This is a genomic window from Dictyobacter sp. Z7_2 (genome assembly GCF_057551105.1).
In genome coordinates this window covers 1,555,912-1,786,597 of sequence record NZ_BAAJPE010000001.1, presented here as the reverse complement: position 1 = coordinate 1,786,597, position 230,686 = coordinate 1,555,912, and the positions used below count along the sequence as shown (strand labels likewise).

The window sequence follows — 230,686 nt, the reverse complement described above, 5'->3', positions numbered from 1 at the left end:
TTCAAGAGTCTCACAATAGAGATACACAAAAGTTAACATTATGAATCTACTCAATTGGTTCATCACATAAACACGCAGAGCCAATTGAGTAAATTTTGCTATTTAGGATACAAGTGTAATTATTATATATTAAATACTATAGCTGCTAATCCACATCCTACAGCAAAGCCAGCAGAAAATGCAGCTGCCCCTGCTAGTATAGCTGCTCCATTGGCTGTGAGAGCAGCAGCAGATTCTGCTGCGAAGGCTGCAACTACACCAGCTGCAATATCTCCTGCAATTATAGTTTCTAAACTTTGACTGGCAGCCGCAGCAGCTTGCTGTGAGCCTAACCAATTTCTATATGCTCCAATCGCAGTAGCAATAGTAACACCTACACCTAAGACAGCAGAAAATCCCGATCCTATACAACCCTGAAAATCGGAAATTGCATCTTTTCCGTTAGGATCAATTTCGTTGATAGGATCATTATCAGCGTAGACATATGGATTGGCCTTGATAGCCTCCTGCAAACTGCCGCCGATTGGTGTCGCCTGCGTCCAGCGTCCAATGGTGGCGTCATAGTACCTGATTCCGAACTTGATAAGCCCCGTGGTCTTGTCGGTATAGCCACCAGCGTAGCCCCAAGGATTGACCAATCCATTCTGTACCGTTCCTCCTCCTAGACCGCCAAAGGGGTTATACCAATAGCTTGCTACTAATGCTCCGCTGCTATCAGTCATCCCGACAATGGAACCGAGCCCATCGAAGAGATAATAGTAAGAGTTACCAGCAGAAGTTCGTTCGCTGTCGCATCTGCAGTGCATATACGCGTTGGTGAGAGGTTTCACAGGTATCATAATAGAGTGTGTGAGTAATTATTTTATTTTCGTCTCAATGGATACTTCAATTGATAAAACAAAAAGACAAGTATAAAAATAATTCCCAAAAAATAAAAAATTGGACCCTGAGGAAACAATTTTCCTGCTGATATACAAATAAACAAGAAACCTATACTCCCTAGCACATTCGAAACTAATAGGAGTACTCGCTTCTTTTTATACCAAGGTACTCCAAAATCCTCGGAATTCCGAATGGCGTTTTTTAGAAGTTTTGGGAGAAAAATAAGTTGAATAATGACCATAATCGCCAAAATAATGGCAATTATTTGGTAAATAATAATAAGCATAATGGGAAACCTTCTTCTTTCATAGGAGCATTATAACAAAATCTCTTTTGAAGAGATAATATGTAACTATTCAGGTCTACTCAACGCATGATTCGGGGAAGGTACTTTTCATCTTAATTGGTGAAATCTCTTCTTTTAAAAGTAATATTTGTCAGTAGATTGTAAGAAAATCTTGACAACTATCTGATTTTTTGGCCTTTTGAGCTTGATGGGTACCTGAATAGTTACGATGATATCAGCCTCATCTATGTTGTTCAATAATTTTTTGTAATACCATTTCAAATGGTATGCTTGAATGCATAAATTTGATTAGATAAAACAGACAGAGAACATCTTGACAAGATTATACTACCTGTAGATCTTGTCAAGTAAAGGATTTATTAGGGACGCTGGCCTACGGCACTTGCAAAATTAATCTCACTATAGCCATAGGCGAAGCTGCTCGATGCGCCGGTGGCCGTGCCAGTGCCAGTGCCACTGGTATCCTGATTGGTTGTGTTGTAGGTGTGTGTCTGTGCCAGACTCAATGGTCTTGGACCCGAGGCGCCGTTGGTGACACTGGTCAAGTTGCCATTGCTGTCATAGACATAGGTTGCACTGCCTGCATTGGTCCCGGTGGCGCTCGCCGACGTCAGTTCGTTGGCGTTGTTATAGGTATACGATGCATGAAAGGTTGAGGCTCCAGCATACGTCTTGGAGGTGATATTGCCATTGGCATCGTAGCCCACCGTCCATGTCTGCGTGGAATTGACCACCTTGGTGAGACGATTCTGACTATCATAACTATAGGTCTGATTGCCTGCGACTCCATAGTTGCCTGCCACATGGATGAGAGCCGTCTGCACCACAGCTCTGTGAATAGTCGATGTCCCATAGGTATAACTGTTGCCGGTCATCGCGCCGGTGATGCTGGGGGAACCGCTACAGAAAGTGCTGGTGTACGTCATGGTTCCACCGGTGTTCCAACTTCTCGACCAGCAGCATCAAAGGTCAAGAGCATGCCGGTGCCGTTGGGATAGATGATACAGTTGCGCTTATTGGTACTGGTGTACCCATAATGCGAGACACCACCGCCGGTAGCCGTTAAGGTATCCATCAGCTTGGCGACATTGTAGGTATAGGCCGTAGTGCCGGTGCCGTCGTTGAGGCTGGTCAGATTGCCGACCCCATCATAGACATTGGTGATCACTGTTGTCGAGGGCAGCGTCTTGGTCAGCTCTCTATTGCAAAGAAGTAGATAATATATCAAAATATAATGTTACTTTTTCCGACGTCTGGCTTCGATAATATTAAAGTTCATTATCGACATTGGTATAGCAAGAAGAAACCCCACTACTTCTAAAATGCCATTCTTTAAAAAAATACCTGTAAATAAAAATAAAGCGAATAAAATTACAACCGTTATGTAAATACGTGGATGCTTAATGATTTTCATGATTTTTTCCCTTGCTTTCTTCTGATAGTTATGTTATGATGCATCATTTTCCTCAGCTACATGTTAGCCATAATCTAAATCTCATGTTTTTTGTTAATACTCTTAAAACCGAAAAATAATTTTAAAACCGCTTGCATCATAACTTATAATTCAATTTTGTAGAGATGTTACCCGATACAGAGTATGAGGAAAGGACATTTTTTTCTCCTATCTCCTGGCAAATGTCCCTTTCTCAATATATAAAAGATCACCAAGTAACTTGTCAAGTAATGAAGTTTACATCATAAATTCAATAAATCTAATGATGCAAACCTAAGAATTGAGCGGTTCCCCAACCAGTACATTGTTCAAATACTGCTATAGTAATCAAACCAGCAATGGTTGTTGCTGGTACTAACCATATAGGAGCTGTATCTTCGGCTATTGTTATCGCTATACCTCCAGTTGCTGCAGCTACACCTGAGACTGTACCAACGAATGATCCCCATGTTGAGCTTAAGCAGCCAGTGACATCTCCCCACCAATTACTAAAGCCAGAATTAAAACTATTCCACCACGAAGAGATAGAATCTTTGCCACTAGGATCAGTTCTATTGATGGGATTATTATTAGCATAGACGTAAGGATTCGCCTTCGTTGCTTCCTGTAGGCTACCCCCAACAGGCGTTGCCAGCGTCCAGCGTCTAATGGTGGCGTCATAGTACCTGATTCCGAACTTGATAAGCCCCGTGGTCTTGTCGGTATAGCCACCAGCATAGCCCCAGGGATTGACCAGCCCACTCTGTACCGTGCTACCTCCGACATTGCCGAAAGGATCATATCCATAGGTTGCCACCAACGCTCCGCTGCTATCGGTCATCCCGACAATGGAACCGAGCCCATCGAAGAGATAATAGTAAGAGTTACCAGCCGAGGTTCGTTCACTATTGAGCATGCCACAGCTACAGCGCACATACTCGTTGGTGTTAGTCGCCGATGTCTTCTCGGTGCTCAAACCCAGGCTGGTGCTCGCTCAAGAGACTTTTTCAGAAGAGTTACAAAAGTAATATCTATTTTTTCTATCCGCGCCTTTCTAATAGAGTGAAACAAATAATTACTGAGACAATGGCGATGGCTATACCGATAAAGATAATGAGCATTGCAGGAGAGTAAAGGATATTAAATAAAGCTCCCAAAAATACAATGCCGATAATCAGGATAAGCTCTTGGATTACACGATCTGATAATTGTAACCACTTTCCCAAAAAAAACACCCCTATTGGAAATAGAATGATAAGAATAAAGATAGTGCCGATTTCCCAAAGTATAGCGCCCATATATTGAAAACCTTTCACTCACAAACATCGATAATACACGTCGTTTGCGTTAATTATGGTTCGTTGCTCCGACGAATTACTTTTCTTCGAATCATTAAGCTAATTTACCCGATAATTCACAACATCCGAGCAGTAATTATATCTTAGGAGAGGTATGTACAAATTAAAAATCATCTTTGATACTGTAGTCTATTACACACCTCATCCCAAATCTATTATTGCGAAGTCAGATTATAAATTGTCGTGCCAACGCCAGTACCCGCTGTATAAAAGATAACGCCATTATCACCACCACTTGTTTCTACCTGTCCAATTTTCCAGTTCCAGAACTCTGTAACAATAGCTATAATAAAGACAATCCCTCCTATGATATTCAGTGGTGGAGGGGTAAAAAGAGCAGTAGCGCCTCCCGCCAGCCCTAATACCCACCCGAGAGCATTCAAATTATTCTGGATCGCCTCAGTATCACAGGAATTGTAGTAGTAGTTAGTACCACCAGAGGGCGATTGAACAGCTTTAGTAACCCCTAAACAAGATGCCCTACTGGGTTCATCATTGTTAATTGGGTCATCATCTGCATAGACATAGGGATTGGCCTTGGTGGCTTCCTGCAAACTGCCACCAATCGGTGTCGCCTGCGTCCAGCGTCCGATGCGTGCGTCATAGAAGCGGATGCCGAACTTGATGAGTCCCGTGGTTTTGTCGGTGTAGCCACCGGCGTAGCCCCAGGGATTGACCAATCCACTCTGTACTGTTCCTCCTCCCAGACCGCCAAAGGGATTATACCCATAGCTCGCGACTAACACATCGCTGCTATCAGTTATGCCCACAATGGAGCCCAAACCGTAGATGTTCTCGATTGAGGAGCACTAACAGTTAAGTACGTTGCAAATACAAAAGTACCTATCAATTACCTACGCCTTAAGAATAAAGAGATAAAGAAAAAGAAGAATGGCTGATAAAATCAGCAAAACAGTGATCACAATGATGAGGAAAAATGGAATATTTTTTGTGTTTAGCTGCTTTCTTAAGAAAGGGCGAGCAATTAAAGATACGATAAATGTGAATACAAAGGGAGAGAAAAGGAAGAAGAAATTATTATAACCTCGGTTCGCTAAAATATTTATGGCAATAGTAAATAAAACCAGCCCAATTGCTAAAAGTGTAAAAAGCCTTTGCTTTGTTGAAAGATAGAAGATTACAATAATGAGCACAACAACATTATCTATTATTACTAATGGAAGCCAATGATCCATAACGATTTCCCCTTATTATATAGATAAATAGAGTAGATAATAAAAATATTATTAATACCTACTCTTTTTACTAAAGTGATGTACTCTCTTTAATATGAAGTATAAAAGAGCCTAAACACATCGTGTAACCCTATTTGGATACTACTTATCAAATGCCCAATAAGTATCCAGGTAGAAATACTGCCATAATAGTAGCAAAAAATGCAAAATATATTTCTATAATGCTTGTGGATATATTTACCATATATATTTTCTCCTCAAAAACAGAAATCTTAAAGTAAAGATATTAATATCGTTGACTGAATTCAAAGGTGTTTTGTACAAAACACCTTTATTTACTTTAAGATTTTAAGAACGACGATTTTAACATGTGTATTTTTTAATGATTTGGAGTAAAATATCTAATATGGGATAATAAAGATGCTTCTATATCACCTTTAACCAAATGATCAAAATTTGTACCACTCCTACGGGACGCGCAACGAGAAGAGGCCATCTCGTTGCGCACCTGACGCTCCGACACGGTCAAAGGCCATCGCTCCTCTTTCATATGGGAGATGTGTCTCCAAAACAGATCCGCGAAGCCGTGTAGTGACAGGCCAGCCGCTACGTCGGTGAGCGTTGATGCCTCGTGCAAGGGGTCATCCCAGTCGCTTCGACGACGTTGCTATGACCTTTGGCAGAGCACTACGTTGGCCGGTCGGGACGGTCGAGGGAGAAGTGGGTCAGCTCGTTGCGCATCCCGTGGGATCATAGTGAAAACAGTAGAAAAGAGGTGAAAATGGATTGATAGTGTTCATCATGAACACCGGTCGAGATAAAGTATAGAATTGTTGACCGAGAGGCATTTTCTACTCTAGTTTAGAAAGTATACATAAGAGAAATCAAGAATGTCAATGTATGAAACAGAATTTTATAAATTCTAATGTTGTTATGCCAAAAGAAATATGAAGAATACATTTGATACATTATAGAAAAGATATTGGAAAGTAGCTGTATCGCGGAAGACTCGGGAATGGATGAGTTTCTCCCATATGAGCTACTTTAACGGCAGAGCTTATGAAGATTCGGTTCCCGCATAAGTTGGATTTGATGGTGCAATATCACAGTGCTACGTTGGCGAGGTTGTGTGCTTGGAGCGAAAGGATATACCTCTCTGAGAAGTATTGGATGCAAGAGCTGATGCTAATTTTGGTGCTCAAACGCTGGCGGGATCAGGGCATATTTGACTCCTTGCTTGTTGCACAGTTGATCCAGGATGGTGAGGAGCGATGCCAGGGGGGCACGTGCGGTGATTAATGCTTCGACGTCGATCTGTCGTTGCGTGATGAGCTCGAAGGCTTGCTTGAAGTAAGCGGGAGTGTGATGAAAGACTCCTTTGATAGTAAGTTCGCCATAGTGGAGTGGTTGCGTCTCAAGAGCTATCTTTGTGCCGGCGGGACAGCCTCCAAAGAAGTTGATCAGCCCGGCGGGACGAACCATCGTGGCGGCCAGTCCCCAGGTCTCGACGGTGCCAACGGCTTCAATGACGATATCGGCTCCGCGCTTCTCCTCTGTCTGTGCCCGAACTGCTTCCGTCTGCTCCTCAGGAGTGAGCCCACTGACATCGATGACGATATCCGCGCCGAAGTGCGTCCCCAATGCCAGGCGTGAAGCTCCGCGCCCGGTCAGGATCACACGTGCTCCCTGGAGTTTGGCGGCCGCCGCCAGCAACAGGCCAAGCGGACCAGTCCCCAGAATCACAACCGTGTCTCCCGGCTGGATATCGCAGGCGGCAACGCCGTGGATGGCACATGCTAACGGCTCGCTGAGCGCTGCGGCTGTGAACGAGATACCTGTCGGTATGCGATAGATATTCTGACGCACAATCCGCTCAGGTACCAGGATATATTCCGCATAGGCTCCATTGAGAAAGAGCAGGTCCTCGCACAGACTGTAGCGCTGGCGACGGCAGTAGAAGCAGCGCAGACAGGGAGCCGAGTTGGCGACAACGATCGCATCTCCTTCGTGACATTGCGTGACCCCTTTTCCTATCGCTGAGACGATCCCGGCCATCTCGTGTCCAAAGCGACCGGGAGGATGGCGGAAGAGCAGGGGATGGCCTCGGCGATAGGTTTTTACATCTGTTCCACACGTCGTAGCCGCCGCGACCTGGAGCAGCACCTCTCCCGGACCTACCTCTGGAATAGGGATCTGCTCCATACGTACATCCATCGGGGCATAAAAGAGTGCTGCTAGCATAGTTCGATCTCCATCAAGCGCTTTTTTATCCCCATTGTAGCACACCGTTGTGCTCAAATCGCTCGGGTACTCCGACGCTACTACTCTGTCAAAGGTCATAGCAACGTCTCTTGGGCAAGAAAGAGAATTTCCTTGCCCCAGGCGTTCAGGCCAGCCCACGTAGCGGCGCGGCTCCGCCGTGCTGTCACTGGACGCACGAACACGTCCCACCTGCATCTGAGAGCAACGCCGACGAGACGATCCACGGCGGGAAGATCTCGCAATGGAACCCCATGGGGAGCGTGGTCGGACGAGTCACAGACAGCACGGCGGAGCCGCGCCGCTACGTCGGTGAGCGTTGACGCCTCGTGCAAGGGGTTATCCCAGTCGCTTCGACGACGTTGCTATGGACCTTTGACTGAGCATTACACTGTCTGCGCTTCGCTTGACAGCTTTCTGCCGGACTCCCAGGGGAAAACGGAGTAGGATTGTCTTGCTGCAAAAAATGAAGCGCACCCCTCCGACGCCTGTTTCTTACAAGCAGCGAGCTGATCGCGTCTTCAACTGGTCAGTCGTGGGTTACATATAAAGTGACATCATCGACATCCACGACAAAGTTTGCACGCTCATTGCTTAATCCGATGGCTTCAAAATCGATTTGAATTGGCTTCCCCAGATATTGTAATAGATCCTGGGTGATATCAAAACTATACTGCGTCCAGCCATTAGCCTCCGTATTACAGAGTTTCTGTACGGTTCCAATCAAGGCACCTTGCGTTGTACGGAGTCGCAGGTAGGAATGAAATGTATCCAGACAATTACCAGTTGTATCAGCACGCCCGATATAGATCCAGTAACTAAGCGTGGCTCTATGCGTTGAAGCCGGTAGCGTTATCACCTGAGAGATGGAATCATTGCAGTGTGAATAGCCGCACAAATACGCACTGGCTTCGCCGGTATGAGGAATGGCGGTATTGATGAGCTCAAAGTGACCGCTTGAGGATTCCCGCCACGACTCGCTGCCATTCTCAAAGCTAGGATTTTTAATGACCTGCGTTGTGATGCCTGGTACAACTGTCAGGCACAGCAAGCTAATCTCATCAATATCGCCAAAAAAATTTGATCGTGGACCACTGATACCGTTCGCTTCGATAAAAACCTGAACCTTTTGTCCTCCATATTTTGTCAGCGCGTCAGTGACATCAAAACTATAAAATACCCAGCCATTGGCGTCTGTATTGCACAATTTCTGGACTACCTGAATGGTAGCGCCCTTCTCTGTACGTAAGGTAGTCTGCGTATAATCCTGGCAGGTAGTCGATGTATCACCGCGACCAATATAGATCCAGTAATTCAAGGTAACTTTTCGTGTAAACATTGGTATGGATGTGGTTTGCCAGATAGTGTCATGACAATTGCTATAGCCACATAAATACGCGCTATGTTTGCCTGTATGTGCGTTGGTGGTATTAATGAGTTCATAGTGACCACTTGAGGTCTCTTGCCAATTGGTTAGTCCATCCTCAAATCCTCCATTTTGTAATAACTGTGTTGCCACGCCTGGAGCGCTCTGTAAATCACGTGCGATATTCCAGGCGTCGGGCGTTCCCATACCAGTAGCCATATCATAGTTGAGGCTTGCTTGATAGTACAGATTCGAGCCGGTCGTGACATCATGATAGGCCGGATAGATTTGTGGCGTGTTATAAAGCTGATAGAGTGCCGCTATGGCATTCCCAAGGGTAGGGACCTGTGAAGCCATGAGCATTTGATTGATATCAGTGGCGATGCCTGCCCACAATGGTGCCGCAGCGCTGGTGCCTCCGATGACGTTCCAAGGGGAGTCGTTCGATCTCTGACTGGTAAAGTAGATGGAATATCCAGTGAGAGGGTCAGCATTGGCAGAGACATCGGGGACTAAACGCGAAAGATCGGTCAGGTTCGAGCCGCTCTGATAGGTAGGGCGTAAGAAATGGCCGCTTTTGCCTCCTCCTCCCCCTACGTTATTATTACTCGATAGTGGATTTCCCCAGGCGCTTTCACTGACATAAGTGCTTGTCGGCTTGGTCTGTAAGGTTGTTCCTCCGACTCCGACCACATAGGGATCACTGGCTGGTGAATCAACCGCTAATTTTTGAGGAGCATCAGAACAATCATACGCTCCTGAATCTCCGCTAGCCGCAAAAAAAGCCTGCCCCTGGGCTGCTCCTTGTTTAAAGATCGTATCCAGGAGATCTAATCGCGCCGGTGTGCTCGCGAATTCGCATTCACCCCAGCTAATACTAATTACCTTTGCCACATTATCCGTCACGATGCGATTATAGATGTCTGCAACGCCAGCGGCTGTGTTCGAGCCAATATAGACCTTTTGTGCGGCACCTGGAGCGATGGCAGAAAGTGTTTCTATATCCAATGTTACCTCAAGGGCGTCAATATCAGATGTGGGAATAGCGCTTGCTCCATCAATCAAGATGTTTGTGATGGGGGAGTCAGCCAGATGGTTGTGATGACGATAGGCGTCAATGTCAGATAGATTATATCCACTTAACTCAAAAAGCCCGACCGTCTGCCCTGTCCCATCATTCCCCGCTTTCAGTAGCGGATGTATATCGTATTGAGTACGCAGCTTGTCTGGTGTGAGGCCGTCATCCGGGCTGCCACGCTGATGGGTCTGTGCGCGCCGACTCTGTACGTTGATGGGATGGTAAAGCGTAACATTATTTAACCCGCTGATCGTCTCTATTTTATTGAGAATGTCGTTTGGGAGGAGTGGGTTTGTGTTGGGAGCATAGACGACCCGCGCTTTGAGTTGATAGTTGTTGAGTGTGATCGCAAAGGCTTTTTCGGCGGTGGCGACAGTTGTTGCCACATCAATGAGCGTATGGTTCGACGCAACTGATGTAACCTGCAATCCTTGTTGACGCAAGTAGGTAGTGACTGTATCAATTGTAGCTTGCGTGGGACTAAATTGATCATTAAATTCTTGCGATGTCAGATAGTGGCGATACAGGGGCGATGTGGGGTCCTCCTGTGCTGCAAGCAACTCATCTAAATCGATCTCATTCCGCAATTTCAATGCAACGGCGAGATGTAAAGGGATGATTTTTGAAGTGGGGCCAATGGGTTTGGCATCATCGAGTAATGGTACGACATGACCTGGAATTCTCTGGTACTCCTGATTAGATTGAAGCCCTCGCTGCGGGTGTGCTGCAACTGAAAGGGGCGCCAGACTCATCATTACGCTCAGGACTGCTACTGTGAAAGATATTGCTAGCACCTTGATTGTCTTATAGCTAAGATAATGATTATTATGATATTTTTTCATGCAAACAATACCTGACCTTTTTTTAATTTCCATTATTCAACAAAAATGAATCTTTTATGAGTCTATGCAAAGTCTACAATATCTTCTTTTTTTACTGAGCACAAAATAATATACACGTTTATGAATTACATCAATGGAGCAAAGAATATAAGGTAGTAAGCATGCCAAAACTATGTCTTCATACATGAAAATATAGTTTTTGGAGTAATCAGAAGGCCTGGCATATCTGCTTATATTCATCTAAACTTCAACTGGAGCATCTCGGCTATAATTTGCAGAGGAGAGAAATCCACTAATAAAAAGGGAGGCTTTGTTTATGCCACTATCATTTGATCTTGTGTCTGCTATTGAGAAGATGCTTGAAGAGACCTTTCATCTTTCAGATTGGAGTATTTCTCATCCTGCTGAGGGGCAGCAAAAAGAATGTTACATTGCTACAGCAGCGACCTTCACCGTCTTCCTCAAATTTGAGGGCAGTACGCCGCCAGAGGTGCTACAACGCCTGGGAGAACTTAGGATTGCTCCACGTGTGTTAGGTGCAGGGAGTCTTGAGGGGAGATCCTATATCATTCAAGAGTATCTGGTTGGGAAGCATCCGGGCTGGAGATGGTTTGCAGATCATCTCCCACTTCTGGCTCAGGTCACGCGCCGCTATCAGACAGATCTCCCATTGAAACAGCTCTTAGCAGCTTCAACCTCAAGCGAATATCACGAGCAGATGGCTAGCGAGCTAACGTTGCTCGAAGCTCAGCTGGTCTCTCTGCGAGGAGATCCGACGTGTATGATGACCTTGAGGAGTGTATTTGCAGACCTCAAGCAGCAAGCTGGTCAACTATATCCAGTCTCGCTTGCCCCGGTGCACAGCGATCCCAATGGGGCTAATATGTTTCTGATCGATGAGAAGCTGATGCTCGTCGATTGGGATAACATGCTGCTTGCTGATCCGATGCGTGATATCAGTCAATGGCTGGGCTGGTATGTTTCCAAAGCTCGCTGGCCTCTTTTCTTTAAAGAATATGCTCTGCCTCTCGATCAGCCTCTTCTCAACAGAGTCTATTGGTGGTCTGCACGAGCATCATTTGCTAACGTGCTCTGGCATATCGAACATCAATACGACTATGACGTATTCCTGCACGATAGTATTGCCGCTCTCCATCAGGAGATTACGCCTCATCAAGTGTTCCGCGAGGACTGCTGATGATTATTGCTCGACATAGACGTCAGCGGAGGGCTTAAGCTGCCGTATTATGTTATTATACGAACAAGAAAAAGTTGGCTAGAGAAGAAGGAGGGATGCATGGGTATTATCCATCGGGCGGCTGAGCCTGTGGATGGTGAGTTGCGCTGGCAGGATGTGCTGGTTCGCGCCTATGGTCCGGATAATAGTGATGCTGAGCGTGCGACGCGGCAGATCTTGATTGGCAACGATGAGAAGTCTCCTAACTTTCATTTGCGTTATTTCGCGGTGCAGCCGGGTGGACACACCTCTCTTGACCTGCACCTGCACGATCATGGAGTCTATGTCGTCCACGGGCACGCCAATCTGCTGCTGGATCAAGAGATGCACGTGTTGAATCCGGGGGATATTGTCTATATTCCGGGCAATGAGGTGCATCAATTTTCGACGTTGGGTGAGGAGCCATTTGGCTTTCTCTGTGTTGTGCCTGCAAAGAGATGAGAAGAATATATGCGTGTTGTTGAATACTATGCGAACGATGATGTGCGTCTGGTCGAGCAAGCGGTGCCTGAAATTGGTCGGGGCGAGTTGTTGGTGAAATTGCAGGCATGCGGTATCTGTGCCTCAGATGTGATGGAATGGTATATGAAACCGCGTGCACCACTCTATCCGGGACATGAGCCGGTGGGGATTGTGACGGAAGTTGGGGAGGGAGTAGAAAACTTCACGGTGGGACAGCGCGTCTTTTTTCATCATCATGTGCCGTGTATGGTCTGTCATTTCTGTCAGCGAGGAGCATTCTCCAACTGTGCAACGTTCAGAGCCACCAGGCTTTATCCAGGCGGCCTGTCAGAATATATTCGTGTGCCCGCCCCCAACGTTCAGCTTGATGTTCTACCGCTGCCCGACGATCTATCCTTTGAGGCTGGGACTCTGATTGAGCCGCTGGGCTGCTGTATTCGTGGCATCGATCGCGCAGGCGTGCGAGCTGGCGATTGCGTCTGCGTGCTGGGCGCTGGCAGCAATGGCTTTATGCTGGCTCAACTTGCACGCTTACGTGGTGCGGGACGTGTAATCATCGTTGATCCGATTGCGTATCGCCGTGATCTGGCGCTCAAGGCTGGAGTCGATTACGCCTTTGACCCGACCGCTGCGCCGCTCCTGGAGCAGATTGAGGCCGTGAACGATGGCCGCAAGCCAGATGTTGTTATTGTGACTCCCTCAAAGATTCCCGTGATGCAGGAGGGTATGAATCTGGTTGGCGCGGGAGGAACGGTCCTGTTGTTCGCACCATCTGCGCCTGGGGAGACTCTGCCGCTTGAACCCAATCAACTCTTTTTCCGTGAGATCTCTGTGCGCACAAGTTATTCGGCTGGTCCCTATGATACGCGTCAGGCGCTGGATCTGCTCCGCTCGGGACGGATTCGCGCTGAGCAATTGATCACCCATCGCTTTCCTTTAAAGGATGTTGCCTGGGCTTTCGCCATCGTCTCTCATCCAGGCAATGCCCTCAAGGTCGTGATCCTCTCCGACGGCGATAAAAATTGAGCTAAGCTCTATTGTCCACCCGCTTGCTTCTGAACTATGACAGAGCCGCTGTTGGTGCTGGCAGAAATCTGGGCTTGCGGTGCACTGCCTACAGAGTTAGCGCCAAATGCGTTAGTGAGTACTCCTGCCGGGGTACTCGCTTGCAGTTGAAACGCAGCATTTTGGGGAAGTGTCAGGATGATATTTCCGCTATCTGTTGTGAGTGAATAGATTCCTGTGGGCTTCAGGGTACCTGTGAAACGTACCGATCCATGGGTCGTCTTCAGCATCGACTGGTCATCTAATGTCGCCTGCTGTACTATAACATCTCCATATTGCGTCGATGCATTCAATCTTCCCTGGACCATACCCGCTTTAATTGTGCCATTTAATGCGCGCAATGTCATCATACCGATACTGTTTTGGAGCGTAATATTACTATTGATCGTTAGCGCCTGTACCGGTCCATGAACGTCCTCGATGTTGATACTGCCGCTGGCGGTATGGATCGTGGCGGCGCTGACTCCCTTGACAGAGATCGATCCTGAGTCGATGTTGATCGATACCTGTGTCGTTGCTGGTACCGTGATGTCATAATCGACATGTGCATCCGGGGTCTCGGGGACGATACTGACGCTATCATGTTTCTGAGTATCATGCTGCTGAGTCATCTTGATGCCTTGATTATAGGTGTTGAGTGTTATGGTCTTGCTGTCTCCTGGATGAATGGTTACGTTTCCGCTCTGTCCGCTGATTGTCAACGATGGATTGGTTCCGACCAGGATACTGGTAATGCCAGGTGCGGAGTCATACGTGCCATTGTTCTGCGGCGCGGTGTGGATGCTGATCGATGTTGCTGTGGTAAATGATGTCGCTGCGGCCGTGCTGGATGGCATCGCGGTAGCCTGAGCGTTGGATAGTCGCATAAAATAGTTAAAGACACCTACAATTATGGTACCTATCACCAGACATCCTATCAGGATGGCTAAAAAGAAGCTCCATGGCGCTTTTGTTGCAGTGACGGGGGCTGCTCTTCTCTCTTCAGGATAGGTAGGTAAAATAAGTTGAGGTTTTGCGGCTGGAGATGCTTGGGATGTTATCTGTGGCCTGACTTCCAGACGCAAATATATAGGAAGCTTTGCTACCGAGATGTTTTCCTTCGCCTGGGGTGGGTGTTCTGATGCTTGCGATGGTTGTTCTAGACCAGTCCATGATGGCAGTGGGAGTTGCGTTCTTCCGACTATATCATTCATGTGCTGCTGTGAAACGGATGGTTTGGCTGGCTTATCTGATGGCCTCGGCGTTGAGCTGTCTGTCAAAATAACGTTTCTCCTTTCATAATGTATCGTGTATTCTTTACTACGTTTGGTCAGCCCGCTTTTTTTTGTATTAGACCTAAAGTACGGCTGATAAGATTTCTGACTTTTATCAAAGAGGAAACTTGTTATTTCGTATGCGGTATGAGTGTCGTTCCTGTATATTTTCTACGCGTGTTGTTCTGGCTTATGCTGTAGGTTTGTATTTGCTGTGTTGCTGGAGATCTTGTAGTAAGGCTGCATACCGTTGACGATCCAGTGGAAGTTCGACTTCACCATGATGATAGCTTGAATAGGCCATAGCGTTGGCTAACTCTAATTCCATTCTGGCATTGGTGGCGATGGAAGAGAAATGGCTTCCATGTAAGATAGCTTCGTGGAAGCTGCGATAGACGGCCACGAAGTCACTTTTCTCCTTCCTTGGTTCCAGGATGATCTCATAGGGATGCCTGGTCGGCTGCTGATAGGGATTCTGGGTGTGGATGGCGTACGCGTGCATATCGGTATCAAGGGTTTGCACAGTCAGGGTTTCACGACCGATCTCCAGCAGCCCGCGTGTGCCTATAATCTTCAGGCGTTCGGGATCATCTGCTTCTGCGGTGCTGATGTGGACAGAGCCCAATGCGCCATTGGACCATTCCAACATTGCCTGGACGGTATCCTCGGTTTCAATCTGATGGAGTAGGCGTCGCGTCCAGGCGAAGACGCGTCTGGGTGAGCCAAGCAGGTGGCAGAGCAGATCCAGATTGTGTGATGACTGATTGGTCAGGATGCCGCCGCCTTCACCTGTCCAGGTTGCTCGCCAGGGAGCCAGTGTATAGTAGCTGGTTGGTCGTGTCCAGACGGCGGTCAACTCGGCCCGCTGAATCTCTCCCAGCCCCTTCTCCTGGAGGAGCTTTTTGGCGGCGATGATCTCGGGACGAAAGCGATGCTGAAAGACTACTCCAAGCAGACGCTGACAGCGCTGAGCGGTCTCGATCATCCGATCCGCTTCGGATACCTGGATGGCGATAGGCTTTTCGACCAGAACATGGCAGCCTGCCTGTAAGCAATCGATCACTATCGCTGCATGGAGAAAAGGAGGCGTCAGAACTATCGCCACGTCTGGCTTGACCTTGGCGAGCATCTGCTTATAGTCATCGTAAAAGGCACACTGCAACTCATCCGCTCGCGCTTGACCTTTTATGGTATCCACATCCGCGCCCGCCACGAGTTCGACTGTCGGCAGTGCCAGACCCGGACGATGTCCATTGAGTATGCCCGCTCCGATACCTATAATCACGTGGCGCAAACGTTGTGTTGTGACTGGTTCCATAGATACGCTCTCCTTTCCTCAATCAGTGTCGAGCGCAGCAAAGACCTTGTAGCGTCGCACGCTCGCGTGCGATGTCCCACTCGATGTACGATCAGGCAGGCCAGCGTTGGATGCCAAGATTGTGCTGTCTCGTACGAGCCACAGGGACATCGCACGCGAGCGTGCGACGCTACTGATTATGGGTTTAAGCGAACGGTACGTGCGCTTTATTGAGAATCGTGTGTAATGCTGCCAGCGACTCACGCGTCGCATATTCGCGCCCACCTTGCGGATGAATATAATGTGTCTCCAGTGAAATAATCCCATCATAGCCATCCTCGGCCAGTGCACGGAACTGGTTAACATAATCGATACTACCGGTGCCCATTTTGACAAATTGAGCATTTTTTAACTGTCGATTGACATCTTTTACATGCATATGCAGCACGCGCCCACGCACATAGGAGTATCCAGCTGGATAAGGATCAGAATCGAGGAAGGCCTCGTTGCCTGGGTCCCAGGTTACCCCAAACCCGGGATCTGGTATCTGCTGAAGGAGCCAGCCTGTCTCCTTGCCGGTCGCCATATTGCAGGCATGCTCGTTCTCGATTACAAGCTGGAGTCCTGCCTCCGTGGTGCGTCGGACAGCTTCCGCAATGGTTTCCAGTACCAGCGGACGCGCTGCAATTGGATCAGGAGCGCGTAAGAAGGAAAAGGTTCGTACGTGAGGGGCGGCCAACAGGTGAGCAATCTCAAATGAGCGCTCTAAGCTCTCCCATTCTGTCTTTTGTGCAGATGTTGAGGTTCTGTTACTGCTGAGTGGCGTATCTTCTCTCTCCCACAGGGGACATTTAAGGAATGGTGACGCGATGGAGCAGACGCGAAAGCCTCTCTCGTGCACAAGCTTTTTGATCTGTAATAGATGATCTCGATCATGCTCGACAATATTTTTGCCATCTACTTTGCGTAACTCGATCGTATCAACATGTAACTCGCGACAGACCTGTAAAGCGTGTTTAAGGTCCTCCGATATTTCATCGGTGATAATGCTGAGGTGCAAAATTTAATCCTCTTTTATCTGCCTGTTTTTGATCTGCTCGTACAGACCTTTGTCTGGAAGCACAAATAAATCGTCAATAACTACTTTTTGACCATTTTGCATCGATTCGTTCGCGGCGATCCCCACCAGGATCGATGCAGCCCCATCAATATGCGATGCGGCACGCTGAAATGGATCAAAGGGAGGCGTCGGCGCAAAGAGTTGCTCCAGTAAGATAGGATCGCCACCGCCATGGCCTCCCGTGCCGCTTGGAATCTCCACATCGTACGGCACCCCGAACATTGGATGCGCGCTGATATGGGCTGATTTGAATGGTCCTTTGCTGGCGTTGGAGATCGCAGTCCCATCATCCTTGAAATGAGTGATTGTTTCCGCGATATCCATCTCGATGCGACCCTTCGTACCCGTAATCGCCACGCGGAGTCCCTCCCAGGGCGAGTACGCGATCAGGTTGTAGGATAAAAGCGCTCCGCTGCGATAACGCACGGCAACACACATGGTGTCCTCGATCGTTATCGGCTCCCCGAAGACGTTGCGATCCCGTAGATAGCCGGTCTCGGCCTCGGCTGCCAGGTACAGATGCTGAAACGCCTCGTTGCTATCGAGTGTCAGCGCAAATGGATCGTTGAGCGCTGCGGCGTGGCCGGTATAACGTTCATAGTCATAATGCTCGCCGCGCGCCTCTGCATTGCTCCGTCCATAGAATTGCAGATCGCCGAGCGCTATGACATCTTTGGGATACGAATCGATCCACCAGTTGACCAGGTCAAAATGATGGGTGGCCTTGTGGATCAGTAGTCCACCGCTATTCTGCTTCTCACGATGCCAGCGCCTGAAATAATCTGCGCCGTGACTGGTGTCGAGCAGCCAGGAGAAGTTGATGGCAAGCGGCTTGCCTACGACTCCTTGCATGACCAGTTCGCGGAAGCGCGTGTACGCTGGCGTGTAACGATAATTAAAGCTGACGCGTAATGATCGACCAGTGCGCTCCTGCACTTCAATGATCGCTTTCATCTTCTGTATATCGGTGGTCATGGGCTTTTCAGTGAGAACATCACAACCTCGCTCCATGGCCTGAATGATATACAGATGGTGAGTACTGTCCATGGTTGTGACGATGACGATGTCAGGATGGGTGTCAGCAATCATGTTCCCGAACCGGTCGGCATGATAGGTAGCTATTGGTGCTAATCCTGCGACCGTTGTCAGGCGCTGATTGTACCAATCCATGCGCGTCTGGCTAAGGTCGCAGAACGCAACCAGCTCCGCGACATCGCGATAGCTTGTCGTTAGTGCATCAACAAACATCCGAGCACGCGAACCGGCGCCAACCAGCGCATAACGTTTTTTTGGCATCTTCTCTGCACTCCTCACATCTCTTTCAGATTTTGCGATCCTACTTGTGTGACCGATCACATTTACTATACACAAAGATTTTTGAGAAATCAAGTCATGGTGATCACAAAAGACTATTTTTCGCTCTGTTTGTCTGGCAATTTTTTGTGTGCCGATAGATTATAAATTGTACAGTAGAGCCAGATGATTTGCTAAGTCTGTTGCCCAAAATATAAATTTTGAGTGAAATTAATGAAATATATTTCCTCTTCTTATCTACGAGTATTGACAAATGGCAAGAAATTAGTTATAATGTGACCGTTCACATTGGCGGATTGATAGCAAAAAAGCTGGCCTACGGGCAGAGCTAGCGTTATTTTGAAGGAAAAGCCATAAAACTATCCGCGATGAGAGATTGGCCCCCTGTACCGCATCACCTCTCGTAATTTCATGATGGTCATGGACATGACAATGGATGTTATCAACTCGTCCCGCCGTTGGGTATTTGCAGCAACTGTGCAGAAAACGAGGAGTCATCATCATATGAGAAGGAACCTTTATACGCGCAGGCAAGCCTGTCAAATCGGTTTGAGTGGCTTAGCCAGCCTGGCATTATTAGATCTGGCCGCCTGTGGAAACGGAAGCACATCTGGAGCTAGCAACGAAACCTTGCAACTGTCATATTGGGGAGACGCCTCGCGTGGCAAATTGACCAAGAATGCCACCAATTTATACAAGAAGGCTCATTCCAACGTCACGATTACCTCCTGGTCCGCCGACTTCAATTCATATTTCAATAAATTGAATACCCAGATCGCTGGTGGCTCGGTTCCTGATCTTATTCAGATGGATATGAGCTACGTGAAGCAGTATGCCGATGAGAAGACGCTCTTGGATCTGACCTCTCTGATTGCTGACAAGACGATCGATCTCTCCGATTTTGACAAGGATATGCTGTCGAACAGTGAAGATAATAAGGTTCTCTACGGTATTCCTCTGGGCGGCAACTATGAGTGTATGGTGTGTGATAACGATATCGTTGCTGAAGCAGGGGTGGGCACGATTCCGCCCACAATGACCTGGACACAATTTGGAGACTTCACCAAAAGTATCTCAGCAGCGCTCAAAGCCCAAAGTATCTATGGATCTCAAGATATGAGTGGAGCTATGGATATGTTCGAGATCTGGGTGCGTCAGCGTGGACGAGAGGTCTATGCAACGGACGGCAAAGCCGCTTTTACCGTTGATGATGTGGCATCCTGGTTTGATTATTGGGCGAGCTTACGCCAATCTGGAGCCTGCGCCTCGGCTCAACTTCAGGCCACCGTCACCGGGAGTGGACCGGCTGCATCTTTGCTTGTGCAGGGGAAAGCTGCCTATGCTAATGCGCACTCAAACCAATTCAGTGGCTATCAAGTGCTTTCCAAGCATAAATATAGTCTGCAACAAGTACCTACTGGAGCCGCTCCCGGCATCTATCTCAAGCCCTCCATGCTGATGAGTATCGCCGCTAAATCAAAGTATGTCAAAGAGGCCGCCAATTTCATCAACTTCATCATCACACAACCTGATGGCGTCAAGGCCATCAAAATGGATCGTGGAGTTCCTGGTAGCGCACGTGCACGCGCTATCCTTGACCCGACCCTCGACTCATCCGGCAAAGCGCTGCTTGTATTTACCTCGTTGGTCGCGAACGGCCCCACGACCAGCCCGAAACATGTGCTTGATCCATCGGGAGCAGGAAAGATTCAGACCAATCTGATGACGGTCGCGCAATCGGTAAGCTTTGGCAAGCAGACCGTGATGCAGGGAGCTACAACATTTCATCAGCAGGCTGTGCAGACACTCGCCTGATCCTACAAACTGGAGGTAGCTAGATGGCCTTTACTCCAACGGAGGAACAGATACGTCAGAGGCGAGAGTTGATATCTGAGCAGCAGCGTCTCCGCAAGCGTGCCACGCTTGAGAAGAAAGAGAATGTTTCTGGCTACCTCTTTCTTCTTCCCTGGTTTCTGGGGCTGTTGATCTTTACGATTGGACCCGTACTCAGCTCGCTCTATCTCTCGTTCACGAGTTACGACCTGCTCAGCGCCCCTCAGTGGATCGGGGTGCAGAATTATATTACAATGTTTCATGATCCCAAGTGGCTGGATGCCGTAAAAGTGACGCTGGTCTATGTGCTGTTCTCAGTGCCACTCAAGATCATTTTTGCCCTGCTGGTCGCGCTTTTGCTCAAGCAGGGTCTGCGGGGAATCGGACTCTTTCGTGCTATCTACTACGTGCCATCGCTCCTGGGTGGAAGCGTCGCCATAGCGCTGCTGTGGCGGCAGATCTTTGATTCCGATGGTATTGTGAACCAGTTCCTGGGATTGCTTGGTATTCATGCCACTACCAGTTGGGTCTCGACTCCGGATACGGCTCTGTATACGCTGATCATTCTGGCCATCTGGCAGTTTGGGACGCCGATGCTCATTTTTCTGGCTGGCCTGAAGCAGATTCCAAAGGAATATTATGAGGCCGCAGCGGCAGATGGTGCAGGACCTCTGCGCAAGTTCTTCTCGATTACTGTTCCCATGATCACGCCTCTGCTCTTCTTTAATCTGGTCCTCCAGATGGTTGGAGCGTTCCAGGCATTCACTTCAGCCTTTGTTGTCAGCGGAGGTACCGGTGGACCGATAAACTCCACTTTATTCTATACGATCTATATCTATCAGGAAGGATTTGCCTACTTGCAGATGGGATATGCCTCTGCTATGTCATGGATATTGTTATTGGCCATCGCGGTGTTCTCGATAATTGCCTTTCTGACATCGCGTTACTGGGTATTTTATCAAGATGATAGGGGATAAAGCATGCTCACTCAAGTATCGGCAGCGAGAGCCAGATCTATCATAAGAGGCAGACCATCTTCTCAAAGAGTAGTGAGTCGTCTGCTCCTGTACGTAATCGTGATAGGTGGCGCTGTGATCATGATCTATCCCTTGCTCTGGCTATTCAGCGCCTCCTTCAAACCCGAAGATGTACTCTTTACGAACCTGGGCCTATCGTCTCCCTCCTGGACGCTAGGCAACTTTAGCGATGGATGGAATGCCCTTGACTATCCCTTTGCGCAGTTTTTCATCAACTCATTGATCATCTGTCTGGGAGCCGTAATCGGAAACATCATCTCGTGCTCGATGGCGGCCTATGCCTTTGCGCGCCTGCGCTTTAAATACAAAATCTTCTGGTTTATCGTCATGCAAGGTTCTATCATGCTGCCGCTGCATGCCCTGATTGTCCCCCAGTACATCATCTTCAAGCAACTCGGCTGGATCAATACTTTTCTGCCGATGGTCGTCCCGAAATTCCTTGGGACCGATACATTCTTTATCTTCTTGATGATCCAGTTCATTCGCGGCATTCCACTCGAACTGGATGATGCGGCCAAGATCGATGGCTGTAGCCGCTTCGCCTTCTACTGGAATGTTATTATCCCCTTGTCCCTTCCGGCTCTGGTGACTACCGCCATCTTCACCTTTATCTGGACCTGGAATGACTTCTTTACCCAACTGATCTATCTCAACGACGAGTCGCTCTATACCGTTCCGATCGCTCTGCGTACCTTCCTGGATAGTACTGGCAACTCTGCCTATGGAGAGCTTTTCGCCATGTCGGTCTTATCGCTGGTCCCGATCATCGGCTTCTTCCTGATCTTCCAGCGCCTCCTCCTCGAAGGAGCAAGTACCACCGGTCTCAAAGGCTAGTAACATCGAAATATTGACTTTGATGCTCCATTGAAGAAATCGGTTAATTTGCCGTCTATATAGGTATGAGATGCCTGTTGGTGTATATATGTTGTCACAATAGGTAAGGAGCAACGATGATGGAAAATCAACCTGGCAATGAGGCCGAGGATGCTCTGGAGCAACCACGAGATACTACTTTTACACAAAATTCATCTGGCACTCCAGAAAATACCAATCATCCATTTTCGCCGGCTGCACTGATTGTGGCATTAGTGGCACTATTACTCTTAGCACTTGCGCTCATTTTTTCAGTTATCAGCCCGACTGTCTATGTACTTATTAGCACGCTTGTGAGCACGTTTGGTGTTGTGCTCCAGTTGCCTTCTATGGGAGGTCGCGTCGAGGCAGCGGTGGGGAGCTTGCATAGCTATTTAGATAAACGTTCGCAGCATCTGGCCAATTTTATTGGAGAACTGTGGAGGAAACGTTGGATTATCTCGACGATCATCTCATCGTTGATCATTCTTGGCTTATTCCTCTATATCTCTCTTCCATTTCTCAAACCTCTTGTTGTTCATCCAGTCGTAGTGACCACACCTACGCCTTCAGCCACGCCGAATCCTATCGATGTGAATCCGACAAGAGATGGTTCCTACGTGGGACTGAGCTATGGATTGACGAATTTTGATACCAATCGTGCCGATGGTGATCTCAAGGAGAAAGCTACGCAGTCTCTCAAGCAGAACGAACGCGATGCTGCAAAGGGATATTGGGATCTCGCCGTGCGTGAGGATGGAACCGATGCAGAAGCCTGTATCTATCAGGAAAATCAGAATGTCCTGGATGTGTCCTCTAATGATTACGTGACGGTTGTTGTTGTCGTAACGCTGACGGGAAACAATCTCAATGCTATCAATGTGGGGCGTAGCATTCTTCAGGGAGCATGTGTCGCTCAAAAGGAGTACAACAGCCAGCATAAGTTGCCTGATGATCTGCTCGTGCGCCTGCTGATTGCTAACGTCGATGATCCATCTATCTATGCGGTAAGCGTTGCCCGGCAGATCAAAGAGGCAATTACAAACGATACAACGACGATTGTTGGCGTTGTCGGACAGCTTTCCAATGCCGATGAAGCTGTTCAGGAATTGGGGAAAGCCAATATTCCTATGATCTCATCCACCTCGCTCTATTCGAACGTAGAGACATCGTATCTCTTCAGCGTCGCTCCATCTATCCCGCGAGAAGTTGAGGTTGCGGCACAGACTGCTGCAATTCAGCACTCAAAGCAGGTGGCTCTGTTCTATGATACTAATGATACCTACAGTAATAGCTTGGCTCAAGCGTTTAAGCGTCGGGTAGGCGAGACTGGCGTTATTATCAGGGATATCACGTATACGACCGGACAGGCTACAAATACGCTTCCCGACCGTATCAATGACGCGGTGAATACCATATCCCGGCCGGATTTAATCTATCTGGCAGGCTATCCTGATGATGCCAACATTCTGGTGCCCTATGTGCATAGTAAATGGCCAGATATACAGATTATGGGAGGAGATGCTCTTTATCCATATGTTTATTCTTTTTCTACACCAGATAAGAGGGCTGCTTTCAATGGCGTGCTTATGACCTCATTTGCCTTTTCCTCTGAATGGCAGGGGCATCTGACGCAACGGCCTGCGTTCTTTGATGAGTATGCTCGCGATTTTGATTATTCAAAGCTGCAAGCAGGATATCTCGATGATACCCTCTCCCCAGATAGCGATACCATCCTTGCATACGATGCCACAAGCGTTTTCTTGGAGGCGAGTGATGATATTCTGACAAAAAAGCAAGTGTCGCTCACACCAAAAGCATTGTGGCAGGTTATACATAACAATCCCTCTTTTCCTGGTGTGAGCGGACACATCCTTTTTGGGAGCGATGGTGAGCCAATGGACAAGGCTGTTGTGGTCATGCAGGTCACATCTGCCGGAATCAGGCTGTTGGGGATACAAGGAAGCTATCCCTGAGATCCCCTTATTGTTCTCTGGATAGAAAGGAGAGGTCTTCATGCGTGTCAAACATCAATCAACGTTCAACGAACTGACGAATATGATGTATGCCGGACGTATCACGCGCCGTGACTTCCTGGAACGCGCCGTGGGTCTAGGTCTGGCCAGTAGTGCGTCCATGCTACTGTTCCTGGAAAGTTGTGAGAGTAATCCTCCTGCATCTCATGTTTTGCCTGGCAATAGCCAGACCAGCACTGCCAGTAGCACAGGACAGATTAATATTGCGTGGGAAAGCGAACATGATCTGCAAGGAACCTATGGTGCGCTGGTTAATGCCTTTAACAAGATCAATCCACACGGTATCCATGTCAGGATGCTGGATACATCGAGCGATAAGCAACATGATAAACTTGTGACAAGGCTCCAGACCCACCACGAGAGTCCAGATATCATCTCAGTAGACATGATATGGATCGACGAATTCGCTCATAATGGATGGCTTGCCCCACTTGATGGGCGTTGGGATATGAAGAAGCGGGAAGGATACCTTTCCACTCCCATCGATGGGGCGAAGTATCAGGGGCAGATCTGGGTTGCCCCCTTTCGTACAGATGTTGGGTTGCTTTACTATCGCTCCGATCTGATTACGGCTCCTCCCACGAGTTGGAGCCAGCTAGTTGATATGGCGCAGCAATATGGCGACAAACTCGCGGCTGGTTATGTCTGGCAGGGAAAGAAATACGAAGGTCTGGTCTGTAACTTTGTCGAGGTTCTCTCCAGCTATGGGGGGAACATTTTAAGCCCCCTGGACTTAAGTCTGGTCATCGTTAATAGCACACAGGCCCGTCAGGCCCTGACGGAGATGAAGGTATGGAAAGGGTCGATCTCGCCTTCCGATATCCTGGACTATGATGAGGATAGAAGTGATGCCATCTGGAATAATGGCAATGCATTGTTTATGCGTAACTGGCCGACGTACATCGCCTTGAGCGACAGTGTCAGCAATCCAAAGGTGGCACAAAAATTTAATGTTACCTCTCTACCTGATGGAGCACGCTCCTGTTTGGGTGGATGGAATCTGGGCATCAATGCCTTCTCCAAGAAACAGGATGCCGCATGGGAATTCATTCAGTGGATGATCCAGGAGGAAGCACAGACATTTGCCGCTATCGATGCCTCATTTACCGTGACATTGGAAAGCGTCTATGCAGATCCTTTTGTGCTTAAGCAGAACCCGTTTTATAAAGATCTTCTTCCGATCATCCAGGGAGGGCAATTGCGTCCAAAATCTCCGCGCTACCCCGAGATTACTCAAGCTATCCAGGAATCTGTCTATAGCGCGCTGACAGGGGGCTCCAGTATCGATAGTGCGCTGACAGGGTTACAAAGTAAGCTACAGAAACTGGTTTAAAACGCATCTACTTCTGGCTGGTTGTATCAAGATAATCCAGCAGAACCTCCCGGAAGGCGGCGATCCCTTTATAATCAAGGAGCTCGCCAGGTGTGGTCCGAATGGTGTGCGCGATCCTCTGGGCGTAGCCGGGCGTTTCGATGACGCTGGCAAGCGGCTCACGATAGGTGTGGACGGTAAAGAGGAGCGCATGCGTTTGTGGTAGCCGTACGAGCGTCTGCTTTTCGATGCGTACAAAGCATCGCCGGCCGATCGTTGCCAGGGTCATGGCTTCGTTCTGACGTTTTTCGTCCTGGACCACATCCGGGGTGCGTGAGAGCAGAGAGGTTGGGACAATTGACCAGTTGACTCGCCATATCGGTCGATCGGTTTTCAGGCGTTCGAGAAGAAGCTGCGCTGGACGGCCTACAGCTGTCAGGAAGATGGGGACTGGCTGATGGATTTCTAAGAATGGTTGCATCATTTTATCATCCAGGCACCAGGCGTTGGGGAAGCAGAGCTGTCCGGCGATGAGGGGCATACCGTCTTCTTGTGCGCCGCTCAGAATTAAGAGATCCTCTTGTACCTGCCGTCCCAACCAATCCAGAGGAGCCAGCGGCAGGCTGGTAGGATCGCCAAAGATGAATGTAGTGCTCTCTCCAAGCAGGCGATTCTGCCAGATCCAATGCTGATCGCTGACTATAAGCGCGAAGTTTTCTGGATAGTCATGAACCAGGCTGTGCAGTACGATCTCCAGAACCTCCCATTGCTGTAGTTGCGTCTCGGGCAGGGCCTGAAAAAAGCGTCGATGATGCTGAGCCAGGAGCGCGTTTTTCAGGGCGATTTCGGCTGGATAGTGTTCATCGATGTCGATGAGATTACCAGTGCCAATCGCTTGTGTGCCCATGGTCATACGAAAGTCGCTGGTTTTAAATGGGAAATATGGCAGCAAGTATTTGACTCCTTCACGTAATGCTCGCCCGCATTATACCTCATAATCCTTCACTTTCTCTTCAAATCTTGACATGGGAGCGATCCCATGGTAGCATTGGGAGTATAGTAAGCACTGTTGCTCTATTTGTTCTTTTAATGCAGACGGTCAGATACTAACGAGGACGTTGTTTTGATTGACGATGGTGCATTCTTATGATTAAATTATCGACATCATCTTTAAAATGGTCCTGTCCTCCTAAAATTCTCTCCCTACTCTCGTGCCTTCAGAATGCTGTAGGATATCTCTTCGCATGCTATAGGCAAAAGTATCTGTACCTATTTAGCGAGCAATGCAACTCGTCACGTAACATTCCTGTCAGACTTTTCGCCTTTGTCTCTGACATCCAGTTGTAAGGTAGTATCGATGTCCTTATGTCTGTCAGCTGAGAGAAGTCGCTGAAGCGCTTTTCTAAGGCTTATGGAGGTATATACGCATGTGCCGTAAGTAACATACGGAGCAACTCGTAACCAGGGAAATGGACTTTTTGAGCGTTTTTGTTGTTCTGTTTGCGCAAAGGAGATGCACAACCATGAATATATCAGAAATGAACCGCCGACGTTTCTTGAAGACTGCTGCCGCGACTGCGGGTGCTGCCAGTCTGGCTGATGCTTTGATTGCATGTGGAGGTTCGGGATCATCCTCATCAACGGTGACGCTTAATTATTGGGATTACTGGGTCAGTCAGGCTCCCTGGCTCGATAATGAGATCAAGCTTTTCCAGCAAGCGCATCCCAAAATCAAGATTAAAAAGACGACGCATGTAACGGATACCTATGCTAATCTGGTCCAGCTGGCTATCAAAAGCAATAAAGAGCCAGACATGTTTATGCTTCCGGGCACACCTACAGTCAATGATCAGGTACAGAAAGGGTGGCTGCTGCCGGTTGATAAGTGGGCGGGGACAAGCTGGCGGGAGACCTTCCCGAAGGGGACATTTTATGAAGGCAGTAATATTTTCAGTGGCAAGCTCTATTCGGCTCCTATCTCTGGATCAGCTCCCTGGTTACAGCTCTACATCAATAATGCGGTCTTTAAGGGAGCGGGTGTGACGAACGCCGATGGTTCGGTCAAGCTGCCTAAGACCTGGGACGATGTGACGCATGCCGCCGCCGCGATCACAAAGAAGGGAGCTGGTTCAACCTACGGCCTGGGTTTTGGCAATGGACAAAACTTTATCCTGGCCTGGTGGCTGGAAATCTTTGTGCGTGGTGCAGGAGCTACTGGTGGCGCTTATAATCAGGATCTGCGTACCGGTAAGTGGACCTATGCCACCGATCGAGCGTATTCAGATTTTATTGCCCTGCTGCTGGAATGGAAGAAAAATGGCTATCTTTATCCGAACTCGATGAGTATCTCAGATGAAGAGGCACGAGCCTTTTTTGAGCGTGGCAAATTTGGGATGACCGTAGGTGGAGTATGGAACCAGGCGGAATGGACACAGCACAAATTCACCGACTACAGCCTGGTCACGTTGCCGACGCCAGAGGCAACGCCCAGGGGCTACTTTTATACCTCAGGTGGTGGGACCCTGTGGGGGATCTCAGCCAAAACGAAGTATCCCGACGAATCCTGGGCCTGGTTTAGCTGGGTCTATGGCAAGGACGCCGGGCAGCGCTGGGTTCAGTACAACGAGGATATCTCTATCTTTCCACAGGTGAATAATCCCTCTTCTGTCAAATCGAAGCCATTCGCACAATATATTGCCACGCAAAACCTCGAATTATTTGGTCCGAGTGCCAGTATTCGGAATCCGCTCACATCTCATGTAGTGCAGGCCACCGTTTCTCCCGATGTCAATGATGTCCTGGCTGGTATCTATACGGGGCAGATTACGAATATTCAGAACGCCCTCTCTGATCTCGCCGGACGGTATCAGGCTGCTTTGAATAAAGGGATTACGCAGGCTCAACAACAAGGTTATAAGGTGAGCCTGAGCGATTACATTTTTCCTGATTGGGACCCCATAAAACCATATGCGGCGCAAGCCAGGTAGGATTTGCGAGCATCCTTCGGATCGTGTCTCTTCCCGGAGGATGTTGGCCCTGTTGTTACGCTGAAGTTACGCTGCACAGGATGATACACGTAAATCCCTCCCTGTGTATGTATAGGAGAAGCCTTTCCATGCAAATCTCTACAATCTCAAAGCCGCCGACAGATTCATCGCCTGTGAGCAAGAAAAGCCATCGTGTCAGCGTCTGGCAACAGATCCGGCGCAATGGATGGTCCTATCTTTATCTGGTCCCGATGTTGGTCTTGCTGGCGGCCTTCGTCATCTATCCGCTTTTCGCCTCATTGGGATATACGCTCTACCAGTGGAACGGCATTGGTGATCCATCGCAGTACGTGGGATTGGATAATTTTGCACAGGTCATTCACGACTCCATTTTCTGGCAAGCCTTTACGCATACCTTCATCTACATGATTGTCCTGGTGCCTGTTCAACTGACGCTGGCGCTGATTCTGGCCCTGGTCCTGAATAATCCCAGGTTACATTTCTCGACCTTCTATCGAGCCATTTATTTTATTCCAGTTGTTACCTCAGCTGCGGTGGTGGGCGTCGTGGTGCGCTTGATCATGACGAACTTTGGCGACGACGTGAATAATCTTTTAATCGGCCTGCATCTCACGCGTAGCCATATCGACTGGCTCGCCGATCCCCATTTCGCGTTGTGGGTGATTATCATCGTAGGTATCTGGAATACATTGGGATACAATCTCATCTACTTTCTGGCCGGACTGCAAACGATTCCCACCGAACTCTATGAAGCAGCTAAGATCGACGGGGCACGCTCTGTGGACACTTTCATTTATATCACGATCCCACTGCTGCGCGGCATTGGCTTAATTATCTTGATCCTGGCGATTCTGGGGAGTTTGCAAGTCTTCGATCTGGTGCAGGTATTAACCAGCGGCGGTCCCTACTTTGCGACTGAAGTTGTGAACACCTACATCTACCATCAAGCCTTTGGTGGCTATTCTTCGACCGTCACGCAGCCAAATATTGGCTTTGCCTCGGCGGCCTCCTTTTTCTATGGATGTTTGCTTCTGGGACTCTCGTTGATACAGCTACTGGTGTTCCGCTATGTGCTTGGACGGCGCACGTCTGCGCAGGGCTAAAAGAAAAGAAGAGGAGATGGAATTCGATGGCTTTGCAAACAACGAACAGCTCTTTTCTGCCGCTTCCTGAGCAGAAAAAAGCGCCGCCACGCCGTGCTGGCCGCTCATATCGGCGTCTCACGACGACCCTGACGCATATAGTGCTGCTGGCAGGTGGTATCCTCTGGATGTATCCATTTCTCTGGACGCTGGGTAGTTCATTTAAGAGCGTCGATGGATTCTTTGATGAAGGATTGAGCGTCTTTCCAAAGGAGTTTGAGTGGTCGAACTATGTCAGTGCCTGGAATGAGGCGTCATTTGGGCAATTCTTTTTCAACACTATTTTCACAACGGTCCTTACAGTGATCCTGACCGTCGTGATTACTGCTATGTCCGGCTATGTGCTGGCTCGCCGTCAGTTTTTCGGCAAAAAGGTCGTGATTGGATTGGTGGCTGTAACGCTATTTTTGCCGCATGGATACACCATCATCCCGGTCTTTGACATCATTCAGCGGCTGGGCCTGCTCGACTCGCTGTGGTCCATTATTATCGTGCAGACGGCCGGCGGCGTTGTCTTCAGCACCTTTCTGTTTATGGGATACTTCTCCTCGATCGATCGGGAACTGGAAGATGCTGCCCGTGTCGATGGCGCGAGTTTTCATCAACTCTTCTGGCGCGTCATGCTGCCTCTGGCCGCTCCGATGGCGGCCACGGTGGCACTGTTTACCTTTATCAGCGCCTGGAACAGCTTCTTTATCCCACTCGTTTTTACGCTCGGACAGCCTGAGCTGCAGACTCTGGCCGTGGGCATGTTCGCTTTTATTGGACAGAACTCGACTCAATGGACCTATCTCTGTGCAGGTTCAGTTATCACGCTGGCACCGATTATGTTCATTTTTATTGTCTTGCAGCGCTACTTTATTAACGGGGTTGCGGGAGCGATTAAATAGCCTGAGTGCGAGCAGTGTGCAAGGATGTTACTATATCTGAAGGTGAGAGAAGGATGGCAATGATGGATTATCCAAAGGTACGCGTCGGCGTGATTGGCTGTGGCGTGATAAGTGGTGCTTATCTTGAGGTTTTAAAGCTTTTTGATATCCTTGATGTCGTGGCGTGCGCCGACCTTGATCCAGTGAGAGCTAAAGAGAAGGCGGCGCAATATCATATTCCAAACGTGTGGAGTGTCGAGGAATTGATCAAGCATCCTGATATTGAGATAGTCGTCAACCTGACAACACCCGACGTGCATGCCGCTCTTGGGATGGCAATCTTACAGACGGGCAAATCGCTCTATAGCGAGAAGCCATTGGCGATTAGCCGGCACGAGGTGATGGAACTCCTGGCGTTGGCGCAAGAGAAGGGAGCGTTGCTGGGAGGCGCTCCCGATACGTTTATGGGAGCAGGCATCCAGACATGTCGCAAGCTGATCGATGAGGGCGGGATTGGACAGCCTATTGCCGCCACCGCTTTTCTCTATAATCACGGCCCAGAGATCTGGCATCCCAATCCTGCATTTTACTATCAGCCCGGCGGCGGACCATTATTCGATATGGGACCTTATTATCTGACCGCCTTGATTACCTTACTAGGACCTATTCGGAGCGTTGCCGGTCTCACCAAACGCACCTTTGCGCAACGCACCATTCAGAGTCAGCCATATGCAGGCCAGCAGATAGCAGTCGCCGTCCCGACCTACGTCACCGGCATCATGCAATTTGCCGACGGAGCCGTTGGGACTCTGATGATGAGCTTTGATATCTGGGCCAGCGAGTTGCCAACCATCGAAATCTATGGCACCGAAGGAACGCTCAGTCTGCCAGATCCCAGCTTCTACGACGGTCCGATCCGTCTCTGGCAGCGAGCGACGCATAGCTGGCACACCGTCGAACTGATCGATGGCTATCGTAAGCCGTCGCGTGGCATCGGCGTTGTCGACATGGCTTATGCGTTGCGAACCGGACGTCGTCATCGAGCTAATGGCGAGCTGGCTTTCCACGTGCTCGATACGCTTCACGCCTTCTATGAGGCCGCCGACGACGGCAATTATGCAACCTTAAGCAGTACATGTGAACGTCCCGCGCCCTTATTGACACGCATGTAATTATTGACCGATTTCTTATTTGGATTGATGGCGCGTAGTTATCGAATCTTCACTGGCACTTGACTAACTGGATGCATTACTTCCTGTAAATCATCTAATTTGACGCGATATGCTAAATTTTCCGTCAGTGGATCTCGAATAAAAGCATATTTTGTGCCTTCCAGCGATCTGATGTCGTTGATAACGACAGCATGTGAGGCTGGAAGATCTGATCCCTTCCTTCCCTGCAATGTTGCTATCGTTCCAAGCTTCTTGCCATTGTATTTTAATCCTTGCTCCGAAAGTGTAAAAACGCGATTTTCGTAGGTGACAGCATTTTGAAGACGATTTATAATATCTGCGTATCGCGAAGGATTTCCTACGAAAAAACGCGCCCTGTCGGCAAAATTATCCAATTGTGAAGGGTTTTCTAGCATCAATAAAAACACGAGATTGCCACTGCTAGTAATGAATGCTCAGTATCCTAAACCAATCATTTTGCTCCGTTTGAGTGAACTTATCTGTCCACTGGTAGATGAGTTTGTATGACCAGACGGAAATTTTGTGGGAGAGTAAACCTTTTGTTTATTAAAGGAATTTTAAGCGAGATTGACATACTTTTCTAGGAGTGAAAGGGTACTAATTTGATGTTTTTGAAATTGCTATGCCCTGGATGGTTTAGTTATGCTGTATAAACTGGTATATATGGCTAGTCCATTTGACAGAAAACCGGAGATCTTTTATAACATCAAAAGAGAGCTGATTACACTATTTAATACACTTTGAAACATGTGTAGCAGAGAGTGTCTGGTTACTGAAGAGAGGTGTTTGTTGAGCTCTGAATTTATAATCAGGGCAACGCCTTTCCACTTTTCACGCATAGCAAGAAACAAGTTTCTCTAAAGAATCTATCGAATTTGAGAAACTTGTTTCTTGTAAATATCTATAGCATTCTTCAAAAAATGCAGTGAGAAGTGATCTGCTCTAGAGAAAGCGTGGATATGCGAGCAGTCTGGCCTGTATATCTGCACCTACTATTGATATGGAGATCTTTTATGAAGCGATGGGTTATCATTGTACCTTCTCTGATACTCGCTCTGGCGTGTGTGGTTGCGCTTGTAATTACGATCGGAAACGCCCACAACTCCAAAGCGGATACCGCCACGACGCGCACATTTACCTTTGTGAATAATACGCAGAAGACCATCTGGGCTGGCGCATTGGCCAATTCAGGATTGACGACGCCAGAAAGTGGTGGCTGGGAGATGGCACCTGGCGCAACCCATACTTTTACTGTTGCGAATAACTGGGGTGGCAGGTTCTGGGGACGTGCGAATTGTTCATTCAACAGTGCCGGAGCGGGTACCTGTGAGACTGGCGATTGTGGAGGTGTCCTGGCGTGCAAGGGAGCTGGAGGCATTCCACCGGCTACGCTGGCCGAATTTACGCTGAACGGTGCCGATGGCAAGGATTTTTACGATGTTAGCTTCGTCGATGGTTATAATGTCCCGATGACCATTACTCCTGTGGGAGGCGCTCAGCCGATTGCTGGCAATCAATACTGGTGTGGCTCTGCTGGCTGCGGTAATGACCTCAATCCAGGCTGTCCCGGTGCTCTGCAACAGAAGAACGCCAGTGGACAGATTGTGGCCTGCAAAAGTGCGTGCGAGGAATTTAATACCGATCAATACTGCTGCCGAGGCAATTATGCGACCGCCGCAACCTGCAAACCCACCGAGTGGCCTGTGAATTATGCCGCCTATTTCAAATCAAACTGCCCTGCGGTCTACAGCTATGCCTACGATGATCCTACCAGTACTTTTACCGATGCCAATGCGGATTATAAAATAACCTTTGGTCCGGCAGGAGGGGCCTCTACCGCACCGCCCGCGACCGGCGCTACCAGTACACCGCAGCCAGTTGCAACGACTCCGGCCAGTGTTGCTACAACTCCGGCATCGACGCCCGTCTCTCATCCAACCACAGGCAACACCTTTTCTCTCCTGGCGGGTGGAAGCTTAAGCTCTACTGCTGCCAGTACGACCAGTATTGCTACCATAGCCAGTGCGGGCGGTATTAATCATGACGGTACACCGACTCACGCTACGACCTACGAAAAGACTGGCTTGACCGCCACCTATAACTCGTCTAAGAGCACCGCATTTAACTTATCTCTGGATGCTGGCACAAAGGTTGCTGATGGCACTCAAGTGGAAGTGCGCTACGATTTCACTGGCGATGGAAGCTGGGATCGTACCGAGATCTATAAATACTTTGCCACTGATGCCGCAACTGGCTGGGAGAGTTATACTCAGAATCAAGGCTTGAAATCTTCTAGTGGAACCTTTGCGAACCTGGCCAATGGCAATGTCGAAGTGGTGATCTGGAATGCCCTTGGCAAGAGTAGCACCTCCATGCAAATAGGCAATCAGTCGAAAGTATCTATCCCGTATTAAACCAGCAATCTTTGACAAAAAGATTGCGCCGTTATTACATGTTAAAAACAAAAATGTAGCACAGGGGTTTTACGCCCCTGTGAGGTACCCATGCCACTCATGTCCCATATTCGGCTTCCAGCGCCTCCCTGGTAATAGGATCAATGGAGGGACTTTGACGCGATAGGAGCTCACAGGGGCGTAAAACCGAGGTACCCATGCCACTCATGTCCCATATTCGGCTCCCAGCACCTCCCTGGTAATAGGATCCATGGAGGGTCTTTGACGCGATGGGAGCTCACAGGGGCGTAAAACCGAGGTACCCATGCCACTCATGTCCCATGTTCGGCTCCCAGCGCCTCCCTGGTAATAGGATCAATAGAGGGACTTTGACGCGATGGGGGCTCACAGGGGCGTAAAACCCCTGTGCTACATTTGGATCATAATCGGTCAAAAGGTGCAATTGTGGCTGTTTACTTGGCGAGTTCTGGATCGTTGATGATTTCGTTGATGGCATTCTCGATGCTGGCTATGCTTGAGAAGTTAGAGCGTTTCAAGAGCCGTGGTGGAAACTCGATATCGAATTCGTCTTCGAGGGCCAGCATGACGTTGACGGTGGCATGTGAGGACAACCCTGCTTCATGTAGATTGCTGTCATTGGTTAAGCTGTCTATATCAGTTGAGAGGCGGGCATTCTCTTTTAAAATTGTGCGAATCTGGTCATTCATAGTTGTCATATCCTTCCGTTTTTTCTTTCCTGTTTTTCTTTCCTGATGATTAGAAATCTGCAATCACAATGGCTGTGGCATAGGCCAATTCATGACTCATACTGACAGAAAGGGCGCGAATGCCTCGCTTTTGGGCGAGCTCAGCCGCATCTTGGTGGAGTTGGATGTCACAGTAACCTGCGGGCATACGACGCACTTCAATTGAACGCCAATCTAATCTGGTTCCTTCGGGTCGTAGTACTTTGAGCGTGGCCTCTTTGGCAGCGAAGCGAGCGGCAAAGCTTTGAGCCGTGGCTGAAATATGGCTATAACTGTTGCAATAGGTCTGTTCGTCGGTCGTGAATATTTTATCCAGATAGCGATGACCAAACCGTTCAATCGAGTCCTGAATCTGCTGAACCTCAACAATGTCTATGCCAACACGATATGGTGAAGTATTCATATCTCCTTTTGTTGTCTCCACTATTTATACCGGAGCTGCTTCAAATATATATAATGCAATAGTATAATTTTATAGAGGGAATAGCACAATTCTTTAACGATGAGTTTTCACTTTTTCGCGGGCTGACTTTTTTGCGGGACAAAGGAGCTTTGCCGCGAAAGTAATCATAGATATACAATTGTGTGAGTCTCTGTGGATAGTATATATGGCCTAAATTAACTATGTCAATATGGTTTTTCTTTCGCAGGTAGTAAAATAAACTATACTATACTTTGTCCTAACTATCTCTCCATTCCTCTTCAAATTTTTATCGATTCAAAACAAATGAAAAAACTTGTAGTTCAGCGTTCATTTGATGAATACATCTTTTCATCTTTCCAATGAACATTGCAAAATGAGATTGGGGAGCACGCGTCCATATTATGATCTAACGAATAGCCCGATTAAAGGAGCCTAAATTTATTTATGGAAATGGTAAGTTCTATGACTGGTCGTACTGTCTCTTTTCCTGAGCTGCTACAGAAAGTCCATACGATTGGTGTTGAGGTTCTTGCACCTGCTGCCGCCGCCGTCGATCACGAAGCTCGCTTTCCCCGTGAAGCTATTGATGCCTTACGTCGGGAGCGCCTGCTGGCTGCATACATCCCGGCGGAACTTGGCGGCCTGTCCTGTAGTATCTCTGAGCTAGCCGCCATTGCTCAGGTGCTTGGACAATATTGTGCTTCAAGTGCGATGGTCTGGGCGATGCATCAGATTCAGGTGGCCTGTCTGGTTCATCATGGCAACACGCCTTTCTTCCAACAGTATCTGCGGGAGATTGCTGAACAGCAATTGTTGCTGGCCTCTATTACCTCTGAAGTTGGCGTCGGTGGCGATGTGCGTACCAGTATCGCGGGCATTGAGTCTGAGGGAGAGCAGCTGCGTAAACTGTTCAAAAAGTCGACGGCTATCTCGTATGGTGAGTACGCCGATGGTTTTCTGGCGACGGCTCGCCGCTCCGTGGATGCGGCTTCCAGCGATCAGGCATTTGTGCTCTTGCGCCGTTCCGAATGCGATCTTGTGACAACCGGCAAATGGAATCCACTGGGCATGCGTGGTACATGCAGTCCGAGCTTCACCGTTGCCTCATCGTTTTCTGCGGATCATATCTTTCCTGTCCCATTCGCTGATATCTCGGCGCAGACAATGGTACCATTTTCTCATCTGCTCTGGTCCTCCTGCTGGCAGGGCATTGCCACTGATGCTCTCGCTCGTGCGCGGAAATTTATGCATGGCAAGGCTCGACAGCTACGTGTCACGGCTCTCCCCGGAGATGGTCATCTGGTTGAGGCGGCTGGCCTGCTCCAGACGATGCGCTCGACGATACAAGAGACGCTGCGTGAATATGAGACAATGTTACAGGATTGGGAACATATCGAGGATGCCTCTTCTGATCTTGGTTATGCGATTAAACTCAATAATGTGAAGCTGCTCTCATCGGAATTCGTGGTAAAAATTGTGCAGCAGGCACTTTATATTTGTGGCATGGCAGGATATAGTGAGGACTCGCCGTTCAGTGTGGCGCGCCATCTACGTGACTCCTATTCCGCCAGCTTGATGATTAGTAATGATCGTTTGGCTATTACCAATGCGGCTTTATTGCTCATTCATCGTGAACAATAGCGTTTATACTTTATGGCCAATAACATATAATATCCCTGTTTTATCTATGTGCTAGAAAGTTGATAAGCATACAATGGTACAAGAAACTCAAACCATCGAGACATCTTTTCTGACTCAATTATGTGCGCAGGGTCTTCTCATCCCCTCTCCAGTGCAAGGTGTGTACGGTCGTAGTGGTCTCTTTGAGGATGTTGTCTCGCGTCTGGAGGATCTGATCACCTCCGTGGGTCGCACCCCGGAGACCGAAGTGATGCGCTTCCCTCCTGTGATGAGTCGTCAAGCGACGGTTCAGAGTGGCTATCTACGCTCGTTCCCACAACTGCTGGGTGTCGTGCACGCCTTCAAGGGCAAGCATCGGCAGCACAATGAGTTGTTACAAGATGTAGAAAATAAGCAGGATTGGGGTCATCATCTCTCCTCCACCGAGCTTGTTTTAACGCCAGCCGCCTGCTATCCAATCTACGAGTACCTTGCTGACGCTACCTTGCCTGAAGGCGGACGCCGCTTTGATGTCTGCTCTTATATTTTCAGGAATGAGCCATCTCTGGAACCTGCTCGTATGCAAGCTTTCCGCCAACGTGAGTATGTACGGGTGGCTGATATTACGACCGTCCAGGCCTGGCATCAGCAGTGGAAGCAAGATGGAGAAGCATTGCTGCGCTCGATCGGTTTGAATCCTATCCTGGCCCCCGCCAATGATCCTTTCTTCGGCCCTGGTGGACGCTTTCTGGCCGCCAGCCAGCAGGAACAAGATCTCAAGTACGAGCTGCTTGCTCCGGTCAATACTGATCAGCCTACCACAGCCATCGTCTCGGTGAATTATCACCAGGAGCACTTCGGCGAAGAGTTCCATATCAAGACGGCAGATGGACAGTTAGCACATACAGCCTGCATCGGTTTTGGTCTTGAGCGCATCACCCTGGCCCTCTTTCGTGCGCATGGTTTTGATGTCGCGCAATGGCCTTCAGATGTACAACAAAAATTATGGTCAAAAACTCTATAAGCTCAACGTTTAGTTTGAGAATATAAAAAAAGATTATGAACATGAATAAGACACTTGAAACTATTTCTGTCGAGAACTATCGATCACATTGGCTTCACGCGGGAGAGACACTCTGGCCGCAATCTAACTGTTATGTTGATCTCTGGATTGAGATGCTGCATTCGTTGCACTTGAATCCCGTTGCCAGCTTTGCCTTTACGCTGACAACTGAGTTTGAGGGCGATCAATGGACATTTTTTAAAGTTCCCTTGCACGATCTTTTCTTGCTCTACGGCATTGATGTGCAGGAACTTCAGATCTGGGATAGCCTACCACAGCATATTCTGACGCAGACGTTGCGCCATCGCCTGGTGTTGGTCGAGCTTGACGCTTTTTATCTGCCCGATGTTGGCGATACCAGCTATCATCGCGAGCATGAAAAGACAACCGTAGGAATTCAGCGCATCGATATTGAGGCGCGTGAGCTGGATTATTTCCATAATAGCGGCTTATATACGCTGCATGGGAGCGATTTCGAGCAAATCTTTCATCTCGGCGAAGATCCAGCGACGCTGCCGCTGCCTCCATACGTCGAATATGCCAAGATCGATCGACTCAAGAGGCGTACGGATGACGAATTGGCTGTGATTGCGGTCGATTTGTTGCGGGAGCATTTTGAGCGCCGTCCGGAGGTGAATCCCTTTAGCTCATATCGGCGCTATTTCGAACAGTATTTGAATTCTCTGGCGGAGCATAGTCTGGCGGATTTCCATAAAGATGCGTTTGCTACCATGCGTCAGTATGGGGCCAGCTTTGAATATGCGAGCTATTTTTTGAAGTGGCTGGCAGATTATCAAGGGGAGCCTTTGCGTGAGGCTGCTAATGCTTGCGAAGAAATTTCCGGGATGGCTCAGGTGCTTTTATTGAAGACTGCTCGTGCTGTACGTTCAAAGAAGCCGTTTGACTATCAAGCTTTTCTTGATCCTATGGAGGCTTATTGGAATAAAGCCATGGAGCAGATTGCTTCTATCTGGTAGGCATTATTTCTATTGATAGATGAAGGTGTGAATTTTTCTTATGGCACGTATTCAAGCTGTGACGTCATATCAGCGGCATCCTTTAGGGGAGCACTGGGAACTGTTGGCAACTGCTCCAGGAGGTTATACCGCTCCGGAGCAGGTGGATGAGCTTGCTACATCCACCTGGCAACCGGCTCTCGTTCCTGGCACCGTCATGGGAGCGCTTCAGAAAAATCAGCAGAAGCGCAAGTGGGATTTCGCGCAGCCCACATCCGTGGAAGCTCAGGATTGGTGGTATCGTCGCTCCTTTGTGCAGCCTCCTGTTGAGTCAGATCGGCAGATGATTTTGCACTGTGAGGGTCTTGCTACTGTGGCTGATGTCTGGCTGAATGGAGAGCATATCTTACATGCGGACAATATGTTTCGCGCATATGAGCTTGATATTACTGCACTCCTGACTGAACAGAATACCATTGTACTCCGCTTCTCGTCGCTTCAGGCCAGCCTGGCGGTCAAGAAACCGCGTCCGCGCTGGCGTCCGCAACTGATGGATCATCAGCAACTGCGCTGGTGGCGTACAACCTTGCTGGGACACATCCCTGGTTGGTCGCCTCCCATCCAGGTTGTCGGACCCTGGCGTCCCATCTACATCGAGGAACGTACACGCTTTGCGTTGGAACAGGTGCACCTGAAGACAAGCTTGCAGGATGATCAATCGGGCGTGATTGCGGTCGCTGTCCAGGCTCGTACGATCGCAGCTCCGCAGCCGATCTCATCCGCGCTGCTCGTGGACGAGAGAGAGTTCTCACTGACACTCCAACCGGATAAACAGGGATTTGCTTTACAGGGGGAGATTGTGCTTGAGCGGGTAGAGCCCTGGTGGCCGCATACGCACGGAGCGCAGCCTTTGTATCCTGTGGCGATCAGGCTGAACTACGCCGATGGGAGTACCGTAACAGTTGCCTGTGGTCGTCTGGCGTTTCGACGCATCGAGTTGGTACGTGGTGCCGATGCGACCGATTTTGGTTTTCGCGTCAATGGGATTGATGTCTTTAGCCGTGGCGCTTGCTGGACTCCTCTGGATATCGTGACGCTGAGCGGCACCCCGGATGAATATGCTTCTGCTCTGCAACTGGCGCAGCAGGCGGGCATGAATATGTTGCGGGTGAGTGGTACGATGGTCTATGAGACGGATCTCTTCTATGATCTCTGCGATGAATTAGGATTGCTTGTCTGGCAGGATTTTATGTTTGCTAATATGGACTATCCTTTTTCAAATGCGGCCTTTCTTGAGAACGTGCAGCATGAATGCTCTCAGATCCTTGATCGCTTGCAGACGCATCCCTGTCTGGCCCTGCTCTGCGGCAATAGTGAGATTCAGCAACAGGTTCGTATGTTAGGCTTGGAGCCGGAGATGGCGCAGATTGATTATTTTGATCAGCAGTTGCCGTTGTTGTGTCAGGCATTTGTTGACCTGCCTTACTGGTCCTCCACACCGAGTGGCGGCGCCTTGCCATTTCAGGCCAATGTGGGCAATTCACATTATCAGGGGGTGGGTGCCTATCTGCGTCCTCTGGATGATGCGCGACGTAGTGGAGTACGCTTCGTCACAGAATGTCTCTCATTTTCTAATCTGCCGGAAGATCCAACCATTGATCTCATCTTGCGTGCAGGAGAATCAATCTATCACCATCCGAAGTGGAAAGCGCGTGTGCCACGCGATTCGGCGGCGGGCTGGGATTTTGAAGATATCCGTGATTTTTATCTGGCGGCTCTCTTCGATGCTGATGCTCTGAAGTTGCGCTATACGGATATGGAGCGTTATCTGGCCTTGAGTCGCGTGGTTCCTGGCGAGGTGATGTTTGCTGTCTATGCCGAATGGCGCCGTCAGCGCTCAAGCTGCCATGGTGGTCTGATCTGGTTTTATCGAGATCTCTGGCCAGCAGCGGGCTGGGGCGTGATGGATGCTACGGGCTCTCCCAAGGCGGCCTATTACTATCTTAAAAGGGTGCTGGCTCCGACCACGTGCTTCTTCTCTGATGAGGGCGTCAATGGTCTCTGGCTGCATGCTCTCAATGATGGTCCATCCGCGCTGGATCTTGAGCTCAAAATTTCGATCTATCGTCATTCATCTATCCTGGTTGAATCCGTGAGCGAAGTGCTGGAACTGGCTCCTCATGGCGGCCGTGAACTGCACGTCGATGCGCTCTTGTCACACTTTCAAGATCTTACCTATGCCTATCGTTTTGGTCCTCCGGGCCATGATCTTATCGTTGCGACACTCGTTGCGCGGCAGACGCAGGAGTCACTAGGGGAAGCCTATTACTTCCCACAGGGATTGCCTACGACGCGCAATCCCGATATTGGCCTTCAGGCGCATGCTGCAGCTCGTCCTGATGGTTCCTATGCGCTCACCTTGCAGACGCAGAAGTTTGCGCATGCCGTAGCCATTCATGCCGAAAAATTTTTGCCTGAAGATAACTATTTCTCGCTACCTCCGGCGTGTGAAAGAACTATTCTTTTACATCCATCGGGACAGGCACGTGTCTTTCAGTGTACTATATCGGCGCTTAATACTTATCATGAAATAACTATAACTATCTAATCGGCCTTTGTTCACAGCAGAGTTATATGCTTGACAATTGTTTGTCTGATGCTTTATTACTTATCCGGTCTTATCTATTTTGAGGGGATTGATGCTATGTTGAAAACAACACGTTTTGAGGTTGATGCTGCTTCACAGGATGTTGCTCTCTATAATTCTGTGCCGGCGGCGGCTGTACCAGATCCAGCCTCAGCGCTTGCCGCTGTTTTAAACAATCCACAGGCACCTGTGCACAAAATTCAAAAAGGGAAATCTAAGAATCCTTTCTTCTTTCTTCATGGTGACTGGAATGGAGGTCCTTTTTATTGCGTCACATTAGCTCGTACAATGGGACGTGAGCAACCTTTTTATGCACTTGATCCCTATAAATTCGCAGGACCGTATCTACCACTCACCTTTCCCGAGATGGCGGCCGTCTATGTGAAGGCTGTACGCACGATCCAGCCCGAAGGTCCCTATCAACTTGGAGGTTTCTGTAACGGTGCTCTGGTCGCTCACGAGATGGCGCGACAATTGCAGGAGCAGGGACAGCAAGTCTCTCTGCTGCTTTTGATCACGCCGACCCGCGTCAAAAAGACCACTCAGATCGCTCATCATATCATTCATCGAGCGGGAGCCCTGCTGCATATCAACGAGCGTAAACAACTGCACGCCTATCTCCGCCTGCGTCATGCCGTGCTGCACCTGTATCGCAGCGTGCGTCCGCCCACAGGTCCTTTCAAAAAGGATTTCTTGCGCATGATGACCAATGAGCCTCGTCTCAAAAAGATGTTTCCCCCAGTTGAGGCGCTCTATAATGATTATAGTGGCATGTATACCTGGCTGGCTGGAACCTACTACCAGATCTTTAACGACGAGAGTATCAAATTCATCTGGTCCAGCGAAGAGGCCATTCATCGTCCACTCTGGAGCGAGTTCGAGCATGATACGCAGGCGACACCTGTCATTCCAGGTCCGCATATGGCCTGTATCACCGATCAGCTCGATATGCTCGCCTCATTGATGAAGGAGTATGTCCAGGAGGCTCATGATAAATATCAACCCGCCAGGGTCGATGATTAGATTGCTGGTCTGTGGCGGCGCTGGCTTTATTGGGACGAATTTTGTGTATTATATGCTGGAAAAATATCCGGCTATAGTACTGGTTGTCTACGATAAACTCACCTATGCGGGCAATATCGACAATTTTGCTGCCCTGGTGCAAGATACACGCTATCATTTTGTGCAGGGCGACATTACTGATCTGAGCCATGTCGAGCAAGTCATCGCCGAGCACAACATCACGCATCTCATCAACTTCGCGGCAGAGACGCACGTAGATCGCTCCATTCATGGTAGCGTCCAAGAATTTGTCCTGACCAACACCCTGGGCGTGCAGATGCTGCTTGAGGCGGTCCGGCTACACGCTATCGAGAAGTTTATACACGTCTCGACCGATGAGGTCTATGGATCGCTTCAACTTGATGATACACATAAATTTACAGAGGACTCTCCCATCCAGCCCAATACTCCGTACGCGGCGGCCAAAGCTGGCGGAGATGTGATGTGTCGCGCCTATTGGAAGACGCATCATGTGCCAGTGATCGTCACACACTGCTCAAACAATTATGGACCCTATCAATTCCCCGAAAAACTGATCCCCTTCTTCATCTCCAAGCTTCTCCGAGGCGAAAAAGTGCCCATCTACGGCGACGGGCAGAATATACGCGACTGGGTGCATGTCCATGACCATATCACCGCGCTCGATCTTCTGCTACAAAGCGGCCAGCCTGGCACCGTCTATAACATCGGAGCCGATAACGAACGGAGCAATCTGGAGATTACCACAAAGCTTCTGGCTCTCTTCCATCTGGACGCAGAGCGGATTGAATATGTCACTGATCGCCCGGGCCACGATCGGCGCTACGCGATAGATGCCACCAAATTGCTGCAACTGGGCTGGCGGCCAGCCTATCCACGCGCACGCTTTGAGCAGGGATTGCAACAGACCATTACCTGGTACCAGGACCATCATGCGTGGCTGGAACACATCTGGCAACGCCAACCGTCTGACATGAACAGCTTCCAATCTCACCTATCTCACTCGGATGCCCCAAAGAGAGCAAGCCAGCCGACGTAGCGGCGCGGCTCCGCCGTGCTGTCACTGCACGCACGAAAACGTTCCCACCTGCATCTGAAAGCAACGCAAACGAGATGATTCGCTGTGGAAAGATCTCGCAATGGAACCTCATGAGGAGCGTGTTCGGACGAGTCACAGACAGCACGCCGGAGCCGCGCCGCTACGGTCACCCTCACAGCGTAGCATTGGCGCAGTGAGCGAAAAGATATTTTACGTTAGCACGTGCCGTTGGTACAATACCAGTTCCAGACATTGACAGTTTCTGAAGATCCCTCATCACTGATGATGTAGTTATGCCCGACGTTTTTGACGATGCCGGGATTTTTGGGAGCATACAGAGTTACAAAGGGAAAGTCGGTCAGGTAGATCTTGTGGATCTGGTTGAACACGGCCTGGCGCGCTGCCGGATCGGCTGTGCTTTCCTCGTGTGAGAAGAGTTTGTCCATCGCGGGATTGCAGTAGAAGGTCGTATTACCGCCGCTGTAATTATTGGCGGCATTTGGTCTCTGATCGCAAGCGGCTATTGAGTTGTCATCGGCGTCGTAGCCAAAGGATTGCTGATACTCGGCCAGATCATATTTTCCCACTACTCCCTGTGGCAAGATTGAGCTGAAAAAGGTGCTGGCGGGATAATTGGTGATATCAATTTTGATGCCAATGTTTTTCAGATCGTTTTGAATAATATCTTCATCCTCTGCCCGCCACTGATTATTTGCCGTGGTCGAATACTGAAATTCGAGTCTTTTCCCATTTTTGGAGAAGACGCCATCAGATCCAAGTGTATAGCCAGCGCTCTGAAGCAATTTTTTGGCTGCCGTGGGATTATATTTGGGGCAGACGACATCGGCTTGATAGCCAGGATGGTAAGAACTGGGGTGATCGGTACATAATGGCGTTGCCTGTCCCTGACGTGCGGTCTTGATCAGTTGTGGATAGTCAATCGCTTGTGAGATGGCCTGACGGACGGCTACGTCTTGCAGGACTGGGTTCTTCAAATTAAAGTAGATGGATTCAAAGCTGGATGCCGCGGGGGCGGTGGTGAGCTTGTAGTTCGCAAGTTTCTGGTAGGTCGATGTTTTCGTGACGTCGAGTGCCCAGGCAGATGTTACCGCACCGGCTTGCACGTCCTTCAGGATTGTGTTCTGGTCAGCAGTGATGCGAAAGACTATCTTATCCAGATAGGGGAGTCCTTGCGCAGCCTGATAGTAATAGGGATTACGCGATACCGTATAGGATACGCCTGGCTTGCTTTCCGTCATGGTAAACGGTCCACTGGTGGCGGTAGGATGAAGGTTCTGCGAAGATTTCAGGATGTCGGCGACGTTGATTTTGCTGAAAATATGTTCTGGCATGGGAGCCAGACCTCCCTCAGTCCAGGACGCGACAAATGGTTCATATCCCTGCGATAGGTGGAAGGTGATCGAGAGGCCGTCGCTGGACACATCCGCCGATTTAATCAGGTTCAAGCCGGAAGTTGTATTCGCGCCAAACTTGGGATTATCCCACGTCTTCCAGGTATAATCGATATCTTTGGCTGTCAGAGGTTGCCCATCGGACCACTTCAGGCCTGGTTTCAGCTTAAATGTCCATGTTTTGAGGTCTGCTGAGATATCTCCGTTGGTTGATGTCGGTACTTCGGCGGCCAGACCTGGCTTGATCGTTCCATCAGGACTCCCTAAGAAAAGTGGCGTCCAGATAGTTTCGTCGACGAGCACAGAAAATGTTTCACCTGATCCATTGGGAATCAGCGAATCGGGCTCCTCATATAGGTCATCGATCCAGGTGCCACCTTTGACGGGTTTTGTGTTGCTTTGAGTTGTTGCGGGTGTTCCCGCAGGGCCACAGGCGCTCAATAACAGGGATAGTATCCCGATGAACGATACTACGATCAATAGTGTGCTACCAGATTTCTTGTGCATGGATCCCTCCAAAACAGTCATGGATTGCAACATCACCAAAAATAAATACTGCCTGCCTCTTGATATGATCTTCCCGTTTCCCATGTTTTCCGTGAAGATTCCTTATCCAGTGCAGGAGAGATATACTTGTGCGATAATCACCATCGATATATCAGCGAGACATAGCTACTTATACTATTACGCTCCTTCCAGCATGCATCTCACACAATTCTTGTCAGTTTTCTAAAAAAGAGAGAGCCTTCTCATTTTGATGGCTGAGAAGGCTCTCTCTTTATCTGATTTGTGCTGAAGCGGGTCGATTATAGATAGTGTTGCTATGCACTCAGATTATAGATTTGCGTGAATTTGTTGGTCAGATAGTCAACCAGATGTTGGGAATCTGCTTCCGAACCGGTCACGCGTTTGATTGTCTCTTCTGGTTGATACATCGCGCCGAGAGAATATAGATTTTCCTGTAGCCAAGTGAGAAGGAAACGTGTATCTCCCTGGGCCAGACGCTCATCCAGATCGGGGAAGCGTTGCTGGAGTGTGTGGAAGATCTGGGCGGCATAGAGATTTCCCAATGTATAGCTCGGGAAGTAGCCGAAACCAGAGGACCAATGCATATCCTGCAAGATGCCTACACTATCATTGTCAGGCTCGATCCCGAGATATGAGCGATATTTGGCGTTCCACAGCCCCGGGAGCGACTCGACGGCAATATCCCCGTTGATCAGAGCCTGTTCTATCTCGAAGCGAATGATGATATGCAGATTATACGTGACCTCGTCGGCTTCTACGCGGATCAGACTGGGCTGTACTTTATTCAATGCGCGTACATAGGACTTGATGTCGACGTCTTTGAATTGCTGCGGGAACATTTTCTGAAGCGCTGCATATTTGCCCTGCCAGAATGGCAGAGAACGTCCGATGGCGTTTTCCCACAGGCGTGATTGCGATTCATGGACGCCCATGGAGACACCGCTCGCCAGAGGAGTGCGTATGAACGCCTGACTCTGTCCCTGTTCATAGAGCCCATGTCCACCTTCATGCAGAGCAGCCATCATTGCCATCTGGATAAATTGCTCATTGTAGCGAAGTGTTAGCCGCACATCGTCTGGAGAGCCAAAGCTGGCGGTAAATGGATGTACAGAGCGTGCGATAGCTCCATGCTTGAAGTCGTATCCAATATGTTGTAAGAGCTGTTCACAGATAGCTTGTTGCTTGTCCACAGGAAATGTTTGCAGAAGGAATGAGTTATCGATACTTTGTCCGCTGGCCTGGATACGTTGCAGCAGGCTGGTGCTGACTTCACGAATCGGTGCGAAAAGCCGCTCAATTTGTGAAACGGTAATGCCGGGATCGCTGACATCCAGCAGTGCATCATAGCGTGTCTCGCGGAAGCCAACGCGTTCAGCAACCTCGCGCTGAAATTGTACCGTACGCTGTAGCCAGGGAGCGAAACTGGCAAAGTCGTTCTCGGTGCGAGCCCTGGCCCAGGCTTCGACACTACTCACGCCGACACGCTCTATCTCTTCAACCAGATCGCGAGGAAGTTTTGTTGCTCGATCATAGGCATGTTGTGTCCAGCGGACCAATCCTCGATCGGCATCGGTGAAAGAAGCCCCATCAACGACATCACCCAGCTCTTTCAATAAATCGCCCAGCCGTGGTGCCGTCCAATATTCATGAATGATCCCCTGCAGCGTTGCCACCTGATAGCTACGGACTCCGTTAGCTCCAGCAGGTATAGCCGTTTGCTGATCCCAGCGGCTGAGACTGGCAGTCGCTTCGAGGTCCGAAATGGTATTAAGTTTCTGTACGAGCTCATCAATGCGGCTATCTTTCCGCGTAAAACCCGGAGCTTGCCTCTGCTCTTGACTGATCGTTTCCACGTTCTCCCCTTCTTTTTGCATGTTTGATACTATGTAGATCGCAGCGCGCTCATATGTGCTTCTCACAAATTGTATCATATCTCCTGGATAGCCCCTGCACGCCACGAGGCAAACGCTCACCAACGCAGTGCTCTGCTCACGGTCATCGCGCCTCGTTTGCAGAGAAGATCTGTCTCCAAAACAGATCCGGAAGGCGATGGGGTGACAAGCCAGCAGACGTAGCGGCGCGGCTCCGCCGTGCTGTCACTGGACGCACGACACCGTCCCATCTGTATCTGGAAGCAACGCCGACGAGACAATTCAGAGTGGGAAGATCTCGTAATGGAACCTCATGTGGAGCGTGGTCGTACGAGTCACAGACAGCACGGCGGAGCCGCGCCGCTACGTCTGCTGGCTTGATCTCTTTGGGGAAGACGATTATCCTCCGCTTCACAGTATTGGACGCTTAGCGCACCTTAGGGTCTACTGGACATCGTGCGCTAAGTGTCCGCATCTGCTAGCTTTTGGCGCGAGGATCGAATGCATCACGCAAGCCATCGCCAATAAAGGAGATTGCCAGCACGATCAGGGTGAGGATAATGGTTGGGAACAAGGTATCCCAGGGATAGAGATCGAGCAGGTCGATGCCGTCATTAATCATCAGGCCGAGGCTGGAGCCGGGATGGACTACTCCGAGTCCGAGTAGGCTCAGGGTTGCCTCGCCGATAATTGTGCCTGCGATATTCATGGTCGATGTCACGATGACGATGTTGATCAGGTTGGGCACGATATGCTTGCGCATGATGGTAGAATCTTTCGTTCCCATGGTCCTGGATGCCTCGATAAATTGCTCGTTTTTGAGCTGAAGCGTTTGACCGCGTACATACCGTGCCATGAGCGGCCATGTGACTGTTGCCAGGGCCAGCGAGACGATGACCAGGGATGCATTTCCGTTGCCCAGAAAGCCTCCAATCAGCGGCCATTTTGAGAAATAGTCATTGGCGTTCTGTCCAAAGATACCGGTGAGTAGGATCGCGAAGAGTAAGCCCGGAAAGGCAAAGACAAGATCGGTAAAGCGTGCCAGCAACATGTCGATCCAGCCACCATAATAGCCTGCCATCACACCAATTGTAACGCCAAGGCCAACATCAACGACCTCGACCAGGAGTGCTACCGTAATCGAGATCAGTAGACCTTGCATCAGGCGAGCCAACATATCCTCGCCGAGTGAATCGGTTCCCAGAAGATACTGAGCTGATGGCCCCTCGTTGACCTTACTGAGTTCCTGGTGGTCGTAGCGGTGGTAGACCTCCGGACCAATCTTTCCTTGCAGGTCGCTGTCATAGATGCCACCAATATGCTGATAGATTGGGGGTACGACAAATGTGAGTAGGACGAGAAATACCATAAAATAGACGCTGATCATCGCACGCTTATCACGTTTAAAATGCTGCATAGCCGCCCGCGTGGGGCCTGGATGCTTCTTTTTGTCTTTGAGCAGTTCCTCTGGTGACAGGCTCTTTGGCAATACTGTTGCATCGGCCGTTGGCTCCTCGTGAAATTCGGGTGCGTCGAGGATCTCCTGTCCCACAATCTGGGCTGCTGATGTCGGGCCGTCGGCCGGGATCAGGTATGGCGATGGATGCGCTCCATCTTGTGGAGCCGTTGTGTTACTTGCCAGGATGGAAGCGTCTGACGGAGCTTTTGGGAACTCCTTCTCATTCTTCTCCATCTTCAGTCCTCCTCTGTACTAGTGGGGATACATACATATTTCATCGTTATTCGGTCGTGATACGTGGATCAACGACGCTGTAGAGAACGTCGGAGATCAGGTTACCAATCACTACAGCCACGGCGACCATGATGGTGGTGGCTTGAATGACTGGATAGTTGCGTTGAAATACTGCCTGGATCGTAATGTTGGCGATGCCCGGGATGTTGAAAATACTCTCGATAATGAATGAACCGCTGACGAGCGATGCGAAAAGGAGTCCGATAACGGTAATCAGCGGAATGATCGCATTGCGTAGTGCATGGCGGTAGATGACAGCTCTCTCAGGCAATCCTTTGGCTCGTGCGGTGCGTACATAGTCTTGCCGGAGCACCTCAAGCATCGTTGTGCGTGTCAGGCGTGCGAAATAGGCGTAGCCGGCGATTGCGAAGGTAATGGTAGGAACTATCTTATATTGTATGTCGGTCCAGGTATATTGCCAGGGATCGCCCCAGCCGCTGACAGGCCATCCTATGCCGGTCTTGTCCAGGAGAAGGATCAGTAACTGCACGAAGACTGCGAAGACAAAGAGGGGAAGCGCATAGAGGACTAATGCGATGCCCATGTTAAGCGTATCGACCCAGGTATTGGCTCTGAGCGCCGAAAGGATACCGACCGGAATGCCCGCGATCAGGGTGACGATCGTGCCCCAGAGGGTAAGCTCGGCGGTGATGGGAACGCCATCCTTGAGGATATCCCAGACGGGACGCTGCTGCGGATGGAAGGCGGTGCCCAGGTTTAAGTGGATGAGTTGGACGACATAATTGAAGTACTGCTGATACCAGGGTAGGTCAAATCCGTATTGATGACGCAACCTGGCATAGATTTCCGGAGTAAAATGTTGCCCAAGCGATTCCCTGACGGGATCACTGGGGGCAAGATAACCAAGAATAAAAGTAATAAAGGTAACGCAGATCAGGATAAAAATTAACCCGATGAAGCGTTTGACTAGAAATCGCGTCATAAAGTGATCCTTTGTCATGTGCAAAATGCTCTCGCAGGAGGAGAGCAGGTCGACAATGCGTCATCCTCTGTCTCCTCCCGTTCAAGCATAATGGGTCTGTTCGTCTTATTTCCCGACATGTGTCATGAGACCTTGCAGTATGAGAGATGGAAACTATCCCATTTCTCACCTGCATGCCAGGAAAGATGCAACGTTCTTTACTTGATAAAGTAGACGTTTGCCCAGTCATCGGTTGCCATGCTTCCCAGCGGATAGAGCTTCCAACCTTTTAACTTGGGATTGACAAGGTAACTATAGGACGATTGATAGGTAGTAATGTAAGGAACATCATCGATCAGTTTCTGCTCAACCTCTTGATACAACTTCAAGCGAGCGGTTGGGTCCTGCGTGGTGTCTGCCTGCGCCATTTGATCCTGGACCGCTTGCTGAGCCGCGGCATCGGTAGAATTGTTCTGACCGTAGTTAAAGGAGTTTTGTTGCGCTCCCTTACCAAAGAAGAGGGTTGTGAAGTCCTGAGGATCGAGGTAGTCAGCACCCCAGTTGCCATAGAACATTTGCAGTGTAGGCTTGCCAATGGTAGCAAATTCCTGAGTAATCAGGTCACTGGGCTGAACACCAACCAGTTTGACGTTAAAACCCAGCACTTGTTTCCATTCGTTGGCGACGGCTGTCATGGTATTTGCACCAGCTTTGTAGCTGTTGTCATACGATAGAGAGATCGTTGGGAGCTTGCTGGCGTTGGCATAACCCTCTTCAGTTAATCCCTCCTGGAACAGGGCCTTGGCTTTGGCCTGATCGCCAGCCGTAGTGGTCACGCCGGCCGGACCTTTCAGATCTTTGTTGTAGCCAGGGATACCATTAAGAATGATATGGTAACTTGGCGTCACAATGCCTTTTCCAAGGATACTGTTGATGATCAGGTCTTTATTCAATGCTAATTCTAATGCCTGGCGGATCTTAATATTATCCAATGGCTTGACCAGATAGTTCATACCGATGTAGCGCATCGCCAGCGCACTTGATGTCTGATAGCCAGGCTTGTTCTTATTTGCGGGGGTATCGGCTGGTGGTACAGGTGCCAGATCGAATTGACCAGCTAGCATGGATTTGAAGGTGGCATCACGATCGGATGTGATTGTCTCGTCAATCTCTGTGATCTTTGGCTTCGTGCCATAGTAATTAGGATTTGGGACGAGAACAAGCCCTGTAGTGTGACTGTAACTCTTGACTTTGAATGGGCCATCGCCGGCTCCCTCTTGCATATGGTCAACCCAGCTGGCGCCATATTTGGTGATCAACTTTTTGTTGACTGCATAAGAGGTCGAATAGTTCATCGCCGATAAGAAATAGGCTGCTGGCTTGCTGATCGTGATTACAAGCGTATTGGCATCTTTGACCACGATACTATCACCAATGAGCGTCTTGACCTTACCGCTGGCAAACTTATCGGAGTCCTTGATCAGGCCGAGATAGCTACCGCCTACCGGTGATTTTGTGGCTGGATCGAGTGCCCGATTGATGCTATAGGCGAAATCGTTGGCATCTAATGGAGAGCCATCGCTGAATTTCAGGTTTTTGCGGAGATTGAATGTATAAGTCAGCCCATCGGATGAGATTTGATGACTCAGGGCTGCTTGATCATGGATTGCTCCTTGATCGTCTGCTTCTACCAGGCCTGTAAAGATGATATTGGTCGGTTCTCCCAGACCACCTGCTGTGAGGGCTGGATCAAGTGAGTCGAAGTCACCACCGATGACTGGTTCACGTAGAACCTGCTTCGATGCTAGTTCCGGGGTGCTCGTCGTGCTGCTTGCATTGCCACAGGCCGAGAGCATGATGGCTAACACACATAAAATACTCGCCACAGTAACGAGTCCGCTTTTGCTATGGATTTGGCGCATGACGCCTCCTTCATTGTAAAAATAAAGTAGTCAGATGCTTATATTGTAATATACGCATGGTTTAGCCTTAGTCTCACATAAAATTGTTGTTTTTTGTATGAAACAAAATATTCTTGTCTATTCTGGCAATATTTCTTCTATTTAATCAGGCTTTAAAAATAAAATGAAGGCACGTAGTATTTATAAATAGCACAATTAGTATGGCAGTAGCGTTTTTATGCTGCGAGATTATTTATCGTAATCTTTAGTATTAATAAATTTATCGTTAAATCCGGCGAAATTCGCCCAAATAACCTTGACAATGCCAGCTTGTTCCGGCTATACTCTGAACAGCGAACTGGTCATAACCAGTTGTGACCAGATGTCTGGCTACGATGGAGGTAGATGTGATTTCACGCGAGTTAGCGACTCCTCTCTATCAACAGATTGAAAACTATTTGCTGAATGAGATTACGACCGGCGCTCTGGTTGCTCATAGTCGCCTGCCATCGGAGCGCGATCTGGTCAAAAAGTGGGAGGTGAGTCGGATTACGGTGCGACAGGCTCTCAATGATCTTGTTTTGCGCGGCTACCTTTATACGGTGCCGGGCAAGGGATTTTTTGTGGCCGATCAGCATGAGCAGCCTAACGAGTTCGCTGCGCTTTTGAGTTTTTCTCGCGGAGCACGCGAACGCAAGCAGGTGCCACGTAGCCGTGTCCTCTCTGCGCGCATTATGCCAGCGTCTCCCTCCTTGATGCAGCAGCTTGCTACCAGCGGTGAGGTTGTGGAACTTGTCCGCCTGAGATATCTGGATGATGTGCCTGTAGGTATTCTCTATAACTGGTTACCGCATGCCCTGTGTCCGGATATTCTTGCTCAGGATTTCACGACTGTATCGCTTTATAGTGAGCTGCAAGATCGGTATGGTTGTGCCTTAGCCGGTGCCAGAATGAAGATCAGCGCCCGTATTGCTAGCGCGGAAGAGTTTGAAATGCTTGAGTTATCAGAGCCGGGAGTCGTTCTGACGGTTGATCAGGTGACATACGATAATGAACGTCAGCCGCTTGAAGTCTCCTTTGGAGTATTTCATCCGCAGCGCTATCCGCTCAGTGTCATTCAGGGAACCTGAGAAGAGCTATATCATCTCTCAAAAAGAATAGACGCCTTCAGCCACTCCAGAATGTTAATGGTCTGACTAGATCATGTCAGGACATTCTGTTGTTATGCCTATTTTCCTGACGTACCTGCATTTTGATGCTTTTAGCCAATCAGACAAAGTTGTCGCGTAGGAGTCTCTTCCTACCTACAAGGAGGTATCATGGTTCGTCGCAAAGCACGCCTGAGTGCATTGCTCTTAACGTTCGTCTGTCTGCTCTCCACGGTGTTAGCCGCCTGTGGAGGCGCATCCAGCAGCGCATCCAAGAACAGCCCATTGATCGTAGATACCGGACCTACCGGAGATTTTACGCTCAACTTTAACCCCTTTTCCTCATCCGCGCTGGCCGCCACCGACGGCTCAATCTATGAGCCGCTTCAGTTTACCAATGTCTTTACTGGAGCTGTCTCTCCCTGGCTGGCCACGAGTAGCAAGATGTCTGACGACTCCAAAAGCATCACCTATACGCTTGATCCAGCTGCGAAGTGGTCCGATGGCAAGGCATTGACCTCCAGCGATGTGACTTTTACTTTTAATCTGATGCATAAGTATCCAGGACTCGATACCAACGGCATCTGGGCCTATCTGAAGAGCGTCGCAGCGCCTGATGCGCAGACAGTCGTGTTTACCTTTAACCAACCCGACTCCACCCAGAACTTTTATATCGCCACCAAGACCTACATCGTGCCCGAGCATATCTGGTCGAGCGTCAGCGATCCTGTGAAATTTGCCAATCCGAATCCTGTTGGCTCTGGTCCCTTCAAATATAAATCGTTTTCGAGTCAGAATGTCACGGTCGTCAAAAACACATCCTACTGGCAGCCTGGTAAACCGGCCGTCAATGAAGTGCAATTTCCAGCCTCGAACGATAATGCGGGCATCGAGCTACGGCTCTATAGCAACAAGGTTGATTGGACCGGCATCCCGGCCAATAATGTGCAGAAGCTCTTTGTCGATCGTGACTCGACGCATCATCACTACTGGTTCCAACCTGTCGACTTTACCATGTTCCAATTAAACCTGACAAAAGCGCCCTTTAACCAGTTAGCCGTACGTCAGGCCATCAGCGCAGCCCTTGATCGCACCAAGATGTCCAATGTCGCTGAACAAGGCTATGAACCAGTGGCACATCCAACCGGCATCATTCCCTCGCAGCAAGCCAAGAACCTGAACGCGGCATATGCGGATAGCGCGTTCAAAGTAGATACAAATAAGGCTGCCAGTCTGTTGGAGAGCGCGGGCTTTACGAAGGGCTCTGATGGCATCTACGTTGGGAAAGATGGCAAAAAGCTGAGCTTCCAGATCGATGTTCCATCCGGTTTTAGCGACTGGGTTGCTCTTGTGCAGATTGCCGTGCAGAACCTGAAGAGCGCAGGCATCAATGCCAGCACCAACTCCATCGGTCTGGGCGATTATCAATCCCGGCAGTCAACGGGTCAGTTTGACGTCACCATCACAGGTGCGGCCCAGGGTCCAAGTCCATTCTACGCCTACAATGCCCTGCTCAACAGCGCCAATACGGCACCAATTGGTCAGGCTGCGACGACCAACTATTCGCGTTGGAAGGATGCAACAACGGACACGTTACTCAAGCAATATTCCACCACCACCGATGCCGCTACGCAGAAGCAAGCGATGGATGGTCTTCAGAAGATTATGGTGGAGCAACTGCCAGTTATCCCTCTGCTCTATGATGTGACATGGTCGGAGTACAACACGACGAAATATACCGGCTGGCCTGATCCTAAAAATCCTTATGCCTCACCCGGTAACTACTTCAATCCAGATCTTGCCTATGTCCTACTGCATCTAAAGGTAGCGTAATGCTCTGTCGATGGTCATTGCGACCTGTTCATAGAAGGAAGCCTTTCCCTGAAAGAGATCAAGCAAGCAGACGTAGCGGCGCGGCTCCGCCGTGCTGTCTGTGAATTGTACGAAGCGGCTTGGGTGCGGCTCTCAAGGGAAGGCTGTCTCAATGGAACCTCATTGGGGAACGTTGTCGTACGAGCTACAGACAGCACGGCGGAGCCGCGCCGCTGCATTGGGTCGTGATGATCCTGACAGAGTTGTCCTGGATGGAAGGAGTCAAGTAGATGTTGCATTTACTCAGACGCATTGGTTTTTATCTGATCTCGTTGTGGGCATCGATCACCTTGAATTTTTTCTTGCCGCGTTTGGCTCCCGGTGATCCTGCCATGATCTATATCGCCCGCTTTCATGGTCGTGTGCAACCGCAGGCATTACAAGCGCTGCGCATCCAGTTTGGTGTTACCAATGATCCTTTGTGGGTGCAATATATTCAATATATCAATAACCTGATCCACGGGAATCTGGGTCTCTCGATCTCCTACTTTCCCACGCCCGTGAGCACCATCATTGCGCAGAATATGCCCTGGACCTTATTGCTTTCGGGCGTCTCGGTAGTGATCAGCTTTGTGCTGGGAACCTTGCTGGGCATCATTGCGGCCTGGCGACGTGGTGGCGTCTTTGATACTGTCTTCTCGCCCTTGATGACGCTGTTTTCGTCGATTCCCTATTTCTGGCTGGCATTGATACTGCTCTACATCCTGGGATTCGTCTATCCGATCTTCCCGCTCAATGGTGGCTATGATCCCTCGACGAATCCTGGTTGGAACGCAGATTTTATTGGAGATGCTATCTATCACAGCATCCTGCCTGCCTTTACCATTGTTATCTCGTCGATCTCGGGCTGGATGCTGGGGATGCGCAATATGATGATTACGACGATGGCGGAAGATTATGTGTTGATGGGCGAAGCGAAGGGCCTCTCGCAATGGAGAGTCATGTTCTCGTATGCGACGCGTAATGCTATCTTGCCCAATATTGCGAGCTTTGCGCTGGCGTTGGGATTTGTCATCAGTGGTCAGCTGCTCACGGAGGTTGTTTTCTCGTATCCGGGCATTGGCTATGCGCTGCTCAAGGCGGTGCAGGAGGCGGATTATGCCTTGATGCAAGGTATCTTCTTATTGATCACGGTTGCAGTCCTGATAGCAAACCTGCTGGCGGATCTGCTCTATGTCCTGCTCGATCCTCGTACACGGCAGCAAAGGAGTTAAATGTCTTATGAGTCAATCGTCTACTCCTCAAGAACCTCTCGACAATCATAATCTGCCGGAAATCGATCAGGAGTCGCAGGCCAGTATTGAGGCTACCTCTGTCAGTGGCCTGACCGGAGCGGGCCTGGCGCTTCCGCTGCCAGAGGCTGCTCCTCAAGGAGGTCTTGGTAGAGCCTGGCACCTGATTGCGCATAATAAAAAGGTGTTGATCGGCGTAATTATCCTCGTATTTTTTGTGTTGATAGCTATCTTTGGTCCCCTGCTGGTCCACGGAGACCCCAACGCGGTAACCGAGGCGCTGGCGGAGAATCCTTCGGCTTCTCACTGGCTGGGCACTACCGATGAGGGACAGGATGTACTGGCTCAACTGGTGGTGGGGACACGCGCTTCGATCTTCTGGGGCCTGTTCACTGGCGTGATGGTGACGGCTCTCTCGATTGTTGTGGGACTGGTCGGTGGTTATGCAGGTGGGGCAGTCGATGAGGTGTTTTCGTTGGTGAGCAACGTCTTCCTGATTCTTCCCGCGCTTCCGCTGGCGATTATTATGGCCGCCTACTTTCCGGTCAAAGGCGACTGGACGGTGGCATTTGTGATCACGATTACCAGCTGGTCGTGGCAGGCGCGTGTCCTGCGTGCTCAGACGCTGACCATGCGCAATCGGGACTTTGTAAGTGCGGCTCGTACCTCTGGAGAGTCCGGCTGGCGGATCGTCTTTTACGAGATCCTACCCAACGAACTTGCGCTGATCGTTGCGGGCTTTATCGGCACCGTGATCTATGTCATTCTGGCGGCCGCCGGCCTTGAGTTTCTTGGCCTGGGAAATAGCTCAAGTGTCAGTTGGGGGAGTATGTTCTACTGGGCGCAAAATCGAGGAGCGCTGGTCGAAGGTATCTGGTGGTGGTTTCTGCCGCCTGGACTTAGCATCGCTCTGTTGGGTGTCGCGCTGGCCTTGATCAACTTTGGTATCGATGAGATCTCCAATCCCCGCTTACAAATCAAGCAGCGTAAGCCTGAGATGCTTGCGACGGTTGTTTCTTCGGTTCAGAATATCAACGCTGACAAGAAGCTCAGCACAGAGTCATAACGTGAAGGCTGCTATGCCTTTAGAAAGAGAAAGATAAGATTATGGCACGGATTAAAATGGCCTATATCGGTGGTGGCAGCTCACGCGGAGCTGGCACGATGGCTTCAATGATTCATCAGGGAGAAAACTTTAATGGTTCCGAGGTTGTCTTGATCGATCTCGATCAAGAACGCCTCAACGTGGTGCAGAAACTGGCGCAGAAGATGGCTCGTGTCAGAGGATTGGATATCACTATCTCGGCCACGACGGATCGACGTGAGGGCTTGCAAGATTGTGATGCTGTGCTGACGAGTTATCGTCCAGGCGGATTTGAGGCACGCTATCTCGACGAGAGTATTCCACTCAAGCATGGCGTGATTGGCCAGGAGACGCAAGGACCGGGTGGCTTCTTTATGGCTTTGCGCTCCATTCACGTGATCAAGGGCATCATCGAAGACATGGAGGCTGTCATCCCCAATGCGCGACTCTTTAATTACACCAATCCCATTAACCTTGTGACGGAGGCAGTCACTCATCATTCAAACATCCCGGCCTACTCGTTCTGCGAGGGACCGATGATCTTTAATCCCGAATACGCGGAGATGATTGGACTCGATCCCTCTAAACTGGATGCCGTCTCGGTCGGATTGAATCATGGCTCCTGGAGCATCAGGCATCTCTACGACGGACAGGATTTTATCCCCTTGCTGAGGGAGGGTTATGAGCGTCTGGCGCGAGCAGGTCAGACTCCTCGTTCAAAGCTGCGTATGTTAAAGCTTGCGGCCGAGATGGGCTCCCTACCGAGTCAATACTTCCAATACTACTACTATAAAGAAGAGATTCTGGCTGAACTTCAGGCCAAGCCGACGACGCGCTCGCAGGATATCATGGCCAAGGTGCCTGATTATTGGCAGCATTATTATGAGCAGGCGGAAAGCGATAATCCAGAATTGAACCCCGAGTACTCGCGTGGTGGCATCCACGAGTTGGAGCTGGCTATCGATGTGATGGATGCGATCTATAATCGCCGTCAGGAGGTCTGGTATGTCAATGTGCCCAACAGAGGCGCACTGGCCGACTTCCCCGCTGATCTGGTGGTTGAGATGCCTGGCTATGTCGATCATAGTGGGATTACGCCTCTCGTGCAGGGACATTTACCAGCTCAGGTCCGTGGTCTCGTCAAGATGCTAGGTGAGTATCAGGCACTTACCGCCGAGGCGGCCTGGAGCGGCACGCGGATCGACGCTATTCGTGCCCTGGCAAGTAATCCGCTGGTTTTCTCATGGGAGAAGGCCGAGGCGATCTATGATGAGATGGCAGCTGCTCATCGGGCTTATCTGCCTGAGCGTTTGTTAAAATAACATAGAAAGCATAAACGAATGAGTATACGCTTGATTGTTACAGAAGATCATCAGGAGATGAGTCGGGTCGCCGCCCGACTCATCTCCGACGTCATTAATGAGCGTCCATCCCTTTCCGTTGTGGTCGCGACAGGCAACACGCCTCTGCAAACGTATCGAGAACTGGCGAGCTTACGCGCACAGGGATTAGTTGATGCGAGTCAGCTACGCCCCTTTCAACTGGATGAGTATAAAGGTGTCCCGTCAGGAGATCCGCGCTCGCTGTTTGACTGGAGTCGGAAAGCTTTTCTTGATCCTCTGGGATTATCCTGGGAGCGTATCACGCGCCTGTCCAGCGAGATGGATGACGCTGTGGCCGCTTGCCGGAAGTACGATGAGGCAGTCATGGCCGCCGGAGGATTCGATCTATCGATTCTGGGCCTGGGACCTAATGGACATCTTGGCTTTAATGAACCGCCATCGCAAGCGACCGATCCGACGCGTCAGGTCAAGCTGACACCGGCCTCAATCGTGAGCAATGCGGTCTACTGGGGCGAGGGCAATGTGCCAGCAGAAGCACTGACCTGTGGCATGAATCATCTTCTCGCCGCGCGTAAGACCTTACTTTTAGTCTCTGGTGCGCATAAACGTGAGATTCTCTGGAAAACGCTCAATGGATCGATCACACCTGATGTTCCTTCATCTTATCTTCAGCAAGCATCTGATGTGATCGTGATTACTGATAAGGCGGCGTGTCCCGATCGACTTGCTTATAGCCATGTTGTATGATGACATGAGTACGAGACTACATATCTGATGCGAGGAGAAGTTTATGTCATATGTCCTGGCTGTTGACGGCGGAAACACAAAAACGATTGCCCTGCTTGCCTCTCTGGATGGTACTATTCTGGGCTCCGGGCGCGGTGCTAGCGCTGATATTTATAACAGCTTTGATGCTGAGACCGGAGGTCTGTCTGATGTAGACTTTGCGCTGGCGAATATCGAATATGCGATCAGACAGGCGCTCCAGGCCGCGCACGTGGCACCAGATGAGATTGCGGCGAGTGTCTTTAATGTGGCTGGCGCTGATTGGCCGGAGGATATGACTCTGCTGCACGCTGCGATGCAATCTCGCAACTTTGGTCAGCGTATTCTGATACAAAATGATGCTCTGGGCATCTTGCATAGCGGTTCCCTCACGAACGTGGGAGTGTCGGTTGTGTGTGGAACCGGTGCCGCGACCGGCTCTCGTGGACCAGATGGACGTGTCTGGCATGCCAGCTTCTGGCTGCGTGTGGGCGGTGGTGTCCAACTTGGCGAGAAGGCGTTTGAAGCGATCCTGAACGCCGACCTGGGACTGGCGGAGCAGACCAGTCTGACGCCTCATCTGCTGGAAATGTTTCACAAAGAAACGGTCGAAGAGGTCCTACATCTGCTCATGTCTCGCGAGGCCCTGAAGAAAAGTCCCGTGCGCCTCGATGGGCTGACGCCGCTTCTACTCGACGAGGCTGAGCGGGGAGATCCGATCGCCCGCCAGATTGTCTGGGAACATGGCCAGGCATTGGGTGGATATGCTATCATCGCAGCCAGACGTGTCGGCATCGAACACACCGCCTTTAACCTGGTCCTGGCCGGAGGAGTCTTACGCCATGGCTCAAGCTTGCTGGCCGATGCCATTATCGCACGTGTGCGCGAAACTTCACCAGATATACAGGCTGTCAACTCCCCCTATGAGCCGATTATCGGAGTCCTCTTCTCTGCCCTTGAGATCGCTGGCGTCACCATCGATGCCGACGTCCGCGCAAGAATCAATGCCTCTCATCCAGGCGCGGCCCTCTTCGAAACCCGCACCCCAAAATAGTTACTGTCTAAATGACTTGACTGGTGATAATTGTTTGTGTATACTCTCTTTATGATTTCCGTCAGCCCCATCGCACAGAAATAATCTGGAGAGTGTTTATTCATGGACAAGCGCCTGCCATCGAAATGGCTTACGTTAATTGCTACCTGCATCGGCCTGCTGATGCTCTATATTGACCTGTTTATTGTGAACGTCGCTCTGCCGACGATTGGACATGATTTTCATGTTCCTCTTAGCACCATCTCGTGGACCATCTCAGGCTATGTGCTGATGATTGGTGTGTTGCCTATGGGTATTGGACGGCTCGGCGATATCTGGGGACAGCGGCGTGTGTATTTGACGGGATTAATCATCTTTGTGCTTGCATCGCTCTGTTGCGGACTGGCTCCGAACATTACCGCTTTAATCATCTTTCGCGTCGTTCAAGGGATTGGGGCTGCTATCATGACGCCTGGAACGCTGGCGCTCATCATCCGCTCATTTCCGCCCGAGGAGCATGGCCTGGCTATCGGCGTCTACGGTGGAGTTTCCGGACTGGGTCTGGTGGCTGGTCCGGTGCTCGGTGGACTGCTGGTGCATGGAGATAGCTGGCGCTGGATCTTTTTTGTTAATCTTCCCATTGGTATTGCGGCTATCATTCTCGCGCTCCTGTTCATCCCTGCCTCGCAGGAGGAGGGAGAAGCGATCCCTGTTGACTGGTGGGGCCTGCTACTACTCTCTGCCGGCTTGCTATTCCTGCTGTTTGGCCTGACACGTGCTGGCGATGAGGGTTGGCTGGATGCTGTTGTGATCGCATGTAGCTTGTTGGGGATTGTGCTTTTGGTCGCATTTGTCATGGTCGAAGGACGTGTGCCCTGGCCATTGATTGATCTCAGCCTGTTTCGCAATCTTCCCTTTGTCGTGGGATGTATCAGCTTCTTTCTCTTCTCGTCTGCGCTCTTTGGATCGCAGCCCTATTGGAGCCTGTTCATGCAAAATACGTGGGGATTATCTCCGTTGCAGGGTGGATTAGCTTTCTTACCAGCTACCGGATTAATTGCTGTCTTCACGCCCTTCTCCGGGATCATTGCACAGTGGGCAGGTACGCGGCTGTACCTCTTTCTGACCGGCGGATTACTCTTACTCGGACTTACCTTTCTCTTTGTGGGATTTGTCTTGACCCCTCAAAGCACCTACGTCACCGCACTACTGCCGATCTTTATCGTGCGTGGCTTTGCCATCCCGATCATCTCCTCCGGAGCAACGCTCGCTGTCGTGAGCGCAGTGTCGATCAAGCAGTCGGGATTGGCCTCCGGGACGCTGGGTATGGCTCGCAACGTTGGAACCGCTTTTGGGGTTGCCGTACTGAGTCAGGTCTACCTCTACCATGTCAATACAACACTGTCCTCGCTCCCTGCGACTATGCGTATTGCCGCCAGCCAATTCACGATCTCGGGATCAGGTGCGAGTCGTCTGGTGATCGAGGATGCTATCTATCAAGGCTTTAAGCTCACCACGCTGACATGTTTCGTACTGTGTGGCTGTGCGGCGCTTCTGGCTCTCTTCATGCGCCCACGACGACTCAAACAAGGTGCCGCCGAGACCGCCGAGACCGCCGCCACAGAAAATCCTGCATTATCCATGATAAGTGAGGGATAGGTACTTCATAATTACTCGTTCGATATTTCTACTATTCATCTCCTTGTATATGAATGTTATTCTATGGGAGAAAATGTTCATACTCTGCATTTAAAGAAGGGATGAAAATGAGATTCATCGAAACGCTGTTACTTGTGGCCAATATTCTCACCTTTGTGGTGTTTGTCGTGCCAGGACTGCGTGCTATACGCTGGACAGGATATATTGTCCTCATCACACTCGCTCTGGTCGTGATCCAGATTTTCGTAGAGGGAGCACGCTGGCAGATGGTTCCCGCCTATCTGCTCGCCGGACTTTTCCTGATCGTTTGGCTGGTGCAACGCGTTGCGCCAGCCGAGGGAGTCATCAAGCGATTCCTTGCCAATCGGGTGGTTGCGAGTGGTATGATTATCCTGTGCATCATGAGCCTGGCACTCTCGGCTGCTCTTCCTATAGTAATGCCGGTCTTTCATTTTCCTCATCCCAGTGGACCCTATCAGATTGGGACAGTGACCTATCATTGGGTGGATGCTGGTCGCAACGAGCTATTCAGTACCGATGCGCATGCCCATCGTGAACTGATGGCGCAGATATGGTATCCAGTCAAGGGAGATACCTCATCCGCACGTGCTCCCTATGTACAGGATGCGCATGCTCTTTCACCTGCCCTGGCGCGGTTGATCCGCCGTGCGCCAGGATTCACCTTCGATGCTCTTCAACTGGTCAGTACCGATGCTATCCCATCTGCACCGGTAGCACATGATAAACCTTCTTATCCAGTGCTGATTTTTTTGACCGGGCTAAATGGTTTTCGTCAGTCAAACACCTTTCAGACCGAGGAACTGGTCTCGCACGGCTACATCGTGGTCGGTATCGATCAGCCGTATGCTGCGGCAACGGTCGTGTTTCCCGATGGACACCAGATCATCGGATTGGCGGATGGCCAGATGCAACCGCTCATCCAGCAGAGTCTGAGTCCCGTTGCAGACGCACCAGTGCTGAATGGTCAGGTGCTCAAGAATGGGATTATCCCCTATTTCGCGCAAGATATCAGCTTCACTATCGATCAGCTTACCGCTCTCAACAAAGCCGACCCCAATGGTCTTCTGACCGGACGGTTTGACCTGCAACATGTCGGAGCGTTCGGGATGTCGCTGGGTGCGATGGCCATCGGTGAAGCGTGTCATCGCGATGCCCGTTTAAAGGCGTGCCTGATGATGGATGGCGCGATGCCTGCCGATGTTGTTCCATCGGGCTTGCAGCAACCTGCTATGTGGATAACCAGACCTGCAAGCTCTATGCAACGTGAAGGCTGGTTTGAGGGGGCGATTGAACAAACGCTCACTACGATGCAGACCGTCTTTAACAAAGAGTCTGCGGGAGACGGATACTATGTATCGATACCCGGCATGTTCCATGTCAATTTTACCGACTCGCCATACTTTAGCCCGCTATCATCGCAGGTTGGTTTAGCTGGACCAATCAATGCCCAGCGAGGGTTTGATATCGTCAATGCGTATTCGCTGGCGTTCTTCAACCAGCATTTAAGAGGGCAATCGGCCGCGCTCCTGGATGGTCCATCTAAACAGTACCCGGAAGTCCTCTTCTCTCAAAAGTAGCGTGATACAATGCGGGTGGAACTCTCTGTGTTTCCTGGACTCAAAGGAGCATTGAACTTATGTTGGCAATTACAAATGCGACCATTATTGATGGCACTGGTCATGATCCTCTGCCGAATGCGACTCTCTTGATCGATGCGGGACGTATCCGTGCGCTTGGGAATGATGTCGAGGTACCACGCGATGCGACAGTCATTGATGCCAGAGGTGGAAGTGTCCTGCCGGGACTCATCGACACGCATGTGCACTTCGTGGCTGAATTTCCTGATCTGCTGCAGGGACTATTGACGCCGCCCTCATTGCGTCTCTTTCAAGTCATTCCGCGCCTGAAGGCGACTCTGGATGCCGGTGTGACGACCGTGCGTGATGCTGGAGGTACGCCGGCTGGCGTGAAGACGGCTGTCGAGCGTGGCTTGATTGCGGGACCGCGCATGCAAGTGGCGGTTTCACTGATCAGTCAGACAGGCGGCCACGGTGATGGATGTTATCCTTGCGGGATCGATCTTGGTTTCTTTGGGGTCCACTTTCCCGACGTGCCTTCTGGCGTGGCGGATGGCGTCGATGAGATTCGTAAGGTGACGCGTGAAATGTTGCGGGCCGGGGCCGATTGGATTAAATTAGCGACCACGGGCGGCGTGCTCTCCACCGCTGATGCTCCCACTTCATCGCAATTGACTATTGAAGAGATTGAGACCGCCGTCTACGAAGCGGCTGCTCAGGAGAAGCGTGTGATGGCTCATGCCCAGGGCATGCAGGGAATTAAAAATGCCCTGCGAGCTGGTGTCGCCTCGATCGAGCACGGTATCTATCTGGACGACGAATCGATCGAGATGATGCTGAAAAACGATGTGTATCTTGTGCCAACATTGGTTGCTCCTCTCGCCGTCAACGAATACTCCCATGCTCACCCCGATCTGCTGCCTCCTGTGATGGCGGAGAAGTCTCTTGCCGTGACGGAAGATCATCAGAATAGCTTCCGACGTGCTGTGGAGGCTGGTGTCAGGGTTGCTATGGGGACCGATTCGGGCGTCGGCCGACATGGAGAAAATGGCCGCGAACTGGAACTGATGGTTCGTTACGGAATGACTCCTATGCAGTCGATCCAGGCCAGCACGCTAGAGGCCGCTCGGCTACTTCATCTGGACCAGCAACTCGGCTCGCTTGAGGTGGGTAAATTGGCTGATGTGATTGTGGTCGCGCATGATGTACTTGGTGATATCAGTAGTATCGTTGATCCGACGCACGTCAAGTTGGTGCTTAAAGGCGGCGAGATCGTGAAAAATTTGTGGCAGGAGGATTAGACTGGCATCTTTTCTTTGCCTGTCGGGTAATTGTTGAGTACATGTCGGAAATGTTGTAACAGATGTCTCCATTCATACTATTGCAGACGTGCTTTATAAGAATCTTTATTTGTACGTGGCGACTTGAAGAAAGGATATTGGACATGGCAACTCGCATTACTCCTCCTGAACTGGTAACCCAGAAACTACAGGCATTTGAACAGATCCAGACCGAATTTGAAACATGTTTTCTCTTTATTGTTAACGTACATGGGAAGCAGCGCTTTTCTGCCCTGACTGCCTCGGATGTTGTGCGCTACCTGCATTCGTTGTGGATGACGAATAAGCGGACCAGCCTGTTAAGCGTCTCAAAGTCTATCAAGACCTACGAAGGATTGCTCTGCCTGGATCTATTGCAGAGCTGGCAGCAGGAGGGTGATACGGCCAAGGTCGTCGACTTTCTCTATCGCAAACTGGATGGCATCTCTTGTGTGGAGATCACGCGGCAAATTCACGAGGCTGAGTCGCTGCATCTGACAGAGGTTCAGGTGCAACGTCTGCGCCATGGGCGAGAGGTATTGCTGAACCGCAGCATGAACCTGATGGTGATGCTTGATGCTCTCTTCGCGTTATCTGAAGAGGAGCTGGCAAAGGCCGTCCATGAAGCCTGCTCTCTCTATGGACACCTCCCTGAGCAGATTGAGCAACAGCGTACCGCGATGCAGAGCCCACTCTATGCCTATGTGCCTCATCAGATCCTGGCAGAGCGCAATATGCGGATCATGAACACTCTGGGCCAGGCGATTGTCTCCGATCCAGCCGATAAGCCATCGCAGCGCTCTGCCTGGATTCAAGATCCGCAGGTCGAGGCATCCGTCTGGGCAGAAACGGTCATCCCGGGCTATCAGAGTTTGAGCTAGCATATATACCTGGTATACCTGGTATACCCGAATATTCCAGCATGAGCTATCATCGTACAGTGATGCAATAAGCTTGCGATCACTGCCAAATGCAGTCTAGAGGAGTCAGGAAGCAAGATGAAGTTATTTCTTTCGACAGATTTTGAGGGCACAAGCGGGATCGTCGAGTGGGATCAGATTATGCGGGGGAGTGCTGAGTATGAGCAGGGACGTTATCTACTCACCAATGAGGTGAATGCTGTGATCCATGGTGCTCTGGAGGCTGGCGCGGATGCATTTGTGGTCAATGATTCTCATAGTACGATGCGCAATCTGCATCCCCAGGATCTTGCCGGGCGAGCGACGCTGATCACTGGCAAGCATAAGCCGATGTATATGATGGAGGGCCTGGATGCCAGCTTTGATGGCATTCTCTTTGTGAGCTATCATGGCTCGATTGGGGCGGAGCATGCCGTTCTCTCGCACACCTACAATCCGCGGGCCATCTGGGAGGTGCGCATCAACGACGAGATCGTTGGCGAGTCGGGGATCAATGCGCTGGTCGCTGCACATTATCAGGTCCCGATCATCTTTGTCAGTGGCGACGAGGCGACAGCCAGCGAAGCTGAGTCAATAGCTCCACAGGCCGAAAAGATAGTTGTCAAACAATCGCTGAATCGCTTTGCCGCCGTCCACCTGCATCCTGAAGTTGCCTGCGAGCTCTTGCAGTCTGGTGCCAGACGCGCTGTCGAAAAGATCGAGCATATGAGCCAGCCGGACTTCAAGCTTCCCGTCGAGTTGCAGATTACTTTCCTGGTGGCCGATATGGCGGACATGGCCCTCTGGATTCGTGGGGTTGAGCGTGTAGCTCCGCGTACTGTCAGCTTGGTGAATAATAACTTGCTTGATCTCTATCGCACCTTTGTCACGATCGTTACCCTGACACGTTCGCTGGTGGATCGCTAACGTCACAGAAGATATTTTTAACAGAGGGGAATACAACATGTCTGAATATCTGGATCTCTACGATTATCGCTGCCGTGTTGCCGATCTCTATCGCGAACGGCGGCGGGCGCATCTGGCAGGCGAGGATGCCGCAACGGTCCTCAACCGCTTTCGCGCTGGCAGGGATGCTATCTTCAAGCATCACCCGCAATCGGCTCTCGACGAAGCACAACGAGAACAGTTTCAGGGACTGCGCTACTTTGAGTATAATCCAGCAATGAGCTTTGTGGTGCCTATCGATACCGATGTCGAGCCCACTCAACTGTCCGTGCCGATGAACGCTCAGGACACAATGACCATTACTACCATGGGCAAGGTCCATTTTGTCGTGGACGAGACTCCTGTCGAGCTCTCGATCTACTGGCTCAATATCTACGGCGGAGGATTGTTTCTGCCCTTCCGCGATATGACTGGTCCCGCACAGAGCTATGGAGGTGGTCGCTATCTGTTCGATACGATCAAGGGGAGCGATCCTTTGCCCACGCTTGAGCATCAGGATGGACAATATATTACGCTTGACTTCAACTATGCCTATAATCCATCATGCGCCTACAATAATCGCTGGTTTTGTCCGCTCGCCCCTAAAGAGAACCGGCTTAAGGTCGCGCTTCCCGCTGGCGAGCTGAAGTATAAGTTGGACGAAGACTGATAATGAGAGGGTAGAGCAAGCAGCAAGGAGAACATCGCTACATCAAGCTCTCTGCATCTGCTGGCTCTCCTCGTAAATCCCTTTTGAACGTAAAAACATGAAGGTACCATAGAGACCCATCGCTATACCAAAGATAAGTGCCGCGCTAAACAAGGGCACAAATGGAGCCTCGCCATTGGTCAGCCAGGCCACCAGATAGGCGACGACAGCCAGCGGACCTCCTGCGATAAGCACGCTGCCGATAAAAACAAGGATCGCGTAGCAGATATAGTTGAGAAGAAGCAGGAGGCCGTGATACCTGTAGCGATATTCACGATCAGGATACTTTTCTGAAAGGTGACGTATCTTGCTGATACGCACCAGAAAAAAGCCGATAGCCATGAGTATGATAATGACGAGAAGAATCCCACCAATGATCAGCATCATCTGGCGATTTTGTGGACCAATGAAAATGTTTATGTCCGGCAACATTTTATATACTCCCTATGCGAAATTGCGACAAAACTTGCGCCGCAACCGTCTCGATCTCCGTTCGGCCTCTTGCTTTATCACCGCAGTCATTGTAGTTTTTTTGTAGTTTTCTTGCAACTGGTCCTGGTATGCAGCGTGTAAACAGGTCTTTTACGATTTGTGGAGGCGGAGGCGATAGAGCTTGTGATGGTTGATTTGGTGGGCTTGTTCCATAAGGGTGTCCAGGTTATCGTAAACGGAGATGAGGGTGCCTGAGAGAGAGTTGGCTTCGCCGCTAATGAGGCGTGTAATCAAGTGGGCGACTTGTGAGGCGGGAACCTGGGTTTCGGCATAGATGGTGCGAAATTCAGGAACCCAGCGTTGGCCGGCAGGTGAGTTGAGAAGGTGATCAGCCATCTCGGTGCGTACAGAACCGGGATGGAGAGCGAAAGTGGAGATACCGGTGTCCTGTAGAGAGAGCATCAGGCTTTCGGTAAAGCGGGTCACGGCAGCTTTGGAACTGCTGTAAGCGGAGGAGTAGGGGCGTGGTTCGTTGCCAGCGTTGCTTGAGATGTTGATGATATAGCCATACTTTTGCACGAGCATAGGGGGTAGGACGGCGCGTGAGCAGAGGAAGGTACTGCGGAGATTGGTTTCGATATCACTCCACCAGAGGTCGGGATCAATTTCCCAGATGGGGCCGATGGCGCGGTGGCTCCCGGCATTGTTGATCAGGATGGAGACAGGGCCGAATTGGGTTGAGATGGTCTGGAGCAGATTGGCTACGGCCTGCTGGTCGGTAACATCGGCGGCGATGGGGAGAGCTGTGCCACCATTTTGAGTGATCAGATCGACTGTTTTCTGTAGGTCTGGGAGTGAGCGGGCAACGAGGGCGACCTGGATGCCTTGCTGTGCCAGTTCGAGTGCAATGGCGCGACCGATGCCACGGCTGGCACCGGTGATGAGTGCGGTTTGTGTGGTAGGGTGCATGACTGGGTTGTCTCATTTCTTTATGAATTGGGTATAAATCTTTATGAATTGGGTATAAAAATAGTATGCCATGCTTTTCGTGGTTTGGCGAGGGAATACCATCTGAGAACCCCTGGACTTTTGTCCAAGGGGGCTAAGTAGTTACAAATTATTCGAGGTAATTGAGAATGTCTTGCGAAATTTTCTTTGAAATGTTATTGTGATTTTTGTAATCCATAGAATTTTGGATTTTATCTTAAAGAGCGGCTATAATCTGCTTAATTTGCATAAGACGATTATCACCATAGGCTCTGTAAGTGGGAAGCGATAAAAAGGCGTAATCATGATGGACTCGATCGTTGAAGCGGTATTTCAGCATGCACAAACACACGAGGAACGTGTCGCTATCTTTTTTGAAGGGCAAGAAATTAGCTATGGACAACTGTATAAAGATATCGAACGTTTTGCTGTTGCTCTCAGGGCGTGGGGATTGCAGCCAGGAGATCGAGCCGCTCTTTTTCTCGATAACTGCCCTGAGTTTGTGATTGCTTATTTGGGTATACAGCTTGCAGGAGGTATCGTTGTCCTGATCAACACGCAGTATCGGCAGGTAGAATTGAGTCACATCATCAACGATGCCGATGTGCGCGTCTGCGTGACCAATAGTGTCGCTCGTGGCGAATTGCTACACCTGGATATATCATCATTGGCGCTATTGATCATCGTTGACAGCCAGCATGGTTCCTCATCGACAGAGTCAGCCATCGCGTCGATCTCCTTTGATGATTTTAGCGCTGATGATACCAAATCCACCTATCATACATTGCGACAAGCGCTTGAATTGCCCGGGTCCACCGCTCCAGCCCTCATCGGTTACACATCGGGTACGACTGGACGCTCGAAGGGAGCCCTCCTCACGCAGCAGAATCTGCTCTCCAACGTTATCGCCGTCACCACGGCATGGCACTGGACGGAGCAAGATCGGTTATTGCTGGCGCTTCCTTTGTTTCATACGCATGGATTAATGGTTGGTATGCACGGTACACTCTACAAGGGGGCCAGCGTTCTATTGAGGCGCAAGTTCGATGCAGTTGATGTGCTGACCACCTTGCGTACCGATCCCAGCATCACGCTCTTTTTCGGCGTCCCAACCATGTATGGACGCTTGCTGGCTGAAGCTGAAAAACAGGGAGTGCCTGAACATCGCCTGCGGCTTTTTGTCTCTGGCTCCGCGCCACTCAGTGCTCAAGTATTTGAAAACTTCGAGCGCGTCTTCGGACAATCCATCCTGGAGCGCTACGGCATGACCGAGACGATCATGAACCTGACCAATCCCTACCTTGGCGAACGACGTGCGGGCACCGTCGGTCAGCCATTTCCTGGCCAGGAAGCGCGAGTGGTGGATAGCGTCACTCGCGAGCCATTGGCGGCCAATGCGATTGGCGAGATCGAAGTGCGAGGACCTCATGTCTTTGCCGGCTATTGGAATCGTCCAGAGGCCACCGCCGAAGCATTTAGCTCGGATGGCTGGTTTGCGACCGGCGATCTCGGCTGGTTGAGCGACGATGGCTACTATACCATCACGGGACGAGCTCGCGAATTGATTATCAGTGGCGGCTATAATATCTATCCACGTGAGGTCGAGGACGTCCTGGAGTCCTTCCCCGACGTCGCTGAAGCGGCCGTCGTCGGCATGCCCGACAGCGACATGGGCGAGCAGGTCGTCGCGGTCATCGTGCCAAAAGCTCATCAGACACCTGACGCCAATGCTATCATCGCCTTCTGCCGCGAACAACTGGCGAGCTACAAAAAGCCACGTCGTATTGTTTTCGCGACAACATTGCCACGCAATGCCCTGGGAAAGGTCCAGAAACATCTGCTCGTAGAACAGTTAAAATCTGAATAGATCTACAACTGGAAACGGAATGGGATATAATTGGGGCGCTTCCTTTTTTTGCAATCGAAACGTTTCTAGATGAGGACACTGTAGCGTCGCACGCTCGCGTGCGATGTTCCACTCGACGTACGATCTTGCTGGTCAGCGTGGTGAGCTGAGATTTTGCTGGCTCGTACGAGCTACAGGGACATCGCACGCGAGCGTGCGACGCTACAAGGTTTTCGCTTTGCTCGACCTTTTTCTGCTTGTCTCCCAAGGCAAAAAATGAAGCGCAACCCGATATAATGTGTTAGGGAACTGTTAATATCACACGTATAACGCGCAGAGGGGTACGCATGGAGCAATCGGTGGCACAAAAGGGCGAGGTGTCTCACACGCTTCTTACCTACTGGCAAGATGGTCAGGAACAGCATCTCACGGTGGGGACAACTGCGTGGTACTCCTGGCTGGAACATGCCATGTCCTTTCGTTTCAGCAGCGAGAGCGGGACCTTTACTGCTCAGAAGGCTCGCAGTGGCAATGGACGTGGCAGCTGGTACTGGCGTGCGTACAGCCGTCGCCACGGACAACTCCTGCGCTGCTATCTGGGCAAGTCGGAGGATCTGACTCCAGAATGTCTGCTCGGGGCTGCCCAACAACTATTGGATGCCTCTGATCGCAGTGAGCAGCATGAGTCGGTAGACCCTCCAGCGAGCGATGTCACCACTGCCATGCCGGAGGATACGCTGGTCTTCACCAAGTTGCTCATCCCCCGCCTCTCAAGACAACATATTGCGCGTCCCCACGTGCTGGCACTGCTTGACCGTGCCGTGGAGGCCAGTCTTCTGACACTCGTCTCGGCCCCCGCTGGCTTGGGCAAAACCACCCTCTTCGCGGAGTGGTGCGCGACGAAGGAACATATGAGCGCGGATCGTTCACCAGGAGATGGTACTGTCTCTTCACCTCTGCATCCTTCTCGTTCATTGCCCGTTTCCTACGTTGCCTGGCTGGCACTGGAGAGTGCGGATGACGATGTGGTTCGCGTGCTGATGTATATCATCGCTGCGCTGTCTCACCTTGATCCACGGATCGGTCAACAGGCGCGTACGCTGTTGCGCCTGGCACAAGGCGGCAATGTGGAACAGGTGCTGACGAGTTTGATCAACGATCTCGCTATGTATCTCACGCAGGAGGTCGTCCTGATCCTGGATGACTATCACCTGATCACGACGCCAGCGATCCACACCCTGCTGCTCTTTCTGTTGGATCATATGCCTCCGCATCTACGCCTGGTGATCGGCACGCGCTCTGATCCGCCACTCCCACTGACCCGCTTGCGCGCTCGTGGTCAGCTCAGCGAAGTACGTGGCGAGGATCTCCGCTTTGCTCCCACCGAAACCGCCGCGTTTCTGAGCAAGATGGGTCTTACGTTGAATGCCAGCGACCAGCAGCGCCTTGAACAGCGCACCGAGGGATGGATCGCGGGTATCCAGTTGCTGGCGCTGGCTTTACGTGGGCGTGCCAATCCTGCGGCACTGCTCAAGACCTTTGCGGGCAATCATCGCTTTATTACCGAGTACCTCAGCGACGAGGTGTTGCAGCAACAACCGGTCGAATTGCGCGACTTTTTGCTGCGCACCAGCGTGCTGGAACGTCTCTGCGGCCCACTCTGTGACGCGCTCACCCAGAGAGCTGACGGGCAGGTGATGCTGACCGAGTTGCGGCAGGCCAACCTGTTCATCAGTGCCCTCGACGACGATGAGCAATGGTATCGCTACCATCCACTCTTTGCGACCGCCCTGCGTGAACAACTGCAACGCCAGAAACCAGACATCATGACTGAGCTGTATCGCCGCGCCGGAGTCTGGTACGAGCAACAGGATCTCATGTTTCAGGCGATCGAGTATGCACTCCTCGCGAACGACTACTCTCATGCAGCCGATCTGATGGAGCCGCTGGCACGCACGATGGTCCAGCGTGGAGATCTCACAGCCTTGCAGCACTGGGCGGAGCAACTGCCCGATGAGGTGCTGTTTGCGCATCCGCATCTCTGTCTGGCAGTCGTATGGGTCTTTATATTTGATGGACAGGACACTCGTATGCGCGAGGTGATGACGCAGGTCGAGTGCTATCTGCGTGAGCATCAGCATGAAAGTACAACCCAGGAGTGGCTGGAACTGATTGGTGAGCTCCAAATCTTCGAGGCGGTGGCTGCGTTGCCGCACGATGATACCGACAATGCCATCAAGCAGAGCCGTGCCGCACTGGACGTCTTGCCCGCCGACGCGCACTATCTGCGTCATCTTGCCTTGCTCAGTAGCGCTATTGCCATGAGCACCACCTATCGCGCCAGCGGCGACATCGCTGCTGCAGAGAACGTGCTGGTTCGTCTCAATACAGAGCAGATAAAGGGCTACCATTTTCTGAGTATGATTGCCATCCACGATCTGACCGAGCTGTATCAAGCACAGGGACATCTGCGCAAGATGGCACAATACTACGAACATCTGCTGTCGCTACTATCCACGACCACCGAACTCCCACCTTTGATGTTGTTCTCTGTCTACAGTGATTATGTAACCTTGATGTATGAATGGAACCGCCTGGATGAGGCCATGATCCGTATGGATCGCATCTTGCAGGCACATCAGCAGCATAGCGGGCTAGAGGGGATATCCCTGGATAGAATATTCAGTCTGATGCCACTACTACGAGTGAATCTCTCTATGGCACAGGGACGCGTCGATGAGGCCTTGCACATGCTGTACGAAATCGACACAGAAACGATCCCTTTTCTGCTACGATCGATTGCTGATGCGCAGCGAGCACATATGTTGCTACGTGCCGGGAAGCTGGAAGAAGCGTTGGGCTGGGTAGACGAGAGCCTTGTGCACGGCGACGACGAGATCAATGAGCGGCTAGATGCAGAACAATTCTTTCGACAGATGACTCTGGCACGCGTGTTGATTGCTCAAGCTCGCAGCGAACAGGACCCATCTGGTCTGGTAGAGGTCTTGAATCTGCTCAATAGATGGTATACATTTAGCCAGCAGCGCGGCTTTAACGGCTTACTAATCGAGGTACTCACCCTCAAGGCATTGGCCTATGATGCCAGTGGCAATGTTCAGCAGGCATTGGCAGCTTTGCGGGAAGCTTTGACACTGGCCGAACCGGAAGGATACATACGCACCTTTGCCGATCAGGGAGAGCCGATAGCGCGTCTGCTCACCAGCCTTACAGCCCACCCTCAGCAACGAGGTATCGTCACGCCATCCTACATTCAGACGTTGTTGGCAGCGATCGCGCATGACAAAACGTTCAAACCTGATGACGCATCGTCTGCCACTCCTCCCTTATCACCTCACGGTCGTGATGTATCACTCCTTGAACACTTGACGCCCCGTGAGCAAGAAGTGCTCAAGCTTGTCGCCTCTGGAGCCTCAAACCAGGCGATTGCCGACGAATTGATCATCACTCTCGACACGGCCAAGCGTCATGTCAGACATATTCTGGGCAAACTGGGTGTTGCCAATCGCGTTCAGGCAGTGATCCGAGCACGTGAACTAAACTTGCTCTCGCCACATCTGAAATATACCCCCTGAAATATACCCCCTGAAATATACCTCCAAAGGGGTACGACCAAGCAGGTCGTGCCGCGCTACACTTGTGAGAGATGAGCGTAACAAGAAGGTGTGAGTCTTCTCTTCTCCTCTGCTTCAGCTTTGAAACGGCGAGAACGACGCCATCCCAGTTTCAGCGGAGACATTCTGCTGGCTTGAGCTACTTACATAGTGAATGGAGGAACATATCACGATGACAACAAACAACATTTCACGTATCGCCATTATCGGCGCAGGCCCTGGTGGCTTGACACTTGCCCGCATGCTGCAAATGCGTAATATAGCGGTAACAGTCTTTGAAAAGGATGTTCATCCCAATGAGCGACCACAGGGAGGCACACTGGATTTGCACCCGAAGTCTGGCCTCCTGGCCGTGCATATGGCAAGGCTGGGTGCGCAATTTCACACGATTGCCCGCTACGAGGATCAAGGGGTCCGCTTCCTGAACAAAGGAGGACAGCTGCTTTATGAAAACGAACAGGGTAACGAGATAGGAGACCGTCCCGAGGTTGATCGAGCCGAGCTACGAACGATGTTGCTGGATTCGCTGGCTCCTGGTGTCGTGCGTTGGGGCCACAGTCTCCGCTCCGTTCGTCAAGCCAATAATGGCACGCATGAACTCGTCTTTGAGAATGGTGTGACTGAAAGTTTCGACCTGATCGTCGGCGCGGATGGAGCCTGGTCGCATGTACGTCCTCTACTGTCGAACGCGAAGCCCATCTATTCAGGAGTAACATTCATCGAATTTGGCCTGGATGATGCAGATCGGCAACATCCCGTGCTGGCTCAACTGGTCGGGCATGGAGGTATGTATGCTCTGGCAGATAATAAGGGATTGATCGCCCTGCGCAATGCTCATGCTCATATCAGGGTCTATGCCAGTATGCGCATTCCCGAAAGGTGGGAAACTCGTAGCGGCTTTGATGCCAGGAATCCCCAGGCGGCACGGACCTGGCTGCTCAACTACTTCTCTGATTGGGATCAGAGCTTGCTTGCACTCATTCAGGATGCGGATGACAACTTCGTGGCCAGGTCGCTCTACATGCTGCCTGTTGATCATCGCTGGAATTTCCATGCAGGTGTGACGCTGCTGGGTGATGCTGCCCATCTGACCACTCCGTCCGGTGACGGAGTGAATCTCGCTATGCTTGATGCTGTCGATCTTGCCATCGCCATCAGTGAGTGCAGCACGCTTGAGGAGGCCGTGCGCCGTTATGAAGAGATGATGTTCCCTCGCGCAGAGCTTGCCAGCCGAGAGGCCATTGAGGTGGGGATGAATCTTCTCATCGCCCCTGACGCTCCTGCTGGTGTACTAGCCTCTGCTCATGAACTGGCTGCTCATGAGCACATATAATGTCTCTCATTGGAAAGGCAAGGGCTCTGTTTTCTTCAGATTGATAACCCTCTGCTTTTCCAATCGAAACAACTTTTAGCGCTCCGCTTCCCACGGGTTGCGTGTTATCAGGGTCCTGTTTGTGTGAGCCTTCGGGTGAGGTTGTTCTGGATCTGCTTCATTGTCCGCACCGTGCTCACGAGATCTTCCTTGCTCACGCCTTCCAGAAGCTCTGCCTCGAAGGCGTCTGCCAGGGTACCCATCTCTTCGAAGGTTTGCTGTCCTGCAGGTGCGAGGGTGACCAGCGTAAAACGATTGTCACGGGGATCGACCCGGCGGGTGATCAAGCCTGCTGCCTCCATTTGTTTGGCAAAACGGGTCAACAATGCTCCTTCCATGCCCAATCGGCTTGCCAGTTCCGTCTGGCTGACTTCCCCCGCGTGCCAGAGCTCATGCAGGACGAGCTGGCGGGAGAAGCTCATTCCCATCTGCTGGGAAAACGCTCGTGACATCTCGCGATGTACATGGGTCAGAACCACAAAGGGATTCTCGCTTTCTTGTTCTTGCGGTATGTTCTCTTCTTCTGATCTCATATGCTCAAACAATCCCTCCGGTGGCATTCAGGCGCTGGCCAGTAATCCAGTGTGCGTCATCTGAGACGAGCAACGCTACCACGCTGGCGATATCGTCAGGTTGCCCGATGCGGCCCAGTGCCGTCTGCGCGATCAATTGATCTAACTGTTGCTGATTCAGCGCTACACCATCCGTCTCGGTAATTCCCGGTGCAACGATGTTGACGGTGATGCCGCGCGAACCCACCTCTCTAGCCAGACACACGCTGAACTGTTCGATGGCGGCCTTGCTACCCGTATAGACTCCGGTGTTGACGAGGTTCATAGCGGTTCCCCCGGTTGAAATGTTGATGATGCGACCATTGTCCGCTAAATGTTTGGCCGCCTCTTGCAGCGCAAAGTAAACGCCACGAGTTACATCGAACATACGGTCATATTCTTCCATGATCACCGTTGCTGTTGGCTTGAAGACTCTGGGGCTGGCGGCGTTGTTGATGAGGATATCTAATTTACCGAAGTGTTCAAGGATCTGCGCAAAGAGTTGATGTATCTCGTCTGGCTTGCGCGCATCGCTCTTGAGGGCCAGTGCTTCGCTGCCGTATGAGCGTATAGTCTCCACAACCTTCTCTGCCTGATCGGAGCTATTTATATAGGTGATGACCACGTGTGCACCATCTCGCCCCAGGCGCTCGGCAATAGCCCGACCAATACCTCGCGAGGCACCTATGACCAGGGCCACTTTATTCTTGAGTGGCTTCTGAACAGCCATTTGCATTTCGTATTGCGTCATTTCGATATAATCTCCTTCAATATTACCTGCTCCAAGTACAGTTGTGGGTAAAGCTTTTTCGCATTGATAATATTGAGCTTATCTATAATTAACCAGTCAATAGTTGATGTGTCAATTATATGCAATGCAGACGAAGTTGTCAATCCGGTGATTATCCTGGTTGCGCGGTGCCCTGGTGAGCGCTGTACATGATATGATGAATGTAGAGGAGATCCTGTGGCATCATACCTGGATATATTATCTCCCTCGGCTCAAAAAGAAACAGGAGGAAAAAACTGATGGCAGCTTATTTTATTGTTGATGTCAACGTCGAAGATCCGGAGACATATGAAACGTATCGCAAGTTGGTCAAACCTACCTTGGACCTCTATGGAGGTACGTTTCTGGCTCGCGGAGGTGTGACCGAGACCATTGAGGGCGACTGGCAGCCGGGACGGATGGTCATCATCGAGTTTGCTACGACCGAGGCGTTTAAACGCTGGTATGACTCGCCTGAATACAGCAAGGCAAAGGCCATTCGCTTCTCAGCCTCGACCTCGCGTGCTGTACTGCTCCAGGGAATTTAACGTTGGGTGATTGAACGGCATGAATGCGTCATGTAGGGACGCTTGGTCTGAAATAACTTTCGACGATCTCCGACCAAGTTGTATTGAGGGATTGTAGCTCTTGCTTGACGTGCGTGGCGCTCAATGGCCTTTTGGTGATATCCGCCTCGACCATACTGTTAATCAGAGTGCCGAGATTATCCATCATCATATTGACCATGCTGCTGGTCAACGCGCCTGGATCAGAGTGGCCAGAGGTATGTCTTCCATTGAGCGTGGCGAAGCGTAAAGGCGTCTCTGAAGGATCTTTTCCGGTGAGCATTTGATGCATGACGGCTCCCAGCGCATAGATGTCTGTGCGCGGCGACGTCTGCGTTTTCCCGTATTGTTCGGGAGCCGCATAGCCAAGCGAACCGAGGGCTATCGTATCTTTAATCTGTCCAGGCTTAAAGTAGCGGGCGATGCCGAAGTCGATCAGATAGACTTTTCTCTCTGGGGCCAGGATGATGTTGGATGGCTTCAGGTCGCGGAAGACAATCGGTGGCTGGTGCGCGTGAAGATATTCAAGGACATCGCATAATTGGAGTCCAATTTTGAAGACTTCGTCGATCACCAGTCGCTTGTTAGGCTTCTTGTTTTGATAGTCTTCCAGCGTCTCTCCGTTGATAAAATCCAGGACCAGATACCATTGTTGATATCCATTACTGTATTGCTCGTACAGATGGGGGAGATTGGGATGATCCAGTTGAGATAGTAAGTCTGCTTCCCGATAAAATGCGCTGGTGGCTTCCGCAAGCGCATGTGAAGGAAGTCCGGCCAGGCAGATCTCCTTGATGGCGACAAGCTCATTGGCCTGCTGCGTGTCGTGAGCTTTGTAGACTGAGCCAGAGCCTCCGCTGCCTAGTTTGTCGATGATGCAGTAGCGGTTTTGGAAGAGAGTACGAGAGGCGAGGTGCTCTGTAAGCAGGAGCGGATGATGGCAATTCTCACAGAGCGTGGAATCCTGAGCATTGAGTTCTCCACATATTGTGCATGTAAGTGATGCTGATAAGATCATAGGCTGACTCCTGTGCCAATGGAGTTAAATGGACGCATAGATTCCTCTCTCCTTCGCAGTACTCAATGATGTGCATATCGAGAGGCGATGGCTTAAAATATCATCTCCCCTGACACGTCTTCAAAATCAGGAAGGTGACATCATGATGGAAAAACTGCCTCTCATCTGGTATTCTTCTGTTGAAGAGTGTGAATTGTGTTTTGTTAACCACTCTTGTTGGAAGGATACTGATGATATGAAGCATCGCATAAATATGGCTGAAAGCATTATCATTTCAGCCGTTCAAGAGTATTTTTCTTTCCATCTTCAATCTTTGGAGTTCCTTCCCGTGGGGGAGGGTTCCTGGGTGTACAAAGGGCAAGATGAGAGTCACAATTCATGGTTAATTAAGCTCTCTCGCTTGAATACGTCTACTGTTGCTCCTGTGACCACGTATCTTCACGATAAGCTTGATCTTTCTTTTGTGGTCGGTCCTATCACTCCTCTTGACCAAAGGGCAATCCCAAAGGTAAACGGGTATGACCTTGGTATCTATCCCTTTTTTGAAGGCAGAACCCTGAGCTATGAGGACCTGAATGCAGAGCACCAAACTGAGATAGCTCAAGATTTGCGGAGAATGCATGATGCCAAACTGCCGCAGTCTATCCGAGCACTTCTTCCTGGAGAATGTTTTGACAAGTTTCAGGTATCCGCAAGAAACCTGGTGAGAAAGACAAAAGAGTATGTTGGAAATGACGTCCTCTTAGAGCACTTGCGAGATGTTGTGATATCAAAATGGCATGTGATAGATCAAACTATTGATAATGGTTATCGATTGAGTCAGTATTGCCAACAACACGTCTATGATCAGGTGATCTGTCATGCAGATATTCACCCATTCAATATTATAGACACGTCAACCAACCTCGTCATGATTGATTGGGACAGCATCATGCTTGCTCCGAGAGAACGAGATCTCATGTTTTACCAGCAGGAAATGAAAGCAGTTGATTCTGAATTTCACCGGGCTTATGGCCTTGATTATCAGCCTGATGCTAATCTCATCAGTTACTACAACTATGAATGGGTTTTACAGGAATACACTGACTATATTGGGCGACTGTTTAATTTGTCGTTAGGTGATGAGGCACGTACCCATGCCCTCGATGAATTTCAGGAACTTTTTGGCCTTCAGCAAGAGTTGGGTGGTGTGGTGAAAGAGGCTCTCTGCTCTCCTCTGCCGGACTAATTCCCGACGTGGCACCTTCTAGCGAAAAGATCAGATAAAGCTCCCAATTCGGCTGCCCCTTGTAAGTATTATACGGCGAGGTATCAGAACGCATAATAGTATTGATTGACAATCTTCCCGTTTACTGTGCATACTATCGTCACAAGCTGATCACTGGTCACTTGCTAAAAGGGAACAAAGAAGTTGCTGAGGAGCGCTTGATGGACAAAAAACACTTTTTTCGCGATCTCTTTTTCGGGCTCAGTTGCCTGTGTGCGCTTGTGATGATTGCTGGCTGTGCCAGCTCCGCAGGCCCTGTCGCAGAAGGATCAGCGACTGCGACCAGTACGGCTCTCTCGGGTACGAGCACCAGGGCTGCCTCGACCGTCAATCAGGCAAGCACGATCCAATTTACCCTGTCGGGAGGAAAAGCGGCCAGCTACACATTGCATGCTGCTACTCCGATCTCCAAACTGCGACACGGACATCGCGAATTCACGATCGATATTACACAGGGGCCGCAGATTATTTTTCTGGTCTTTTATGGGTACGCGGGACCGCAAGCCTATACATTGTCCAAGAAAACCAATGGCGGTGACGTGCATATCTCACTTGGTGATACTGCGCCATCCTGGGACCTCTCCATCCAACCCGAAGCCAGTTGTGCCATGACTGTGGATAGCGATACTCCGACGGCGCTGGCGGGCCTGGATCGGATGAAGGGACACTTTGATTGTCCTCAACTCTTTTCTAGCAATCCTAAAGATCCCCAACCTCCTGTAACGCTACGCAATGGCTCTTTTGATATTGGCATCATTGTGGAAAGCTAGCCGGCTGATATTTTGCTCCTCCTCTGATGGCCTGCTTATTGCCGTGTCGCTACGTCTATTCCGGAATAGTTTCCTTATTGGACCGCCTGAGTCTTTTTGACGTGTAATTGTGCGCCACACGATTCGCGAATAATCAGATTGGCGGCCAGCTCGATATGTTTGGGAGGACCGCTTAATCCTTCGATTCTGCTGATTAATAATGTTCCTGCGCGTAGTCCGATGTCAAAGAATGACTGGGCAATGGTGGTGAGAGGCGGATTGATGCGCGAGGCAAAACGTTCATCATCAAAACCAATGATGGCCAGATCCTGTGGAATTTTTAATCCCAATGCATGAGCAGCTTGCATGATATCCAATGCCACAATATCATTGACCGCGAAGATAGCGCTGGGCCGATCAGGCCGTTGTAGAAATGCCTTCAGGCTTTGCGGGACATTACTGTGCCCGGGACTCAGATCTGCCGTGATCAGCGTTGGATCGTCCGTCACGCCATAGGTCTGGAGTGCCTTATGATATCCCTGCAAGCGCTCTCGCACGGACGACGTATTTTCTGGCGTCTCCTCGTGCAAGTAAACGAAACCAATGCGTCGATGGCCTAAAATAATCAGATGCTCGGTGGCGCGATATCCTCCGCCATGGTTATCGGTGCCAACATAATCCGTGGTAAGTTCAGATAGATATCTGTCAATAAAGATAAGCGGAAAATTCGCGGCTTGCAGATAACGGATTTCGTCCAGATAGGTGGCATTGCCGACCGGATAAATAATGATCCCTGAGACCTGATTGGCGTGCATACGCATAATATCGCGTATCTGCTGATCCGAATCCCTTTCGGTATAATTGAAGCTGACGGTATAGTCATGCAATTTTACCGCCTGCTCTACACCGACTAAAATATCCAGGTAAGCTTGAGAGGTTTCAACACGATTGAGCAAGAGTCCAATCTGTTTCTGCTCCTGGGCCGTGGTGAGAGTGAGAGGTGTCTCTGGCTGGTGCCGTACAAACGTTCCTCGTCCTTGCGTGCGTTCGATGAGTCCTTCATCTGCCAGGAGCGCCAGCGCCTGACGTACGGTATCGCGGCTGATTTTATACTCCGATGCCAGTTCATTATCGGTCTGGAGGCGTGTTCCGGCTGGCAAACGTCCATCTAAAATCCGCTCACGTAAAGAAGATGTGAGTTGTTTATGAAGGATCTTTGTTCGTTCTTTTTTATTCAACTTCTCTGTCAAATTACTATCCTTCCGCAGGAATCGTTTGGATGCTTAAACTGATCAAAGATATAGCATGATTTTAGCATATTTTTTGATTATCTCGCAATGTTTGCAACTGATTTTCGCTTTTTGCAGAAGATTTGCGGTTTTTAGAAAAGCCGTTTCGCATCCTGGTGACGCTTTTATGCAGATATATCGATCCTTTTATGCATCCATGCTCATTTATGAGTATGAAAAAGAGCGCATAAGCTCATTGACAAACGCGATTTTTTACCACATACTTACTGTATCCGCAAGCGAAGACTGCTTGCTTGTTCCTGGAGATGTCGTTGCATTGCTCATAAAAATGGAGGAAGATGGCTTTTCGTTGCTGAACAATCTGGTCTTTTGATTGGCTTTCATTTGGAAAATACTGGCGATGTTGCTCAGTATTTGTGTTAATCAGAATGTCTTTAATATTCACCTTTACTGAGTAGTCTCTATCAAAGGAGATATCGAATGCGAGATCGACTCAAGTACCGCTATTTTTTTTCGCTCTTTGCGGTGTTCATCCTGCTAGCTCTTCCCGCGTGCGGAAGTAGTACTGCTAGCAACGGTAAAAAGACAGTAACCGTCGTTTATCAGCAATTTGGTCCTCCACCCTACTACGATGCCCAATGGTGGGGTAATGTACAGAAACAGTTAGACGCCTCGAATGCGAACATCCAATTAAAGCTTGAGCCTATTATCGCTGATGAAGGCGATTATTATACCAAGCTGGACTTAATGCTTCGCTCACCAAATACCGCGCCAGATCTCGTGCGCGAGGATAGCTTTTTGATTGGCTCGGATGCGACCGCCGGCTATCTGGCACCTCTGGATAGCTATCTCAATGCCTGGCCTGAATACAAAGAGCAGTGGTTCCCCAGCATGCAGAAAATTACGACCTTCAATGGTCACAATTATGGCGTGATGAATGGAACTGATGTCCGTCTGGTCTGGTACAACAAGGATATCTTCAAAAAGGCTGGTCTGCCCACTGATTGGCAGCCAAAGAGTTGGAACGATATTCTCACCGCTGCAAAAGCTGTGAAGAGCAAAGTCTCGGGCGTTGTGCCTCTGAATATCTATTCCGGTATTCCGATGGACGAGGCTTCCTCGATGCAAGGTTTCGAGATGCTTCTCTATGGTACGCAGACTCCGCTTTATAACTACAAAACAAATAAATGGATCGTTTCTAGCCCTGGCATTAAGGATTCATTGAATTTTGTGAAGCAGGTCTACAATTCTTCTGATTTGCTTGGCCCGTCGAATGATATCGCTTTAAGCACACAGGCTGGTAATACTGTTTCTCAGCAGTTGATTCCACAGGGGAAACTGGCTATCGATATTGATGGTTCCTGGCTCCCTGGCTCCTGGGCTACCGGTGGAGCAGCTCCCTGGCCTGCCTGGCAGACAACTATGGGCATGGCAAAGATGCCAACACAAGATGGCTCAGCACCTAACAATGTGACGCTTTCCGGTGGTTGGAGCTATGCTATCGGTGCTCATTCTTCCAACAAGGACGCAGCTTTCCAGGTTATGAAAGTCGCTAACAGTAAAGATCTGCTGGGGGCTTATGACGTTGCAGCTGCACAGATTGCGCCACGTAAGGACATTACGACCTTGCCAGCGTATAAAGCACTACCAGGAAGTAATTTCTTCTCTGATCTTCTCACGTTCGCACAGTTTCGTCCAGCATTCCCTGCCTACGCCAAGATCTCGGTGCAGATCGACTCGGCTATGCAGCAGGTGATGCAAGGGAAGTCGGCTGACGATGCCATGGCTGCGTATAAGCAAGCCGTAGTAGGTATCGTAGGCGCGGCTAATACCGAAGAGAGTCCATAAGAGCTCTCGCAGCGGTTTGTATGCAGCAATCTCTAGAAATGTTTGTTTCTAGAGATTGCTGCATCTATTCAATGCATGTGAGAAGAAAGAAGAGAGGATACTATGCAAACGACAAACGCTCAAGCTGTCGCTGTGGAATCAGCCACCCCGGCGAAGCGCAAAATCAAACCTCAGCAGACACGACAAAATAAGCATGTGCGCGTTGGCCTCTTGTTTTTAGCTCCTGCCGTGATCGTAACTTTTGTCTTCATGATTGGCCCGGCCCTGTGGTCCATCTATATCTCTCTGACAAATATGTCGTTAACGGGCGCGGGAGCCGCCACTCCGCAATGGGTCGGCTTACAAAATTTTGTGCAGGTCTTCCATGATGGTGAGTTTCTTAATGCACTGCGTGTCTCTCTGACCTATCTGGTCTTTTCTGCTCTGATCGGGCAGGCGGTACTGGGATTGCTGCTGGCCCTGATGATGCGTAAGCGTAACCGTATTTTTAAATCCGTGCTTGGTGGTATCATCGTGGTCGCCTGGGTGATCCCTGACGTGGTCGCCGGCTTCCTGTGGAGTACCTTTCTGGCTGGTGGACCACAAAGTGTCCTGGCTCCTGGCACGCTGAACATCATCATGAATCTGATTGGCGCGCCGCAGCACGCCTGGTTGCAAGAAGTTCCTACATTGATGGTTATCATTGCGAATATCTGGCGTGGTACCGCGTTCTCGATGATGCTCTATGCCTCAGGATTAGAGAGTATTCCCGATGAATTGATTGAGGCGGCTTCTGTTGATGGGGCCGGCGTCTGGAGACGCTTATGGTCAGTGATCCTGCCGCTCCTCAAAGGAACTATCGCCACAGACCTCTTGCTGATCACGCTCTCGACATTATCTGACTTCACGCTGGTCTTCATTTTGACAGGTGGCAGTAATTCGAACACCGAATTGATGACTATTTATCAATATCGTCAGGCGTTCCAATTCTATCAGATTGGCTATGGTAGCGCGATTGCGTTGTTGATTATTGCAGTGGGAGCAATCCTTTCACTCATCTATATCCGCCTTTTGCGTATAGAATTGTAATCTCAGTAGGAGGAAACCTATGACTCTGCGTCGTGCATTGACTGCTACGCCAATCTATATTATCCTGGTTGCGCTGGGGATCTTCTTTCTGGTCCCGCTGCTCTGGCCCGTGTTCGCGAGCATTAATCCCGCTGCCACCCTGGCGCTCACGCTGCCCAGCAATCCGAGCCTGACCAACTTTACGACCATTATCGGCAATGGGACCGTGGTCTCGCCTTTCACAAATAGTCTGATCCTGGCCGTCTCGACGATGGTGCTGGTGATCGTTCTATCCGGATTGGCGGCGTATCCGCTCTCAAGATATCAGTTCCGTTTCAAAAAGTGGCTGATGTACTTCATTTTGTTTGCCAGTGCGCTTCCGGTACTTGCTCTGGTCACGCCGCTTTATGCGATGTACGTGGCGCTGAATCTACAGGATACTTTACTGGGCTGCGTCCTGTTCTTTGTCGCCAGCGCGCTTCCTTTCTGTACCTGGCTGATGAAGAACTTCCTCGATGGCGTCCCGGTTGAGATGGAGGAGGCGGCCTGGATCGATGGCGCTTCGACTCTGTCCACCTTGCGCTATATTATTATGCCTCTGGCCGCTCCAGGCATTGCCGTCGTGGGTGTATGGAGCTTCCTGGGCGCGTGGACAAATTTCTTTGTGCCGCTGATCATCCTCCAGAGTCAGAATCTGCTGCCCGCCTCGGTGAGCATCTACACCTTCTTTGGTGCCTATGGACAGGTAAACTATGGACAGTTGGCCGCTTTTGCTTTACTCTATGCCTTACCTGCCATTTTGCTTTATACACTGGTTTCGCGCTTCTTTGTTAAAGGTGTGAGTGGTGGTCTTAAAGGCTAGCCTGGTGCTTGCCGCTATGTTGCAGTGATTTGAGGAGTTGATGATTCATGATTCATTCTATCCGTTGGACGATACCAAAAATTGAGCAGCGTTTAAAGTTGATTGAGCCTCTGATCTATCGTCATCGGCAGGCCATCACGCCCTTTCGTTATCGAGAGCTTGCCGGCCCCGATGTACAGCCGCCGATTGGCACTGATGTCTCCGATGGCGATTGGACGGTGATTGAGCCGCTCAGCTATTGGGGACCATCGTATACGGATTTTGTGTTACGCAGTAATTTTACTATCCCTGAGGATTGGTCGCGTGATCTTCAGATCGCTTTATACCTTCCGCTGGGTGAGCCTGGAGACTTCAGCCATCCTGAGGCCCTCATCTATATTGATGGCGTAGCCTACGCGGCCACCGATCGGAATCATCAGGAGGTTCTGCTGCGGACGGATTGGCAGGATGGTGCCACACATACGCTCTCTCTGCATGGCTGGACCGGCCTGGGCGATAGTCGCATGGCTGATCTCCTGAGCTTTCCTGATGATGCCGATGCGGGAGAGTTTACGCATGCGTCTACGCCCCCTACCGTGCTCAATTTGCTGATGCGCCAGTGTGAGGTGGTCCAACTGGATCAGCCGACACGTGATCTGGTGAATCTGGTACGTGTTCTGCTGGGCTCGGCGAAGGTCCTGGATGAGAATGTTCCTGCGCGTGGCAAGCTCTTGTACGCACTTGACACGGCTTTTAAGATTCTCGATACGCGCGAACCTTTCGGCGAGGCATTCTATGATAGCGTTGCACCTGCTTACGCAGTGTTACAGGAAGGTCTGGCTCTGGCTGGAGCGCCTCTGGATGTGCATGTGGGAGCAACGGGACATGCTCATATCGATGTGGCCTGGCTCTGGACTCTGGCGCAGACGCGCCGTAAGGCTGGACGTTCCTTCCATACCGTCATTCGTCTGATGGAGCAGTTTCCCACGTATCGCTTTACGCAGAGTCAGCCGCAGCTCTATGATTATGTTCGTCAGGATTATCCCGAGCTGTTTGATGCTATCAAGCAGCGGGTGGCGGAAGGTCGGTGGGAGACGATTGGTGGCATGTGGGTGGAGGCCGATTGTAATCTGAGCGGTCCAGAATCGTTGGCCCGTCAGTTTTTGCTTGGTCGCTCATTCTTTGAGAAGCACTTTGGTGCAGGCGTCGAGACTCCTGTGCTCTGGTTGCCAGATGTCTTTGGCTATGCCTGGGCGCTTCCTCAACTGATCAAGCAGGCTGGAATGGAATATTTCTTCACGATTAAGATCGGCTGGAGCCAGTATAATCGTCTGCCCTACGATAGTTTCTGGTGGCAGGGGATCGATGGCACACGCGTCCTGACGCATTTCAGCACGACCCCCGATGAGGGTGAACATGCCAGCACCTACAATGCCAATGCGACCCCGCAGCAGCTATTGGGAACCTGGACCAACTTTCGTCAAAAGGATCTCGGACATGGCTCGGTGGTGCCTCCCTTGCTGATGGCCTATGGCTTTGGTGATGGCGGTGGTGGCCCCACGCGTGAAATGCTGGAGAATATCGAACTGATGGATGCGCTCCCCGCGATGCCTCAGATTCATCAGCAGAAAGTGGGCGACTTCTTCAAGGAACTGGATGAGAATTTTGGTGAGGTTCTCCCGACCTGGAATGGTGAGCTCTACCTTGAACTGCATCGTGGTACCTATACGACACAGGGACGCAACAAGCGTGCCAATCGTGCCAGCGAGTTTCTGCTCCATAATGCTGAATACCTGGCCGTCCTTGCCTCGCTGCTTGATGCCCCATATACCTATCCTGATGAAGCCCTGGGACGTGCCTGGGAACTGGTCTGTCTCAACCAATTCCACGACATCATTCCCGGCAGTAGCATCAACACCGTCTACAAGGATTCGCAGCAGCAATATGCAGAGATCTCCTCGCTGGCCCAGGAAGTTAGTCAGGCTGCGCTGGAGACCATCGCGCATCACTATCAGGGCGACGTACTGATCGCCAACGCGACATCGTTTGAGCAGGATGATCTCGCTTTCTGGCCTGATCCATTGCCATCAGGACATCATCTGGAAAACGCTCAGACACATGAGCCGGTGTATGTGCAGTCAGGAGAGGATGGCAATTGGATCGCCGCAGGCCCCCTCGCGCCATTGAGTATCACTCCATTGCGCATCGTGGTTGGCGAGACCGCTGCCTTAGAAGCAGAACTGACAGCCACAGAGACGCTGCTTGAGAATCGCTATGTCCGTATCGAGTTGAATACGGATGGCGATATCACGCGCATCTTTGATAAGCTTGAGCAACGCGAAGTGCTTGCCCCTGACACGCTTGGCAATCAGTTTCAAGCTTTCGAAGATCGTCCCAAGAACTGGGATGCCTGGGATGTCGATATCTTTTATGACGATCGGATGTGGCTGGCTGATCCCGCAATATCGGTACAGGTTGTAGAGTCCGGTCCATTGCGCGCCACCTTGCTGATTGAGCGCCGTATTCTGCATAGCAGCTACCAGCAGCGCATCTCACTGGGATATAATAGTCCACGCCTCGATATCGAAACGCATATCGATTGGCGCGAACGACATATCTTCCTGAAAGCCGCCTTTCCTGTAGACATCCTGAGTCCAGCAGCCACCTATGAGATCCAATGGGGCAACGTCCAACGTCCAACCCATCGCAACACATCTTGGGACTGGGCTAGATTTGAAACGTGCGCGCAAAAATGGATCGATCTGAGCGAAGGCGGCTACGGTGTCAGCTTGCTCAACAACGGTAAATATGGACACGATGTCCATGACAACGTTATACGCGTCAGTCTGTTACGCAGTCCCACGATGCCTGATCCTCAAGCAGATCAGGGAGAGCATACGTTTACCTATAGTCTCTTCCCGCATGCCGGAAATTGGAATGAGTCGACGATCGCTGCTGCTTACTCCTTGAATGATCCCTTACTTGTCCATACGGTCGACGCCGCTACTACTGACAGCCAACGTAGCGAGTCCTCGACCCAACTGAACTCATTGGTCTTTGCGGAGCAGCCCAACATCGTCATCGAGACGATCAAGCGGGCCGAGGATGGCAATGGAATTATCGTGCGCCTGTACGAAAGCCAGCGTCGTCGCGGTCAGGTGACTCTGACTACCGGCTTTGAGTTAGCGGAAGTCTGGCATACCAATCTGCTTGAGCACAACGAAGAGCAGTTGCCAGCCCAGGGCAATCAGGTCTCCTTCTCGGTGAAGCCCTATGCGATTGTGACGCTGCGTCTTGTGAAGGCGTGATCTAGTTTGTATGTCTAGTCTTTCTGCGTACCGCTCCTTTTATTTTAAAGGAGCGGCACATTGCCTCTTGATTCTCTTCAGAGTCCCAGCTTTTTCGGGAAGCATCATTAATGTTGTCCCCAGGTTATTGAATGGATACGATTAAATATTATATTAATGGCAACAGTCACCAAAAAGCACAGAACAAGAATCGTATATAGAAGAGCTACTAAAAAACCATTCAGATAGAAATTCGGGCTACTTACAAGTAGGGCTATCGCGATAATTGACATAACTAACATAAGAAATAACGAGGCAATTGCAAGTGCCAATCTTTGACCGGCTGTCGGATTTTGGGAGGAGAGTTTTTGCTCACTATTGTTCTGAAATTGTCTGTCATACTGTGTATCATAGGTGGTGGATTGATCCTGACGAACTTCTTCATATTGTTGTGACATGATGGTTCCTTCCTTTTTATATCTATGCCTTTTACTACATAATTACGCCTAAAATGAGACTGAGGTTGTATACAGAAGTTAAAGTTTCTGTATGCAATTCAAATGCCTCTTCTCCTTGCAAGGAGAAGAGGCTCTCTTTCTATCAATATTTGTTTGGAAACAGGTTACCTGCTTCCTGCACCAGTAGTCTGACGTTGAGTTTTACGAATTCTGGGGAGGATATCCTGTGCATAGCTTTCGATAAAGCCATGCTGATCCGGTCCCGGGGAGTGAACGATGATGGTATCGAAGCCCAGGTCGATATACTCCTGCACAAACTGGATGTGCTCATCGGCATCATTGGAGAAGCAGCCTGTTTTCTTGACCGTATCTGGTCCGATGACGGCCCCATTCTCAGCCGCCATTGCGGGTGAGTAGATTTTTTGATCGAAGAGAGCCGGGACATAGGTGCTGGCCCAGTATTTAAGCTGCTCCTGGATAGCTGCATCGATATCGGTTTTATAGGCAACGTTGATCTCGATCAGGCGAGGCATCTGCGATGGATCTTTTCCCGCTTCACGAGCAGCCTGCTCGAAGTTTTGCAGCAGTGGTTTGTAGATCTCTGGCTCTTTGCCGCCGACACTGAAGAGACCATCGCCATAGGTACCGGCAAAGGTTGCGCTATGGGGGACGAGGGCAGAAATGTAAATGGGAATGTTTGAAGTTGGCGGTGTGAAGAGACGAGCTTTGCGTGTCTGATAATATTTCCCATCGAAGGAGACATCTTTTCCTGTCCAGAGCTGTCGTATCAGCGTAATTGCTTCGGCCAGTCGTTCCTGGCGTGTTGCATATTCGGGCCATTCGCCAGTCGCTGCATAGTCATTCAACGCTTCGCCCGTGCCCAGTCCCAGATACGTTCGCTTGGGAGCAAAATGCGAAACGGTCGCCGCTGCCTGGGCGATGATGGATGGATGATATCTCACAATTGGGCTGGTGACCCCTGTACCCAGTTGAATGTTATTGGTTTGCACGGCGGCTGCCCCCAACCATGTCCAGGTAAAAGGGGCATGACCGTCTTCGCTCCAGGGATGAAAATGGTCGCTTACGTCCAGGAGATCGAACCCTGCTTTATCCGCACTGACACTATATTTCAAAAGCTCGGTCGGATTATATTGTTCCGGACCTGCTTTCCAACCTATCTGAACCATTGTTGAACCCCCTCCTGGTGTTGCCAGAAATTTGTGATTGTAGATAACACTATCAAATCCTGACACGTTGGAATGAGGGAAAAAGTGTACATCACCACGTTTTAGCTGTCCAATAGCTCAGCTGCGAGAAAGGTGATTTCCTGCTCTATGTTCCCAATCGGAATGGTGGATACTGATCGGTCACCAGCATAATGGCGTAGGCAACGACTCTATTATGCCAACGGATAACTCCCTCTACGAAATTGAAGAGCTGCCTGGGATAGTGTCCAGTAAACAGAATTGCAAACCAGACGATGATTACTACGATGAAGGTCGCAATATTCAGGAATACGAGTACAACAATATGAGGAATAACAAGAATCCATTTCACCAGTGGCAGCCACCGATTAAGATCACGTGCTACGTCGGGATAGGGATAGTCCAGGTGCACGGACTGTTGATCGGTTGTGGATGGATAACGGTCGTCCATCAACAATAAGTAGACGCTGACCCGGTTGGCGAACCTTTGCAACTCAAGATTCCAATCAAACCACCATCGTGGATACTTCCCTCGAAAGAGGATCGTTAAGAGAGGAGCCAGGAAGAGCAGGCCACCGGTACCAACTGCAATTGTGATACTTCGACCATCTGACGCCGACAATTGCCCGCTTCCTCCAGATACTGCTCCAAATACAATCAAGATAGGAAGCACGGTAAAGATGCGAAAGAATGTCGTTACTCGGTTGAGCGGCCTATCCGGATAATCGACCGAAAATTGGACAGGGTAGAGGGCCTGCGGTGTTGGCTGTATCTTTTCACCGTTTTGAATATTCTCATCCATAATACTTTCCCTTTGACAGGTAAATGAATTCAGACCATACAATGACGCCTACACTGCCGGAGACTAAATCGACGATTTAATATCCAATATCAGTTTCCAGTCCTTATATTAAGCCATGAACATCCCTGGACAATCACATTCTACATAGATCATATCACAATACTGATACAAGAATAAATAGAGTTATAGCAGAAGCAAAATAGCGGAAAGAGGGCGATATGCGAATCGCCCTCTTTCGTTATCTTGTCATAATAAAAATATCTCTAGCGCCCAGGTCCAGGTCTTTTATTTCGTGGATTGTTCGATGGGGAAGAACTGTGGAACTTTCATGGCAAGCATCATGTCACCTGTTACTTTGAGTTTACCGGTCATAAATGCTTTCATGGAGTCCATTCTGCCTTCTGCGATAGCGATCCAATCTTTTCCGCTGGTAGTAAAGGTCGTGTCAGGTTTTTCAACGCCTCCTGGTATGAGCTTACCCACTCCATTGGCAATTTGAAAAGCCCAGACGCTTGCTTCGTCTCCAGTGATATTCCATTGAATCGTTTTAGTGATATCGCCTGCGGCGGCGGCATTAAATCTCTCTGGCATAGATATGAAAAGCTCGGCAACTGTCATGATAGTGACCTCCTTTTTGAGACACGAAACGTTGAAAAAGATGCTACCGTAAACCAATATGTATGATAAATACATATGGTATGGGTATGTGTCGTTAAAACTCTGTTTTCATATATTGGCTTGCTTGATGAGCAAGAGCCATGATTGATAACATGGGATTCACTCCTGATGCTGATGGGAAAATGCTACTATCGCAGACAAAGAGGCCCTTGATGCCATGGACCTGATTGTGACTGTCTGTGACAGACGTGTTGGGATCTGCCCCCATGCGGCAGGTTCCCATCTGGTGGGCAGAGAACATTACGATGCGGTTAGCGGTCAGGCCACGGCTTTTCACCTGTTGATCAAAGGCATGTAGACGTTGCTCCTGCGTGACCTCGTTCTCTGAACGTTTCAAATCAGTAGGCTTGTTTTGTAAGGAAATAACTCTTTCTGCGCCGGCTGCAAGATGGATACGCGCTCCCTGACGCAGGCCGTGCAGGAGATGCTTGCGATCATAGGCTGAAACGCGATAGTTCACAATAGGCTCTCCCGCATGATCCATGTTGACGGTGCCTTCGCCTCGGTCGCGTGTTAAGACAATGATTGAGGCCAGATGGGCAATGCCTGTCATCTCCTCACGGTATGTACGCGCAGAATACCATGGCGTCGCCAGACCGAACAGCCCGGGATGGGTAGGAGCTACCTCCAGTGTGTAGCCATAGTTTCCGTTCAGGCGTGCAAACTGCTTTGAATATGCTGATTGTAGTACTCCTTGCCAGGCGTAGACCTTCTCTCGATAGGCTCCGACGCTAATGGCGGTGGGATGCAGGTGTAGATGCTTCCCTATATGACTGTTCTCAACACCTGAACGTAGTAAGAGCAGCGGCGTGTGTAATGCGCCTGCTGCAAGTACGACCATTCCTGCGCGAATAGTTACAATATGAGTTGTATCCATCTGCGTATTATGCACAATGGCGCTAACTCCAACCGCTTTGCCATGTTCAATGAGTACCTTTTCGGCGCTGCCATTGACGATAATACGGGCGTTGTGATCATAGGCATCCTGTAAGTAGGTCTTCATAGTGGATTGGCTACATCCATAGCGACAACCAAAATTACAAGTGCCACAGCGCTGCTCACAGCCAATCGCATTGCGCTTTACTGCTCCTGCGTGATAACCAAGCGCCGTGGCTCCATCAAACAGCAGTTGATTTTGTCTGTTGTGCTGGCTCTGCTGCTCACTGACATTAATGCGCTGCTCTACAGCCGAAAAGCTCTGCTGCAAAGCTGAACCAGTAAAGCAATCTTTCAGTCCCGAAGATTGGTCCCATTCAGCTAGAATGTCGTCAGGCGCACGGAACGAAGTCATCCAATTGACAACCGTACCACCACCCAGGGTACTTCCTGCCATCATGATCAGTCCCAGATCTTTTGTCGAGAGCGCTCCGTTCTTTAAGAAGAGTTCGGACATAGACTGCTCTTCTTGCGAGGTAAAGTTCCCTTCATGATTGTAACCTCCTTTCTCCAGCACGATGACGCTCTTGCCTGCTCTGGCAAGTTCGCCTGCGACAACTCCGCCACCCGCGCCGGAGCCGACGATGACGACATCTGCTTCCAGAGTGGTCTTCTGCGTAATTGATAATGGTACAATGGGAGCTGGCTGCTCGGGTCGTGGTAGTTCGGGGCGGATATAATCTAGCACCGCCCAATTGGGATTGCTGCCTTGTTCATCAAGCGAGGAGAAGTAGATCAGGCCAGCGAGGCGCTTTAATCCCTGATAGCCCTGACGGAATGGCCCCAGTGGACTATTCGCCAGGGACAGCAGGTATTGCTCACGCTTTTCCTGTGAGAGGTTGACAAAGGCATGAGCACTTCTCGCTAATAAGAAGCCTACCGGTGGCGCCGAGAATAAGCTTAAGAAGAGCCGAATATCTGCCTGTGTTTCTTGGCTTTGCTGGCCCAGCTTTTCTGCGATACGTTGTGCAACGTGTAGATCACGAGCACTGCGCTGGTAGTAAGCCGCGACGGCCTCTGCGCTTCCTGCGGGAGGATCAAGTGAGGGAAGCAAGGTATCACAGATCGCCTCCAGGATCGCAAATTCGCTGGGGGTAAGCCAACCCGAGATTCGCTTCTTCATCGCTGGGACTTCGAGATGAGGTGTGATGGGCATAGTACGATCTACCTCCTTTGCCCGCTCTTTTAGTACTTAGAAATTGCTTCCGGTGATCGCACTGGCGAGTTCGTCCAGCCGATAGTCGACAAGTTGTGCAATGCTCGTTACTTGTTCATTGTGATACTGGCTGACGAGCGAGGTGATGCGATCGTAGGCAACGAAGGCCTGCCCGTTATAATCTTCATAGATGAGCAGTCTCGGTGGAGCGTATAAGCCAACCTCTGGTATGTCTTCAATCATCTGGACGCCTAGCATGTGATTGCCAATCGAGTATTGAGCAATCCGCTTGGTTTTTCCAGTGAGAGAGAGCAAGCTGCCTTGATCCATCTTGACAAAAGTGGTAAAACCACTTGTCCCGATCAAAGGTAGGGTAAACTCTATCACCTCCTCCCAGGAGAGGTTACGAGCGGCCAGTTGTTGAGGAAGGATCTCCCAGTCGGCTGGCGGTCCGAGCCGAGCCTCCAATGCACTCGTAACTTCTCGATAGGTGTGGTTAGATGGCACAACAACATGCTCAACCGTAAAACTTGTAATCTGAGGTTTTCCTGCTATGTTGATTTGCTCTATTTCTCTTTGAAACATCAGGTACATGTCCTTTCCTGGCAGAGTGCATACGTTTCACTCTGTGAGATAAATGACCCCATGCGCTTTTGTATACGTATCTCAGCATTTGATCATCGATGATCGTTACTCTTCATTCTTGTCAGTGTGTTGCGGTTGTCTCCATATTGGGACCATTCAAGATTTGTAAGAGATTCTCGGGTGTAAAAAACTCTTTGAAAGGAATCGTATTTTGTATGACACCGAAAAAGCGATTGATGCCGTCCTGATTTCCACGCAGGGCTGCTAACACTTGCTGAAATTCCATCGGGAATGGTGCCAGAGTGGCACGGTCGCAGATAAACTCGTAGAGTGGCATCAGAGCTTCGTTGCGTCGCAACTCGTAGTCAGCCAGCGCCTCCACAAGTGGCTGTCTACCAGATAATCCCGCATCAATCGACTGAGCCAGCAACTCTGAATCGCGAAAAGCGTCGGTTATACCCTGTGCGGTAATGGGGTCCTTGTGGCAACCTGCATCTCCTACCAGTGCCCAGCCGGAGCCATATGGCTTGCGGAAGAAGTTTGGTAATTCGGCGGTCCCCATAAAGCGGTCTTCACGTTTCCCTGCATTGACACGGCTTGCCAGATCAGGAGCGATTTCGGCCAGTGTTCCCACAAAGTTTTTTTCCAGATTGGCTCTAAAGGTATGGAACTCATCGTTTCTCCACTCGACGAAAATAGCTGCCTGCTGATCGTTGGTAGGAAAGGCAACGATAGTGCGTCCAGGTCGCGTATAGAACTCCAGGCTATCTATAGGCACTCCACTCCAATACGTGTAGTAACCACAGGTGCCAGCTGGAGAGGTCGCATATTTTGGAGCGTTCACTGTCTGTGCCACGATTGAACGCATTCCATCAGCACCGACCACGATCCGTGCTTGCTCAGTAACCATTTCACCATCAGAAGTTTGTCCACGAATACCAGTGACCTGTTCGCCATCCATCAGAATCTCCTTCACCAGGAAATTCTCGCGCAATTCAGCTCCTGCCTCTACGGCGGCCTCGGTCAGAATTTTATCAAGCACATTACGCTTGGGGGCATAAATAGCCGCAAAACCGTTATCAACTGGCGGTGGAAAACCAGTGAGGGTGAAAGAGCCGAATGTTTCGAACGAGAGGTCAAGGATAATATTTTTGACCGGGGGACAATTGGTAGCCGCAACTTGATCTATCAATCCCCAGCGTCGTAACTGAGCACAGCCACCAACAGAAATCATGTGAGTTGAAAGTGTTGAGCTGGGAAATTTAGCTTTATCTACCAGTAAGACCCGATAACCCTGGCGAGCAAGTAACATTGCGGTCGGTGCACCCGCGACACGTGCACCAATAATAATCGCATCATACATAGTGAAAACCCTTTCTCTCTGATACATACCAATCAAGTAAAATGGACCTTCGTACAGGTGTATCTACCTACTTCAAGTAGTCAAGCGCCAGGACGTATCTTATGACCACTCCACCTCAAGGTGTTCATAGCCTCGGAATAAGAGTGTTGGAATATGTGTCAGTTCCTGTCCGGGAACCAGCGACAGATGGGGGAGCCTCTGACACAGGATCTCAAATGCGATTCGTCCTTCAAGACGTGCGAGAGCCGCTCCTACACAGAAATGCACGCCATGCCCGAAGGCCAGATGATGATTCGTGGCTCGTTGCAGCTGAAACTGATCTGCGTTGTCAAAAACCTCCTCATCGCGATTCCCTGACCCATAAAGGAGGAGCAGCGAAGCGTCTTCTGGTAGCGTGATCTCTCCCACACTAACCTCACAGGTTGTGGTCCGGGCAAACATCTGGATTGGGGCATCAAAGCGTAAGATCTCTTCAACCGTGAGAGGAATATATTCGGGATGAGCACAGAGCGTTTGCCAACGTGCGGGATTTTCAAGTAAGAGTAACAAACCAGAACCAATCATATTCGTGGTGCTCTCGTGGCCAGCCAGGATGAGTCCTTGTAGCGTGAGTACCAACTCGGTCTCTGTGAGTGGTTGCTGTTCGTCTGCATCTGCATTGAGTAGGACGCTGATCAGGTCGTTCTGCGGCGTTTCCCGACGCTCTGCAATCATCGACGCCAGGTAATGCTGAAAGGCTACTGTACTACGTGCACACGCTACTTGTTGTTCTTCTTCCAACTGCACGGACATAAGCATTAACCAGTCATGACTCCATTGACGTGTCCGGGCCAGATCATGGCGAGGAATACCCAGTAGCGTCAGGACTACTTCCAGTGCCAGCGGATAGGCGAACTGGCTGATAATCTCTGTCCGCTGATCATCGATAAAGGCATCTATCAGGGAGGTAGCCACAGAGCGAATGAAGGGTTCGATCGCTCTGATGCGTGCAGGCGCGAAGGCTTTCATTAAAGGTAAACGCAAGCGTGTATGCTCCGCGCCATCAGTATTGAGCACGATGGGCACAGGAAGATAGCCTTGGATCAGTTCCTCTAGCGTGCGTGGATAAAATGTTGCTGGCGATGTCAGCGTATCGCATGAGGAGAACTTCTCTGGCTGAAGCAGAATCTGTTGAATTTCTTTATACCCTGTAATCAGCCAGACGTTCAATTCGGGATTGAACGCGACAGGTTGCTCTTGTCTGGCCCGAGCATAAAAAGGATATGGATCTTCTGCAAAGGGATTAAATGTTGCTCCAAGAACGTCTGGCATAGGTATCGTTTCCTTTCTGAGTATCTCTGATTAGAGTGGTTGTATCTGCCTGGTGAATTGTGCCTGGATGCGCTGCCGCCAGAGTTCGTAGGCGGGCTCGCTGCTGTTGATGGGGAGATCCTCCCGGGCGAGCTTCGCGATCTGGGCGGCGGTTGCACTTGAGGTTCCACAGAAAACTTCACATGCAACTTCTGTATGGCCTGCAAAATTGCTGGCCTGTTCACGGCCTCTGGCTGCGATGGCTGCTCCGCGTGCGAGCTGAAGTTGGTAAGGCTGCGCCAGAGTGAGGATAGCTTCGATGTCGCTGCGCTCCGTGCCTCCCGCGTAGGCGCTGGCACAGCCGATGCCGCTCCACAATTCTGCTTGTCGTTGCGGCGGGAAGGCACTGATAATGCTGGCTACCTGCTCCACGTTAGCTCCACTGGCAAACCAGATAGCACGGCCTAAGCCTTGATCAAAGACTTTACGCCCGTAGGCAGAAAGCTTTTTGGTGACGACCTGTTCCTCGATCGTGCGTTTGTACGCAAAAAAGCCTTCGTGGAAGCCGTAGCCATCGACGATCACCCAATTGAGTACCGGGTCCAGATGCTTCAAATAGTGCTCAGGGTTGCGGCGCATTCTGGCCAGAGCCAGACCTACGCCGATATAGAATGGATAAATGTAAGGTGCTCCTGGTCCCTCGGCAAATTCATTGACGCGATTTTTCCAGGGCGTAATGCAATCCAGCGCGGCCAGTCCCATACCAACGCCTTCAAAAGCGAAGCCACGTAGATCGATATCAACCTCTTGCATGCGTGCCAGGAGCACATCGACGCGACTATCTTCGAGTGTGGCGTGGTACCCTGCTACTAACCCATGGGCGACAGGTTGGAAACGCTGGATGGCATCTTTGGCAAACCCTGGTTGGCTAAACACAGTTTCCTCGGAGGGGATGCCAAAGAGAGAGCGGCGTACTTTTCCCAGAACAGTCACTGAATCGCCTCCTTTTGCCTATACGCATGCTCAGTCTGAGCGATAAATTGAGCCTCAATACGTTGTCGCCATATTTCATATGCTGGCGTGTTGCTGTCCAGCGGTAATTCTTGCAAGGCAAGATCTGTGATATGTGCAACCGCCGCACTGGATCTGCCCCATAACACCTCGCAAGCCAACTCTGTATGCGGTGCTGCATGGCCCGATTGTAGTCGGAAGCGTGAGGCCATCGCCGATCCTACACCCAATTGAGCTCGGTGGGGTCCCGCCAGCACCTGTAGTTTCTCTATCGCCGTGTGGTCCACGACGCCAGCCGCGTATGCACAGGCCAGACCGATACCGCTCCAGAGATCGGCGCGTCTGCCTGCGGGAAAGGCTTCGATCGCAGTGAAGATACGATCCGCATTCGCACCCGTTGAGAACCAGAGACTACGGCCTAGACCTTGATCAAAAACGCGGCGTGCATAGGATGAAAGATGCACTGGTATAGCTTTATCCTCGACATAGCGCTGACTGGAGAAAAAGCCCTCATAGAATCCATAGCCATCCAGTACCAGCCAACCAAAGACTGGATCAAGTTGTTTGATGAACGGCTCTGGTTTTTTCGGCATCCTGGGTAGTACCAGACCTGCTCCTATATAGACCAGGCCTGTATAGTGAGCACCGGGTCCTACCAGAAACGCTCGCAAGCGTCTTCTCCAGGGCAGGAGCGCATCCAGTAGCGTGAGACCCATCCCGGCACCTTCATAAGCAATGCCACGTATCTCGGGTGGAAACGCATTGAGACGCGGCACAAGTACGCCAAACCTGCTGTCATCCAGGACCGCATGAAAACCAGCTACCAGAGTCTCAGCGACAGGTTTAAACTCAAGCCAGGTTTGTCCCATATCTTCTTGAAAGCCATAGCGCTCGCCGGCCATCTGTTCAAAGGCTTCCGCAGAGATGCGAAAGATAGATTTAAAGATGCGTCCAGAGATAGACATAGTATTACCTCCTTTTCTGTGATTGCCCGCGTGACGTGCTTTAAGCATCATTGGCTGTTGTGTAGACTAGCTTCTCTTCGGCAACCGCTGCCATTGCGCTGGCTTCCTGTTTCGCGCGATAGCGTCCATAGACCAGTTCGAAGATAGGTGAGGCCATCAAAGTAGTCACAATCGCCATAATCACAAGCATAGTAAAGAGCGTCGGGGTGATGATACCTTGCTGAAGGCCGATATTGAGCAAGATAAGTTCCATCAAACCACGCGCATTCATCAAGGCACCAATTGCCATCGCCTCAGGCCGGGGTTCTTTGTTGAGCCATGCAGCTAGCCCACAGGCAATGCCTTTGCCAAAGATCGATGCCAGCAAGATCAGAAGTGTAATGCCCCATAAAAACCAGCTATTTACAAGACTTAAGCGTGTATTCAGACCCGAATACACAAAGAAGAGAGGTAGCATAAAGTTTGTGACAATCGGCTCCAGGGCATTGCGCAGGTATTTCGCAAAGTTGCCACGCGGCATGGCGATGCCAAGAATAAAGCCACCAAAGATGGCATAGATACCGATAGCATCTGTGATCCAGCCGCACAGCATCACCAGCATCAGCACGAAAGCCAGCATTGGCCCACTGATGCCATCGCGTCTCTTCGTCATGGTCTCTAAACGACTCAGCAGTGGTTTGCCCACGAGCAGAGTAATCAGGGCATAGGCGATGCCGCCGCCCACGGCCAGGAGGGCAATGAACATATTCTGCTTGAAGATCGCGAGTACAACGGCGAGAATGCACCAGGAAACAGCGTCATCGATAGAGCCGGCAGCCAGGGCCAATGTTCCAAGAGACGTGCCAGCCAGGCCACGTTCGAAGATGATGCGTGCCAGCATGGGGAAAGCGGTCACGGCAATGGCTGCCCCCATAAAGAGCATCGCTTCCCAGGTAACAACGTGTGGGCTGAACAGGAGTCCCGGCTCTCGCGTCAGAAAAAATGCAAGCAAGACTCCAAGCAGCAAAGGAGTGAGAATACCAGAAAGGGAGACTGCGGCTGCACTGCGCAGGCGTTTACGAATCAGATTCGTGTCAAACTCGACACCGATCAGGAACATATACAATACCAGACCAACCTGGCTGGAGGCATACAGGATACTCATCGGAACGCCCGTGGGAAAAACATATTGTTGTACTTGAGGGAATACGAGCCCAAAAAGAGAGGGTCCTAAGATGACACCCGCAATCATCTCACCAACAACCTGAGGCTGCCCAATCTTTTTTGCCAGTATACCTACGAGACGACAGGTACCCAGAATCACCGCTAATTGTAAGAAAAAGAGGATTGCCAATGCTGAATTTGACATAATAACTCCTTTTTATTGAACAGAGCTTTCTCCACTAATGTGCTTTGATGTACATGCTATCGATTGTGCTACCAGACGCTGCCGCCAGACCTCATATGCTGGTTCATCGCCATCGGCGGGTAGATTTTTGCGGGCAGTATCGGTCATCTGAGAAACTTTCTCGCTGGGGAGGCCCCATAAGACTTCGCAAGCCCGCTCCGCGTGAGGTGAAGGATTGCCAACCTCATGGCGCGCATTTGCTGCTATCGCAGCGCCGAGTGCCAGATGATGTTTGTAGGAACCGGCGGTTGCTTGCAAGGCCTCAATGGTGGAGTGATCAACGCCTCCCGTGTAGCCGCAAGCCAGACCAATCCCGCTCCAGAGGTCCGCTTGTCTCTCAACAGGAAATGTGCCGATCGTCGCGGCTACGCGCTCGACGTTGGCACTTCTGACGAACCAGATAGCGCGGCCGAGACCGTGGTCAAAGACACGTCGCGCATAGGCTGAAAGGTGTTTTGGTCTCTCCTGCTTTTCGATATAGCGTTTGCGAGCAAAAAAACCTTCGTGAAAGCCGTAGCCGTCAATGATGATCCAGCCAAGCACGGGATCCAGGCGACGCATAAAGCGTTCGGGATTACGTCGCAAGCGGGCGAGCCCCATACCTGCACCCAGAGGTACTGCATAGATATAGGTAGATCCAGGGCCATCCAGAAAATCTTTGACCCGATTCTTCCAGGGCATCAAGCAGTCCAGTGCAGCCAGCCCGATCCCCGCACCTTCGTAAATGAAACCACGTAGCTCAGGATCGCCTTCGTTCAGTCGAGGCACCAATACCGCAAAGTTGCTATTTTGCAACGTCATCTGACAGCCTTTGGTGACCAGACGTATCACCGTTTCCAGGCGCTGCGCTGCTTTGCGGTCATCCGCACTAAAAGAACGCGCCTCTTTATCTGACACACCAAAAAAGGGCTTGAGTATCTGGCCTAATGAAAGTGCCACTACACGACTTCCTTTCGCTTGACAGTCTGCTCAATGGGGACAGTAAACTGAGCCAGTAGACGTTGTTGTAAGATCTCATATGCCGGTTCTGCATTATCGAGCGGTAAAGCCTCAAATGCGTGCTCCGTTAAAGATGCCGCATGAGCACTGGTAGTTCCGCAGAGGATCTCACATGCCATATCGCTATGAGCTGTCGGATTAGCCGCCAGCTGGCGTCCTTTCGCGACGACTGCTGCTCCCAGAGCAAGATTGGGAGTATATTGGCCCGCAGCCTGCTGCAAACGCTCGATATCGACACGTTCCACGCCACCGGCGTAGGCGCAGCAGACACCAACGCCGCACCAGAGATCTCCCTGGCGAGCAGGAGGAAATGTGTTCACTGTTGCAATTACCCGTTCGACATTCGCACCTTTCAGGAACCAGATAGCGCGCCCTAGTCCCTGGTCAAAGATCCGACGTCCGTAGGAGGAGAGATGTTTCGGATATGCTTGTCCCTCGATAAAGCGGCGTTGCTTAAAAAAGCCCTCATGAAATCCGTATCCATCCAGAGCCAGCCAGCCCAGCACCGGGTCCAATTTTGAGAGATAGCGCTCTGGTTTGCGGTGCAGCCGGGCCAGAGCTTCGCCTGCTCCGATATGAACCATATAGATGTGTGCAGCTCCGGCTCCCGCCAGATAGGCCTGTAAACGATGTTTCCCTGGCAGCACACAATCTAATCCGGTGAGTCCCATCGCGGCACCTTCGTAGGCAAAGCCGCGCAAACTAAGATCAATCTTGTCCAGGATGGGGACCAGCACCTCTAAACGGCTATCGTAGAGGGTGGCATGATAACCATCGATGGCCGCCAGGACAGACCTTTCTAAACATTTCCAGGCATCGCTATTCCCCTCGCTAAAAGAGATTGCATCTTTATAAGGAACTCCGATGAATGGTTTGAGAAATTTTCCTAGTATGCTACTCAACACACGCCTCCTTTATACTGTTGCTTCGTTCTCAGACGCCTGCTCAAGTTCAGCCAGCAGACGTTCAAGTTCATCGCCATCCAATTCAGTCACCAATTGCTGAAGCTCTTCGAGCGAAAGATCTGCGTCCGTTACAGAGGCGCCTCTATCCAGCTGTAGTAACGCTAATAAACGTGTTGTCAATTGTGTGATACTCATGCCTTGAAGGAGTTCCAGTACGGATACATCGACCTTCAGGCTTGTATCGATACGTCGCTTCACCTCGACGGCCATCATGGAGTCCATACCCAGGCTACTCAGCGATTCCTGGCTGCTGAATTGGGCCGGATCGAGCTGAAGGACGCGAGCAATAAGTTCTTGTATGTGTGTCTCTAAAAACAGCTGGCGGTCGGTTGCCTGTATCTCGCCAAGTTGCGTCAGGAGTGATACCGCATGTTCATCCTGCTCACTCGGAATGAACTCTTCCTCCTGTTCACCCAGTAGTGCAAACATTGGTGGCATGGTACCTGATGGCGATGTCTCGCGAGCCAGCATCCAGTTCGCACTAATAACGGAGAGATGGGCGGGAGTCTGATTCTGTATGCGGCCTAAGATCTGCATACCGATCTCTGGCGTAATCAGTTCAATGCCACGTCGAGCATAAAACTGCTCCAGACTGAGCTGCTCCACCATGCCTACAGACCAGGGTCCCCAGCCGATACTGAGTGCTGGCAGCCCCTGCGAACGGCGATAATGGGCCAGGGCATCCAGGAAGGCATTCGCGGCTGCATAGTTCCCTTGACCAAGCGAAGCGATCACCGAGCCAATTGAGGAGAAGAGGATAAAGAAATCTAATGGTGCCTCTTTCAGCAGGGTATGGAGGAGCCAACCTCCGCGTATCTTTGGTCTCAAGACGCGCTGGAAGGTCTCTTTTTTCATGCGGAGCAGTAACTCGTCCTGAACTACGCCCGCAGTGTGAATAACACCGCGAATAGGTGGCCAGCCCTGGCGCTCATATTCGGCGAGGAAGGCCGCTAGCTGATCTTCCTCTGCGACATCAAGCGTGGCCAGATGAATGCTTGCACCCAGTGATTCCAGTTCCTGAATCGTCCTGACCAGTGCTTTTTGTGGATGGTCATCAGGCAGTCGATACCAATCGGAGCGCAGCGGTATCGCTGTTCGCCCCATGAGAATCAGCCGTCTGGCGCCTTGTTTCACCATCCAATGGGCTACCAGCAAACCTAGCTTGCCCAGACCTCCTGTGATGAGATAAGTTCCGTCTGCGCGGAACGAGGCCGGTAATGCCGGGGTGAGATGCGTACTTGTAACCATGCGTATCACAAAGCGCTGACCGGCTCGCAAGGCGATCTGATCTTCTTCCGTTGGCTGTGCTAACTCCTGGTAAAGTTGCGGAATTTGATCTTCTGTCGCAGATGGATCAATGTCTATCAGCCCGCCCCACATACTGGAGAACTCCTGATGACCGATAACACGACCCAGACCCCACAGTGGAGCCTGAGAGATAGCGATCTCTCCAGTGGACTCGTCCACGGCCTGAGCACCTCGAGTCACTAACCAGAGCCGTGGCATCTGTGACCAACCACTCTGAGCCAGTGTTTGGATCAGATGCATGATCGCTAATACACCAACCTCCTGTTCCTGTTCAAGAAGATCCATGTTGATATTTTCAGTCAACACGGAATCCAGGCTCCACAGATGGACAATCCGTGAGAATGGTCCTTGCTCAGCCAGCGTATTGAACAATTGTTGGAACTGCTCCGGCTGGCCGGGATTGACTGCATAATTGATACCCTGATGAAGCAGTTGGGGAGCATCAGAGGGTGAGATAAGTACATAATGCTCTCCCTGTTGTTCCAGATACTGGCTGAGTGCCTGCCCCACTCCACCACGATCGCTCAGAATGATCCAACCTCCCGTCGGGGGCGTGCGTTTGGCATCGGCCTCATCAGTCTCGTCAGTCTCTATGCTCCGATTTTGGGGTTGCCACTCCAGCTCATAGAGTGCGCGATCGAGACGCTCTGGCGAAAGGCTGATGGCCGTTTCTAATGATTGAGCACGGAAACCCTCGATCTCCACCAAGAGATTGCCCTGCATATCCAGTAACTGAATGTTACCCACGATAAGATGAGAGTCAGCCTGTAAGATGCGAGCATACACCTGCATTTCCTGGCAAGGCTGTCTCAGAATGCACAAGCGATCCACTCCTGTGGGGAGATATGGAGCAGGGGTCTGCTGGAAAGATGTATCGTTGTCTGGTCTGGCGACCAGCAGTACTTGAAAGGCAGCGTCTAATAGAGCTGGATGAAAGCTATAGTTTGTCAATTCCTCTGTTAATACTGCTGGTACATGCAGTGTCCCCAATCCGACATTCTTGCCCGCTTGTACTTCTGTGATCGATTGAAAGGTCGGACCATACTGAAACCCCATCTGTTGCGTCTGCTGGTAAAATGTTTCGCGCGAGAGCGTCGTTGTACACGTTGACCGGATTTCATCGAGTTCTGGTTGCAGATTCCTTTCTCTGGATTGTTGACGGCTCAGTTTGATGCTGGCATGTAGCGTCCAGTGAGCATCCCCTGTAGGAGTATAACTATAGATCTCTACTGTTGCTTGCTGTGCATGAACGACCGTTTGCAATCTCGGGTCCGAGGCTTCGGAGAGAAAAAGTGCCTTGCGGAAGGCCAGCTCTTCAAGCTGATAGACTCCTGCACCAAACACTTCATGTGCTGCGGCCAGTGCCATCTCAATAAACGCCGCTCCCGGAAGCAATACATTCTCTTGAATGCGGTGGTCGGCGAGATAGGGGAGTATATGTGTACTGATTTCACTTTCCCAGGTCGCATGGGCTGAACGCAGGCGTTGTCCAAGCAGGGGATGAACGGGAACCAGGAGACGATCATCACGCGTCTCAACCGATTCTGTCCAGTGGTGTTTCAACTGCCACGGATAGGATGGCAGGTGAACAAAGTTTCCTCCCTGAGCATAGAATGTCGGCCAGGCGATGGGATAACCTTGCGTGTAGAGCGTTCCTAACGAAGCCAACATGATCGCACGATCTTCTTCGCGTCGTCGTAATGACGGCAGCACGATTCCCGTTTTGTTTTCCTGCGTGAGCAACTCTTTGATTGAATTGGCCAGTACCGGGTGGGGGCTAAGCTCAATAAATGTGCTATAACCATCCTTAATCAATTGCGTCAGCGCGTCCGCGAAGAGGACAGTCGCCCGCACATTTTGCCACCAATACTCAGCGTCTACCTCATTGCCATCGATACGTGTACCTGTGACTGTTGAGTAGAGTGGCAGCGTAGCTGTACGTGGTGCCAGACCAGAAAGAACATCAAGGAGTTCATCCTGTAAGGGATCCATAAAGTGGCTGTGGTAAGGTACTTTTCCCACTAAGAAGCGGTGGAAGACCTGGAACGTCTGTAGCTGAGAGGCCATACTTTCCAGGATTGCCGCCTCGCCAACCAGCGTGATTGCGCTGGGACTATTGATCGCCGCGACCGAGACTCCAGGACCAGCATCTTCGACTGCTTGATGAAGCGTTTCGGATGTCAGTCCGACGGCCAGCATGCGTCCTTGCCCGCTCGTCTTTTGTTGTAACCGGCTCCGGTGATAAATCAGTAGCACCGCATCTTCAAAACTTAAGGCACCAGCCAGATAATGCGCTGCTACCTCACCTGTACTATGACCAATAATGGCATCTGGCTCGATACCCCGGGAGCGCCAGAGCTCGGCCAAAGCGATCTGGATGGCAAAATTGGCTGGCTGTGCATATGCGGTCTCCTCCATCTGAGAGTCCTCTTCATTGGCAGTCAGCTCTTCAATCAGCGACCAGCCAGTATACTGGTATAACTCGGCATCAGTACGCTCAATGCTAGCGCGAAAGAGTGGTTCATTCGTCAACAGATCGCGACCCATTGCCCACCACTGTGGACCCATGCCTGAGCAGACAAAGACGGTCTTCGGACGCTCATCCAGGGCTATCCGCCCCGACGATGAACCCGCAAGTGGCCTGTCCGCAAGGTATGCCTCCAGCTGAGTTACGGCCTCTGCTTTGGAATGTGTGACCAAGGCGAGGCGATAGTCGTGCTGACTGTGTCTCAATGAGGCTGAATAGGCGATGTCATAGAGAGGTGCAGACTGTTCTGGATCAGCAAGGTAGTGCCCATATTTTTCGGCGACTGCACGTAGGGCCTCTGGACTCCGTGCTGAAAGAGGTAGCAGATGTGGGCGTGCTTTTTGACTGTCAGAGATCTCAATCTTTTGCGGCAGAGGTGCTTCTTGAAGGACAACATGTGCGTTAGTGCCTCCGAACCCGAACGAATTAACCCCTGCCAGTGCTGGTCCGTTGGTCGCTGGCCACGTCTCCAGGGTAGTCGGTACACGTAATTGCAGCTCATCAAAAGGAATATTGGGATTTGGATGGCGAAAGTGGATATTCGGCGGAATCTGGCGATGCTGCAATGATAGTGCGGTCTTAATCAGACCTGCTACGCCTGCCGCAGCCTCTAAGTGGCCGATGTTGGCCTTAACAGAGCTCATGATGCATTGATCATGAGGCGGACGATCAAGTGAGAGTACCGACCCGATGGCTCGTGCCTCAATAGGATCACCGACCGGTGTACCTGTACCATGTGCTTCAACGTACTGCACATTTTTAGGATCTACCCCGGCCCGTTCGTAGGCCAGGTGCATCGCTCGCTCCTGCGCGAACTGATTGGGAACGGTTATGCCGTTGGTATGGCCATCCTGTGTTACTGCCGTGCTCCGGATCACTGCATAGATCGGATCACCATCCTCCTGCGCTTTAGATAGTGGTTTAATCAGCACCACGCCAGCTCCTTCGCCACGCGCATAGCCGTTGGCCGACGCATCGAAGGTTTTGCAGCGGCCATCGGGTGAGAGGAAGCCGCCTTTTGACTCGGCGATTGTCATAGTGGGCACGATCATCGCGTTGACACCGCCCGCCAGTGCCAATGAACATTCGCCATTCCAGATGCTTTGGCTGGCTAAGTGCACTGCGACGAGTGAGGATGAGCATGCTGTATCCACAGCCATGCTGGGGCCATGGAAGCCGAATATATAGGAGATGCGATTTGCCAGCATAGTCATCATCATACCAGTAGCCGAATGTGTCTGTAATTCGTAGCGGCTCAGGACGCCATAGTTTTGCAGCAATTGATAGTCGAGTGTAAAGCCGCCCATAAAGACGCCTGTATTGCTACCGGCCAGTTGTTCCACGATTTGCCCTGCATCCTCTAATGCTTCCCAGGTCACCTGAAGCAAGAGCCGTTGTTGTGGATCAAGCCACATGGCTTCGCGTGGAGAAATGCCAAAGAAGTGGGCATCGAAAAGATCAAGGTGCTCTAAGTAGCCACCTCGATACGTAATCATTTTGCCTGACTTGCTGGGATTGGGATCGTAAAACTTGCGTACGTCCCAACGGTCGGTTGGGATATCTCTCGTGGCATCTGTCCCCGCGCACAGCATATTCCAGAACGCGTCGGGACTGGTTGCGCCTCCGGGAAAATGACATCCAACTCCGATAATAGCCAGCGGTTCGCCGGATCGTTGAGTCGGAGCCGTTGCATGCACTTGTCCGTTGTTACTAAGCATGGCATTCCTCCGTATAAAGTTTTACTGTCTGCCAGAGGCAGAGCCAGTATCAGATCATTTTTCTCTCTATGCTAGCGCCTTTAGATGCCCTTGTAGTTTTTGTGAGATGGCCGCAAGCAACTGATCTTGCGCACTATGGAGAAAGAAATGTGAACCTGGCAGCATAGCCAGGTCACATCCGACGCTGCTATGTTGAGGCCAGTGCTCTAGATCGTTTCGGCTGATTCTGACATCTTCGAGACCACCAAAGAGCGAGAATGGACAAGCGAGAGGTGGTTCTTCGGTGTATTGGTAGGTATCACAGAGCTCGAAGTCTGCTCTTAACGTCGGTAACATTGCCTGCATGAGCTCCTTGTTTTGTAGAATCATCTCGGCGATACCTTCGGAGCGCAGAACTACTTTGAACACCTCTGAAGGTAGATGATAGATTTTAATGTTGGGATTGGGAAGTTGTGGCGCACGATATGCTGCCAGGAACAAGTGCTCAGGATATTTGTCATATTGCTTGCGTAATAGGCGTGTCAGCTCAAAGCTCACCAGGGCTCCCATGCTATGACCAAAGAAAGCAAATGGGCGATCTAAATAGGGAGCGATGGCCTCCGCGAGATCCTCTTCCAATAAAACAAGACGCCTGTATGCAGGTGATCCAATCCGATATTCGCGACCGGGCAGCTGAATGCTACAGACCTCTACCTCTGGCGGTAGGATCTCTCCCCATGGACGAAAGATTGATGCCCCTCCTCCAGCGTAAGGGAAGCAGAACAAGCGGAGACGTGCTTGATCGTTCGGCTTGTAGCGGACTACCCATTCATTTTCGGATGGGCGCGTCATAGTCGTCACATTGCCAGATGGGCTTCCTTTTTGCTTGAGCCGTTGCACCAGTATTTTGCGTTGCTCTGGTGTTAAAGCTGCAATGCGTGTACTGGCATCTTTCATCCGGCGATCTCCTGTGGCTCACATTTTTGACGTCCCAAAGTGATCCAGCCACCGTTGATTGGATGCTCCTGCTCTTCTCGTTGATAGATCTGAATCAGATTCTGAAGAAATGGATCATTCTTCCAGAGTTGGACCTTGCTCTGGATAGTTGGAGTGTCTGAAGGCTGGGAAAACATCTCGATGACCGTGCTGGCAAGTTGTCCTCCCAAACGCTCAAGAAAGTGCACATTCTCTACGAGCTGAGCTACAAGTTCGTCCTCTGACAAGTGAGCAGTCATCCCGATCTGTAGCCGGCCCATAAAATCGAAATCATAGTAGCGGATAAAAGTATCCGATGCTTCCAGTGGTGAAATCGCGAGCCAGTCACGGAAGAAACCTTGTATATGCTCGCTCAAAATCGAGAAGCGTAAAAGACTCATGAGGATCTCAGGGCTATCTACCACGCGCCGGAAGGTGTCGTGGAAGTAGAGGAGGCCAGGGATGCCCCAGTAGACAGCTGTATCCCAGATGACCTTGGCGATCATGATCTGAGCATTGCCCATAATAGGATATTGTCCTTCATAGGTGCTGCGCCAGGAGTTGGTAAAGAGCAGGAAGAGCTGGTTATGAATGGCCGCTCGCTCCTCGACATCCTCTCCATCCAACGCATGGATAATCAGATCACTGATGAGGCCGTTGGCAATGGCGATCAGATCGCCGCCTGGTGAATAGAGCGGATCTAGCGATATGGCTGCCTCGCCTGCCAGGCACCAACGCTGATCAGAAAAGACCTGCTCACAGCTATAGGAGTAGTTTTTCATGACGCGGAAATCCTGGATTTTGTCCCGATGTTGCTCGATTTCGTGTGCACACTGTGGCTCATGCAGATGTAACCAGTGGAGGGCTCGCTCAAAGAGATTCATCTCATCAAACGCATGCATCCTGGCATCTGTGACGATGCCAACACTTGTCGAGCCAGAGGAGAGTGGGATAAGCCAGATCCAGTAGCCAGACCCCATCAGATGATTGGTGCTTAATGCCCGCCGTCCTTCGTGGATGCGCTCTCGCCACGCCCTGTCATCTGACCATTCCTGGATATCAATGGCATGGTTGATACGAAACCAGACAGCATTTGCGTTGTGGTCGACCTTCTTTGCCAGCCCGAGTTGTCTTTGCAATAACGTACTACGTCCGCTGGCATCGACGATCCAGCGAGCCTGTATCTCCTGCTCACTTCCGGCGTGAGATATGCGCAGATGATGAAAATCCTCTTCCGGTTGTAGCGTGATCTGTTGAATCTTACTACCACTAAGAAACGTGATCCCTTGCTCTGGCAATGTCTGGCCCAGCATATTCTCTAAGCGACCGCGATCCAACTGGTACGTCGAGACGCGACGTGGTGGCAATACAGCGTGACCAAGCTCCACCCGGCGTGTAATATCCTGATTATCTGCGGTGCTGAAGAACATACGCAGGCCATATTTGGGCAATTGCTGTGTCTGGAGATGCTCTCCTAGCCCCAGTACATCGCGTAGATAGTGAGCGGCAATCTCGACCGTCGACTCACCAACTTTATGAGCAGCCTCCGGTACAGGATGCTCCTGCTTTTCAACGAGAAGAATCCGCGTTGCTGCCCGGGCCTTTTTAAGCTGTAGTGCCAGTGTCAGGCCAGCCATCCCCCCACCAAGAATGGCGACATCGTACTCATGGAGAGCGGGAAGCGCTCCCTGCGCTGCGACTTCGTGTGCGTCCGTCATCCGGCAACCTCCTGTTTCTCGCGGTGCTGGTGTCCCAAGGTAATCCAGCTGCTATCGATGGGATTAACCACATTATCTTCCTGGTAGACCGCAATCACGTCGGCCAGGAACGGCTCCGTTTTCCAGCGTTGGATCTGGCTCCTGGTGGTCTCGTCAGTGCGCTCAGAGAGTTCATCAATCACTGTACTGACAAGCTGTCCAGCCAGTTGTTCCAGTAGGCGAGCATTCTTCGCAAATTGTGCCTCCAGTTCATCATCAGGGAGCCCGGCGGCCATGCCTGTATGCAAATCCACTAGAAAATCGAGGAGTGAATAGGGATCGGCGAAAGTATCGCTCGCAGCCGGCTGATCAATCGCGTGCCATTCACGGAAAAAAGCCTGCACACGACTGTGGAGGTGCCAGCAACGATACAGATTGGCTAATGTAAGCGGACTGTCGGCGAGCCGACGGATCTTGTCATGGAAATAGAGCAAGCCAGGGAAGGCCCAGTAGATGATGGTATCCCAGATCACTTTGGCGACCATAACCTTGGCATTGCTCATCAAGGGATACTGATGTTGATAGGCTACTAGCCAGACATCGGCAAAGACCAGGAAGACCTGACTATGACCATCAGCTAATTCTGCAATATCCTCACCATCCAGATCGCGGTTGATCAGATCGCAGGTGAGGCCATTCCCAATCGCAATCAGATCGCCGCCGGAAGAATAAAGTGGATCAACCGAGACAGCAGCCTCGCCGACAAGTGCCCAGCGATCGCCGGAAAAGACTTGCTCACAGCTATAAGAATAATCTTTCATAACACGAAAATCTTGTAATTTGTCTTGATGCTTCTCAATCTCTTGAGCACACTGAGGCTCGTGCGCATGGAGCCAACTGAGGGCACGATCAAAGAGATTCATTTCATCGAAATTGTGCATGCTTGCATCCGTAACAATCCCGATGCTTGTGGAACCAGAGGCGAGGGGTATGAGCCAGACCCAATAACCAGGCCCCATCAGATGGTTGGTGCTTAGTGCACGATGCCTCTGCTCGTTAATGCGGCTATGCCATTGTTGATCCGTCGACCAATCGTCGATGTCAATTTCATGACCAATGCGAAACCAGACAGCGTTGGCGTGATGATCAACTTTCTTCGCCAGCCCTAATTGACGTTTGAGCAGGGAACTGCGCCCGGTGGCATCGACCACCCAACGGGCCTGTATCTCTCTTTCCTGGTCCGCGTGGAGGATGCGCAAGCGATGAAAAGCATCATCAGGCTGAAGTGAGATCTGCTGTACTTTGCTATTGTCCAGGAAAAAGATATTTTGTTTGAGTAATTCATCACCCAGCATATTCTCCAGACGTCCTCGGTCGAGCTGGTAGGCTGGTAGAGGAGCATGCGTGATCTGCCCATATTCGACACGATGGGTAATGTCCAGATTATCCTCGGTACTGAAGAACATGCGCAAACCAAATTTGCGCAATTGCTGGGATTGAAGATGTTCTTGCAAGCCCAGAACGTCGCGCAGATAGTAGGCAGCGATCTCGACCGTCGACTCACCAACTTTATGTGCCGTCTCTACGACAGGATGACTGCTCTTCTCGATGACGACAACTTTTGTTTCAGGACGTCCTTGTTTGAGTTGTATGGCCAGTGTCAGGCCAGCCATGCCGCCGCCAAGAATGGCGACATCATATTGCTCAGATGAAGCCTCAGTTATTATATCTTGAAAAGTGGGTTGCACTTTATCATTCATTGAAGGATGCTCCTTTCCTCTTAGCTTGCGCTATGGTGTGTGCATACATTGTTATCTGACAGCTTCCTGTTGCTTCCTTTGCTGCTTGCCCAATAATATCCAGCTGCTATCGATGGGATGTATGAGGCTTTCCCGCTGGTAGAGAGCCAATAATTCTACAAGATAAGGCTCTGCTTGCCAGCGTTGTAGCTGATGCTGAACTGCCTCATCTGTACTATCTGCATGCGTTTCAATCACGGTGCTTATAATTTGACCTGCGAGCCGTTCAAATAAGCGAACATTGGCCGCAAATTGAGCGTCCAGGGCAGCGGGTGACAGTTCCGCGGCCATACCAGTGTGCAGTTGGACCATAAAATCGAGTGGAGAATACAGATCGACAAAGGCATCAGAGGCGGTACTCTGCTTCAGTGCGTACCATTCGCGATAGAATGCCTGGACACGGTTGCTGAGGAGTGCGATCCGCGATAGATTAGCGGCCACGCCAGGATTGTCTGCGATATTACGAAATGTATCGTGGAAGTAAAGTAGTCCAAAGACACCCCAATAGAAGGCTGTATCCCAAATGATTTTGGTGATCATAATCTGGGCGTTATCCATCAGCGAATATTGCTGGTCATAGATACTTAACCAGATATTGGTGAGGCTCAAGAAAAGTTTGTCGTTGACTGAAGCTCTTCCCCGTATGTCCTCTCCCGAGAGAGAACGCACGATGAGATCAGTGATCAGGCCATTGGCGATCGCGATCAAATCGCTACCAGGTGAGTATAATGGATCTAATGATACGGCCGCCTCACCTGTCAGACACCAGCGATCGCTGGAGAAAACACGCTGGCAGCTATAAGAGTAATTTTTCATGACGCGAAAATCCTGGATGCTTGTGCGGTGCTGCTCAATTTCTTGCGCGCACTGGGGTTCATGCTCATAGAGCCAGGCAAGTGCACGTTCAAAGAGATTCATTTCATCGAAATTGTGCATCTGCGCATCAGTGACGATGCCAACACTCGTCGATCCGGAGGCCAGACGAATCAGCCAGACCCAATAACCAGGTCCCATCAGATGGTTGGTGCTGAGTGCCCTGTCTCCCTTCTCGACACGGGCTTGCCAGGCAGCATCCGATGTCCATGTTTTGATATCGATGGGGTGATTCACACGAAACCAGACCGCATTGGCATGATGATGAACTTTCTTTGCCAGTCCAAGTTGTCTCTGTAGGAGCGTGTTGCGACCACTGGCGTCGATGATCCAGCGGGCCTGGATTTCACGCTCGCTACCGTTTTCAATGATCTGGAGGCGGTGATGATTACTCTGCGGCTGAAGTGTAATCTGCTGTACCTTGGCATTAAGTAGAGGAACACCTTGTCTGGGTAATTCCTCACCAAGCATGTTCTCCAGGCGGCCTCTATCTAATTGATAGGTACTCAGGGGAGGAAAGATCGTTGAGCCAAGTTCTACACGTCTTGTGATATCTTGATTATCTTCTGTACTGAAGAACATGCGTAGACCAAACTTGCGCAACTGTTGCGTGTTCAGATGCTCTTCTAAGCCGAGCACATCGCGCAGATAGTGAGCGGCAATCTCTACAGTGGACTCGCCCACTTTGTGAGCCGCTTCAGGAACCGGATGTGATTGTTTTTCAACGATCACCAGCCGAGCCGTTGGACGCGTCTTTTTAATCTGGAGAGCCAGCGTTAATCCGGACAGGCCACCGCCCAAAATGACTACATCATACAGATCGGATGTAGCCTCCGTTGTCATTTTTTGCTCTTGTAGCTGTCGAAGCAGCAGCGCTCGCTTTGCTGCTGGAAGCGCGGCAATACGATTTAGGACATCACTCATCAAGGACCATCCTTACTCTATTCGTATCTGGACAAGTGTAGTTAATTAATGACTCTACAACTGTGCTTCTTGTACATCTCTATGCAGATGTACAAGATACTGTATAAACAATCCTGCGCTTACGTTTGCCATGAGGCTTCGTCAACAGCGTTTATAGCTGTGACTGAGGTAATCATAAGGTGGTAGTATCTTCAGTAACGTTAATTTTCTGTCTTTCAAAACATCTTTTTGGCAACAATCGCTACAAAAAACGAGAGGCTTACTCTGCCTTGCGTTTTTTGCCTGGCGTTTGGGTGAGATTGATCTCAGAAGATGTGCGTTTGTGTCTGTGTTCGCCTGAGGCTTCGATAAATGTATGGAGCCTCTGTTTAATTTCCTGAATACGAAAGTCTATCTGAGTCTGTGCCTGATTGTGAATCTGCTGAATTTGTTGGAAATCGTGCATAAAATTGTCGAGGAGCGATGAATCTTCCAGCTCGTTTTTTAGTGTGGCGTCTAAGTCAGTTTCATTCTCGCCTTGATCGAGGAAGATGTATTGGTAGAGGTCACGTGTACTCTTACTGGGTGCGGCTCCCAGTTCTTCGAACAGTGCAGTTTCGTATTGACGATATTGCTTGAGAGCTTCTATCCTTCTGCCTAAGAAGTAGTACAGACGCATGAGCTGTTGATGCGTTGTTTCACAAATGCGATCGTAGTCCAGAATACGTGATCCATAGCACAAAGCTGCATCATAATCACAATGTGTGATGCTATACTCCATCAATTTTTCTAGCATGCTGATACAGAGCTGTAAGAGTCGTTGGCGTTCACGCAAACACCAGTCTTCGTAGTTATTGCAGAGTAAAATCTCGGAATGAAAGGCAGTAGCCTCGCGTAGCAACTGCACTTGTGCAGCGTCGAGATCCTTCCCAGTAATGTGCTTGGTCGCGTTACAAGCCTGCTCAAAGAAAGCCACATCCAACCAGATGTTGGCATTGGGATTGATCTGTAACCAGTCCGCTGTCACCTGGAGGGCGCACTCTGCATCAGTGGTCTGTTCCGTTTGCAATGCTGCTTGCAATTGCCAGAGGACTTGCCTGAGGTTTCTCTTAGACTGCTCGGTAGAGCTCTCAGGCCAGAAAAGTGTGGCAAGGATTTCGCGTGAACAGAGGCGATGGCGGTGCAGGAGTAGATAGCTGAAGACCTCTTGTACACGGCGTGCCTCAAAACCGGCCAGTCTGTATCCACCTCGTTCGATCGCGAAATGACCGAAAAGGTGAACACGTAACGAGGCGGCCGCTTCGCTCCCATTATCATATTCTTGCAAGGCACTCTGCGATACTGGCAGTGTCTGCTTTACTTTTTCACTATTCACAACTTGAAAAAAAGCTGCGAGTTGTAAACATACGTTCGCTGGATACTGCACGATGGCTCTCTGTAATACTTGATCAATTAATGCACTCTTCGCCTGTAAAAGAGCACGTAACTGATCAGTATAAACTGTTGTCAGATAGGGAAGAGTACCACCTACTACATCAGCATCTATGACTGGAAGCGTTGGTGTATCTTTTGCTTTCTCGATAAAGAGAGTTCCGCCTTCTTCGGCGGATAGTAAGCATTTATGAAAAGTCATAATAATCACAGTATGTGATTCTGATGTAATGCACTGTGCAAGATAAGACGAAAAACAATTCCCACTAGAAACATGTGTTAATATAGTATATTTCCCAATCAAATCACCCGGGTTCAACATAGATTTATTGTCCTTTCCACAATTGTACGCGTGTATCAGGCGAAAGATTCCAATGGACATTGCAGTAAGTGGGAGGATGATATGTATTGAATGGTAAAGGGAATACGAGCTCAAAGATACTTGCATGTTATAGAGTACATTATAAATAAACATATGCCATGCACAATACGTTTCAAATCGTATTTTTTGTAACAAGGATACAGTAATATGCACGCCAGGTTAATTAAATCTGTGGGTGCTTATCAAGCTTTTTGAGCAATGGTGTAAGCAGAGGAGAGGCCAGTGGCGAACTGATGATGAAAGTGAGCCAACGTATGAGAGATGTTTGAGATGTATCATATTGCAAAGATAAGGAAACCTCCTGGGAATGTGTAATATTTGCTTACCATAGCCTGTCTCAAGAGGTTTCCTTATTCCTTGTCATCTCCAAACGTTTTGTCATAGCCCATCATGCGGGAAGAAAAGAGCGAGAATGTTAGTGCAGTGAGCTGAGATGGTTTCCCTGATCCGCTTGTTGTAGTGGAAAGCCAAAGGCTGTAACGAGCAATGGGCGGTTGAAGATTGTCACTGCTGCGATCTGGTTGCTTGCAGTTGCATGATCAAACGTGACGATCTGAATACCAAATGCCTGATACACGCCTTGCGATGCATCAAAGCGATACAGGATAAATGCCGACTCTCTATTGGCACGGGTGGGGTAGAGACGCCATTGCTGATGTTCTCCCTCTCTAAATACAACTGACGAGAAAAGAGCACGAATAGATTCCCGACCCTGATACCACGAAGGAAAGGGGGGCATGCACAAAGTAGCTTCTTCTTTCAAAAGAGCCACGAGTCCAGCGACATCATCGGTCTCCCAGGCATGGAGATAACGATCCAGCAATGCTCGTGTCTCTGCATCTGTAAAATGTATCTGTGCTTCCTCGCTTGTATCCGAGTGATAGTGCTTCGCGATGGTGACGCGTGCACGGTGCAACGCACTGTTCGCGGCCGGTACCGATGTATCAAGCAAACTGGCGATCTCATGCATATGCCAATCCAAGACATCACTCAAGAGCAAGATAGCGCGTTGACGTGGTGGGAGGAGCTGCAAAACGGTAAGGAAGGCCAACGAGACACTTTCGTAGCGCGTATAACGTGCTTCCGGATTATCCATGCCTTCAACGAGCCAGCTATCAGGAAAAGGCTCAAGCCAGAATGCTTCGGCAGTCGGCGGGCTAATGGGGCTGCGTGGATCAGTAACTGGATACGTTGCCGGGGGTAACGTGCGCTTTGGGCGCTTCTTAAGAGCGTCAAGGCTGACATTGGTCGCGATAGTATACAACCAGGTACGCAGTGAGGATATGCCTTTGAAGGTATCAAAACGCTGCCAGGCTCGTAACATTGTTTCCTGAACAAGATCTTCAGCATCGTGTGGTGATCCCATCAGGCGATAACAGTGGAGAAGTAATTCCCCTCGATAGGCTTCGAGTTGAGTCGTTACGTCAAGAGAATTATTAGCGTTATATGATGCCAACACTGATGGATTAATGCGACTCGATTTTTCTGATATGTAATGCGTTTTTCTTTGTTCAAATGTCATACTATTTCCTCGGCCTCTTCAGCCAATACTACTGGAGCAGGTTTCTTCAAAAATGACCTATTTACGCAAAACGTGTTAATTATATCACATCGGATTGATCTTCTCCGCGGGTACTATCTCTCTATCTACACGTATCTTCTCATGCATTACGGCTCATAAATTAAAAGTCTCTCTCTGAGAGCGAACACTTTTGCGTATCACTGTCGTCTAACTTGTTAATCATCGTTAAAAATGATCGGGGATGTAATCAAGCGAAGATTTTTAGCTATCCCTGGTGGCAAGTTAGAAAAAAAGGAGTAGATACATGAGTGGTCAATTTGAAACGGGTATTGGTGGTCCAGGTTTTGTCTCATTACTCGTGCGTGATATTGCGGCAGCAGCGGATTTTTATGAGCAGAAAGTCGGGCTGACACGAGATCCATTGCCTTTTCCGGGTGCGGTCGCATTCAAGAGTAGTCCGATTCCTTTTGCAGTGCTCCAGAAGCCAGAAGGTGTTGATCTGGACAGCTTACCAAAGCCGGGGCTCGGAGTCTCTGTCTGGTTTAAGGCCAGGGACGGACAGGCTGCGTATGAGGCGCTGGTTCAGTCAGATGTTACCATCCTGAAGCCTCCCTATGACGGACCATTTGGCCGAACATTCATTTTTGCTGATCTGGATGGTTATTCCATCACCGTGTACGAACATGACGAGCCCAAACTCGACCGTATACCACCTGCACAATAAACACTGATTACTGGACCAAAGATCCATGGGCAACCCTTGAGAAGAACCCGTTCATGGATCTCTAAATCATCAATTACCTGAAGCAAGGATGCGCTCATTGTAGTGATACTGCTCAGTAGGAGAAACCTCCATTACTGGAATGCGTTTATCCACACGATTAGGTAGAAAAATAGCAACGCACCTCTTCGAGAAAGGTGATAGGCATGAAGAAAACATCTGCCGGACAAGAGACACAACAGGCACCAGGATCTGACGCGTTTGCTCCTTATCTCCAGCATGAATATTGGACACGCCAGCAGGTAGAGGAGTATCAGGCCCAGGCTTTACATTCTATACGTGAACATGCATATGCATATTCTCCCTTTTATCAACGTTTCCATCGGGGACTTATGGAGCGCCCTTTACAGGAATTACCCATCTTGACAAAGGATATGCTACGAGACCAGTTCAACGAACTGGTTACAGACCGTACCGTACGTTTTCAGGATGTTCAGGAGTATCTTGTGCGTGCGGATGCATCGAAACGTTTTCTTGATCGTTATCAGGTCATGGCGACATCAGGAAGTACAGGTCAACCGGGAATCTTTCTGAGCGATCCGGCCGAACTCGCTGCTATAACCCATACCTATACTCGTTTTGAGCATTGGGGGGGAGTTACAACAGAAAGTAAGGCTGCTGTGGTTGCCTCCACTGCCCCGGCCCAGATGTCATCACAGTTTCCCATCAATATCAACGGGAAGCGCGTAGAACGTATTCATCTATCGGCCAGTCATTCGCTGGACTCACTTGTTGAGCGCCTGAACGCATGGCAACCAGATGTGCTATTCTGGTATGCTTCAATTGCCTCAATTCTGGCGAATGAAAAGCGTCAGGGACGTTTGCATATATCGCCCCAGGCGATCTTCTGCTCGGCGGAAACGCTGACAAGCGAAACCCGACGCCGTCTTGAAGAGGCATGGCAGACAAAAATTTTCCATGTCTATGCGACCACAGAGGGTGGTGTCCTGGCGGCAGAATGTCAATATCATCAGGGGATGCACCTGTTCGAAGACTTCTCCATCATTGAGATTGTGGACCAGGAGAATCGTCCAGTTCCGCCCGGCGAGCAGGGAGACAAAGTGCTCCTCACCTCACTTATCCGACGCACACAACCATTGATCCGTTATGAGATAACCGATCTGGTTCGTACATCCACCAATGAAAAATGTCCCTGTGGTCGGCCATTTGCATTAATTGATACTATTCAGGGAAGAATGCCAGAAGTACTTTATTTGCCTTCTAAAACAGGAGACGAAGGCAAGGTTTATCCATACCTCTTTCATACCGTTTTTGATACCCTACCAGTAAGCGGATGGCAGGTGATACATGAGCACAGTGGATTGCATGTCTTCCTGACAGGTGCGGCAGAAGAACTTCGCGATGAGCAGGTACACGATGCTTTAGAAGAGGCTTTGAACAAGCGAAAGGTTGTCGTGCCACAAATATATGTCCAACGGGTAGCCACTCTTACACGCAACACAAGTGGTAAAGCCCCCATGCTGATTTCTCGCGTTCCTCATCATGCATCATAATGACATATTTGTTACGAACAAGAAAAGGCTGTTCCTGATGGGTTGAATACAAAAAAGTAACAAAGATCGGAGTATATGATGAATACAAATTCTCAAGCGAGTAGAACCATTACGCTTATAGTTGCCTGTCTTGGTACCTTTATGGTACTACTAGATGGTTCAATCGTGACACTGGCATTACCAACAATTCAGACAAGCCTTCATACCTCGCTGGCAGATTTACAGTGGACGGTCGATGCCTATACCTTGCCTTTTGCGACCCTTTTACTTATGGCAGGCACACTGGGAGATCGTTTTGGACGCAAGCGCATGTTCCTGAGTGGACTGATGCTCTTCCTGATCGGATCAGCGCTTTGTGGCTTCGCTCAAACATTTGGCTGGTTGATTTTTGGACGTGTCGTACAAGGTATGGGGGCTGCCGCGCTTTCACCAGGTAGCCTCTCGGTTCTAGTTACGGCCTTTCCTGAACCTCGTTCACAGGCACGCGTCATTGGCATCTGGTCCGGTATTTCCGGATTATCCCTGGCCGCCGGACCACTCATTGGTGGCTTATTGATTCAGGTGGCCAGCTGGCCGACGATCTTTTTTGTAAACCTGCCTATTGGCATTATCGCATTTCTGCTTGGTCTGCGTTACCTGTCCGAATCACGCAATCCTCAGGCCCGACAGATCGATGTACCAGGACAGGTTCTAGTCATTGCTGGCTTGACATGTCTGATTATTGGCCTGATTGAAAGCTCTGCACAAGGCTGGACTTCTCCATTGATCCTCGGTCTTTTCGCTGGTGCAGTCGTTCTGCTCGCCGCGTTTCTGGTGGTTGAATCTCGTGTGCGCGAACCGCTACTGCCACTCGGGTTGTTTGCCAACCGTGTGTTCTCGCTAGCAAACGTTGCCACACTTGTCCTCGGCTTTGTTATTCTTGGTGTTGTCTTCTTCCTGGCCCAATACTTCCAGGCCGTGCAGGGATCGACCGCGCTTGAGGCTGGCCTGCAAACGCTCCCTATTACTGTCGGAACATTTTTGATTGCCCCACTGGCTGGCCAACTTACGGCACGTGTTGGTCCACGCCTGCCAGTTGTCATCGGTGCCTTGTTGGGAGGGGGCGCTCTGTTTCTATTGGTGAGTATTGCTGCTGATTCCAGTTATGCAACGCTCTGGTGGAAACTGGCTCTGCTTGGTTTCGGCTTTGGCTTTATGTTCTCCCCATTGACTGTCGCAGTGCTTTCAGCCACGCCTCCGACAAGAGCAGGACTGGCTTCATCGATGGTAAGCACCAGCCGTCAAATTGGTGCGACATTAGGTGTTGCTGTCCTGGGGACTTTCGTCGCGCAGCAATTCGCGAACAACATTACATCTCAGCTCACACAACTGGGCATTTCCGGCTCAGATAGCGCCACAATCGCGCACAAGATTGCAAGTGCCGGTGTCCAGGCTCATCTATCTGGATCGCTTCCGATTTCTGCTGCCACGCTCCACCAAACGATCAGCTCGGCATTTGTGAACGCATTGCATGGATCATTTATCATTTCTGGCGTAGCGCTACTCATTTCAGCACTGCTGGTTGCATGCTTCTTGCAGCAAAAAACAATCAAGCATACCAGTGCAGAAGTAAATGAGGCACAGATGACAACAGCGGATAGCATTATATAGCAATGGCATTGATAGTAATATAGAAACAGAGGCATTACTATGATATCATTTGGGAAAATCAGGCAATCTCTCTTTGGAGGACTGCCTGAGGAAGTAAATTCTCTTAGACAGCTTAAAACCAGAGCTGCGCCACATTTAGGAAAAATCTTTATGACCGTCATAACTAGCTACCATGCGACGCTGCGTAACAGCAAATTAGATGTGCTCGTGCCTCGCCTGAACGCTGTTGATGCCGAGTTCCGCGGTTTTGCCTATGAAGGGGCTGGCATGGGACTGATGCAATTAGATCTACTTTTCCCCTGGAAGAAGCGCCTGCAAGCTTTCCTGGCCGGTCCTGCATCTCCTTATGTCTATCCAGCATATGTAGGCGCAGGTTTAGCGATGGCAAGACTTGGGAAAAAACCCGAACCATTGCTTAAAAAATTGGACCCTGTTCTCGGCTGGTTCTTGATCGATGGATATGGTTGGCGTTATGGCATTTTCTCACGACGTAGCTCGATTGAGAGGAAGGAGATTCCCGCCCATCTTTCTCCATACTCTCGTCGTATCTTCGACCAGGGATTAGGTCGTAGTATCTGGTTTTCAACTGGTGCTGAGATCGATGCTATTGTTACGATGATCGCCTCTTTTCCTGTCGAGAGGCAGGCAGATATGTGGCGTGGTGTCGGCTTCGCCTGTGCCTATGCCGGAGGTGCCGATCACGCAGATATCGAGGCCTTACAGAAGGCAGCGAGCGCATATATCTCTCAGCTGATTGTGGGAGCGGCTATTGGAGCCAAGGGGCGCCAACGATCAGGAACAATCGCTACCCATACGAATGTGGCCTGTGAAGTTCTCTGTGGCCTCTCAGGTAATGCCGCAGCTTATACGACTGATGTTGCCTTGCAGGATATTCCCATTGATGGAGCGGAACCAGCCTATGAAATCTGGCTGCAACGAATAGAAGCTCTGCTCTGCAAGCAAGCAATTGATGCAAAACAAGAGACGCAAGTCGTGCAATAAACGTGACCGTCCCATTCATGATAAAAGTGAAATATATCCTCTAATTACAACTGGGGCTTCGACAGGGGACGCGTCCCTTTACATGGGAAGCGGGCTCCTGTCGAGGATCGGCATCTACCTCTTCTTTACCTCACATCAGTACTTTTCGGCTTATTTTACGCAAAATTGTCTGTGCGAAAATGTCTCTCTGCTATACTCATCAGCAGGTAAAGTCATGTATCGATATGCGTATTTATATGTCAAGTTGTTTCCTCTGATGCTACCTTTTTGGGAGTATCTGTCTGTAAACAGTAGTACATTCGAAAGAGAGGACATGTAGACATGAGACGAAACGGAAGGATTATCCTCATCGTTTCTTTATTGCTTGTCATTTTGACTGCATGTGGAGGATCTACATCCACATCGACAGATACAGGTGCAAGCACACAAACCATTAAGATTCCCATTGGTGACTACTATATCCGTGCGCCACAAACCACCTTTACCTCAGGTGTTAAGTATCATTTTGTCGTTACCAATGAAGGAAAGCATCATCATGATTTCCTCATCATGCATACCATGACAACGGAAACGATGGTCATGGATGATGTTTACAAACGCGCCCTATCCTATATTTATAACATTGCTCCCGGTGAGACGAAAACGCTTGATTTTACCTTCGATCATACCGCTCCGGCAGGGATGGTCGAGTTTAGTTGTCACTATGGAGGTCACTGGGAAGCAGGCATGCATCAGCCCATCGTCGTCAACGCTGCTGCGGGCAGTTCTGTGACGGCTTATTCGAACAACGCCATCCCCGAGGCTGCGAACACGCCAGCGTCCGTGGCAGGTACTGCGGATGGAAAATGTGATGCTCCAGTTTCTGCCAAGATTGGGACCGATGATACTTATACGCAAAGCAGCGTCTCAATCAAGAAGGGTGATACGCTGACGATTGTGAATCAGTCGAAGGATTCTTTTACCTTGACTTCACAACCCGATGCGGGCATCCGTTTTACAACGGTCGACCCTGAAGAGACAGAACATATCCCCTTCCTTCAGGCGGGTACGTTTATCCTGTCAAGTGAGGAACATCCAAACACCCAGTTGATCGTTCACGTCGCGACCACAGCAGGAGTCACCTGCGGTTTTACGCCCGTTGCGACCATAAGTTTTGATGCGAACTACACCAATCCAGCCCATGAATATTTCTTTATCCCGACGACAGTCACGATCAAAGAGGGACAAAGCATCACTCTCTCTAACCTCTCTGACAACAGCTTGACCTTTACCAGTACGCCCGATGCCGATCTGGGCAATGTGACCCTCGATAGAAATGAACATCAGGATCTTCTCTTTGCGGACAATGGCACCTACACGATTGCCTGTAAACAATTCCCCAACGAGAAGCTCACAGTGACGGTTCAAGATGGCGGGGATGATAGTAACTAAGGACGAGCATACGGCGAGGAGAGCAGGGAAGATCAATCCCTGCTCTCCCTCTCAAGCCAAACCGAGGAACAGCGAAATGAAGCAATCTCTTATCGGCCTCGTACTCATGAGTATCTGTACGCTACTGATCGTGGCTTGTAGTCAGGGGACAACACAGGCGACCATCTCCCCATCTCACACGACTCCTGCGAGACAATCCACATCGACGCAGACGAGCACTATCCATATGGATGCGAGCCAGTTCATGCAGAGCTCGATCACGATAAAAAAAGGGCAACGTATCACCCTGATCGATGATAGCCCTGCGACTCACGTAGTGGCAAATGGAACCTGGCAGAGCAATGGCCTATCTCAATATGCCGTCGAGGCCGGTGCTCCCAAGATCACAATACAATTTAGCGGCCAGGATAGTCACGCCATTGGACCATTTAACACAACCGGTACCTTTCATCTCTACTGTACCGTTCATCAGGGAATGAACTTAACCGTGATCGTTCAATCATAAGCGATTGAGCTATGCGTCACGGTAACATACGGAGCAATGCATATGCTAGCAAGGCGTCCCTTTTCATACCTGAGCAACATCGTGTTGTTGCTAGGATGCGTTAGTATACTCTTTGCTGGCTGTGCCACAGCTGGCAATACGTCGCCATCATCCACGCCATCAGCAGCAGCGCACACGCCTGACACCGCATTTCATACCACGCTCAAGACCTCTGACGGCAAATTGCTGCTTCAATTAAGTATCAGCCCGAATCGCCTTGGCAAAAACGGATTTGTCATGGACGTGCAGGATGTCAATAGTGGCAAGTCAAACGCCAACGAGCAAGTTCAAATTTTTACCACGATGCTCGATATGGATATGGGAACCGGTGTCATCATCTTCCAGTCCGATGGAAACGGTCGCTATAGCGCGCAAGCCGATTTTTCAATGGATGGAAATTGGGAGATCCATATTCAACTATTGGATGGTGCGATCCACATAGCCAAGCTCAAAGTGTATCTGCCTGCGTAACGATGCAGATACACCTTGAGTCGGGCTATATCCCTTGCCATGGAGCGTCTGTGGACGCTTTGAGCTTTATCAGGCGCAGGCAGATGGTTGGGCACCATTTGGGCTTGTTCATGTCCTCCTGCTGCTCTCCATTAATGGAAGATGTTGTTTGTCTCACATTTGTCCTTGTCTTTCAGACGTGGGCAATCTCTCTGTTGCCTGTCTTCCCACTCACTTTGTCCCTATATCTTTCTTGCGTCTTCCTTGCTTCCCCGTTATACTCATATTCATGATTGATACATATGTACGGAGATAATTTATAAGCAATGAAACGATCATTTGGCGAGTCCTTCCACTCAGACGAATCTGGTTCACAAACTCCCAGTCCACAGAGTGAATTTAATGCTCTCCGGGCTTCTGCACGCGACTTCCAGGGAACGAGACCTCTTCCTCACCTCTCAGACAATAGAAGGTCTCCTTCTCCTGAAACAAAAGTAGAGATACAGGCAGGAGAAGATACTGGTTTTACTACCCGTGCCATTGCTGCTAAGGCTGAACAATCCGGACAAGATTATCAAACGATGTATAATAATCTCAAAAAAATTAAAGATGACACAGGATATGCTCAGCATGAAGTTCAAGAAAAAGCCAGGGGGATGGGGATGGAAGAGCATCAAATGTTTGAGAGATTGCGATTTATTAAACAAGAAACCGGCTTCACTGCCGATCAGTTAGATGTTAAAGCTAGCAGATATAACACGCCATTTACTCCTCCTGTAACATCTGGTCGAATGCTTGAAAAGCTACGACAAGTTAAACAGGATACGGGGTATCCTGCACGAGAAGTTGAGCAAAAAGCTCAGGATACTCGTGTGCCATTTGGCCAGATGGTTCAGCAACTCAAACAAGCTCAGGAGACACGTACAAAAGTAGTGCAATATGCGCAACAGCATTGTGAATTAGAAGTTGACTCCCGTTCTAATATAGATGAGGTGCTTGCGGCAGTAAATAAGGATAGAGTTGAAAATGGGCAAAGGAGAATTAATCAGGAGGGGCTTAAAAAAAGGGCAGATAAATTTGCTCAATCTTCTGGCTTTTTACACCACGAATCCTCTGATGAAGAAGAATCTTTTGATGCTATCGCAAATACAAGACCTCATGCGATGAACCTTGAACAAAGAGAAATATACGCAAAAAATTATGAGATAGAAATAGATCAAATAAAAGAACACTGGGACTCAATGCATGAAAAAAGAGTAGCTTATGCGAAGGAATACGTTGATGTGCAATTAGGTGATGATCCACAGAAGGTGCTTGATAAATTAAATGAAGTAAGAATAAGAGATCTCGGATCAATTCATGAGCTAGATAAGAAAGCGAATAAATTTCATGAATCAAAAGCAAACTATGATTCTTCTGACGATGAACGAGCAAGAGAGCAAGCACTGCTGACTATGAGCGAATATAGTCTCAGGCAAGATTCTCTCCTCCCTAGAAATAGCCGTACTTTAGGCCGTGCAAGGGAAGTATACGATCAGCTTAGACGAGAGCAACGTCCTTTATAAGTATATTCAGCTTTCCTCTGGGTGTCCTGATCCCTTCATCATTTTCAACATAGAGAGATCACCCGCCCTGAAACTGTAGGAACAATACTACGCTAGTTATAGTCAAAAGCTCCTGGCTGAAGGATAGTACTTCTCCCTGGCATTCCTGTTTTTCCATTTCGTGATGAGATGTCGTAGTGCTATTTCTCAACCTCTCTGGCAAGACGTAGACGCAAAATAAAGGCGTACTGATCCCCAACTCACTTTCGCCGCCGTTGATGACCTCCCACGACGGCGATATAGCCTGCCACTGCCAGCAAGCTGATGCATACACTGCTGGGATAACTTGTATAAAACCCGACGGTGATACCAAGCCAGGTCACGGCGACTGCCAATCCTGCAGCGATGGCGAGGGCAAAAAATGGCTGACTGGTTACCTGATGGGCGATTGCTGCGGGTAATAAGAGCAGGGCAAAGACCAGCAGGGCACCCACCGCCATCGTCGCGAAACTGACGGTCACGGCGAGTACAACCATAAAACTCAGTCCAAGCAGACGCACTGGTACCCCCTGGGCTGCTGCCACATCCGGGTCCAGGGAGGCAAAAAGGAGAGGACGGCCGATACACAGCAACATCAGGATTACTCCGCTACTGACTAGCGCGATGATCTGGGTTTGTGCGGTGGAGATGCCCAAGAGATTGCCAAAGAGCACCGTGACACCTGAGAAGCCGGTTCCAGTCCCGCTGGCGGTACTTGTGAACAGGCCGAGAAAGAGGGCTCCTAGTCCCAGCACCCAGGCGAGCACTGTGCCGATGGCCACGTCCCGACCTCGCAAGCGCTCGCCTAATCCTCCCATGACAAGTGCGACCCCGATGGTTGTTACCAGCAATGTGACCAGTGGATAAAGGCCAAGTACAGCTCCACCTAGTGCCCCTGTAAAGGCCACATCGGAGAGCGCCTCCCCGGCGAATGCCTGGTGGCGCAAGACTACAAAATAGCCCACCAGGCCAGCGACCAGACTCAATATAGTGCCAGCGATCAATGCCTGACGCATAAAGTCATACTGCCACATGGTCTGAAGGTCCTGCCACAGGTTCAGCGTAAACGGTGGCAGGACGCTAGCCAGAATAAGATTCATATGTTTTCTCCCTGATGGCGAAGTGGCTCCGATGGACGACGACGACGGTGTCCCAGGAAGCCGAACAACCAGCGTCCACCGCGTATCAGCACGTACGTGCCAAAGGCAAACGTCGTGATGAAAAAGCCCACCGGGTAGGGGGTAAAGAAGCCCACTGCCAGACCTAGCCAGGTAAAACAGAGGGCAAGGGCTACCGCCAGAGTCACAGCTATTCCCGGACGGCTGGTCAGATTCTGTGCAATGGCAGCCGGTGTCACCAGTAAGGCAAAGATGAGCAGTACTCCCACGATCTGCACCGCGACTGCTACATTCAGCGCCAGCAGTACCAGATAGCCAAAAGAGAGGGCACGTGCCGGCACGCCCTGGGCTGTGGCGACCTCTGGATCAAGCGAGGCAAAGAAGAGGGGCCGGCCGATCACCATAAGGATTCCCAGCAGCACCAGAGAGGAGCAGAGGATGATGGTCACATCGGCCTGGCTGATGCCGAGCACATTGCCAAAGAGAATATTGTAGACATTTGCCGCATACTCCGCCGTGGCCAGATAGAGAAAGAGATAGCCCAGAGCCAATGACGCTGTCAACACTGCTCCTACGGCGATATCACTCTGCTGTCCTCGGCGCTCCGCCTGGTTGAGCATCTGGATACCAGCAGCGGCGCACACGCCAGCGATAAAGAGTCCAAGCACCGCTGGAATGCTCAAAAGGACCGCTCCTGTCGCGCCTGCGAAGCCAACGTTCGCGAGGCTATGACCCGCGAAGCTCTGGCTGCGCAGGACCATAAAATAGCCCATGATGCCGGCTGTGATGGCCACCAGCGTTCCCGCCAGATATGCGTTTTGCATATACGGGAAGTACAGCAAGATCTGCACATCGGCCACCAGATCCCAGGAGGGTGAGAATTGGTCAGCTAGAATGATGGGAATGATAGCTCACCTCCTCTTCTGGCTGTCCTACCACGACAATTCGCCCGGAGCTTCCCCGCAACACCTCAACTGGCGTCGCGTAGAGGCGGGAGAGCGTGTCCGTCGTAATCACTTCATCCGGCGAGCCGATTGTGATCTGCCCATGGGCTACGTAGATGACGCGATCCACTGCAGAAAGGATCGGATTGATATCATGCGCAACCAGTAGTACTGCGGCTCCCGTTTCCCTGCTGATGCGCCGAATCACGCCCGCTATTCCTTGCTGATTGCGAAGATCCAGGCTATCCAATGGTTCATCCAATGCCAACAGGCGTGGTCGCCGCACCAACGCCTGTGCAATGAGCAGACGCTGCTGCTCTCCGCCCGACAGTTCTCCAATGGGTCGATCTGCATACGCGGTCGCTCCTACCAACTCGATGACCTCCGAGACAAGGCGTCTGTTCTCACGAGCCTGCCGTGGCTGAAGAAATGGCACGGTAAGCCCAATATTTCTCCCGTTCAATCCAAGATGGACAATACTGCGTCCTCGTACGTGGATATCGGCCTCAAAGTGTCGCCGCTGGGGCACATAGCCAATCGCCGCATTGCCGCGCCGCGCTGGCTTCCCCAGCACCGCAATTGTCCCGGCTGAGAGCGGCAACAATCCCAGAATAGCTTTGAGCAGTGTGGACTTGCCGGCACCGTTTGGTCCCAGAATAGCCAGGAATTCTCCCGGCTGGATCGTAAGATCGACCCCCTGCCAGATCGTACGCCCACCCAGTGTCACAGTGGCCTCGCTGACCTGGACGATTGGCTCAAGATGCGTCAAGGGAGGCGTGAAAGAAAGATGCGACGAGGAATGAGTCATCACCATAGGTATCCTTTCTGATCGAGGTGGTCAGCAAACGCTGACCACCCGCTTTCCTATTTACTTGCCGGTGGCCTGAGCCAGTGCGGACTCTATACCTTGCAGTTGTGTCGTCTGCCAGTCCTGGTACAACGCGGTCGCCGGAGTCAGGGTTTCCGTAATCGTTGCCACCGGAATATGATTGTTCTTCGCCAGCGTGATCAGCGCCTGAATGTTATTGGGCGTATTCTGGGAGTTGTAGATCAGGATCTTGATCTGCTTCTGGCGAATCTGCTGCTCTACAGCGGCCTGATCAGCTGCTGAAATGTCTTCTCCTTCCGAGACAGCTTTCAGGTATGGATACGGCGTGATCAGTTTCAATCCCAACGCCGGAGCGAGATACGAGAAGATGCTCTCGGTAGCCCCAACCGGTGTCCCGCTGTATTTTGCTTTGATGCTAGTGATCAGATAGTGATACTGCTTGAGTCCCGTTGTCTGAAACGCCTGCGCTGATTGGGTAAACGCGCTGGCATCGGCTGGATCGAGTATTTTCAAATCGTCACGGATTTTGTTGACCATAGTAGTGACGTAAGCGGGGTTGTACCACATGTGGGGATTATCTCCCTCACGCTTCCCATTGAAATTACCTACATTGAGCACTTTACGCCCACTTACCGGGTTGGCTTGTAAGAGTTTGTCCGCCCAGGGATCATAGCCTGCTCCATTTACAATCACATACTGAGCCTGCTCCACGATACGTGCATCAGGATTGGTCGGCTCATAGCTATGAGGATCAGCATTGGGGTCTACAATAATGCTGGTGACATGCACATGGTCGCCACCTACTTGAGCGGCGATACTGCCCCAAAAATTTTCAGCCGCCACGACTTGAATAGGCCCGCTGTTCTTCCCACTCGTTGTGGGTGATTGAAAGGTCGTGCCACAGGCCGCAAGTCCCACGCTGATGAGTAGCATCAGGCCGCAAGCCACGCGTGGCAAAAAATAGTATCGAGAGAACATGATGAGTTCCTCCTTGAAGGAAAATAGCGTCGCCTCTCACCAGAGAAGCAAGAGAGCATCCAGAAAAGAGTTGAGAGCATGCAGGCACCTCTTTTTATTGATATATCGTCTCGATAATAGCAATAATGAGATAATATGTCAATAAGCTTATGGAAAAGGACATTTAAATCTCCACATAGCCTTATGACAATTCACTGATAAATGAGATCTGGTATCAATATTGAACTGAAAACCTCTTGCTTTTCTCCAGATCTCATGGCATACTTTTCTTGTTAAATGAGACATCATCTCATTTGCATCTTTATCATTGTAAACAGCATGGCTTTTTCTCGCTTCAATAGGGGGAGAGAAAGTTCACAACAAAAAAGGAGTATCATAATGTCTCTTACTGTTTCACCGGCATTACTGGAGCAGGCCCAACAGGGCGATGTATCACAGAACGACTTTCTCTCCTGTATCAAGGAGTCGCTTCCCTATGCCTGGCAACTCATCGAAAATCTTGCAGGCAGGCTCAGTCAGAGCGAGGCCAGCTTCGTTGACAATCAAACGCCACCTCCCAGTGAGCAGGCGCGCGGCCAATTACTGCGCGTCCTCGCCAGTGACTCCATGCGTGGAGCTTTAGAGGATTATTTTGGCGTGAAATTGGCCTTCCAGAACTGTCATCGTGTTGCCCTCTTCCAGAAGGATCGGCTCGACGAGAGCTACGAAGCGTTTATTTCACCCAGAAGTCAACTCTTAAACCAGAGTCCCGAACTCGTCGATTGTTAGCGAGAAAGGCAGGGGTCTCAGCGTCGAGCCTCCTGCCCTTCTCGTCTTTTGAGCCTGCCAGCTCAGTAAAACCTGAGCCGTATGACAATAAGGAGCTTTTTTGTGAGGACAGATGATCTCCCACGCGGAGAATGATAAAAGGATTAGAACAGGCTCTATATGAGAAGCATGCGAAATGATCTTTAATCTTGTCCAGATGTTATCCAATGTTATCTAGATGATAGGTAATGATCTTTCTTGCTCGGCGGACATTGCGTAGTATTGAGCTATAGAAATACAGCGTAAGAGAGAAAAAGGTATCAAGCGATCTTCTCTCGCAACGTTTTTGTGCTTCTACAGAGAGCAGAGTTCAATGTGTAAAGAAGAAAGGATTGGATATGTTGCGTCAATTGCCTCTTGGATCAAATACCGTGCGTCTGCTGTTCGTCCTCACACTTGTCGTGGTGGCCCTTGCTACTTTTTCGGCCTCGTCGGCTCACGCAGCCTCTCAACTGGTGGTAAAGCCCACCCAGAACTGTCAAATAGTGCTTGATAAGCTTCATCCGGGAGAGACCGTTTCACGCGTGCTATCACGGCAGTGTGCTCAAGCCAATCAGTCACTGGCAGCTCCACTGGCCAGTTCTCAGACTGTGCTTCTTATGACCTGGTACTCTGGGACATACTATACAGGAAGCTCGACTAGTATCTATGGATACTATGGCCCCTGTGATAGTTCTGGTTATGGAATTTCCAATTCCAATGGGTGGAACCCTGCATCTTTTAAGACCTGGAATAACTGCAGCTATACCCGTGAGTTTACAGGCGTCAATTATGGAGGATATTGTTACAATATTACGGGAAATGATCCGACCACATTAGGTTATGATAAATCTTTCTGGTTAACGTCTGGCTATGTGAGCTGCTAGAGATAGTGGCGTTCTCACTTTTTCTGTTCTCTGTCACACAAATCGATCGCAGCAGGGTAACTTGCTGCGATCGATTTGTGATTGGTCGCTTTGAATGATGTTACTCTTCGGTTGTGCTCCCGATACCCGCACTATTGATAATCGTGAGCAGCATCGTAGCATCGTAGTCCGATCTGATTTTTTCTCTTTGTTGTGTGAAGTGTAAAAAGAACTCGTTGACACCATGTTTGGGTTGTAGTGCTAATTTAGCTATATTGACAAGATATAAACCCGACTGCGTACCTGCATCAATAACGCGTTGCAATGCGGTCACGAGGAGCATCTGATCATCAATCTGGCCTGTGCGTCGTGCTATTGCATCATCGATCTCGAAGAGTGGCTTAAATAAGGTCAGGACTTCTCCTGAGCTAAGAAATTGCGCCACGATTGGCAGCGCTTTCGTCAATGAGAGGTATGAGAGATCGAGGGTGACTAGCGTTGGATCTGGTTGAAGCGTCAGAGAGAGTATATCGCTGAGATTTGTCCGTTCGAGGTTGCGAACACGTGGATGTAATTGAAGTTTTCCTAAAAGTTGACCAAATCCAGCGTCAACCGCGTAGACTAAAGCCGCATCTCGTTGCAGTAAACAATCGGTAAAGCCTCCGGTCGAGGCTCCACAATCGACAGCCACACGGCCTGTGACGTCGACATGGAAATAATCGAGGGCGGCTGCCAACTTATAACCGCCTCTACTGGCATACCGCTGCCTTCCTATCACCCGCACATCGGCATTTGAAGGTATCTTCGTGCCTGCTTTATCGATGCGCTGCCCAGCCACTAAAATCTTGCCAGCCATAATCCAGCGTTCAGCCTCGCGATCATTTTCGAAAAACCCTTGCTCTACCAGTACCTGCCTCAGTGGATAGGAGGGAACTTTTCCTGGTTTCTTTGGCATAAAAACTGCCTCCCTTAAGTTATATGAACCTTGAGTTATTATGAATGACTATAGCAGTTTTTTCTGCCTTTGCAAGCGAACAGTGCCTCCCTCTAAGGGGATAAATAGGTATTCATCCTAATAGACGTAGTGTGGATTGGTTTATATAATGCCTTTCATGGTAATTGTGTACATGAAGATGGAAGAGGTGAATACTATGCCAGAAACAACTATTACGCTGTCGCGCCTGAATTGTAGTGGATGTGTGCGAAATGTCACGAAGGCGCTTCTGACCATATCCGGAGTTGAGATTGTGCAGACCGACATTCCTACTAGATCAGTCCGCCTGCGCTATAACGGCGATCAGACGCCCCTGGAGCAGATCAAAAACGTGCTCGCTGCAGCCGGTTACCCCATAAAGTAGCGTCGTACGCTCGCGTACGATGTCCCACTCGACGTACGATCAGGCAGGCCCGCGTGGAGCGCCGAGATTCAACTGGCTCATATGAGTCCCAGGGACATCGTACGCGAGCGTACGACGCTACATTTATCCAGCAGTCAATGAGAAATTGCCGCGCAGAGCCATCGGCCCATCATATGTCCAGGACCGGACCTCCTGGAATTCTGGAGCGGCGTACACCAGATTGAGTGGTGTGGGTTGGAATGTGACGTGAAGTTGTGGACCTTGTCCCGTTACGTGATACTCCATCGATGTGCGATAGACGGCACGCTTTTTGTGTGGATGAGCTCCGATCTCCGCAGGCATACTATCAAGTTCGCGCTCGAATAAGCGCAGCAGGACATTCACGAGTGCCAGCGGCGTCTCCTGCTGGACGAGTAGGACTTCTTGCCAGCCTTCGGACGATCCGGGTTGTGTGGGCTGTGCCAGGCTGAGCAGAATCTGCCTGGAAATTTGTTGCTGATCGACTATTCCATTATTGACAAAGTAGCCGCTGACTCTCCAATCGGGATAACTCGGCCGAAGGCTATCTCCACACTTACAGGGATTACAATCGCAGGGATCGCATGAGCAAGAGTCTCCACGCGCACCAAATGTATGACCTTTGATGGCAGAACGCTGGCGGGGTTGTAGCATAATCATCGTGTTGTATTTCCTTCGCTTGATGGAGCAATATAGTAACTCTGAGTGATAGTGGTTAGCTAAAGAGACAATGTGTACCAGAAGAAGGGCATTCGATTTTGACTCGTAAGGCCCGTCTTACAATTCAAGCTTTTTATACATTTCTTGCCCTGCTTATTAAGAATACTTATAAGCGATGAGCCTGTCAAGAGATGATTGGAATATTCAATTCAACTTTTTCTCTTGTGCGTGCCTATACACTGATTCTGGTGCCTCTATTACGCTGTGTTTAATATTTTTTGCATCGGTGATAGGGCTCTGCGCTGTGATTCATAGAGAAAGAAGGTTGTTGTATGTCTCAGCAGTCACCAGATCGATTGCGTGAGTCGATCGACTCTGATCGTGGCTTCGTAATCGAGGATAGAGAGCAGAGGTTGTATGAGCATGGGTCTCGTCGCAAAAAAAGCATCAGATTTATGCTTATCCTCTGCTTGTTGTTACCCTTCGGCTTCCTCTTTCCCGCTGCCGGTAGTGGAGCCGCACCCACGTATCAGATTCAGGAGGTGTCACAGGGAGATTACGATGTCACGGTGTATGCGGGCGGATTGATCGAAAACAATGTGTATAATCTTATCTTTCAGAGTGGCCCATCTAATCTTATCAGTGAAATTGATGTCAAGCAAGGACAAAAGGTTGTGCAGGGACAAGTCCTGGGACGCTTGAATACGGTCCCTTTGCAGGATAATCTTAATCTGGCCTATGCTTCGGTGAAAGTGGCCAGAGCTAACGTTGATAGCGAGATCAGGTATGCGAATTCTGCTCGTGATTTTAAGAATGCGAAGATACATGCAGCCTGGACTTCATTACATGCGGCACAAAATAATCAAAATGCCGTCAATCAACAATCTGATACCCTGAATCAGACGGCCAATGACATCATCAATGATGATCATAAAATTTTGGATGCTCAGCGGAAGGCCGAACGTCTTTTGATCCAGCATGCTGATATCTTGCGTCAGCAAACGATTAACCTCACCTGTGCTCAAGATCTGCTCGCGCTCACTGTCACCCCTACAACTTCCATCACTGCCACACCGACAGTATCCATTCCATCTGCATTTACGGTGTCGGAGCCAGGCGACGTGTATGCTGGTTGTGTGCAACAGGCCAATGCTTTATACAGACTGGACGTGGCTAACGCTCATGCCAGCGTCACTGTGGCTAAAGAGCAAGTGAATAAGGATCAACAAACATTAAATCAGGTGCAAGCTACCATCAATGTCAACAATACCAGTGTTCAAGGCCAGGTTGATGTGGCCAACAGTTTTATCGATGTGGCTAAGACCGATGATGTGTATGCTTCGGCTCTGGCTCAGGTCACTGCCAGCCAGGGGCAACTCTATCTGGCGCAGCTCCAGGTGAATACCGCCAGACATAATCTCGCCAATGCCACCTTGCGTGCTCCTCATGACGGTATTGTCACTGGCATCAATGGAACAATCGATGGTGCTCCGGGCGTTCAGCCTGATCCTGCCTTTAATAATGGTGCGGCTCCACCCGGTGTTTTTATTCAGTTGACCGACTACTCTACGTTGGGACGAATTATTGTCAATGTGGGAGAAGCCGATATTCTTAAAATAAGGTTAGGGCAGGTAGCTCAATTTACCATGAAGGCTTTTGGATATCGCCCATTTACTGCTCGTGTTGGTGCGATCTCGCCTAACGGCGTCAACGATGCAGCTATTAATTATCCTGTCTTTCTCGATATTGATGAGGCAAGCCTCCACGGCTTAAAGCCCTATTCTAATATGAGTGCCAATAGTATCATGAATGTGCTGCACGATCCTAATGTGCTGATCATCCCGTCTGGTGCGATCGACTTTTCTCATACGATGAGCACAAATTTGAATGCTCCGGTGAGCATGCAGCGGATGCAGGATGCACAGAGTGAAGCGGATAACATGCTTGCTCGGCTGATAGAGAATAAGCCTGAATTAGCACAACAGGCACTCCCGCCCATGGCAAGCTTTGTTTTTGAGCCAGTTGGGAATGGGGCTAGCCAGACGTTTAAGGTGAAACCAGTTGTGTTGCTGGGGATCACAAATAATTACAGCTACGAGGTGCTTCAGGGACTGAAGGCAGGCGAACGTATCGTGGCAGGAATCGATACAGGCAAGAAGACGCCGTAAGTTCTTTTCCCGTTGCGATACGTTGACGCTGTGCTTCTAATTGGTCGCTATGTGGGCTCGGTATTGACGATGATTTTTGCTTGTATGCAGTTTAATGAAGATGCTGCTTTTTGGCTAACTTCTGTGCGAAGTTCCAATCGGCCTCGTACGTCTTCAGCAAATGCGACACGATCGTTTTGTTCGAGATCAGGATGCCGACGTCACGGCTGTATCTCAGTGATTGATGGCTGAGATTTTGCGAACCGACAAAGGCGAGCTGTTTGTCTATAATGATCATTTTTGCATGTATGAAATATTCCGGAGTGACATTGACCGCAACGGTTGGCATCAGCTCACGATAGGTCTCGCTATTATCTGCCGAAGGTGCTCCTGGCACAGAAGGCGTGAGCGGCGGGAGCATGATCTGGACATTCACTCCCTGGCTGGCCGCATGCAGCAAGATTTTCTTCAGGTTGAGACTGCCGTTCCCTGGAGGGTCATTCAGATATTCCATTTGCATGAAGATACTGTGCTGGGCGCTTTTCAAGAGGACTGGGAGGACTGTGATGGCGTTGACATCGCTGACTACGAGGTTGGATGTGGCTGGGATCGCTGGTAGGTTGCGACCATTCTGGTCAGCGAGAAAAATAGCCTTGAGCAAGGCAATATCCTCAGGATTGGTATCACCGATAATATATTCGCGGTTCGCGTAGCCTGCGTGATTGCCTCCAAGTGCCTGAGCCGTAAAGTTGGCGGTCATGATATAGGCGCAGGCGTGACCAGGGACGTCCGCATCTACCAGGATGAATTTCGCATGATGCATGGTGACTGGATCGTCATCGATTTGAATGCCTCTATTTGGTAGGACCCAACGGGGAAAGCGATGCGAACGTGTTGGATCAAGGCTATCAGGCAGGCTGGGTTGATGGTAGAGCAGGCGTAGATCCAGATCTGGCTGGGCAGCTTTTTTTTGTAGCAACATCTGGGCGACTTTATCGTTATCGAAGAGATACATCTCGATCCATAGCGACTTCTTTGCTCCGGCGATGATGTCTTGAATGACTTTCAAACCTGCTTCGGGTTCGATGCCGGTCAGAGCAACATGGGTGCTGGCTCCAGGTGGTAGCGGATGCACGAAGGTTGGTTTCGGTGGGAGGTTGTGGTGCGTGTCCATCAGGAACTCACTTTCAATAGTTCTTTTTTACTTAGTGTATTACCACAAAACGTGTTGGGTGTCATGAGTATAATGCATAGAAGGAGAGTAATGTCTGGGCTGTTTCTTTTCCGATCCGTTGGTAGGATACCGCAATTTGGTAGAATACTGCAATAGTATAACGTAGCCAGGCTTGCTTTTCTATAGACTCGAGAAAGACAACCGCTATTTTTCTGCCATCTCTCCTAATTGTCGCCATCTCTGACACTTTTTCTGCCTTGATTCCATATTATAATTGAGATGTTATTCTCATCTATATCCTTCCTGAGACGCAATCAATAATATGTGTGGTGTGAAAGGTAAAGTTATTTATGCAAGCAGTCGATGTGCCACTACAGCAGGTGGCGGATCTCCTCGTGCACAAGAGGACTCATTTTGCGTTATGGCGTCCAGCCGTAACGAATCCAGCGCCCCGGCTCATTATCGGAACGTTTGAGCCTGGAAATCCTCCGAGGTTGGCGCAGCAACAAACATTCACTTTATCTCCTTCGGAAAAAGGGAAAGATCTGTGGGAGATTGCAGCCAAAGACTGTCTGCTTGAAAATAATCGCGTCTATCACTACTGGTTTGAAGTTACCGATACCAATCTTTATAAAGAGAGCCATCCGTTGATCTGGTGTACCGATCCACTGGCACTCAGCGTCGATTGGCGCCTGCTTGCTCCTCGCCCAGAAGACCCGGCGTTCGGCGAAGAGGATCGTTATCCGGCGACCATCGCGCTCTATAAAGATGGCGAACTGGTGCCGTGCGATCCCGAAGGACAGCGTCCCGACTGGCGCAATGATCCTCCGCTGGCGTCTCTGCCGGTGAATACACAACTTGTAATTTATGAGTTGCCGACTGCCTGGGCACGGACGCGCAAAGAAGGCGGCGTAATGGTGGCTGGCGGGACGTTTCGCGACGTGCTGGCGCTGGTCGATCCTAAAGCGATCCCCTTTAGCTTCTTTGGCCTGACCGTCTTGCAGGAGGGACGTTCCCATCTGCGCGACCTGGGGATCAATGCGCTGGAACTGCTTCCTCCCGCCGATAGCTATGTCAAAGGTGGCTGGGGATATGCGACGACAAATTATCTGGCCGCCGATGATGATCTGGGCGTGTATGGTCGAGGACAGAAGCCTGCTCCGATTACCGAGCTCTCGCGCTTGATTCGAGGATGCCATCAGAACGGTATTCGCTTCTTCGATGATGTCGTGATGGCTTTTTCTGCCCGCAATCCCTATCGCTCAATTAATTTCCCCGATTTTTTTGTCAGGGCGGATTCCGGCGATCCTGAAGAGTACTCCGAGGGCGTCAAGCGCGACGGTTTTGGCAGTGACCTGTTTAAATACAATCATGAAGTCGAGACGTATGATCCTGTCACCGGTGAGACGAAAAATCTGGTGCCCGCTCGCGCTTTTATGCTCACGGCACTCGATCATTGGATGCGCTTCTATCGCATCGATGGTATCCGTATCGATAGTATCGTCAACATTGCCAGCTGGGATTTCATCGCCAGTTATAAAGATCTTGGCCATCGCATCTATCAGGCTCGCTGGCAGGAGCAAGGGAATAAACCAGAAGAGGCCGGGGCTCGCTATCTGGTGACAGGTGAGGAGCTTGAGATGCCTCTCAACTTGATTCATCAGGAGCGTATCGATAGCCTCTGGAACGAATACTTCAAGCGTTATGTGCGCTCCGCCATCATGGGGAACAGTCATCCGGGCGAAGCGAGCTTTGAGGATACTGTGAAGAAGATGGTTGATTGCCGTTTGCTTGGCTTCGGCGATGGCTCTCAGGCGATCAATTATGTGACGTCCCACGATGTCGAAGGCTATGGCAACGAGCGACTCTACGACTTTCTTGAGAGCAATGGCATCTATGAGAAGGAGCAGCGTATCAAGCTCGCGTTTGCCTGTCTGATTACATCGGTCGGCGTGCCGATGATCCTGGCGGGCGAAGAGTTTGCTGACCAGCACGATGAACCTGTAGAAGGTCCAGAGAAGCAGCTCGATGCTGTCAATTTTGAGCGGCGAGATGATCCCTGGCGTGCCCGCATCGTGGATCATGTTTCCCGACTGGTCAGGCTGCGCACCGATTACGAGGCGCTCTGGATCAATGATACCACCTTTATTCATAGCGACTTTACTGAAGGGAAACGTGTCATGGCCTGGGTTCGTGGCGAGATCGGAAGCCGTCATATGGTTGTCATCCTTGCCAATTTCAGCGATTATATCACCCCAGACGCCAACAAGAAAACCTCTGAATATGTCGTGTCGAATTGGCCGCAACTGCCCGATGGATTGCGTTGGCATGAGGTCACTCAGAATCGTTCCGTCTCGTCCACGTGGGCTGGTCGTGAACCCATCTTTCCCTGGGAAGCCAAGGTTTATGTAGCTCTTTAGTATCCAGCATGTGCACAACGCCGTGCACCTTGCCTCCTCTGCCCAATTCAGTAACATTGCCTGATCGCCTCCTACTGACATGCTCGACATTCTATCCTCCCCTGCTCGCTCCATAAGCTAGCGAGCTATAATCTTGAATCCCCCATTTTGTGAACTACTTCACAAAAAAACTGTGAAATATTGAATTACTTTCTGCGAGATAGCAAGGTATACTTATTCTTTACGTACTGTTTTGTGGGGGATTGCAAGTCGTGTTGTGCGTAAAAGCCGAGATCTCTTGCATCTGGTTTGAACTATTCAGGAGCAGGAATGTAGTTATGGAATATGTCGACATTGCTAAAGTAGCGCACGGCGACACAGCGCTGCATCAAAAGCAGGATAATCAGACCGAAGCTGATGCGTACTATCGACGTGCCGTCGCTATACGCGAACGCTTTTGGGGTCTGGATGCTCTCCTCACCGCTGATTGCCTCTATCAACTGGCCGAAACTTTATCCGCACAGGGTCACGTGATCAATGCTCAAGCGCTTTACCAACGCGCTTTGACTATCTACGAACAGTATACGAGCGCCGGCAATCAATGCACCAATAGCCAACTCGAGCGTTATACAGCCCTCAAAGAACGGCTAGCCTCATCTCCCATGCTCATAAAGTAGCATCTGATGCTTACCTTTGGCTAACTTGATCTATTTCTGCTTGTCTTGTATAGTAGCGACAGAGAAGAAACGCGTCATCAAGGCGAGAGGAGGAGCATGAAAAAACGATTCGCACTATTTAATACTTCAAAATTTAATGGATGGGAAAGTTGCTTCCATTATTTCATGGAACGGTCGGATACCTTTGCAATTATCTTTCAAGGTGATCCACACGATACGACACCAGGAGAGTTAAATAAGGGAAAAAAAGAGTTTTTGGATTTGCCATCGATCACGATCACTCCCTATGGAGGAATGAAGGACAGCTTTATCTTCTCAGGGACGCTCACCAAAGCCGCACAAGATCTTTTTCTGCATGGTATAGCTCCTTCTTTCGAAGGATTTGTACCGGATCTATGGTGTTTTCAGTTTCTCAAAGGGGATAGTGTCACGCTCAGCGTTGAAGACTTTGGAGAGGCCTTTTTCTCCCTGGATGAAAGCGAATTAGCGGACCTGTCTTCCAGGGGAATCGATATAGAAAGCATGGACGAACTAAATACATCTGCTGCTGAGGCCGAAGAGGGTGCTTCAGATCTGGCTTTTGCAAAGCGCCATCTGGATGAACGTGCTGCAAGTGCCTCAGAGGATTTTAGTTAGGATCACGCAAGGAGCATCTTCTGCGTCACAGTGTGCTCTGGCGACGGTCTTTGCGGCATGGAGAACGGGTACGTAAGACATTTTCATCAACGTTTGCATAAGGTAATCTTCTTCCATCAGAGCAAAATTCATTATAACTGCTCTCTATGGAGGAATATCAAAATATGAGTGTTGATGAAAAAGTAAGATCGGTATTTGTTGCACATGACTGGTTACATTACTTCCAGGAGAATGCCCGACAGCGTATGTCGATTCCCTGGGAACTTGCGATCGTAGCAGATCAGCCTCTGCACAAGCCCCTGATACGCTCGCTCCAGCGCTTTCAAGTGGGAGAGCAAGGAGATGGTCATCATCTCCGCCATGCCTCTATCAAGACCCATGATCCCGCATATATCGCCGCCATTGAGCTTTTTGTCAAAGAGGAGCAGGAGCATAGTCGCCTGCTGGCAGGATTAATTAAAGGCATGGGGGGAAGCTTACTGGCATATCATTGGAGCGATACATGCTTTGTCATCCTGAGGCGTTCGCTCGGTCTGCGTCTGGAACTACTTGTCCTGCTGGTCGCTGAGATATTCGCCCAGGTCTACTACAAATTGCTCTATGATGGGACGACTGATACAGTCTTGCGCAGCGTCTTTGCACAGATTATCCATGATGAATACAGTCACGTAGCCTTTCATTGTGCTTATCTGAGCCAGGAATTTGCTCGCTATTCAGCCTTGACGCGCTGGCTGATTTACACAAGTTGGAAGCTTCTCTACATGTTCGTTTGTCTTGTCGTCATCTACGATCATCGGACACTCTTTCGGGCGCTTGAAGTGACTCCATCCACGTGCTGGCGGGAGTGTATGCAGACATTTCAAGCCTGCGACCTTTCCTCAGGCCATCATTCACGGTGACCTGGCGACGCTTAACTGCCTCTTTGAAGACGAGCGACTGGTCGTCTTCGTCGATTGGCAGGAGATCGGGGTCGGCGCGGCACTGTTGGATTTCGTCCAGACGGTGCAAGGCTTCTGTTTTGTCGATCAAGCAGCGGGCTCGGACTACTGGGCAATTTTTGATCCTGACCTCTACCGCGCACTCTATGAGAGTTATACCAGCGTGCGACCTTTCTCCCAGTACGAACTGGACCATCTCGACGACGTCTTGAGATATATCGGACTGACCCAGCCAGTCTGGTCCATGATCGCATAGGAACAATACCACCCCGGTCAGCCGATGATTGAGACGAATCTATACTATTGGAAGTATGGCCTGGATAAACTTACCCTTTTAGTGTTTTAATTGCGTTAAAGGTGCAAGATTACTCTGCTTTGCGGCGTGGTAGCAGCAGCAGCATGAGTACGGGGGCGAGCCCGAGTACGCCGAGGCCGCTAAGAACTCCGAAGCTGGCGCTGATGAATCCGATGGCGCCGGGTAATGCCATGATGACGGGTTCTCCCAGCCCAATGACGATGCGTACCACACCCGAACTGTCTGGTTTTCTGGCATATGCCTGGGCTTTAGCTAATGGATACCAACTTGCGCAGCTCAGACAGATCAGCAGTAATGCTACGATTATCAGCCAGAGAGAGTGTGTGAATAGCAGAAGGAGCACGCCGACTAATGTGATCAGGGAAGTAACGCCGAGCAGGAGCACGGATGAATGTTGTCCACGTTTGAGCAGATACTCGAGCACAAAGAGTCCAGCCATGGAGGCCAGCATTTGCAGAGTGACGATGAGTGCGATCATGGCCTCACTCACATGGAGAACGTCTCCCAGATAGAGGACGACAAAGCTCAGAAAGACTTCGTCGAGCATCGATGGGATGATGGTGAGTAGCGACCAGCGTAGCAACACTGGATCACGTAGTGCTTCACGCAGGCTTGCACGAATAGTGGTCTTTTCGTCTTCCTCCTCACTGGTGGAGGCCGTGGAGCGAGCTGGGAAACGCAGCGCGACTAATGCCAGCGCGGCGCTGAGCCAGAGTATGGCGGCCAGCCAACAGAGTTCTGTCCAGCCCAGATGGCAGGCCACGAAGGCAGCTACAACCAGCGGTGCCAGAAAATCGCCGATACTGCTTAAAAGAGTCCAGCGTGTCATGGTGAGCGAGCCATCGTTGGGAGCCGCATCGATCAAGACCGCTTGTGCCAGCTCAATAGCTGCTCCGCCAGCGGGAAAGCTTACGACGAAAGCTAGGAGTAGGAGAGCGTAGCTGGTAGTGCTTCCGATCAGTGCGTAAGAGACGGCCAACAGCACCAGACCCCCAAGAATCCAGGGACGCTTGGAGCCTCGATCGCTCAAGAGATTGATGAAGGGCTCAATTAGCATTCCGGAGAGTGCTGCGGCTGTAAACAGTAATCCAATCTGAACATAGTCCAGATGCAGGCGATCGCGCAGTAAGGGAAGGGCCACGACCGGGATGCCGGTGATCAATTCGTCCAGCAGGCCCATGGACAATAATATCGGGCGTGACCACATGCTGGTACGCGTACGAGGTCGAGAAAAAAGGCGCAGAGACATAACAATGAAATCCTCTCTGAAACTCTACAAACCATGAATACAGCAGAAATGTTCAGAGAGTCTGGTGGAGCACGGGCACGACGAAGTGGACCAGCAGTAGCTGGCTTCTGTGGTGCAGGTTCAGTGGATCTGGCGAACCTGACTATTAAGAGGTGAGAAAGTTAAGCGGGACCACGAATCATAGGGAAAAAAGCTCCTGGATACAATCTTCCGGGATAAACTTATTTCCTCTAGTATACCATATCAATCTGCTATAGCCGAGCTTAAATACATTTAAAATGTTGCATGGCTGGTTATTGCGCGATAACCAACCATGCATGATTGCAGCGTGAGCTGTCAGTTGACATTACAGGCCAATGCAGACCGACTTAACTTCCGTATAGTTTTCCAGTACCTCATGTCCCATCTCCCTGTTCCAGCCGCTCTGCTTATAGCCGCCGAAAGGTAGAGCTGCATCAAAGACGTTGTAGCAATTGATCCAGACGGTACCCGCACGTAGCTGAGCCGCTATGCGATGGGCTTTTGTAATATCATGTGTCCAGATGCCAGCAGCGAGTCCATAGTTGGTACCGTTGGCGACAGCGAGAAGATCGTCAAGATCGTTGAATGGCTGAGCCACCACGACTGGACCAAAGATCTCTTCTTGCACAACCTGCATCGAATGCTTGGTATCGACCAGCACGGTTGGCTCCACAAAGTATCCCTGCTTGCCGTGGCGATGGCCTCCGCTGAGAGGTCTTGCGCCCTCAGAAACGCCCGATTGGAGATAGCCAGTGACGCGTCGGAGCTGCTCATCAGAAACGAGTGGACCCATCTGTGTTGCTGGATCGAAACCGGAGCCCAGTTGGATCTTGCTTGCTTGTTCTGCGACTCCTTCGACAACCTTATCGAAGACGCCTTTTTCGATGTAGAGACGTGAACCCGCGCTGCAACATTGTCCATGATTGAAGAAGATGGCGTTGGAAGCTCCCGCAATTGCCGTCTCCAGATCCATATCCTTCAAAACGATGTTGGGTGACTTTCCACCCAGCTCCAATGAGACTTTTTTAAGGTTGCCAGTCGCGGCATGAACGATCAGCTTGCCAACTTCATTCGAGCCCGTAAAGGCGATCTTATCCACATCATCGTGAGCGGCCAGAGCGGCTCCAGCCGTCTCGCCATAGCCCGGAACGATATTGATGACGCCTGCTGGGAAGCCTGCCTCCTGGATCAGATCTCCCAGACGGAGAGCGGAGAGCGGTGTCTGCTCGGCGGGCTTGAGCACGATGGTGCAGCCAGCGGCCAGAGCCGGTGCGAGCTTCCAGGCAGCCATCAGAAGCGGGAAATTCCAGGGAATAATCTGTCCCACTACCCCGATGGGCTCGCGTAGCGTATACGCAAAATAGGGATTGCCCATTGAGAGGGGGATGGTGTTGCCCTCGATTTTGGAGGCCCAGCCAGCCATATAACGGAACATATCGACTGCCAGGGGGATATCTGCGACACGAGCCACTGAGAGCGGCTTACCATTATCCAGAGACTCCAATTGTGCGAACTCTTCGCTATGTTGTTCAATCAGATCGGCTAACTTCCAGATCCTCTGCCCTCGCTCCGACGCCGTCATCTTGCGCCAGGGACCATCATCAAAGGCGCGGCGAGCGGCCTGAACGGCACGATTGATGTCTTCTTTATCGCCCTCGGCGACATGTGCCAGCACCTCTCCGGTCGCGGGATCGTAGACGGGGAAGGTCTTTCCTGAAGCTGCATTCATCCATGCGCCATCGATAAGCATCTTGCGTGGTTGAGCAATAAAACGACTTACTTCTGGTGCCACTTGTGTCTTTTGCTTGGAAACAGCCATGTCTCACACCTTTCAGTTATGATCGAAATGGGATCGATCAGCGTTGTCAGCGTTGACAACATTTTTTGTACACATGAGGAGCGTCGTAGATTTTAGCTTGACTCAGGAAATAGTCTGTTGGAGAACGTGTGTATACGATGACTCAATATACAGGGAGTAGTAAGTTTCAGTTGTACGGACAAATTCTCGGGCCAAAACACTTACTCAACGAGTATAAGCAAGAACAGGAGAGATGTCAAGATTGTTTTTTCTCCGCTGTTCTTACTTATAAAGCTGCAAGTTCTCTTTCGAAGTCATGGGAGATTGTATTATCTACAACTGGCCCTGATATTGTTCATCGCTAACCTTTTCCATCCAGTCGGCGGTCTTGCCGTTGAGCTGTTCCTGAATCGCGATGTGCGTCATCCCTGTGGTTGGTGTGGCGCCGTGCCAATGTTTCTCGCCGGGTGAGAACCAGATCACGTCTCCTGGTCGAATCTCTTCGATTGGACCTTCCCAGCGCTGTACGTGACCACAGCCAGCTGTCACGATCAAGGTCTGGCCCAGTGGATGGCTGTGCCATGCGGTTCGAGCGCCGGGCTCGAAGGTGACACTGGCACCAACCACTCGTGCAGGCTCAGGTGCCTCGAACAGAGGATCAATACGTACAGCATTGGTAAAATACTCGCCTGGTCCTTTACCGGAAGGCCGTGAGCCGCTCCTTTTGATATCCATTTTTAAATCTCCATTGTGTCTACAAATGCAGAGAGGCATGTTCTCTGTCTGGTATCATTATAGACACGTTGAAACATCTGGTGATAGAATAATTGTCGAGAATGTTTGTTCGATTCTGCAAATCTTCCATAGGCGCTAGAGGAATAAGAGAAGAGGTTTGATTATGGAGATGACCCATCCACAAGCAGAACGCGAGGTCCAACGCATGCAAGCCAATCGTGCAGAACTCGTTGAGCGGATCTCGCAGGTTGTTCGCAAAGATGGTCCTGAGCAGCCGCTCAAAGGACTGCACCTGTACCGTTCCTCTGTGCCTTTGGAGCCGGTTCATAGCGTGGTCGAGCCGTCCTTGTGTGTGATTGCCCAGGGTAGCAAGGAGGTCCTTTTGGGCGATAGCCGCTATCGCTATGACCCTTCACGCTACCTGCTTGCCACTGTCGAGATGCCCCGTGTCAGTCAGGTTCTGGAAGCTTCGAAGGAGCGACCATACCTCAGCTTTCGTCTGGCACTTTCACCTATCCTTGTTGGCATGGTTATGGCTGAAGCGGATCATCTCTTGCCTCCAGGTCATGCTGATGTGAGAGCTATCGATGTCAGTCCGCTGGATGTGAGCCTGCTGGATGCTGTGGTGCGGCTCGTCCGGTTGCTGGATTCTCCGGCTGAAGCGCCAGTTCTCCTGCCGTTGATCACGCGGGAAATTATCTACCGGCTTCTGATGGGATCGCAAGGTGCTCGGCTCCGCCATCTGGCGATCCTGGGAGGCTACACCTCCGATATTGCCAGAGCGGTCGAGCGACTCCGTCAGGACTTCGACCAGCCGTTGCGCATCGAGGATATTGCGCGAGATCTGGGTATGAGCGTATCTGGCTTCCATCATCACTTCAAAGCAGTCACTGCGCTGAGCCCCTTGCAATTTCAGAAGCAGCTCCGGCTCCAGGAGGCTCGCCGTCTGATGCTGGGCGAAGATCTCGATGCGGCGAGTGCTGCCTTCCGCGTGGGCTATCAGGACGCCTCCCATTTTAGCCGAGAGTACAAAAGTCTCTTTGGCATTCCTCCGATGCGCGACGTGCAACGGCTACGAGAAGAGGCTATTGCTGTCTCTGTCTGATAAGCCCGCAGGCGGCCAGATACTTAAAATCCCCCACGCGAGTGGATGACCTGACCGGTGATCCACTCCCCGGCATCGCTGGCTAAAAAGGCGATCAAGCGAGCAGCATCCTCGGGCTGCCCCAGTCGTCCGAAGGGGGCGCGATCGAGTATTGTCTGTTTGAGCGCTGGATTAGCACTAATCCAGCCGGTATCGGTCGGTCCTGGATCAACGGCGTTGACGGTGATGCCCCGGGCTGCCACTTCGGCGGCCAGGGTAATCGTGAAGGCTTCGATTGCTCCTTTGGTGGCAATGTAGGGTATTTTTCCTGGCATGGCGCCGACACCCTGTCCAGAGGTCAGATTAATAATGCGACCGCCTGTGGGGCGACTGAAGCGACGAGCGAATTCTATACTGAGTAGCATGGTCCCACGCATATTCACCGCGTAGTAGGTATCCAATATGGAGGCAGTGATTTGATTGAATGGAGCATCGGTATCGTCGTGCGCGGCATTGTTGATGAGGACACTCGGAGCTCCCAGATGAGCTTCCACTTCATCCATAATGGTCTGCGCTGATTCAGCCAGACTCTGATCAGCCTCCATGCATTCGCAGCGCACACCGGTCGCACGCACGCTTGCCTGTAGATCGCGATAACTATAGGCTTCCGCTCCATTGACCTCTCGGTCATGTGCCTCCCAGAAAGTGAAAAAGATATCCATGGGAAGCCTGGATAACTCTCGACATATGGCGGCTCCAATGCCTCTCTCCCGGCTTGCTCCCGTGACGATAGCGATCGGACGTGACGTTTGTGCAATGTTCATAGTGTGATCTGCTCCTGATTTTTCAGCTTTGCTCAGTCTCTATTCAAAGCTTTTTGTAAATCCAGCCAGCGCTCTATAAAGGGAATAAACGGCTTCGAAGGTAAAAATGATCTGACACGCTGGTTATGCTTTAAATAGACTTCCTCATAACTCCATACGTTGAATGCGAGTATCCAGCTATAAAATATTGCTGCCACGTGCAGATCTGCGGCTGGGAGTGGTAATACTTGCCGATAAGCACGTAGAAAGGTAATGCACGCTATCTCATTAAGCTTTAATGCATAATGCATGGTACGTAAAATTTCCCAGGCACGTGGTGCGACATAGGCCTGATCCCAATCGATGACCGCACTTACTTTGTCGTCCTTGAAGAAGAGATTTGCTTCCTGATAATCACCGTGCGTGACTTGCTGTTCGAGACGCCAGAAGTCCCGGGGATCGACTGGTTGTAACGTCTCAAACCAGGCGCGACGCTCTTGCAAGAGAGATAAGCTTTGTTGATCCTCGTCTGTGAGTGGAGTAAGTGCCAGAATTGTCGCTTCAATAGTATCCATTTTGGCCAGCGTTTCGGCGCGGTCAACCGTGAACACGTGCGGCTGAACACGTTCATGTGGATAGTTGTGAAGCGCTTGATGAAGTTGTGCCAGGAAAATCCCCATCGCGCTTACCTCGCTCTGAGGTAGATATCCACGTTTTATCTGGTAGCCAGGAGCGAAAGGGAAGAGTGCATAGAAACGCCCCTCGTGCTCAAGGATAGTCTGTCCCTGAGATGTCTGTAGAGGAACTAAGCTTGGAAGCCCGCGCTCTCGTACATATGTGATGATGGCATGTTCATTGTCGATGCGCCATTTTTTTTCAGGCTGATACCGATAAGCTCGCAGTGCATAATCTCCGGTGCTCGTTTTGAGTAAGAGCGTCTTGTGGATCGTACCTGTATCCGGTGTCGAGGTTGAGAGGATGGGAGAAAGATTCCAGGCGTGGCTGATGGTAGGGAGATCAATCATATTGCCTCACTCAGTGAATAGTACCTTTACCGCCTTTGGTAGGTACCGGGAAGAAGATACTGGTAGCAAATGAAATTATATAACAGCATTCGTCACACTAATTGTAGCATTCTAGCAGAGAAAAGCGCAAAAATCGTATTGGGAACTGTCTCTCATCGTGCGTTTAGACGAGAACTGGCGATTACTGGTGTTGCTATTTGTAGAGCGATAAAAGCTATATGGAATATATTATGAAACTTACGTCTTATTAATAATTAGTGATGAATGAAAGGTTGAAAGTAGCGATGTCGATCCTTTTTTACAAAATACATGAGCAGCCATATGGATGTTTTTCTAACTTTTCCGCTCACGGTTTTCATCTTGATGGAGCATTGTGGCCGACCAGTGAGCATTATTTTCAGGCGCAGAAATTTGCTGGAACTGTCTATGTCGAGCGTATTCGCCTGCTGAGCACGCCAAACGAGGCTGCACGCTTTGGACGCAAGCGCACTTTACCTCTGCGAGCGGATTGGGATCAGGTGAAAGATGATATTATGCTGAAAGCTGTGTTGTGCAAGTTTGAGACGCATGATGATATTCGTGCTATCCTGCTGGGTACCGGGGATGAGCATCTGATCGAGGATACGACCGATGATTATTATTGGGGTTGTGGCACCGACGGTACCGGTCGTAATATGTTAGGTGTGACGCTGATGAAGGTGCGTCGAATTTTATCCGAGCGTGACCTGCCATAATGATCCGGAGCAGATAAAAGAAGAGAGGCTTTCTTTCTCTGTTTGTTGCATTATGTGTACATTTCAGGCATAATCTGTCATTGGGATAGATATGTTCATAATAGTTTGTGCTCCAATGAGGAGATATGTATTAACATGCCAATCTTTTTTTATAGGCAATATGGTTTGGTTGGAGGGAAAAAATAGGTGGAAGCTCGTGAATATAAACAACTCGCATCACTTGAGCGCTCGTTAGCGTATCCGCTGGCGTTTATGAAGTGGAGTGTCGCCAGCGATAGGCATCCAGAGCGCAATGAAGATAGCCTGGTCATCGATCGACAGCAAAGTCTGGTCGCCGTCTTTGACGGTGTGGGAGGCAGTAAAGCCGGTGAAGTTGCCTCTCAGATCGCGGCGCAGGTCGTTCGGAGAGGATGGAAACGTGCCTTTCGCTCGATGCAGCCAGGACGCAACGTTTCTCACATTTTTGAACAGGGTGATCAATATGACCTGCGACCTCTGCTCTTATCGCTGGTCGACGAGGCCCATACCAGTATCCGCGCTGCCGGCGAGCAGCAACTTCTACCCGAGCCAGAAAGTCGCATGGGGACCGAGGATCAAGCTACCACGGTGGCGCTTGCCGTCTTCTCTCGACAGCCTCAGGCACGAGAATTTACCATGCTCTATCTCTGGGTGGGAGATAGCCGTGTCTATCTGCTTCGCAAAGGCCAGCCGTTGACCTGTCTGACGCAGGATGACAGCTTTCTGATGCAACTTGTCGAGGATCACATTCTAACCGAGGCTGACGCTACGCGGATTGATCAAGCTAAGCATGTCTCTGACTTATCGGAGCTCGAACTGGCTTTCTTTCGTAAACGCAATGGGATCACGCAAGCGCTCGGCGACTCGTATCCCTTGATGGTTCACCTTGATCAGACCACCATTCTGCCAGGCGATCGAATACTGATCTGTACCGACGGCGTTCATGACAACCTGACCGATGCGCAGATTGAGGCCATTCTGAAGGATGGTCCTCGCACAACTGTTGCCCGGCTCCTGGTCGAGTCGGCCGTGCGCGCCTCGCGCCAGGAGAAGCCAGAAGCGCTGCGGGCGAAACCTGACGATATCACCGCGATCGTGGTTGCCGCCCTGGATCTGCCCGAGCTCGCTTAAATACCTTGCTTGCCTCGTCACTGTTGCCGCACAGGACCAATCGTTGTGCGGCAGCGGTTTCATAAGATTGCCCATCTCTCCCTGCTCTATTTTTTGCCAGTGGCGATGAAGACGCCAAATTCTATCTGGAGAGGAGGGATATTTCCCTGGGCAAGTTGAGTTTCCAGTTGAGAATAGACTTTTTCAGCCTTTTCTTCATCGATATCTGCTTCGGCCAGCAGAGAGCGTATCAAGGCGATGATTTGATCTGCATGGGTGAAGATAACTGTATCATGGAGGTGTTTCACTTCTACGCTGGAGAACCAGCGCGAGAGCTGTTCCTGACCTGTCTCAATGCTAAATTCCATCTGTCTTGTATCGTTGGTAGTAATAGAACGACTGATCATTTGTAACAGCGTTGCCAGGCCAGAGACAGATGTCCCGCCGATTGTGGATGCATAGAAGTATCCATCTGGCTTTAGTACGCGATGTATCTCCGAGAGCGCAAGTGAGAGATCGGGGACGTGGTAGAGCATATTATTGGCAATCACTATATCTTGAGAGGCGTCGGCCAGAGGAATCGACTGCGCGTCGATACTTTGGAATGCGAAGGGAGGGTTGATGTCGCGTAGATTATGCTGTGCTGCCTGGAGCATCCCCGGAGAAAAGTCTGAGATCGTAATCTGCCAATCATCATAGATACGGTCGTGATTTTTGTGCCAGATTTTACCGTCTCCGCTGCCTAATTCGAGGACACGGGACTGTGGCGTATGAATGAATTGGTCGAACATCCAGCGATACCAATCGATCTGTCGCGTGGCAAGACTTTGTAGAAGCTCCATGCGCGTATTGAAGTTGGAGGCATCCTTGTACTGCTCGTTCAGGAGGAACTGTTTATCCATATGATTCGTCATGTATATTCTCCTCTTTCGCTGTACGGACATTTGCTAAATGAGAAAAGCATTCTTGCTAGATTATACATGACTTACTCTGTATCAGGCAAAAGCTCCGGTGCATGAAGACTTAAACCAAATCCCCCCTCAACACGCAAGACCAGAGATGCTTCAATAACAGCCCCAACGCTCGATTTGCTCAGAAAATCCGACCATGACCTCAAGTTCAACGGGAAGATACTCGGAGGCGAGCAACATCGCCGTCAATCGCATATGTCCCTCAAGCACCACGAGCGGACTCTCTCGGTTCTTCCCGACCAGGATCAGGGGCGGAAACCGAGCACCCGAGCGGAAGGCTTTTGCCATCTGGAGAACCCCTTGATAACCGACCCCAAACACTTCGTCTCCAGCCAGGATCTTCTTGCGAGCATCACGAGGCAGACGTGATCCGCCGGACAATTCGATCCAGTAATCGTATTCAATGTATTTGATCTGCTCCAACTCTTGCTTGGAAAGCATGGCCTGTTCCCACTGCACATCGAGTGGAAAGCCCTCAAAGTAGTCCAGGTATGGCACATCGGGAGGCAAGCTCTCAAAGTAGCCTGCGTCCTGACCATATCCCCGGTAGGCTCCCAGGATGCTCCGTCGTTGAGCATTCTCTTGCGTATCACGAAGATTCGGCTGCTCAATGAGGCTTGGAGACCATCCTCCTTGTTGCAAGATCTGCTGGATGTGCTGATGAGTGCGTGGAGAAGGGTATTCGGTGGCCAGAAAGAGGGCGACCATCTCTGCTTCACTAATGGGTCTCACTGTCCTCATAGATCTCTCCTTTCTCCGACAACAGATATTTTTTTCCGATTCTAGCATGGACGTTTCTCTACCTCAATGTGCCATTTTATTGGCCGTAGAGAGTGAGGCGCTACAGGCACCAGAGTGGCACCTGTAGCGCCTCACTCATGTGCATAATAACTGCAAAAGCCGCTGTGCAACGTGCCACGTTGGGATAGTTACTTTCCGGTGATCTTTTGGAGCGTGATGACTCCTCCGCGAGCTTCTATGATCTCGTGGTAATTTCTCCCGGAGGAGTCTTCGAGGTTCGCGTAGGCCGTTGATGAGCCGTTACTGATGTTTGTTCCTGTGTTCGATTGGATGGCTGCATAGCCCTGGATGGTTTCGTAGAGCGAGCTATGGTATGGCTTTTTGAAGGCGGTACCACTGGTTGCGTGTATCTCATTCAATGATTGTGTTACATCTGCTGGCAAGAAGAAGGCGTTGAGATTGTCGCCGGGTTGCAGGTAGGCGCTTGAGGCGTCGAGTGTATACGAGTCATCGCTCTGCCGTTGCGAGATTAATTTTCCGTGCGCGTCGGTCAACGTTTCGCTGGTGGTGACATCTTGTAGTCCGTGGACCAACTGCCAGTAGCCTGGATTGACGTTTGTCTGGTCGTTGGATACATGAAGCGATGAGTCGACACTGGCGGTCCAACTGCCATTACTGCTCTGAATTGTGCCCTGAATTTTGTAACTGCTGCTGGCCTCTTCGTTGAGTAGTGGATTGCTTGTGTTGCCAAGGATACCTGTTGTGGTTGATGGTGCTTGCGTGGGGAATGTCAGAGTATCGCTGGTGATACTTCCAGTCGTGACTTTTCCATGATTTTCATAAAGAAAGAGCGAGCCGGCTAGCAGCCAGTAGTTCTGATTATTCTCTACCTGGATACTGACTGTATGCTTTCCTCCCAGTAATCCTGCGAACGGAGTCAGATCCAGTTGATAGGCGGGCAGGTTGAGGGTGCGAACGGCGGTCAGTGGACGCCAGAGAAGCGGATTAACTCCACCGGTATAAATATAGGGGAAGGGCCAGACAACTCCTGCTGGCTTGCCATCGATTGAGACTTCGACCTCGCGGAAGGCTGGATTATTGGCCCACCAGAACTCGTCGGTGTTCTGACCTATCGCGTAGAGATCTAAATAAGCTCCAGTGATATCGTGTGGCAGCGTGACATCAGAGGTTAAGGACTGCCCTGTGTTGACCGTGGTCATGTCAGGCTGGCTGGTGATAGGGACAATCGTATCTGGAGGCTGGAGCGCCCAGGCATTGGTACTGCTCGTGGGGATGATCTGGCTGGGATAGAAGTCCAGCTCGCTTGAAATTGAGGGGATGCCTGTGTAGACAGAGGTGACGTAGTTCGCCAGTTGCGTCGTGATCGTCTGCTTTCCTGCCAGGAGAGGCAGATAGACTGTCACGTCTTTTTGGACTTTCCAACTGATCCCGGCTGCGGTCGGTTCAGGAGTCACGCCAGCAAAAATTTGCGTATTGCCAGCCCACATCAGCAGTAAACGGTCATACTGGCGTCCCTGCTGTGTCCCGGTGATGGTCAGGATAACTTTCTCCCAGTGGCCTGCCGGGAGGGTCACTGCGGTTGTTGCTGGCGGAGGCGCGTTGCCGAAGGTTTGATTGTGCAAAATTGTGCGTACGATGGGATGGCTGGATGGCAACTGGATCGGTGGATCGATATCGATGGGATTATCGGTATGCTCGAATTGCTGTGGGGTCTCTCCCAGCACTGTTTGTGTACCGCCTACAAAGAACAAAACTAAAAGAAGCATAAATAGTAATAAAATGAAGCGCAATCTTTTTTGAAACTTCATCAAATGCCACTCCTAAAGTAGAAATACACAGGACTGTAATGGCATCAGTATACTATATTTGCTTTAATTAATCCTCTGTTCCTACTTATCTTATACAAAAAATTTCTTATGATAAGTCTTATGTAATAATTTGTGTAGTGATGCTATGCCTTTGCTGCTAACAATGAGCTTTTGGTACTTAAAAAAGCGCGATATAGGCTTTTTTGTTGCGTAAATCGTGCTTCATAGATCGGCTAAATAGTTATTTTATGCTATATAAGTTATTATAAGCGGTGTTTTTAACATCTACTAATGACATTAGATAGATGGGGTGATTGGGTATTTTAATAAGGATGGAAGTATCAGAAATTTTTGCCTTATTTTCATCATCATGTCAGGCCTATTGAGCGATGAGGTGATATCGTTGTCAGAAGTAATTGGGTAGATACAGTTAGATAATTATTAACTTATTTTTTGTAAGGAAAAGATAAAATTTTTATGGAAGTGAAATACAATTGTCGTCCAGTAGACTTTATTATTATAGGATTGGGCAAGGACCAGATACGATAACAAGGGTGTTTGTGAGTTTTATTTACGAGGCTGTAACATAATTGTTTCGCTATTATTGTGTTGTTCTTGCCATAATGCTTATGGTTCTACCATTTGGGAGGTAATTTGAAAAGGAATTCACGACAAGCGAGGTATCCTCATCTCGTATTTGTGGCTTGTGCCGCGCTCCTTGCTTTATTGGCATCTGTGACGATCCATAGCACATCCATTTATGCCGCCCCTGATAGTGGTCGTCATACGTTGCCCGGTCATATTGCTCCGGAGCTGAAAAACGACCGGCCTGAGCACGCGACCAGCAAGAGTAATCAACTTCAACTCTCGATTAGTCTGAACTTACGCAATCGGGATGCATTGACCGCACTGATTGCGGCTCAAAACGATCCAAAATCGGCATCCTATCATCAATTTCTGACGCCCCAGCAATTTACAGCTGAATTTGGTCCAACGCAGGCCTCTGTGGATAGTGTGGTAGCGTACTTGAAGGGCCAGGGAATTCAGGTCAAATCAGTGTCCTCGAATAACTTGCTGGTATCTGCTGCTGGTTCGGTGGCCAATGTCGAGCAAGCTTTTGGGGTGACATTGAACGACTACAGCCTCAATGGTCGTACTGTCTACTCGCCCTCCTCTGATCCGACTGTTCCCGATGCACTGGGCGCAACGATCCTGAATATCGGAGGACTGGACAACGTGGCGAAATATCGTCATGCCAGCATCACCAAACAGGCGAAACCGGCGGCCGGTCCGGGCGGTGGCTTTACCCCCACCGATCTTCGCACCGCTTATGATGAAAACTCTCTTATCAGTGCTGGTGGTACTGGAACGGGTCAGACGACAGCCATTTTTGAATTAGATGGCTATAAATCCTCGGACGTAACGACGTATCTCAGCAATTATAGCCTTGGTAGCGCGAAATACTCGAATGTGTTGGTTGATGGAGCAACAAATACTGCGGGTGCGGGTGCTATTGAGGTCGAATTGGATATGGAGGTCGTTTCAGCGATTGCACCCAGTGCGACGCAGAAGATCTATATTGGTCCTAACACGAATACAGGTGTCACTGACACCTACAACAAAATTGTCACTGACAATCTGGCCAAAGTAACCAGTATCAGCTGGGGCGAATGTGAGTCGGCTTCTGGGAACGCGGCCCTTAGCACGCTGGATAATATCTTCGCCGAGGGCGCTGCACAGGGACAGGCATTCTTTGCCGCTTCTGGCGACTCTGGTGCTTATGACTGTGGGACAAGTGCGCTGGCTGTTGACTCTCCTGCCGATGATCCCAACGTCGTCGGTGTGGGTGGTACAAAGTTGACGCTGGGCAGTGGGAGTACATACGGTAGCGAATCCGCATGGGGTGTCTCCAGTTCAAGCGAAGGCGGCGGCGGAGGTATCAGCACCTACTTCACACGTCCAAGCTATCAGACAGGAACCAACCTGACGAACTCTCATCGCGAGGTGCCAGATGTCTCGGCCGATGCCGATCCAGCCTCTGGTTATTCGGTCTACTGTACCGTCACAGCGGCGGGATGTTCTAGCTCTGGTTGGATCTCAGTTGGTGGGACCAGTGCGGCCGCACCATTATGGGCAGCCACGGCGACGGATATCAATTCGTATCTGACGGCTCAGAGCAAGGCTGTGCTGGGTAGTGCCAGTGCCAGCCTGTATACCCTCTACAACACCACACAGACCTATAAGGCGTATCACGATGTAACATCCGGGAACAACCTCTACTACTCGGCAACCACAGGTTATGACAATGCCTCCGGCATTGGCACGCCTGACGCCTGGAATATCGCTCAAGATCTGGCAGGTACGACCACAGGCGGCGGCGGTGGCGGCGGTGGTGGCGGCGGCGGCACAACATCGCAACTCCTGCTCAATCCTGGTTTCGAGAGCGGCTCAACGTCGTGGACGGAGAGTTCTTCTGGCGGCTACGAAATTGTCGCTACTACCCGAGCGCATGCTGGCAGCGATGGTGCGTATCTGTGCGGATATAATTCTTGCAAGGATAGTATCTATCAAACAGTGGCTCTTCCAGCCACCACAACGAAAGTTGTGTTGAGCTATTGGGTCTATATCAGTACGAATGAAACGACAAGTACAGCGTACGACTACTTCTATGCGCGTCTGCGTACGAGTAGTGGCACAACCATTTCAACGCCTCAGACGCTTTCTAACAAGAATGCTGCGGGGTGGACCCAATATAGCTTCGATGTGACTTCCGCGCTGTCAGGCTATACGGGTAAGAGTATTCAAGTGTACTTCTACGGAACAACGGACTCCGCATTGACGAGTAGCTTCTTCGTAGATGATACCGCATTGACCGTCACCACATCTTCCTAACAGAGGACCAGGTGACATAAATGTCGAGCGCAGCGAAGGCCTTCGCTGCGCTCGACCTCTTTTCCAGTGCAAAGGATGAATGACATCCTTTGATATAGTGAGACTGGTTTCGACCTACCAGCGTAATGTATGATGATGGTAACATCTATCAATGTTGTATAGATAAACATTGTGTCTGTCGGATATGTTCATTGTGGAATAGGGAGAATGGAGTAGGCTTGATGACTTACCTTAATCTTACATCTGATCAATTGCTCTCAACGACTCGTTCTGTGCGTAAGCGTCTCGACCTTGCGCGTCCCGTTGAGCCAGAGGTGATTCGCGAGTGTATTGAATTAGCTGTGCAGGCTCCTAGCGGTAGTAACATGCAGAGGTGGCATTTTGTGATTGTGACCGATCCAGCTAAGAAGTTGGCGGTCGCGGATTTCTATCGGAAGGGTTGGGAGGGGGCCTATGGTGGAACTAGAGCAGCCACCACTGGCACATCCGAGCCAGAAACAGAGAAAGAACGCACTGCTCGGCGTGTCCAGGATTCGGCCCAGTATTTGGCGGATCATATGCACGAGGTGCCCGTGATGATGATCCCTTGTCTGCGTGGACGTGTCGATAACAAACCTGCTGCCGTCCAGGCGGGTTATTGGGGCTCTATCTTGCCGGCTGTCTGGAGCTTTATGCTGGCCGCCAGGGAGCGTGGCCTGGGAACCGTCTGGACCACGTTGCATCTTGGCTATGAGCAGCAGGTAGCAGAAATCCTGGGCATCCCCTATGATAAATTTACGCAGACCTCACTTATCCCCGTAGCCTATACGCTCGGCACAGATTTCAAGCCGGGACCTCGTCAGCCTCTGGATGATATTGTCCATTGGAACGGTTGGTAAAGCTCTCAGCGAAATTCGTTGTGACCAAACGTAGCGTCGTACTATCTCTTCCCCGCATCTTTCTTGTAAGTACCTGTGAAGATCAATGACTGAGATGAATGCTCTTTTTGCCTGTAAAGTACACAAATGTAGCACAGGGGTTTTACGCCCCTGTGAGGTAACCATGCTATATATGCAACATGTTGGCACCCAGAGCCTCTCTCAGGGGAACACCCAGAAGTGATCTTGAGCGCTATGGGAGCTCACAGGGGCGTAAAACCCCTGTGCTACATTTGCATACTTTACAGACAAAAAATGTAAAAGGAATTTTCCCATCGCTTGCATTTCTGTTCTGCAACCCTTCCATGGCTCATGGACATGGCGCTACTGGGCGGCAAAGTGCGCCACCAACTCTTGAGGCGCGGTGGGCGTATAGAAATCGGCAAGCAGTGCGAAGGAATCTACGGCCATAGCGGCACTGCGCGGAAATAACGCCTCTTCGTACACCGCCAGGGCTGCCTCCACATCATGCGGGTGAGACAGCAGAGCCTCGGCCAGTTCGGCACCATCGCGCATAGCGAGATTGGCTCCCTCGCCCGAGGGAGGCATCAAGTGTGCTGCATCCCCCAACAGCGTCACGCCCGGTACACGCTTCCAACTGTGCTCGATTGGCAGGGTATAGAGGTTGCGCAGAAGAAACTCCGTGTCATGCTCGGTAATGAGCGCACGCAGGTGCTCATCCCAGTCGGCAAAGATGTCGACCAGGTGCCGCTGAGCAGACGCAGTGTCTTTCAGGTCGATGCCGGCAGTCGTCAGCCAATGCTCGTCCGTCTTGAGCGTGATCCAAACGGTCAGGTTTCCTGCGCCGTTGCGTTGTGCCAGCAGCCCCTTCTCGTCGGACAACGCTTGCATTGAGCCGCGACCAACCAGCGCGGCAATTTCAGGATGGCGCACATCGATCTCGAAGAGATGCGTCTCGACCCATGAAACGCCCGCGTAGACTGGACGCTCCTCTGATAGCAACGGCCGAACCTTCGACCAGGCTCCATCGGCGCCAATCAATAACGTCGTGGTGAATGTCTCGCCATTAGCTAACTGCACTTCGTAGCGACCCTCCTCCAGCCTGGCGACCCTGCTCACCTTGCTGTTCCAGTGAATGCTCTCGGCTGGCAATGATTGTAGCAGAAGGTCCCGCAGGACCCCTCGATCGATTTCTGGTCGCGTATCGTTGGAACTATGTTGAAAGTGTCTGGCCCCTGTCTTATCCAGGATCAGCATCGTATCGGCCCCCGGAATCACGTGCGCACGAAAAGTCTCAAAGAGCCCTGCACGCTGTAGAGCCATCTGGCCCGACTCCTTATGCATATCCAGGATGCTGCCCTGGTGTCGGACCGTGGGCGAAGCCTCAAGTTCATATACTGCGACATCGACGCCGTGCTGATGCAAGATACTTGCCAGTGTCAGGCCACCCAGGCCACCACCAATAATTGTAATCTGTTGTTGTTCTAACATGAAGTCCCCTTTTCTCTATTACTGTGTCCCCATTAAGGAGGATGTACCCAAAACGCTTGTTGATGAGGAATAGAAGGATATGTGTGTGACACCTTCGTGTTTCGCTCGTCTTTCACAAGTGTAGTGCTGTGGGGCCAGTTCGTCGTACTCCTCAGGGAGTATTTCAGGGAGTATATTTCAGAGCAAGTTCAGCTCGCGTGCTCGTATCACTGCCTGGACGCGATTGGTGATACCTAGCTTGCCAAGAATATGTTTGACATGGCGCTTGGCCGTATTGGGAGTGATGATCAATGCGTCGGCAATCGCCTGATTTGAGGCACCAGAGGCCAGGAGTGTAAGTACATCTTGCTCACGAGGAGTCAAGCGTTCAAGGAGTGACGCCTGACGAGTGGAGGGCAATAAAGGAGGAGAGGCCGTTGACGAGTTATCAGAATTGGACGCTTTGTCATGCTTGATCGCTGCCAGCAAGGTTTGAATGTAGATTGGCGCGACGGAGCCTCGTTGCTGAGGGTGGGCTGCAAGGCTGGAGAGTAGACGTGCCATCAGCTCTCCTTTATCGGCGAAGGTGCGGATGTAGCCTTCTGGCTCGGCCAGTGTCAGGGCATCCCTCAAGTCCGCGTATGCCTGCTGAACATTACCACGGACCTCAAAAGCCATCGCCTTTAGTACGAGTGCCTCGATCAACCAGCCGTTGAAGCCGCGCAACTGGCTGAAATTGCACCATCTATCGAGCCGCTTCAGGACCTCGGTCAGGCTGTGGGGATCCTGTTCACTGTTCGCTTGAGCGATTAACACGTGTGCCAGAGCCATCTGCTGATAGAATTGTTCTGTATCCAGTTGTTCATTGATCTGGTCATCGTTACTCATATGGTACGCGTGTATGCAGCGAAACGCTTCTTCTAGCCTCCCGGCACGCAGCAATATATGCGCTCGCTGCGCGTCAGCATCCGCTCTTAGCGAGGTAGAGATCGTTTCTGTGTTGATCATGTTGTCCAATTCATGCAGCATATGCAACGCCTCATCAACGCGCTCCTGTCCCATAGAGATATTGGCTCGTAACAGATACATCAGGCTGAATATCTCTTCTAGCTTGCTCCCGTGATGATGTGCCTGCAAGACGCGATCAATACTGATTGCGGCGTCATCCAGGCGGTTCCATTCATACAGTAAGCTCACATAATTCGCGTAGACAGAGAACAACATCAGGGGTGGGAGTTTTGTGGCTGCGGGGAGCAGTGGCAGCAGATGTTCGTAGTATTGTGCCATCTTGCGCAGATGTCCCTGTGCTTGATACAGCTCGGTCAGATCGTTGATGGCAATCATACTCAGAAAATGGAAGCCCTCCATCTGCTCTGTGTTGAGACGGACCAGCACCTTCTCTGCAGCGGCGATGTCGCCGCTGGCGCGATAGGTGGCACTCATGGCGATGGCGCTACTGAGTGAGGCGAGCTGACGCAGATAGTGCGCGTCGGCGGGCAAGACGTCCAGTGCAGCCCGACTCTGCTTGATGGCATTGTCGGTGTCGTTGTCCGGCAACGCAGCCACCGCCTCGAAGATTTGGAGCTCACCGCGCAGCTCTCGCCACTCCTGGGTTGTACTTTCATGCTGATGTTCACGCAGATAGCACTCGACCTGCGTCATCACCTCATGCATACGAGTGTCCTGTCCATCAAACAGGAAGGCCCATATAACCGCCAGACAGAGATGCGGATGCGCAAACAGCACCTCATTGGGCAGTTGCTCCGCCCAGTGCTGCAAGGCTGTGAGATCTCCACGCTGGACCATCGTGCGTGCCAGCGGCTCCATCAGATCGGCTGCATGGGAGTAGTCGTTCGCGAGGAGTGCATACTCGATTGCCTGAAACATGAGGTCTTGTTGCTCGTACCAGGCTCCGGCGCGGCGGTACAGCTCGGTTATGATGTTAGGTTCCTGGCGTTGCAGCTGTTCGCGTAGAACGGTCGCAAACAGCGGATGGTAGCGATACCATTGCTCATCGTCGTCGAGGGCACTGATGAACAGGTTGGCCTGCCGCAACTCGGTCAGCATCACCTGCCCGTCAGCTCTCTGGGTGAGCGCGTCACAGAGTGGGCCGCAGAGACGTTCCAGCACGCTGGTGCGCAGCAAAAAGTCGCGCAATTCGACCGGTTGTTGCTGCAACACCTCGTCGCTGAGGTACTCGGTAATAAAGCGATGATTGCCCGCAAAGGTCTTGAGCAGTGCCGCAGGATTGGCACGCCCGCGTAAAGCCAGCGCCAGCAACTGGATACCCGCAATCCATCCCTCGGTGCGCTGTTCAAGGCGCTGCTGGTCGCTGGCATTCAACGTAAGACCCATCTTGCTCAGAAACGCGGCGGTTTCGGTGGGAGCAAAGCGGAGATCCTCGCCACGTACTTCGCTGAGCTGACCACGAGCGCGCAAGCGGGTCAGTGGGAGTGGCGGATCAGAGCGCGTGCCAATCACCAGGCGTAGATGCGGAGGCATGTGATCCAACAGGAAGAGCAGCAGGGTGTGGATTGCCGGAGTCGTAATCAGGTGATAGTCATCCAGGATCAGAACGACCTCCTGCGTGAGATACATAGCGAGATCGTTGATCAAACTCGTCAGCACCTGTTCCACATTGTTCCCTTGTGCCAGGCGCAACAGCGTACGCGCCTGTTGACCGATCCGTGGATCAAAGTGAGCCAGTGCAGCGATGATATACATCAGCACGCGGACCGCATCGTCATCCGCACTCTCCAGTGCCAGCCAGGCAACGTAGGAAACGGGCAATGAACGAGAAGGATGCAGAGGTGAAGAATCTCCTGGTGAACGATCCGCGCTCATATGTTCCTTCGTCGCGCACCACTCCGCGAAGAGGGTGGTTTTGCCCGAGCCAGCGGGGGCCGAGACGAGTGTCAGGAGACTGGCCTCCACGGCACGGTCAAGCAGTGCCAGCACGTGGGGACGCGCAATATGTTGTCTTGAGAGGCGGGGGATGAGCAACTTGGTGAAGACCAGCGTATCCTCCGACATGGCAGTGGTGACATCGCTCGCTGGAAGGTCTACCGACTCATGCTGCTCACTGCGATCAGAGGCATCCAATAGTTGTTGGGCAGCACCGAGCAGGCGTTCGAGACTCAGATCCTCCGACTTGCCCAGATAGCAGCGCAGGAGTTGTCCGTGGCGACGGCTGTACGCACGCCAGTACCAGCTGCCACGTCCATTGCCACTGCGAGCCTTCTGAGCAGTAAAGGTCCCGCTCTCGCTGCTGAAACGAAAGGATATCGCATGTTCCAGCCAGGAGTACCACGCTGCTGTTCCAACGCTGAGATGCTGTTCCTGACCATCTTGCCAGTAGGTAAGAAGCGTGTGAGACACCTCGCCCTTTTGTGCCACCGATTGCTCCATGCGTACTCCTCTCTGTGCATTGTACGTGTGATCCTAACAGTTCCCTAACAACACATTATATCCTATTCCGTTACTACGTCACATCGGAGATGTGTATCCAAAACAGGCTCGCGAAGCTGTGGGTTAGAGCACTACTTGTTTGACGCGATTGTTTAATCCATGACAAAATGACTTTTATAATCGTGAATTTTGTGGGTGAAAGTGAGCAATCGAGCCATGCGCATTATGATTGTGACAGATCAGTATCCTCCAATGGTGGGGGGCGTACCCAATATTACTCATAGCCTGGCGGTTGACTTTGTCAAACGGGGTCATCAGGTCTGGGTTGTGGCTCCGAGTTCGGGAGCGCGGAGCATTCAAAGTCTTGAGCAACAGATCCATGTGAGTCGTTTCTCCTCGTTTGAATGGCCTGCCTATAAAGATCAACGTATCCCATTTCTCCCATTTCTATCGATACGGCGCTTGATCAAGCAGAGTAATCCAGATGTCATCCATGTGCATTCGCCAATTGTGCTGGGGAATATCGCGCAGATCCTGGCGCCGGGCCTGCATAAGCCTGTGATTGTGACAAATCACTATCTGCCCGGTAATGTCCTGAGTCGTGCCGTGCTAGCTGATCCGCTGTGGGGGAAGCCACTCAGCAGTATTACATACTCCTATCTGATCCAATTCTACAATCGCTGCGATTATGTCACGTCTCCGACGCTAATCGCGCTGAACCTCTTGCTTGAACATGGTCTGCGTGTGCCATCGGCGGTGATCTCAAATGGTATCGACCTGCACAGCTATTCGCCCGGTCCAGCGCAGCCGGAGGTCTTGAGGCGTCTGGACTTGCCGGAAGATCGTCCGATTATTTTACATGTCAACCGTTTGAGTCCCGAGAAGCGTATCGAGGTGCTCCTCGACGCTCTGGTCCAGATGAAGCAACAGGCTCATCTGGCTTTAGTGAGCTCTGGTCCAGCGGAGGCTGAGCTGCGTGCGTATGTAGATCGTCTTCAGCTCAATGATCGTGTCAGTTTTCTGGGCTATATCAATGATGCCGACCTGATCCCATTACGCCGTCTCTCGCGTCTCTTCGTCGTCCCCTCGGAGGCCGAGTTGCAGAGTATGGCGCTGATGGAGGCGATGGCTTGTGGCTTGCCCGTGGTTGCAGCGCATGCGTACGCGCTGCCCGAATTGGTTCATCATCAACGCAATGGCTTCCTGTTTGCTCCTGGGAATAGTGAGGAGATGGCATTGCGCATTGATCAGCTGTTGTGCGACGAGCAGCTACATGCAAAGATGGGAGAGGAGAGCCTGCACATCATTGCCGAGCATGACCGTCACAAGATTCTGGGTCAGTGGGAAGATCTCTATCATCGTCTGGCGCTGGAATTTCAGACCACACAGAAGCAACGTCTCAGCGCCTCGCGATAAAAATCTTCCGCTTCTGCTTATTACTGGTCGCCGAGATGACTATGGACGGCCTGGAGGAGAGTCTCTATATCAAAGGGTTTGGCTATCACCGAGACCTGACGCTGTCCTCGCAGATCTTCGAGATTGGATGTAGCGCTGAGTAGGATTGTTGGCACCGTTTGCAAGTCTGGTATCGCATGCAAGCGATCATAGAGATCGAGTCCATTCATGCTTGGCAGAAGATAGTCGATAAGAATAAGATTGGGATTAATGTGTTCAACCATATTAAGTGCTTCAAAGCCGGTCGATGCTAGCAGCACAAGATGTGGCGTCTCCGACTGAATGGCGAGGCGCAGTAGCTCGCTGATAGCTTCATCGTCTTCGATAATAAGAATCGTTTTCATGATACTGAGGTCCCTTTATCCTGCCCGATAGGCTGTTTGAGAAGATATGCATGGATGCAGATGACCTCATCATCTGCATCAGCACGTCAGAGAAATATAGTAGTGCCGTGAAGAGCACCTTCAATGTATACTTATGGTGAATATAGTTGATTAGACGCCACCCTGATAAAAAAGTCACGCTGTTGAATCCTGCATTGTCTTCCTGCATACAACTAGACAATGCCGTGATGCATTGCTATACTACTCTCGTTCATACCACATAACTCGTCTTGGAAAGGTAGAGGCTGCGTTGATGAATGAAGATAGCGGACTCTCAGATGAGGCATTAGTCAAACGGTGTCAGGCAGAGCTTCCCACATACACCGAGAGTTACGAAATTTTGGTGCAGAGACATATGGATCGTGTCTATACGATTGTCTATCGCATGGTTCCGAATCGAGAAGATGCTGAAGAGATTACGCAAGACATCTTTGTCAAAGTGTTTCACTCAATCGAGACGTTTGAATTTGCGTCTTCCTTCTCGACCTGGCTGTATCGTGTTGCCGTTAACAGCGCCATTGATGGATCGCAAAAATTGAGGCGGCGCGGGATTCACTTCTTTGCGGCTCCCAATGATCGCAACGGCCAGGCCGAAGATCGCAGCGATCCATTGGAGAGTCAGGCTTCATCCAATCCGGGACCCGAAGAAAAAGTTTTGCAACAGGAGCAGCGGGATTGTATCAATCGCGTCTTTCGTGCGCTGGATCGCGAACAGGTGCGCGTGCTGGTTATGCGCGATGTAGAGGATTTTAGTTATGATGAGATCGCCGCTTCTCTTGAAACTGGTTTGAGCGCCGCCAAGATGCGTATACATCGGGCTCGGCTGGCCTTCCAGCAACTCTTTCTCCAACTCTGTGATCAGACGCGTCTGGCATTCTCTGTGACATTGCAGCAGCAATCGTCGTCTCAGAGACAGAAAGGAAAGCGTCCATGAACTGTGAAGAGCTAAGCCGTCTCATCCCGGATATTGTAGATGACCTCATCCCTGAAGTGCTGCGTCCCGAAGTTGATGAGGCGATTGCCAACTGCCCGGAATGTCGACAGGAGATAGAAATGACACGGCAGGTGCGTACCGTGTTGACCACCATCCAGACGAATTATCCACAGATGACCGTTCCCGCAGGCTTTGAGAGGAATTTGCTGGCCCGTATTCAGCAGCGTCAGCATGGTTTAGAACTCCTTGATCTGTCATCCAAGGCCTTTGGAGAATGGCTCGTCGAATGGATTAATCTCATTGGTGGACTGATCAGCATACTCGGAGTCCAGCAGCCTGGACGCGACGTATAGTTGAGATCTGCATTTTAGATAAAGGAGTATACCGGCATGACCCTCCAACCAGTTATCCAAGCGCTCACGAAGATTCTGTCCGACATTCTGGATTTTTTGCCCAGGCTCGTGAATGGTGTGCTACTTTTGCTGATTGGCTATCTGCTAAGCGTGCTGGTCCGCTGGATCGTGCGCTTTATTTTTCGTCGTATGCAGCTCGATCAACTCTTCGAGCGTACTGGCATTACCCATACCGTCCACGGCTTTGGAGTGCGCTTTCCCATCTCCGACATTCTCACGCAAATCATCTTCTTCTTCATACTGCTCAGCTTTGCGAACTCCGCCGCCAGCCTGATGGGCTTCACGACCGCTGTTGATCTCTTACACAGCCTCTTTGCATTTATTCCCCGAGCTATCAGCGCTACCATCATTATCATTTTAGGCTCCATGATCGCGCACTTTTTGGGAGGAACGATTGAAGCCATCTCCCGTAGTGTTCGTATCAGCTACGGTCGAGCCCTCGGGAGAGTAATCGAATATACTATCGTAGCCTTTGTGATCATTCTGGCGCTCTCTACTCTGGGAGTTGATACAACGATCCTGACAACTGGTCTGGCTCTGGTAGTCGCTTCCGCTGGCCTGGCGCTCGCTTTGACCTTTGCCTTCGGCTCGCGTGAGGCGGCGCATCATGTTATCGCAGGCTTCTATGTGCGGCAAAGATTTCCCACCGGCCAACGCCTGACCTTTGATAATTATAGCGGAATTGTACGCTCAACCTCCGGCGCCTATACCGTATTAGAGATCAGCACCGAAGCAGGAACAGCCCAGACAGTTTCATTGCCCAACGCCCTCCTGCTTCAGCGAGCCATCATCGGCCAGGATGAACCCCAGTAGCGTCGCACGCTCGCGTGCGATGTCCCACTCGACGTACGAGACTGCACGCCACGCTGGCCAGCTTGATCGTACGAGCTACTGGGACATCGCACGCGAGCGTGCGACGCTACTTGTTGAGGGCGGGGAGCACTTCGTGGGCGAGCATCTCGACTGTTGTCAGCTCTCTGTGAAAGCCGCCGGCTGAGATCATAAAGTAGTCGAAACCAGCCTCGATCAATGTGTGGAACTGCTCAGCTACTTGTGCCGGTGTTCCTACCAGCCCGGGGCTGAATGGGCCTGTATGTTTGGCCGCTATCTCTTTCGCTTCGTCTTCTGTGGGAGCACAACATCTCGTGACCATGGCGGTACGGCGTACAGTTTTGGGATCGCGTCCTATCGCTTCGCAAGCAGCATCCAGAGCTTTTGAGAGCTCTTTGGCTCTTGGTAAAGCATCCAACGTATCGATGCCTGTATTCCACCAATCGGCATGGCGAGCGACCAGACGTAGCATGCGTGGTTGGAAGCCTGCAATCAGTATCGGTGGCTGTGGCTCGGGGTGTGGGAGGCAATAGGCATCGGTCACTTGATGATACTTCCCTTCAAAAGTGACTTTATCCTGGCTCCAGAGCGCTTTGATAATCTGTAACTGCTCATCTAATTCGCTCACGCGCTGACCGGCAGGCGGAAAGGGAATATGATAGGATTTAGCCTCTTCCTCCGCCCAGCCTGCGCCTATCCCCAGGATGAAGTTACCCTGACTGGCATATTGGAGCGTGGCGGCCATTTTTGCCAGCAGTGCAGGATTTCGAAAAAGCTGGCAGAGGACCAGATGTCCATATTTTAATTCTGGATGTAAGGCTGCCAGATAGGTTAACATTGTCCAGCCTTCGAAGATCGGTCGATCACCAAATTGCACATGGTCAGCTATCCAGACAGAATCAAAGTGCCCTGAGATGGTATCAAGTGCAGCACGCTGTTGTTTGAGGTACTCCTGACGCGGAAGATCGGCGGGATTGATAGGGGTCAACAGACCAAATTGAACTTTTGACATGAATACTTCTTTCTGTTGCTGTTAAATATGGGATTGTCATATCTGGCTCTTTTATCGCCCTTATTATTCTATCATTTTGAGAGAGAAGCCTTATAATGTGTGCCTTTGTAAGAATTGATCAACGATTACGTTGAACTCGCCAGGTTTTTCCATGACTAATGTGTGACCTGTATCAGGGATGATGACGAGTTCTGACGTAGCCACTTGCGTCTTGAGCAGGTTGCCAATACGATGAATATCGGAAGTATCTTGATCTCCAAGCACAATCAGAGTGGGTGCTTGGATTTCAGCGAGACGACCAAGCGCAGGAGGCTCTAGCTCAAGTATCTCCATCCGTGATGTGTTGAGCGCAAAGGTGTGTATGACCATTTCACGAATGCGTTTTCTGAGTGTAGGAGGCATCTGCTCGGGAGTACGATGGGGACCATCCGTCCACATCACTGTGAATATCTCGGCCATAAGATCTATCTTTCTTTCCATGGCTGCTTGTTGGAGCTCCTTGCCACGCTCGTGCGTCCACTCATCCAGAAATGTGTAGCCACTCACGCCAGGAGAGACTGCTACGAGGCTCTGGACCATATCTGGATAGGCAATTGCCATGTCGATAGCAATACGCGCTCCGCCCGAGAGTCCCACGAGCGAAGCTCGCGGAATTGCCAGCGCCTGGAGGAGGTGATAGAGGTCTTGATAAAGTACGTAGGGCTCTGTTGATGGTAGATCCTGACTATTGCCGGAGCGCCGTACATCATAACGAATCGTCTGATAATGTTGTGCAAAGAATTGGAACTGCGCGTCCCACATACGCCTATCGAGGAAGCCTCCATGCAGCAAGATGAGCGGGGCACCCTCACCCGCCATCTCGTAGAATAGCCTCGCGCCAGGAACCTCCGCAAACGAGCTCTTAACCTCTTTGGTTTCGGACATAAAGATATCCTCCACGATGTAAATGATGATTATGCGTAGAACATGTTCTCTATGAAATATATCAGAGGCAAGGCTTTTTGTGCAAGAGATTTTTGCTCATGAGGGGCAGAGCTATCCAGATAAGCACGTTTATTTTCGTCATATCATCGAATCACCTTTGATAAGCATGCTCAAAACAAACTTGACTTTGGATTCAAAAGTGGTGTATACTATGTTTAAGTTAGTGCCAGTATTTATATTAGTGTATTTTGCATCGAAGCTCAACTGAGCACATTGTCCCCATTCTTATCCTCAGGCTGAGGTGAGAGGTTTTCCTATGCACTGCCATATCGTTTGGTGTGGTTTTGTCGGATTTCATATGTCGATGTTGACTGGGAGTGTGGATAGAGATCCTTGATGCATAGTGTTCCGCTGATATGTTGTCCTCCTCTATTTGGATAGAGCGTTTTTGTGAGGACAGATATCAGCTATGCCAGGGCATTACAGCCAACGTAGTGCCAGATGTACATCCAGATACTTTTTATGTACATTGAAGGGAATATTATGACAACCAATATCGACGTTCCTTTTCGCAAGCCAGCAGAAGCCGACCATCCGATTCACGAGTTAATTAGCGAGCGCTGGAGTCCCCGTGCATTTTCTACTCAGCCAGTTGAAGAAGAGAAGTTACATAGCCTCTTTGAAGCTGCTCGTTGGGCGGCTTCAACGGCCAACCTACAGCCCTGGAATTTTCTCTTTGCTACCCGGACCAATCAGGAAGATCATGATCGCATTCTGGAAACTCTGACACCCAATAACTCTGGATGGGCAAAAGAAGTTCCTGTGCTGATTGTTACGGTCGCTAAATTGTATCCATTTGCGGGCAAAGAGCGCAATAGCTACTACGATTTGGGGATGGCCGTGGAAAATCTTGTGATTCAAGCCGGACACCTTGGCCTGGTCACGCACCAGATGGGTGGATTTGATGGTGATAAAGCACGTGAGCTGTTGCTTATCCCTGAAGGTTATGTGCCGGTGTCCGTGATCGCACTTGGTTATCCTGGTTCGCCCGACAAATTGCATCCCACGCTGCGCGAGCGCGAACTGGCTCCGCGCGTGCGCAAGCCTCTCAGTGAGTTTGTCTTTGAAGGCACCTGGAAACAGCCTGCTCCAGATGCCAACATCTAACGCGACTGAGCAGTACGTCCCCATTCTGTCCTGAGAAGATAGAATGGGGACGTACATTGGCTAGATTGTCAAACAGCAGTGTGTCTCACTACTTGGGATTAAAGGCCGCTACCATCGCCTGACTGCACGTATTTAGCCAGTAAGCCAAGCAGGTTATTGACCTGTGGTGTTCCGACACCTGTGACCGGGTCCCAACCGGTGTTGGCCGCATATCCTGGGAGGTAGACCTGATTTCCTGTCTGATCAAAGATAATCACTGAATTGTCGCCAGTGGTAATATCATTGAAGCCTTTGGTGTATGAGCTGCTCTGCAAAATGCGGTAGATGCTGCTATTCAGGAAGCCGAGACGCTTGCCCGCTTTCTGATTCGCGAGCGCGGCGATGGCTGCCCAGGCCGGTGCACCGACACTTGTGCCTCCAACTGGTACAATCAGGGTCGCTCCACTTTCGCTGAAGACGACCGGGACGCCTGTGTTTGGATCAGCTACCCACGCGACGTCGGGTATGCCGCGATGTGGATTATTGGTAACGCTATTCTGATAGGCTGGTCGTGGGAAATAGGTGCTGAAGCCTCCACCGGTTCCCCCTTCATTATTGACATCGTTCCAGGTGGTTTCTCCGATATATTTGCCGGAGGCGTCAAGGTTGAGTGAGGTGCCGCCCACACTGGTGACGAGTGGATCAGCTGCGATTTCATTAATTCCCTGTGCATAGACCTCTATCCCATCAGGACCGTTCGGGCAGGATGCGATGGCCGCTCCACTGTCTCCTGTTGAGACCATGATGCTGACCTTTTTCGCCTGTGCCTCGCTGTAGATTTGATGTTGAAGCTGTGTATAAGCGGGGCTAAAACAACTCTCGCCTGAACCGTAGCTGATGTCGATGCTGTCGCCGAGGTTGTTATCGAGCGCATATTTCACCGCTTTGAAGAAATCGGTGAAGAACTGCTCATCTGTCGTGTCGAGGCTGGGATCGCCGGTTACGACAAGATCGATGGTGGCATCGGGGGCGATGGCGTGCGCGGTTTCTATATCCAGAGCGGTCTCTACGTAGGCTCCATTGACTGGAGGCAGACCGAACGGAGCGAAGACGTTCAATTTAGGATCTTTTAATCCGTAGAGTTGATCATATAAATGTATATCACTCTGGAGCGTCGGACTTGAGGAAGCATCGATGATGACAATCGTGCGCCCTTTCCCCGTTTCTCCCGCTTTCGTGATGCCGTACGCTTGGTTGATCTGCTGCGGACTGTAGCAGCGAGGTGCTATCCCGCTTGTCAGGCAGGGAGGAATACTCTGATTGGTGGTAGCCGAGACGACTTTTCCATTCTTGAGCGCAATTTTCTGTGCATATTGCCTCAGAGGTTTAGCGGTAATCGTTTTGCTGATATCGAAGTTTGATGTCTTGGATGCAGCGGCAAATGTATTCTGTCCTGTGCTCGCCAGTAGTGCCAGTAGTGTGGCCAGTATGATGGAAGCGCGCGTTAAATGGCGAAGAATATGTCCATTCTTCATGAATATGCTTCTCCTTACATCCTTATAACTGGAATGACATTCAGCTATCCACCGATCACATTATCTTTACATGTGTATATAGTACTTTATGTCTATTTAAAAGATGTTCTTTCCGATCTCGATGGATGTGATCATAGTATAGAATAAGATGTGCTTTGAAGACATTAGGATTGTGTCGCAAATCTGTCGCAGATCTGTCGCAACGTGTAGAAGTGAATTTTTACGCCTGCCATTCTCGCCGCAGCCGATAACCGACTCCTCGCACAGTTTCAATCGTCTCGCTCAGCGGAGCCAGCTTCCGCCGGATACGTAGCATTGCATTATCTATAGAGCGATCGCCATCGATATATGTTTGTTTCCAGATCACCGCTTGCACGTAGGCGCGGCTGAATGTTCTGCCCGGATGGCTGAGTAGGAGATGGACAAGGTTGAATTCGGTGGGACTGAGCTTGATGGTCTCACCATTCCAGGTAATGATATGTGCCAGAGGATCAAGCTCGATGGGACCATAGGTAACAATCTCGTTGTTGCAGTCGGGATGTGTTTCCAGGACGATTTCGTCGGGGAGCATCCCTTGATAGAATGGAAGCCCTCGATTACCTTCCTGGGCGATAAACACATGGTACGCGTGTGCTTCTAGTTCTTCTTTGATCACAGATGCGAGCTCAACTGAGCCTTCCACAATTAGAACTATAGCCATTTTCATCTACTCCTTTTATTGCTAAACAGTTCCCTGAGAATCATCCAAAGTTCTCAAAAAGTGCCACCCTCATTACTACTCGTTTCGCCACCAGAAATTTACACAATTGCGGGCATTCGGGCTAGTAAATCTACTAGTTATGGTTTTTTACGTAAAAAGCCTGCAATGAGTTGTAGTGATAGTGAACATAATTATCACATCTACATTTTTTGTGGAATAATTACTATTTTGGGGCGCCAGAGAGGATGTATTTTACGCAGGAAGGCTTCTTAGATCGTTTCCGCCACAGCTGTTTGCAACCCGGCGTTGTGCTCTGTCAAAGGTCATCGCGCCTCTGTCGCATGGGAGACGTGTCTCCAAAACAGGTCCGAAAGGCGATGGGGGAGCCGCGCCGCTACGTCGGTGGGCGTCTCACCCCATTGGGATGCGCGTCTCCCATGCGACATCGGTGCGATGACCTTTGACAAAGTACTACGTGGGCTGGCCTGTCACCCCACAGCGTAACGGATCTGTTTGGGATGCATGTCTCCGCTACAACAGAGGCACGATGGCCTTGGGCAGAGCAATATTATGTCGTTTTTAGCTGGGATCAGAGGGGAGAATGGCGATCGCTTCGATCTCTACCAGTAGGCTTGGATCGATCAGGCGTCTGACCTCGACCATCGAGGTCGTGGGCAGGATTTGGCCGAAGACCTCGCCATGTGCGCGTCCAATCTCCTCCCACTGCGCAATATCGACCACATATTGACGCGTCTGGACAACGTCATTAAGCGTAGCTCCGGCCTCCTCAAGCACCGCCGCGATGCGTCGCCAGATCTCCTGTGCTTGCGCGTAGGGATCATTGGGATACACGGCCTTGCCATCCGGCCCGGATGCGGTAGTACCGGAGACAAAAATAAGATGCCCAGCTCGCAATGCACGCGAATAGCCAACGATCGGTTCCCAGTGGGAACCTGATGAAAAATGCTGTTTGTCCACGATTACTCCTTTATTGATACGCGTCGATGTGATCGGGAAATCTCTGCTACTTCAGTAAGCGTATGCAATCTGCTCCATGCTTGTCAAGTGTCGCATGAGATATTTTGACTAGAAAACGGTTAAGTGAAGCTCTCTACGCGTTTCTCTTAATAGAAGGAACATGGCGCAATGTGCAGGCACTGTCGCGTATTGCCATCATTTTTTTGGATAGAGTGAACAAGAATTTGTTGCTTTCTTTTTTTATATAGCGTATGTTGAATGTAGTCAGTGATAGGTGATAGGAGAAACTAACTATGAAGTTAGATGATATCAATGTCGAGTTACTAGATCTCGTGCACAAATCGGTAGAGATGGGTTTGGCCTCCATCAAAGGTGATGAGGATATGATTCCTGTGCTGAATATCAGGCTCAATCTGATTGTTCTGCAAACAGAGACCCTTGAAGAGGCTCGTGATATCGTTCCTTATATGTTGAGTTCCAGCTCCGTTGATCACGGAGTGTTAATGTATAACAGCTATACAACGCTCCCCGATGGGACTCGCGTCCGCACGCTCCACGTTGAAGTTTATGAGGGTAACCAGACGCGCTGTGCTCGCTTTGCGCAGAACTATCGTCCTCCGCGCAAAGGGACCTTTTTGAGTCCGGCTCATCCTTTTGAGTTGATCGGTGAATTGGCACTCATTGACGATTGCGATACCGTAACAATCGCTGATCCAAAGTAACGTGCGACGCTATTTTTACTTGGCAGAGGTGACTATTATGCATTGTAAAAGAAGGAATTAGTTGCTTTTGTCAAGTAAGGATGTAGCTTATCATGCCTTATTTATTTGGTAAGGCATTAATAACTATCTCTTAACCAGGGGGGCAATGGTTCGGTGTCTCTCCTTGATCTTGAGGTAAGTGCCTGATCTGTTATAACTCTATCCCATATTGATGATTTTGGTTGTGGCGGCGCCTGTGTTGGATCTTCAAAATCCTCGGGTCCTCGTATGTTAGCTGTCAATGGCTTATCTAGGGGCGGCGTTGTAGACCTTTCAACCGGTCCCTGGCTGGCTTCTGATGCTGTTGAAGTTTGTTGATGCTCCATATTACGCGGGGCCTGCTGTGAATGTCCTGTATATTGACTAATTTCACTGGTGATGCGCTGCAACTCTGCTTCATGTTGACTTTTCTTCGATATTGCGTCGTCTATTTGCTTGGATAAATCCGCTTTTCTTTTTATAGGATTTGAAATGTATTCAAAATGTTTTTTGCCTCGATCAGACTTTTCCTGCATCTTTTGTGCTAAAAGGCCTGTCACTACTTCAAGCTGTTTTTTGGATAGCTCTAAATTATCAACTCTTTTGTTTTTTATGTCTTCATCTAATCTCCCTCTTCTTTCTTCGAGATTAGTGATTACCTCCTGTAATGACCTGATATTGTTTGCATGTTCTTGATCTTTTTTGGCTATGAATGCTTCTGCCCTTTTCAAAGATTTTTCGTCTGCTTTAATACGTTGCTCAATGCTTGAAATCTTCTCGACGATGGCAATCTGCTGATCATGCAAAGATGTTAGCCTTGGATCAATACGTTCCTGCAACTCTGGTTTCTGTGATTGTTCAGGAATAGTTCCCAGACTGAAGTCTCGTCGTTTAGGTGAGCTATGCCTTGAATTTTGCTGGTCAGTTGGTTGTAGGCTTTGTAGTTGGTCAGCAATTTTGAACCTTGATGAACTTTCAGGAGTTAATGCGCGAGAAGAAGCGTCGCTGGAATGAGGCGGATCTGGACGAACATTATGCGCCAAAGCCTCAAATGCCTTTTGCCATTGCTCCTCTGATGGCTTCCCTTGCAGATCTACTGGTTTCTTAGAGCCATCAGAAGATCTTTCTGGTACTGGCTTTCTGCTAAGTTCAGGAACGTCTACGTGATGCTGTGCTGATGGAGCTGCTTCTTGTAATTGTAATCTATAATCTTCTTTACTAAATTGTTGATGATAAGTTGCTTGGAGTTCTCCCATCTGGCGATTGATTAATTGCTCACTCAATGACAACTTTGAGTGGTCTGCTTGTTCACTCTGACTATTTTGGTCTTGCGCTAGTCTGCTTCTAAGCACATCGGATCTGGAAGAGGTATGAGATTGATTATAAAGAGCACGTTGATCTCCACCAGACGGTGTTTCTTTAAAATGCTCTGGCACTGATATGACTCCTTCCAGTAGATCCTATCACCGTTGCATTACCCAAAATTATTTAATCGATATACATCTGAGAATAGTGAGCTTGATAGATTACTCATAAAGTATAATCTATGAGCGATAAAGAACCTTCCATTTCTTATTTCAATGACCTAAAAGTACATGACAGACCGGGAATGTCACACGAATCCTGGTTCAAGCATAGAACAGAGAACCTTGCAGAGGCTCGTTAATGTCGTTCCTTCACTGTTTTTACTTGACAAGGGCAACTATTATACGTTATAAAAAAAGAAGTTAGTTGCTTTTGTCAAGTAAGGATGTGCAGTATGCTGATTGACACTCCTGACGCGAAGGTCAGTGCGGTCCGACATTTCAATCGTTTTTTTACGCGACAAATTGGAGCCTTGCAGGAAGGGCTCCTACACAGCCCCTATTCTCTGACTGATGCGCGCATTCTCTTTGAACTTGGTCATCGCGAGCGTGTAACGGCCTCGGATCTCTGCCGCGAATTAGGTCTTGATGCTGGCTACCTGAGTCGTCTTCTCTCCCGCCTCGAACAACAGGGATTGATTGAGAAGGTACGCGCTCACAACGATGGGCGGCAGCGTCTCTTACGTCTGACCTCGCAGGGACAAGATGCCTTTGCCTTGCTTGATCAGCGCTCACGCGATGAGGTGCTGGAGCTATTGAATGAGCTAAGTACCGATGATCAGCACAATTTGCTGCAAGCTATGCAGACGATTGAAAGTATTCTTACCAGCGGATTGAAATATTCTGGACCTTTTTTTCTCCGTTCTCATCAGCCTGGAGATATGGGCTGGGTCATCCATCGTCACGGCCATCTGTACGCCACCGAATATGGCTGGGATGAACATTTTGAGGCGCTGGTAGCTCAGATTGTCGCTGATTTCATTAAGAATTACAATCCCGCACGCGAGCATTGCTGGATTGCGGAGATGCATGGGAAGATCGTTGGCTCTGTCTTCGTTGTGCAAAGTAGCGAGACGGTGGCGAAACTCCGGCTCTTATTAGTCGAGCCCGAAGCTCGCAGTATGGGACTGGGACATCGTCTCGTGGAGGAGTGTATTCGCTTCGCACGTCGTTGTGGTTATCATAAATTGATTCTCTGGACCAATAGCAACTTGCTTGAAGCACGGCATATCTACCAGAAAAAAGGCTTCAATTTGGTGGCTCAGGAAGCCCATCACAGTTATGGACATGATCTTGTTGGCGAGACCTGGGAGCTCCAACTCTAAGCTGTGTCGGATCTGGTATTGTGCGCTGCTGATATTTCATATATACATGTCGCTCGCAGCGGACTTCTTTTGTCGCCGGGCCGGCAAGATGCGCTTGAGTAGCGAGGGCTGTTGTATGGCGATGGCTTGCTGGTTTGGTTCGGGGTGTGTCTGCTCCTGGATGCTGGACGCTTCGAGCACATACTCCTCTTTTGGCTCGTTGTCGGTCAGCTCGATTGTAACCGTGCTGGTGGCTGAGATAACTTTGCTCTCCTCGCTCATCTTATCCACGATGTTCTGGATGGCTGCCGCATCCTGGCTGAGATGATGACCCTGATACTCCAATTTTTTGTTGTCTCCATCGATCTGCACTGTCAGAGTCGTCTTGCGATTGTCGATCCAGGCTTTGAGCACGGTGGCGATGGCGGTCGATGAGAGGATGCCTGAGCTGATCACGATGATGATCTGGACAAGCTCCGATGGCTTATCAGGTAAGGCGTCTTTGTGACCTATAAATGGGAGCTTAAACTTATTTTCCATGTCTTCCTTGAAGGGGATGGTGGATGTTGCCTCTGTTTGTTTTGTAGTGGCACAATTGTCGCTATCTGCTTTCTCCGCGCTATGCGTTCTTGAAAAAGCATACTCTATTTCTGTGCGAAATGCCATCCCCTGTGCCAGGCTACTAGCAGAAATAGATCAAATCCGGACGGTATCTTGAGATTTTCTTAACTTCTTACCAGTATGATAAGGGAAGGTCGCTCAAGGATATACTTGAATAAACAGCATGTTGGTTCTTTTTTGTGCCCTGACACTTTAACTTCTGACATATAATGCTTTAACAATAGCTTTTTAGCGCATGCACGCTGGATAAGATGAGCGATTCTTCGTTTATTCTGACGATTAGAATTATGGAGATGCCAGTAATGGATATACATGAGCATGATCAGCCAACGGTGTCGATGAATGGTGGTGGTGGAAACTCGGGTGCGCCGACTCCAGTTCCGCTGGCTGATACTTCAAGGAATAACGCCGGGCCTTCAGGTGGATTTTCCCGCCGTAAGCTTCTGCTGGGAGTGGCGGCCGGCGTCGGTGGGACTGCTTTTGCTGGGAGTCTGGCGGTGGGTGCAGTGGAGCTGTTGCGCGATCGCCATAGCGATGTTCTTGGAGGAAACGGTCCTGCGGATGCTCAGGCACAGATAGGACATCTCATGCGGCGCGTTGGCTTTGGGATCAATCCTGTGGAAACGTCATCCTACGCCTCGCTGGCGCTGAGCGACGCCGTCGAGAAACTGATCAATTATTCGTCGGTGCCCGATGATGCCTTGGAACAAAAGATCTCCACTCTCAAACTCGATCTGAGTAAAATCGCTGATCAGCAGCGCTGGTGGCTCTTGCGGATGGCCTGGACACAGCGTCCGTTGCTGGAGAAGATGACGCTGTTCTGGCATGGACATTTTGTCAGTAGCTATACCAAGGTGGGTGGCGCACAGGCGTTTGAGCGCATGATGGTACAGAATCAGTTTCTGCGCACGCATGCTTTTGACACCTTTGACAACATCCTGACAGGCATCACAAGCGATCCTGCGATGCTGGTCTATCTTGACCTGACCACCAGCACCAGGAAGTCACCGAACGAGAACTTCTCGCGTGAGGCGATGGAGCTTTTTACGCTGGGACTTGGCCAGTATACGCAGCAGGATGTCCATAATGGAGCGCTGGCCCTGACCGGTTGGCACGTGATCGGTCATACGACGCAATCTCACTATCTGTCGCAGCAGCACACGACCGATACGCTCACCTACCTGGGGCGCACTGGCCAACTAGATTATAAAGATGTCATTAGCCTGCTCGCCAATCATCCCGCGACCCCCTGGTTCATCTGCAACAAGCTCTTCACCTTCTTTGCGTATGAGAATCCTAGTAAAGAGGATCTCCAGCCGCTGGTCGATGCGTATACCAGTAGCAAACATAACATGGGCGCAGTGATGAAAGCTTTATTGCTCTCGCCACAATTTACCTCGACGAAGGCATATCGTAACCGGGTCAAGTCTCCGGTCGAGTTTACTGTAGGAGCCTATCGCAACTTAAATGTTAGCGGTAGCGGAGCGTATCTGCCGCGCCAGACAACGATCATGGGCCAGACGCTGCTTAATCCCCCGAACGTGGCAGGCTGGCCGGGCGATAAGACAAGCGCGCTCTGGTTGAATAGCGGGACGTGGATCGCTCGTGTGAACTATATCGATTATCTGCTACGCAGTCGTGTCGCCCAGGGATCGACGACACCGCTGGTCAACCTTCAGCAGCTGATCGACACCAATCATCTGGATTCACCCGAGCGTTTCGTCGATTACTTCGCTTCGTTTTTATTGGATGGTAATCTGACGGCGCAGCGTAAGCAGCAACTCGTCGACTACTTCAACACCAAAGATCAGAGCAAAGCTCGCGTGAGCCTGACGAATGGTCAGAGTTATCCACTGAACAAAGTGCGTGGAACGCTCTACCTGATGATGTCATTACCTGAATATCATTTAAATTAAAGAAAGGGATGTGTGATGAGACTTTCTCGTAGAGCGATGCTGCGCGATGGGATGCTGGTGGTTTCTGCTGGTATGGTGATGCCTGCTATCTTTAGCCGTGGAGTCGCCTCAGCGCAATCATTATCGCTGGGAGGCGCACGCTTCTCGCAGGCGTCCTCCAATCGAACCCTGATCGTTGTGCAGCTTGCAGGCGGCAATGATGGCCTGAATACGGTCGTTCCTTATGCCGATGCCACGTATCGGCAGATGCGTCCGACGATCGGTGTGGCCGAGGATCAGGTCTTGCATCTGGATAGTCGGTTGGGACTGCATCCGAACCTGTCGGCGCTCAAAAACATCTGGGATGCCGGACATATGGCGATCGTCGAAGGAGTAGGCTATCCCGATCAGAGCCTCTCGCACTTCCAGGCGATGGATATCTGGCAGACGCTTGATCTCAACGGTACCGGCCGCGAGGGCTGGCTGGGCAAATTGGTCTCAGGCATGGTCGATCAGGATGGACATCCCTTCAACGCCATGAATATCGGCGTGCAGACCTCGCTGGCGCTGTCATCGATCTCGAAGCCCGTGCCGACACTGAGCTCCACCAAATCCTACAGCATCACACCCGATCCTATGGATAAGGATGGCGGTAACGCTCGCGTTCAGGCACTCATGAACCTGTACAACACCTATCCCAAATCCTCACCTTACGCCGCCCTGCTCGATACGACCGCTCTCGACGCGCAAGAAGGCGTCAAGCAGCTAAAGCAAGCCGATGCAGCCTATAAATCCGCTGTAACCTATCCCGACAACCCCTTTGCCGCCGGCCTGAAAGTCCTGGCCGAAGCGATCGTCCAGGGATTAGGTCTGCGTGTTGGCTATGTGACGCTCGGTGGCTTCGATACGCACGCCCATCAGCAGCAGACTCATGCAGCCTTGATGAAGACCCTCGCCGATGGCCTCTCTGCTTTCTACAACGATCTGACACAGCATGGCAAAGTCGATGATGTCGTCGTGATGACCTGGTCCGAATTTGGTCGACGCGTCGAGGAGAATGGCAGCCTCGGGACGGATCACGGCACAGCCGCTCCCATGTTCGTACTGGGCAACGCGGTCAACAAAGGCATCTTTGGTGAGCCACCCGATCTGAAAAGCTTGGATCAGAATGGCAACCTGAAATATACCGTCGATTTCCGTTCCGTCTACGCCACAGTCCTCGATCGCTGGATGGGAGCCTCGTCAAAAGATGTCCTTGGTGGCACATTTAACGCTCAGAACTTTCTGTCACCGGTATGATATGTTATTGCATGCTATACCGCAAATGTAGCACAGGGGTTTTACGCCCCTGTGAGGTGACCATGCCACTCATGTACCATGTTCGGTTCCCCAAGCCTCCCTGGCGATATGATTGATGGAGGGCCTTTGACGCTATGGGATCTCACAGGGGCGTAAAACCCATAGGTGCGAACGTAAGCGATCACGATCTTTTCTTCAAAAATTTTGTGCATGAATTGCAATTATGTCTTTATATACCGCAAATGTAGCACGGGGGTTTTACGCCTCTGTGAGATCCCATAGCGCAAAATATCCTCTATTGATCATATTGTCAGGGAGGATCTGTAAGCTGAACATGATACATAAGTGGCATGGGCACCTCACAGGGGCGTAAACCCCCCGTGCTACATTTGCGGTATATAAAGACATAATTGCAATTCATGCACCATGTTCGGCTCCCCAAGCCTCCCAGAGCCTCCTTAAACAACGAGATAACCCTTGGCACTAGGCATCCAACTATGGAATACTCAAGAACTGGATGCATTACTGGTGTCCATCGAGCAGATCTCGGAAGCCATTGATTGTCTCCTCGATGGTCGAATAGGTGCCGGGTAAGTCGCTATATGCCTCGGCGACGGTAAATGGCTGTGTGAGAAAGAGATCTATCTCCTTGCCGCGCTTGAGTTGCTGCTGATCTTCTGTGGAGAGTACTTCGTTCTCTGCACGTGTCCGCAATTCGTAATAGCTCTGTAAGGCGCTGCGCACGCGATTGGCTATCGATTGATGTTCTGTGCTGACGATCTTATCTTCCAGAGGGCGTGAACGTGAGGCGAGCGGATCTAGTGCTGGCCAGAGATGCTGTGTGGCGCGTTCCTGACTGAACCATAATTGTACGTCGAGAGCCTGGAGTATATTTTTCGGCACCGGCAGGATGGTTTCGCTCATGGGAGCAAACCTTATGGTGGTGATGCCTTTGGCATTTGCGAAGCGTTGTACTTCCGTGATGCTTTCTGACGTGATCAGATGATCATCCAGAATAAGCACAGTCTCTTGACCAGTATCTTGAAAGTGCAACGCGATCGTCATTGCGGCGTGCAGGAGTCGCTGGCGTGGCGCTAGCTGATCGGTTGTCTGTTCGAAGAGCATGGTTATCTGATTTTCAGCCTCGATGTCCCGGATCATATCGCGTAGGGCGCTGGTCGTATAGACTGTCTTGCCCATGCCAGCGATCACAATCACGGCCTGATGTCGTGTAATCAGGTTGTGCATAATCTCTTCCATCACGACATCTTTGCCCATTGCGAAGCCTGCGTTCATGCCAACGATGCTCCCGTGAGCTATCGGAGCCATTAAATCGATCGCCTTGATGCCTGTCTCTAGCAAGCGTACAGGAGTGGCATGAGCAATTGGATTGAGCGTATCTGGTATATAAAGTGGCAGAGATGGTGCGGCATCAAGTGCGTCTTTTTGATCAAGTGGCTCGCCGCTGGCGTTGAGGACGCGTCCCAGTACAGCCGGTCCGACGGGTATCATGTTAGCTTTCATTGTGTGATCCTTTCTTGCAAAAGAGTGCTTATCTGTTCGTTTTTTCTGTCAAGCGCCCAATCTCCAGGAGTACGTCTGGTGATATCGCGCGCGTGTTGATCTGCTCCATGTTTCAGTAGTAGCTGAACGATCCCGGCGTGACCTTTGATCGCTGCCCAGTGGAGAGGCGTGCGTGCGTGGAGACTTCTACAGTTGATGATCACTCCATGCTCTATGAGCAGGTGTGCCATCGCAACGTCGCTTTTGATCGCTGCCAGATGTAGGGCGGTCAATCCATTAAAGAGCGGTAGCTCTGCATTTGCTCCATGTACGAGCAGCCAGGTAGCCATTTCATGACAGTGATTAAGCACAGCTCCATGGAGTGGTGTCAGACCAGCGCTCGTACGGACATTACAGTTAGCTCCATAGTCGAAAAGCAAGCGTGCCACTGCCACATGATTATTCATGGCTGCCTCATGTAGAGCTGTCAGACCTGGCCTGATAGCGATGCCGGCGTGCCGTTTTGCTTCGTTGGGCTCACATTTCATATTGAGTAGCATTGGACTACGCGTCAGTAAATTCCTGACGGCATCTCCATCGCCCAGCCTGGCGGCAATCAGCAGGCGCACCCTGGTGGGAAAGGTGTCAGTGATTGAGATGCGTTGCTCCTGTAGGACATCACGGGTAAGATCAATTAGCTCATCCTTGAGTTGCTGGCGGGCGGTATAGAGTCGCTTTTTGACGGTCGTTACCGGGACGTCGAGAAAGGTGGCAATGTCTTTGAGCGTGTAGCCAGTGCCATAGAAGAGTACAACGGCGAGGCGCTCACGCTCGGGAAGCGCAGCGATTGCGCGTCGGACTTGTTCCCGCATCTCGTTTGTCTCGAGGATTTCTGTCGGACTGGAGCCACCGATAGGGAGGTCGGTTGCATCTTCCAATGGACTCCTGGCCAGACGTTTGCCTCGCGTCAGACGATCTGCTTGCTTGAAGATGATCGTGCGGAACCAGCTGGCAAACGCTGCTGGCTCGCGTAGTTTACCCAAATTGAGAAAGGCGTCAAGAAATGCCTCTTGCGCGACATCCTCAGCGGACTGTCTATCTCCTACCATGGCATACGCGCTGGCGCAGGCCATATCTTGAAAACGTGCGACAATCTGATTGAAGACTTCCGCGTCGCCTTCCTGTACCGCTCTCACGAGCGAGTCAAGTGCTTCCATGATTCCCTCTCGCCTTTGTATCTCCGATTTTCTCTTACTGTAGAAAAGACCCGCTTTCTCTGCAAGAGGATACCGGACATGAGAGAGGAATAACTGAAGTAGCGTTTTACTCTTAGCGGGGACCTGCCCACAACTGACGTAGCTCTGCTGCGCGACGGATCACGCTTTGCATGAGGACCTGATCATTTTGATCTTCGATGCCGTTGCTATTTGCCGCACCTTCGGGTAGGATATCTAGCGCCTCCAGGCGGGAAAAGACAGGCTTCATGGCTTTCTCTGGATTGCGGAAAAACTGGCTTCCTCGGATACGTACAAAGCGCCAGCCCAGACGTTCCAATATGGCCTGCCGGGCCATATCGGCCTCTAATTTTTCGATAGGCTGCCAACGGTCGCCATCGCATTCGATCGCCAGACGCTTATTATTGCCCTCGACCACCAGATCGATGCGATAAGCGCCTACTGGCCATTGTGGAATGACGCGATAGCCAGCCGCTGACAACTGCTTGAGCACTTGCTGCTCAAATTCCGACTCTGTTCTCGGCTCCTGGTCGTCCGGATTATGAGCAAAGTTGCGAGGATTTCTGGCGTGCAGAATAAGCTTCTTGCGAATATCCCCATCTTTGAGATGGCGGTCGGGATCTAAGGAGTGGATGACCCACATTTGATCACGTGCTCGACTGGCGGCGACATTGTAGCGTTTCTTTGCCGTCGCATCGCGAGCATCCTCGTCGAGCAGCATCAAGGGACCGTCTCCCTGAGGGGATGTGACGAGCGACAGGAACATAATATCGCGTTCGTCGCCCTGGAATTGAGCCGATGTGCCGCAGAGCAGTTGTCGACGTACGTACTCTGTGGCGGGCAGGTAGCGACGTAGGAGCGTATCGATGCGCAACGCCTGCTCTTCGCGCAGCATAGAGATCACTCCCATGGTGGCGTTGTGATACTCGGGATGCTCGCTGGCGGCCACGACCAGCGACGTGATGGTGATGGCCTCTTCTTCGTTGATGGCCAGATTGTTGGCGGTGCCATGGACGTTATATTCGATTGTCGCCGGGCGGATCTGCACCTCGCTATCATCGCGCAGCGGCTTGATCTTGCCGTCGTACGAGAGGTTGTTGCTGAACTGGATGATCGGGGAGACGCAGCGAAAATGCTCGCGCAAACAGACCGGCTGAAAGGTTGTCATCGTCAAGCCATAGATGGAGAGCTTGCCATCATAGAGTTCCTTCAGAGGAATCCCTTCAAGGTACTCGCGGATCAACTTATCGATGTCATCGAGATTCTGTCCTACGGCCAGAGGCGTGACCTGCTCATGATCTCCTACGACAACGACCTGCGCTCCCATGTAGATGGCGGTGAGCGCTTTGATGTCTGCCTGACTGGCCTCATCGATAATCACGACGTCGAAGCGATTCTGACGCGGATCAAAGTTCTGTACCACGCGGCTCAATGGCATGATCCAGACTGGCACGGCCGTCTGACAGGTCGGGATGAGTTGACGCGCTTCTGCCAGCAATTGAGGAGCACGTTTACCTGTCCCCTTGCCGACTTTACGCATCAGTTCCTTCCAGCCCTGCAAGGCGCGACGCTGTTCCAGCGTCGTGCGCCTGATCTGAGCGGCCCAGGCTTTCTTCTCCACCAGTTCGGATGTGATCATGTGGAGGTTTTGCGTATTACTCGCCAGGCGCTCCTGGACGTCCTGCAGCGAGATGCTGGTGCGGCGATTGAGCTCATCCTGTAACTTTTTGTAGCGCCACGCCTCATCGATCTCCGGTATCTGAGCCTCTCCATGCATATCCTGGCGCACGCGGATAGCTGCCGCCCAGGCCGGTGCCGCACGCTCCAATTTTGCCAGTAAAACCGAGCGTTTCTGCTGTTCTTTCTGGCGCTCATATAACCTGATGACATATGCGTAGCAGGCAGCATATTCTTTCAGATCGCGCTGCTCGACGGCAGCTTGTATCCGCTTTACCAGAGGCGTCGAGACGGTTCCGGCGAGCATACGTTGCAAGGTAGATTGTAAGTCACGCAGCTTTTTGTCGTTGAAGGTATAGACGCGACGTTTTTCTTCGGCTGTCAGTAAGGTTGGCAGATATTCGCGCACGACGATGCGCAGCTTCAAGATCGGATGATGATCGGCGACCGTTAAAGGCAACTCTGAGAGTAATTTCTCCCAGAGGAATCCCTGTTGTCTGAGTTGATTCTCCAGCGGGAGCCAGACGCTCTGATACCAATCCAGACATTGCTGCAAGCGGTTGACGTATTGATGACAGATGGCCTCAGGCTGCTGTCCCAGAGCCATGGCATCATGAGCGCCCAGCGGCGTGATCTGTCGCTGCCAGCGTCCAATCAGCTCCTTGCGAGCCCTCTTTAGAGAGACTTGCGCGAGTAATGCCTGGATATGTTCTCTGCTTTCTGGTGCGTGTCCCTGCACTTGCGCCTGATGGACGACCGTTTTCCAATCCGCGTGCATCACTAATATCACGCCATGTAATTTGTGGCCCTTATCCAGATAGTCAAGCATGTCCTGCAAGACCCGCTCGATGCGATCAGGCAGGCAGTCATCGGGGATAAATGGATCATATTCAAGCAACAGGGATGTAGCTTGTAGTGCCAGCTTATACGTCTGCTCAATCTTTGCGATCAGTTCTTCCCAGATCTGACGGCTCATGCCACCTTCCTGTCCTGCCTGGATCACGGCCAGACGCCAGGGAGTCTCATCATTGAAGAAAGAGAGCGCATTCTCTAGCTGCGTCTGGAGCGCCTGAAATGATGCCAGTGTCTGTCCCTGTACGGTTGGTCGCCAGAGATCGCTGCGGTAGCCAAGCTCTTCTTGCTGGCGTTGCTTCTGCGCTTTCTGGATAGCTTCTATCTCTCGCAGACGCTGTTCCAGGGTTTCGGGTGCCAGGATCTTCTGTATATCTGGTAGACCTTGGATGATATCCTGTTCATCCTGGACCGAAACAGTCTTGTTGGTCTGATAGAGCTCTACGAATTCTTGTGGGGAAAGCGGCAGTGGCGCGTTTAAGGTGACTGGATCTTGTAGCCAGCCGACGCTGGTATTGGCGGCGATGTAACGAGCGGCTTCTGAGGGCGTATAGCGTAGCTTATCTACGGAGATTGTCTCGTATTCGCTACTGCGTGCCAGCTTCATCTCGTCGCGGTCGTGGCGGATCTGCTGGATGATGTTGATGCGCTGACGTATCAGTTGTGCCGCCTCCCACTCCAGACGCTGCTCATTCTCGGACGAGAGGCGTTCAGTGATCGCATCGATGGAGCGCTCCATCTGCTTGCGATTATCCTCTTCCAGCATACTCACGCATAAAGGCTGGAGCGGCGGTACGATCTTCTCATGCAGAACTTTGAGCGCCTTGGAGGTATGGCTGGTTACCAGGACACTTTTTCCCTGCGCGAGGAGATGTCCGAGCAGATTGGCAATCGTATGGGTCTTGCCGGTTCCAGGAGGTCCCTGTACCAGTACCGCTCCATACTGCTCAAGTTTTTGCGCAACTTCGAGCTGCTCCGCATTTGCGGGCTTACTCAATAAAATATGCTCATCCTCTCCGTTGGGCGAGAAGAGTGGATGCGTCTGCGACGATGATGGTCCTTGCTGCGTGCCATTTCGTTGCGGATTATTTGGCTGGGCGCTGATACCTACCAGGCTGGTCAGCGCATAGGGCAGTTGTGCCCGTTGAGGGATATCCTCTAAAATCGCTTCGATTGCGGTACTAAAACCGAGAATACGTTTGCGGACAAATAGCACCGGCTGGCGAAAGAGCCAGGGATCAGTTGACGACGGTTGGATAGATGTCTGATCGGCCACAAACTGTCCATTGGAGGAAAGATGATGGATCATGCGTTGAAAGAAATACGCCGTGCCATCGGTGTCCAGCGGATGCCAGCGCTGCGCTTCAAAATCCTGCCGGATCAGGCTGACGTTACGAGCCTGCACTTCGGCGACACCTTGCAGGAGAGCGCTATAGAACTCTGGCGGCTGCTCCGTTTCACTGATAGTGAATTCTGGTATCTGGGGATCAAATTGGAGCTGTACCCGCATGAGCAAGATTGGATGGTTGATCATAATATCTTGGCGTGTATGCCATTGGAGGATACCGTCGCCGACCATCAACTCCAACTGTTCCAACTCGCGCTCAAGTTGCGTGTGGAGCTCATAGAGTCGATCAAAGACCTGCTGGGCCTGACGTGCCGGACGCTCCTGATTGGCCCAGATGTGATAATCTTGTGCCCAGGCTTCAAACTGCTCATTGAGTACGGGATTCGCCCTGATCCGAGGATCAAAGGAGAGATCTTTTTGCGGATCATTCCAGCCATTTCTCAGATAAGGAGCCACCTCCCTTGGAGGTTCAGGCGGCGCAGTGAATATAGACCGTCTCACCTTGAGCAGGAAAGCCTCGCTTGTCTCCGCTCCATCGACAACTTGCTCATCGGAAGAAAGCTCGCGTAGCAGTGCCGGGATGCCAATCTGGATTGATGGGTAATGCGGCAGGCTCTGAAACCATAGCGTCCAGGGCTGAGAGGCAATATCACGCTGAACCGGATTTTGCAGATGGTTGAACGCTTGAATATAGCTGAATAATTGGACAAGTTTAGCGCGTGTCTGATCCTGATCGAGATTCTGATTCATGTGATTCGCAACCGCCTTTGACAAAGTTAACCTGTCTGTATAAACGTAGAAGCACCCCGGAAATACAACACCAATCGTAGCGTCGTACGCTTGCGTACGATGTCCCAGTTTCTCGTACGATAACGCCTGCTAGCGCATGATACCCGAGATGATACGTTACGTACGTCGAGTGGGACATCGTACGCAAGCGTACGACGCTACTTGAAGAGTGTTAAGATCTGTTGGGTTGTAAAGTGGATATCGTCGGGGGCGGGTAGATCAGGTACGCGAGCCAGCTCGACCCACTGTCCCTCGAACTCGGCGCTGGCTTGCCGCTCGCCCACGATGTGGCAGAGATAAATGAAGTCGTGATGATAATGCGTGTCGATATCTTCTAGCAGGATCTGATAGGGAACTGGTAAGAGGCTTGCATCTCCCAGTTCGGTGCCGACGCCATCCGGCTGTTGGATAAAGCGAACCGTATATCCAGTCTCCTCGCGTACCTCGCGTGCGACCGCTTCGTGAGGATACTCTCCCTCTTCGACATGGCCTCCAGGAGGAAACCAGCGACCATCTGACTTCAAGATCATCAGCACCTGATTATTATCCTCACTCAATACATACGCCGTTGCCGTATAGTCAAAGCTATGCCGTGGACGTCCGGCGCTACGCCGATTGATGACTTCGCGGCGGCTGCGCTCCGCTACTATGATCCCGTTCACCTGTTCAACGAACGTAGCGCCAGTCAGAACATAGTCAACGTAGTCGCCGACGCCAGCGGTATCATCGGAGACATGTGACAGCAGAACGACGTTGTCGGGATAATTCTTGCGCCAGCGTGCTCCCTCACGTGGACTACAGATAGCCAGGGTATCTTGTTGCGTGCGTATGCTGTGCTCCACGCTGCTTTGATCCAGGGAAGCTGGCGCAAGATCAGGATACAACTTTTGTACTTGTGGTAGGAGAGCCTGGAGGCTATCGGTAGCGGGCGTGATCAGAAAAAGGAGACCTTGTCTCTTTCCTTCAAACATGGTGGCGCATCCTTCTAGTGTGGTCGATAACAAAAAGATTGCTGCGCAATTCGCGCACACAACAATCTCTCTTTATTTTACTCGCCAGAGCGAGCAAGCCTGTTGTTAAAAGAGTATGCTATTTTTGGCTATTGGACAAGGGATGGCTCTTATTTACCAATACCTTTCAGGATATCGGACAGTGACTGCGCATAAGGATGTTGTTCTGGGAGTAGAGGATGCTCACCGTCAAGGATACCCAGGATTGCAGTCAAAAAATCTATCTCAAGCTGCCAATCAGTCCCTTTTTCTAGAAAGAAATCACACATCATACTTACTTTCTCACGCCATTCAGAATGTTGCTCTTTCCGTTCTGTCATGATCAGAATTGTAGTGTCAACAACATCCCGAAATTGCTCGGCCAGAGATCCTGTTGAAGCATGTGGAGTGGCGAATATTTTTTTTGTATCCAGGGATTGCTCCATGCGTTTTGCAAAGAGATCAGCTATATCTTGTGCGAGATTCTTAGTATCTGGTTCAACGAGCTCTATTAACTCATTGGTGACAGGCATAGCCGGTATGCTCTGGCGTATAGTCTGTAGTATCTTTGGGAGCTGTTCACTCAGAAGTTTCGTCACATCCTGTAAATTATCTTGTTTCATAAACTGATCCCGATTTGACTCCGCTCCGGGACGATTCATCTGCTGCGAAAGTTGCTGAAGCAAGCCAAAATTGTAAGCAATCCCTCCATCTGGTTGTAACATCTTTTCAGGTTGTAATATCTTTGTGGTGAGCGCAAAAGCTTGCTGCATCGTCGTAAGAGAATCATTCAGGCGCTTCTGTGAAGAATAGAAAGCTGTCAAGCTATTAAGAGTCTTGAACTCCCCCAAATAATTTTTCTCCTGGCGTGCGATGGCTAAGGCTTGCTCGTAGTAAGCAAACGCTTTTTGTGGTTGCCCCATTTGGTTGTGGAGCCTTGCCAGATCATTCAGCACTATCACTTCTCCCTCACGGTCGCCAGCTTTTTGTTGCACTGTAAGCGCTGCGCTATATTGAATAAGAGCTTGCTGTGGCTGTCCTATGTGGAGATAAATCTCTGCCATACGGGAAAGGGTAGATACTTCTTCGGCGTACTTCCCCAGTTCTTGCTCAGCCAGTAAAACTTTCTGATAAAGCTCCAAGGCTCGTTGAGATTCTCCCATATGGCTGTAAGCAAAGGCGATTCCGTGGAGGCAGAAAGCCTCTCGGCTACGGTCTTTTTCCTCCTGACATATACGCAACGCTTGTTCAAGATGGAGAATGATTTGCTGTGGCTGCCTCATCGTGGTATAGACGAATGCTGTGTCTATAAGGATTGCGACCTCCTCGCTACGATTCCCCATTTCGCGTATGACAGATAGCGCTTGTTGATAGTTGGTCAGTGCCTCCCGTGATTTTCCTAAATCTCTATATATATGTGCCATGCTCGAAAGAACTTTAGCTTTCTCTACCTGGTTGCCTGATTCTTGTATAAAAGGGAACGCTTGCTGATACAGTGGAAGAGCTTCTAATAAATTGCCTTGCTGGGTGTATATCTCGGCCAATTTGGTAAGAGCCATCGCCTCCCCTTTATGATCTCCTCGCTCACGAAAGATGGGTAGGGACTCTTTATAGTGTACAATTGCCTCTTGCCTGCGTCCTGCTTGACTGTACACGCCTGCTATCATGATAAGGATGAATGACTCCGCTTGACGATCTCCTATCTCTCTTACGATAGGTAACGCTTCCTCACACCATGTTAGTGCCTCTTGCACATGTCCAGACTGGCTATGCAGCTGTATGATATTTGCAAGAATGGTAGATATCCCTTGCCGATTACCTACCTCACGCATCATGGGTAACGCTTCTTCATAGAGTGTGAGCGCTTTCTGTGGCTGTTTCATCTGACTATACACACTGGCCATGTTAAGGAGAGTTACCGCCTCTCCCGCCCGGTCACTTACTTCACGCCGGATGGGTAGCGCCTCTTCATAGAGATGAAGCACTTGTTGTAGTTGGTCGCTTTCTTCAAACACGAGGGCCATATTATTGAGTGTATTCGCCTCGCCTGTTCTATCTCCGATCTTGCGCCTGATAGCTAAAGCTTGTTCATAGAAGTTCAGAGCCTCTTGCCTCTTGCCTTGCAGGTGATATATTCCTGCTATACCATTAAGCGTACGGGCCTCTCCCTGTCGGTCACGTACCTCACGCTGGATAGGAAGCGCCTCCTGATAAGTGGTCAGCGCCACCTCTACCTTTCCAACATGCTCATATGCCAATGCCATGTTGCTTAATGTCGATGCCTCTCCAATTCGTTGTCCTAGTTCGCGTGTCTGATATAAAACCTGCTGATAGAGATCAAGCGCCTCCTGGGATTTCCCCTGCTCATCGTAGATCAATGCCATGCCGGAGAGCGTAATGGTTTCATCTACACGGTTTCCCAGTGTTCGATGGATAGGAAGCGCCAGTTCATAGAGTGCGTACGCTTTTTTTCTCTGTCCCATTCCATTGAGGACAAGTGCCATGCCGTTGAGAATACGCCCCTCCATGGCGCGATTCCCTCCTTCACGTATGATCGATAATGCCCGTTCATAAAAAGAGAGTGCTTCTTGTCTTTTTCCCACACTGCTATATGCCATAGCTATATTTGCCAGCAGTGTTGCATCTTCTGAAGCATGTACATCCAGCTTCTCTGAAGGGGATAAAAATTGGGTGACGGAGTTAAGCAACGCTTGCGGTTTCCCTATTACACCGTCTATGACGGCCATGGTATGGAGGATAGCCACTTCTCCTGTTCGATCGTCCAACGCACGCGCAATCAATAACGCCTGTTCCATAAGAACTTGGGCCTCTTGCCTTTTTCCGCTCAGGCTATAAAGAGCTGCAATACCCACCAGGATAGTTAACTCTTCTGCACGATAGCCCATTTCTTGTGCTATTGGTAATGCTTGCTGATAGAAGAGAAGTGCCTCTTGCTGCTGCCCTATCAGTGCATGCATCGATGCCAGGTATTGAAATATGTGTAGTGTCTGCTGCTGATCTTTTCCCTGCACAAGCTCTAGAGCCTGTTCGAGCAGGATAAAACCTTGATGAGTGGCACCCAGGTAATGTGTGATCCACCCCCAGGATATCAGATAATTGATCTGCTCTTCTCCTGTTGTATAGATCCAACCACGCTCAAGATCCGCGCGAACTTGTTGCGCAATCACTGTGGCTGTAGGACTACTTCCCAAATTTCTGTAGAGTTCAGAACTCAGGTGAGCATATGCGCTGCCAAAACGCCTCAGCAGTTCTTGGTATTCTGATGAAGCATTCAGATCGCGTTCGACATAAAGCCGTACTACTGGCCAGAGAGAATAGAACTCCAATATCTTTTCTTGCACTGGGATATGTCGCCTGCTGAGTAAGCCACGTTGCCAGAGTCGCTGCAAGTGATCGTAGAAAGCTTGATGTGTTGTATGATTGTTTTCAGTGGTGGGGGAAACCGTATCCAGTATCATTGCGGCTGTCTCTGCCTGGAATGGTGCATGCAAGATGGAAAGCCTGCTTAGCAAGGTATATGTTTCTTTATCCAACGTATTGAGACTTATCTCAATACAGGCGTGAAGCTTGCGATGGCGATATTCTACGTGTTGATAGGTATCCTCTGCACTGAGAAGATGCGCTTCATATTCCTGGATGAACTGTGGGAGAGACACCGTGCTGTTATTAAAAACGCCACTGAGTAGCCGTAGACTCAGTGGATGTCCCTCAACTTTACGACTTAGTTGCTCTGCCAGAGGTTGGGTGATTTCAGCCGCACGTTGCGGTGCGCATCGACGGAAAAATGCGTATCCGTCTTCATCTGTAAGTCCTCTCAGTTCTAATGGTTGCTGATTATCCCAATCGAGCAGCACACGAGAGGTAATAAGTAAGCTAACAGTTGGTCCAGGCAACTGGCGAAGCAAGGCTGCTAGTTCTAATGCACCAGTATCATGCCTGCTAACTGCTTCAACCAGTGCATCCGCATTATCGATGAGCAGCAATGTACGTCTTTGCGCCAGGCTATTCCAAATACGTTGCTCCAACGCTTGCTGATCTGTTGTCTCCTGTGTATCTATTTTCAAAAAACGTGCAAGATCGGTGACAACTGCTGCTCGATCGGGTAGCTGCTCCAAATTGGTTGCCCAGACACCACCCGGCCATGCATATGCAAAGCGTTTCGCCGCCTCACGTGCCAACGCCGATTTCCCCTGTCCTCCTGGGCCGTGAATAGTGATTAGGCGTGCTCGTTCGCCACCTGCGAGCAAGTGCCCTAGCGCTTTGAGTTCCTCTTGACGCCCCTCAAACAAACCCTCAATGTGTGGCAAGGCACTGAGATCAATGAGAGGTTGATTGTCCCTTATCTCTGCTCTACCACTTCGCAAGAGAAAACCTGGTGTTGGTATTGCCAAAGAGGTATAAAGCACTGGGATGCCGATTAAGAAAGGATTAGATGTATCAGCTAATGCAATGCGTGCCTGGAGTAGTGCCTCCTCCACCGCAATACCGCGAGCAAGTTCACTATAAAAAGTGCGTGAGAAAATTCTGGCTTCTGCGTCATTAATGCTTAGACGCATGCCAAGAGCATAAGGCGTCTTTTGTCGAACCAGAGCAAAAGCAAGATTACTAAAAGATGTTGGACCTGGCGCCGCGCTGGCACAGGCATTGAGCACAACGAGGAAGACAGTATCACGGATACGTTGTGTTAGTTCCCTGGCCGTAATTTTTTGTACATCTCCATTTTCATGCTCAAAACAGAGCACAGCTCCTTGTGCTTCTTGTCCTCCATGCCCCATAAAATGGATGATCTGTCCTGTATGGTTGGCTAATAAATGACGTGTCCTCTCCAGGGTCGGTGGACGCGTTCGCTCCAGCGTGATGGCATAAGGGAGCTCTTCGACAACCTCCCGGAGGCGCAGCCACTCTTCCTCAATATTCAGTGGGGCGAGATCGCGGCTAAGTGGATGTGCAGGGATAGCAACGATACGCATAGTATCAGCTAATGTGGTAGGGGTAAGACGCTGGTCGACTGGTAGACTACGCACGAAGGCATATTTAAGCACGAGAAAGCCATCCGGCCCATAGACATATTCCCAGGGAATAGCATCAATGTCTCCATCTGAGATAACCAGCACTAGCCGGGTTCCTCCGGCCGCAAGGATACTTCGTGCCAGACTGGCAAGAGGAAATAGTGCATCATAGAGCTTTATACCATAAACGATCGGATGGCTTTGAGAAGCCGTTGCGTCAAAGGATTGTAACGGGGGGAGTTGAAAGCCATGAGAAAATTTGCCATCACAGTGTACCGTGATACGGGTACGTGTTTGATGTGTAAGAATTAGTTCCACTGGATCCTCTTCCTTACTTTTCGCGTGTGTCTGCGAAATGCTACGGTTGAAGTTGCTCCAAATTTGGGTGGGGATGGGTAAGAGCCAATTCTAATGCCGTTGTGCTCTTTCCTCTCACTGATAGCATTTGCTCGATTACAACTCGTATCTCCCTGGAAATTTCTGCCAGGGCATCATCGCGGTTACGCCACTCCACAACAGGCTTTTTGTTTCTGGGAAGTACAACCAGATGGCTGAAAGGTGTCTCCTGCCAATCTATGGAACGCAGTAGAATAGGGATAACACATGCTTTTCCCTCATTCTGCATTTGGAGTGCTGGTCTAAGTTGCTGTTCATAAAACTCATCAGAGGCCAGTAAATCAGCACTGATCAGTAATAAGATCAGCTGGGAGCGTGCAAGGAGATCAGTGACTTCAGCACGAGGCCGTCCTGCATTTACATTGTACGCATGTAATTCTTCAATCCATCCCCTGCGCCGCAATACCGAGAGGTGTTTCTCCAACTCTCTTTGCAGCGCGGTATCCTGAGGAGCATACATGTAGAAGATGTTTAATCTTACCTGCGAGCGTTTTTTTTGCCTGACAGGCAACGCAGAAACCGTTTCATCTAATTGCCAGTGAAATGGTAAGACATTTTCTTTACAGTCTCTACTTCGCCAGAGGCCGAACAGAGATTTGCACACCTCTACATTCCACTTGATCTTTCCAGACACTTCTGAGGTTTCACGAGGGACGCGCAATACAACCAGGACATGCTTTGTCTCTGGGGGGACTTCCTTTTGTTGCCTGCCTCCATGATAGAGCCAGTAAAATTCTTGTTCACCTTCTCCAAAGGATGTAATGTGCGGATAAAGAGGGGGGAATGAAATCGGTACGCCTATTTGATTTGTAGAGGCATTTAGTTCTTCGATCCTCAGATGAGAAGAGATGGTATAAAATGTTGGGCTATTGATCGGCGTAGTAATATTTTTTGGGAAGAGGTCAAAGGCCAGAGCTCCTGGAGTAGTCAATTCCACAGAAAACTTTACCCGTTGATAATAGTTTTTCCCCAACGCTGCATGAAGCGAAAAGGGCATGAAGATCAGGTAAAAAGTAGACACGGTGCCTTTGACTGCTTGTACCAATGGTGCTCCTCTTTCCAGTGGATCAGGAAGTACATAGATATGTACACTTTGAGGATTTAATGTAATTTTACCCTCAGTGATTTGCCTTTTTCCTTCTCCACGCGGCACCTCTTCTTCACTTACAATATCCAGCGTGATTGTGGTCTCAGATTCCGCCAACGGCGCGTTGCTTAAGAGAATCTCGCCTGACGTTTGCGCCTTCATCAAGTGTGCGGCTGCATCAGCCTGCAGTATCTCCTCTGCCTTCTCGCGCACTCCCATCATCAAGTCAGACTCGCACAGATATTCCAGTAAAGATAGGATTTCCTCTCGATACTGGTCCTGTTTGAGCAAGATGGCGGCCTGAGCAATTGCTTCTTTGCGAGCAAGCAGATGCTCATGTGCGGCTTGCTCATACAAATGCCACAATGGGTGTCTGCCTTGCGCCACCGGAAAATCTGGGAACATACGTAGAGTTGCCACAGTCTCTACACCATTTTCTTTCCAAGTATGTGATCTCTCCTGGAGCGTAATGTCAGACAAGGCTACTGTATCAAGCTGTACTGTGAAGATAGGCTTACGTATCCGTTGTGCGAAGAGGAGCTGCTGGGCTAACCATTCATCCTGGCTAGCCTCGTTACTCCAAACAAGCACGAGCGCGGCACTGCCCAGGATACCTTTCTCAATGGCACGGCGCAAGAAGAGATTCTGTTGGTCAGAGTGCTGTGGATCATACCAGATGATGTATCCATCTGCGTAAAGGCAACGACGAATTTCGGCTGCAACGGCCATATTTTTCTGCGTAAAGGCCAGAAAAATTTGGGTCATGCGTTTTCTCCTGATGGGTACTGTCTTTGCCACTAAGAGACGCTAACCGCGTAACATTGCATATTCATAGCTACAAAATGCATGTTAAACTGAAATGTAGTGTATAGTTTGACATATTATATCACAATATGTCAAATGGTGCACACTGCTGATCTGGTGCAGCAGAACATTTCAATGAGGAGATAGATTGCGGCCTCTCTGTTATGCTATACGTAGGTGAATACGACACTATCATTTTTTGCTATTATGAACATAAAAGTGACCCTGCTAAGCCTGGTTTGCCTGGCAGGGTCGATGCGATGCTTATCGCTTAGCGAATGCGACGATACGAAGCGACGCTGCTCCAGACGACGACGAGCATGATGGCGGCGATAATTGAACTGACGAGCGGTACCCCTTCGATAACAGGTTCGCCTACGATGTGAAAGTGGAAATAGCCCACGATCAGGAAAATTGCGAACAGACCAACCATGATTGAACCCAGGATGCCAGCAGGCGCACGTCGCCCGGCAATTAATTCACCCAGAAAACCGATAATTGCAGCAATAACGATCCAAACGATTAATTCAGTGACTGTGACGGCCATGAGAGACCTCCTTGTAGACTAAAAACATATAAATGAATTCCATTTTCTCTTTTGTTCACGGTTGAGGCTATAAGGAGGACTCAAAATATCGCTCATGGATTGGTTTATTGCGAATCAGGAGATCGCATGCACGAATTTTTTCATTTATTATCTGTGGTTATGTAGATATATGAGATGTAATATATTACTTTCATATATCTAGCTTTCATATATCTAGAATTTGTGATATTCTTATGGGTGATAAATAGTAGATTGTAATTCTATGTAAGATATGAGCCATTTTATTAAAAAAATCTATTGCTTGTGATAATTGGGAGCAAAGAGAACCACCGGCAAGGAGATTACTTGCTATGCAAGAAACTATAGATGCTGCATTGGTGCGTATTCACTCGAAAGATGGAGAGGTTGTTGGGGCTGGTTTTCTCGTTGGGGAAAGCTTCATACTCACGTGTGCTCATGTGGTCGCACAAGCGCTTGGCTATGAGGACGATACTGATAGTCTCTTGTCATCACAGGTGCAACTCGATTTTTCACAACTTGTCTCGCATACAGTTCTTCTTGCCAGGGTCGTCTTATGGCTTCCTATACAAAGCGATAGTCAGGGTGATATCGTTGTGCTGGAATTGCTCAATGAGCCACCTGCAGGAGCGAAGCCGACTCACCTGGCTCAGGCGGACAAAGTCTGGGGTCATTCCTTCCGAGCTCTAGGTTTTCCACGCGGCTACGATGATGGTGTCTGGGCAACTGGGCGGCTCTTAGGACGGCAAGGGACTAGATTAATTCAACTAGAAGACATCAAGATTCCGGGCTTTCCTATCATGTCTGGTTTCAGCGGTGCTCCGGTGTGGGATGAGCAATTACAAGGTGTTGTAGGTATGATCACGCTTGCCAGTCAAGCAGCTACGACAAAGACAGCCTTTGCTATCCCCTCTGATGTTCTGGTCAGCTCCTGGCCTCAGCTTGTTCCTCGGCCTTCCGTCTCACGTAATCCTTATAAGGGACTTCAGCCCTTTACCCAGGTCGACACGCGTGATTTCTTTGGGCGTGATGCCCAGGTCGATGCATTGACAACAGCGATAGAAGAGGCGCTGACCAAAGAGCAGGAGGGAGAGTATGTCGTGCGTCTGCTGGCAGTGCTGGGAGTCAGCGGTTCGGGCAAATCGAGCGTGGTAATGGCTGGACTCGTTCCCCATCTACGGGCGGGAGGCATCCCCAACAGTCAGGACTGGATTTACTTAGATCCTATTATCCCAGGCACTGATCCGCTCGAAGCGCTCCTCATCGCGCTCAAGCCACACTTTCCTGATACCAGTTTTCCTGAGTTGCATGAGAATGTGGAAGAGAATGTACCCAGAGGCCTCCATCTGCTCGCAACACAACTGGTCAGCAAGCCAGGGCAGCGGGCAATCTTGCTCATTGACCAATTTGAGGAGGTCTTTACGCTCACGACTGACGAAGCGAAACGGCGAAAGTTCTTTGATCTACTCGTGACAGCGGTCACAGAGCCGCGCGATCCTCTCTTTGTCATCCTCACGCTACGAGCGGATTTGTATGATCGACCGATGCAATATCCTGAATTGTATCGGCTGATTGATGAGCATCATATTTCTGTGCTGCCTATGGGGAGAAACGAGTTGCGCAGTGTCATTGAAGGACCTGCGCATTTGCCAGAGGTACAGCTGACCTTTGAGGAAGGGCTAATTGAGGAAGTGCTCTTTGCCGTTGAAGGGCAAAGCGGGACCTTGCCACTGTTGGAATTTACGTTGGATCAACTGGTGCACCGCCGCGACGGACATCAGTTAACCCTGCGTGCCTATCATGAGATGGGTGAGGTTAAAGGAGCTTTGTCTCAGTACGCAGAAGAGGTCTATCAGGGGTTGCCCTCCAATGAGCATCGAGAGGCCGCCCGCGATCTGTTTTTGCGGTTGATCCATCCAGGAATCACCGAGCAAGATACCACACGACGACGCGCACAGTACAATGAGTTTGAGCAAGCTGATTCAACGCGGACACGACGGATACAAGAGACTCTGGAGCGATTTATACGAGCTCGGCTGCTGACGAGTAACTGGGTAAGTGGCATCCACACGATTGAAGTCAGCCACGAGGTGCTCATTCGCGAATGGAAAAGCCTCACCGCCTGGCTACAGGCGGCGCGTGCTGATATCCTGTTCCAGGAGTCTTTGAGTGAAGATGTCACTGAATGGGAGCAACAGAAGCGACCCCGAGACCGACTCTATCGTGGTGTGCAATTCAAAGAAGCGCGAGGCTGGGTCAGTCGCAACAGGCCAAATAAGCAAGAAGCAGCATTCCTGCAGGCAAGCGCAGCTCAGCAAACGCTACAATTTGCAAGCATCGTCGTTGTCGGGATTTTGCTGATCTCTTCGCTTGTCACGGCAGGATGGTTTGTGGCATTCAACCGTGCGATACACCCTGATCCAACGCTCGTCACGACGCTCGAAGACAATGTCTATGGATCATTACGCTATTGCATCGAGAATGCTCCGACAGAGAGTACGATTCGTTTTGCTCAGGGCCTGCACGGAACCATCGCTCTGAAAGAGTCTCTGAGTTTTTTAACCGGCGAACACCTGACTATTCAGGGTCCAGGAGCGGGCCAATTAACTATCAGTGGAGCCAGGGACGGCGATACGCATATCATCGTGCCTCTCGGCGCCACACTTACCCTTGCCGGCTTGAGCTTTAAAAACGGCCAGACGATTATATATGCATTCATCGAAAATAAAGGTGCTCTGACAATAACACAAAGTATCATCTCAAACAATAGTAACTCAGCTGGTAACACCAGCTTCGGTGGTGGCATTTTCAACGCTGATACAGGTACAATGATGGTGAGTGACAGCACCTTCGCAGGCAACACATCAAATGGCGATCAAGCGGGCGTGGGTGGAGCTATCGAGAATGAGGGCAAGCTGACGATCGTTAGGAGTACTTTTTCGCATAACACAGCCGTCGGTGGCAGTAGCGATAGCTTCGGTGGAGGAGGCATCTACAACGCTTCGATGGGTACAATGACTGTGAGTGACAGCACCTTCGTAGGCAATTCATCAAGCAGTGCGGATGGTGACGGGGGGGGCATCGCCAATTCGGGTAATCTGACGATCGTTAGGAGTACTTTTTCACAGAACACAGCCGCCGGTGGTAGTAGCGATAGCTTCGGCGGAGGCATCTACAACGCTAAGATAGGTACGGCGACGGTGAGCGACAGCACCTTTTCAGGTAACTCATCAAGTGGTACGAAAGGTCAAGGAGGGGGCATCGACAATTCGGGCAAGCTGACAATCGTTAGGAGTACTTTTTCACAGAACACAGCGGTCAGTACCAGTGGCAACAGCTTCGGTGGAGGTATCCAAAACTATCAGACAGGTACAATGACAGTGAGCGATAGCACCTTCTCCGGTAACTCGTCGAATAGCAGGCAATCTGGCCTGGGTGGAGGTATCGGCAATGATGGCAAGCTGACAGTCGTTGGGAGTACTTTTTCACAGAACACAGCAGTAGGCAGTAAGGGGGGGAGCTTCGGTGGAGGTATTTTTAACGCTGATATAGGCGCGATGATGGTAAGCAGCAGCACCTTTTCCGGTAACTCATTAAGCGGCACGACGCAAAATAAAGGAGGGGGCATCGACAATGAGGGCAAGCTGACGGTCGTTGAAAGCACCTTCTTGCACAACAAGGCAGAAAGCAGCAGTGGGGATAGCTTCGGTGGAGGTATCTGCAACGACCCGGGTGCTAATCAGGTGAGAATAAGCGGCAACATTATTGCTGCGAATACAGCCACTCACGGCCCTGACATTTCAGGAGCGCTGATCTCAGACGGCTATAATCTGCTTACAGACATGGCTGGAACCACTGGATTGGATAAAAAGGTTGATAGGCAAGTGACAACAGCGAGCCTAAAGCTCGATACTACACTTCGTAACAACGGTGGGCCTACGCAAACGCTCGCGTTATTACCAGGGAGTCCAGCCATTGAGACTGTCCCTCTGAATACATGTCATATTACGTTCACTGACGCCTTTGACAATATAGAAACGATTACCACAGATCAGCGTGGCATGAAGCGACCAGATGGATCAAAGCATGCCTGCGATATTGGTGCCTATGAATCCGCCGATGAGGGTTGAGATAATGTTTCTTCCTGTTTTCCCGTCCAGCGCACCGTCACCTCGAAATTCGCCTCGGCGCTGGCTGAGGCAATGACGGCCCCAGCAGCGGTACTCAATTTCACGCCAAAGCTGATCTCGATTTCATCTGGTTTGTTCCCGATATTCCGTAACTTCTCGACAATACTTTTCGTGGCTGGCAAGACATGGTTGAACGCCTCTTCCAGCGTTTCTTTTGCTTTGGCGATGGTATCTCCACGCCCTACTTGAATAGTGCCCTCTTGCTCGGGCTCATCCACTTCGATAAAGATGCTCCCTCCTTCTTCCAGAGGAAACTCAACCAGATGTTTCATATGTGCCTCCCTGCTATTATTTATTGTATATGTCTTTTTGAACTATACAGCAATTGTACTCTATCTTATCTAGAAATATATGAATGTCAAGAGACGAGAGGCCGTAATATATAAATCCTGATATTTGATCGATTCTTGCTACAGAGAGCGGAATTTACATTCTTCTCATGTCCCTCGGGAGATAGGCAAGGGGATAGGCGGGAGTGCTGAGGGCGATGGTAAGTAAATCGAGGGATATTTATGATGTTGATAGCTTAAAGGACCTGTAGAGCCACGCGAGAACCTATGCCACCGCATAGAGTTCTCGCAACATGCTCCGTAGGACTATAGCTGGTGTGGAGCGATCTGTCCGCGAATCGTCACCCATTGTGTCTCAGTGAAAGCATCCATATTCCAATCGCCACCCAGGCGAGCGCCGGTGCCTGAGGCGCTGACACCTCCAAAGGGAGCCACGGCTTCGTCATTGACGGTCTGATCGTTGATGTGCACGAGGCCAGTCGGGATCTGTTCGGCGATCTCAAGACCTTTCATCACATCCTGCGTCAGAATGCCGAGTGAGAGGCCGTATTCGGTGTAGCGGGCCATCTTGATGACTTCTTCTATGCTGGAGAAGCGTACGACTGGCGCAACCGGCCCAAAGATCTCATTGCGGAAGGCGGGCATCTCTGGTGTCACATCGTCGAGCACGGTGGCCTGATAGAAAAGCTGCTCAAAGTTTCCGCCGGCGGCCAGACGCGCTCCGGCATCGATGCTTGAGGTGACGTATCCGTGGATCTTGTCGCGCTGATGCTGGTCGATGATGGGGCCGAGCGCAACCTGCTCTTTATTTGGATCTCCGACGGCCAATCCCCTGGCAACATCTGCCAGTCGCCTGACATACTCGTCGACCAGGCTCTCGTGTACGAGATGACGGCCGGTCGTCATGCAGATCTGCCCCTGATGGAAGAATGAGCCCCAGGCTCCAGCGGAAACGGCGCGATCGAGATCGGCGTCATCCAGGACAATCAGAGCGCTATTGCCGCCAAGCTCCAGATGGACACGTTTCAAATGCTGGGCTGCCAGCTCGCCGACACTGCGACCCGCATTCGTTGAGCCAGTGAAGCTAATCACGCGTACGTGAGGATCGGTCACGAGGGCCGAGCCGATCTCTGCTCCACCGGGCAAGATGTGTAAGAGACCAGCCGGTAAGCCTGCCTGCTCAAACACGCGAGCCAGAGCGACTCCTCCACAGACCGCTGTGCGTGGATCTGGCTTGAGGAGTACCGCATTGCCCAGCGCCAGGGCCGGAGCTACCGATCTAATGGAGAGGATTAGAGGAAAATTAAAGGGGGCGATCACGCCGACAACTCCCACGGGGAGGCGGCGCGCAATGCTCATGCGAGCCTCTGATGAGCGTAGCAGTTGTCCGTACGGACGTGAGGCCAGGGCTGCGGCCTCATTGCATTCGCCAGTGGCGATGAACGTCTCGAAACCAGCCTTGGGACCAATTGATCCAGCTTCGCGCATGATCCATTGATGAATCTCGCTGGCATGTTGCTCCCAGAGCTGTGCGGCGCGCCGTAGCACGCGAGCCCGCTCTTCATATGGAGCGTGAGCCCAATCTTTCTGCGCCTCGGAAGCGATCTCAGCTGCTTTCGCGACATCATCGAGGCCAGCCTGCCCGATCACTCCTAGCGTCTCTCCCGTGGCGGGCTCGGTAACCGCATATTCTCCGCCAGTCGATGTGATCCAGGTGCCATTAAAAATCTTTCCGCTCCAGATTTCTGGGTCCATAAGTATCGTGGAAGTCGTCGTCATTGAAATATCCTTCCTCAAAATGGTAAGCACTCAAAGGAGACTCTTTACGCAGAAAATTAAGTTCACACCCAACGTCATTGTGAGCTTGTATCTCATCATTTACTGCTTCTTATAGTGTACCACTTAGCGATAGATGGTGGTGGATGTGTTAAAACTATCGCATTCAACATCACAGGATAATAATGTCATTTCTATGATATCGATAATTTTCGAAAACAATATCGGACCGGCTTCAGCACCAAAAAATGCTTTATCATAATGTACGTTAAAGATGTGTATCAAAGCATAAATTCATCACCTGAGCAAGCAAATAGCAATAGATACGATCAGGAACGCTTTTATATCTGTCTTTCTTGCCTATCATGAAGCAAATCTTGTTTCTACTTGACAGCAGGAAGCAGTCTGATTACACTTACTTACATCTTGTAGAAATGGATTTCGCATAGTATCGATAATTACTGCTTAGTCAATGGTTATCGCCTTAACGTAGCGTCGTGCCCTTGGGCACGATGTCCCAGTTTCTCGTACGAGCCAACAGGATCTCGGCGAGTCATGCTGGGTGCTTGATCGTACGTCGAGTGGGACATCGTGCCCAAGGGCACGACGCTACGCCAGAGCAATGATTTCTCGGACTGAGTACATGGAGTGTAAGTAAGATGACCAAAAGGCACAAAGTAGGCGAGCGCCCTACTATTGCGCAGATTGCTGAAGCGGCCGGCGTATCGGTGCCCACCGTTTCAAAGGTGTTGAATGGTCGGGAGGATGTGTCCTTGCCTACACGCACTCGTGTGGAGCGTATCATCGAAGAGAGCGGATTTGTACGTCATCGTGCCGTGCGTGCTCAGAGCAAGAATCGCACGGGGATGATCGATATGATTGTGCCTCACCTGGACGATGACTATTTTCTTCCCATCCTGCGCGGTGTAGCGCAAGTATTTTATGAGGCCAGCATGCGTCTGGTACTTACATCAACCCATTACGAGACCGAGCAAGAGCTTCATTGGGTTGATACCCTTACCGAGCGCTCTACCGATGGGATCTTGCTGGTGCTACCTTCTGATGCTGCTCTCAAGCAATTGGCGCATCATAACATCCCCTTTGTCGTCATCCATAACCAGGGCGGACTGTCCTCGACGATCCCTTCCGTGACGACCACCAGCTGGGAGGGTGGTTTCGCCGCCACCACTCATCTGATCGAACTTGGTCATCGGCGTATCGCTTATATCGGCAAGAACGCGAGCTCGATGGATGCGGTCGAGCGTTTATCTGGCTATCGCGGAGCGCTCGGCGTGGCGAACCTGCCCCTTGATCCGCAACTGGAATGCGCAGGACAATTTTCGACTGCCGATGGCTACGCTGCGACCAGGCTCCTGATGGCGCTCGACTGCCCTCCCACGGCAATTTTTGCCGGCAATGATCATCAGGCGATGGGAGCGTATCGTGCCTTATACGAGCTTGGCATTGCTGTGCCACAGGAGATTAGTATCGTTGGCTTCGACAATCTTGCTTATACCGAATTAATGAACCCTCCTTTGACGACCGTGCACGTTCCGCGTCTGGAACTGGGACGTGTCGCGGCTACCATGCTGTTGCGCCTGGTGAATAAGGAGCCGTTGGATGCGCCGTTAATGATGTTGCCCGGACATTTGCTGGTGCGAGAATCATGCGCTCCCTTATTCCCATGACCAGTGTCGAGCGAAGCGCAGACACCGTAGCGTTGCGCCCTCGGGCGCAATGTCCCACTCGACATACGAAACAGCCAACCAACGCATCTCACAGGGATACTTCTTGCATGGACAACCATAGAAATGTATGGTATGGTTTTCTCAACTTGATGTTTATGGGTATTAGAAAGGTTGTTATATGCCTGAAGATCTTAGTTCACAAATCAGCCAGCTACAGAACGATCTGGAGGGCGGTAACACCTCTGCTCTGGCATCTTTCTGGCAGTCGGTAAGCGAGCAAGGGGCTCCTCTGATTGAGACGATTCCCGATGATGAAAGCCATGTGTTGGTGACCTTTCTCTGGCGCGGCAATGATGAGACTCAGAACGTGGTCATCTTTGGAGGTCTGTCGCATCTTGAGAGCATTGAGCATCATCAAATGACGCGCCTCCTGGAGACGGATCTCTGGTATAAAACGTATAAAGTCTGGTCAGACGTGCGTACGACCTATCAGCTTTCGCTCAATGATTCATTGATCCCCCTCGATCAAGATCCTGATGTCGATGCGCGTATCCGGAGTTTTCAGGCTGATCCCTTGAATCCGCGACAATTTATTTATATTAAAGATGAGGAAGATCCTGAGAGCCACGAAACGATTATTTCTGTGCTTGAACTGCCCGATGCGGTCTCTCAGCCCTGGATAGAGAAGCGGGAAGACGTGCCACATGGTCAGGTAGAGATGCATCGTTTTCGTAGTAATATCCTGAACAACGAGCGCCGTGTCTTTGTCTACACGCCGCCGGACTATTCACGTGAGCATGAGCCGTATGCCCTGATGGTGGTCTTTGATGGCTCGGCCTATATCGATTATGTCCCCACGCCCACTATCATCGATAATCTGTTAAGCGAAGGCAAGCTGCCTCCATTGGTGGTGGTGATGCCTGATAGCTTGAGTCGGGAGACGCGTAGCCACGAGCTGCCTTGTTACCCCCCGCATGTGGACTATTTGACGCAAGAGCTGCTCCCCTGGGCGCGTGAACACTATCACATCACCAGCGATCCCGCCCGGACGATCGTGGCCGGATCGAGCTATGGCGGACTGGCTGCTGCTTTTGCTGCTTTCAAGGCTCCTGATGTCTTCGGCAACGTGCTCTCGCAGTCTGGCTCCTTCTGGTGGGGCAAGGAGCATCCTGATGATCCAGGATCTGAATGGCTGACTCGCCAGTTTACGCAGAGCGAGAAACTTCCGCTGCGTCTGTACCTGGATGTGGGTCTGTTGGAACGCTCCTCAACTCCTGATCATGACATGGTGGGCACCAATCGACGCTTGCGCGATGTGTTACGCAAAAAAGGCTATGCAGTCAGCTACAGCGAGTTCGCTGGTGGTCATGACTATATCTGCTGGCGCGGCACATTGTCAGATGGATTACAGGCTCTCACAGGGTCCTGGTCATCTTAATCAGTTGTATCGACGTTGCTTGATGTGGCGTGCTGTGCTTTGGTGGCACGATGATTTTTCACCACTTCGTCGCGGATACTTTGAAAGAGATGATAGACAAATTCGGGATTCAGTCCATGAGCTTGTGCCGCTTGTCGGTAGCTGGTAGATTGTTCCCGCTCGCGCACGCTATCGACGGCGGATAAATGTTGCTGTGCTTTATAGTCTCCTACTTTGTTGGTGAGATCAAAGCGTCTGGCGAGTATAGCGATGAGCTCTCTGTCAACGCTGTCGATCTGCTGACGTAGCTCCGTGAGATTGGGATGGTCCATAGCGAAATCTTACCTTGTCTTTTTTGTGTGTACTATAGCATATCCAGACAAATCGGTGTAGCATGTCTCCGTTGTAAAATTTTCTGAGGAGAAAAAAGTCCATGAGTGATAATCAATCGATTCGGCTGACCGAACTTGCTGATTGCGCAGGCTGTGCCGCTAAAATTGGAGCTGATCTGCTGGCCGAGGTGCTGCGTCCGTTGCGACAGCGCAACGCGCCACCTCAACTACTGATCGGCTTGGGAGCTATTGATGATGCCGCTGTCTATCAGGTCAATGCTCACCAGGCGATCATCAGTACCGCCGATTTCTTTCCGCCAGTCGTGGATGATCCCTATACCTTTGGTGCCATCGCGGCGACCAACGCCGTGAGCGATATTTATGCGATGGGTGGGCAGGTCCTGATGGCGATTAATCTGGTGGCCTGGCCCGAAGATCTGCCGTCCAGTGTACTCAGTGAGGTGTTACGCGGCGGTATGGATGTGGTTGAGAAGACCGGTAGTGTGATCGCTGGCGGACACTCGATCTCCGATCGTGAGCCAAAGTATGGTCTGGCTGTGACTGGGATGGCTCATCCCGACCATCTGCTCACCAAGGGAGGCGCTCGACCGGGCGATCTGCTCATCCTGAGCAAGCCGCTGGGGACAGGCCTGATTACGACCGCTCAGAAGCGTGGCAAAGTTCATCCCGATGATATGGCGGCGGCGGTTACATCTATGACGACGCTCAACCGTCGCGCCAGCGAACTGCTTGTCGAGGCCGGAAACGCGGTCCATGCCGTGACGGATGTGACCGGATTTAGTTTGCTGGGACATGCCTGGGAGATGGCAGCACAAAGTCTGACCAATATGCGCTTTGACTACGCTTCTTTGCCGCTGTTGCCCAACGTCCGTCACTACGCTGAGGAGGGATGTATCCCCGGCGGGACGGCTCGCAATCGGCGCTCCGTCATCGCTCACGTACGGATCAATGAGCAGCTGAGCGAGCTGGATCATGCCATCCTCTTTGATCCGCAGACATCCGGTGGACTCCTTGCCGCGATTGATCCCATCCTCTGGCCAACCCTGGTTGAGCAGTCTGAAGTTCCATTTGTGCTTATTGGGGAGGTGACCGCAGGCGTTGATACGCAGCAGCAGGTTGAGCTCACAGTCCTCTAATGCCATCCAGTGCTCTGGAGCAGTAAAATCCTCGCATATCCTTATCCTTATCCTTATGACAAAGGGATGCGAGGATTCTGCTTGCTAGGGGATTAAATCGCCTATTTTTTCGATCAGGACAGAAGCGTTTTCATTGGTTTGTGTCCCACCGGCCAGTGTTTGTAGCGTCACGGCTGAGGCCGAGCTATGATTTCTAATCGTGACGATATCTCCTGGCAGGAGGGTAACGATAGCCTGGCCGTTGTTTGGTTGAGTACCAGCGGCTGATCCATAGATGGATTCTGGTAATACTGCACCATTAACGGAGATTGCAAATTGATTTGGTTCAACCCCCGAGACAGAGAATCTAATCAGATACTCGCCTGCGTTGGTGATCACTATCTGAGAGGTTCCCCCTGTATGTGTAATGCCACCGGTTACATTGCCATTTATGTTGAACGTAATATCTCCTTCTATCGCGACAACCTGGGCGGCTTCGTTGTAGATATATCCGAACTGATCCAGGCCCTGTGAGGGACCTTGTAGACCGGTAGCTCCTTGAAAGCCGCTATTGCCAACGATACCAACATTTCCCGCAGCACCAGGCGCTCCTTGAGGCCCGGTTGGGCCAGTGGCTCCCATGTTTCCCATGGGACCTTGAGGGCCGGTGGCTCCGGTTGGGCCGATCGGGCCTTGAGCGCCTGTAGCTCCGGTTGGGCCAATGGGGCCTTGAGCGCCTGTAGGTCCCACTGTTCCCGTGCCGGTGGCGGGAAATCCCTGTGGACCTCTGGGACCAGTGATACCAATCGGTCCCACCGGTCCGGTAGGGCCTTGTGGCCCGGGGATAAAGATTGGTCCTATCGGTCGGGGTGCATATGTGTCAGATTGACAGTATATTCTGTGGCAACTATGTATACTCACGTGCTCAAATACATGTGCTTGAGCACTGGTTGTAAAGCAACAACTGAGTAACAAAAAGCAAGTTGCTACAAAAGCACTGAACTTAATCCATTTCATCATGAGGATGAACGCTCCAATCACCTACTAAAAACAACAACTGGATCTAGAGATATATTTGTCTACTATTTTCTGTGACTGCTCATCATGCAAGTATTTTTAGACTTGTATGATGAGCAATGCATCGTCATGTTTCATTTGTGTCTTGCAAGGGAGAGCGAAATCCTCGCATCCTGGGCTGGTATGAGAACGCTATGCGAGGATTTCAGAGCTTTATGTGAGTGTCGGGCTTATTTTTTCAATCACGATGGAAGCATTCACATTTGTTTGTGTTCCACCGGCTAGCGTTTGCAGTGTGATGGCCGTTGCCGAGGTATGATTTCTCAGGGTGATGACGTCTCCAACTGTCAGGTTGATAATCACCTGACCATTGTTTTGTTGATTGGCCGTGCCTGATCCGTAGAGTGATCCTATAATCGCAGCGCCATTGAGAAACAATTGAAATTGATTAGCACCCGTCGCTGAGACAGAGTAGTTGATTTGATATAAACCTCCACTGGTAACCACTATCTGAGAGGTGCCAGCAGTATGGGTCAGCCCGGTGGTGAGGATGCCATTGTTGTCAAAGGTAACATCTCCCTCTATGGCCACCGCCTGAGCTCCGACGTTGTAGACGTAGCCAAATTGATCTAATGCACTGGCGGGGCCAGCTGCACCAGTAGGACCAATCGGGCCAGTAGGGCCGGTGGCTCCCTGTGCGCCAGCGGCGCCAGCGAGTCCATTTGGTCCGGTGAAACCGGTGTTTCCGGCAATACCCGGGATACCTTGTGGACCAGCGGCGCCAGTGAGGCCGATGGGACCTTGTGGACCTGTGGCGCCAGTGAGGCCGATGGGACCTTGTGGACCTGTTGGTCCTGCAATACCATTGCTTGTGCCGGGAACTCCCCGTGGCCCGGGAAGGCCCATAGGACCTTGCGGACCTTGCGGACCTTGCTGTCCGACTATGATGATGGGTCTATGTGGTTCGGGCTTGTGATGTGTGTCAGATGGACAGGTATGTATGCCGTGGCAGTCATGAACACTTCCGTGTTCAAATACATGGGCTTGAGCGCCGGTTGTAAAGACACAACCCAGCAGTAGAAAACAAGTCGCTAAAAAAGTACTGACTTTAATCCATTTCATCATAAGGATGAACGCTCCAATCACCTACTAAAAACAACAACTGGATCTAGAGGTACATTTCATCTGTGTACAGACATATTTATGCTCTATTTCCCATATATCTCTATTCGGCAAGATTTTTTATATCTTTAATTGAATAATCTATAAATCAAAGAATTTGATTTAATAAATGCAAAATGATGCTCCTGATCAGGTCGGATATCATACACTATAGATCTGAATGAGTTCTCAATTGATGAATGGATTGCTGGTCATGGAAGGTTCAGAGGTTGAAGCCTATCTTGATGAATTTGGCTCAGAGTTGATACGTCGTGGTTTTACTGATCCAATCGATATTCTGGTCGTGGGAGGGACCTATATGGTAATGAAACTATCCAATCGTCCCGCCACCGAGGATATCGATTTTATGTTCCTGGGCGATACGCTCGATCTGACGAAACTCCCTCTGACGCGGCAGGAGCGTGAGTTTCGTGCGGCGATCAAAGCGGTCGCCAGACGCAAAAATCTCAAGCAGTCGTGGCTGAACGATGATGCAGGACCCTTTGTCCGGGAGTATGTGAGCGAGCCGGTGCGCACGTATTGGAAATCATTTGGTCCTCTCAACGTCTACTTTACAGATAATGAAACTATGCTCGTCTATAAACTTATGGGCTTTAGTCCCAAACAGAAACCCGATGTGTATGCTCTGGCACAGGAATTGCAGGTTTCAACCTATGCAGAAGTAAAAGCGATTGTTGATCGACTTGTGCCGGAGCAGACGCAGGCAGAATTTGGTGTCGACGAGACGATAGAAGATCTGTTCGAGTGAGGCCGGATGAGCTCAAATAGAGGCCTCGACTGGCTATAGTTGTCATGTTCGATGATTCTCTATGGTATACTTTGAGTGTAAGATAATGTTTAGAAGGGAGGTACGTTTAGCAATTATGACTACAGCCGTTGCCACTAGAATGCAAACATTGGCATTGAGTTATGCCGAAATTGAGGCCCATGTTCCAGGATATCCATGGGTACCATTAGGGAATTTTATGCTCGACTTCTTCCGCAATTTTCCAGAGCAGCGTGCGGAACTGTTAGCCGATCCGATCCGGGAGCACTCATATGGACTCGCCTATCATTGGAATGATGAAGCGCTGGAGTCCTATCAGTGGGCTGTTTTTTGTGCCGCCAGCGCTGAGTATCTCTCCCACCGCTACGGATTAGCCTGCCCCGCATGGGCCTATGATCCCGCTTATGCTCGCCTGCCAGAGCCGTGGTATTTTGCACCCATGGCCTATAAAAAAGAGTCGGTCCGCCTGCGAGCCGAGCGCACCACGCCCGCCGAATTCGCGCAACGCAACATTTATTGCGGCGATAAGGTCTACGTTGATAAATACGCTGAAGCCCAAAAGCTTCAGGCTGTACGCTAACCATACGATGCTTGTCCTACTTTTTCCAAATGATTGACCCTTTGCACCAGCCATAAAGCCAACCAACGTCGTGCTCTGTCAAAGGTCATCGCGACGTGCCAGGCGTACACGTCAGCCAACGTAGCGCCGTGGTCTTGTGCCCGGCGACCAGTTCACGTACGAAAACGTCCAATATCAGGCTCTGTATACACAATTGCCTGTCATTTTGGACAAGAAGAACAGGCAGAAAGATCGTGCGATGAAGATATTTCTCTTCTTTCGACATTGAGCAACAAAATTGAACGTTACGTACGTCACGAGTCCGCCGGGCACAAGACCACGGCGCTACGCCGGTGAGCGTCTCACCCCATTGGGATGCGCGTCTCCAATGCGACATTGGTGCGATGATCGAAGCACCGAGAGCGAAGGGATATTTTCCCCTGCTCTTGACAAGCTGAGAGTTTAGTGCTAAACTGTCAGCATAGACGAAACGAGATGAAAGGATTATTGATAGGTGCTTCGATCATCGGTATTAGCGTGGCTCCGGCTGGCGCGCGTGTTCCAGAAAATCGATCGGGTCTCGGAGATGCACATGCGCTCATTGGGGCTGACGATGGCTCAGTTTGATATTCTCGCTCAGGTGGGCTCTGCTCATGGCATTACTCAGCAAGAGCTGGCGGATCGTCTTCTGGTGACCAAAGGGAACATTTCCCAGCTGATCGATCGGATGGAGAAACTTGGCCTGCTCAAGCGTTTCCAGGAGAAGCGTAGCAATAGTCTTAGCCTGACAGCAAAAGGCCAGGAACTCTATGCGCATGCAGTACCTTCTCAAGAAGATCTGGTAGCGAAACAGTTTGCGGCTCTCTCCTCGACAGAGGTGCATGATCTGCTCCACCTATTGCGGAAACTGGACCGTGCTCTTGTTTAATGTTTTTTTTGCGTTCATGGTTTAGTGCTAAACTGAAGTTATAGAGAGATCGATAGCAGTATGCTACTCACAAGGAGAAAAGTCTGATGGAATTAAATGGATTGCATCATATTAGTGCCATTACCGGCAACGCGTCATTAAATGTCGCCTTTTACACGCAGGTACTTGGCTTACATCTGGTCAAAAAAACGGTGAACCAGGATGACGTTTCGGCCTATCATCTGTTTTATGGCGATGATATTGGACATGCCGGTACCGAATTGACGTTCTTTGACTGGCCACAGGCTGGTCCCAATCGCCCTGGAGTAGGTACCATCTCTGCGATTCTGCTTGGCGTCACCGGTCGTGCCGCCCTTGATTGGTGGGCTCAGCGCCTGGATACATTTAAGATCGTCAATGAAGGCGTCAAAGTGCGTGGCAAAAACGAGACTGCTTATCTGGCCTTTGTTGATCCAGAGGGACAGCATATCGAGCTGGTCGATGATGAGGGAAAACTGGGTGGTCAGCCCTGGAAGGGGAGTCCCGTGCCAGCCGAGATGCGCATTCGCGGCCTGTATGGCGTCAGAATTATGGAGCGCGATCTAACCGCGACCGCTCGCTTGCTCACCGGAACGATGGGTTTCCAGCAAACAGATAGCTATCAATCGGAGCAGCAGAGCACCATCGTCGTCTTTGAAGTTGGCCCTGGCGGTCCTGGCAAGCAGGTACAGGTTGATCTGCGCCCCGACATGCACTTTGGCAGCCCGGCAATTGGAGGAGTCCATCACGTCTCGTTCCGTACTCCCGATCAGGAGGAGCACGAGCGCTGGAGAGAGAAGCTCCAGAAAGTCGTGCGCAATATCACGCCTGTGATCGAGCGCTACTACTTCAAAGCCATCTACTTCCGAGAGCCCGGCGGAGTCCTCTTCGAGATCTCTACCGATGGCCCCGGCTTTACGACGGACGAAGATCCAGAGCATCTGGGCGAACTGCTGGCACTGCCTCCATTCCTGGAGCCACGTCGAGTTCAGATCGAGGAGAACTTACAACCGATTCAGCCCTTGCAATTTGAGGCTGTCACGAAGTAAGCGAGCGATTGCTATCATCCGGGAGTCAGACATGGAACGTGTTTGGCTCCCGGATTTTTTTGCATGCTGCCCTCGATTGGCTCCAATGGGCTTCACGGGTGCTCTCATCCGGTTGTTACTCTGGAAATTGTGCTACAACGATTTTCCCGATCATATTCCCTTTTTCCACGCTGGCGTGAGCCCGCCTTAGATTTTCGGCCGTAATCGGCGAGAGCACCTCGGTGAGTGTGCTCTGGATCTGTCCGGCATCGACCAGCTCGGCTACATGCTCAAGTACATTGTGCTGCTCGATCATATCGGCTGTCTGATGCATGGAGCGTGTAAACATGAGCTCCCAACTAACCGTCACGCTTTTGTTTGATAATGTGCCGGAGTTGGTCGGATTGTTAACCCCTACGATCAAACAAATCTTCCCTTGCGGAGACACCGTTTTGAGCATATCCTCCCAATGGCGTGTGCCCTCGTTCAGGCAGAAAATGTAGTTGACCGTTGGATAACCAAGTTGCTCGAGCTGAGGCGCAAAAGGTTTGTGATGATCGATCGTTTCATCGGTGCCATGCTCTTTAGCCCATCGAATCGTTTCGGGGCGCGAGGCGGTGCCAATCACGGTCAGTCCAGCCCGGTGAGCCAGTTGCGTGGCTATAGAACCTACTCCGCCGGCTGCGCCGATGATCAAGATGCTTTTTCCCTGATTATCCTCGGGGCGTGGCGAGATCGTGAGCCGATCAAAGAGAGCTTCCCAGGCTGTGAGCGTGGTGAGTGGTAATGCAGCGGCGTGCGCAAAATCCAGGCTTGCCGGCTTGTGTCCGACGATGCGCTCGTCGATAAGCTGGAACTCGCTATTAGAACCTGGACGCGTGATATCTCCCGCATAATAGACTTCATCGCCCGGCTTGAAGAGCGTGCTGTCGGGACCAACCTGCTCGACGATTCCCGATGCATCCCAGCCCAACACACGTGCTTCCGTTTCTGCTTGCCCATTTGCTCGCGTCTTCACATCAACTGGATTGACCGAAATTGCTTTGACCTGCACAAGAAGATCGCGCCCAGCGGGAACTGGTTTTGGTAACTCTATATCAATCAGGCTTTCTGGATCGCTGATGGGTAAGTGGCTATATAATCCTATGGCTTTCATGGTGTTTTTTCTCCTCTAGTATGAATGACGAATCCTATGTATAAAAAGTATACCAGTCAGGTGCTTGTTCGTTAAGTACGCACAAATTTGTGATATAGTATCAAAAAATATACTGTTGGAGGCTTTTGATGAAGAAACGTGACGCTGATTTTGCTTATGGTTGTTCGGTAGAGGCTGTACTTGATGTGATTGGGGGGAAGTGGAAGGGAGTTATTTTATTTCATCTACTCAGTGCAACACTACGTTTTAATGAAATACGCCGCTTGCTTCCCAATGTGACACAGCGCATGCTCACATTGCAACTGCGCGAACTGGAGGCTGATGGCGTGATCCATCGTGAGATTTATCGCGAAGTGCCGCCGCGCGTTGAATACTCATTGACACCTTTCGGTCGCAGCCTGGAGCCGATACTTCTCTTGATGCGCGACTGGGGAGATCAACATAAGCAGACATTGCTGGCTGGAAAGCTCTCTGCGACGGAGCGAGAACTTGTGGAAAGGAGTGTATGATCATGATGGTTGTGCGTCCGACGGCGTATGAGGATGTCAACGCTATTTTGAAGCTGATGAATGAGTCTTTGCAGGCTATTCTCGGTGCCCAAATGATCGGCTTCTATCTCTATGGATCGCTGGCTCTGGGCGATTTTGATCCCGCCTCCAGCGATGTGGATTTTCTGATTGTGACCTCCGACGATCTATCGCCAGAGATCATTGAGCGACTGCGCGCTATGCATGCATCGATTGCGGCGAGCGGCCTTGTATATGCTCAAAAGATTGAAGGCTCGTATATCCCGACGCGAGCGCTGCGACGCTACGATCCCGCCGATGCATCTCATCCGAGCATCGGTATTGACTGGCCCTTTCACGTGGCGGGACATGGGATCAATTGGGTGCTTGAGCGTGAGATTGTCCGTGAGCATGGTGTGGTTGTGCTGGGACCATCCCCTCGGACACTGATTGATCCTGTGTCATCCGCTGAGATGCGCACGGCCGTATGTATCCAACTCAGGGACTTCTGGTCGGCTCAGCTCGATGGACCCGCATGGCTGCGTCCACGCGATTATCAAGCCTTTGCCACGCTTACCCTCTGTCGAGCGCTGTATACGTTGCATCGGGGGACATTGTGCTCGAAGCCGCAAGCGGCTATCTGGGCACAGCAGATGTATCCTCAGTGGCACGTCGTGATCGAGAGAGCATTGCAGTGGCGCTCCGAGCACGAAATCGATGACCTGACGACGACGATGCGTTTCTTGCGTGAAGCATTGATGCAAGCCCAGGCAATGTGCTCCTGATCGTGCTTGTTATGCTACCGTGAGGGGAACCACAAGTGCTTGTGTGAGATGTTGTAAATCGGATGGGTTTAATTCTATTTCTACTCCTACCTCACCTGCTCCAATGAGAATGGTAGGAAGAAAGATTACATTTTCGTCTAAATACATTGCCAGTGGTGCCCCCAGGCCCATGGGAAGTCCCAGGCCCAGAGGAGAGACTCCCTGGGGTGGATAGCCTGTGATATCCCCAATTTCTTCCGCCGTTGCCAGGCGAACGCGTGTGGCCTGCATAAGCGTAGCCAGGTGGGTGAGATTTATTTTGCGGTTAATCGAACAAATTACCATGCTATAGGTTTCTTGTGGCTCCGCGCAGAATAAAACCGACTTTGTGATACGCTCAAGTGGATAATTAAGGGCGTTGGCGAACTCCTGGAGATTATGAATCGGTACTGGCATGGTTGCATGGTCCCAGATGCGATATGAAGCTGAGGATGTGCTTAAAATGGTATTTACTTTGGGATGCATGAAGAGACTTACCTTCCTTTGCTTGCCTGTCAACTTTGTGTTGTGCTTGCTTGAGATTATGGTTCGGGACATGACAAGTGCTCTAAAAGTATAACATAAATCATGGAATGCTTACTTAGACGATAAGATCTTTGTTGACCAGGGCAACTCTGTTATTTTCTCTTTTTAACGAGTTTTTGGGATTCGCAAAATGTGAAATCCTACAGCTTCCGGCTTGTCGATAAGAAGAGCTATTTTCCATTGCTGCGCTTAAAATAGGCTATACTCTGAGAGATAACTGTTCAGGCCTCTCAATTGATGGGGTGAGACGAATTGATATATGCCTATCATTGATTGGCTCCAGGGCACACGTAGGATGCGACAGGTTATCACGACGCAAGGTTGGTCTGTGCTTGATGTATGTGTTTGTTGCGATGAGGAGAACCCTGATGTCGAAAACCGTTGCAAGGTCTGTTCTCAAGCTTGTTTCTGTCTGCATCTGCCTGGGGATTATAGCCATGACCGTGGCTGACTTGAAGTATGTTTCTATTGTCCATAGTACGGCGGCCAGTGAGTATCAGCCGGGCACGGGGAACGTGTATTGGCCCTCGGGACAAGCTCTTCCGACGTTTGCCCAGCCGCGCTTATTAGATGTGGCTGTTTTGGCGCATACCACTGGCGATGTCAATGTGCTGTTCTCCACGCTCCAGGGGATTGTCAATCGTGTGCGACCGCAGATTTATCTGGTAGAAAAGCATCAGCAGGTGAGCGAGGATGCGAACTGGTTACCAGATCTGAAGGTCCCTTACGTGATGCATAATAATCCCTGGGAAGTGCTGCAAAAGTATCGTCAGGCGATCAAAGGCATGATTGTCTACGATCCTCAGTTGATGGACACGATTAATGTGGCGACGACGATGGCTGGCCTCTATGATGGGGTGGTGGTCAGTCCTGCTCTGGCGCAGAAGTTGCTGGCGGCACCCTATCATCTATCGATTATTCAGGATCTACGGGGGAGATTTGCGACCAATCTGGCAGCTAATCTCTGGCAATTTCAGTACCTCTGGCCCTCCACCACGCATCGTATGCTGATCGGATTATCTCCCGGCACGGATTATAAGTATTCTTGTACGCAATGTGATCCCTCCGGATTTTTACGTGACTATGCCGTCGCCAATCGTGCGATGGTTTTCTGGCTGCCCGTCCTGCCCGCTGATACTGGAGCGCTCTTCCGACGCGTCCTTGCCTCTGTCTCGCCCGGCACGCCCTATCTGGGATGGTATGATAGCGAGTTTGTGGGTGTTCGTCTGGCCTCTACCTATGGAGTCTACACGCTGGCGGCAGACTTCCTCTCGAATCTGACGGTCTTTTCTGGCGTACGTTCCTCGACATTTGGCATCCAAACGCTGGCGGCGCCACCGCTGCGTAACAAGATCTATCTCACCCTGACCGTGAGCGAAGGTGATAATCTCCAATACATTCAGAACGGCATGCGTGCGTTGTGGAATAATCCTGGACGTGGAAAGATTCCTCTCAACTGGACCATCAGTCCTCTGCTCGTGGATGCCGCTCCCGCCATGCTCCAGTACTATCAGCAGACGGCTTCCCATAACGATTTACTGGTGTCTGGACCCTCTGGTGCAGGCTATTGTTATCCCTCTGGCTGGCCTGCCGATCATCTGAGTACCTTTTTGCAGCACTCCAATACCTACCTGATGCGTGCCGATCTCCATATTGTGATGGATCTGGAGGATGGTCCGAGGATGCCGGCTGTGGTCGAGCGAAATTATAGCGCACAGCCGCAGATGCAAGGGGTGCTCTTTAGCTGGTGGAGGGCGCGTAGTGTCACACAGATAGGTGATGGACGTATCCCCATCTCTTCTCAGTTGTCTGCTAGCTCAAGGGTGGGACTTTTGAAAACTATTCGCGCTAATGCTGCCCACTGGAATGGCCATGCTCCGCTCTTCATTTCTGCCCTTGCCATCGCCTGGGACCTGACACCGGCAGATCTGGTGTACGTTGTCAGTCATCTTGGTCCACAGTTCTCGGTGGTGCGTGGTGATCAATACTTCCAGCTGATGCGTCAGGCATACAGACTCCCCACTGTTTAGCATCCTTTATGAAACCTGCTCCTGGTGGAGCGTTGCGTGACGCTGCTTCAGGTCGTTGTCTGGAACGTTGCATGGGTATTATGAAAGAGTACGGTATTGTTCCCTACGTGTACGAGCATGTCGGGATAATGATTATGATTGGTGTCGACAAATTGTAAGGTGACAGGGATCAGGTCAGCATCGTGTCCGAAGAGTTGTGGGCCAAGATAGATGCGTGCATGTGTGGCATCATTGCCCGGAAATTCGATGATCTCGATGCGTCCCTGGTCGTTGCAGGCGATGAAATGACTGGCTTGATGCGTCGCCTGTTCATGTCCCACGAAGGCATCGACTTGAAACGTACGTGGCATCCCATAGCGCCAGGTATCGAACGTCGTATTGGCCCAGCCCAGCGTCGCCTGACCGAGCATGAGCAGGAGTACCATCAAGCACATCCCTATCCCCACGAGGGTGGCGAGCGCAGTCGATGAATTTGGCGTGCGGAGGAGCCATTTTTTTGCCAACTCAAGCAGGTTCGCTCCTACCTGTTTGCGGGGTAATTGTTGCGAGACGCGTTGCCAGGGGGGCACGTCCAGCGTGGTGGATGGTGTGATGGGACGATAGCGCAGGGTGCTACGTGGTGTGATGCTTGTTCCTGATGACATCATATCAATTCACCTTCATAGATTTCAATCGTATGGAAACCCCTGCATTCGTGCTGCGGGTTTCTGACTTGACTGTAGAGCAGCGTGTCACACGTTGTGTTCCCCGATTGTTTTAAAAATAAAGCCTGATCACATGTGACAAACGTATTGAAATACACGCAATTACTTATGAAAAGTGTAACCGATATGTAGGGCTTTTGACTACTGCTTTATCCACCAATGAGGGCACAATTTTGTGGATTGAGTGTGCAAAATCTTTCATTTCGTGTGGATAACCCTGCTGTGACGGTGGATATGTTCTTACTGATCTCCAGACGATCCTCCTCCGATGCACTGCCTGCCTCTGCCTACTCATCCTCCGATAATGTTTTCCCTTCAGGATTTGCCTGTCCGGTAATCTTGTGAACATTCCTGGCTACTTGCCACTTTCCTCAGTATTATATGACAATAAATCATTCTTTATGTGTATGTATCTTACTGTGTATATAGATTTTTTATATATGTAAGCATTGTTTATTGATAATAGTGATTATGTAATACTTTTATAATGGAAGTAGGCGTATCATCGCATAGTAATGGAAGAAAAGAGCATAATCAATACAGTGTGTTTTTAGCAAGAGGGCATTCTCCGATGCGGTGGGTTGATAGGGAATCATGGTTTGAAAATGGAGATGTAAGTACAAAAAATGCTGCATAATTGATTATCTCCTATGGCATAAATTTGCTGAGAGGTACCATTGAAAAGAGCATTGAAGTCAAGATGGCAACACATAGATGCCATAAAAACAGTTATACTCCTTGTTGTGCTTATGCTATTTATGAGCTTGAATAGCTTCTCACATGCTTTGGCAATGCCGCAAAAAACGTATCGCAGTTATGCTAGAATACCGGGTATTATTGCCCCATTGCTACAGCATCACGCAGCTATTAGTAGGACAGCGGCAAGTAAAGTTCTCCAGCTCTCGATTGATCTGAAACCCCGTAATCAGGGTATGCTGGATACACTACTTTTAGCGCAATCTGATCCTCATTCACCACTGTATCATCATTACCTGACGTCAGATCAGTTCAAGGCACAATTTGGACAAACTGCAGAGCAGGTGGCGAAAGTAATGAGCTACTTAAAAGGTCAAAATCTTGATGTGACATATATTGCGCCCAATAACCTGTTACTGAAAGCCACGGGGACAGTGAGGGTAGCCGAGAGAGCTTTTTTGGTGAACTTGAATAACTATTCGCTGGATGGCCGCGTGGTTTTTTCTCCCTCGCTTAATCCAGCCGTGCCAGATACTATTACTCCGCTGATCCAAAATATTACCGGTCTGGATAACGTCTCTATCTATCAGCCGCACGCACTGGCTGCTTCACAGAGAAAGCAGCTTCATCATGCCGGCCCTAATGGAGGCTACACACCCAGCGAGTTGCGTACCGCTTATAATGTGAATCCCTTAATCAACGTCGGAGCCACTGGTGCCGGACAAACGGTCGCCATTTTTGAGCTGGATGGCTATAATCCATCCGATATTAATACCTATCTGAGCAAATATAATCTTGGGCCGAGCAAGTATTCCAATGTTTTGCTGGATGGCGCCACGAATACGCCGGGGAGCGGGGCTGTCGAAGTCACATTGGACATGGAGATTGTCTCCGCGCTGGCTCCCAATGCTGCCCAGAAAATCTATATTGGGCCAAATTCGACAACCGGGGTGAATGATCTTTACAGTCGCATCGTTACCGATAATGTGGCGAAAGTAGTCAGCATAAGTTGGGGGCAATGTGAAGCGGCCTCTGGTAGCGCTGAAATGAACGCTCTCAATAACATTTTTCGGCAAGGGGCGGCTCAAGGGCAATCGTTTTTTGCGGCCAGTGGTGATTCAGGAGCCTATGATTGTAACGATGGTAGCCTCTCTGTCGACACGCCAGCAAATGAACCCTATGTTGTAGGTGTTGGTGGCACCAATCTGGTGGCTGGATCTGGCGGTACCTATACAAGTGAATCTGCCTGGTCTGCTACCAATAATGGACAAAGATCTGGTGGAGGTGGAGGGATCAGTAACTTTTTCACACGACCTGCGTATCAGAGTGGCACGAATCTGACATCTGCTAAACGCATGGTTCCTGATATCTCCGCGAATGCCGATCCTGCGTCAGGATATTCGATCTATTGTAGTGGCAACACTGATTACTGTACTGGCTGGGGCGTGATTGGTGGGACAAGTGCGGCGGCACCTCTCTGGGCCGGCATTGCCGCGGACCTCAATCAATACTTATTAGCTCAAAACAAGTTACCTTTAGGAAATGTTAATACGACTCTCTACACCCTTTATAACACACCTCAGGTGTATGCTCCGTATCATGATGTCACTACTGGTCAGAATCTCTATTATCAGGCAAAAGCAGGCTACGATCTGGCCACGGGTATTGGGACACCTGACGCCTGGAATATTGCACGCGATCTGCTTGGCAGCACCAGCGTCACATCAACGCCAGTACCGACCTCGCCGGTGCCGACTCCTATTCCCGTTGCTCCTCCGACGCCGGGTAGTTTCATGACGCAGTTGTTACAGAATCCAGGCTTCGAGAGCGGCAACCTCGGCTGGGGACAACGTTCCGGGAGAGGAAATAGCCTGATTGATCAGACGAATCCTCATTCTGGAGCTTACAGTGGACATCTCTGTGGTTATGCAAATTGTAATGATGAGCTCTATCAGGTCGTCAAATTGCCGAGCGTGGTCAAAAAAGTGACATTGAGTTATTGGGTCTATGTGGCGAACCGCAACACATCTACGACCTGTACGAGTAATCTCTATGTTATCTTGTATACCCAGGCAGGAAGGCCAATCGCACTCGTACAAAATCTGTGCAACACAGACGTCCATGGCTGGACTCAATACAGCGTCGATCTAAGCACTCTGCTGGCTGGACAGGCCGGTCAGACGCTCCAATTATACTTTGATGGTCGTTCGATGAATCCAGCGCCAACATCCTTTTACCTGGATGATCTCGCATTTAACGTATCGAATACCCCATAACATCGTATAAGACGCTCAAGGATGCTGGCGTACGATGTACAGAAACGTCGTACGCCAGCGTTTGATGTTACATCGGACGTCCGGATTCAAAGACCTTGATCCATGCTTCAAAATTTTGGGCGATCTGTTCAGCGGCCTCGTCTTTGGTAGCGCGTTTGGCCTCGAAGTCCACGACGGCATCCCAGAAGCTGGTCCGGCCGACGGCGAAGCCAATGAAGCCTGGGACGGCGGCTGCCGTCTTGAGCCAGTTGATCACATGATCTTTTTCGGCTCCGCGTCCCAGGACAATGATACCGACGGTATCGCGTCCATCGCGGCGAGCCACCTGGACAATCTTCTCGCAATCCTCATGGCGATCGAGCCCTTCAATCTTCCAGACATCAGGTTCGATGCCAGCATCCTGGAGCTCCTGAATGGCGCGTACCATCAGCCCGGGGCGGATCTGGAGATCGTAGGCATTTTTGTCCTGACCAACTTGATCGAGCTGAGATGGCTCCGCAGGCACAAGCAGCTCAAACATAAAGAGTCGTTTCTCCTGGCGCAGATAATCAGATAGGCGTTTGAGCCGTTGAGCCTGGCGCTGATTCATGGTAGTATCTGCTTCAGGATTATAACGAACCAGGACTTTGGCGAAGGTTGGGTCAATATTCTCAATATGCCTGGCAAAGTCCTCGCCATAGGCGAAATCGAATTCATCCTGGCCGCTCTTCTCGGTCGAGACGGCGGTGATATAGCCATGCTGATGGGCATCGCGTAGAATACCAACACCAAATTGTTCATCGACGAGAATCCCGACCGCTTCCTTAGGAATGCGGGTCGCGACGGCTTTAGTGAAACCGGCATAAATAATTTGCTTGCTTTCGGCCATCGCTATCGTTTGCTCCACATTGAGCGGCTCTTTCCAACCGAATAAGTTGGATATGTAGGATGCACGGTGATCAAAAGGCAAAATATAGAGTGGTTTGGTATATCCAATAGGCATACGGTACAGTTCCTTTCTCTGCTAGACTGATGAGAAAGCTTATGAACACCATAGACATCAGTAGAAATGTAGATTAGTTGTTACATTAACCTAACGTTACGCAGAGATCAGAAGTTTCAGTGGTATTTGAGAGCATTTCAAGCTCATCCATGTATGCGCCGTAACGAATATGGGCTATCACTGCTGCTAATCTGGTTACCTGCTCGTTGCATAGAGTGTAACCAGACTGGTAACCGAGAAATATTCTGGGGAGAACGTCTATGCCCATCGTATCCACCAGGAGATGGAAACGGTACGCAATGAGGAGAGCACCCTATATCTACGCTTGCACTCATTGCAATGCCATTAACAATTGGAAGGTATTATAAATTAATATGCGAATAACCGCGAAGCTATCCGCGCATCCATCGAAGACACAAGAGACGGAGCCGCTAACATCTGTCGAGCAGATGGAAGCGGAACAGCCAGCAGAGTCAGCGGGGCCTATAGACCAATCCGACGCCGCGCCTGTACTTGCTGGCGAGCAGATAGAGGCACAGTCACAGACAATGCAAACATCCCATACAACAGCAAAAAAAGCCGAAGCGCATCCAGTCAGCGGCTGGGTGGCAGCGATCAATCGTCCCTGGTTGCTCGTAACCATTCCCAGCATCGTAGGCGGTATCTGGCTGGCGAATAATAACTGGGTGATCACGAATAACATCGACAAACCCTATGCTCTGGCCGCAGGACCGGCTCTGGTGGCGAGCATTGTGGTGGGATGGCTGATCATCAATTTCTTCAAATCGATTGCGAGTTGGTGCACTTCCGCCTGGCAGGCGTTCCAGAAACAACGTTTAGAAGATGGTTCAGCGCAATTTTTCTGGATCGTTATCATTGTATTTATGATTGTCAGTGTGTTCGCATCCGGTACATTTTTCAATACACTGGAACACAATGCGCTCCCTGGATTAGGCTACGTGACCGCGCTTTTCATCGATCTGGTCGCAGTCCAGGCCATGCGTGCCCGACTTAATGCCGTGCGCATGCGCGATAAAAAAGGCGCCAGCCTTTATCTCTTTGGAGTGCTTCTCTGCGCAGGAGCAAGTGCATTTGCCAATGTCTATACCAGCCTGGCTGATTTCAATCAGCATCTCTCCGGGGCGCTGCCTCCCTGGATGCTGCTTGTCGCTCCCTGGTTTGGTCTGGTCTTTCCAGCCCTGATCCTATTGCTGTCGATGACGGCGGATTATACCATCGATCAGATCAGCACGCAGCTCGATCCCGAGCAGTACAAAGCTCAGGAAACGAAGCGCATCAAGCTGCTGGAATATCAGCGCGATGCTCTGAAGGAACGCGTTGTGCTCGAAAGCGAGATTGATCGCTACACATCGCTGCTTCAGAATAAAAAAGAGCACCGCACATTTTTCCTCATCAACTGGCTCTTCCCACTGCGTCCGCAGGCAGTGGTGCAGCCGGAGATTGATACCCAGAAAATCACTGATGAGGTCGTGAACACGCTTCGCCCCTGGTTCAAATTTGTCGATTCAAAATATGAACAAGCTGGCCTTGTGATGCAGACAGCCCACAATAATTCCGTGCAAGGGCTGCGAAAAACTATTATGGAAGTCAATGATGATATCCAGACTCTTATGCGCGATACGCAAAATATACATACTACACTCAATATACTGACAAATTTTCAGAATGTAAAAGTATCTGAACAGAAAAATCTACACCCAAGAGAAGAAAAAATCACATCGGCCCTGAAACGTAGCGAGAAGAGAGGGAAAACGCAGAGCCTCTCTGAGCCAGCCTCTTCAAAGCTAGCGGATGTCTCCGAGCAGATTGCACGGACAATTTCTAATGTGCCATCCAATGCTTTTCAGCTCACACCGGTGGAAGAAGCCATTTCGGAGGCTGAGGAAAGCATCGTGGCCGAGCCGCAGCAAGTCGTGGCGGAGCAGAATCCCGTTGAGATAACCGTCTCCCCGGTGTTTCCGCTCGAAATCAGCGAAGTCGCTGAGGAGCAAGATGAGCAGGACGAGCAGAATACGGGTGCTCTGCATGTCCCCGACGATATCTTATCCAACCTGATTGCGCAGATGCAGGGAGAACGGAATATCCCTCAAGCGATTCCACAAAGTGAGCTGAAATCATTTCTTGATACCTCGGAAAATGATCCTATCTCGCTGGACGGTCTCGATGCTTTCCTGTCTGATGTCACATCCGTGGCGCAGGATCAAGAGCCTCCACAAGCCTCAGATATATCTCAAGCTACTCAGCAGTCAGCCGAGAAGAGCACAGCACATGGTCCATACAGCATGAGTATCGAAGAGGTAGCGGCGAAATTTGATACAACGACGAGAGTGATCGAAACGGCGATCTCTAATGGACAGTTGACGCTGGCCAAGCGCGGTCAGAATAAGATCTTGATTTCGTCACTGCAAAACTATACGCCGCCTCGCCGACGTCGTCGCCCAACCGCGCAGTTGGAGACGCAACGGCAGGAGGTTTCCATCTCCTAAAGGAGAATGCCAGTCTGGTCACGTTTCTCCACAAAGAAGCGGGAGGAGTGAACATCCGTGTTCACTCCTCCCGCTTCTTTGTGGAGAGCAAGGCGAGGACACAGGAAGCGTATTCGAAGGCAAAAAAACATCACATCCCCACGCGCAAGCGCATTGCATTTTTGGCCGATGTTGGCTATAATGAGCATATCATTGACTAAGTTAATTAATATGGCTAAAAAGAGAGGTTTTTGCCAGATATTCAGGCTAATGTGATTCTTTTTAACCTTATTTGATTAACTAGCGCAACTAATGATAGAGATCAGGAAGGTATGGAAGGTATGGAAGGTATGGACTTCGATGCTCGGTCCGCGAGGGCTGACAATTTTCGCGCACCTGAACCCGATGTGGCTGAAATCACGGCGATCGCACACGGACTGGATCGCTGGTCAGACTCTTTGGGTAGACAGTATGGACCCTTATCGCGTCCGCAGCGGCGTATATTGAGCTACTTGAACACTGAGACAGGCTTAAGAGTTGGTGATCTATGTGAGCTATCTGGATTAACCATGGCTGGCACGACGCGTATGCTCGATAAACTGGAGTCGCTGGGCTATGCGTCACGCTCGCGCTCGGCTGTCAACGACCAGCGTCAGGTATATGTCACGCTGACCGCCGCAGGAGTGCAAGCCTTACATGAAGCAGAAGCTGTCTTGCTTGAGCGTGTAAGCCTCTCGCTGCAAGCGCTCAACGCCATCGAGCGTGTAGCCTTGATCTCTATCCTTGAGCGACTCAACGCGTCAGGAGAGTGAAGCGTATCGCCGAAGAGACAAGTTTGTGTATCGTGGGCGAAGGACATCTCATGTGTATTTGTGCGGAACAGTAAAAAGAGGAGTTTTCGTTATGGCTTTTTCTGGTCAGGGCATGGGCGGTGGCATGGGAGGATTACAGCGTACATTTTGGCGTCAACAGCGCTCACTGGGTTATCTCAACGATGGCAAGCCGAACGTCAAGAGAACCATGAAGCGTGTCTGGGAGGCCTCACGTCGTTATAAGCGTCAGCTGGTGCTGGGGACAATTGTGATGCTGCTCGGCGTCGGTCTGGGATTGATTCCTCCCTTGTTGATTCGCATTATCATTGATGACGCTATCCCACAACATAACCTCCCACTGGCCCTCTGGCTTGGCTGCGGCCTGATCCTCTTTCCGATTGGGAGTTCTGTGCTCGGATTGGGACAAAACTATCTGAGCATTGTGATTTCACAGAGCTTGATCGCTGATCTGCGTGAGCGCCTCTATCGCCACGTGCAGACGCTGGGATTGGAGTTCTTTACCTGGACACGTGCCGGTGAGATCCATACCCGTTTCCTGAACGATGCTGGTGGCTTGCAGAATGTCCTGACACAATCCTTTCTCGGCACGCTTGCCAATCTCATCACGCTGGTCGGCACGCTTGCCATCATGGCGACCATCAACTGGCAACTGACCATCGCGGCCGCCTTATCCCTGCCAGCTTTCGTCTTTCCTGTCCTGCACTTTGGACAGAGACGCTATACGGCGATGGAGCGTGCTCAGGATGCGCTCGGAAAACTGTCGGTAGTGCTGGAGGAGACCCTGAGCCTTTCGGGCGCGATGGTGGTGAAGAGCTTTGGTACGGAGGAGCGTGAGGCTGAGCGCTTCGATGTTGTCAATGTTCGGGTGCGTAAGGAACAGATCGCTCAGCTGTTGGAAGGTCAATGGCTCTCCGTGATTGTGCAGGCGCTGGCCGCCCTTGGACCGGCTCTACTTTATACCTTTGGCGCATACCTGATCATGACGCATCAGGCCGCTCTGGGCACGATCGTAGCCTTTGCCACCTATCTGGCTCAGTTGTATGCTCCAGCCTCCTCGCTGGCAGGCGCAAATGCCACGTTACTCGGTGGACTGGCACTCTTTGATCGTGTCTTTTATTATCTGGATCTGCCAACCAGCGTTCCGGAGGCTGTGCATCCTCAGAAGTTACCTGCTACCGCACAGGAAGGCATTGTCTTTGAGCATGTCAGATTTGCCTATCCGGGTGGTGCGCACCGTAAAGAAGCCAAAGACGTCAAAGAAGTCTTACATGACATCTCCTTTACCGCACCTCTAGGCCAGCTCACGGCCCTCGTCGGACCGAGTGGCGCAGGCAAATCGACTCTGCTGACACTCACCGCTCGCTTCTATGATCCCAGTAGCGGAACAATCCGGCTCGATGGCGTTCCTTTGCCCGACATCGCTCGTCAGGAGATGCGGCAACGGGTCGCCGTCGTCACGCAAGAACTCTTTCTCTTCCACGCCAGCCTGCGTGAAAACATCTGCTATGGCGTCCCGGAGGCTGGAGAAGCGCGCATCCAGGCTGTTGTTGAGGCGGCCCAGCTGAGCGATCTGATCTCCCGGTTGCCAGATGGCCTCGCTACGATCGTGGGAGAGCTTGGCTTCCGCCTCTCCGGTGGAGAAAAGCAACGCGTAGCGATCGCTCGTGCCTTGCTCTGTCAGGCTCCCTACCTCCTGCTGGATGAGGCGACCAGCTCGCTCGATTCGCAAGTCGAACGACGCATCCAGGCTGCTCTGGAAACGTTGATCGAGGGACGTACAGTGATTGCGATCGCACATCGACTCTCGACGATCCAGAAAGCTGATCAGATCCTGGTCGTGCAAGATGGAGAGATCGTCGAACGCGGAACACATGAGACACTCCTGGCGCAATCTGGCCTATATCAGCATCTCTACAGTGCCCAGTTTGCATCCAGGGATGACGATCTTGCTGTTGGCGCAAGTGAAGATGTTCCTTACACCAGACGCACAAGCTCACCAACATAGTACTCAGTCAAAAGTCATCGCGCCGATGCGGTATCGGTGATGTGTGTCCAAAACAGCTCCAGAAGGCGATGAGGTGAGAGGCTCACCGACGTAGCGGCGCGGCTCCGCCGTGCTGTCTGTGACTCGTACGACCACGCTCCCTATGGGGTTCCATTGAGCCAACCTTCCCGCCATGGAGCGTCTCGTCGGTGTTGCTTCCATCGGCACGTGGAACGGTGCCGTGCGTGCAGTGACAGCACGGCGGAGCCGCGCCGCTACGTCGGCTGGCCTGGATGCCTGGTTCAAGGGGTTATCCTTCTTGTAGGGGTGACGTCGCGATGACCTTTGATAGAGGACTATGCTTGGTTACTTGCTCTCTTTTGTGGAACAGAGCCTTATCTGAAATGTATTGGGCGCAAGCGTCCGATGGCTACGTCGATGGGCTTGTTTTGTGTTAATCTATACATAGAGTAAAAACGTTGAGTGCAGGAGATAGAGATCTTGTGGAAAAAAGTGATTTTGCGAAGAAGAAGACATTTCCCGAAATTTTGAAATATCAGCGTGAATTGCGTGGCTGGTCGCAGGCAAAGATGTCTGAAGAAATTGGAGCGACACCGAACCGTATCAGTTTATGGGAGCGTGGTATTGCTCTGCCTGGTGCTTATTTTCGGGAAAGGCTTTGTCGCTGCCTGAATATGGATGCTCAAGAACTTGGCCTATTGGCTGTCGATGATGAGCCTCTTGTCGCTGGACAATCTGATGAGCATATCAGGGGGCAGAGCAAGGAACGGGCTGAAGAGCAAACTCCGCTTGTCTTATCAGCCGTGTTGGATGAAGCAGGGGCCGCCCCCAATTTTCTCGATCATCGCAGTCCCACCGAAGCGCGGCCGCAGCGCTCTAAAGGACGCAGGCGCTTCTATCGCGTGAGCTTCGTGCTGACGCTGGTACTGATCATGTTCTTGATCGCGGGCTCGATCGCGTCATTTTACGGCATATTTCATGGCACGCTTAACGTGGCGCAGGATAATCCCTATCCTCCCCATTCAGGCCATCTTGTGCTTCAGGATGCTTTGCTCAATCAGAACGATGCTATGAATTGGCAGATAGGAGTAAATAACCAACAGGCCAGCTGTATTTTTAAAGAGGGTGGCTATGTAGCCTATCAGCCTCTGGGAGGTTTATTCCACGCCTGTGTCGCACAAAAGGCCGATTATACCAACTTTACCTATGAGGTGCTGATGACTATCCAGCAAGGCGAGTTCGGCGGCCTGATTTTTCGCTCCGAGAATAGTGTCGATGCTCATTATGATCTTTTTCGCGTGCATACGGATGGCTCCTACTGGCTGTATCGTTTTGTGGATCGAAATATCACTGATGCGACACTTTTAGATGCTGGTACCGCGCCAGCCTTCAAACGAGGACTTAATCAGAAGAATCTCCTGGCCGTGGTGGCTCAAGGGAGCTTGCTCACCCTCTATATAAATAATCAGGAAGTTACCTCGCTGCAAGATGCAAGCTATACGCATGGACAGATTGGCGTGCTGGCTGGTTCGCTCAATCAAGGACCGTCGCAGGCGCTTTTTCAGGATGTAAAGGTCTGGAATTAGACATTAAGGATGCCTGGGACTATCGAGCTTATACTGCCAGAGCGTCTGTCCGCTGTCGGCACGGAGTAGGAGCAGTGAGTTATTATTGATGGGAATGATGCCAATCGTATTATTTTGGAGCTGTGGAAATTCTCCACGAGCCTGGCTGCTCCAAATGGTGTTTCCGCTGCTGAGGCGTACGGCTTCGACACTGATGGCGAAGAAATTGTTCCCGACATTCTGGGAACTGTCGCCGCGTGGAAAATAGATAAAGAATGCGATGCCATTTTTGATCGAGAGTAATTCATCTGCACGCGTAAATTGGTAG

The 230,686-nt window shown here is 50.5% G+C and carries 185 protein-coding genes and 1 pseudogene (1 of these 186 cut by a window edge); 94 read left to right on the top strand and 92 right to left on the bottom strand.

Annotation, left to right across the window (positions count from 1 at the left end):
* Positions 1-122: 122 nt before the first annotated feature.
* The 7 genes from AC27N8_RS06935 to AC27N8_RS06905 form a co-directional block, all read right to left on the bottom strand.
* On the bottom strand, positions 123-806 hold the full coding sequence (locus AC27N8_RS06935) for an RHS repeat-associated core domain-containing protein (RefSeq protein WP_487065320.1): 684 nt from the start codon (positions 804-806) through the stop codon (positions 123-125).
* Positions 807-1,548: 742 nt separating this feature from the next.
* Positions 1,549-2,115, bottom strand: coding sequence for a hypothetical protein (locus AC27N8_RS06930; protein WP_487065318.1), 567 nt, complete (start codon positions 2,113-2,115; stop codon positions 1,549-1,551).
* Complete coding sequence (locus AC27N8_RS06925; RefSeq protein WP_487065316.1) at positions 2,112-2,417, bottom strand: hypothetical protein; 306 nt, start codon at positions 2,415-2,417, stop codon at positions 2,112-2,114. Before AC27N8_RS06925 ends, AC27N8_RS06930 begins: the two co-directional genes overlap by 4 nt.
* 484 nt (positions 2,418-2,901) lie before the next feature.
* Complete coding sequence (locus AC27N8_RS06920; RefSeq protein WP_487065314.1) at positions 2,902-3,597, bottom strand: RHS repeat-associated core domain-containing protein; 696 nt, start codon at positions 3,595-3,597, stop codon at positions 2,902-2,904.
* 64 nt (positions 3,598-3,661) lie between these two features.
* Positions 3,662-3,919 (bottom strand): hypothetical protein, encoded by a 258-nt coding sequence (locus AC27N8_RS06915; RefSeq protein WP_487065312.1) that lies wholly within the window; start codon positions 3,917-3,919, stop codon positions 3,662-3,664.
* Between the two features lie 215 nt (positions 3,920-4,134).
* On the bottom strand, positions 4,135-4,749 hold the full coding sequence (locus AC27N8_RS06910) for an RHS repeat-associated core domain-containing protein (protein ID WP_487065310.1): 615 nt from the start codon (positions 4,747-4,749) through the stop codon (positions 4,135-4,137).
* A gap of 84 nt (positions 4,750-4,833) precedes the next feature.
* The gene (locus tag AC27N8_RS06905; protein WP_487065308.1) at positions 4,834-5,175 is read right to left on the bottom strand and encodes a hypothetical protein; all 342 of its coding nucleotides are present in this window, start codon (positions 5,173-5,175) and stop codon (positions 4,834-4,836) included.
* Positions 5,176-5,799: 624 nt separating this feature from the next.
* On the opposite strand from AC27N8_RS06905, the gene AC27N8_RS06900 reads away from it, so the two are divergent.
* Positions 5,800-5,931 (top strand): hypothetical protein, encoded by a 132-nt coding sequence (locus AC27N8_RS06900; RefSeq protein ID WP_487065306.1) that lies wholly within the window; start codon positions 5,800-5,802, stop codon positions 5,929-5,931.
* A 429-nt stretch (positions 5,932-6,360) separates the two neighbouring features.
* On the opposite strand, the gene AC27N8_RS06895 is transcribed toward AC27N8_RS06900, so the two are convergent.
* On the bottom strand, positions 6,361-7,416 hold the full coding sequence (locus AC27N8_RS06895; RefSeq protein WP_487065304.1) for an alcohol dehydrogenase catalytic domain-containing protein: 1,056 nt from the start codon (positions 7,414-7,416) through the stop codon (positions 6,361-6,363).
* A gap of 110 nt (positions 7,417-7,526) precedes the next feature.
* Here AC27N8_RS06895 and AC27N8_RS06890 point away from each other — a divergent pair, with 110 nt between their 5' ends.
* Positions 7,527-7,757, top strand: coding sequence for a hypothetical protein (locus tag AC27N8_RS06890; protein ID WP_487065302.1), 231 nt, complete (start codon positions 7,527-7,529; stop codon positions 7,755-7,757).
* 206 nt (positions 7,758-7,963) lie between these two features.
* On the opposite strand, the gene AC27N8_RS06885 is transcribed toward AC27N8_RS06890, so the two are convergent.
* On the bottom strand, positions 7,964-10,720 hold the full coding sequence (locus AC27N8_RS06885) for a S53 family peptidase (protein ID WP_487065300.1): 2,757 nt from the start codon (positions 10,718-10,720) through the stop codon (positions 7,964-7,966).
* A 316-nt stretch (positions 10,721-11,036) separates the two neighbouring features.
* Here AC27N8_RS06885 and AC27N8_RS06880 point away from each other — a divergent pair, with 316 nt between their 5' ends.
* The 3 genes from AC27N8_RS06880 to AC27N8_RS06870 all read left to right on the top strand — a co-directional run bounded on the left by AC27N8_RS06880 (position 11,037) and on the right by AC27N8_RS06870 (position 13,445).
* Positions 11,037-11,918, top strand: coding sequence for a phosphotransferase (locus AC27N8_RS06880; RefSeq protein ID WP_487065298.1), 882 nt, complete (start codon positions 11,037-11,039; stop codon positions 11,916-11,918).
* A gap of 99 nt (positions 11,919-12,017) precedes the next feature.
* Positions 12,018-12,398 (top strand): cupin domain-containing protein, encoded by a 381-nt coding sequence (locus AC27N8_RS06875; RefSeq protein WP_487065296.1) that lies wholly within the window; start codon positions 12,018-12,020, stop codon positions 12,396-12,398.
* A gap of 9 nt (positions 12,399-12,407) precedes the next feature.
* Complete coding sequence (locus tag AC27N8_RS06870) at positions 12,408-13,445, top strand: alcohol dehydrogenase catalytic domain-containing protein (RefSeq protein WP_487065294.1); 1,038 nt, start codon at positions 12,408-12,410, stop codon at positions 13,443-13,445.
* A gap of 8 nt (positions 13,446-13,453) precedes the next feature.
* On the opposite strand, the gene AC27N8_RS06865 is transcribed toward AC27N8_RS06870, so the two are convergent.
* The 4 genes from AC27N8_RS06865 to AC27N8_RS06850 form a co-directional block, all read right to left on the bottom strand.
* The gene (locus AC27N8_RS06865; protein WP_487065292.1) at positions 13,454-14,743 is read right to left on the bottom strand and encodes a DUF4097 family beta strand repeat-containing protein; all 1,290 of its coding nucleotides are present in this window, start codon (positions 14,741-14,743) and stop codon (positions 13,454-13,456) included.
* A 184-nt stretch (positions 14,744-14,927) separates the two neighbouring features.
* Positions 14,928-16,055 (bottom strand): Gfo/Idh/MocA family protein, encoded by a 1,128-nt coding sequence (locus AC27N8_RS06860; protein ID WP_487065290.1) that lies wholly within the window; start codon positions 16,053-16,055, stop codon positions 14,928-14,930.
* 184 nt (positions 16,056-16,239) lie between these two features.
* On the bottom strand, positions 16,240-17,094 hold the full coding sequence (locus AC27N8_RS06855; RefSeq protein ID WP_487065288.1) for a sugar phosphate isomerase/epimerase family protein: 855 nt from the start codon (positions 17,092-17,094) through the stop codon (positions 16,240-16,242).
* Positions 17,095-17,097: 3 nt separating this feature from the next.
* A complete protein-coding gene (locus tag AC27N8_RS06850; protein ID WP_487065286.1) occupies positions 17,098-18,450 on the bottom strand; it encodes a Gfo/Idh/MocA family protein in 1,353 nt (450 codons plus the stop codon).
* Positions 18,451-18,972: 522 nt separating this feature from the next.
* Here AC27N8_RS06850 and AC27N8_RS06845 point away from each other — a divergent pair.
* From AC27N8_RS06845 to AC27N8_RS06825, 5 genes are all read left to right on the top strand, one after another.
* Positions 18,973-20,283 carry an ABC transporter substrate-binding protein gene (locus AC27N8_RS06845; protein ID WP_487065284.1) on the top strand — a complete coding sequence of 437 codons (1,311 nt, stop codon included), beginning with the start codon at positions 18,973-18,975 and terminating at the stop codon, positions 20,281-20,283.
* 23 nt (positions 20,284-20,306) lie between these two features.
* On the top strand, positions 20,307-21,278 hold the full coding sequence (locus tag AC27N8_RS06840) for a carbohydrate ABC transporter permease (RefSeq protein ID WP_487065282.1): 972 nt from the start codon (positions 20,307-20,309) through the stop codon (positions 21,276-21,278).
* Between the two features lie 3 nt (positions 21,279-21,281).
* A complete protein-coding gene (locus tag AC27N8_RS06835; protein WP_487065280.1) occupies positions 21,282-22,172 on the top strand; it encodes a carbohydrate ABC transporter permease in 891 nt (296 codons plus the stop codon).
* A gap of 116 nt (positions 22,173-22,288) precedes the next feature.
* Complete coding sequence (locus AC27N8_RS06830; protein ID WP_487065278.1) at positions 22,289-24,166, top strand: ABC transporter substrate-binding protein; 1,878 nt, start codon at positions 22,289-22,291, stop codon at positions 24,164-24,166.
* 40 nt (positions 24,167-24,206) lie between these two features.
* Positions 24,207-25,559, top strand: coding sequence for an ABC transporter substrate-binding protein (locus AC27N8_RS06825; protein WP_487065276.1), 1,353 nt, complete (start codon positions 24,207-24,209; stop codon positions 25,557-25,559).
* Between the two features lie 7 nt (positions 25,560-25,566).
* Here AC27N8_RS06825 and AC27N8_RS06820 read toward each other — a convergent pair whose 3' ends face one another.
* Positions 25,567-26,490 (bottom strand): heme-dependent oxidative N-demethylase family protein, encoded by a 924-nt coding sequence (locus AC27N8_RS06820; RefSeq protein WP_487065274.1) that lies wholly within the window; start codon positions 26,488-26,490, stop codon positions 25,567-25,569.
* A gap of 571 nt (positions 26,491-27,061) precedes the next feature.
* Between AC27N8_RS06820 and AC27N8_RS06815 the strand changes: the two genes are divergently transcribed.
* The 4 genes from AC27N8_RS06815 to AC27N8_RS06800 all read left to right on the top strand — a co-directional run bounded on the left by AC27N8_RS06815 (position 27,062) and on the right by AC27N8_RS06800 (position 31,729).
* The gene (locus tag AC27N8_RS06815) at positions 27,062-28,525 is read left to right on the top strand and encodes an ABC transporter substrate-binding protein (RefSeq protein WP_487065272.1); all 1,464 of its coding nucleotides are present in this window, start codon (positions 27,062-27,064) and stop codon (positions 28,523-28,525) included.
* Positions 28,526-28,653: 128 nt separating this feature from the next.
* Positions 28,654-29,649: a carbohydrate ABC transporter permease gene (locus AC27N8_RS06810; protein WP_487065270.1), complete on the top strand. Its 996-nt coding sequence runs from the start codon at positions 28,654-28,656 to the stop codon at positions 29,647-29,649.
* A gap of 26 nt (positions 29,650-29,675) precedes the next feature.
* Positions 29,676-30,578, top strand: a complete 903-nt coding sequence (locus tag AC27N8_RS06805; RefSeq protein ID WP_487065268.1) for a carbohydrate ABC transporter permease — start codon at positions 29,676-29,678, stop codon at positions 30,576-30,578.
* A gap of 59 nt (positions 30,579-30,637) precedes the next feature.
* On the top strand, positions 30,638-31,729 hold the full coding sequence (locus AC27N8_RS06800) for a Gfo/Idh/MocA family protein (RefSeq protein ID WP_487067911.1): 1,092 nt from the start codon (positions 30,638-30,640) through the stop codon (positions 31,727-31,729).
* A 38-nt stretch (positions 31,730-31,767) separates the two neighbouring features.
* On the opposite strand, the gene AC27N8_RS06795 is transcribed toward AC27N8_RS06800, so the two are convergent.
* A complete protein-coding gene (locus AC27N8_RS06795; RefSeq protein ID WP_487065266.1) occupies positions 31,768-32,157 on the bottom strand; it encodes a hypothetical protein in 390 nt (129 codons plus the stop codon).
* A 606-nt stretch (positions 32,158-32,763) separates the two neighbouring features.
* Here AC27N8_RS06795 and AC27N8_RS06790 point away from each other — a divergent pair.
* Positions 32,764-34,164, top strand: a complete 1,401-nt coding sequence (locus tag AC27N8_RS06790; RefSeq protein WP_487065264.1) for a thaumatin family protein — start codon at positions 32,764-32,766, stop codon at positions 34,162-34,164.
* A 452-nt stretch (positions 34,165-34,616) separates the two neighbouring features.
* On the opposite strand, the gene AC27N8_RS06785 is transcribed toward AC27N8_RS06790, so the two are convergent.
* Together AC27N8_RS06785 and acpS are read right to left on the bottom strand one after the other, a co-directional pair.
* Positions 34,617-34,871, bottom strand: coding sequence for an acyl carrier protein (locus AC27N8_RS06785; RefSeq protein ID WP_487065262.1), 255 nt, complete (start codon positions 34,869-34,871; stop codon positions 34,617-34,619).
* 49 nt (positions 34,872-34,920) lie between these two features.
* Positions 34,921-35,313 carry a holo-ACP synthase gene (gene acpS, locus AC27N8_RS06780; RefSeq protein WP_487065260.1) on the bottom strand — a complete coding sequence of 131 codons (393 nt, stop codon included), beginning with the start codon at positions 35,311-35,313 and terminating at the stop codon, positions 34,921-34,923.
* 465 nt (positions 35,314-35,778) lie between these two features.
* Here acpS and AC27N8_RS06775 point away from each other — a divergent pair, with 465 nt between their 5' ends.
* The 6 genes from AC27N8_RS06775 (at position 35,779) to rfbB (ending at position 43,700) form a co-directional block, all read left to right on the top strand.
* Entirely contained in the window at positions 35,779-36,975 is a 1,197-nt protein-coding gene (locus tag AC27N8_RS06775; protein WP_487065258.1) for an acyl-CoA dehydrogenase family protein, read from the top strand.
* Between the two features lie 73 nt (positions 36,976-37,048).
* A complete protein-coding gene (locus AC27N8_RS06770) occupies positions 37,049-37,978 on the top strand; it encodes an amino acid--[acyl-carrier-protein] ligase (RefSeq protein WP_487065256.1) in 930 nt (309 codons plus the stop codon).
* Positions 37,979-38,019: 41 nt separating this feature from the next.
* On the top strand, positions 38,020-38,994 hold the full coding sequence (locus AC27N8_RS06765) for a DUF1839 family protein (protein WP_487065254.1): 975 nt from the start codon (positions 38,020-38,022) through the stop codon (positions 38,992-38,994).
* Between the two features lie 40 nt (positions 38,995-39,034).
* Positions 39,035-41,581, top strand: coding sequence for a glycoside hydrolase family 2 protein (locus tag AC27N8_RS06760; protein WP_487065252.1), 2,547 nt, complete (start codon positions 39,035-39,037; stop codon positions 41,579-41,581).
* A 96-nt stretch (positions 41,582-41,677) separates the two neighbouring features.
* On the top strand, positions 41,678-42,643 hold the full coding sequence (locus AC27N8_RS06755; RefSeq protein WP_487065250.1) for a thioesterase domain-containing protein: 966 nt from the start codon (positions 41,678-41,680) through the stop codon (positions 42,641-42,643).
* Positions 42,609-43,700 carry a dTDP-glucose 4,6-dehydratase gene (rfbB, locus tag AC27N8_RS06750; protein WP_487065248.1) on the top strand — a complete coding sequence of 364 codons (1,092 nt, stop codon included), beginning with the start codon at positions 42,609-42,611 and terminating at the stop codon, positions 43,698-43,700. Before AC27N8_RS06755 ends, rfbB begins: the two co-directional genes overlap by 35 nt.
* A 215-nt stretch (positions 43,701-43,915) precedes the next feature.
* Here rfbB and AC27N8_RS06745 read toward each other — a convergent pair whose 3' ends face one another.
* The 6 genes from AC27N8_RS06745 to AC27N8_RS06720 form a co-directional block, all read right to left on the bottom strand.
* The gene (locus tag AC27N8_RS06745) at positions 43,916-45,619 is read right to left on the bottom strand and encodes a peptide ABC transporter substrate-binding protein (RefSeq protein ID WP_487065246.1); all 1,704 of its coding nucleotides are present in this window, start codon (positions 45,617-45,619) and stop codon (positions 43,916-43,918) included.
* 314 nt (positions 45,620-45,933) lie between these two features.
* Positions 45,934-47,493, bottom strand: a complete 1,560-nt coding sequence (locus tag AC27N8_RS06740) for a carboxypeptidase M32 (RefSeq protein WP_487065244.1) — start codon at positions 47,491-47,493, stop codon at positions 45,934-45,936.
* Positions 47,494-47,635: 142 nt separating this feature from the next.
* On the bottom strand, positions 47,636-47,926 hold the full coding sequence (locus AC27N8_RS06735; protein WP_487065242.1) for a hypothetical protein: 291 nt from the start codon (positions 47,924-47,926) through the stop codon (positions 47,636-47,638).
* 63 nt (positions 47,927-47,989) lie between these two features.
* Positions 47,990-49,204 (bottom strand): ABC transporter permease, encoded by a 1,215-nt coding sequence (locus AC27N8_RS06730; protein ID WP_487065240.1) that lies wholly within the window; start codon positions 49,202-49,204, stop codon positions 47,990-47,992.
* A gap of 46 nt (positions 49,205-49,250) precedes the next feature.
* Positions 49,251-50,207: an ABC transporter permease gene (locus AC27N8_RS06725; RefSeq protein ID WP_487065238.1), complete on the bottom strand. Its 957-nt coding sequence runs from the start codon at positions 50,205-50,207 to the stop codon at positions 49,251-49,253.
* A gap of 197 nt (positions 50,208-50,404) precedes the next feature.
* Positions 50,405-52,108, bottom strand: a complete 1,704-nt coding sequence (locus AC27N8_RS06720; RefSeq protein ID WP_487065236.1) for a peptide ABC transporter substrate-binding protein — start codon at positions 52,106-52,108, stop codon at positions 50,405-50,407.
* A 386-nt stretch (positions 52,109-52,494) separates the two neighbouring features.
* Here AC27N8_RS06720 and AC27N8_RS06715 point away from each other — a divergent pair, with 386 nt between their 5' ends.
* The 13 genes from AC27N8_RS06715 (at position 52,495) to AC27N8_RS06655 (ending at position 67,654) form a co-directional block, all read left to right on the top strand.
* Positions 52,495-53,217 carry a GntR family transcriptional regulator gene (locus tag AC27N8_RS06715; RefSeq protein ID WP_487065234.1) on the top strand — a complete coding sequence of 241 codons (723 nt, stop codon included), beginning with the start codon at positions 52,495-52,497 and terminating at the stop codon, positions 53,215-53,217.
* Between the two features lie 189 nt (positions 53,218-53,406).
* The gene (locus AC27N8_RS06710) at positions 53,407-55,068 is read left to right on the top strand and encodes an ABC transporter substrate-binding protein (RefSeq protein WP_487065232.1); all 1,662 of its coding nucleotides are present in this window, start codon (positions 53,407-53,409) and stop codon (positions 55,066-55,068) included.
* A gap of 269 nt (positions 55,069-55,337) precedes the next feature.
* The gene (locus AC27N8_RS06705) at positions 55,338-56,321 is read left to right on the top strand and encodes an ABC transporter permease (RefSeq protein ID WP_487065230.1); all 984 of its coding nucleotides are present in this window, start codon (positions 55,338-55,340) and stop codon (positions 56,319-56,321) included.
* 7 nt (positions 56,322-56,328) lie between these two features.
* Positions 56,329-57,405, top strand: a complete 1,077-nt coding sequence (locus tag AC27N8_RS06700; protein ID WP_487065228.1) for an ABC transporter permease — start codon at positions 56,329-56,331, stop codon at positions 57,403-57,405.
* A 41-nt stretch (positions 57,406-57,446) separates the two neighbouring features.
* Positions 57,447-58,745 (top strand): family 4 glycosyl hydrolase, encoded by a 1,299-nt coding sequence (locus tag AC27N8_RS06695; RefSeq protein WP_487065226.1) that lies wholly within the window; start codon positions 57,447-57,449, stop codon positions 58,743-58,745.
* Between the two features lie 18 nt (positions 58,746-58,763).
* Positions 58,764-59,513: a 6-phosphogluconolactonase gene (locus AC27N8_RS06690; RefSeq protein WP_487065224.1), complete on the top strand. Its 750-nt coding sequence runs from the start codon at positions 58,764-58,766 to the stop codon at positions 59,511-59,513.
* A 43-nt stretch (positions 59,514-59,556) separates the two neighbouring features.
* Positions 59,557-60,585 (top strand): N-acetylglucosamine kinase, encoded by a 1,029-nt coding sequence (locus AC27N8_RS06685; RefSeq protein ID WP_487065222.1) that lies wholly within the window; start codon positions 59,557-59,559, stop codon positions 60,583-60,585.
* Positions 60,586-60,687: 102 nt separating this feature from the next.
* Positions 60,688-62,223 carry an MFS transporter gene (locus AC27N8_RS06680; RefSeq protein WP_487065220.1) on the top strand — a complete coding sequence of 512 codons (1,536 nt, stop codon included), beginning with the start codon at positions 60,688-60,690 and terminating at the stop codon, positions 62,221-62,223.
* A 107-nt stretch (positions 62,224-62,330) separates the two neighbouring features.
* Positions 62,331-63,821 (top strand): alpha/beta hydrolase family protein, encoded by a 1,491-nt coding sequence (locus tag AC27N8_RS06675; RefSeq protein WP_487065218.1) that lies wholly within the window; start codon positions 62,331-62,333, stop codon positions 63,819-63,821.
* Positions 63,822-63,880: 59 nt separating this feature from the next.
* Positions 63,881-65,122 (top strand): metal-dependent hydrolase family protein, encoded by a 1,242-nt coding sequence (locus tag AC27N8_RS06670; protein WP_487065216.1) that lies wholly within the window; start codon positions 63,881-63,883, stop codon positions 65,120-65,122.
* Between the two features lie 143 nt (positions 65,123-65,265).
* A complete protein-coding gene (locus AC27N8_RS06665) occupies positions 65,266-66,021 on the top strand; it encodes a hypothetical protein (protein WP_487065214.1) in 756 nt (251 codons plus the stop codon).
* Between the two features lie 117 nt (positions 66,022-66,138).
* Positions 66,139-66,966, top strand: coding sequence for a M55 family metallopeptidase (locus tag AC27N8_RS06660; RefSeq protein ID WP_487065212.1), 828 nt, complete (start codon positions 66,139-66,141; stop codon positions 66,964-66,966).
* A gap of 37 nt (positions 66,967-67,003) precedes the next feature.
* The gene (locus tag AC27N8_RS06655; protein WP_487065210.1) at positions 67,004-67,654 is read left to right on the top strand and encodes a DUF1684 domain-containing protein; all 651 of its coding nucleotides are present in this window, start codon (positions 67,004-67,006) and stop codon (positions 67,652-67,654) included.
* A 42-nt stretch (positions 67,655-67,696) separates the two neighbouring features.
* Here AC27N8_RS06655 and AC27N8_RS06650 read toward each other — a convergent pair whose 3' ends face one another.
* Both AC27N8_RS06650 and AC27N8_RS06645 read right to left on the bottom strand, forming a co-directional pair.
* Positions 67,697-68,125 carry a hypothetical protein gene (locus tag AC27N8_RS06650; protein WP_487065208.1) on the bottom strand — a complete coding sequence of 143 codons (429 nt, stop codon included), beginning with the start codon at positions 68,123-68,125 and terminating at the stop codon, positions 67,697-67,699.
* Positions 68,126-68,275: 150 nt separating this feature from the next.
* Positions 68,276-69,094, bottom strand: coding sequence for an SDR family oxidoreductase (locus AC27N8_RS06645; protein ID WP_487065206.1), 819 nt, complete (start codon positions 69,092-69,094; stop codon positions 68,276-68,278).
* A gap of 322 nt (positions 69,095-69,416) precedes the next feature.
* Between AC27N8_RS06645 and AC27N8_RS06640 the strand changes: the two genes are divergently transcribed.
* From AC27N8_RS06640 to AC27N8_RS06630, 3 genes are all read left to right on the top strand, one after another.
* Positions 69,417-70,979: a class I adenylate-forming enzyme family protein gene (locus AC27N8_RS06640; protein WP_487065204.1), complete on the top strand. Its 1,563-nt coding sequence runs from the start codon at positions 69,417-69,419 to the stop codon at positions 70,977-70,979.
* Positions 70,980-71,305: 326 nt separating this feature from the next.
* Complete coding sequence (locus AC27N8_RS06635; RefSeq protein ID WP_487065202.1) at positions 71,306-74,551, top strand: winged helix-turn-helix domain-containing protein; 3,246 nt, start codon at positions 71,306-71,308, stop codon at positions 74,549-74,551.
* A 211-nt stretch (positions 74,552-74,762) separates the two neighbouring features.
* Positions 74,763-75,923 carry an FAD-dependent oxidoreductase gene (locus tag AC27N8_RS06630; RefSeq protein ID WP_487065200.1) on the top strand — a complete coding sequence of 387 codons (1,161 nt, stop codon included), beginning with the start codon at positions 74,763-74,765 and terminating at the stop codon, positions 75,921-75,923.
* A gap of 107 nt (positions 75,924-76,030) precedes the next feature.
* Here AC27N8_RS06630 and AC27N8_RS06625 read toward each other — a convergent pair whose 3' ends face one another.
* Both AC27N8_RS06625 and AC27N8_RS06620 read right to left on the bottom strand, forming a co-directional pair.
* Positions 76,031-76,495, bottom strand: a complete 465-nt coding sequence (locus tag AC27N8_RS06625) for a MarR family winged helix-turn-helix transcriptional regulator (RefSeq protein ID WP_487065198.1) — start codon at positions 76,493-76,495, stop codon at positions 76,031-76,033.
* Positions 76,496-76,499: 4 nt separating this feature from the next.
* Complete coding sequence (locus AC27N8_RS06620; RefSeq protein ID WP_487065196.1) at positions 76,500-77,264, bottom strand: SDR family oxidoreductase; 765 nt, start codon at positions 77,262-77,264, stop codon at positions 76,500-76,502.
* Positions 77,265-77,542: 278 nt separating this feature from the next.
* On the opposite strand from AC27N8_RS06620, the gene AC27N8_RS06615 reads away from it, so the two are divergent.
* Positions 77,543-77,830, top strand: coding sequence for a DUF1330 domain-containing protein (locus AC27N8_RS06615; protein WP_487065194.1), 288 nt, complete (start codon positions 77,543-77,545; stop codon positions 77,828-77,830).
* A 28-nt stretch (positions 77,831-77,858) separates the two neighbouring features.
* Here AC27N8_RS06615 and AC27N8_RS06610 read toward each other — a convergent pair whose 3' ends face one another.
* Positions 77,859-78,866 carry a serine/threonine protein kinase gene (locus AC27N8_RS06610; RefSeq protein ID WP_487065192.1) on the bottom strand — a complete coding sequence of 336 codons (1,008 nt, stop codon included), beginning with the start codon at positions 78,864-78,866 and terminating at the stop codon, positions 77,859-77,861.
* 142 nt (positions 78,867-79,008) lie between these two features.
* On the opposite strand from AC27N8_RS06610, the gene AC27N8_RS06605 reads away from it, so the two are divergent.
* Together AC27N8_RS06605 and AC27N8_RS06600 are read left to right on the top strand one after the other, a co-directional pair.
* Complete coding sequence (locus AC27N8_RS06605) at positions 79,009-80,094, top strand: phosphotransferase (protein ID WP_487065190.1); 1,086 nt, start codon at positions 79,009-79,011, stop codon at positions 80,092-80,094.
* Between the two features lie 200 nt (positions 80,095-80,294).
* Positions 80,295-80,903, top strand: a complete 609-nt coding sequence (locus tag AC27N8_RS06600; protein WP_487065188.1) for a hypothetical protein — start codon at positions 80,295-80,297, stop codon at positions 80,901-80,903.
* Between the two features lie 74 nt (positions 80,904-80,977).
* On the opposite strand, the gene AC27N8_RS06595 is transcribed toward AC27N8_RS06600, so the two are convergent.
* Entirely contained in the window at positions 80,978-82,132 is a 1,155-nt protein-coding gene (locus AC27N8_RS06595) for a GntR family transcriptional regulator (protein ID WP_487065186.1), read from the bottom strand.
* A gap of 55 nt (positions 82,133-82,187) precedes the next feature.
* Here AC27N8_RS06595 and AC27N8_RS06590 point away from each other — a divergent pair, with 55 nt between their 5' ends.
* The 5 genes from AC27N8_RS06590 (at position 82,188) to AC27N8_RS06570 (ending at position 89,176) form a co-directional block, all read left to right on the top strand.
* Positions 82,188-82,505: a hypothetical protein gene (locus AC27N8_RS06590; RefSeq protein ID WP_487065184.1), complete on the top strand. Its 318-nt coding sequence runs from the start codon at positions 82,188-82,190 to the stop codon at positions 82,503-82,505.
* Between the two features lie 107 nt (positions 82,506-82,612).
* Positions 82,613-83,980 carry an extracellular solute-binding protein gene (locus AC27N8_RS06585; protein WP_487065182.1) on the top strand — a complete coding sequence of 456 codons (1,368 nt, stop codon included), beginning with the start codon at positions 82,613-82,615 and terminating at the stop codon, positions 83,978-83,980.
* Positions 83,981-84,082: 102 nt separating this feature from the next.
* Positions 84,083-85,048, top strand: a complete 966-nt coding sequence (locus AC27N8_RS06580; RefSeq protein WP_487065180.1) for a carbohydrate ABC transporter permease — start codon at positions 84,083-84,085, stop codon at positions 85,046-85,048.
* A 19-nt stretch (positions 85,049-85,067) separates the two neighbouring features.
* Positions 85,068-85,889: a carbohydrate ABC transporter permease gene (locus tag AC27N8_RS06575; protein WP_487065178.1), complete on the top strand. Its 822-nt coding sequence runs from the start codon at positions 85,068-85,070 to the stop codon at positions 85,887-85,889.
* 47 nt (positions 85,890-85,936) lie between these two features.
* Positions 85,937-89,176 (top strand): alpha-mannosidase, encoded by a 3,240-nt coding sequence (locus AC27N8_RS06570; protein ID WP_487065176.1) that lies wholly within the window; start codon positions 85,937-85,939, stop codon positions 89,174-89,176.
* A 107-nt stretch (positions 89,177-89,283) separates the two neighbouring features.
* Here the strand turns inward: AC27N8_RS06570 and AC27N8_RS06565 are convergent, their stop codons facing one another.
* From AC27N8_RS06565 to AC27N8_RS06470, 20 genes are all read right to left on the bottom strand, one after another.
* Positions 89,284-89,613 carry a hypothetical protein gene (locus AC27N8_RS06565; protein ID WP_487065174.1) on the bottom strand — a complete coding sequence of 110 codons (330 nt, stop codon included), beginning with the start codon at positions 89,611-89,613 and terminating at the stop codon, positions 89,284-89,286.
* A 164-nt stretch (positions 89,614-89,777) separates the two neighbouring features.
* Positions 89,778-90,800, bottom strand: a complete 1,023-nt coding sequence (locus tag AC27N8_RS06560) for a TIGR03557 family F420-dependent LLM class oxidoreductase (protein WP_487065172.1) — start codon at positions 90,798-90,800, stop codon at positions 89,778-89,780.
* A 145-nt stretch (positions 90,801-90,945) separates the two neighbouring features.
* Positions 90,946-91,620, bottom strand: coding sequence for a DUF4389 domain-containing protein (locus tag AC27N8_RS06555; RefSeq protein WP_487065170.1), 675 nt, complete (start codon positions 91,618-91,620; stop codon positions 90,946-90,948).
* 285 nt (positions 91,621-91,905) lie between these two features.
* Positions 91,906-92,238 (bottom strand): SCP2 sterol-binding domain-containing protein, encoded by a 333-nt coding sequence (locus AC27N8_RS06550; protein ID WP_487065168.1) that lies wholly within the window; start codon positions 92,236-92,238, stop codon positions 91,906-91,908.
* 94 nt (positions 92,239-92,332) lie between these two features.
* On the bottom strand, positions 92,333-94,390 hold the full coding sequence (locus AC27N8_RS06545) for a GMC family oxidoreductase N-terminal domain-containing protein (protein WP_487065166.1): 2,058 nt from the start codon (positions 94,388-94,390) through the stop codon (positions 92,333-92,335).
* A gap of 36 nt (positions 94,391-94,426) precedes the next feature.
* Complete coding sequence (locus AC27N8_RS06540; RefSeq protein ID WP_487065164.1) at positions 94,427-94,975, bottom strand: DUF302 domain-containing protein; 549 nt, start codon at positions 94,973-94,975, stop codon at positions 94,427-94,429.
* Positions 94,976-95,096: 121 nt separating this feature from the next.
* Positions 95,097-96,338: an NAD(P)/FAD-dependent oxidoreductase gene (locus AC27N8_RS06535; RefSeq protein WP_487065162.1), complete on the bottom strand. Its 1,242-nt coding sequence runs from the start codon at positions 96,336-96,338 to the stop codon at positions 95,097-95,099.
* A 99-nt stretch (positions 96,339-96,437) separates the two neighbouring features.
* Positions 96,438-97,649 (bottom strand): cytochrome P450, encoded by a 1,212-nt coding sequence (locus tag AC27N8_RS06530; protein ID WP_487065160.1) that lies wholly within the window; start codon positions 97,647-97,649, stop codon positions 96,438-96,440.
* Between the two features lie 30 nt (positions 97,650-97,679).
* On the bottom strand, positions 97,680-98,621 hold the full coding sequence (locus AC27N8_RS06525; RefSeq protein WP_487065158.1) for a DUF1702 family protein: 942 nt from the start codon (positions 98,619-98,621) through the stop codon (positions 97,680-97,682).
* A complete protein-coding gene (locus AC27N8_RS06520) occupies positions 98,618-99,604 on the bottom strand; it encodes a DUF1702 family protein (protein WP_487065156.1) in 987 nt (328 codons plus the stop codon). The genes AC27N8_RS06525 and AC27N8_RS06520 overlap by 4 nt, the downstream gene beginning before the upstream one ends.
* A 40-nt stretch (positions 99,605-99,644) precedes the next feature.
* The gene (locus AC27N8_RS06515; RefSeq protein ID WP_487065154.1) at positions 99,645-100,952 is read right to left on the bottom strand and encodes a cation:proton antiporter domain-containing protein; all 1,308 of its coding nucleotides are present in this window, start codon (positions 100,950-100,952) and stop codon (positions 99,645-99,647) included.
* A gap of 12 nt (positions 100,953-100,964) precedes the next feature.
* A complete protein-coding gene (locus AC27N8_RS06510; protein ID WP_487065152.1) occupies positions 100,965-101,930 on the bottom strand; it encodes a DUF1702 family protein in 966 nt (321 codons plus the stop codon).
* Positions 101,930-102,892 (bottom strand): DUF1702 family protein, encoded by a 963-nt coding sequence (locus AC27N8_RS06505; protein WP_487065150.1) that lies wholly within the window; start codon positions 102,890-102,892, stop codon positions 101,930-101,932. The genes AC27N8_RS06510 and AC27N8_RS06505 overlap by 1 nt, the downstream gene beginning before the upstream one ends.
* A 12-nt stretch (positions 102,893-102,904) precedes the next feature.
* The gene (locus tag AC27N8_RS06500; protein WP_487065148.1) at positions 102,905-108,508 is read right to left on the bottom strand and encodes a type I polyketide synthase; all 5,604 of its coding nucleotides are present in this window, start codon (positions 108,506-108,508) and stop codon (positions 102,905-102,907) included.
* A gap of 66 nt (positions 108,509-108,574) precedes the next feature.
* Complete coding sequence (locus AC27N8_RS06495) at positions 108,575-109,444, bottom strand: thioesterase II family protein (protein WP_487065146.1); 870 nt, start codon at positions 109,442-109,444, stop codon at positions 108,575-108,577.
* Positions 109,441-111,180 (bottom strand): NAD(P)/FAD-dependent oxidoreductase, encoded by a 1,740-nt coding sequence (locus AC27N8_RS06490; protein ID WP_487065144.1) that lies wholly within the window; start codon positions 111,178-111,180, stop codon positions 109,441-109,443. The genes AC27N8_RS06495 and AC27N8_RS06490 overlap by 4 nt, the downstream gene beginning before the upstream one ends.
* Positions 111,177-112,919 (bottom strand): NAD(P)/FAD-dependent oxidoreductase, encoded by a 1,743-nt coding sequence (locus AC27N8_RS06485; RefSeq protein ID WP_487065142.1) that lies wholly within the window; start codon positions 112,917-112,919, stop codon positions 111,177-111,179. The genes AC27N8_RS06490 and AC27N8_RS06485 overlap by 4 nt, the downstream gene beginning before the upstream one ends.
* Before the next feature lie 51 nt (positions 112,920-112,970).
* Positions 112,971-114,755 (bottom strand): NAD(P)/FAD-dependent oxidoreductase, encoded by a 1,785-nt coding sequence (locus AC27N8_RS06480; RefSeq protein WP_487065140.1) that lies wholly within the window; start codon positions 114,753-114,755, stop codon positions 112,971-112,973.
* A gap of 259 nt (positions 114,756-115,014) precedes the next feature.
* Positions 115,015-116,367, bottom strand: a complete 1,353-nt coding sequence (locus tag AC27N8_RS06475) for an AfsR/SARP family transcriptional regulator (RefSeq protein ID WP_487065138.1) — start codon at positions 116,365-116,367, stop codon at positions 115,015-115,017.
* A 595-nt stretch (positions 116,368-116,962) separates the two neighbouring features.
* A complete protein-coding gene (locus AC27N8_RS06470; protein WP_487065136.1) occupies positions 116,963-118,069 on the bottom strand; it encodes an RNA polymerase subunit sigma-70 in 1,107 nt (368 codons plus the stop codon).
* A 304-nt stretch (positions 118,070-118,373) separates the two neighbouring features.
* Between AC27N8_RS06470 and AC27N8_RS06465 the strand changes: the two genes are divergently transcribed.
* The 8 genes from AC27N8_RS06465 to AC27N8_RS06430 all read left to right on the top strand — a co-directional run bounded on the left by AC27N8_RS06465 (position 118,374) and on the right by AC27N8_RS06430 (position 127,006).
* Positions 118,374-118,793, top strand: a complete 420-nt coding sequence (locus AC27N8_RS06465; protein ID WP_487065134.1) for a VOC family protein — start codon at positions 118,374-118,376, stop codon at positions 118,791-118,793.
* A 203-nt stretch (positions 118,794-118,996) separates the two neighbouring features.
* Positions 118,997-120,364, top strand: a complete 1,368-nt coding sequence (locus tag AC27N8_RS06460; RefSeq protein ID WP_487065132.1) for a phenylacetate--CoA ligase family protein — start codon at positions 118,997-118,999, stop codon at positions 120,362-120,364.
* 75 nt (positions 120,365-120,439) lie between these two features.
* Positions 120,440-122,014 (top strand): DHA2 family efflux MFS transporter permease subunit, encoded by a 1,575-nt coding sequence (locus AC27N8_RS06455; RefSeq protein ID WP_487065130.1) that lies wholly within the window; start codon positions 120,440-120,442, stop codon positions 122,012-122,014.
* Positions 122,015-122,053: 39 nt separating this feature from the next.
* On the top strand, positions 122,054-123,016 hold the full coding sequence (locus tag AC27N8_RS06450; RefSeq protein ID WP_487065128.1) for a DUF1702 family protein: 963 nt from the start codon (positions 122,054-122,056) through the stop codon (positions 123,014-123,016).
* Between the two features lie 321 nt (positions 123,017-123,337).
* A complete protein-coding gene (locus AC27N8_RS06445) occupies positions 123,338-124,447 on the top strand; it encodes a hypothetical protein (protein ID WP_487065126.1) in 1,110 nt (369 codons plus the stop codon).
* A gap of 76 nt (positions 124,448-124,523) precedes the next feature.
* Positions 124,524-124,952, top strand: a complete 429-nt coding sequence (locus AC27N8_RS06440; protein ID WP_487065124.1) for a cupredoxin domain-containing protein — start codon at positions 124,524-124,526, stop codon at positions 124,950-124,952.
* A 42-nt stretch (positions 124,953-124,994) separates the two neighbouring features.
* A complete protein-coding gene (locus AC27N8_RS06435) occupies positions 124,995-125,462 on the top strand; it encodes a FixH family protein (RefSeq protein WP_487065122.1) in 468 nt (155 codons plus the stop codon).
* Between the two features lie 305 nt (positions 125,463-125,767).
* Positions 125,768-127,006, top strand: coding sequence for a hypothetical protein (locus AC27N8_RS06430; RefSeq protein WP_487065120.1), 1,239 nt, complete (start codon positions 125,768-125,770; stop codon positions 127,004-127,006).
* 239 nt (positions 127,007-127,245) lie between these two features.
* Here the strand turns inward: AC27N8_RS06430 and AC27N8_RS06425 are convergent, their stop codons facing one another.
* From AC27N8_RS06425 to AC27N8_RS06410, 4 genes are read right to left on the bottom strand one after another with little or no spacing between them, the layout of a single operon-like run.
* Complete coding sequence (locus tag AC27N8_RS06425) at positions 127,246-128,124, bottom strand: metal ABC transporter permease (RefSeq protein WP_487065118.1); 879 nt, start codon at positions 128,122-128,124, stop codon at positions 127,246-127,248.
* The gene (locus AC27N8_RS06420; RefSeq protein ID WP_487065116.1) at positions 128,121-128,993 is read right to left on the bottom strand and encodes a metal ABC transporter permease; all 873 of its coding nucleotides are present in this window, start codon (positions 128,991-128,993) and stop codon (positions 128,121-128,123) included. Before AC27N8_RS06420 ends, AC27N8_RS06425 begins: the two co-directional genes overlap by 4 nt.
* 34 nt (positions 128,994-129,027) lie before the next feature.
* Positions 129,028-129,894, bottom strand: a complete 867-nt coding sequence (locus tag AC27N8_RS06415) for a metal ABC transporter ATP-binding protein (protein ID WP_487065114.1) — start codon at positions 129,892-129,894, stop codon at positions 129,028-129,030.
* 60 nt (positions 129,895-129,954) lie between these two features.
* A complete protein-coding gene (locus tag AC27N8_RS06410) occupies positions 129,955-130,893 on the bottom strand; it encodes a metal ABC transporter solute-binding protein, Zn/Mn family (RefSeq protein ID WP_487065112.1) in 939 nt (312 codons plus the stop codon).
* A 378-nt stretch (positions 130,894-131,271) separates the two neighbouring features.
* Here AC27N8_RS06410 and AC27N8_RS06405 point away from each other — a divergent pair, with 378 nt between their 5' ends.
* The gene (locus AC27N8_RS06405; RefSeq protein WP_487065110.1) at positions 131,272-131,661 is read left to right on the top strand and encodes an SCO5389 family protein; all 390 of its coding nucleotides are present in this window, start codon (positions 131,272-131,274) and stop codon (positions 131,659-131,661) included.
* A 377-nt stretch (positions 131,662-132,038) separates the two neighbouring features.
* On the top strand, positions 132,039-132,566 hold the full coding sequence (locus AC27N8_RS06400) for a hypothetical protein (protein WP_487065108.1): 528 nt from the start codon (positions 132,039-132,041) through the stop codon (positions 132,564-132,566).
* Positions 132,567-132,666: 100 nt separating this feature from the next.
* On the opposite strand, the gene AC27N8_RS06395 is transcribed toward AC27N8_RS06400, so the two are convergent.
* Entirely contained in the window at positions 132,667-133,500 is an 834-nt protein-coding gene (locus AC27N8_RS06395) for a TlyA family RNA methyltransferase (RefSeq protein WP_487065106.1), read from the bottom strand.
* Positions 133,501-133,696: 196 nt separating this feature from the next.
* Here AC27N8_RS06395 and AC27N8_RS06390 point away from each other — a divergent pair, with 196 nt between their 5' ends.
* Complete coding sequence (locus AC27N8_RS06390; RefSeq protein ID WP_487065104.1) at positions 133,697-133,903, top strand: heavy-metal-associated domain-containing protein; 207 nt, start codon at positions 133,697-133,699, stop codon at positions 133,901-133,903.
* Positions 133,904-134,026: 123 nt separating this feature from the next.
* Here the strand turns inward: AC27N8_RS06390 and AC27N8_RS06385 are convergent, their stop codons facing one another.
* Positions 134,027-134,581 (bottom strand): hypothetical protein, encoded by a 555-nt coding sequence (locus AC27N8_RS06385; RefSeq protein ID WP_487065102.1) that lies wholly within the window; start codon positions 134,579-134,581, stop codon positions 134,027-134,029.
* A gap of 332 nt (positions 134,582-134,913) precedes the next feature.
* Here AC27N8_RS06385 and AC27N8_RS06380 point away from each other — a divergent pair, with 332 nt between their 5' ends.
* Complete coding sequence (locus AC27N8_RS06380) at positions 134,914-136,749, top strand: efflux RND transporter periplasmic adaptor subunit (RefSeq protein ID WP_487065100.1); 1,836 nt, start codon at positions 134,914-134,916, stop codon at positions 136,747-136,749.
* A gap of 91 nt (positions 136,750-136,840) precedes the next feature.
* Here the strand turns inward: AC27N8_RS06380 and AC27N8_RS06375 are convergent, their stop codons facing one another.
* On the bottom strand, positions 136,841-137,902 hold the full coding sequence (locus AC27N8_RS06375) for a phospholipase D-like domain-containing protein (RefSeq protein ID WP_487065098.1): 1,062 nt from the start codon (positions 137,900-137,902) through the stop codon (positions 136,841-136,843).
* A 350-nt stretch (positions 137,903-138,252) separates the two neighbouring features.
* Here AC27N8_RS06375 and AC27N8_RS06370 point away from each other — a divergent pair, with 350 nt between their 5' ends.
* The 6 genes and pseudogenes from AC27N8_RS06370 (at position 138,253) to AC27N8_RS06345 (ending at position 142,808) form a co-directional block, all read left to right on the top strand.
* On the top strand, positions 138,253-140,322 hold the full coding sequence (locus tag AC27N8_RS06370) for an alpha-amylase family glycosyl hydrolase (RefSeq protein WP_487065096.1): 2,070 nt from the start codon (positions 138,253-138,255) through the stop codon (positions 140,320-140,322).
* A gap of 317 nt (positions 140,323-140,639) precedes the next feature.
* Positions 140,640-140,978: a tetratricopeptide repeat protein gene (locus tag AC27N8_RS06365; RefSeq protein ID WP_487065095.1), complete on the top strand. Its 339-nt coding sequence runs from the start codon at positions 140,640-140,642 to the stop codon at positions 140,976-140,978.
* Between the two features lie 96 nt (positions 140,979-141,074).
* Positions 141,075-141,614, top strand: a complete 540-nt coding sequence (locus tag AC27N8_RS06360; protein WP_487065093.1) for a hypothetical protein — start codon at positions 141,075-141,077, stop codon at positions 141,612-141,614.
* 164 nt (positions 141,615-141,778) lie between these two features.
* Positions 141,779-142,513 (top strand): ferritin-like domain-containing protein, encoded by a 735-nt coding sequence (locus AC27N8_RS06355; protein WP_487065091.1) that lies wholly within the window; start codon positions 141,779-141,781, stop codon positions 142,511-142,513.
* Positions 142,500-142,589, top strand: a pseudogene (locus tag AC27N8_RS06350) (hypothetical protein); the annotation flags it as partial. The gene AC27N8_RS06355 and the pseudogene AC27N8_RS06350, both read left to right, overlap by 14 nt.
* A 9-nt stretch (positions 142,590-142,598) precedes the next feature.
* Positions 142,599-142,808 (top strand): hypothetical protein, encoded by a 210-nt coding sequence (locus AC27N8_RS06345; RefSeq protein WP_487065089.1) that lies wholly within the window; start codon positions 142,599-142,601, stop codon positions 142,806-142,808.
* 109 nt (positions 142,809-142,917) lie between these two features.
* Here the strand turns inward: AC27N8_RS06345 and AC27N8_RS06340 are convergent, their stop codons facing one another.
* From AC27N8_RS06340 to AC27N8_RS06330, 3 genes are all read right to left on the bottom strand, one after another.
* Complete coding sequence (locus tag AC27N8_RS06340) at positions 142,918-144,117, bottom strand: MFS transporter (protein WP_487065087.1); 1,200 nt, start codon at positions 144,115-144,117, stop codon at positions 142,918-142,920.
* A gap of 346 nt (positions 144,118-144,463) precedes the next feature.
* Entirely contained in the window at positions 144,464-145,957 is a 1,494-nt protein-coding gene (locus AC27N8_RS06335; protein ID WP_487065085.1) for an aldehyde dehydrogenase family protein, read from the bottom strand.
* A gap of 312 nt (positions 145,958-146,269) precedes the next feature.
* Positions 146,270-146,671, bottom strand: coding sequence for a (R)-mandelonitrile lyase (locus AC27N8_RS06330; protein ID WP_487065083.1), 402 nt, complete (start codon positions 146,669-146,671; stop codon positions 146,270-146,272).
* Positions 146,672-146,840: 169 nt separating this feature from the next.
* Here AC27N8_RS06330 and AC27N8_RS06325 point away from each other — a divergent pair, with 169 nt between their 5' ends.
* The gene (locus AC27N8_RS06325; protein ID WP_487067910.1) at positions 146,841-147,776 is read left to right on the top strand and encodes an AraC family transcriptional regulator; all 936 of its coding nucleotides are present in this window, start codon (positions 146,841-146,843) and stop codon (positions 147,774-147,776) included.
* A gap of 23 nt (positions 147,777-147,799) precedes the next feature.
* On the opposite strand, the gene AC27N8_RS06320 is transcribed toward AC27N8_RS06325, so the two are convergent.
* Together AC27N8_RS06320 and AC27N8_RS06315 are read right to left on the bottom strand one after the other, a co-directional pair.
* Complete coding sequence (locus AC27N8_RS06320; protein WP_487065081.1) at positions 147,800-148,579, bottom strand: SDR family oxidoreductase; 780 nt, start codon at positions 148,577-148,579, stop codon at positions 147,800-147,802.
* A gap of 32 nt (positions 148,580-148,611) precedes the next feature.
* Entirely contained in the window at positions 148,612-149,583 is a 972-nt protein-coding gene (locus AC27N8_RS06315; RefSeq protein WP_487065079.1) for a phosphotransferase enzyme family protein, read from the bottom strand.
* Positions 149,584-149,867: 284 nt separating this feature from the next.
* Here AC27N8_RS06315 and ybiA point away from each other — a divergent pair, with 284 nt between their 5' ends.
* Together ybiA and AC27N8_RS06305 are read left to right on the top strand one after the other, a co-directional pair.
* A complete protein-coding gene (gene ybiA / locus AC27N8_RS06310) occupies positions 149,868-150,317 on the top strand; it encodes a riboflavin biosynthesis intermediates N-glycosidase (RefSeq protein ID WP_487065077.1) in 450 nt (149 codons plus the stop codon).
* Between the two features lie 186 nt (positions 150,318-150,503).
* Entirely contained in the window at positions 150,504-151,466 is a 963-nt protein-coding gene (locus tag AC27N8_RS06305) for a PP2C family protein-serine/threonine phosphatase (RefSeq protein ID WP_487065075.1), read from the top strand.
* An 86-nt stretch (positions 151,467-151,552) separates the two neighbouring features.
* Here AC27N8_RS06305 and AC27N8_RS06300 read toward each other — a convergent pair whose 3' ends face one another.
* The 3 genes from AC27N8_RS06300 to AC27N8_RS06290 all read right to left on the bottom strand — a co-directional run bounded on the left by AC27N8_RS06300 (position 151,553) and on the right by AC27N8_RS06290 (position 154,986).
* Complete coding sequence (locus tag AC27N8_RS06300) at positions 151,553-152,359, bottom strand: class I SAM-dependent methyltransferase (protein ID WP_487065073.1); 807 nt, start codon at positions 152,357-152,359, stop codon at positions 151,553-151,555.
* Positions 152,360-152,509: 150 nt separating this feature from the next.
* Complete coding sequence (locus tag AC27N8_RS06295; RefSeq protein WP_487065071.1) at positions 152,510-153,157, bottom strand: hypothetical protein; 648 nt, start codon at positions 153,155-153,157, stop codon at positions 152,510-152,512.
* A 188-nt stretch (positions 153,158-153,345) separates the two neighbouring features.
* Positions 153,346-154,986: a peptide-N4-asparagine amidase gene (locus AC27N8_RS06290; RefSeq protein ID WP_487065069.1), complete on the bottom strand. Its 1,641-nt coding sequence runs from the start codon at positions 154,984-154,986 to the stop codon at positions 153,346-153,348.
* 654 nt (positions 154,987-155,640) lie between these two features.
* On the opposite strand from AC27N8_RS06290, the gene AC27N8_RS06285 reads away from it, so the two are divergent.
* A complete protein-coding gene (locus tag AC27N8_RS06285; protein WP_487065067.1) occupies positions 155,641-157,878 on the top strand; it encodes a protease pro-enzyme activation domain-containing protein in 2,238 nt (745 codons plus the stop codon).
* 221 nt (positions 157,879-158,099) lie between these two features.
* Positions 158,100-158,756 (top strand): nitroreductase family protein, encoded by a 657-nt coding sequence (locus AC27N8_RS06280; protein WP_487065065.1) that lies wholly within the window; start codon positions 158,100-158,102, stop codon positions 158,754-158,756.
* Positions 158,757-159,119: 363 nt separating this feature from the next.
* Here the strand turns inward: AC27N8_RS06280 and AC27N8_RS06275 are convergent, their stop codons facing one another.
* Positions 159,120-160,247: an FAD-dependent oxidoreductase gene (locus AC27N8_RS06275; RefSeq protein WP_487065063.1), complete on the bottom strand. Its 1,128-nt coding sequence runs from the start codon at positions 160,245-160,247 to the stop codon at positions 159,120-159,122.
* A 177-nt stretch (positions 160,248-160,424) separates the two neighbouring features.
* A complete protein-coding gene (locus AC27N8_RS06270; protein WP_487065061.1) occupies positions 160,425-163,634 on the bottom strand; it encodes a winged helix-turn-helix domain-containing protein in 3,210 nt (1,069 codons plus the stop codon).
* A 216-nt stretch (positions 163,635-163,850) separates the two neighbouring features.
* Here AC27N8_RS06270 and AC27N8_RS06265 point away from each other — a divergent pair, with 216 nt between their 5' ends.
* A complete protein-coding gene (locus AC27N8_RS06265) occupies positions 163,851-165,050 on the top strand; it encodes a glycosyltransferase (RefSeq protein ID WP_487065059.1) in 1,200 nt (399 codons plus the stop codon).
* 20 nt (positions 165,051-165,070) lie between these two features.
* Here AC27N8_RS06265 and AC27N8_RS06260 read toward each other — a convergent pair whose 3' ends face one another.
* On the bottom strand, positions 165,071-165,433 hold the full coding sequence (locus AC27N8_RS06260) for a response regulator (protein WP_487065057.1): 363 nt from the start codon (positions 165,431-165,433) through the stop codon (positions 165,071-165,073).
* A 292-nt stretch (positions 165,434-165,725) separates the two neighbouring features.
* Between AC27N8_RS06260 and AC27N8_RS06255 the strand changes: the two genes are divergently transcribed.
* The 3 genes from AC27N8_RS06255 to AC27N8_RS06245 are packed head-to-tail and all read left to right on the top strand — an operon-like array spanning position 165,726 to position 167,632.
* Entirely contained in the window at positions 165,726-166,406 is a 681-nt protein-coding gene (locus AC27N8_RS06255) for an RNA polymerase sigma factor (protein ID WP_487065055.1), read from the top strand.
* Positions 166,403-166,759 carry an anti-sigma factor family protein gene (locus AC27N8_RS06250; protein ID WP_487065053.1) on the top strand — a complete coding sequence of 119 codons (357 nt, stop codon included), beginning with the start codon at positions 166,403-166,405 and terminating at the stop codon, positions 166,757-166,759. Before AC27N8_RS06255 ends, AC27N8_RS06250 begins: the two co-directional genes overlap by 4 nt.
* A gap of 36 nt (positions 166,760-166,795) precedes the next feature.
* Complete coding sequence (locus AC27N8_RS06245; protein ID WP_487065051.1) at positions 166,796-167,632, top strand: mechanosensitive ion channel family protein; 837 nt, start codon at positions 166,796-166,798, stop codon at positions 167,630-167,632.
* A 106-nt stretch (positions 167,633-167,738) separates the two neighbouring features.
* Here the strand turns inward: AC27N8_RS06245 and AC27N8_RS06240 are convergent, their stop codons facing one another.
* Both AC27N8_RS06240 and AC27N8_RS06235 read right to left on the bottom strand, forming a co-directional pair.
* Positions 167,739-168,662 (bottom strand): LLM class flavin-dependent oxidoreductase, encoded by a 924-nt coding sequence (locus AC27N8_RS06240; protein WP_487065049.1) that lies wholly within the window; start codon positions 168,660-168,662, stop codon positions 167,739-167,741.
* 90 nt (positions 168,663-168,752) lie between these two features.
* Positions 168,753-169,586, bottom strand: a complete 834-nt coding sequence (locus AC27N8_RS06235) for an alpha/beta fold hydrolase (protein WP_487065047.1) — start codon at positions 169,584-169,586, stop codon at positions 168,753-168,755.
* Between the two features lie 543 nt (positions 169,587-170,129).
* Here AC27N8_RS06235 and AC27N8_RS06230 point away from each other — a divergent pair.
* Entirely contained in the window at positions 170,130-170,753 is a 624-nt protein-coding gene (locus AC27N8_RS06230) for a nitroreductase family protein (protein WP_487065045.1), read from the top strand.
* A gap of 98 nt (positions 170,754-170,851) precedes the next feature.
* Here the strand turns inward: AC27N8_RS06230 and AC27N8_RS06225 are convergent, their stop codons facing one another.
* The 3 genes from AC27N8_RS06225 to AC27N8_RS06215 all read right to left on the bottom strand — a co-directional run bounded on the left by AC27N8_RS06225 (position 170,852) and on the right by AC27N8_RS06215 (position 173,945).
* Positions 170,852-172,267 (bottom strand): S53 family peptidase, encoded by a 1,416-nt coding sequence (locus tag AC27N8_RS06225; RefSeq protein WP_487065043.1) that lies wholly within the window; start codon positions 172,265-172,267, stop codon positions 170,852-170,854.
* A gap of 220 nt (positions 172,268-172,487) precedes the next feature.
* The gene (locus tag AC27N8_RS06220) at positions 172,488-172,967 is read right to left on the bottom strand and encodes a response regulator transcription factor (protein WP_487065041.1); all 480 of its coding nucleotides are present in this window, start codon (positions 172,965-172,967) and stop codon (positions 172,488-172,490) included.
* A 579-nt stretch (positions 172,968-173,546) separates the two neighbouring features.
* Positions 173,547-173,945, bottom strand: a complete 399-nt coding sequence (locus AC27N8_RS06215; RefSeq protein WP_487065039.1) for a RidA family protein — start codon at positions 173,943-173,945, stop codon at positions 173,547-173,549.
* A 293-nt stretch (positions 173,946-174,238) separates the two neighbouring features.
* On the opposite strand from AC27N8_RS06215, the gene AC27N8_RS06210 reads away from it, so the two are divergent.
* Entirely contained in the window at positions 174,239-174,667 is a 429-nt protein-coding gene (locus AC27N8_RS06210) for a hypothetical protein (protein WP_487065037.1), read from the top strand.
* A 116-nt stretch (positions 174,668-174,783) separates the two neighbouring features.
* On the opposite strand, the gene AC27N8_RS06205 is transcribed toward AC27N8_RS06210, so the two are convergent.
* Positions 174,784-176,121: a hypothetical protein gene (locus AC27N8_RS06205; protein WP_487065035.1), complete on the bottom strand. Its 1,338-nt coding sequence runs from the start codon at positions 176,119-176,121 to the stop codon at positions 174,784-174,786.
* Between the two features lie 323 nt (positions 176,122-176,444).
* Between AC27N8_RS06205 and AC27N8_RS06200 the strand changes: the two genes are divergently transcribed.
* Positions 176,445-177,374, top strand: coding sequence for a bifunctional helix-turn-helix transcriptional regulator/GNAT family N-acetyltransferase (locus AC27N8_RS06200; RefSeq protein WP_487065033.1), 930 nt, complete (start codon positions 176,445-176,447; stop codon positions 177,372-177,374).
* A gap of 36 nt (positions 177,375-177,410) precedes the next feature.
* Here the strand turns inward: AC27N8_RS06200 and AC27N8_RS06195 are convergent, their stop codons facing one another.
* Positions 177,411-177,893 carry an effector-associated constant component EACC1 gene (locus tag AC27N8_RS06195; RefSeq protein ID WP_487065031.1) on the bottom strand — a complete coding sequence of 161 codons (483 nt, stop codon included), beginning with the start codon at positions 177,891-177,893 and terminating at the stop codon, positions 177,411-177,413.
* A 383-nt stretch (positions 177,894-178,276) separates the two neighbouring features.
* On the opposite strand from AC27N8_RS06195, the gene AC27N8_RS06190 reads away from it, so the two are divergent.
* Positions 178,277-179,890: a DUF1800 domain-containing protein gene (locus AC27N8_RS06190; protein ID WP_487065029.1), complete on the top strand. Its 1,614-nt coding sequence runs from the start codon at positions 178,277-178,279 to the stop codon at positions 179,888-179,890.
* Positions 179,891-179,905: 15 nt separating this feature from the next.
* Positions 179,906-181,168: a DUF1501 domain-containing protein gene (locus AC27N8_RS06185; protein ID WP_487065027.1), complete on the top strand. Its 1,263-nt coding sequence runs from the start codon at positions 179,906-179,908 to the stop codon at positions 181,166-181,168.
* A gap of 522 nt (positions 181,169-181,690) precedes the next feature.
* Here AC27N8_RS06185 and AC27N8_RS06180 read toward each other — a convergent pair.
* The 7 genes from AC27N8_RS06180 to AC27N8_RS06150 all read right to left on the bottom strand — a co-directional run bounded on the left by AC27N8_RS06180 (position 181,691) and on the right by AC27N8_RS06150 (position 197,425).
* Positions 181,691-182,692, bottom strand: coding sequence for a P-loop NTPase family protein (locus AC27N8_RS06180; protein ID WP_487065025.1), 1,002 nt, complete (start codon positions 182,690-182,692; stop codon positions 181,691-181,693).
* Complete coding sequence (locus AC27N8_RS06175) at positions 182,689-183,888, bottom strand: sigma-70 family RNA polymerase sigma factor (RefSeq protein ID WP_487065023.1); 1,200 nt, start codon at positions 183,886-183,888, stop codon at positions 182,689-182,691. Before AC27N8_RS06175 ends, AC27N8_RS06180 begins: the two co-directional genes overlap by 4 nt.
* A gap of 112 nt (positions 183,889-184,000) precedes the next feature.
* Positions 184,001-188,533 (bottom strand): AAA domain-containing protein, encoded by a 4,533-nt coding sequence (locus AC27N8_RS06170; protein ID WP_487065021.1) that lies wholly within the window; start codon positions 188,531-188,533, stop codon positions 184,001-184,003.
* 197 nt (positions 188,534-188,730) lie between these two features.
* On the bottom strand, positions 188,731-189,543 hold the full coding sequence (locus AC27N8_RS06165; protein WP_487065019.1) for an NUDIX hydrolase: 813 nt from the start codon (positions 189,541-189,543) through the stop codon (positions 188,731-188,733).
* A 149-nt stretch (positions 189,544-189,692) separates the two neighbouring features.
* On the bottom strand, positions 189,693-194,909 hold the full coding sequence (locus AC27N8_RS06160) for a tetratricopeptide repeat protein (protein WP_487065017.1): 5,217 nt from the start codon (positions 194,907-194,909) through the stop codon (positions 189,693-189,695).
* Positions 194,910-194,949: 40 nt separating this feature from the next.
* A complete protein-coding gene (locus AC27N8_RS06155) occupies positions 194,950-196,839 on the bottom strand; it encodes a toll/interleukin-1 receptor domain-containing protein (RefSeq protein ID WP_487065015.1) in 1,890 nt (629 codons plus the stop codon).
* A gap of 310 nt (positions 196,840-197,149) precedes the next feature.
* Positions 197,150-197,425 carry a transglycosylase gene (locus AC27N8_RS06150; RefSeq protein WP_487065013.1) on the bottom strand — a complete coding sequence of 92 codons (276 nt, stop codon included), beginning with the start codon at positions 197,423-197,425 and terminating at the stop codon, positions 197,150-197,152.
* Positions 197,426-197,775: 350 nt separating this feature from the next.
* Here AC27N8_RS06150 and AC27N8_RS06145 point away from each other — a divergent pair, with 350 nt between their 5' ends.
* On the top strand, positions 197,776-201,573 hold the full coding sequence (locus AC27N8_RS06145) for an nSTAND1 domain-containing NTPase (RefSeq protein WP_487065011.1): 3,798 nt from the start codon (positions 197,776-197,778) through the stop codon (positions 201,571-201,573).
* Here AC27N8_RS06145 and AC27N8_RS06140 read toward each other — a convergent pair.
* The gene (locus tag AC27N8_RS06140) at positions 201,549-201,905 is read right to left on the bottom strand and encodes a CU044_2847 family protein (protein ID WP_487065009.1); all 357 of its coding nucleotides are present in this window, start codon (positions 201,903-201,905) and stop codon (positions 201,549-201,551) included. The genes AC27N8_RS06145 and AC27N8_RS06140 overlap by 25 nt on opposite strands.
* A 324-nt stretch (positions 201,906-202,229) precedes the next feature.
* Entirely contained in the window at positions 202,230-203,702 is a 1,473-nt protein-coding gene (locus AC27N8_RS06135; RefSeq protein ID WP_487065007.1) for a benzaldehyde dehydrogenase, read from the bottom strand.
* A gap of 656 nt (positions 203,703-204,358) precedes the next feature.
* On the opposite strand from AC27N8_RS06135, the gene AC27N8_RS06130 reads away from it, so the two are divergent.
* Together AC27N8_RS06130 and fes are read left to right on the top strand one after the other, a co-directional pair.
* On the top strand, positions 204,359-205,387 hold the full coding sequence (locus AC27N8_RS06130) for a LacI family DNA-binding transcriptional regulator (protein ID WP_487065005.1): 1,029 nt from the start codon (positions 204,359-204,361) through the stop codon (positions 205,385-205,387).
* A 178-nt stretch (positions 205,388-205,565) separates the two neighbouring features.
* On the top strand, positions 205,566-206,825 hold the full coding sequence (gene fes / locus AC27N8_RS06125; RefSeq protein WP_487065003.1) for an enterochelin esterase: 1,260 nt from the start codon (positions 205,566-205,568) through the stop codon (positions 206,823-206,825).
* Here the strand turns inward: fes and AC27N8_RS06120 are convergent.
* The gene (locus AC27N8_RS06120) at positions 206,822-207,136 is read right to left on the bottom strand and encodes a chorismate mutase (protein ID WP_487065001.1); all 315 of its coding nucleotides are present in this window, start codon (positions 207,134-207,136) and stop codon (positions 206,822-206,824) included. The genes fes and AC27N8_RS06120 overlap by 4 nt on opposite strands.
* A gap of 101 nt (positions 207,137-207,237) precedes the next feature.
* Here AC27N8_RS06120 and selD point away from each other — a divergent pair, with 101 nt between their 5' ends.
* Positions 207,238-208,293 (top strand): selenide, water dikinase SelD, encoded by a 1,056-nt coding sequence (selD, locus tag AC27N8_RS06115; RefSeq protein ID WP_487064999.1) that lies wholly within the window; start codon positions 207,238-207,240, stop codon positions 208,291-208,293.
* Positions 208,294-208,377: 84 nt separating this feature from the next.
* Here selD and AC27N8_RS06110 read toward each other — a convergent pair whose 3' ends face one another.
* On the bottom strand, positions 208,378-209,292 hold the full coding sequence (locus AC27N8_RS06110; RefSeq protein WP_487064997.1) for a BclA C-terminal domain-containing protein: 915 nt from the start codon (positions 209,290-209,292) through the stop codon (positions 208,378-208,380).
* A 210-nt stretch (positions 209,293-209,502) separates the two neighbouring features.
* A complete protein-coding gene (locus AC27N8_RS06105; RefSeq protein WP_487064995.1) occupies positions 209,503-210,414 on the bottom strand; it encodes a BclA C-terminal domain-containing protein in 912 nt (303 codons plus the stop codon).
* Between the two features lie 250 nt (positions 210,415-210,664).
* Between AC27N8_RS06105 and AC27N8_RS06100 the strand changes: the two genes are divergently transcribed.
* The 4 genes from AC27N8_RS06100 (at position 210,665) to AC27N8_RS06085 (ending at position 213,791) form a co-directional block, all read left to right on the top strand.
* On the top strand, positions 210,665-211,219 hold the full coding sequence (locus AC27N8_RS06100; protein WP_487064993.1) for a hypothetical protein: 555 nt from the start codon (positions 210,665-210,667) through the stop codon (positions 211,217-211,219).
* Positions 211,220-211,334: 115 nt separating this feature from the next.
* On the top strand, positions 211,335-211,817 hold the full coding sequence (locus tag AC27N8_RS06095) for a hypothetical protein (protein ID WP_487064991.1): 483 nt from the start codon (positions 211,335-211,337) through the stop codon (positions 211,815-211,817).
* A 493-nt stretch (positions 211,818-212,310) separates the two neighbouring features.
* Positions 212,311-212,724, top strand: a complete 414-nt coding sequence (locus AC27N8_RS06090; RefSeq protein ID WP_487064989.1) for a MarR family winged helix-turn-helix transcriptional regulator — start codon at positions 212,311-212,313, stop codon at positions 212,722-212,724.
* A gap of 86 nt (positions 212,725-212,810) precedes the next feature.
* Positions 212,811-213,791, top strand: a complete 981-nt coding sequence (locus AC27N8_RS06085; RefSeq protein ID WP_487064987.1) for a ring-cleaving dioxygenase — start codon at positions 212,811-212,813, stop codon at positions 213,789-213,791.
* Positions 213,792-213,906: 115 nt separating this feature from the next.
* Here AC27N8_RS06085 and AC27N8_RS06080 read toward each other — a convergent pair whose 3' ends face one another.
* A complete protein-coding gene (locus AC27N8_RS06080) occupies positions 213,907-214,926 on the bottom strand; it encodes a zinc-binding alcohol dehydrogenase family protein (RefSeq protein WP_487064985.1) in 1,020 nt (339 codons plus the stop codon).
* A gap of 128 nt (positions 214,927-215,054) precedes the next feature.
* Between AC27N8_RS06080 and AC27N8_RS06075 the strand changes: the two genes are divergently transcribed.
* Both AC27N8_RS06075 and AC27N8_RS06070 read left to right on the top strand, forming a co-directional pair.
* Positions 215,055-215,435 carry a winged helix-turn-helix transcriptional regulator gene (locus AC27N8_RS06075; RefSeq protein ID WP_487064983.1) on the top strand — a complete coding sequence of 127 codons (381 nt, stop codon included), beginning with the start codon at positions 215,055-215,057 and terminating at the stop codon, positions 215,433-215,435.
* Between the two features lie 2 nt (positions 215,436-215,437).
* Positions 215,438-216,217, top strand: a complete 780-nt coding sequence (locus tag AC27N8_RS06070; RefSeq protein ID WP_487064981.1) for an aminoglycoside adenylyltransferase domain-containing protein — start codon at positions 215,438-215,440, stop codon at positions 216,215-216,217.
* Positions 216,218-216,226: 9 nt separating this feature from the next.
* Here AC27N8_RS06070 and AC27N8_RS06065 read toward each other — a convergent pair whose 3' ends face one another.
* Complete coding sequence (locus AC27N8_RS06065) at positions 216,227-216,721, bottom strand: aminoacyl-tRNA deacylase (protein WP_487064979.1); 495 nt, start codon at positions 216,719-216,721, stop codon at positions 216,227-216,229.
* A gap of 428 nt (positions 216,722-217,149) precedes the next feature.
* On the opposite strand from AC27N8_RS06065, the gene AC27N8_RS06060 reads away from it, so the two are divergent.
* The gene (locus AC27N8_RS06060; protein WP_487064977.1) at positions 217,150-218,811 is read left to right on the top strand and encodes a GxGYxYP domain-containing protein; all 1,662 of its coding nucleotides are present in this window, start codon (positions 217,150-217,152) and stop codon (positions 218,809-218,811) included.
* 47 nt (positions 218,812-218,858) lie between these two features.
* Here AC27N8_RS06060 and AC27N8_RS06055 read toward each other — a convergent pair whose 3' ends face one another.
* Positions 218,859-219,458: a hypothetical protein gene (locus AC27N8_RS06055; protein WP_487064975.1), complete on the bottom strand. Its 600-nt coding sequence runs from the start codon at positions 219,456-219,458 to the stop codon at positions 218,859-218,861.
* A 243-nt stretch (positions 219,459-219,701) separates the two neighbouring features.
* Here AC27N8_RS06055 and AC27N8_RS06050 point away from each other — a divergent pair, with 243 nt between their 5' ends.
* Together AC27N8_RS06050 and AC27N8_RS06045 are read left to right on the top strand one after the other, a co-directional pair.
* Positions 219,702-219,860 carry a hypothetical protein gene (locus AC27N8_RS06050; RefSeq protein WP_487064973.1) on the top strand — a complete coding sequence of 53 codons (159 nt, stop codon included), beginning with the start codon at positions 219,702-219,704 and terminating at the stop codon, positions 219,858-219,860.
* A gap of 446 nt (positions 219,861-220,306) precedes the next feature.
* Complete coding sequence (locus tag AC27N8_RS06045) at positions 220,307-222,487, top strand: S53 family peptidase (RefSeq protein ID WP_487064971.1); 2,181 nt, start codon at positions 220,307-220,309, stop codon at positions 222,485-222,487.
* Between the two features lie 67 nt (positions 222,488-222,554).
* Here AC27N8_RS06045 and AC27N8_RS06040 read toward each other — a convergent pair whose 3' ends face one another.
* Positions 222,555-223,469, bottom strand: a complete 915-nt coding sequence (locus AC27N8_RS06040) for a 2-deoxy-5-keto-D-gluconate 6-phosphate aldolase domain-containing protein (RefSeq protein ID WP_487064969.1) — start codon at positions 223,467-223,469, stop codon at positions 222,555-222,557.
* Positions 223,470-223,843: 374 nt separating this feature from the next.
* Between AC27N8_RS06040 and AC27N8_RS06035 the strand changes: the two genes are divergently transcribed.
* From AC27N8_RS06035 to AC27N8_RS06025, 3 genes are all read left to right on the top strand, one after another.
* Positions 223,844-225,976, top strand: a complete 2,133-nt coding sequence (locus AC27N8_RS06035; RefSeq protein ID WP_487064967.1) for a hypothetical protein — start codon at positions 223,844-223,846, stop codon at positions 225,974-225,976.
* A gap of 311 nt (positions 225,977-226,287) precedes the next feature.
* Complete coding sequence (locus tag AC27N8_RS06030; protein WP_487064965.1) at positions 226,288-226,767, top strand: MarR family winged helix-turn-helix transcriptional regulator; 480 nt, start codon at positions 226,288-226,290, stop codon at positions 226,765-226,767.
* A 91-nt stretch (positions 226,768-226,858) separates the two neighbouring features.
* Entirely contained in the window at positions 226,859-228,793 is a 1,935-nt protein-coding gene (locus tag AC27N8_RS06025) for an ABC transporter ATP-binding protein (RefSeq protein ID WP_487064963.1), read from the top strand.
* Positions 228,794-228,796: 3 nt separating this feature from the next.
* Here the strand turns inward: AC27N8_RS06025 and AC27N8_RS06020 are convergent, their stop codons facing one another.
* On the bottom strand, positions 228,797-229,078 hold the full coding sequence (locus AC27N8_RS06020; RefSeq protein ID WP_487064961.1) for a hypothetical protein: 282 nt from the start codon (positions 229,076-229,078) through the stop codon (positions 228,797-228,799).
* A gap of 197 nt (positions 229,079-229,275) precedes the next feature.
* On the opposite strand from AC27N8_RS06020, the gene AC27N8_RS06015 reads away from it, so the two are divergent.
* On the top strand, positions 229,276-230,379 hold the full coding sequence (locus AC27N8_RS06015) for a helix-turn-helix domain-containing protein (RefSeq protein WP_487064959.1): 1,104 nt from the start codon (positions 229,276-229,278) through the stop codon (positions 230,377-230,379).
* 3 nt (positions 230,380-230,382) lie between these two features.
* On the opposite strand, the gene AC27N8_RS06010 is transcribed toward AC27N8_RS06015, so the two are convergent.
* Positions 230,383-230,686, bottom strand: the 3' end of a protein-coding gene (locus tag AC27N8_RS06010) for an outer membrane protein assembly factor BamB family protein (protein ID WP_487064957.1). It continues 1,070 nt past the right edge of the window; 304 of the gene's 1,374 nt are visible here — the last part of the coding sequence; its start codon lies beyond the right edge, outside the window — the gene reads right to left on this strand; it ends in the stop codon at positions 230,383-230,385.

Excerpts from the sequence above, each read along its gene's own strand:
- AC27N8_RS06155 (WP_487065015.1), bottom strand. The coding sequence starts at position 196,839 with ATGACCCAAATTTTTCTGGCCTTTACGCAGAAAAATATGGCCGTTGCA.
- AC27N8_RS06495 (WP_487065146.1), bottom strand. The coding sequence starts at position 109,444 with ATGAAAGATGCCAGTACACGCATTGCAGCTTTAACACCAGAGCAACGC.
- AC27N8_RS06580 (WP_487065180.1), top strand. The coding sequence starts at position 84,083 with ATGCAAACGACAAACGCTCAAGCTGTCGCTGTGGAATCAGCCACCCCG.
- AC27N8_RS06755 (WP_487065250.1), top strand. The coding sequence starts at position 41,678 with ATGTTGAAAACAACACGTTTTGAGGTTGATGCTGCTTCACAGGATGTT.
- AC27N8_RS06130 (WP_487065005.1), top strand. The coding sequence starts at position 204,359 with ATGACCAAAAGGCACAAAGTAGGCGAGCGCCCTACTATTGCGCAGATT.
- AC27N8_RS06770 (WP_487065256.1), top strand. The coding sequence starts at position 37,049 with ATGGTACAAGAAACTCAAACCATCGAGACATCTTTTCTGACTCAATTA.
- AC27N8_RS06790 (WP_487065264.1), top strand. The coding sequence starts at position 32,764 with ATGAAGCGATGGGTTATCATTGTACCTTCTCTGATACTCGCTCTGGCG.
- AC27N8_RS06035 (WP_487064967.1), top strand. The coding sequence starts at position 223,844 with ATGCGAATAACCGCGAAGCTATCCGCGCATCCATCGAAGACACAAGAG.
- AC27N8_RS06410 (WP_487065112.1), bottom strand. The coding sequence starts at position 130,893 with ATGTTCTCTCGATACTATTTTTTGCCACGCGTGGCTTGCGGCCTGATG.
- AC27N8_RS06340 (WP_487065087.1), bottom strand. The coding sequence starts at position 144,117 with ATGTCTCTGCGCCTTTTTTCTCGACCTCGTACGCGTACCAGCATGTGG.
- AC27N8_RS06320 (WP_487065081.1), bottom strand. The coding sequence starts at position 148,579 with ATGAACATTGCACAAACGTCACGTCCGATCGCTATCGTCACGGGAGCA.
- AC27N8_RS06190 (WP_487065029.1), top strand. The coding sequence starts at position 178,277 with ATGGATATACATGAGCATGATCAGCCAACGGTGTCGATGAATGGTGGT.
- AC27N8_RS06195 (WP_487065031.1), bottom strand. The coding sequence starts at position 177,893 with ATGGAAAATAAGTTTAAGCTCCCATTTATAGGTCACAAAGACGCCTTA.
- AC27N8_RS06575 (WP_487065178.1), top strand. The coding sequence starts at position 85,068 with ATGACTCTGCGTCGTGCATTGACTGCTACGCCAATCTATATTATCCTG.
- AC27N8_RS06630 (WP_487065200.1), top strand. The coding sequence starts at position 74,763 with ATGACAACAAACAACATTTCACGTATCGCCATTATCGGCGCAGGCCCT.
- AC27N8_RS06640 (WP_487065204.1), top strand. The coding sequence starts at position 69,417 with ATGATGGACTCGATCGTTGAAGCGGTATTTCAGCATGCACAAACACAC.
- AC27N8_RS06075 (WP_487064983.1), top strand. The coding sequence starts at position 215,055 with ATGAAGAAACGTGACGCTGATTTTGCTTATGGTTGTTCGGTAGAGGCT.
- AC27N8_RS06585 (WP_487065182.1), top strand. The coding sequence starts at position 82,613 with ATGCGAGATCGACTCAAGTACCGCTATTTTTTTTCGCTCTTTGCGGTG.
- AC27N8_RS06915 (WP_487065312.1), bottom strand. The coding sequence starts at position 3,919 with ATGGGCGCTATACTTTGGGAAATCGGCACTATCTTTATTCTTATCATT.
- AC27N8_RS06395 (WP_487065106.1), bottom strand. The coding sequence starts at position 133,500 with ATGCCAAAGAAACCAGGAAAAGTTCCCTCCTATCCACTGAGGCAGGTA.
- AC27N8_RS06560 (WP_487065172.1), bottom strand. The coding sequence starts at position 90,800 with ATGGTTCAGATAGGTTGGAAAGCAGGTCCGGAACAATATAATCCGACC.
- AC27N8_RS06730 (WP_487065240.1), bottom strand. The coding sequence starts at position 49,204 with ATGGAGAAGAATGAGAAGGAGTTCCCAAAAGCTCCGTCAGACGCTTCC.
- AC27N8_RS06710 (WP_487065232.1), top strand. The coding sequence starts at position 53,407 with ATGGTTCGTCGCAAAGCACGCCTGAGTGCATTGCTCTTAACGTTCGTC.
- AC27N8_RS06490 (WP_487065144.1), bottom strand. The coding sequence starts at position 111,180 with ATGACGGACGCACACGAAGTCGCAGCGCAGGGAGCGCTTCCCGCTCTC.
- AC27N8_RS06835 (WP_487065280.1), top strand. The coding sequence starts at position 21,282 with ATGCTCACTCAAGTATCGGCAGCGAGAGCCAGATCTATCATAAGAGGC.
- AC27N8_RS06535 (WP_487065162.1), bottom strand. The coding sequence starts at position 96,338 with ATGTATGATGCGATTATTATTGGTGCACGTGTCGCGGGTGCACCGACC.
- AC27N8_RS06415 (WP_487065114.1), bottom strand. The coding sequence starts at position 129,894 with ATGACTCATTCCTCGTCGCATCTTTCTTTCACGCCTCCCTTGACGCAT.
- AC27N8_RS06765 (WP_487065254.1), top strand. The coding sequence starts at position 38,020 with ATGAATAAGACACTTGAAACTATTTCTGTCGAGAACTATCGATCACAT.
- AC27N8_RS06085 (WP_487064987.1), top strand. The coding sequence starts at position 212,811 with ATGGAATTAAATGGATTGCATCATATTAGTGCCATTACCGGCAACGCG.
- AC27N8_RS06360 (WP_487065093.1), top strand. The coding sequence starts at position 141,075 with ATGAAAAAACGATTCGCACTATTTAATACTTCAAAATTTAATGGATGG.
- AC27N8_RS06475 (WP_487065138.1), bottom strand. The coding sequence starts at position 116,367 with ATGACTTTTCATAAATGCTTACTATCCGCCGAAGAAGGCGGAACTCTC.
- AC27N8_RS06315 (WP_487065079.1), bottom strand. The coding sequence starts at position 149,583 with ATGATTGATCTCCCTACCATCAGCCACGCCTGGAATCTTTCTCCCATC.
- AC27N8_RS06150 (WP_487065013.1), bottom strand. The coding sequence starts at position 197,425 with ATGGCCGTCACAGTCACTGAATTAATCGTTTGGATCGTTATTGCTGCA.
- AC27N8_RS06135 (WP_487065007.1), bottom strand. The coding sequence starts at position 203,702 with ATGACGACGACTTCCACGATACTTATGGACCCAGAAATCTGGAGCGGA.
- AC27N8_RS06515 (WP_487065154.1), bottom strand. The coding sequence starts at position 100,952 with ATGTCAAATTCAGCATTGGCAATCCTCTTTTTCTTACAATTAGCGGTG.
- AC27N8_RS06275 (WP_487065063.1), bottom strand. The coding sequence starts at position 160,247 with ATGTTAGAACAACAACAGATTACAATTATTGGTGGTGGCCTGGGTGGC.
- AC27N8_RS06605 (WP_487065190.1), top strand. The coding sequence starts at position 79,009 with ATGATGGAAAAACTGCCTCTCATCTGGTATTCTTCTGTTGAAGAGTGT.
- AC27N8_RS06185 (WP_487065027.1), top strand. The coding sequence starts at position 179,906 with ATGAGACTTTCTCGTAGAGCGATGCTGCGCGATGGGATGCTGGTGGTT.
- AC27N8_RS06435 (WP_487065122.1), top strand. The coding sequence starts at position 124,995 with ATGCTAGCAAGGCGTCCCTTTTCATACCTGAGCAACATCGTGTTGTTG.
- AC27N8_RS06210 (WP_487065037.1), top strand. The coding sequence starts at position 174,239 with ATGAAGTTAGATGATATCAATGTCGAGTTACTAGATCTCGTGCACAAA.
- AC27N8_RS06280 (WP_487065065.1), top strand. The coding sequence starts at position 158,100 with ATGACTTACCTTAATCTTACATCTGATCAATTGCTCTCAACGACTCGT.
- AC27N8_RS06380 (WP_487065100.1), top strand. The coding sequence starts at position 134,914 with ATGTCTCAGCAGTCACCAGATCGATTGCGTGAGTCGATCGACTCTGAT.
- AC27N8_RS06470 (WP_487065136.1), bottom strand. The coding sequence starts at position 118,069 with ATGACATTTGAACAAAGAAAAACGCATTACATATCAGAAAAATCGAGT.
- AC27N8_RS06385 (WP_487065102.1), bottom strand. The coding sequence starts at position 134,581 with ATGATTATGCTACAACCCCGCCAGCGTTCTGCCATCAAAGGTCATACA.
- AC27N8_RS06540 (WP_487065164.1), bottom strand. The coding sequence starts at position 94,975 with ATGTTTCAAAGAGAAATAGAGCAAATCAACATAGCAGGAAAACCTCAG.
- AC27N8_RS06335 (WP_487065085.1), bottom strand. The coding sequence starts at position 145,957 with ATGGCTGTTTCCAAGCAAAAGACACAAGTGGCACCAGAAGTAAGTCGT.
- AC27N8_RS06785 (WP_487065262.1), bottom strand. The coding sequence starts at position 34,871 with ATGAATGACCAGATTCGCACAATTTTAAAAGAGAATGCCCGCCTCTCA.
- AC27N8_RS06390 (WP_487065104.1), top strand. The coding sequence starts at position 133,697 with ATGCCAGAAACAACTATTACGCTGTCGCGCCTGAATTGTAGTGGATGT.
- AC27N8_RS06025 (WP_487064963.1), top strand. The coding sequence starts at position 226,859 with ATGGCTTTTTCTGGTCAGGGCATGGGCGGTGGCATGGGAGGATTACAG.
- AC27N8_RS06930 (WP_487065318.1), bottom strand. The coding sequence starts at position 2,115 with ATGACGTACACCAGCACTTTCTGTAGCGGTTCCCCCAGCATCACCGGC.
- AC27N8_RS06235 (WP_487065047.1), bottom strand. The coding sequence starts at position 169,586 with ATGTCCGAAACCAAAGAGGTTAAGAGCTCGTTTGCGGAGGTTCCTGGC.
- AC27N8_RS06080 (WP_487064985.1), bottom strand. The coding sequence starts at position 214,926 with ATGAAAGCCATAGGATTATATAGCCACTTACCCATCAGCGATCCAGAA.
- AC27N8_RS06570 (WP_487065176.1), top strand. The coding sequence starts at position 85,937 with ATGATTCATTCTATCCGTTGGACGATACCAAAAATTGAGCAGCGTTTA.
- AC27N8_RS06830 (WP_487065278.1), top strand. The coding sequence starts at position 22,289 with ATGATGGAAAATCAACCTGGCAATGAGGCCGAGGATGCTCTGGAGCAA.
- AC27N8_RS06355 (WP_487065091.1), top strand. The coding sequence starts at position 141,779 with ATGAGTGTTGATGAAAAAGTAAGATCGGTATTTGTTGCACATGACTGG.
- AC27N8_RS06250 (WP_487065053.1), top strand. The coding sequence starts at position 166,403 with ATGAACTGTGAAGAGCTAAGCCGTCTCATCCCGGATATTGTAGATGAC.
- AC27N8_RS06700 (WP_487065228.1), top strand. The coding sequence starts at position 56,329 with ATGAGTCAATCGTCTACTCCTCAAGAACCTCTCGACAATCATAATCTG.
- AC27N8_RS06935 (WP_487065320.1), bottom strand. The coding sequence starts at position 806 with ATGCACTGCAGATGCGACAGCGAACGAACTTCTGCTGGTAACTCTTAC.
- AC27N8_RS06745 (WP_487065246.1), bottom strand. The coding sequence starts at position 45,619 with ATGCACAAGAAATCTGGTAGCACACTATTGATCGTAGTATCGTTCATC.
- AC27N8_RS06695 (WP_487065226.1), top strand. The coding sequence starts at position 57,447 with ATGGCACGGATTAAAATGGCCTATATCGGTGGTGGCAGCTCACGCGGA.
- AC27N8_RS06875 (WP_487065296.1), top strand. The coding sequence starts at position 12,018 with ATGGGTATTATCCATCGGGCGGCTGAGCCTGTGGATGGTGAGTTGCGC.
- selD (WP_487064999.1), top strand. The coding sequence starts at position 207,238 with ATGAGTGATAATCAATCGATTCGGCTGACCGAACTTGCTGATTGCGCA.
- AC27N8_RS06270 (WP_487065061.1), bottom strand. The coding sequence starts at position 163,634 with ATGGAGCAATCGGTGGCACAAAAGGGCGAGGTGTCTCACACGCTTCTT.
- AC27N8_RS06430 (WP_487065120.1), top strand. The coding sequence starts at position 125,768 with ATGAAACGATCATTTGGCGAGTCCTTCCACTCAGACGAATCTGGTTCA.
- AC27N8_RS06800 (WP_487067911.1), top strand. The coding sequence starts at position 30,638 with ATGATGGATTATCCAAAGGTACGCGTCGGCGTGATTGGCTGTGGCGTG.
- fes (WP_487065003.1), top strand. The coding sequence starts at position 205,566 with ATGCCTGAAGATCTTAGTTCACAAATCAGCCAGCTACAGAACGATCTG.
- AC27N8_RS06550 (WP_487065168.1), bottom strand. The coding sequence starts at position 92,238 with ATGACAGTTGCCGAGCTTTTCATATCTATGCCAGAGAGATTTAATGCC.
- AC27N8_RS06365 (WP_487065095.1), top strand. The coding sequence starts at position 140,640 with ATGGAATATGTCGACATTGCTAAAGTAGCGCACGGCGACACAGCGCTG.
- AC27N8_RS06480 (WP_487065140.1), bottom strand. The coding sequence starts at position 114,755 with ATGAGTGATGTCCTAAATCGTATTGCCGCGCTTCCAGCAGCAAAGCGA.
- AC27N8_RS06030 (WP_487064965.1), top strand. The coding sequence starts at position 226,288 with ATGGAAGGTATGGAAGGTATGGACTTCGATGCTCGGTCCGCGAGGGCT.
- AC27N8_RS06635 (WP_487065202.1), top strand. The coding sequence starts at position 71,306 with ATGGAGCAATCGGTGGCACAAAAGGGCGAGGTGTCTCACACGCTTCTT.
- AC27N8_RS06660 (WP_487065212.1), top strand. The coding sequence starts at position 66,139 with ATGAAGTTATTTCTTTCGACAGATTTTGAGGGCACAAGCGGGATCGTC.
- AC27N8_RS06520 (WP_487065156.1), bottom strand. The coding sequence starts at position 99,604 with ATGTCTATCTCTGGACGCATCTTTAAATCTATCTTTCGCATCTCTGCG.
- AC27N8_RS06675 (WP_487065218.1), top strand. The coding sequence starts at position 62,331 with ATGAGATTCATCGAAACGCTGTTACTTGTGGCCAATATTCTCACCTTT.
- AC27N8_RS06500 (WP_487065148.1), bottom strand. The coding sequence starts at position 108,508 with ATGCTTAGTAACAACGGACAAGTGCATGCAACGGCTCCGACTCAACGA.
- AC27N8_RS06325 (WP_487067910.1), top strand. The coding sequence starts at position 146,841 with ATGACCCATCCACAAGCAGAACGCGAGGTCCAACGCATGCAAGCCAAT.
- AC27N8_RS06120 (WP_487065001.1), bottom strand. The coding sequence starts at position 207,136 with ATGGACCATCCCAATCTCACGGAGCTACGTCAGCAGATCGACAGCGTT.
- AC27N8_RS06565 (WP_487065174.1), bottom strand. The coding sequence starts at position 89,613 with ATGTCACAACAATATGAAGAAGTTCGTCAGGATCAATCCACCACCTAT.
- AC27N8_RS06330 (WP_487065083.1), bottom strand. The coding sequence starts at position 146,671 with ATGGATATCAAAAGGAGCGGCTCACGGCCTTCCGGTAAAGGACCAGGC.
- AC27N8_RS06065 (WP_487064979.1), bottom strand. The coding sequence starts at position 216,721 with ATGCATCCCAAAGTAAATACCATTTTAAGCACATCCTCAGCTTCATAT.
- AC27N8_RS06705 (WP_487065230.1), top strand. The coding sequence starts at position 55,338 with ATGTTGCATTTACTCAGACGCATTGGTTTTTATCTGATCTCGTTGTGG.
- AC27N8_RS06680 (WP_487065220.1), top strand. The coding sequence starts at position 60,688 with ATGGACAAGCGCCTGCCATCGAAATGGCTTACGTTAATTGCTACCTGC.
- AC27N8_RS06265 (WP_487065059.1), top strand. The coding sequence starts at position 163,851 with ATGCGCATTATGATTGTGACAGATCAGTATCCTCCAATGGTGGGGGGC.
- AC27N8_RS06665 (WP_487065214.1), top strand. The coding sequence starts at position 65,266 with ATGGCAACTCGCATTACTCCTCCTGAACTGGTAACCCAGAAACTACAG.
- AC27N8_RS06145 (WP_487065011.1), top strand. The coding sequence starts at position 197,776 with ATGCAAGAAACTATAGATGCTGCATTGGTGCGTATTCACTCGAAAGAT.
- AC27N8_RS06805 (WP_487065268.1), top strand. The coding sequence starts at position 29,676 with ATGGCTTTGCAAACAACGAACAGCTCTTTTCTGCCGCTTCCTGAGCAG.
- AC27N8_RS06690 (WP_487065224.1), top strand. The coding sequence starts at position 58,764 with ATGAGTATACGCTTGATTGTTACAGAAGATCATCAGGAGATGAGTCGG.
- AC27N8_RS06650 (WP_487065208.1), bottom strand. The coding sequence starts at position 68,125 with ATGTTGCCGGACATAAACATTTTCATTGGTCCACAAAATCGCCAGATG.
- AC27N8_RS06655 (WP_487065210.1), top strand. The coding sequence starts at position 67,004 with ATGTCTGAATATCTGGATCTCTACGATTATCGCTGCCGTGTTGCCGAT.
- AC27N8_RS06225 (WP_487065043.1), bottom strand. The coding sequence starts at position 172,267 with ATGAAGAATGGACATATTCTTCGCCATTTAACGCGCGCTTCCATCATA.
- AC27N8_RS06245 (WP_487065051.1), top strand. The coding sequence starts at position 166,796 with ATGACCCTCCAACCAGTTATCCAAGCGCTCACGAAGATTCTGTCCGAC.
- AC27N8_RS06645 (WP_487065206.1), bottom strand. The coding sequence starts at position 69,094 with ATGCACCCTACCACACAAACCGCACTCATCACCGGTGCCAGCCGTGGC.
- AC27N8_RS06070 (WP_487064981.1), top strand. The coding sequence starts at position 215,438 with ATGATGGTTGTGCGTCCGACGGCGTATGAGGATGTCAACGCTATTTTG.
- AC27N8_RS06450 (WP_487065128.1), top strand. The coding sequence starts at position 122,054 with ATGATATCATTTGGGAAAATCAGGCAATCTCTCTTTGGAGGACTGCCT.
- AC27N8_RS06850 (WP_487065286.1), bottom strand. The coding sequence starts at position 18,450 with ATGCCAAAAAAACGTTATGCGCTGGTTGGCGCCGGTTCGCGTGCTCGG.
- AC27N8_RS06860 (WP_487065290.1), bottom strand. The coding sequence starts at position 16,055 with ATGGAACCAGTCACAACACAACGTTTGCGCCACGTGATTATAGGTATC.
- AC27N8_RS06300 (WP_487065073.1), bottom strand. The coding sequence starts at position 152,359 with ATGACGAATCATATGGATAAACAGTTCCTCCTGAACGAGCAGTACAAG.
- AC27N8_RS06220 (WP_487065041.1), bottom strand. The coding sequence starts at position 172,967 with ATGGCTATAGTTCTAATTGTGGAAGGCTCAGTTGAGCTCGCATCTGTG.
- AC27N8_RS06885 (WP_487065300.1), bottom strand. The coding sequence starts at position 10,720 with ATGAAAAAATATCATAATAATCATTATCTTAGCTATAAGACAATCAAG.
- AC27N8_RS06445 (WP_487065126.1), top strand. The coding sequence starts at position 123,338 with ATGAGACGAAACGGAAGGATTATCCTCATCGTTTCTTTATTGCTTGTC.
- AC27N8_RS06760 (WP_487065252.1), top strand. The coding sequence starts at position 39,035 with ATGGCACGTATTCAAGCTGTGACGTCATATCAGCGGCATCCTTTAGGG.
- AC27N8_RS06485 (WP_487065142.1), bottom strand. The coding sequence starts at position 112,919 with ATGAATGATAAAGTGCAACCCACTTTTCAAGATATAATAACTGAGGCT.
- AC27N8_RS06425 (WP_487065118.1), bottom strand. The coding sequence starts at position 128,124 with ATGAATCTTATTCTGGCTAGCGTCCTGCCACCGTTTACGCTGAACCTG.
- AC27N8_RS06110 (WP_487064997.1), bottom strand. The coding sequence starts at position 209,292 with ATGATGAAATGGATTAAGTTCAGTGCTTTTGTAGCAACTTGCTTTTTG.
- AC27N8_RS06260 (WP_487065057.1), bottom strand. The coding sequence starts at position 165,433 with ATGAAAACGATTCTTATTATCGAAGACGATGAAGCTATCAGCGAGCTA.
- AC27N8_RS06725 (WP_487065238.1), bottom strand. The coding sequence starts at position 50,207 with ATGACGCGATTTCTAGTCAAACGCTTCATCGGGTTAATTTTTATCCTG.
- AC27N8_RS06685 (WP_487065222.1), top strand. The coding sequence starts at position 59,557 with ATGTCATATGTCCTGGCTGTTGACGGCGGAAACACAAAAACGATTGCC.
- AC27N8_RS06845 (WP_487065284.1), top strand. The coding sequence starts at position 18,973 with ATGAGAAGGAACCTTTATACGCGCAGGCAAGCCTGTCAAATCGGTTTG.
- AC27N8_RS06165 (WP_487065019.1), bottom strand. The coding sequence starts at position 189,543 with ATGTTTGAAGGAAAGAGACAAGGTCTCCTTTTTCTGATCACGCCCGCT.
- AC27N8_RS06815 (WP_487065272.1), top strand. The coding sequence starts at position 27,062 with ATGAATATATCAGAAATGAACCGCCGACGTTTCTTGAAGACTGCTGCC.
- AC27N8_RS06295 (WP_487065071.1), bottom strand. The coding sequence starts at position 153,157 with ATGAGGACAGTGAGACCCATTAGTGAAGCAGAGATGGTCGCCCTCTTT.
- AC27N8_RS06880 (WP_487065298.1), top strand. The coding sequence starts at position 11,037 with ATGCCACTATCATTTGATCTTGTGTCTGCTATTGAGAAGATGCTTGAA.
- AC27N8_RS06400 (WP_487065108.1), top strand. The coding sequence starts at position 132,039 with ATGTTGCGTCAATTGCCTCTTGGATCAAATACCGTGCGTCTGCTGTTC.
- AC27N8_RS06810 (WP_487065270.1), top strand. The coding sequence starts at position 28,654 with ATGCAAATCTCTACAATCTCAAAGCCGCCGACAGATTCATCGCCTGTG.
- AC27N8_RS06720 (WP_487065236.1), bottom strand. The coding sequence starts at position 52,108 with ATGCGCCAAATCCATAGCAAAAGCGGACTCGTTACTGTGGCGAGTATT.
- AC27N8_RS06825 (WP_487065276.1), top strand. The coding sequence starts at position 24,207 with ATGCGTGTCAAACATCAATCAACGTTCAACGAACTGACGAATATGATG.
- AC27N8_RS06555 (WP_487065170.1), bottom strand. The coding sequence starts at position 91,620 with ATGGATGAGAATATTCAAAACGGTGAAAAGATACAGCCAACACCGCAG.
- AC27N8_RS06060 (WP_487064977.1), top strand. The coding sequence starts at position 217,150 with ATGTCGAAAACCGTTGCAAGGTCTGTTCTCAAGCTTGTTTCTGTCTGC.
- AC27N8_RS06530 (WP_487065160.1), bottom strand. The coding sequence starts at position 97,649 with ATGCCAGACGTTCTTGGAGCAACATTTAATCCCTTTGCAGAAGATCCA.
- AC27N8_RS06625 (WP_487065198.1), bottom strand. The coding sequence starts at position 76,495 with ATGAGATCAGAAGAAGAGAACATACCGCAAGAACAAGAAAGCGAGAAT.
- AC27N8_RS06095 (WP_487064991.1), top strand. The coding sequence starts at position 211,335 with ATGACTACAGCCGTTGCCACTAGAATGCAAACATTGGCATTGAGTTAT.
- AC27N8_RS06370 (WP_487065096.1), top strand. The coding sequence starts at position 138,253 with ATGCAAGCAGTCGATGTGCCACTACAGCAGGTGGCGGATCTCCTCGTG.
- AC27N8_RS06900 (WP_487065306.1), top strand. The coding sequence starts at position 5,800 with ATGCCTCGTGCAAGGGGTCATCCCAGTCGCTTCGACGACGTTGCTATG.
- AC27N8_RS06610 (WP_487065192.1), bottom strand. The coding sequence starts at position 78,866 with ATGATCTTATCAGCATCACTTACATGCACAATATGTGGAGAACTCAAT.
- AC27N8_RS06100 (WP_487064993.1), top strand. The coding sequence starts at position 210,665 with ATGGAAGGTTCAGAGGTTGAAGCCTATCTTGATGAATTTGGCTCAGAG.
- AC27N8_RS06105 (WP_487064995.1), bottom strand. The coding sequence starts at position 210,414 with ATGATGAAATGGATTAAAGTCAGTACTTTTTTAGCGACTTGTTTTCTA.
- AC27N8_RS06200 (WP_487065033.1), top strand. The coding sequence starts at position 176,445 with ATGCTGATTGACACTCCTGACGCGAAGGTCAGTGCGGTCCGACATTTC.
- AC27N8_RS06455 (WP_487065130.1), top strand. The coding sequence starts at position 120,440 with ATGATGAATACAAATTCTCAAGCGAGTAGAACCATTACGCTTATAGTT.
- AC27N8_RS06055 (WP_487064975.1), bottom strand. The coding sequence starts at position 219,458 with ATGATGTCATCAGGAACAAGCATCACACCACGTAGCACCCTGCGCTAT.
- AC27N8_RS06670 (WP_487065216.1), top strand. The coding sequence starts at position 63,881 with ATGTTGGCAATTACAAATGCGACCATTATTGATGGCACTGGTCATGAT.
- AC27N8_RS06775 (WP_487065258.1), top strand. The coding sequence starts at position 35,779 with ATGGAAATGGTAAGTTCTATGACTGGTCGTACTGTCTCTTTTCCTGAG.
- AC27N8_RS06905 (WP_487065308.1), bottom strand. The coding sequence starts at position 5,175 with ATGGATCATTGGCTTCCATTAGTAATAATAGATAATGTTGTTGTGCTC.
- AC27N8_RS06600 (WP_487065188.1), top strand. The coding sequence starts at position 80,295 with ATGGACAAAAAACACTTTTTTCGCGATCTCTTTTTCGGGCTCAGTTGC.
- rfbB (WP_487065248.1), top strand. The coding sequence starts at position 42,609 with ATGATAAATATCAACCCGCCAGGGTCGATGATTAGATTGCTGGTCTGT.
- AC27N8_RS06240 (WP_487065049.1), bottom strand. The coding sequence starts at position 168,662 with ATGTCAAAAGTTCAATTTGGTCTGTTGACCCCTATCAATCCCGCCGAT.
- AC27N8_RS06140 (WP_487065009.1), bottom strand. The coding sequence starts at position 201,905 with ATGAAACATCTGGTTGAGTTTCCTCTGGAAGAAGGAGGGAGCATCTTT.
- AC27N8_RS06870 (WP_487065294.1), top strand. The coding sequence starts at position 12,408 with ATGCGTGTTGTTGAATACTATGCGAACGATGATGTGCGTCTGGTCGAG.
- AC27N8_RS06615 (WP_487065194.1), top strand. The coding sequence starts at position 77,543 with ATGGCAGCTTATTTTATTGTTGATGTCAACGTCGAAGATCCGGAGACA.
- ybiA (WP_487065077.1), top strand. The coding sequence starts at position 149,868 with ATGTCGATCCTTTTTTACAAAATACATGAGCAGCCATATGGATGTTTT.
- AC27N8_RS06440 (WP_487065124.1), top strand. The coding sequence starts at position 124,524 with ATGAAGCAATCTCTTATCGGCCTCGTACTCATGAGTATCTGTACGCTA.
- AC27N8_RS06375 (WP_487065098.1), bottom strand. The coding sequence starts at position 137,902 with ATGGACACGCACCACAACCTCCCACCGAAACCAACCTTCGTGCATCCG.
- AC27N8_RS06170 (WP_487065021.1), bottom strand. The coding sequence starts at position 188,533 with ATGAATCAGAATCTCGATCAGGATCAGACACGCGCTAAACTTGTCCAA.
- AC27N8_RS06405 (WP_487065110.1), top strand. The coding sequence starts at position 131,272 with ATGTCTCTTACTGTTTCACCGGCATTACTGGAGCAGGCCCAACAGGGC.
- AC27N8_RS06620 (WP_487065196.1), bottom strand. The coding sequence starts at position 77,264 with ATGACGCAATACGAAATGCAAATGGCTGTTCAGAAGCCACTCAAGAAT.
- AC27N8_RS06895 (WP_487065304.1), bottom strand. The coding sequence starts at position 7,416 with ATGCTAGCAGCACTCTTTTATGCCCCGATGGATGTACGTATGGAGCAG.
- AC27N8_RS06180 (WP_487065025.1), bottom strand. The coding sequence starts at position 182,692 with ATGAAAGCTAACATGATACCCGTCGGACCGGCTGTACTGGGACGCGTC.
- AC27N8_RS06545 (WP_487065166.1), bottom strand. The coding sequence starts at position 94,390 with ATGCCCATCACACCTCATCTCGAAGTCCCAGCGATGAAGAAGCGAATC.
- AC27N8_RS06255 (WP_487065055.1), top strand. The coding sequence starts at position 165,726 with ATGAATGAAGATAGCGGACTCTCAGATGAGGCATTAGTCAAACGGTGT.
- AC27N8_RS06175 (WP_487065023.1), bottom strand. The coding sequence starts at position 183,888 with ATGGAAGCACTTGACTCGCTCGTGAGAGCGGTACAGGAAGGCGACGCG.
- AC27N8_RS06040 (WP_487064969.1), bottom strand. The coding sequence starts at position 223,469 with ATGCCTATTGGATATACCAAACCACTCTATATTTTGCCTTTTGATCAC.
- AC27N8_RS06590 (WP_487065184.1), top strand. The coding sequence starts at position 82,188 with ATGATTTTAGCATATTTTTTGATTATCTCGCAATGTTTGCAACTGATT.
- AC27N8_RS06230 (WP_487065045.1), top strand. The coding sequence starts at position 170,130 with ATGACAACCAATATCGACGTTCCTTTTCGCAAGCCAGCAGAAGCCGAC.
- AC27N8_RS06290 (WP_487065069.1), bottom strand. The coding sequence starts at position 154,986 with ATGAAGTTTCAAAAAAGATTGCGCTTCATTTTATTACTATTTATGCTT.
- AC27N8_RS06840 (WP_487065282.1), top strand. The coding sequence starts at position 20,307 with ATGGCCTTTACTCCAACGGAGGAACAGATACGTCAGAGGCGAGAGTTG.
- AC27N8_RS06465 (WP_487065134.1), top strand. The coding sequence starts at position 118,374 with ATGAGTGGTCAATTTGAAACGGGTATTGGTGGTCCAGGTTTTGTCTCA.
- acpS (WP_487065260.1), bottom strand. The coding sequence starts at position 35,313 with ATGAATACTTCACCATATCGTGTTGGCATAGACATTGTTGAGGTTCAG.
- AC27N8_RS06045 (WP_487064971.1), top strand. The coding sequence starts at position 220,307 with ATGCCGCAAAAAACGTATCGCAGTTATGCTAGAATACCGGGTATTATT.
- AC27N8_RS06460 (WP_487065132.1), top strand. The coding sequence starts at position 118,997 with ATGAAGAAAACATCTGCCGGACAAGAGACACAACAGGCACCAGGATCT.